This is a genomic window from Micromonospora sp. CA-259024, from assembly GCF_050936255.1.
Classification (GTDB): domain Bacteria; phylum Actinomycetota; class Actinomycetes; order Mycobacteriales; family Micromonosporaceae; genus Micromonospora.
Map to the genome: position 1 here is coordinate 1,774,421 of NZ_JBNJND010000001.1, position 224,089 is coordinate 1,998,509.

Consider the following 224,089-nt stretch of genomic DNA (forward strand, 5'->3'; position numbering starts at 1 on the left):
CCGGCCGGCGCGTCCGCGCGGGTGCCCGGGCCCGCGTCACGCAGCGGGACCGGTGTTGCCATCGCCGTCGGCGGCTCGCCGCCGGTGACCGCGGTCCGGGCGGCCTCGGCCATCGCCGCACCGCTGCTGAACCGTTCGAGCGGATCCTTGGCCAGGGCGCGGGACACCAGGGCGCGGACCGCCTCGGGGATGTCGTGCGGCAGCTCCGGCGGCTCGTCGTCCAGGTGTCGGACGGCGACCTGGAGTGGGTTGTCACCGGTGAACGGCGGGCTGCCGGTGAGGCAGCAGTACGTGACCGCGCCCAGGGCGTAGATGTCGGTGGCACCGCTGACCGGGCGGCCGGCGGCCTGCTCCGGTGCCATGTAGAGGGCTGTGCCCGGCACCGCGTTGGTGCTGGTGATGCTGGTGATGTCGGTGGAACGGGCCACGCCGAAGTCCACCAGGACGACCGTGCCGTCCTCGTGCACCAGCAGGTTGCTGGGCTTGACGTCGCGGTGCACGATGCCGCCGCGGTGCGCCGCGTTCAGTGCTGCGGCCGCCTGCGCCACGATCGACATCGTCTCGGCCACGTCGAGCCGGCCGGCCGTCTCGATGCGCTTCGACAACGGCTCGCCGCCGACGAACTCCATGACGAGGTAGTCCGCCCGACCGCCGTCGGGCAGGTCGTCCGCGCCGCAGTCGAAGACCTGCACGATGCCGGGATGCCGCAGCGCCGCCATGATCCGGGCCTCGGCCCGGAACCGAGCGATGAAGTCGGGGTCGGAGACCAGTGCGGGCAGCAGAACCTTGACCGCTACCTGCCGGCCGAGGATCAGGTCGGAGGCACGCCAGACGTCGCCCATACCGCCGGTGGCGACACGTTCGTCCAAGCGGTAACGACCGCTGAGCACGACCTCCGATGACAACACCGCATTACCGTACCCAGAGCGCCGCATCGCGGCGCGCCGCGGCTGGTCGTCCGGGCGGCCGGTACGGGATGGCCCATCCGGCCTGACCTCTGTGGATGCTGCTTCTTCTGTGACAATGCCGCCACGCCACGTGACGAAATCCGACATATTTCGACGTGCGGATGCGTGCTGCCGCCAACCGACCGCCTTGGGACGCGGTTGGCGTCCCCAGGCTGCGGGCCGTCACGGCGACGCGCCGTCTCGCCGGGTTGAAAATTGTCGCTCTTCCGTGACACAGTGCCGACTTGTCGCTTGGCTGGTCCGCTCCTACCGTTTAGCCCGGCTCGGGCCCGCCCGGCGACCTCGGCGCCGAGCCGACCGCCCTGGCGGGGGCCCAGACACCCCGCCCCGGCCACCTCGGGGTCGCGGGCGCGATGAGATCAGCGGGGGGCGGTGCGGGTGCGGCAGTTGGTCGGGTGGGTGTCCCGTGCCATGTGGTCCGACACAGCGCGGTGGATCGGCCTGGCGCGCGCCGGGCGATCCACGGGCTGCGGATGACCGCCGAGCTGTCGGAGGCGGTCAGCGCGGCGCAGGCCGGGGACGAGGAGGCGTTCCGCTTCCTCTACCGCACCCTCCAGCCGGGCCTGCTGCGATACCTGACCGTCCTTGTCGGCGCGGACGCCGAGGACGTCGCTTCCGAGACCTGGCTGCAGATCTCCCGCGACCTGCCCAGCTTCACCGGCGGCGAGTTCCGCGCCTGGACCGTCACCATCGCCCGCAACCGGGCGATGGACCACCTGCGCCGGCTGCGTCGCCGACCGTCCCTGCCGGTTCCGGTGCACGCGCTCGTCGAGTTGGCCAGCGACGCGGACACCGCCGAGGGGGCCAGCGAGACGATCGGCACCGAGACCGCACTGGCACTGATCGCCACCCTGCCTCCCCGCGAGGCCGAGGCGGTCCTGCTGCGGGCCGTGATCGGGATGGACGCGGAATCCGCGGGTCGGGTGTTGGGCCGCCGGGCCGGTGCCGTTCGGACTGCGGCCCATCGAGGTTTGCGACGGCTCGCAGCCCTGCTGGAGCGGCAGGCCCCGACCGGGCCGTCAGCCAGGGTCGAGGAGGTGCCGCCGCCCCGCACGGGCAGCGGCCCATCCGTGCGGGCGCCGCACGCTGAGTCGGCGGACGGCTGACGTGAGGGGACTCCCGATGAACCCGTTTCGGCGAGCCGACCATGCCGAGACCGAACGGCTGCTCGACTCGGCCCACACCAACGCGGACACCGCGCCGGATCACATCCGGCCCGCCATGCCCGGCGAAGCGGACGCGGCGTCGCGTCCGGCCCGCGCGTCTGCCCCGGTCGAGCCGGTGGCCGGGTTGCTCGCCGCAGCCGCCGGCCCGGTCCGGCCGGGGGAGTTGGCCGGCGAGGAGGCCGCGCTGGCCGCGTTCCGGGCCGCCCGGGCCAACCCGGCGCCGTCCGTGCCACCCCGGCCCCGCCGTCGCCGTCTGAGCACCGGCGCGGTGGCCTGGATCGGCGCGATGGCAGCCACCGCCACGGCGGGCGCCGCCTTCGCCGCGGTCACCCTCGACCAGGCACCGGACCCGGTCGCACCGGCGCCGTCCGGCACGTCACCGACGCCCGACGAGGGCGCCTCCCCGTCCGGCGACACCGTCGAGCCCGGCCGATCGACGCCGCCCGGCACACCGTTGTCGCCCACCGGAACACCGTCGGCCCACACCGCGCCCGTCAGCGAGCTGCTCGGCCTGTGCCGCGCCTGGCAGGCCAAGAAGCCCGAGCAGCGGGAGAGGGCGCTGGGTACACCGGCCTTCGAGAGCCTGGTGACCGCCGCCGGGAGCGCCGACGAGGTCGGGGCGTACTGCCAGCGGCTGGTGCCCGAGGCCAAGCCGTCAGCGTCGGCGAAGGCCACGCCGTCGCACCCGCGCACGGGCCGTCCCATCCAGGACTGAGCAGCCGGCTCTGGGGCCGCTCGTTCCGCCCTGCGTCGGAAATTCGTCTGTTAGACAGAGGTTGGTGGCGCCGTGCACGCCCCCGACGGTGTCGGTGGGTTCGTTTACGGTGGCACAGTATCCCGGAGCCGGCGCACGGAGAGGGGGCCTGACCGTTGGTGACGTCGCCCGAGTTGGACCGCAGCGGCATCCTGCGCGAGTCCGCCGCCGCAGGCCGGCACCTCGCCCGGATCTGCTTCAAGACCGGCCCGCCGACACACACCGGCGTCGAACTCGAATGGACCGTGCACGACGCCGCCGACCCCGCCCGCCCCGTCAGCCCGACGCGACTGCGGGCGGCGCTGGGGCGGCACAGCCCCACCACGCTGGATGCCACCAGCCCGGTCGAGCCGTTGCGACACGGCGGCATGGTGACCCTGGAGCCGGGTGGCCAACTGGAGATCTCCACCCCACCCCGCCCCTCGGTCGCCGCGTTGATCCGAGCCACCGAGGCCGATATCGCCCAGGTCACCGACCTGCTGGCCGCCGCCGGGCTGATCCTCGGTCGCAGTGGCATCGACCCACACCGACGGCCTCGCCCGGTGCTGGAAACTCCCCGCTACCGCGCGATGCGCGACGCCTTCGACAGGTGTGGTCCGGCCGGCCGAACGATGATGTACAGCACTGCCGGCCTGCAGATCTGCCTCGACGCCGGTGAGCCGGACCAGGTCGCTGACCGCTGGGCCACGGCCCACGCGGTCGGGCCGCCGCTGCTCGCGGCCTTCGCCTCCGCCACCCGCCACGCCGGGCGCCGCACCGGCTGGGCCTCCGCCCGGATGGCCGCCTGGCTGGCCATCGACCCGGCCCGCACCCGCCCGGTCTGGACGCCCGGCCGCGCCGACGAGGACCCGACCGCCACCTGGGTCCGGTACGTGCTCGCCGCGCCGCTGCTCTGCCTGCGCCGGCACGGCCAAGACTGGACGGCCCCGCCCGGTGTGACCTTCGCCGACTGGCTCGACGGCGCGCTGCCCCAACCACCCACCACCGACGACCTCGACTACCACGTCAGCACCCTCTTCCCGCCGGTCCGACCACGCGGCTACCTGGAGCTGCGCTACCTGGACGCCCAGCCCGGCCAGGAGTGGCGGCTCCCGCTGGCGGTGCTGGCCGCCCTCTTCACCGACCCGGGCACGGTGCGCGGGGCGTACACCATCGCCGCGCCGGTAGCGCACCGCTGGTCGGCCGCGGCCCGGCACGGCCTGGCCGACCCGGCGCTGGCTGCCGCCGCTACGGCCCTGCTCGACCTGGCCCTGACCGCCCTGCCCCGGCTCGGCCTGCCGGCCGGCACCCACGACGAGATCCAGCGAGGCGTACGACGGCGGCTGGCCGCCGCAAAGAGGGGAGACCGGTGAGTGCGAGGAGTGAGTCGGGGTTGCGAGCCCCGCAGTCGCGAACGGACGGTGGCGTGGTGAGTGCGAGGAGTGAGTCGGGGTTGCGAGCCCCGCAGTCGCGAACGAAAGGTGGCGCGGTGACCGCGAGCACGACCGGGCATGCCGACGGGGAGCGACTGCGCGACCGGATCGCGGTGGAGTTGGCACGAGCCCGCTCCCGCACCACGTTGCTGACCGAGGTGGTCGACGACGCCGACCTGATGCGCCAGCACTCACCGCTGATGTCGCCGCTTGTCTGGGACCTGGCTCACGTGGGTAACCAGGAGGAGCTCTGGCTGGTCCGCGACGTCGGGGGCCGCGAGCCGGTCCGGTGCGACATCGACGATCTGTACGACGCGTTCAAGCAGCCGCGCCGGGACCGCCCCGCGCTGCCGCTGCTACCGCCTGCCGAGGCGCGCGCCTACCTGGACACGGTCCGGGACAAGGTGCACGACCTGCTCGACACGGTGGCCTTCACCGAGGGGCCGCTGGTCGCCGACGGGTTCGCCTTCGGCATGATCGTCCAGCACGAGCAGCAGCACGACGAGACCATGCTGGCCACCCACCAGCTGCGCGCGGGGCCGGCGGTGTTGCAGGCGGCTGCACCGCCCGAGCCGTCCGCCCGAGTCGGCGGGGAGGTGCTGGTGCCGGCCGGTGCGTTCACCATGGGTACCGACACCGATCCCTGGGCTCTGGACAACGAACGCCCCGCGCACCGCGTCGACCTCCCGGCGTACGTCATCGACGCCGCCCCGGTCACCAACGGCCAGTACGCGGCCTTCATCGCCGACGGCGGCTACACCGATCAGCGCTGGTGGAGCCCGGCCGGCTGGGCGCACCGGCTTCGGGAGCAGCTCGACGCGCCGATGCACTGGCGTCGTGACGGCGACGAGTGGTCCTACCGGCTCTTCGGCCGGTGGAGCCGGGTGCGCGCCGACGAGCCGGTGGTGCACGTGTGCTGGTACGAGGCGCAGGCGTACGCGGCGTGGGCCGGCAAGCGCCTGCCGACCGAGGCGGAGTGGGAGAAGGCGGCCCGTTGGGACCCGGCAACCGGGCGGTCCCGTCGTTACCCCTGGGGTGACGACGACCCGACCGAGGCACACGCCAATCTCGACCAACGCCACCTGCGGCCAGCGCCGGTGGGCGCGTACCCGGCCGGTGCCTCGCCGTTGGGTGTGCACCAGCTCATCGGTGACGTCTGGGAATGGACCTCGACCACGTTCAACGGGCATCCCGGCTTCACTGCCTTCCCCTACCGCGAATACTCGGAGGTCTTCTTCGGTGACGACTACCGGGTGCTGCGCGGTGGCTCGTTCGGCACCGACCGTTCCGCCTGCCGGGGCACCTTCCGCAACTGGGACTATCCGATCCGCCGGCAGATCTTCAGCGGTTTCCGTTGCGCCCGCGACGCCCGACCGGACGAGTCGTAGCGGTGCGTCGCCGCACGGCCGGCGGCCCGGTGGGCGAGGGGTGCTGATGTGTCGCCACCTGGCCTACCTGGGGCCGCCGGTGACCCTGGCCGAGGTCCTGTTCGATCCTCCGCATTCGCTGGTGCGGCAGTCCTGGGCGCCCCGCGACATGCGCGGCGGCGGCACCATCAACGCCGACGGGTTCGGCGTCGGCTGGTACCCGGGCGAGGGCGAGCCGGTGCGTTACCGACGGGCGCAGCCGATCTGGAGCGACCCGACCATCGCCCAGCTCGCGTCGGTGACCCGCACCGGAGCGGTGCTCGCGGCGGTGCGCTCGGCCACTGTCGGGATGGCGGTGCTCGACGGTGCCGCCGCGCCGTTCGCCGAGGGGCGGTGGCTGTTCAGCCACAACGGGGTGGTCCGCGGCTGGCCGGACGCCGTGGTGCCGCTCGCCGCCGGTCTGCCGGTACGTGACCTGCTCACCCTGGACGCCGCCACCGACTCGGCGTTGCTGTGGGCGCTGGTGCGGCGCCGGTTGCGCGCCGGCGAGGACCCGGTTGAGGCGGTCGGGCGGACGGTGGCCGAGGTCGCCGCGGCCGCGCCCGGGTCGCGGCTCAACCTGCTGCTCACCGACGGGCACCAGGCGGTGGCCAGCGCGGCCGGGCACGCGTTGTCGGTACGCGAGACGCCGGTTTCGGTGCTGATCGTCTCGGAGCCGCACGACGATGATCCCGGGTGGCGGGCGGTGCCCGAGGGGCATCTGGTCGTCGCCACCGCGGGCGCGGTGCGGGTACGTCCACTACCGACCCGGTGAGCCGCACCGGTCGGGCACGCAACGGTTGATCGAGCAGAGAGGCGAACCGATGACCGCGGAACCGCTGGAGATCTACCTCGAAGAGCGTGACCTGGAGCGCGGCCTCCGCGACGATGTCCGGGCGGGGCTGAGCGTCGGGCAGAAGTGGCTGCCGCCGAAGTGGTTCTACGACGCCCGGGGCAGTGAGCTGTTCGAGGAGATCACCCGCCTTCCCGAGTACTACCCGACCCGGGCCGAGCGGGCGGTCCTTGCCGAGCGCGCTCCCGAGATCGCGGCGCTGACCGGGGCCAAGACCCTGATCGAGCTGGGCTCTGGCTCCTCAGAGAAGACCCGACTGCTGTTGGACGCCTTCACCCGCCGGGGCGGCCTGGGCACGTTCGTCCCGCTCGACGTGTCGGTGAGCGCGCTGCTCGGCTCCACCGCCCAGATCGCCGCCGACTATCCGAGCCTGCGGGTCCGGGGCATCGTGGGGGACTTCACCCGGCAACTGGACCGGTTGCCCACCGGCGGCCGACGGCTGGTGGTGTTCCTCGGCGGCACCATCGGCAACCTGATGCCCGCCGAGCGGGCCGAGTTCCTGACGTCGATGCGCGCCGCACTGGAGGTTGGCGACTGGCTGCTGCTCGGCACCGACCTGGTGAAGGACCCGTCGGTGATCGTGCCCGCGTACGACGACGCCGCCGGGGTGACCGCCGAGTTCAACCGCAACGTGCTGTACGTGATCAACCGGGAGTTGGGCGCCGATTTCGACCCGGTGGCGTTCGAGCACGTCGCCCGCTGGGACGCGACCCACGAGTGGGTCGAGATGCGGCTGCGGGCGACCCGGCCGATGCGGGTGCGGGTGCTGGACCTGACCGTGGACTTCGCCGCGGGGGAGGAGCTGCGCACCGAGGTCTCGGCGAAGTTCCGCCCGGCGGGAATCGCCGCGGAACTGGCCACCGCGGGTTTCGCCTCGACGGAGTTCTGGACCGACCCGGACGGGCTCTTCGGGGTCACGTTGGCCCAGGCAGGGTGAGCTGTTCACCCACCCCGAACTGGCCCGCCGGTGATCGGATAGGCTGATCGCGCGAAGGGGAGTAGCCCCCAATGTCGTGGTCGACATACTGGTGCGTTCCGCATCCGGCCACGCGGCCTCGGTTTCTCCGGGGCGGGCGAGACCTTCGACTCAGGCTGTTGCAGCCGGGTCGAGGGCGCCCCTGTACCTCCTCCCGGCATGGACGGGAAGGACGTCATGGAGGGATTTTTCGCCGCGCTGGTCGTCAGCTTCGGCGTCATCTTCGTCGCCGAGCTGGGGGACAAATCCCAGCTGATGGCGCTGACCTTCGCCACGCGGTTCAAGCCGATCCCGGTGCTGATCGGCATCACGGTTGCCACGGCGGTGGTGCACCTGGCGTCGGTGGCCATCGGCGCGGGTCTCGGGGCGGTCCTGCCGACCGAGTGGATCTCCCTGGTGGCTGGCGTGGCGTTCCTCGGTTTCGGTGCGTGGACCCTGCGCGGGGACAAGCTCACCGAGGAGGAGAAGCGCAAGGCGGAGAAGACCAACAAGACCGCGCTCGTGGCGGTGTCGGTGGCGTTCTTCCTGGCGGAGTTGGGCGACAAGACGATGCTCGCGACGATCACGCTCGCCACCAAGTACGGCTGGTTCGGCACCTGGCTCGGCTCCACCATCGGAATGGTGGCCGCGGACGCGTTGGCCATCCTGGTCGGCCGGATGCTCGGTCGCCGTCTGCCGGAGAAGGCCATCAAGTACGGCGCGGCGATCCTCTTCGCCATCTCCGGCCTCTGGCTGATCCTGGAGGCGGTGAACGAGCTCACCTGAGCACCGACTAGCTGTCCCGGGGGCGGGTAACGGCCCGGGGTGGAGCCGGCCGAGCTGTTGCGCCAGGGCGACCAGGTGCTGGTTGCCGTGGTGGAGGTGGCCGGCGCGCTGGTGATCTTCGTCGGCGCGGTCTGGGCGGCGGTGCGGTTCGTGGTCGAGGGGCTGCGACACCGCACCGCCGCCGTTTTCACTCCGATCCGGCTCTCGCTGGGCCGGTTTCTGACCCTCGGCCTCGAATTCCAGTTGGCGGCCGACGTGCTGCGGACCGCGGTGTCCCCGTCGTTTGAGCAGATCGGCCAACTGGCCGCCATTGCCACGATCCGAACGGCGTTGAACTACTTCCTGGGCCGGGAGATCCGGCAGGAGCAGCGGCAGGTGGCCGAGGGGGAGCGTCGGACATGATGGAAACCCTGGTCACGGCGGTGACGGCGCTGGCCATGATCGCCGGTGTGGTCACCGTGCTCAGCACCGGGGCGCTGCGGACGGCCGTCCGGGTGCTGCTGGACCTGCTGACGGCGGCCGGCCTGCTCCGCCTCGCCGGTGACCCGAGCTGGAACAGCCTGGCCGGCGCCGTGGCGATCATCGCCCTGCGCCAACTGCTCGGGGCCGCACTGGGCGCCCCTGGGCGACAATCCCCGCCGCCCTGCGCGGTGGACGGTCACCACCTACCGTTGGCGGTAAGAGGCGAAACCGGGAAAAGCGGGAGGGCAACCACATGAGCAGGCATGACGAACCGAACGAGTACGGCTTCGCCGGCGATGCCACCGCTCCGGAGCCGCAGCCCGGCGGGAAGCCCGACGAGCAGGACCTGGCCGAGGAGGTGGCGGTGCCCGGCGACGACCTCACCGAACCGGCGGCCGAGGCGCTGTCCGAGGAGACCGAGGAGCGCCGGCCCGCCGAACGCGGCCGCTGACCGGCCGGCGGCGGCTCTCCGGGCTGACGCCGACCGCCGGCCCGCCTGCGGTCGAGCGCAGGTGGCCGCGCGTCCCGGTGAGTCGCCGGGACGCGCCTCGGTCAGCCGTCGGCCTTTCGCTGGTAGACGTCGGGCACGCCGTCGCCGTCGAGGTCCAGCCGCTCCCGCTCCGCCACCCGGCGGTACGCCGCGTTGCGGCGGACGAGAACCGTGGCGGCCAGCCCGGCGGAGATCACCGATCCGAGCAGCACGGCCGCCTTGACCCGGTCGTCGGCCGTGCTGCCAGCGCCGAAGGCCAGGTCGCCGATGAGCAGCGACACGGTGAACCCGACGCCGGCCAGCAGGGCGATCCCGAGCAGGTCCGACCACGTGATGTCCTCGTCCAGTTCGGCACGGGTGAACCGGGCCAGCAGGTACGTCGAGCCGAAGATGCCGATGCTCTTGCCGAGCACCAGGGCGGCGACGATGGCGATCACCACCGGGTCGGTCAGCAGGGCACCCAGGTCGGTGCCGCGCAGCGTGACCCCGGCGGCGAACAGGGCGAAGATCGGCACCGCGAAGCCGGCTGACACGGGTCGCCAACGGTGCTCCAGGTGTGCGGCGAGCCCGCCGTCGTCCGCCCCCGTGCCGTTCGTGGCCGGTTGGCCGTCACCCGTGGCCCGGCGGCGGGCCAGCACCGGCACGGTGAAGCCGAGCAGGACGCCGGCCACCGTGGCGTGCACACCCGAGGCGTGCACCAGGGCCCAGGCGGCGATCGCGAGGGGGATCAGGGCCCACCACCAGCTACGCCCGCGCTGCACCAGCAGCGCGAAGAGGGCGATCGGGGCCAGTGCGGCGAGCAGCGGAACGGGATGGAAGTCGGCGGTGTAGAAGACCGCGATGATGGTGATCGCGAACAGGTCGTCGACAACGGCGAGGGTGAGCAGGAACGCGCGCAGGCCCTGGGGCAGGTGCGAGCTGACCACCGCGAGCACGGCCAGCGCGAAGGCGATGTCGGTGGCGGTCGGAATGGCCCAGCCGCGCAGCCCTGCCCCGCCCGCGCTCAGGACGACCGCCACGTAGATCAGCGCCGGCAGGAGCATCCCGCCGAGGGCGGCCACGACGGGCAGTGCGGCCCTGCGCGGGTCGCGTAGTTCACCGACGACGAACTCCCGCTTGAGTTCCAGGCCCACCACGAAGAAGAAGACGGCCAGCAGACCGTCCGCCGTCCAGGTGGACACGTCCAGGTCGAGGTGCCAGGGCGCGCCGCCGGGCCAGGGCACCCAGCGGCCGAGCCGGAGGTACGAGTCGGACCAGGGGGAGTTGGCCCAGATCAGCGCGATCACGGCACCGAGGAGCAGCAGCGCGCCACCGACGGTCTCGGTGCGGAGCACGTCGGCCAGGTGCCGGGCCTCGGGCCAGGTCGATCGGGAGAACAGGCGAACCTTCGGCCGGCGCGGCTCGGATGCCGGGGTGCGGGAGGTCATCTGCGGGGCTCACCTCGGGAATCAGGACGGCAGGAATCCACTTGCCGACCAGACTTCCCGGCACACCGCTGTCGACCCTATCCGGCGTCGCCGTCGGCGGCGACCGCTGGGGCGATTGGACCCGGCCCGATCGGTCTTCGACTTTTCCCCGTTGTCGCCGCTGCCGAATGGACGTTTGTCGGGTTGGTCATGCGAGCGCACATCTCACCACCGGAAAATACATAACTCCGGACATAAGGCGCATGAGCAGCTTTAATGGTTTCACGAGTTTAGAGACGACCTTGGGGGTTTTCGTGAAGTTCTTTGGCGTAACCGGACCGACACGGAGGCGCTCCTGATGGACCTGCTCCGCCAATTGCGCCACGTGCGTCGGCACTGGTGGGTCGCGCTGGTCACGGTCATGGTGGCCCTGGGCGTCTCGGCGTTCCTGACCGTACGGGCCCAACCCCGGTACGTCGCCTCGGTGACCTTCTTCGTTACCACCCCCAACTCGGGCGTCAGCGACGCCTACCAGGGTGGACTCTTCCTCCAGCAGCGGGTCAAGTCGTACGCCGACCTGCTCAACAGCGACCGGCTGGCGCAGAGCGTGGTGGCCGAGACCCCGGTGGGCCTTACCGCGGACGAGGTGCAGCGCCGGGTGAGCACGTCCACCGAGACCGGCACCGTTCTGCTGCGGGCGTCGGTCACCGACACCGACCAGACCCGGGCGTTGCGGGTGACGGAAACCCTCGCCGCGAAGTTCGTGGAACTCGTCCAGAAGGTCGAGACGACGCCTGAGGGCAAGGCGCCGATCAAGATCGAGGTGGTCAGTGGCCCACGGGTGAGCGCCAGCCCGGTCTCGCCGCAGCCGGTCCGCAACCTCTCCCTCGGTGGCCTGATCGGCCTGGTCCTCGGTGTCGGTCTGGCGATCCTGCGCGGTGTCGCCGACGTCCGGCTCCGCGACGCCGCCGGCCTGCAACGGGCCACCGGCAGTCCACTGCTCGGTGAGATCCCGTTCGAGACCAACGCCCGCACCGCGCCACTGATCGTGGGCGAGGCCGCGACCTCGGCGCGTGCGGAGGCGGTCCGCAAACTGCGGACCAACCTGCGCTTCGTGGATGTCCACGAGCCGGCCCGGGTCATCGCCGTGACCAGCGCGTTGCAGGGCGAGGGCAAGACCACACTCTCCTGCAACCTGGCCATCGCGCTCGCCGAGGCGGGTTGGCGGGTGCTGCTGGTCGACGCGGACCTGCGCCGCCCGAAGGTCGACGACTACCTGGGCCTGGACGCCGGTGTCGGCCTCACCGACGTGCTGGTCGGCGACGTGCAGGTCGGCGACGTCGTGCAGCGCTGGGGAGACAAGTCACTGCTGGTGCTGCCCAGCGGATCCGCGCCGCCGAACCCGAGCGAGCTGCTCGGTTCCAAGGCGATGTCGGACCTGCTGCTGGCGTTGCGCGAGTCGGCCGACATCGTGATCATCGACACCGCGCCGCTGCTCGCGGTGACCGACGGCGTCGTCGTGGCCGTGCAGGCCGACGGTGCGCTGCTGGTGACCCAGCAGGGCCGTACCTCGAGGACCCAGGTCGCCGCAGCGGCCCGCTCGCTGCACTCGGTCTCGGTCCGGCTGCTCGGCTGCGTGCTGAACATGGCCAAGGTCGCCAAGGCCGAGGCGTATCAGTACGAGGCCTACCGGGTGGTCACCGCGACGCCCCCGGCGTCGGTGCCGACCGACCGGGCCACGTCCGGTCGGCACAGTGAGGCCACCACCGGGGTCAACGGCGTCCCCGACCACACCCAGGAACTCACCCGGCTGCCCCGATGAGCGCGGCGAGGGGTCGCAGCGACCGTTCGATCTCCTCGGCGCAGCGTCGGAAGTCGGCGGCGGTGCCGCCGATCGGGTCCCGAAGGTCGTCCGCGTCCGGGGCGGCGGGTTGCAGCCGTCCCCGGGCCCGGGCGGCGGCGGCGATCGCCGCCCGCAGCGGGTCGCCGTCCGACCCTTCGGGCGGCTCGGCCGCCGCGGCCAGTCGACCGAACTGGCGCAGCGTGAACGTCCGGTGCAGCGCTCCCGGCGCCAGCGCGGTGCAGACCGAACGCTGGCGTCGGGTCGCGGTCAGCACGAGCGTCGCGTCGGCCAGGGACTCGGGGCGCAACCCCCGGGTGCGGAACGCCGCCGGGTCCGCGCCGCTCTCCGCCACGACCTCCATGGCGTACGGGTGCATGGCCAGCCCGTCGATCGCGTCGGTGCCGGCGCTGGCCACGGTCACGGGCCGGTCGGCCAACAGCCGGCGGGCCAGGTACTCGGCCATCGGCGACCGGCACAGGTTGGCGTGGCAGACGAACAACACGCGATCGGCCATCGGTGCCCCTCTCATCGGTGCGGACACGGCTGCCCGCACCGCGAGGGCGGTGCGTCGACGCCGGTGGCCGCGCAGGGAGGGGTTGTCGGCATCGTACGCGGGCCGGACGCGCGCCGGTCGTGGTGCCGCGCCGACCGACGTCGATCAGCGCTGGACGGGGGTGTACCGGTGAGGATCGGCATCCTGTCGTACCACTTTCCGCCCGAGCCGGCGTTCATCCCCGGGAGCCTCGCCGAGGAGTTGTCCGCGCGTGGGCACGAGGTTCGGGTGCTCACCGGATTTCCGGACTACCCGGGCGGGCACGTCTATCCCGGCTGGCGACAGCGCTGGCACCACGAGACGCACAGCGAACGGCTGACCGTCCGGCGGGTGCCCCGGTACCTCGGGAATGCCGCGTCCACCAGAGGCAGGATGGCCAGCTATCTCTCCTTCGCCGGCAGCGCGACGCTGGCCGCGCGCCGGTACTTCGGCAATGTGGACGCCCTCTACGTCTTTCAGCTGCCGGCCACGACGTTCGCCGCCGCCGGGGTGCTCCGGCTGCTCGGGCAGGTACCGGCGGTGCTGCACGTTCAGGACGTCTGGACCCGTGACGGCGCCGACGAGGCGGGCGAGGGGCGCTGGGCGGCGCGGATGGGCAGCGCGATGACCCGGATCTACCGGGCGGCAGCCCGGATCGCGGTCGCGGCCCCGTCGATGCGGGACCTGGTGGTCGCCGCCGGCGCCGACCCGGCCCGGGTCCGGCTGGTGCTCAACTGGACCGACGAGCGGATCTTCCACCCGACGACGCCCAGCGCGGCGGCCCGCCGGATGGTCCGCCGGGACGGTCGGTGCGTGGTGATGCACGCCGGGACCATCGGCGCGCGGCAGGGGCTGGAGACCGCGGTCCGGGCGGCCGCGGCGTTGGACCGGACGATGGATCTGGTCCTGGTCGGTTCGGGCTCGGCGGAGCGGCGGGTGCGGGGGCTCGCCGCCGAGCTGGGCGCGGACAACGTCCGTTTCCTGGAGCGACGGTCTCCGGTCGACATGCCCGAGCTGTACGCCGCCGCCGACTACCAGCTGATCATGGCGCGCGATCTTCCGGAGCTACGCGGGCAGGTGCCCGGCAAGCTCCAGGCCGCGCTCTCCTGTGCCGCGCCGGTGGTCGCGTCGGCCGGTGGGGACACCGCCGACCTGGTCGAACGGGCCAGGGCAGGGCTGTCCTGCCCGCCCGAGGACTGGGCGGCGCTGGCCGACCGGTTCTGGTTGGCCGCCACCATCCCCCCACCCACGCGTACCGAAATGGGTCGCCGGGGGCGGGAGGCGTACCTGCGGGAGATGTCGCTGCCCGCCGGGGTGGACCGGATCGAGCGGTTGCTGCACGAGGCGGCGGGGCGAGTCCCGGAGCCCGCCGCCGAACGCCGAGGAAACCTCGCTTAAAGGGCGAGAAATTCGATAACGGTACGAAGTTCCCCGATGCGTGCTAAGAACGTCAGGGAATCGACCATCTGTCCGGTTCCGCGAACGGGAGTGTGGTGTGACGGATAGCGAACGACCGATCCGGCGGAGAAGCCGGTCCCGGCGCCGTCGGCGTGCCCGACTGCGCCGGGCCCTCCTCGGCGCCCTGGTGGTCGGCTCGTTGCTGCTGGCGACCGGCGGTTGGATCGGCTTCCGCGGCTGGCAGGCGCGCGCTCACCTGCTCAACGCCGCTGGGCTGGCCCGCGAGCTGAGCGCCCAGGTGGTCGGTGGGGACACCGACCGCGCACTGCGGACCCTCGCTGCCCTTCAGGAGCAGTCCGCCGCGGCCCGAGCCGCGACCACCGACCCGAGCTGGCAGCTTGGCCGGCGCACTCCGATCGCCGGCGACGACCTCGACGCGGTCCGGCAGATCGCCGTCGCCATCGACGATCTGGCTCGGCAGGCGTTTCCGACCCTGCTCCGGACGGATCTGACCAGCCTGGTTCCGACCAGTGGTCGACTGGACCTGGCCCGGCTCACCGCTGTCTCCGCCGAGCTGTCCCAGGTGGACGAGTCGGTGCAGCGTACGCGCCGGGACCTGGCCGCGGTGCCCGCCGACCGTCTGGTCAGCCAGATCCAGCAGGCGCTGACCGACCTGCGTGGCGAGATCGACCGGTTGGCCAGCCTCACCACGGCGGCCGACCAGGGATCCCGGCTGTTGCCGCCGCTGCTCGGCGCGAAAGGCCCGCGACGCTACCTGCTGGTCTCGCAGAACCTCGCCGAGCTGCGCGCCACCGGCGGCATGTTCGGCGCGTACGCGATGATCGAGGCCAAGGACGGCAAGGTCACGATGGGCAAGCAGGGCAGTAGTGCCTCGCTGGGCCGGTTCACCCCGCCGCTCAAGGTGCCCGCCGAGACCCGCGCGCTCTGGACCGATCTTCCCGGCATCTATCCCGCCGACGTCAATCTGTCTCCGCACTTCCCGACCGCCGCCGCGCTGTACCGCGAGATGTTCCGCCGCAAGACGGGCAGCACGGTCGACGGCGTGCTCGCCGTCGACCCGGTGGTGCTGTCCTACCTGCTCAAGGCGACCGGCCCGGTGCTGGTGCCCGGTGGTGTCCCGCTCGCCAGCGAGAAGGTCGTGCAGACCCTGCTCAACGACAGCTACCAGCGGCTGGACATCAGGCAGCAGGACGAGTTCTTCGCGGCGTCGGCCGCTGCGGTGTTCGACGCCTTCTTCAAGAAGAATGTCAACCCCAGGGTGTTGTTGTCCGCATTTGACCGTGCTATCACTGAACGCCGGATATTGTTCTGGAGTGCCCGACCTGAGGAACAGCGGACATTCGGCGACAGCCGGATGGCCGGGACGCTTCCGGAACAGGACACCGTGCCGACTGTCGGCGTTTTCCTCAACGACGGCAGCGGCGCGAAGCTCGGCTACTACCTGCGGTCGACGGCGAACCTGACGGTCGGCGAATGCCGGCCCGACGGCCGCCGCGAGCTCCGGCTGCGGGTGACCCTGCGCTCGACGGCGCCGAAGTCCGGACTCAGCGAGTCGGTCCTCGGCCTCGGCATGGCTGGCGACCCGTACACCGCCCGCACGTTGGTGTCGATCTTCAGCCCGGCTGGCGGAGCGGTGCTCGAGGCCCGACTCGACGGGGCCGAGGTGGCGCTTGGCAGCGGCACCGAACGCCGCCGTCAGGTGGCGACGGCCAGTGTCGACGTCGGCCCCGGAGCCGAGAAGGCGCTGGAGGTCACCGTGCTGACGGCCAAGACCGGCGTCGGGCAGGCCGAGCTGTGGCTGACCCCCACCGCCAGCCCCTGGACCACCCAAGTTCATTCCGCATCAAGCTGTGAACAGTAGGAGGGAACCAATCATGCGGCTATCCCGCATCATCATGGCGCTCACGGTCGGTTTGGCCGTGGTGGCCGTGCCGACGGCAGCGGGGGCGGCACAGCCGCAGCCGGCGCCTACCGCGACCACCGACCCGCCCCAACCGCCGCCGTACGTACCCGCGCCCCCGTCGCTGACCGTCAACCGACCGACGATCTTCATCGGCGAGACGGTCGTGCTGACCGGCACCGGCTTCGGTCCGAACGAGACCGTCGACATCTCGGTGACAGTGACTCCGCTGGCCGCCCCGGCCGGCGGTCAGGCTCCGGCCCGCCGCAGCGACGGCAGCACCGTGGCCATGACGCCGGTGGCCTACCAGGCGAGCGCGCCGCTGCACTTCACGGCGTACACCAACGGCCAGGGACGCTTCACCAAGAGCTACAAGCCGTCGGTGACCGGTCTGCTGACCTTCACCGCCACGGGCCGCGAGTCCGGCCGGACCGCCAGCACGGAGCTGCGGGTGCTGCACAAGAAGCAGCCGCTGCCCGTCACGGGTGACAGCCTCGGCACGCCCATGAAGCTCGGCGGCGGCCTGGTCGGCGCCGGTGCGGTCATGCTGCTGCTGACCCTGGCCTGGCGTCGTCGTCAGCGCCTCGGCGGTGCTGCGCACTAACCCCCACCGGGCAGCGCCCGGATCGCACTGAGCTGGCGCCCGTCGGAGCACTCCGACGGGCGCCAGCCCGTCCTGGGTGATTCACCCCTCCCAGGGCCATCTCTCCACGATTCCCCACAGCGGACCAGCAGCCGCCCGCGCGAGTCGCGCCCGGGTACCGCAGACCTCGGCAGGGGCCCTTTGTGTCCGCTTTCGGTGCGGTCGCGATGTCGGTGGCTTCGTGATCAACCCCGGTTTGCGGATGTCGGGGTGTCCCCGCGTCCCGGATACCCCGGTTTTGGTGATCCCGAGTGGATCACGCCTGGCTGGTGCGGTTTGTGCCGCCTCGGCCGGGCTGTCTGGGTGGTTTGTCCGGTCGAGTGTTCGCCTGGGGTGTGACCGGTGGCACCCGTGGCCTGGAATCATGGCCGGGCCGGGGTCGTTACACACCCTGACGATCGCAGCACCACCGCCCGCCGCCCGGCCCCCCGGGGTTGGAATGCCGGGCCTCGTGCGGTCGTTCAATCCCCACGAACGACCGCCCTGCCGTGCTGCCATTCGGCGGGTGGGCCCGGGGAATGGCCTCCGGCCCCCGGTCGTTACAGACAGACCCGGTGCCATGAGCCCCCGCTCGTAGGCCGCCGACCCCCCGAAGACTTTTCCCTTGGATTTGATGCGCCCGGACGAGGTGCTCACCCTGCGATGCCGACCCCTATCGGCGCGTGCGGGTGTCCTTACCCCCGAAGGAGCTAACCCCCATGAACACGATCATTCGTAAGAGCATGCTGTCCGTTGCTGGTCTCGCGTTCGCCGGTGGTGTCTTCGCCGGCCCGATCGCCGCCCACGCCGCCACCCCGGTCGATGCCAAGCCGGTCGCGGTCGCCATGCAGACGGCACCCAAGCCGCAGGGCGACCAGTCGCACATCACCCTCAACGACGAGCAGACCGCCAACGTCAAGGCGATCATCGCCGCCACGAAGAAGGCCGGGATGCCCGAGCGGGCCGCGGTCATCTCCATCGCGACGAGCCTGCAGGAGTCGAAGTTGGAGAACCTGGGTCACCTCGGCGACATGAACGACCACGACTCGCTGGGCCTGTTCCAGCAGCGCCCGTCCTCGGGTTGGGGTACGCCGGAGCAGATCACCGACCCCGCCTACTCGACGGCGGCGTTCCTCAAGGGTCTGAAGCAGCTCGACGGGTGGCAGGACATGCCGTTGACCGACGCCGCGCAGACCGTGCAGGTCTCCGCGTACCCGGACGCGTACGCCCAGTGGGAGCAGCAGGCCACCGACCTGGTCGGCCAGTACTGGAACAGCTGACCCACCGCACAACACCGAGCACCGACTGGCCGGCATCCCACACCCCGGGGTGCCGGCCAGCGTTGTCAGGTCCTCTTCCTGTGGTTGTGGGTGCGGAGAATATCGATCAGCGCGGAGATCAGCGCGAGCACGATGATGCCGGTGGCCAGCATGAGGGACCGTTCGAAGGCTGCGGTCCAGTTGCCCCGGCTGTCGGCCAGCGACGAGAAGAACAGCGAGCCGACAGCGGCGATGCCGGCTGCGGCTCCGATCCGCTGACCGGTCTGGAGCATGCCCGCGCCACTGCCTGCCTGGGCTACCGGCACCTCGGAGAGGGTGATCGTCTGGTTGGGGGCGATCACCAGCCCGCTGCCGATGCCGGCGACGAGCAGTGGTCCGGCGGTGACCCAGGGCGCCGGGGCGTCCGGCGCGAGGTGCAGCGCGACCACCGTCGCGGTCAGTCCGACCACCACGGTGAGTAGACCGATGGCGACAAGTGGCCGACCGATGCGGTTGACGATGCGGCCGCCGAGCACGGCGGCGGCGGCCGAACCCAGGGCGAACGGGGTGATGGCCAGGCCGGCGACGAGCGCGCTGTAGCCGAGGCCCATCTGCAGGAACAGGGTGAAGATGAAGAAGATCGCGGTGAAGCCGGCGAAGTACACCAGCGCCATGATCGAGCCCAGGGTGTACGACTGGAGGCTGAACAGCCGGAGGTCGAACAGCGGTTGGTAGCGGCGTGCGTACCGTCGCTCCCAGAGCCCGAAGGCGACCAGGACCGCCAGGCCGGCCGGAATGAGCGCCCACTTCCAGGGGGTTCGCCACTGCTGCTCCTGGACCAGCGGGAGCAGGACCAGGACCACGCCCACGCCCAGCAGCAGGACACCGACCGGGTCGAGTTGACGCCAGCCGCGCTGACCGGAGGGGCGGCTGGGTAGCAGGCGCCAGCCGAGGATCACCGCGAGGATGCCGACCGGCACGTTGACGAAGAAGACCCACCGCCACCCGTGTTCCTCGCCGCCGATGGCGATGAGCAGCCCACCGAGCAGCGGCCCCACCGCGGTGGAGATACCGATGGTGGCGCCGAGCAGCCCGAACGGGCGGGCTCGTTCCGACCCCCGGAACAGCTGTTGGATCAGCCCGATGACCTGCGGGTTGACGATGCCGGCGGCGGCGCCCTGGAGCAGTCGGGCGGCGACCAGCCACGCCGGGGAGGTGGCGAGGCCGGCGAGTGCGCTGGTCACGGTGAACAGTGCGATGCCGAAGACGAACGTGTTGCGCCGACCGCGTGCGTCGCCGAAGCGGCCGGCGGGCACCAGCGCCAGACCGAAGGTGAGCGCGTACCCGGAGAGGATCCACTGCAGGTCGCTCGACGAGGCTCGCAACGCCCGGTCGATGGAGGGCACCGCGACGTTGACGATGCTCACGTCGAGCAGCGTCATGAACGCGGCGACCAACCCGACGCCGACGGCCTGCCAGCGTCTCCGATTCTCGGCCGCGTCCACGGGCTGCGGCGTTCGCGCCGCACTCATCGCGCCCCCCGTTGACCGTCGATCACGCATTGCTGACCGCTACCCGCGTCACCGGGGGGCGAATCGTCTCGGGTGGTTCCGCGGGTCACGCCATCTGGCGGGCGCAGAACCGGGGACCGAAGTCGAGGCCCGCCATCGGCGAATCCTCGCGGTGCAGCAGGCCCTTCTCGGTGAGGAGGTGCAGGGGGCCGCCCACCTGCTCCTCGGTCAGCCCGGACTCCTCGGCGATCAGGTCCGGGTACGGCACCTGCCCGCGTGCCTCAAGGGTGGTGACCGCCTGGTACACCCGTTGCTCAGCCTCCGACAGTTGCACCTGCTGCATCGTTGCCTCCTCTGCTCGTCCGCCATCGTGCGGCGGTTTGCCCCGCGCCGGTTACCCCCTCGATGACCGAAGATGCACACCCGATCGGGCGGTCGGGCGGTGCGCGGAACCGCTGTGGCGAAGGCTTCGGGTGTCGGGTGGTGCCCTAGGCTGCTTCCGTGATCGTCTGGGATCTCGTCGTCGTCGGCGCCGGCCCCGCCGGGCTGTCCGCGGCGTACGCCGCCGCCCGCGCGGGTGTCCGCACCCTGGTTGTCGAGCGGGCCGCGCACCCGCGCTACAAGACCTGCGGCGGTGGCCTCATCGGCACCTCCCTGGCAGCCGTTCAGGACCGGATCGAGGTGCCCGCGCACGACCGGGTGGACCGTGTCACGTTCACCCGCGACGGCCGCCGGGAGTTCACCCGCCGCAACGACGGTCCGGTGGTGACGATGGTGCGCCGTGAGGAGTTCGACGACCGGCTGCGCGCGGCGGCGGTCGCCGCCGGCGCGCAGATGCGTGAGCGGGTCGCCGTCCGCGCGATCGAGCAGGACCCCGAGGGGGTACGCCTGCGGCTGGCTGACAGTACGACGATCGCGGCCCGAGCGGTGATCGGGGCGGACGGCTCGTCGGGGGTGACCGCCCGGCACGTGGGGGTGCGGTACCGGCAGGTGGACCTGGGCCTGGAGCTGGAGGTTCCGGTGCCGCCCGCGGAGCAGGAGCGCTGGCGAGGGCGGCTGCTGCTGGACTGGGGTGCGATGCCGGGGTCGTACGCCTGGGTGTTTCCCAAGGGCGACCGGTTGACGGTTGGCGTGATCGCCGGCCGGGGCGCGGGGGAGGGGACCCGTGACTACCTGCGGCAGTTCGTCGACCGGTTGGGGCTGACCGGGTTGCCGGCGGAGCACGACTCCGGTCACCTGACCCGTTGCCGGGCAGAGGATTCGCCGTTGCGCAACGGTCGGGTGCTGGTCGTGGGGGATGCGGCGGGGCTGCTGGAGCCATGGAGCCGGGAGGGCATCAGCTTCGCGTTGCGCTCGGGTGGGCTTGCCGGTGCGGCGGTCGCCGACGGTGACCTGGGCGGGTACGAGCGGGCGGTCGCCGAGCGGCTGGTACCGGAGATGCGGGCGGGGTTCCGGCTGCTCGACGTGTTCACCCGCCGCCCGGCCGTGTTCCACGCCCTGTTGGCGACCCCGCTGGGCTGGCGGATGTTCGTCCAGTTCTGCCAGGGCCGGGCGAGCTTCGACGAGATGCTGGGACGCCGGTCCATCCGGGCGGCCCTGGCGGTGCTGGACCGGCTACCTGGCCCGCGCCGGCCCCTCGCTGCTCACCCAGGATCCTAGGATGCCTTACGCGGTGTGAGCACCCAGACTCGGGTCGGATCCCCGTCGAACATGCTGCTGGTGCCGGGTGGCCCAGCCGCTGGACAATGGCAGGGAAGCCGCAGGAGGTGCCGATGGCCGAGCAGCCGTTCACTGACGACGAGTACGCGTTCCTGCGCCACGTACGGTTCGGGGAGCTGCCGCCCCCGGTCCGTCCCGACGAGCGGGTCGAGCTGACCGAGACCGAAGCACGAAGCGAACGGTCCGAGCCGTTCGACGACCCGGTCCACTGGAACCTGCGCCACGCCGGTTGAGAACGCAACGGGCCGCGGGTGTCACCACCCACGGCCCGCCTGCGATGTGCTGAGCTCAGAAGACCGGCACGCCCTCGCGGACCAGCCGCCAGTTGGGCCGGAAGAAGTCGGCCGGGTCGATCGTCCCCCTGGCCTGCGCCCAGTCGATGAGCAGCTGACGGATCTCCTGCTGCGCGTTGTAGACCTGGGTCTTCACGATGCCGGGGAAGTTGCCGCCGCCGCTGCGCCGGTAGTTGTTCACCGCCACCACGAACTGCGCGTTGTCCGCAACCGGGGTTTCCGTGCCGGGCAGCACCAGCCGGGTGACCCGCTGGCCCACCGGCTTGGAGATGTCGATGTCGTAGTCCAGGCCGGAGATCGCGTCGTAGTTGTAGTCCGGCACCGCCGGGTCGCTGATCTGCTCCGGGTCGACCGGGGCGCCCGGCGCGAAGGTACGGAAGTACTTCGCCGAGTACTCCAGGTACGCGCGCACCTCGGCGCCGCTGAGCACGACCGCCTCGAGGGTGTTGTCGAAGACGTACAGCCCGGCGACGTCGCGGATCTTCACGTCACCGGCCGGGAAGACCGCCGTGCGGCTGAACGGCGAGGCCTGCGACAGCACCGGCAGGCTGGCGTACGGCGTGCCAGCCAGCGCCGTGGTGACCGCCTCGGCCTGAACGTGGTTGATGAAGTCCAGGATCGGGGTGTCCTTGTACCGCGACTCGACGGTGGACATCTCAACCGTGGCCTGTGCCACGACCTGGTTGACGTACGTCACGGTCTTCTGGTGCTGGGCACGCACCGCGGCGAGCACCTTCGGGTCCTCCACCACCGTGTTGGTGTTCAGCATGGTGGCGGCCTTCTTGGTGATCGTCCACCGGCCGTGCTCGCGGGCGAGGGTGAAGTCCATCCGGGTGAGCCGCTGGCCCCACTTCGACGGCTCGGAGAGCAGCACCTGCGCGCCGGTCTGCTCGTTGGTGACGAACTTCTCGACCACCTCGTTGTGCGCGTGACCGAAGAGGATCGCGTCGATCCCGGGCACCTGCTGGGCGATCAGTGCGGTGGGGTTCTCGTTGGGCAGCTCCGGGCCGTAGCTGGAGGTGCCGCTGTCGCCGCCGTGCGCGGAGATCAGCACGATGTCCGCGCCCCGGGCCCGCATGATCGGCACGTACTTCGCCGCTGTGGCGATCATGTCGTCGAAGCGGAGCTTGCCCTCGACGTTGCCCTTGTCCCAGATGGCCACACCGGGGTTGGTCAACCCCAGAATGCCGACCCGCAGGGTCGGCGCGGCGAAACCGAGGGAGACCTTCTTGATGACGTACGGCAGGAAGGCCGGCTTGCCGGTCTTCGCGTTGACCGCGTTCGCGGCGAGCGCCGGGAAGCCGAGCTGGCGGATCCACAGGTCCAGCAGCGGCAGGCCGTAGTTGAACTCGTGGTTGCCCAGCGTCACCGCGTCGTAGTCGATGACGTTCATCGCCCGGGCCATCGGGTGCTTCTCGCCGGTGGCGGTGATCGGCTCCTGCTTCGCGTAGTACGTGGCCAGCGGCGTGCCCTGGATGGTGTCGCCGGCGTCGAGTACCAGCGTCGCCTTGCCCCGCCGCTCGGCGCGGATCTGGTTGATCAGGGTGGCCAGCTTCGCGACGCCGATGTCGTTCTGCTTGCTGTCGTCGTACTCGGCGTCGCGGTAGTAGTCCCAGTTGTAGACGTTGCCGTGGGTGTCCGACGTGCCCAGGAGGGTGAGGTCCCAGGTGCGTGACCGGGCCGCGCCGGCCGCCTGCGCCGGGGCGGCGGCGATCAGCGGGGCGGTCGCCGCCGCGGCCGCGGCGACGAGCACCTGACGACGCGACGGGCCGGAGGGAGAGGTCATGACGTGCCTTTCCATGGGGATGGAGGGGCGCCTCGCGGGCGCCTCGCGCACCATAACCACCAACGGGCACTCCCGCCACGGCAGCCCCGACGGTTCCTGCGGTTTCCGCAGACAGCCGCAGGGTAGGGCGGTCAGGGACGGACGTCGCGGGAGGGATCCCGCCCAGGGCGAGGAGATGTCGGTGAGTGAGGACCAGCACACCCAGCAGGACCCGACCAGCCAGTACGGCCAGCAGTCCGGCCAGCCCGCTCAGCAGCAGTCACCGCCCGGCTCGACCGGGGAGATGATCCCGAAGCCGGACCACGGGGAGAAGTCGTACCGGGGCAGCGGCAAACTCGACGGCAAGCGTGCGCTGATCACCGGTGGTGACTCGGGGATCGGCCGAGCGGTCGCGATCGCTTTCGCCCGGGAGGGCGCGGACGTGCTCATCTCGTATCTGGGCGAGGAGGAGGACGCCGACGCCAAGGAGACCATCCGGCTGGTCGAGGACGCAGGCCGGCGGGGCGTCGCGGTACGCGGTGACATCACCGACGAGGCGCACTGCCAGGAGCTGGTCGATCGGGCTGTGCGCGACCTGGGTGGCCTCGATGTCCTGGTCAACAACGCCGCCTACCAGATGTCGCAGGCCAAGGGGATCCTCGGGATCAGCACCGAGCAGTTCGACCGGGTGCTCAAGACCAACCTGTACGCGATGTTCTGGCTCTGCCGGGCCGCCATTCCCCACCTGGCCAAAGGATCGGCGATCATCAACACGGCGTCGATTCAGGCGTTCGACCCGTCGCCGCAGTTGTTGGACTACGCCACCACCAAGGCGGGGATCGCCAATTTCACCAAGGCCCTCGCCGCCGACCTGGCCGAGCAGGGCATCCGGGTCAACGCGGTCGCACCCGGCCCGGTCTGGACGCCGCTGATCCCGGCCACCATGCCAAAGGAGAAGGTGAAGCAGTTCGGCACCGACACCCCGGAGGGTCGCCCTGGTCAGCCGGCGGAGCTGGCTCCCGCGTACGTCTTCTTCGCCTCGCAGGAATCCAGCTTCGTCACCGGCGAGATCCTGGGCGTCACCGGCGGTCGACCAACCAAGTGATCGCGCCGCCCGGCGGCTGTTCGTTGGGTCGCCCGTCCGCCGGTTCGGCTCGGGTGTGGGGTTTGCTGGTCAGCGCGGCCATGCGGCGAAGCGCCGCCGGATCTGGGCGACGTCGGGTGCGCTCAGGCCGTAACGGCCGAAACGCTGCTCGGACAGCCGGTCCAGGTAACGGCCGGCGGCCCGCACGTCCGCCGGGTCCAGCGCGGGGTCGACCTGCCGCGCCAGTACCAACAGCTCGGTCACCTCGTAGTGCTCCAGAGCCGCCGCCACGTCGATGAAGTCACGGACCTCCCGCCGGTTGACCAACGCCGCGATCTTGTTCGCCACCAGGTCGCGGACGTCCATCACCGGGCCGAGGTCCATCACCACCGGACTCTGCTGGCGGTCCAACCGGGCGAGGCTCAGCCGGATCTGCCGTCCGTCACGGCTCACCACGAAGTCCTTCATGTCCCGCTCGTACCCGTCGAACAGCCCACCAAGGTCACTGTCCGGGTCGGCGTCGGCCACGGTGAACCCGGCCCGCTCCAACGCCCCGCGCACCCCGTCGGAGGCCGCCGCGGCGGCACCCTCCACATCGGCGAAGAGGTCGACGTCCTCCGTCGGGCGGGCTACGAGACCGTGCGCCGCCCAGGCCACCCCGCCACCCAGAACGAATCGGTACGGCCCGGCGGCGGCCAGCGCCACGCGGGCCACCTCCCGGTAGAACTCGTGCAGATGGGGCCCGATCACGCCGCGCGCAGGCCGCGGTGTCGGGCCTCCCACGCCTGGCGTACGCCCCGGGGCAGGTTGAGCAGTCGCCACACCCGGCGCAGCGTCCGCCCGTTGATCAGGACGCGCAGGTCCTCGGCGCGGGTGGTCTCGCGCAGCACGTTCTCGTACATCCAGAGCAGCTGGTCGGGGTCCCCGAGGTCGAAGGTGCGCTCGGCGTTCCACATCAACCGCACCGGCAGCTCCACCACGCCCCGGGTAGGCCCGGCCAGCTCGGCGAGGGTTCTCGCGACCACGGCAGGGCGACCCGGACGGGCCAAGAAGGCCACGCCGGTCACGGTGGGGGAGACGACCTGCATGGTGTCAGGGTAACGCCCGGCGGAGCCGGTGTCGCTCAGGACGTTCCCAGCGCGCTGCCGCGCTGATCGTGGCGACTCTGGCGGTGCGGGCTGGTCGGTCCTGTTGTCGTGCGTTGGGCTGTCGTGTGTTGGGTGTCGTGCGTGCGTTGGGCTGTCATGCGTTGTGCATGGGGCGCGGTCCACGCACGTGCGGTGTTGCATGCCTGCGGTGGTGGGCGCTTCCGTGGTGTGCGCGTTCGGTGTGCGTCGCGTAGCGCCTGCGTGTGGGTCGTGGGTGATAGCTCTTTGCGCTAACGGTCGGGCGCGCGCCCGCTCGGCTGTCCGTGACGGCTGGTTACCTGGGCGCCCGGGGTTCCCCCAAGCACCAGTCAGGCTTTTTGTCCGCTTTTGGCGGCTCTGGCGATGCCGGCCGATCCATGATCAACTCCGGTTTGCGGATGTCGGGGTGTCCCCGCGTCTCGGATACCGCGGTTTTGGTGATCTCGGGTGGATCAAGCCGGGGTGTGGTGGTCTGGGTCCGCCTGGGCTGGACTGTGTCTGGGTGGTTTGTCCGGTCGAGTGTTCGTCTGGGGTGTGACCGGTGGCACCCGTGGCCTGGAATCATGGCCGGGCCGGGGTCGTTACATACCCTGACGATCGCAGCACCACCCGCCCGCCGCCCGGCCTCCCGGGGTTGGAATGCCGGGCCTCGTGCGGTCGTTACAGTCCCCACGAACGACCGCCCGGCCGTGCTGCCATTCGGCGCATGGGCCCGGGGAATGGCCTCCGGCCCCCGGTCGTTACGGTCCCCACGAACGACTGCCCGGTCACCGCTTCCACGAGGGTGCCGCCCCGGGGAATGGCCTCCGGCCCCCGGTCGTTACAGACAGACCCGGTGCCACGAGCCCCCCGCTCGTAGGCCGCCGACCCCGGCGCCGAGACACCGTAGGCGCCGACCCCCCCCCGAAGACTTTTCCCCTCGGATTTGATGCGCCCGGACGAGGTGCTCACCCTGCGATGCCGACCCCTATCGGCGCGTGCGGGTGTCCTTACCCCCGAAGGAGCTAACCCCCATGAACACGATCATCCGTAAGAGCATGCTGTCCGTTGCTGGTCTCGCGTTCGCCGGTGGTGTGTTCGCCGGCCCGATCGCCGCCCACGCCGCCACCCCGGTCGATGCCAAGCCGGTCGCGGTTGCGATGCAGTCGGCGCCGAAGCCGCAGGGCGAGCAGTCGCACATCAGCCTGAACGATGAGCAGACCGCGAACGTGAAGGCGATCATCGCCGCGACGAAGAAGGCCGGGATGCCGGAGCGGGCCGCGGTGATCTCGATCGCGACGAGTCTGCAGGAGTCGAAGTTGGAGAACCTGGGTCACCTCGGCGACATGAACGACCACGACTCGCTGGGCCTGTTCCAGCAGCGCCCGTCCTCGGGTTGGGGTACGCCGGAACAGATCACCGACCCCGCCTACTCCACGACCGCGTTCCTCAAGGGTTTGAAGCAGGTCGACGGGTGGCAGGACATGCCGTTGACCCAGGCCGCGCAGACCGTGCAGGTCTCCGCGTACCCGGACGCGTACGCCCAGTGGGAGCAGCAGGCCACCGACCTGGTCGCCCAGCACTGGAACAGCTGACCCACCGCACAACACCAACCACCGACTGGCCGGCACCCCACACCCCGGGGTGCCGGCCAGCGGCATATCCGCATCGGGCTGGTGTGGGCTGCGGGACGCGTTGGTCGGTGCGTGCGAGAGCGAATGACCCTTGCCCCACGCGGTGGCTGGCCGCAGATCTTGGACAGTTCTTGTTAGTTGCTAGCAGAATCTGTCCAAGATCTCGCTGCGCGACTGTGGGGTGGCGCGATCAGCGGTGCCGGGATGACGCTGAGCGTCGCCCCGTTGACCTGGCGGCCCGTGCGGCGGCGCAACCATCCGGCGCGGTGGCGGGATGGCGCGGGGGCGCGCGGCGGTGGGTGGATGCGGGGGACAGGGTGCCGGCCAGTGGCGTGCGGGTGTGGGGAACAAGGTTGGGGGTCGGGCTGGTTGTGGACAGTGTCGGTGTGACTCAGTGTCCCCGGGCCTCACCTAATATTGCCTTCGCGGAATACCGTTCGGCTGGAGCCGCGTCGTGCCACTCGCCGAGAGGCGACCTGCACACCGACACCAGCGCCGCCCCCGGCCCACCGGCCGGGGGCGGCGCTGTCTGTGCCTCTGGCGATTCCTCGGCTCGCGAACGTGTCTCAGGTGACCTATCTTCATGGGGTCGCTCGCGTGTGGAGGAGGTGTCGGGCATGGGGCTGCGTACCTTCATCGAGGGTTGGCCGGTCTACCGGCAGCTCACCGGCACCGACCCGCTCGGCCGGGGCGCCGCGGCGCAGTCCGACCGTTCGGCAGGGCTGACCGCCCGCACCGAGGACGCCGACAGTGTGGCCCGTTCGGTCTGCCCGTACTGCGCGGTGGGTTGTGGCCAGCGGGTGTTCGTCAGGGACGGGCAGGTCAGTCAGATCGAGGGCGACCCGGACAGCCCGATCTCGCGGGGTCGGCTCTGTCCGAAGGGTGCGGCGAGTAAGAGTCTGGTGACCAGCCCGTTGCGGCAGACGAAGGTCCGTTACCGGCGTCCGTACTCGACGCAGTGGGAGGATCTGGAACTCGACACCGCGCTCGACATGATTGCCGACCGGATGCTCGCCGCTCGCGAGCAGACCTGGGAGGACGTCGACACGCAGGGCCGGCCGCTCAACCGGACGCTGGGCTTTTCCAGTCTGGGTGGGGCGACGCTGGACAACGAGGAGAACTACCTCATCAAGAAGTTGTTCACGGCGATGGGGGCGCTCCAGATCGAGAACCAGGCCCGTATTTGACACTCCGCCACCGTCCCCGGTCTGGGGGCCAGTTTCGGTCGTGGCGGTGCGACGGATTTCCAGCAGGACATCGCCAACGCTGACGTCATCGTCATCCAGGGTTCGAACATGGCCGAGGCTCATCCGGTGGGCTTCCAGTGGGTGATGGAGGCCAAGCGCCGTGGGGCGAAGGTCTTCCATGTGGACCCGCGGTTCACTCGGACCAGCGCTGTCGCGGACGCGTACCTGCCGATCCGGGCGGGCACGGACATCGCGCTGTTGGGCGGGGTGGTGCGCTACATCCTGGACAACGAGTTGGACTTCCGGGAGTACGTGCTGTCGTACACCAACGCGGCGACGATCGTGAGCGAGGAGTTCAGCGACACCGAGGACGGCGACGGTTTCTTCTCCGGGTTCGACCCGGAGACGGGCACCTACGTGCAGGACAGCTGGCAGTACGAGGGGCACGTGGGGTCGTCGGGCAGCGGGCACACGGCTCAGGAGCGGGACAGCGCCGCCGGGTTGACGCACGAGTCGCACGGCGCGCGGGTGAGTGGGCAGACTCGGCGCGACGAGACGTTGCAGCACCCGCGCTGCGTCTACCAGATCCTCAAGCGACATTTTTCCCGTTACACCCCGGATATGGTGGAGCGGGTCTGCGGGATCCCGCAGGAGAAGTTCCTTGAGCTGGCCCGGGCGTGGACGGAGAACTCCGGTCGGGACCGCACCGGCATGCTCGTCTACTCGGTGGGCTGGACGCAGCACAGCGTCGGTGTGCAGTACATCCGCACCGGTGCGATCATCCAACTGCTGCTTGGCAACATGGGCCGCCCGGGTGGTGGAGTCATGGCGATGCGGGGGCACGCGAGCATCCAGGGTTCGACCGACATCCCGACGTTGTTCAACCTGCTGCCGGGCTATCTGCCGATGCCGCACCACGCCGACCACCCGACGTTCGACGAGTGGGTGGACAGCATTCGGCACCCGGGGCAGAAGGGCTTCTGGGGCAATGCCCGGTCGTTCGCCGCCAGCCTGCTGAAGGCGTACTGGGGTGAGGCGGCGACGGCGGAGAACGACTTCTGCTACGGCTACCTGCCGCGGCTGACCGGTGATCACGGCACGTACCAGCAGGTGCTCAACATGATCGACGGGAAGGTCAAGGGGTACTTCCTGCTCGGGCAGAACCCGGCGGTCGGCTCGGCGCACGGTCGCGCGCAGCGGCTCGGCATGGCCAATCTCGACTGGTTGGTGGTCCGGGACCTGTTCATGATCGAGAGCGCGACGTTCTGGCAGAACGGCCCCGAGGTGACCACCGGCGAGATCGTGCCGGAGGAGTGCCGCACGGAGGTGTTCTTCCTGCCGGCCGCCTCGCACGTGGAGAAGGAGGGCACCTTCACCCAGACGCAGCGGCTGTTGCAGTGGCGGGAGAAGGCTGTCGAGCCGCCGGGCGACGCCCGCTCCGAGCTCTGGTTCTTCTACCACCTCGGGTGCAGGCTGCGGGAGAAGCTGGCCGGCTCGCAGCTGCCGCGCGACCGGGCGCTGCTCGACCTCACCTGGGACTACCCGACGCATGGCCCGAATGCCGAGCCGAGCGCCGAGGCGGTGCTGCGCGAGATCAACGGGTACGACGTGGCGACCGGCCGCCCACTGTCCGGTTTCGCCGAGGCTCGCGCGGACGGCTCCACCGCGATCGGCTGCTGGATCTACACGGGCGTGTACGCCGACGGCGTGAACCAGGCGGCCCGGCGCAAGTCCCGGCACGACCAGGACTGGGTGGCCGCCGAGTGGGGTTGGGCCTGGCCGGCGAACCGGCGCATGCTCTACAACCGCGCCTCGGCCGACCCGGAGGGTCGACCGTGGAGTGAGCGCAAGCGCTACGTCTGGTGGGACCCGGAGAGGTCCGAGTGGACCGGTTACGACGTGCCGGACTTCGAGAAGGCCAAGCCACCGTCGTACCGGCCGCCGCCCGGCGCGTCCGGCCCGGAGGGCATCGCCGGTGACGACCCGTTCGTCATGCAGGGTGACGGCAAGGGCTGGCTGTACGCGCCCAGTGGGGTTCTGGACGGTCCACTACCGACCCACTACGAGCCGGTCGAGTCGCCGGTGCGCAACCCGCTCTACCGGCAGCAGGCCAACCCGACCCGCAAGATGTACGCGCATCCGGTGAACTCGGTGAACCCGAGCCCGCCGGAGGAGCACAGTCAGGTCTTCCCGTACGTGTTCACGGTCAGCCGACTCACCGAGCACCACACCGCCGGTGGGATGAGCCGGACGGTCCGTCCGCTGGCCGAGTTGCAGCCGGAGATGTTCGTTGAGGTGTCGCCGGAGTTGGCCGCCGAACGCGGCCTCAACCACCTGGACTGGGCGCATCTGGTCAGCGGCCGCGCGGTGATCGAGGCGAAGGTGCTGGTGACCGATCGGCTCACCCCGCTGCGGGTGGACGGCCGGGTCATCCATCAGCTCTGGCTGCCGTACCACTTCGGGTTCGAGGGTCTGGTGACCGGCGACTCGGCGAACGATCTGTTCGGGATCAGCCTCGACCCGAACGTCCTCATCCAGGAGAGCAAGATCGGTACGTGCGACGTTCAGCCCGGCCGCCGTCCCACCGGGCCGGCGTTGCTCGACCTGGTGGCCGGGTATCAGCGGCGCGCCGGGATCATCCCGGGGCGCAACGCCCCGATGGTCACCACCGAAACCGACAGCGACGGGGAGGGGCGCGGTGATTCCTGACCCGAACAGCCTGTACGGCCCGCTGGACCCGGCGCCGGACGCCGGCTGGTCGTCGGCGCCACCCCGGATGGGGTTCTTCACCGACACCAGTGTCTGCATCGGCTGCAAGGCCTGCGAGGTCGCCTGCAAGGAGTGGAACGGGGTGCCCGGCTCCGGTCTTGACCTGCTCGGCATGTCGTACGACAACACCGGGGCGCTGACGGCGAACTCGTGGCGGCACGTCGCGTTCATCGAGCAGCCCCGCCCGGCCGGTTCACCGTCGGTCGCCGCTCGGATGGCCGTGGGCGGGCCCACCGACGTGCTCGGCGCCCCGGTGGCGGCTGGCTCGGGCGACGGTGGTGCGGGGACGCAGTTCCTGGGGATGCCGGGGGCGCAGCCGCCGGGTCGGGGGTCGGGTGCGGAGGATCGTACTGATTTCCGTTGGTTGATGATGTCGGACGTCTGTAAGCACTGCACCCATGCGGCGTGCCTGGATGTCTGTCCGACCGGTTCGTTGTTCCGTACCGAGTTCGGGACGGTGGTGGTGCAGGAGGACATCTGCAACGGCTGCGGCTACTGCATCTCCGCGTGTCCGTACGGGGTGATCGATCAGCGCAAGGACGACGGTCGGGCGTGGAAGTGCACGCTGTGCTACGACCGTTTGGGCGCGGGGATGACGCCGGCGTGTGCGCAGGCGTGCCCGACCGAGTCGATCCAGTACGGGCCCCTCGACGAGTTGCGGGAGCGGGCCGCCACGCGGGTGGCCACGTTGCGCGGGCGGGGTGTTCCCGAGGCGCGGTTGTACGGGCACGACCCGAACGACGGTGTGGGTGGTGACGGGGCGTTCTTCCTGCTCCTCGACGAGCCCGAGGTGTACGGGCTGCCACCCGACCCGATCGTGACCACCCGCGACCTACCGGCCATGTGGAAACGCGCCGGCCTCGCGGCCCTCGCCATGGCGGCGGCCACCGTCGCCGCGTTCGTCGGAGGTTCCTCGTGAGTCCGCACCGCCCTGAGGTGGGCGACCTGTTCCGCCGCTTCCGTGACCGGCTGGCCGCCGAGGGTTCCGACCGGCCGGGTGTCCCGGCGCGGCCGGAGGTGAGCGTCCACGACGGACCGGCGGGCACCGGCACCCGGGCAGACCTGACCTCGTCGCCGCAGTGGGCCGCCGCGCACACCGGTCGACGGGCGGGTCGCCGGCGTGGCGGTCGCGGTGGCGGCGAGGAACTGCGGGTGCCGGAGGCCGAGTTCACCTCGTACTACGGTCGCCCCGTCCTGAAGGCGCCGGTCTGGAAGTGGGACATCGCCGCGTACCTGTTCACCGGCGGGCTGGCCGCCGGCTCGTCGCTGCTCGCGGCGGGCGGGCAGCTCACCGGGCGGCCTACGCTGCGTCGAGCCGGTCGGGTCACCGCGCTGGCCGCCGTCAGCGCCAGTGCCGTCTTCCTGATCAGAGACCTGGGCCGGCCGGCACGGTTCCACCACATGCTCCGGGTGGCGAAGCCGACCTCGCCGATGTCGATGGGCACCTGGATCCTCACCGCGTACGGGCCGGCCGCCGGCGTGGCCGCGATCGCCGAGGCCGCCGGTTGGCTGCCCCGCCACGGCCTGCTCGGGCTGGCCGGCCGCGTGTTGCCGTCGGTCGGGCACGTCGCTGGGCTGCTCGCCGCCGGTTCCGCGCCCGCGCTGGCCACGTACACCGGGGTGCTGCTCGCCGACACGGCGGTGCCGTCCTGGCACGAGGCGTACCCGGAATTGCCGGTCATCTTCGCGGGCAGCGCGCTGGCCAGCGGCGCCGGTGTGGGTCTGATCGCCGTGCCGCCGGCCCAGGCCGGGCCGGCCCGGCGGATGGCGGTGGCCGGCGCGGCCCTGGAGCTGTACGGCGCGCACCGGGTGGAGACCCGCCTCGGCCTGCTCAGTGAGCCCTATCGTCAGGGCCGACCTGGTCGGCTGCTGCGCGCCGGCCGGCTGTTGACCGCGGCTGGCGTGGCCGGCGCGCTACTGGGCCGGCGCAGCCGGCTGGTCGGCGTGTTTTCCGGGGCCGCGCTGCTGGCCGCCTCGGTCGCGACCCGGTTCGGCATCTTCTACGGCGGCGTCGCCTCCGCCCGCGACCCTCGGTACACGGTGGTGCCGCAGCGCGAGCGGGTCGAAGCCCGGCGGACCGCGGGCGGATCTGTCACCTGACCGGGCGGGCCCGCCCGTGCTGTGATCGAATGTCCGATGGAGGCGTTCAGGCGGCTGGTGCCCCTCCCGGTCTTCAAAACCGGTGTGGTCCGGGACCCGGGCCAGGCGGGTTCGATTCCCGTCCGTCTCCGCCAACACGGGGCAGGAGATGACGCGATGGGCGACGGCCGGGTGGACCCGCGACGCCGGGTGCCCCGCACCGACACGCTGCTCGCCGACCCGCTGCTGGCCGCGGCCACCGCGACGTTCGGGCGCGACCAGGTGAAGGCGGTCATCGTCCGGGCGCAGGAGCGGGCCCGCCGCGGCGAGATCGGCCCGGACGAGGTCCGCGACGCCGCCATCGCGGCGCTACCCGCACCCGGCCCTCGCGCGGTCCTCAACGCCACCGGCGTCGTGCTGCACACCAACCTGGGCCGGGCACCGCTGTCGCCCGCCGCGGTCGCCGCCGTGGTGGCCGCGGCCGGGCACACCGACGTGGAGCTGGACCTGACCACCGGCCGTCGGGCCCGCCGTGGCCGTGCCGCCCTCGACGCGCTGGCCGCCGCCGTACCTGAGGCGGGTGCCGTGCACGTGGTCAACAACGGCGCCGCCGCGTTGGTGCTGGCCGCCACCGTGTTGGCCGCCGGCCGGGAGATCGTGGTCAGTCGGGGCGAGCTCGTCGAGATCGGGGACGGCTTCCGCCTGCCCGACCTGCTGGAGAGCACCGGCGCCCGGCTGCGGGAGGTGGGCACCACCAACCGCACCACCCTCGCGGACTACGCCGCCGCCATCAGCCCACAGACCGGCTTCGTCCTCAAGGTGCACCCGTCGAACTTCCAGGTCACCGGTTTCACCTCCGCCACCGGAGTCCGACAACTGGCCACACTCGGGGTGCCGGTGGTCGCCGACATCGGCTCCGGCCTGCTCGCCGCGGATCCTCTGCTGCCCGATGAACCGGACGCGGCGAGCACCCTGCGCGCCGGCGCCGCGCTGGTCACCGCCAGCGGCGACAAGTTGCTCGGTGGGCCGCAGGCGGGGCTGCTGCTCGGTGACGTCGAACTGATCGACCGGCTGCGCCGCCATCCGCTGGCCAGGGCTCTGCGGGTGGACAAGCTCACCCTGGCCGCGCTGGCCGCCACCCTGCACCAACCGGACACACCAACCCGGGTGGCGCTGCACGCCGACCCGGGTGCCCTGCACCGCAGGGTGGAGCGGCTGCGTGACCGGCTCGGCGCGGACGGGCGCAAGGCGGAGGTGGTGCCGGCGGTCGCGGTGGTCGGCGGCGGTGGCGCCCCCGGCGTGGAGCTGGACTCGTGGGCACTGAGCCTGCCCGAGCGGTACGCGGCGCCGCTGCGCACCGGAGACCAGCCGGTCCTCGGCCGGGTGGTGCGGGGTCGACTCCTGCTCGACCTGCGCTGTGTGCCGGCCGACGCCGACGAGGCGGTCCGAGCGGCCGTGCTGCGCGTACCCGGGGACGACTGAGAGTGTTCGTCGTCGCCACCGCCGGACACGTGGATCACGGCAAGTCGACCCTGGTCCGGGCGTTGACCGGAATGGAACCCGACCGGTGGGCCGAGGAACGCCGCCGGGGGATGACCATCGACCTGGGCTTCGCCTGGACGACACTGCCGTCCGGCGGCACCGTCGCCTTCGTCGATGTGCCCGGGCACGAGCGGTTCGTGCCGAACATGCTCGCCGGGGTCGGCCCGGTGCCGGCGGCGCTGATCGTGGTCGCCGCCGACGAGGGATGGAAGCCGCAGTCCGCCGAGCACCTGGCCGCGCTCGACGCGCTCGGTGTGGCGTACGGCCTGCTGGCGGTGACCCGCGCGGACCTGGCCGACCCCGGGCCGGCGGCGGCCCACGCCCGGGCCGAGATCGCCGCGACCAGCCTCGGCGCGGTGGAGGCGGTGGCGGTCAGCGGTCTGACCGGCGCCGGCCTGCCGGAGCTGCGTACTGCCCTGGACCGGCTCGCCACCCGACTGCCGGCCCCCACGGTGGACGAACCGGTCCGGCTCTGGGTCGACCGCAGCTTCACGGTGCGGGGCAGCGGCACCGTTGTCACCGGCACGCTGGGCGCCGGTCGCCTCCGGGTGGGCGACGCGCTGGAGTTGGCCGGCGCCGACGAACCGGTCCGGGTCCGGGGCCTGCACTCGCTCGGCCAGGCCAGGCCCGAAGCGGCGGCCGTGGCCCGGGTGGCGGTCAACCTGCGCGGTACGCCCCGCGACCGGCTCGGCCGCGGCGACGCGCTGCTCACGCCGGGCCGGTTCCACCGCACCGACCTCGTCGACGTCCGGCTCACCGGCGACCCGGCCGCCGACCTGCCCGCCACCCTCACCCTGCACGTCGGGTCGGCGGCGGTGCCGGTACGCGTCCGCCCGCTCGGCCCGGACACCGTACGGCTACGGCTGGCCCGCCCGTTGCCGCTGCTGGTGGGGGACCGGGCGCTGCTGCGTGACCCGGGCCGCCACCGTGTTGCCGGCGGAGTGCGGGTGCTCGACGTGGCGCCGCCACCGCTGGCCCGCCGAGGGGCCGCCGCCGCCCGCGCGCAGGTCCTCGCCGACCTGGACGGTCGACCCGACCTGGCCGGGGAGCTGCGCCGCCGCCGGCTGGTCCGGGCCGGTGCGCTGATCCGGATGGGCGTGCCGGTGCACGCCGAGCCGGTGGCCGGTGACTGGCTGGCCGACCCTGCGCACTGGCGGCGGCTCCGCGACCAGCTGACCTCGGAGGTCGCCCGTTACGCCGAGGAGCACCCGTTGGAACCCGGGATGCCGGTGGACGCGCTGCGCCAGCGCCTCGCCCTGCCCGACCGGGTACTGGTCGAGGCGCTGATCCGGCCACCCCTGCGGATCCACGCCGGGCGGGTCGGGGCGGCGGGCGCCGACGCGCTGCCCGAACCGGTGGCCCGGGCCGTGCGGCGGGTCCGCGCCGAGTACGGTGACCGGCCGTTTCGTGCCCCCGAGGCGGACCGCCTCGTCGACCTCGGCCTGGGCCCCCGGGAAATCGGAGCCGCGGTGCGTGCCGGCGCCCTGCTGCGGCTGGCCGACAACGTCGTGCTGCTGCCCCACGCACTCGACGACGCGGTCCGGGTGCTGGCCGGGCTGCCCCAACCGTTCACCCTCTCCGCGGCCCGGCAGGCGTTGGACACCACCCGCCGGGTCGCGGTGCCGCTGTTGGAGTTGCTGGACCGTCGAGGCGCGACCCGACGACTGCCCGACGACGTGCGGATCGTCATCACCTGAGTAAGGCGTTCCCGGCACGCGTCAGAGGTGCTGTCGGCGGGCGAGGCCGCCGACCTTGTCGAACGAGGTGCCCTCCGACCTCGCACGCGACGCTTGTCCTCCCGACCACCTGGTCGTTTCCCTTTGCTCTGCTTCAACGGATGCAACAGTCGTGCCGGGCTAACCGGCCCCCGGGTCGACGCCGGTCACCTACGGTGACGCCATGGACCCTTCGGCGGTCTGGCGGGACAGGCAGCACCGGTGGCGGATCGAGGCGTACCGCGCGCCGGACCTGCGGTTCGCCATCTACGCCACCAACGGCCCCACCGAGTCGGTGCCGCTCTGGCTGTTCGGTATGTCGGCGCTGGCCCGGTGGCTGATGACCCACGCCATCTCGCTGGACGACCTGGAGGTCGACTGAGCGGGGCGCGGGCGCAAACCGGACCCGGAGCCGGCCCCGCTGCGGTTGAGTGACCTGAGGCGGCGGACGGGGGTGCGCGATGGGCGGTCAGCTCGGGCAGTTGGCACTGGTGGCCGTGCTGGTGCTGGTCAACGCCGCGCTCTCCGGCAGTGAGATGGCGCTGGTGACGTTGCGCGAGGGACAACTGCGGCGGCTGGGCCGGCGGTCCCGCGCCGGTGACCGGTTGGTGCGGCTGTCCCGCGACCCGAACCGCTACCTGGCCACCATTCAGCTCGGCATCACTCTGGCCGGGTTCCTCGCGTCGGCGGCTGCCGCGGTGTCCCTGGCCGGGCCGCTGATCGGTCCGCTGGGTTTCCTCGGCGGCGCGGCCCGCCCCGCCGCGGTCCTGCTGGTGACCGTGCTGCTGACCTTCGTCACGCTGGTGCTCGGGGAGTTGGCCCCGAAGCGGCTGGCCATGCAGCGGGCAGAGCGGTGGGCGCTGCTCAGCGCTGGCCCGCTGGACCTGCTCGCCCGAGTGTCCCGACCGGCGGTGTGGCTGCTCAGCCGCGCCACCGACGCGGTGGTACGGCTGGCCGGCGGTGACCCGCGTGCCAACCGGGAGGAGATGACCGAGGATGAGCTGCGGGAGATGCTGGCCAGCCAACGCGGCCTGTCGGCGCAACAGCGGGAGATCCTGACCGGGGCGTTCGACATCGCGGGCCGGACGCTGCGGGAGATCCTGGTGGCCCGGCGGCAGGTGACGACGCTGCCGGCCGACCTGACCGCCGACGAGGGCGTACATCGGCTCGCCGCCGCCGGGCGGTCCCGCGCTCCGGTCACCGGCCCCGGCGGGCTGGACGAGGTGCTCGGTGTGGTGCACATCCGTGACCTGGTGCAGGCCGGCTCCGCCAGGGTGGGCGAGCGGGTCCGGTCGCCGCTGCTGCTGCCGGTGACCCTGCCGGTCGCCGACGCGTTGCGTCAGCTTCGTCAGGAGCATCAGCAACTGGCCCTGGTGGTGGACGAGCACGGCGGCGTCGACGGCATGGTCACCATGGAGGATCTGTTGGCCGAGGTGGTCGGCGAGTTGTACGACGAGACCGACCGCGACGTGCACGGGGTGATTCGGGAACCGGACGGCTCGTTGCTGGTGCCCGGTGACTTCCCACTGCACGACCTGCCCGATCTCGGGGTGCGGCTGAGCTTCCCGTTGTCACGGGACTACACCACGGTGGCTGGGCTCGTGCTGGCCCGGCTGCGGCACCTGCCAAGCGAGCCGGGAGAGATGGTGCGGTTGCCCGGGTTGACCCTGGAGGTGGTGGAGGTGGCCGACCGGGCGGTGCGCCAGGTACGGCTGCGCGGGTTCGTCGGGGATCGCTGAGCACCACCCGGACGGGGGACAGTACGCCCGAATCGTCCCCCGGGTGGATGCGGGCTGCCTACGGTGCGATACGTGAAGGACCGAGGATTGCGTACGTTCGTCACGGTGCTGGCCGGCCTCGCGGTGATCTACTTCGGTAGTGCCGGCCGCAGCCCCGAGGAGGGCCCGGGTATCTCCGGCGGGGTGGTGATCCTGGCGTTGCTCGCCGCGTTGCTGGTGTGGCACCTGACCCGGCCGGGGGACAAGACGGTGAAGTGAGCGCTCAGCGGGCGGCGACGCGGGTGATCTCGCCGGCGGACTCCTCGCCGAGCGCCACCCGTACCAGCGCTGAGGCGAGCCGCCCGAAGTCCGGCTCGTCGACGAGACCGGCCAACCTGTCCGGAGAGCCCGGTAGGCCCAGCCGCTTCGCCCCGGCCAGGGCCCGACGGTCGGCGTACGGGCGCAGGTCCGACCAGACCGTCTGCGCTTCGCGCAGGTAGATGTCCGCGCCGGTGGGGCCGATGCCGGGGAACTCGGTGAGCCGCCGCCGCAGCCCGGCGGGGTCGCCCTGGGCCTCCCGGTGCAACCGGCGCAGGTCACCGTGCCAGCGGTCCAGGCAGAGCCGGGCGCCGGTGCCGAGCATGGTGGCGGTCCGCTCGTCGTAGCGGCGGTAGTGACCCCGGCCCAGCGCGTCGACGCGTTGCTGCCAGCTGGCCGACTCCATCGCCTGGGGCGTGCGGTAGCCCGCGGCGAACAGCTCCCGCGCGGCGTCCACCGCCACGCACGCCCGGATCCGGGTGCTCAGCAGGGTGGCCAGCACCAGCAGTTGGTAGAGCGGCCCAGGACGGTCGGACAGCCGGATGCCGGCCTCCTCCGCGTACGTGCGGCCACGCCGGTCCAGCAGGACCCGTACCACCGTTCGATCGTTTCCCACACCGACCGGGTACCCGATCCGTCACCCGCTAGCCGTGTCGCCGGTGACCCGGGCCGGAATGCCGCCGGTGCGGGCGGGTATGCCGGCTTTGGAGGCGGTCGATGCCGCCTGCCGTACCCGGAAGGGAGACACCCGTGGTCAATCCGCAGCAGGAAGAGTTCCGGCGCAACGCCAAGGGCGCCACCAGCCAGGACAGCAAGGGGCCCAAGCCGACCGGGCACCCGCTCAACCGTGGCTCGTCGCGCGGCGACGAGGGTCGGCCGGTGCCCAAGGGGCAGGTGTCGCCGTACGGCCCGGCCGGTGAACCGATAGCCGAGGACGACAGCGACACCCGGTAACTAGCGACCGCGACCCGACGGCCGCCGCAACCTGTTCCAGGTTGCGGCGGCCGTCAGCCCGTAGGCGAGGTGCGGGATGATGTCGGAGATCCAGTCGGAGCGCCGCCACGTGCGTGGGTCGCTGATCCCGAGCGCGGTGATCGACCCGTCGGTCATCGTCATGACGCCGGCGCCGAGCACGCCGGTGGCCATCGGGAGTGGCTGGCGCCGACCGCCGGCGTAGAGCGCGAACGCGACGCCCGCGGCGATACCCAGCCCGTAGCCGATCAGGGGCCCGAGGCCCGAGCGGCGGTTGGCCGCCCGGGCCCCGGACCCCAGGTCCACGTGCGCGATCCCGGCCAGCCGGTCGACGGTCTCCTGCGGGACGTTGCTCTCCGGTCGTGCCCGTAGCGCCATGTCGAGGTAGCTGACCACGTTCAGCGCGGTGCTGCCGACGGCGCCCGCGATGGCGCCGTCGGTCACGTCGACCCTCCTCACTTCGGGTCGCCCGGTTCGCGCTCGCTCTTGGGGCCGTACGTGCGGTCGCCGCGCACCACGCCCCGTTGGCCGCGATCCTCCTGGAGGATCCTGTTGGCGACCTGGTTGGCCTTGCCGTCGGGTACCTGGCGTCCGGAGTCGTCGATCGCGTTGCGCAACCGCGCCCGCTGCTTGTCGTAGGCGTTACTGCCCGGCCGTGGTCCTGGCATCTGTTGCCTCCTTCGTCGGTCCGGCATCCGCTGCCGCCTTCGGTGGCCATGGGCGTACCGCGGCCGTCTACCCGCCTGGCGGGGAGCCAACCCCGGGTCTCAGCGGGGAGCGCGGACCACGGCGACCGGGCAGTGTGCGTGGTGCAGCACCGACTGGCTCACCGATCCCAGCAGCAACCCCGTCACCTCGCCGCGCCCCTGCCCACCCACGACCACCAGTTGCGCGGACCGGGACGCCTCGGCGAGCACGGCACCCGTCCGGCCGTGCACCGCCCGGCAGGTCAGCCGCAGCCGGGGATGGTGCTCGGTCAGCCCGGTCAGCCACCCGGCGAGCATCCGCTCCTGCTCGCCGTGCAGCTTCGCCTCGTCGTACACCAGGGGTTGCATGTCGCCCGGGCCGCTGCTGCCCGGGTGCCGGTAGGCGTGCACCGCCACCAGCGGGACGCCGCGCGACACGGCGGTCTCGGCGGCGAAGTCGGCCGCCAGCCGGGCGGCCTCCGAACCGTCCACCGCGACCAGCACCGGCTCGTCGGTCCGTTGCTCGCCGCGGGCGACCAGCACCGGGCAGTCGGCGTACGCGGCGACCTGCACCGCGACCGAGCCGACGATCAGCGCGGAGAAGCCGCCCAGCCCACGGTCGCCGAGCACGATGAGCGCGGCGGTGGGGGATTCGCCCACCAGCACCGCGGCGGCCTCACCGTCGATGATCTCGCCGGAGATCGACAGCCCCGGTGCGGTCGCCTCGGCCTCGGCCACCGCGGCCTCGACCAGTTCCTCGGCCTGGTGGCGCAGTCCACCGCCGGGTGGCGCGTCCGGGGCGGGGGAGACCGGCACGTGCAGCAGCGGCCAGATGAACCCGTGCACGACCCGCAGTGGCCGCTGCCGGCGCGCCGCCTCCGTGGCGGCGAGCCGCACGGCGCGCAGCGCCGGCTCCGAGCCGTCCACGCCGACCACCACCGCTGCGTTGTTCGCCGAGTTCACCGCTCACCTCCGCCCGCGGCCAGTATCCCGGGCGCAGGCACCTCCGCGTCGCGATACCGCTGAGCAAGCTCGGGTCGGTACGCTGGCGGCGACCGGTCGGGGAGGGAGCGTCGTCGATGGGTGAACCGGACCAGCCGAGCACCGCACGCATGATCGACTTTTGGCTCGGCGGGGAGCACCACTTCCCGGTCGACGTGGCCGCCGCGAGGGCGTTCGAGCAGGCGTACGGGCCGTGCGCGCCGGTGTTCCGGGAGCTGCGGGCCTTCCTGGGTCGCACGGTGCGGGCCATGGCCGGGCAGGGCGTGGACAACTTCCTGGTGTTCGGTGCCGGGGTGCCCACCATGGGCAACGTGCACGAGGTCGCCACCGACGCGACAGTTCTCTACACCGACGTCGACCCGGTCACCATCCGGCTGGGGCAGAGCATCCTCGCCGGAAGCGACCGGGCCGGCTACGGCTTCGGTGACGCGACCGACATCGGCACGATCGACCCGGCGCAGCTGCACCGGTTCGTTCCGGGCTGGGGTCGGCGGCCGGTCGGGCTGGTCTTTCTCGGGCTCGCCGCGTTCCTCGACGACGCCACGCTGACCCGCACCCTCGACGAGATGTACGCCGAAGCGGCGCCGGGCAGTCTGCTCGCCGTGGACTTCGACACCGAGGAGTTGGCCGGTCACCCGCAGGCGCTGGCGATGATGGGGCCGCAGTTCCGGATGCGTCCACCGGCGGCGTTCGCGCCACTGCTGGGTCGGTGGGCGCCGACGGCGGACGGGATCGTCCCGGTCGCCCAGTGGCGGCCGGACGGTCCGGCGGCGCGGGTGCCCGACGCGTTCCACGGCGTGCTCGCGACCCGCGGCGGCGACTGACCGCCGGGATTCCCCGTCCGAGGGCGTCCGTATGATGCTTGCCCTGTAGCAAGCTTCTCGAGAGGACGACCATGGTGGACGCGCCGGACGTGGTGTCGCGCGCGCTGCGCGAGGCCCCGCCCGACCAGCTGGCGGAGGCGGCGGACCGGGCGATCCGGTCGACGATGGGCGCGCTCCGCACCGACGTGTTCGTCGCCGACTACCGGATCAGCGGGCTGTGGCCGGTACTCGATCCGGACCTGCCGGCCGCCGGGTTCCTGGCCTGCCACACCGTGGCGCAGCGCTGCTTCAGCAGCCAGCAACCGGTGCGTGACGGCGAGGGCCCGTGCCGCCTCTACCTGCCGCTGACGATGTGGGGGGAGCGGCTGGGCGTGCTGCTGATCGAGCTTCCCGCCGTACCGGGTCCGACCGTCACCGGCCGTGCGACGGACATCGCCGCTGCCGTGGCGGTTGCCATGCGTGCGGCGGACCGGGAGACCGACCGTTACCAGCGGGCCCGTCGTCGCGAGCGACTGACGATGGCCGCCGAGATGCAGTGGGACCTGCTGCCCGGCCGCGGTGTGGGGCACCACGCGTTCGATCTGGCCGGTCAACTCGAACCGGCGTACACGGTGGGCGGTGACCACTTCGACTGGTCTCTGGACGGGGACCGTCTCACCGTGACGGTGCTCAACGGCGAGGGCAGTGGCCTGGCCGCGTCGATGCTGACCGCCGTCACCGTGAACGCGATGCGCAACGCGCGGCGCTCCGGCGGCGGCCTGGTGGAGCAGGCCGAGCTGGCCTCGGACACGGTCTTCTACCAACACCGGGGCCGCCGGCACGTGGCCACCCTGCTGCTCGAGGTGGACACCCGCACCGGCCGGGTACGGGCGGTCGACGCGGGATCCCCGCACCTGCTGCGGATGCGCGGGTCCGTGGTGGAGCCCATGAAGCTGGATCAGCAGCTGCCGCTGGGCATGTTCGCGGAGACCCGTTACGAGTTGCAGGAGTTGTGGCTCGCACCGGGTGACCGCCTCTTCGTGGTCAGCGACGGGGTGTGGGCCGCGGAGCCGCCGGGTCAGGAGCCGTACGGACAGCGGGTGATGGCCCGTTCCCTGCGCGCCACGCGGTTGCAGCCGCCGGCCGAGGCAGTTGGTACGGTGATGCGCGAACTGCACGCCTACCACGCGGACTCCGATCTGCGCGACGACGCCGTCGTGGTCTGTCTGGACTGGCACGGTCCGCGTGAGCGGGGCGGCGGGTGAGGGTCGCCGCCGCTCCTCCGGGCGGGCACCAGCGCGACGACGGCAGGGGACATCGGGTGGAGCGACCTGCGGATCTCGCCGCGGCGATCGACGCGGCTGCCGGGACACTGATCGCCGTGCTCGACTCGGCCGCGTCGCGGCACCAGCTGCCGCCCACCCAGTTGAGGGTGCTGACGCTGATCAGCAACCGGCAGCAGACAAACGTCAACGGGTTGGCCGAGCTGCTGGACGTGGTGCCCTCGTCGGCGAGCCGCCTCTGCGACCGGCTGGAGGCGACCGGGCTGTTGCGCCGGGTGGCCGATCCACGGGACCGGCGTGAGGTGCGGTTGGTGCCGACCGCCGCCGCGCTGTCGCTGCTGGGGGAGTTGGCCGAGCGGCGGCATCGTGCGGTGCAGGCGGTGCTGGATCGGATGCCGGCGCGGACGCAGCACGATCTGTTGCTGGGGTTGGTCGCGTTCGCTCGGGCGGCGGCCCAGTCGGTGCCCGAGCAGCAGGTCGATTCGGCGGTACAGACCGCCTGAGGGCTTCCCCCGTTCCACTAGTATCCTAGGACGCTCTACGCGTGGTGATCCACACCACACTGCCGCAGAGCCGCACCGGCCACCGCACGGCGGCACCAGGGGAGCCGAGCGAAGCCCGATATAGTGACAGCGCACTTACCCGGCCCGCGATCATCGAGATCGCGGGCCGCATCAGGGAAGGGGCCCCGACCGGGGCCGCAGGGGAGCCGGCGATGGCCGGCCCGACAGCGCGTACGACCCCCAGCCGCGCCCGACGTCGGCCCGGGGCCCACGTGCCGTGGAGGAGGATCGGTGTCGCGTCGGCCGGCTCGGGCAGAGCAACCGCGGGACACCGGTGACCAGATCCCCGGCAACCAGGTGCTCACCCTGCCCAACCTGATCAGCTTCGGGCGGCTACTGGGCGTCCCGCTCTTCCTCTACCTGTTCCTGGTCGAGCGGGCCGACGTGGCGGCAGTCGTCGTGCTCGCCATCGGCGGCACCACCGACTGGGTCGACGGCTGGATCGCGCGCCGTCTGCGCCAGGTGAGCCGACTCGGGGAGCTGCTCGACCCGCTGGCCGATCGGCTCTACATTCTCGCCACCCTGGTCGCCTTCACCGCGCGGGAGGTGGTGCCGTGGCAGTTCACGGCGGCGCTGCTGGCCCGTGAGCTGCTCCTGCTCGGTTCACTGGCGGTGCTGCGTCGCTACGGGTACGGGCCGCCGCCGGTGCACTACGTGGGCAAGACCGCCACGTTCCTGTTGCTCGCGGCGTTCCCGGTGCTGCTGTTGGCCACCGCGGCGACCGACGTGGCGACGGCGGCGAGCGCCATCGGCTGGGCATTGGCCTGGTGGGGTCTGGTGCTCTACTGGGTGGCCGGCGGGATGTATGTCGTGCAGGCGGCCCGACTGGTGCGCGCGGCACGCGGCCCGGGAGCGGCGGCGTGAGCGCGCCCCGGCCCAGGAAACCCCGCCAGGACCGGGTGTACGCGCCGGATTTCCTCACCGAGCTGTTTCGCAACCCGCTGGACCCGGGGTATGCGGACGCGGCGGCTGCCCGTCGACGGTCGGCCTCCACGGCGCCATCCCGGGGGTGGCGTGCCTGGCCGGCACGGTCGGTCAGCCTCGTCGTGGTGGTGATGCTCGGTTTCCTGTTCGCGGTCGCGTACCGGCAGACGATGGCGGACGAGCCGGGGCGCAGCCAGGCGCGTTCCGGTCTGGTGGCGCAGATCAAGGAGCGGGAGAGCGAGACCGACCGGTTGTCGACGCGCGCGGACCAGCTGCGCGAGGAGGTCAGTCGGCAGCGGGACGCGGCGTTGAGCGGGTCGGCGGCGGCTCGGCTGCGGGACCTGGAGGCGAGCACGGGGCTGGGTCGGGTGCGCGGCGATGGTGTGGTGGTGCGGTTGGCGGACGCGCCGGACAACGCGGATGCGGTGACCGGCGCTGGCGCTGGGCCGCCGCGGGTGCTCTACAGCGACCTGCAGGGGGTGGCGAACGCGTTGTGGAGTGCCGGCGCGGAGGCGATCGCCATCAACGGGCAGCGGTTGACGTCGACGTCGACGATCCGGTCGGCGGGTGAGGCGATGCTCGTGGATTTCCGGCCGGTGACCGGGCCGTACGAGGTGTCGGCGATCGGTCCGAGTTCGATGCGTCGCAAGTTCGACGACAGCCGTAACGCGGCGCTGATGCGGGAGGTCGCGCAGAAGACCGGGTTGTCGTTCGGTGTGCGGGAGGCGGACGACCTCACCCTGCCGGCGGCTCCGGAGCCGCAGCTACGCTACGCCAAGCCGTCGGTCAGTCCGAGCCCTTCCGCGTCGGGTGTCCGGTCCGGCAGTCCTGGGTCGTCCGGTCCGACGACGACCGCTAGCCCCTCCGGAGGTGGCCGATGATCGCGGTGCTGGCGTTGCTCGCCGGTGTGGTGCTCGGTGTGTGGCTCGATCCCACGGTGCCGGCGGCGTTGCAGCCGTACCTGCCGATCGCGGTGGTGGCCGCGTTGGACGCGGTGTTCGGTGGTGTGCGGGCGAGGCTGGACCGCATCTTCGACGACAAGCAGTTCGTGGTGTCGTTCATCTCGAACGTGCTGGTCGCTGGTCTGATCGTGTATCTGGGTGACCAGCTGGGGGTGGGCGGGCAGTTGTCCACCGGTGTGGTCGTTGTGCTCGGGGTGCGCATCTTCGGCAACGTGGCGGCGATCCGTCGGCACCTGTTCCGGGCGTAGGTTGGAATGCGATGAGTGACGAGCAGACCGACACGGGGACCGGGTGGCCACAGCCGGCGGGGCCGGCGCGGCCGGGTGGGCCGGCGGGTGAGCCGGATCCGCGGCCCGATGCGCCGGATCCGGACGAGTTGAGCCCGTTGGCTCCGCAGGAGCCCGCGGAGCGCGAGTCGGGGCGCCCGGACGATGAGCCCGCCGTGGAGCCGGGTGTGGAGCCGGTCGACGACAACGCGACGGTGGACCTGAGCGGGGCCTCGCGGCCGGGGGAGCCGGTGGCGGGTTCCGACGGGTTGGCGGAGCCGGCCGGGGAGTCGGCGGCGCTGGTGGCGGCGGGTCGGTCCCGGTGGAGTGCGGCCGGGGTGATGATCGCGGCGTTGTTGGCGTTGCTGGGCTTCACGTTGGTGGTGCAGTTGAAGACGACGTCGACGGATCCGACGTTGGGGGCGACGCGTCAGGAGGACCTGGTCCGGATCCTGTCGGATCTGGATGCGCGGGAAAACCGTCTTCAGCAGGACATCCGCGCCCTGGAGGACAGCCAGCGGCAGTTGCGTTCGGGTGAGCAGGGCCGTCAGGCGGCGTTGGACGAGGCGACGCGGCGGGCGGACGAGTTGGGCATCCTGGCGGGTACGTTGCCGGCGGTCGGGCCGGGGTTGACGGTGCAGTTCGACGCTGGTGCCAAGCCGATCTCGGCGAACCGGGTGCTGGACGCGGTGCAGGAGCTGCGGGGTGCGGGCGCGGAGGCGATGCAGATCTCCGGCGGTGACCGGGCCACGGTGCGGGTCATCGCGTCGACGTACTTCCTCGATGGGGACAACGGGTCGTTGGTGGTGGAGGGGCGTCGGTTGACGGCGCCGTTCACGATCACGGTGATCGGTGATCCGGCGACGATGCGTACGGCGTTGAACATTCCTGGTGGGGTGGTGGCGTCGGTCCGGGGTGGCGGCGGTAACGTGACGTTTGGGGAGCGTGAGGTTGCCGAGGTTTCGGCGCTGCACGTGCCGATCAAGTTGGAACACGCCCGTCCGGTCTCCTGACCGGCGCGGCCGCCCCGGACCCGGGTGGTCCGGGGCACCGATGGATGAAGGACGCGTCTGGTGATTCCCGAGGATCTGCGATACACCGCCGAGCATGAGTGGGTGGCGGGTGACGGCACGGGTTCGATCCGGGTCGGTATCACGCACTTCGCGCAGGACGCGCTGGGTGACATCGTGTACGTGCAGTTGCCCGAGGCGGGTGCGGTGGTCGCGGCCGGTGACTCCTTGGGTGAGATCGAGTCGACCAAGAGTGTGTCGGAGATCTACGCGCCGGTCGCCGGTACGGTCGCGGCGCGCAACGAGGCGCTGGGTGACACGCCTGAGCTGATCAACACTGATCCGTACGGTGAGGGTTGGTTGGTGGAGATCACGCCGAATGATCCGACGGCGACGGACGGGTTGCTCACGGCCGGCGCGTATCAGAAGATCACCGAAGGCTGAGTGTGCTTGATCCGGCGCGTGGGATGTCTGCGCGCGTCCGGTTGCCCTGCATTTCGGCGCTGGCTAGGCTCGCCCAGTCGACCGAGAACCCAAATAGTTGAGCGTTGCGGAATTGCCTTCCCGGGCACGGGGAGCCAGCCGCCGGGTGTTCGAGTGCCCGGCGGCCAGACCCGCCATTACCCCGACGCCGACCGAACAGATCCGTGAGGTGGTCCCATGACGCGGCCAGACGACGAGTTCCCCCCGCTCGACGTCACTTCGACGCTCAATCTCGGTTCGCTCGACGAAGTGCTGGAGGGGCCGGACACCGATGTGGTGCCGAGCCGGATGTCCGGTTCGTTGCCGCCGGGTATGGCGCTGCTGGTGGTTCGTCGAGGCCCGAATGCGGGTGCCCGGTTCCTGTTGGACCACGATGTGACGACCAGTGGCCGGCATCCGGACAGTGACATCTTCCTCGATGACGTGACGGTGTCGCGTCGGCACGCGGAGTTCCACCGTGATGGTGGCACGTTCACGGTGCGGGACGTGGGCAGCCTGAATGGCACGTACGTGAATCGCGAGCGGGTCGAGGCGGCCACGTTGAGCAATGGTGACGAGGTCCAGATCGGTAAGTTCCGGGTTGTGTTCATCGCCGGTCCGCGCCCGGAGGAAGAGGCCGGCCGGGGGTGAACGAGCCTGCGGCCTCCACGTCACCCGGGGCGGCCCGGTCTCAGCTGCCGCTGATGAGCATCGGTGAGGTGCTCGGGCAGTTGCGGGTGGATTTCCCGGACACCACGATTTCGAAGTTGCGGTTCCTTGAGGCCGAGGGTCTGGTCGAGCCGCAGCGGACGGCGGCGGGTTACCGGAAGTACAGCTGGGACGATGTGGCGCGGCTGCGGTTCGTGTTGACCGCGCAGCGGGACAAGTACCTGCCGTTGCGGGTGATCCGTGAGCAGTTGGCGGAGTGGGATTCGTCCGGTGAGCAGCCGGGGCGGTCGCGGCCGGCGTTGGTGGCGGTCGGTCCCGATGGTGCGGTGCCGGGTCGTGAGTTGGCGGAGCCGGCCGAGTCGTCGCAGGTGCGGCTCGGCCGGGCGGATCTGGTGGCGCGTAGTGGGATCGACGAGTCGACGTTGGTGGAGTTGGAGCGACTCGGTGTGCTCGTGTCGGATCCGCCGGGGTGGTATGACGCGGATGCGTTGATCATCGCGTCGGCGGTGGCGGGGTTGGCGTCGTACGGGTTGGAGCCGCGGCACCTGCGGGGTTATCGGACGGCGGCGGACCGGGAGGTCGGTTTGTTCGCGCAGTTGGTGGCGCCGTTGGCGCGGCAGAGTGATCCGGCGGCGCGGGCGCGGGCGGCGGAGACGGCGCGGGAGTTGGTGGCGCTGTCGGAGCAGTTGCACGCGGCGTTGGTGCGGGTGGGTTTGCGTTCGACGTTGGGTCGGTGAGGGTGCCCGGCGGGTGGGGCTGAGCGGAAAGATCTCTTCCGGGAAGCGTGCCGTAGGCTTGCCGGGGTAACCCCTTTCCGGCGCGGGCGTGGTGCTGTAGCGCATGGGACGGCCGTGTCGCGGTCCGTGTACCGTGCAGGGAAGGGCGCGGTGCGGCGTAGGTGACAACGACACGGAGGCGGCGGTGCGCGAGCTGAGCGTGGTCGGAGTTCGGGTGGAGCTGCCCAGCAACCAACCGATCGTCCTGCTCAGGGAGGTCGAGGGGGACCGCTATCTGCCGATCTGGATCGGCGCGGTCGAGGCGACGGCTATCGCTTATGAGCAGCAGGGGGTCAAGCCGGCCCGGCCGTTGACGCACGATCTTCTGCGGGATGTGTTGACGGCGTTGAAGGCTCCCTTGCAGGCGGTGGAGATCACTGAGCTCAAGGAGAACGTCTTCTACGCGGATCTGTTGATCGGCGATGGGGTGCGGGTGTCGGCGCGGCCGAGCGATTCGATCGCGTTGGCGTTGCGTGTCGGGGCGCCGATTCGTTGTGCCGAGCAGGTCCTCAGCGAGGCGGGGATCATCATCCCGGACGAGCAGGAGGACGAGGTGGAGAAGTTCCGCGAGTTCCTGGACCAGGTGCGTCCGGAGGATTTCGCGGGCTGAGACGGGCCCTGGGTGTGACTACGGGTGATGCCCGGTTCGGTTGGTGATCTTTCTCGGTGGCTGCGCGGCGTGTCGCGTCGGTTCCTCCGTGGTAACCCCTGAAGGTGGCTATAGGGTTGCCATGTCGAGGGGTGCGCGTCCCGGAAACGACGCGTCGCCACACTGACGGGGAGGTTGTCCGGATGCACGAGCCGCGGGATCCCGATCCGGGTGCAGAGTTGGACGAGCCGGGTGCCTCGTCGCCAGGAATGGCGACTGAGGGTGACGGTTCGGTGGGTTACCGGGGTGTGACGGCCTGCCACGCGGTGGGCATCAGTTACCGGCAGTTGGATTACTGGGCGCGAACGACGCTGGTGGTGCCGAGCGTGCGTGACGCCTCGGGTTCGGGGACGCAGCGGTTGTATTCGTTCCGGGACCTGGTGGTGTTGAAGGTCGTGAAGCGGTTGTTGGACGCGGGGGTGTCCCTGCAGAACATCCGTAAGGCGATCGAGGCGTTGCGGTCGCGTGGTGTGGAGGATCTGGCCGGGATCACGCTGATCTCTGACGGGACGACGGTGTATGAGTGCCGGTCTCCGGAGGAGGTGGTCGACCTGTTGCAGGGTGGCCAGGGTGTCTTCGGGATCGCGATCGGTGGGGCCTTCAAGGAGATCCAGGGGTCGTTGTCGCATCTGCCGGCGGAGCCGGCGGCGAGTGGCCCGGTGGAGCCGGCGGTGGCGTCGGAGTCGGATCCGGTGGGTGACGAGTTGGCGGCGCGGCGGGCGCGGCGGCGGGCTGGCTGAGCGCGGGGACGTCCGGCTTTTTTCTGGGCTGGTTTTCTCGCGACCGTCGGTGACCGTGGGTGGAGTCGTCAGGTTTGTTGGCTCCACGGTGGACACGGTGAGTGTCTTTCTGGTGGCGCATTGTGGAGATTCGCGTCGGTGGTGGTGACGTAGCGTGTCGGGCCGTTGTCGGGAACCCGATAGGGGGCCATGACCGGAAGCGGTTGACACGCTATGGTCCGACACGGTTCCCGGCGCGGTGTCGCCGTGGCACGTCGATGTCGCTTCCGGGGGCCGTGCCCCTCCGCGCCGACCGCGCGACCCTCGCCCCTCGGAAGGAACGACCGTGACGGTTACGGAAGAAACCGCTCCCGCCTCGCACTACGACCGCATCGGCGGTGCCAGCTCGGTCAAGGCGGCCGTGGATCTGTTCTACGACAAGGTGCTCGTCGACCCTGAGTTGGCGGGTTACTTCGCCGATGTGGACATGGCGGGTCAGCGTCGGCACCTGACGTTGATGTTGACCACGGTGCTGGGTGGTCCGAACGAGTACGCCGGTCGTGGGTTGGCCGAGGCGCACCAGCCGTTGAACATTCCCGTGGAGCACTACGCGAAGGTGGGTGGGCACCTGGTGGTGACGCTGACCGAGCTGGGTGTTCCGGCGGACATCCTGGCCGACGTGCAGACGGTGCTGGGGCAGGTGCAGGACCAGGTGGTGGCCGCCGGAAACCGGTCGGGCGCCTGAGCGTGGACGCGGCCCGGCTCAAGCAGAGCTGGTCCCTGGTCGCCGGTCACGGCGACCAGGTGCCGCTCTACTTCTATTCGACGTTGTTCCTCGCTCATCCCGAGACGCGGCAGATGTTCCCCACGAACATGGCCGGGCAGCGGGACCGCCTCGTCACCGCGTTGGGTCACATCGTGTCCAATGTGGACCAGTTGGACCGGCTGGTGGGTTTCCTGCAGGATCTCGGTGCGGACCACCGTAAGTTCGCGGTGCGCGCCGAGCACTACCCGGCGGTCGGTGAGGCGCTGTTGGCGACGTTGCAGCATTTCCTCGCGGAGCAGTGGACCGACGAGTTGGCGCAGGACTGGACGGCCGCGTACGGGTTGGTCGCGCAGGTGATGACGGAGGCGGCGCAGGCCGCCGAGTCGGTGAACCCGCCGTGGTGGGTGGCGGAGATCGTGGCGCATGAGCGGCGGGCGTTCGACGTGGCCGTGTTGACGGTGCGTCCGCAGTACCTGTTGCCGTTCACCCCGGGTCAGTCGGTCGGGGTGTCGCATCCGTCGGTGCGTTCGTGGCGGTACTACTCGCCGGCGAACGCACCACGCGCGGATGGCACGTTGGAGTTGCATGTGCGGGCCGCCCCGGGTGGCGCGGTGTCGTCGCGGCTGGTGTACGGGTCGGCGGTGGGGGATCGGATCCACCTCGCGGCGCCGGTGGGGGATCGGCTGGGGTTGTGGTCGGCGGGTTCCAGTGACCTGTTGCTGCTGGCTTCGGGTACCGGCTGGGCGCCGGTGAAGGCGTTGGTGGAGCAGGTGGCCGCGGAGGGTTCCCGCCGACGGGTGGACCTGTACGTGGGGGCCCGTTCGCGCAGTGAGTTCTACGACAGCGACGCGATCGACAAGTTGGCGTCGTCGTACCCGTGGTTGACGGTGACCTACGTGGTGGGTGCCGATGTGAACCGGCCGGGGGAGTTCGAGCACGCGGTGGACCGGGCGCTGGCCGACGGTGACTGGCGTTCCCGACACGTGTTCGTGTGCGGGTCGGACGAGATGGTTTCGCACGCGGTGCAGGCGTTGGTCCAGGCGGGTTTCCACGCGGGTCAGGTGCACCATGAGGGCCTGGGTGAGCAGTGGTACGGCCCGGCCTGGCGTACGGCGGTGCAGCAGCCGACCGCCGGTGACACTTCGGGAGGTGGGCACAGGTGAGCGCGAGGAGTGAGCTTGCGAGCCCCGCAGTCGCGAACGGAGGCGGGCACAGGTGAGTGCGACCCCGATCAGTCGGTACGACGGGATGCAGGTTTCCGGCGGTGTGCAGGTGCGGATGACCGCCGACCGGGTCCGGCGGTGGGAGTTCGGTGTCGCGTCGTTCACGCGGCGTGGCTATGACAATGCTGACGTGGACCGGTTCCGAATGCAGGTCGCCGACGAGTTGGACCTGTTGGCGACGCAGATCGCGACGCTGCGGGCGGAGAACGAGCGGCTGACCGACCGGGTGGAGTTGCACCGGCACGGGGTGATCCCGAGCACGGGGGCGGCGGCGAAGGTTCCGGCGGCGCGGGAGGTGAATCTGCTGTCCGCGGCGCAACGGGAGGCGGAGCAGATCATCGCGCAGGCGCATGACTACGCGCGGCGGGTCGCCGAGTACGCCCGGGTGCAGTACGAGAGCTACATGCAGGCGGCGCAGGCGGAGGCGAAGCAGGCCGCGGAGCGGGCGGTGACGGAGTACCGCAGCTCGGCGGGGTCGAGCTTCGACGACACGGTCGCCACCCGGGAGGCGTTGCGGATCTTCGGCGAGATGATGGTGTCGCACATGCAGGCGGCGGCGCGGCATCTCGACGACGGCAGTGAGCAGTTGGCCCGCACGATGGACCGGATCGCGGCGGAGACGCCGGGGGTGCCGTTCGTCGGTGGCGTGGCGGGGCAGTCGGCGTTGCCGAGGCACCACCAGCGGTGATCGTGGGTGGGGTCCGCTGACGGTGGACCCCACCCGGTGGTGCTGGCGGCCGGTGTCGGACACCGGTGGCCCGCAGCGTCGTGGTGGTGAGCGGGCCGGTTGTGCTCAGCTGAGGCGTTGCTCGAGGTGGAAGGTGACCTCGGTGCCGGCTTCGCTCTTGCCGATGGCCTTGCACAGGGCGGCTCGGATGGGCAGCCAGTGCGGGCCGGTGCCCGAGGGCATGAGGGTGGCGCCGAACGGGTGACCGTCGATGGTGCCGGTGACCTTGACGGCGCGGCGGGTGCCCAGCAACTGCGCGGAGTCGGGCACGGTCACGTAGGTGGCGAAGGCGCCGCCTTTCTCGATGGGCGCGGTGAAGCGGTGATCGAGTGGCTGTGGGTCCATTGCTCTCCTCGGGGTGGACGGCGGGTTCGGTCAGGTGAGGGTGGCGTGGATGGCGTCGGCGACGGGTGTGGGCCCGCCGACGAGCTCCAGCGTCGTGCCGGTGGTGCGCGGTTCGTCGAGCAGCGCGACGAGGACGTGGGCGACGTCGGCGCGGCTGATCGCACCACGGCCGGCATGTCGGGTGAGGGTGACGCGTCCGGTGGGTGGGTCGTCGGTGAGCCGTCCGGGCCGCAGCACCGTCCAGGCCAGGTCACGGCCGCGCAGGTCGTCCTCGGCGGCCAGTTTGGCGCGCAGGTACGCCGCCCACACGTCGTCGGTGCCGGCGGCGGGTGGGTTGTCCACGCCCATCGAGGAGATCAGCAGGTAGCGGTGGACGCCGGCACGGGTGGCGGCGTCGGCGAGTAGCGCGGCGGCGGCCCGGTCGACGGTGTCCTTGCGGGCGGCGCCGCTGCCGGGACCGGCACCCGCGGCGAAGATCACCGCATCGGCGCCGTCGAGGTGCGCGGCGACCTGGGTGACGTCGGTGTGTTCCAGGTCGCAGACGACGGGGGTGGCGCGGGCGGCGCGCAGCGCGGCGGCCTGCTCGGGGTTGCGGATCAGGCCGACGGCGGTGTCGCCGCGCCCGGCGAGGTGACGCTCCAGCAGCAGGGCAATCTTGCCGTGACCTCCGGCGATGACAACACGCATGCGCCCAACCTACCGGCGGTGTGCACCGCAACCGGCGACACCAGGGCCCGGACGCCGCCGACCTTGACCTTGACCTTTGGTCAACCCCCACTCTGGTGCCTGTCGGTCGCCGTGACCGACACGAGGAGGATGCCGACGTGGGGTTGCTGACCATCGGGGCGTTCGCTGCGGCGGCGAGACTGACGCCGAAGGCGTTGCGCCTGTACGACCAGGTGGGGGTCCTACCGCCGGCCGCGGTCGATCCCGAGTCCGGATACCGGCTCTACGACCCGGAGCAGTTGCCACGGGCCCGGCTGGTCGCCCAGTTGCGGCGCATCGGCATGCCCCTGGCGATGATCCGCACCGTGTGTGGGTTGGAGCCTTCGGCCGCTGCGGAGGCGATCACCGCGTACTGGCAGCAGGTCAGCGCCGATACCGCAGCTCGCGCCCGGCTCGCCACCGTCCTCGTGGACCACCTGTCAGGAGGAGGTAACACCGTGTCTCAGACGAATCCCACCCTCGCCGTCCGCTACGCCGCCGGTTGTGAGACGGGGACTGTGCGTGATAGCAACGAGGACGCCGCGTACGCCAGTGAGCGGTTGCTCGCCGTCGCCGATGGCATGCGAGGGCCCGGTGGCGCTGCCGCGAGTGCTGCCGCCATCAACGCCCTCAGGCCGTTGGAACTCACCGACGCACCGGCCGTGGACCTGCTGACGTTGCTGGCCGGTGCGGTCACCGACGCCGACCACGCCGTGCGTGGGCTGGCGACCGACGACCACCAGCCGGTCACCACGCTGACCGCGCTGCTGCGCTCCGGTTCCCAACTGGCCCTGGTGCACGTCGGTGACACCCGGGCATACCTCCTGCGCGGTGAAGAGTTGTCGCTGCTCACCCAGGACCACACGTGGGTTCAGGCGCAGGTGGATCAGGGCAGGCTCGACCGCGACGAGGCGGGCGTGCATCCGCAGCGGGCTCTGCTGGTGCGTGCCCTCGGCGGCGGCCAGCAGGTCGAGGCCGACCTGGCGCTTCGCACCGCCCTGCCCGGTGACCGGTACCTGCTGTGCTCCGACGGGCTTTCGGCTGTCGTTGACCGGGCCGCCCTGCGGGTGGCCCTGAGCGCGGCGGCCGATCCCGAACACACGGTGCGGAGGCTGCTCGATCTGGCCCAGGCCGAGGGGGCGCCGGACAACGTCGCCTGCGTCGTCGCCGACGTCGTGGCGGTGTAGATCCCGCCGGGCGGACCCGGGGGTGCGGCGTCACCGGCTGGGCTGAGGCAGCATGGAGGGGTGACGGAGAGCCTCGACGTGTTGACCTCGCTGGTGGCCGGCGGTGGGGTGGTGGTGCTCAGCGGTGCGGGCCTGTCCACCGAGTCGGGCATCCCGGACTACCGGGGGCCCAGCGGGGTGGCCCGCCGGCACACTCCGATGACCTTCCAGGCGTTCACCCGGGATCCGCTCGCCCGCCGCCGCTACTGGGCGCGTAGCCACCTGGGGTGGCGTTTGATCGCCGGTGCGGCGCCGAACGCCGGGCACCGGGCGGTGGCCGGGCTGCAACGCGCCGGCCTGGTCGACGCGGTGATCACCCAGAACGTCGACGGTCTGCACGGTGCGGCCGGCAGCACGTCGGTGATCGAGTTGCATGGTCGCCTGGACGAGGTGACCTGCCTGGACTGCGGCAACCTGACCTCCCGGGAGGAGCTGGACCGGCGGCTGCGTGAGGCCAACCCGGACTTCGTGGCCCAGGTCGCCGCGGTGAACCCGGACGGTGATGTGGATCTCCCTGACGAGCAGGTGGCCGCGTTCCGGCCGGTGGACTGCGGGATCTGCGGCACCGGGATGTTGAAACCGGACGTGGTGTTCTTCGGCGAGACGGTGCCCCCGCAGCGGGTGGCACGCTGCTTCGCGCTGGTGGAGCAGGCCCGGTCGTTGGTGGTGCTCGGGTCGTCGTTGACGGTGATGTCGGGGCGTCGTTTCGTGATTCGGGCGGCGAAACGGGGCATTCCGGTGGCGATCGTCAACCAGGGCCCCACCCGTGGTGACGGGTACGCCACCGTGTGCGTGGACGCGCCGTTGGGTGCACTGCTGCCAGAACTGGCCGTGCGGGTCGCCGGAAAGGCGGCGACGGCGGTCGCGCCGGTCGGGGTGTGAACGGGCCCGAGGGCGGACAGTCCCCGGGGACGTGCGCGGCGGCCCGGGGGTAGGACATCAGCCGGAAACACCGGCGCTGGTAGCGTTGACCATGCCGGTAACACCCACGTGGGAGAGACCGCCCGACAGCACGCGGGGCGGCGCCGAAGGGGCAAATCCTCCCCGGAACCTCTCAGGCAAAAGGACCTCGTGGGCAGGCACTGTGGAGCGCCCTGTGGGGTGCGACAGAGGGGGAGGCCGACACGTCGACCTCGCCCCGGGAGTGCCCCCATGACCGTAGAGCAATTCGCCACCCGTCACATCGGGCCCGGCCCTGACGATGAGCGCCGGATGCTGGAGGTCGTCGGGCACGGCTCGATCGACGAGCTGATGGACGCCGCGATCCCTGAGGTGATCCGCTGGCACGGCACCCTCGATCTGCCTGACCCGGCCACCGAGGCCGAGACGATCGCCGAGCTGCGGGCCCTGGCGGCACGCAACACCGTCGCCGTGTCGATGATCGGGTTGGGCTACCACGGCACGCACACCCCGGCGGTGATCCGCCGCAACGTGCTGGAGGACCCGGCCTGGTACACGGCGTACACGCCGTACCAGCCGGAGATCAGCCAGGGCCGGCTGGAGGCGCTGCTGAACTTCCAGACGATGGTCACCGACCTGACCGGGTTGGCCACCGCGAACGCGTCGATGCTCGACGAGGGCACGGCCGCGGCGGAGGCGATGACCCTGGCCCGCCGGGCGTCCAAGAGCAAGAGCGCCGTGTACGTGGTCGACGCCGACGCGTTGCCGCAGACCATCGCGGTGATCACCAGTCGTGCGGAGCCGCTCGGCATCGACGTGCGCGTCGTCGACGTCGAGCGGGACGAGTTGCCGGCGGAGTTCTTCGGCCTGCACCTGCAGTACCCGGGCGCGTCCGGCGCGGTCCGCGATCATGGGGCGCTGGTCGAGGCCGCACACGGCGTCGGCGCGCTGGTCACCGTCGCGGCGGACCTGCTGGCGTTGACGCTGCTGCGGGCACCGGGGGAGATCGGCGCGGACATCGCCGCCGGCACCACGCAGCGCTTCGGCGTACCCATGGGCTTCGGTGGGCCACACGCCGGCTACCTGGCGGTACGCGCGGGCCTGGAGCGGATGCTGCCCGGCCGCCTCGTCGGCGTGTCCCGCGACGCGGATGGCAACCCGGCCTACCGGCTGGCGTTGCAGACCCGCGAGCAGCACATCCGGCGGGAGAAGGCCACCAGCAACATCTGCACCGCGCAGGTGCTGCTCGCGGTGATGGCCGGCATGTACGCCGTCTACCACGGCCCGGACGGGCTGCGGGACATCGCGACGCGTACCCATCAGATGGCGGCTCGGCTCGCGGCCGGGCTGCGCGCCGGTGGCGTGGACGTCGCGGACGTGGCGTTCTTCGACACGGTCACCGCGAGCGTGCCGGGTCGGGCGGCGCAGGTCGTCGCGGCGGCCGCCGAGCGTGGGGTGAACCTGCGGTTGGTCGACGCCGACCGGGTGGGTGTGTCCTGCGACGAGACGACCACTGTCGCGCACCTGGAGATGGTGTGGGCGGCGTTCGGTGTGCCACCGTTCGACGGAGCTGGCGTGGCGGCCCTGCCGGTCGAGTTTCGTCGCACCAGCGACTTCCTGACCCACCCGGTGTTCCGCAGCCACCACTCGGAGACGGCGATGCTGCGCTACCTGCGCCGGCTGTCGGACTTCGACTACGCCCTGGACCGGGGCATGATCCCGCTGGGGTCGTGCACGATGAAGCTCAACGCCACCACCGAGATGGAGCCGATCAGCTGGGCGGAGTTCGCGCACATCCACCCGTTCGCCCCGGACGCGCAGACCGCCGGGTACCGGGAGATGATCGGTCAGTTGGAGTCGTGGCTGGCCGAGGTGACCGGCTACGACGCGGTCAGCGTGCAGCCCAACGCCGGCTCGCAGGGTGAACTGGCCGGGCTGCTGGCCATCCGGGCGTTTCACCACAGCCGGGGCGAGGCGCACCGCGACGTGTGTCTGATCCCGTCGTCGGCGCACGGCACCAACGCGGCGTCGGCGGTGATGGCCGGCATGCGGGTGGTCGTGGTGGCCTGCGACGACAACGGCAACGTCGACCTGGTCGACCTCGACGCGAAGATCGACAAGCACCGGGACGCGCTCGCCGCGATCATGGTGACGTATCCGTCGACGCACGGTGTGTACGAGACGGGCATCGCGTCGCTGTGCGCGAAGGTCCACGACGCCGGCGGGCAGGTGTACGTCGACGGGGCGAACCTCAACGCCCTGGTCGGGTTCGCGAAGCCGGGCAAGTTCGGCGCCGACGTGTCGCACCTGAACCTGCACAAGACGTTCTGCATCCCGCACGGCGGTGGCGGCCCGGGCGTGGGTCCGGTGGCGGTGCGTTCCCACCTGGCGCCGTTCCTGCCCGGTGACCCGCTGGGGGCGCACGCGGACGCGACGCCGGCGATCTCGGCGGCGAAGTACGGGTCGGCGGGGATCCTGCCGATCCCGTGGGCGTACCTGCGGATGATGGGCGCGGCCGGGCTGACCCGGGCGACCGGTGTGGCCGTCCTCGCGGCGAACTACGTGGCGGCGCGCCTGCGGGGGCACTTCCCGGTGCTGTACGCCGGCAACAAGGGCCTGGTCGCGCACGAGTGCATCCTGGACCTGCGGCCGTTGACGAAGGCGACCGGGGTGAGCGTGGACGACGTGGCGAAGCGGCTGATCGACTACGGCTTCCACGCGCCGACGATGTCGTTCCCGGTGGCGGGGACGCTGATGGTGGAGCCGACCGAGAGTGAGGACCTGGCCGAGCTGGACCGGTTCTGCGACGCGATGATCGCCATCCGGGCGGAGATCGACCAGGTTGGTGCCGGGGAGTGGCCGGCGGGGGACAACCCCCTGGCCAACGCGCCACACACCGCGGCGATGGTCAGCGGTGACGAGTGGCCGCACCCGTACCCGCGGTCGGTGGGCGCGTACCCGGCCGGGGTGGACCGGGCCGGGAAGTACTGGCCGCCGGTGCGGCGTATCGACGGCGCGTACGGCGACCGGAACCTGGTCTGCTCGTGCCCGTCGCCGGAGGCGTTCGAGGACTGACGATGACGGAGTCGTCCGAGGGCAGACGACGACGGGCGAGCCGGGGCGGGCGGTGTGGCCGCCCCGGCAGCCGCTGCGACCTGGGCCGGGATGTCCCTGACCGGGGGACTAGCCTGGGTCGACGGCGGCTATTCGGTGACGCTTAGTGGTCGATCAGGCCACGAGGGCGTGGCGGGCGGGGCCGCGGTGCGGTGCGATGCTGCTGCCGTCGGGGAGCAGCTCGCCGGTGTCCTCGAAGACGATGACGCCGTTGCAGAGCAGGCTCCAGCCCTGCTCAGGGAAGCAGGCGAGGACGCGCGCGGCTTCCCGGTCGGTAGCTTCAGCGGAGGGGCAGGTCGGTTGGTGCTGGCACATCGGGTTCTCCGGACTGTGGGGGCACTGTGTCATGGTTCACATGACCAGTGACGCACAGTACCAAGCGAAAGTGTCCAGCATCGAGCAGGTGCCCGCCTGGTGCACGGGAAATCCACTGAACGGATGAGGAAGATCGGACCGTACGGCGTGGAAACGCTCCCACAGGTGGGTGCCGCGTACAGCGGCCCGGCTGCGTTGGTCAATGTGCCCGCAGCGCCGCCCGCGTGCCGAGGCACGCTCACCGAACGTGCCCGCCTGCAGTGGCGGCGTGGCGACGGCGGCGACCCCGCAGCCATCGCCGAGAACTTCCTGGCCGCGCACGGACTGCCGCTGAACGACCTCACCCGACCCGCCGCGGCGCACCGCGACACCGGAGTCTGCGGCGCCGCACTCTACCTGTCCGCCGCCGCCGGGGCGCAGCTGGCCGGCGCACCCACCCCGGCGCCCGAGCCCACACCGGCCCTGCCCGACCTCGCCGTGGTCGTCTACGAACACGGGACCAGAACCCAGGCCGCACCGCCCGGCCCGCCGCGAACCTGGTGGCTCGGCCCGTGGACCGAAAGCTGGACCCCCCGCCAACACGCCGCCGCCGTCGAGTCGGTCCGCACCGCCATCGGCCGCGGCGACGTCTACCAGACCAGCATCGTCGGACACGCCGCCGCCCGCTACACCGGCGATCCGCTGCCCGCCCTGACCCGCCTCGGCGCGCTCCCCGGCGCCCGCTACGGCGGCGTCCTCACCGGCGACGGCTGGGCGATCGGCTGCGCCTCCCCGGAAACCCTCGTCGAGGTCACCGACGGGCAGCTCATCACCCGACCCATCAAGGGCACCCGCCCGGCCACCGCCGCCGGCCGCGCCGAGTTGCTCACCAGCGCGAAGGAGCGCGCCGAACACATCATGATCGTCGACCTGGAACGCAACGACCTCGCCCGCATCGCCCGCACCGGCAGCGTCCGCGTCGACGACCTGTTCACCGTCCGCCGCTGGTGCGACCTGTGGCAGGCCGAGTCGACCGTACGCGCCGACGCCGCCGACGGCCTCGGCCTCGCCGACCTGCTGCGCGCCACCTGCCCCGGCGGCTCGGTCACCGGCGCGCCGAAACTCGCCGCGCTGACCCAGATCAGCGCCCTCGAACCCGTCGGTCGGGGCGCCAGCATGGGCGCGCTGGGCTGGGTCGCCCCCGGCCGCGTCGACCTCGGCCTGACCATCCGCACCGCCGCCGCCGACGGCGAGAGGCTGCACACCTGGGCCGGTGGCGGCATCACCTGGGACAGCGACGCATGCGCCGAGGTCGCCGAAGCCGCCGCGAAGACCACCCCGATCCGCGCCACCCTGGCCGGGCGTTGAACCCGCCGCCCTCGGCGATACGCTGACCCGCATGACCATGCGGCCCATCCGGATCATCGGCGACCCCGTCCTACGCACCGGATGCGAGCCGGTCACCACCTTCGACGCCGAGCTGCGTGCCCTCGTCACCGACCTGATGGACACCCTGCTCGGCGCACCCGGCCGCGCCGGCGTCGCCGCACCGCAGATCGGCGTCAGCGCCCAGGTGTTCGTCTACGACGCCGACGGCCACCGCGGCCACCTGATCAACCCCACCCTCGAGCTGTCCGACGAACTCCAGGACGACGAGGAGGGCTGCCTGTCCATCCCCGGCCTGTACTTCCCGACCGTACGGGCCCTGCACGCCACCGCCCACGGCGTCGACCAGCACGGCGAGCCGTTGACCATCGCCGGCAGCGGGTTCCTCGCCCGCGCCCTGCAACACGAGACCGACCACCTGCACGGCACGCTCTACGTCGACACCCTGCGCGGCGACATCCGCCGCCGCGCCCTGCGGGAGATCCGCGCCGGCCGCTTCGACTCACCCAGCCGCCGCCGCTGACCCGCTACCGGGCCGTCAGCGTCCGCCCGTCGTCGTCGGCATCAGCGGGCCACCCACTGGTCGTGGCCGAGCTTCGCCACCAACGCCAGCACCACCACCAGCAGCACCACCCGCACGAACCCCGAACCGCGACGCAACGCCATCCGCGCCCCCAGCACCGCGCCGGCGATGTTGCACACCGCCATCGCCGCGCCGAGCAACCACCACACGTGCCCGGTCAGCCCGAACACCACCAGCGCGCCCAGGTTCGTACCCGCGTTGACGACCTTCGCCATCGCCGAGCCGTGCACGAAGTCCGCCCCCACCAACGCGGTGAACGCCAGCACCAGGAACGTTCCGGTACCCGGACCGATCAACCCGTCGTACAGGGCGATGGCCACCCCGGCCACCCCGATCACCACCGCCACCCGCACCGGGGTCCGCCGCTGCGGCGCCGCCACCACACCCAACCGGGGACGCAGCAGCACGAACACCGCCACCGACACCAGCACGACCAGCACCACCGGCCGGTACGCCGACGCCGGCACCGCCCCGGCGAGCGCGGCACCCACGCCCGCGCTGAACACCGCCAACCCCGCCGCCGGCCCCGCCACCCGCCAGTCGACCTTGGTCCGCCGCGCGTACGTCGCCGCCGCCGTGGCCGTCCCGAAGATCGCGGCCAGCTTGTTGGTGCCCAGCGCGGTCGCCACCGGCAACCCCGGGGCCGCCACCAGCAACGCCGGCAGCAGCAACAACCCACCACCGCCGACCACGGCGTCGACCCACCCGGCCATCGCGGCGGCGGCCAGCAGGGTACTCAGCGATACGGCGTCCACGGGCGGCAATTCTGCCCACCCGCCGCCCCCGACCGGCCCCCGAGTGGCCAGCCTCACCCGCTCACCGACCCCGCGTACGCCGCAACCACACCCCCAAGGCGCCGACCGCCACGAACACCAGCACCGAACACAGCAGCACCTTCACCACCGGGCAACCATGCCACGGGGACGTAAGGTGCAGAGGTGCGCCTGGCCACCTTCAACCTGCTGCACGGACGATCCCTCACCGACGGGCTCGTCGACTCCGACCGGCTCACCGCCGCCGTGCGTGCCCTCGACGCCGACGTGCTCGCCCTGCAGGAGGTCGACCGCGACCAACACCGCAGCGGCAAACTCGACCTCACCGCCGTCGCCGCCCGCGCCCTCGACGCACCCCATCACCGCTTCGCCGCCGCCGTCGTCGGCACCCCCGGCGAACAGTTCCGCCCGCTGCGCCACGACGACGACGGGCACGGCGAACCCTGCTACGGCATCGGCCTGATCAGCCGGCACCCGGTACGCAGCTGGCACGTCACCCGACTCAAGCCCGCCCCCGTCCGGTCCCCGGTCTACGTGCCCGGCCCCCGCGGCGGCCTCATCCTGCTGCACGACGAACCCCGCGTCGTCCTCGCCGCCATCCTGGACACCCCACACGGCCCGCTCACCGTCGCCGCGACCCACCTGTCCTTCGTGCCCGGCTGGAACGCCCGCCAACTACGCCAGACCGTCCGCGCCCTCCGCGCGCTCCCGGCCCCCCGCGTCCTGCTCGGCGACCTCAACCTGCCCGCCGGCGCGGCCCGGCTCATCTCCGGCTGGCACCCCCTGGGCCGCCGCCCCACCTACCCCTCCGGGCAGCCCCGCGTGCAACTCGACCACATCCTCGCCGACCGGCACGCCCTCGAACAGCTCCCACCGGTACGGGCCGTGACCGCGCCACTGTCCACCATCTCCGACCACCGCCCGCTGCTGGTCGACCTCGGCTGAAAATCCGCCACCGAAACTCCGCCATCGCGGGTCACGAATGTCTAGGGTGGGCTCACCGACACCACCGCCGTTCGCGCCATCGCCACCCCCGACATCCACGGAGCTGACCATGAGCGACACGCCGGACACGATCGTGCTCATCCACGGGTTCTGGGTCACCCCCCGCAGCTGGGAAAACTGGGTCACCCACTACCAGAACAAGGGCTTCCGGGTGCTCACCCCGTCGTACCCCGGGCTGGAGGTCGAGGTCGAGGCACTCAACGCCGACCCCACCCCCCTGGAGACCCTGACCGCCCCGCAGGTCATCGAGCACCTCTCCACGGTCGTCGAGGCGCTGCCCACACCACCGATCATCATGGGTCACTCCGCCGGCGGTGCGTTCACCCAGGTGCTGCTCGACCGGGGGTACGGCGCCTCCGCCGTCGCCCTCAACTCGGCGCCCACCGAAGGCGTCAAGGTGATCCCGTTCTCGCAGCTACGCTCCACCTTCCCGGTGCTGAAGAACCCGGCCAACCGGCACCGGGCCGTCGGGTTCACCTTCGAGCAGTGGAACTACGCGTTCACCAACAACTTCGACGAGCAGGAGGCCCGCGCCCTCTACGAGCGCTACGCCATCCCCGCCTCCGGCGGCATCCTCTGGGACAGCGTCCTGGCCAACCTGCTACCCGGCCCACAGGACATCGCGGTCAACTACCACAACGACCAACGCGCGCCACTGCTGTTCATCTCCGGCTCCGAGGACCACATCATGCCGCCCAGCGTGCAACGCTCCAACGCCGCACACTACAAGGGCGACACCGTCACCGAGGTCAAGCTCTACGACGGGTACGCACACCTGCTGCCCGCCCAGCAGGGCTGGCAGCAGATCGCCGACGACGCCCTCGACTGGGCCCTGCGGCACGCGCGGTGAGCACCGTGGAGCCGCCGCTGCGGATCACCCACATCGGCGGCCCCACCACGCTGATCGAGGTCGGCGGGTGGCGGCTGCTCACCGACCCGACATTCGACCCGCCCGGTCGGCGCTACACCTTCGGCTGGGGCACCTCGTCGCGCAAGGTCACCGGACCAGCCGTCCCCGCCGCCGACCTCGGGCCGATCGACGCGGTGCTGCTCAGCCACGACCACCACGGCGACAACCTCGACGACACCGGCCGCGCCCTGCTCGGCGGTGTGGACACCGTGCTCACCACCGTGTCCGGGGCGCGCCGGCTCGGCCACGACGCCCAGGGCCTGCGAGCCGGGTGGTCTGCCCGGCTCGCGCACCCGGAACGTCCCACGATCGAGGTGACCGCGACCCCGTGCCGGCACGGCCCGCCGCTGAGTGCCCCGATCGCCGGCGACGTCATCGGCTTCGCCCTGCGCTGGGCCGGCCAACGACACGGCGCGCTCTGGATCACCGGCGACACCGTACTGACCCGCCGGGTACGCGAGGTCCCCACCCACATCCCGATCGGCACGGTGCTGCTGCACCTGGGCGGCGTACGGTTCCCGATCACCGGGCCGCTGCGCTACTCCATGACCGCCCGACGCGCGGCACAGCTGTGCGCGGCGATGCGACCCCACACCGCGATCCCGGTGCACTACGAGGGCTGGCAGCACTTCCAGGAACCACGCGACGTCATCGAGCGGGCGTTCGCCGCCGCCCCGCCCGCCGTGCGCGACAGCATCCGTTGGCTGCCGCTCGGCCACCCCACCACCATCACCGCGTAGCGGCCGCCGCCGGGGGAGAGGCGGCCACCCAGCCGCAAGATTCCCTCAAGATCATTGCATCGACGATCTCCGACGAGAATGCTGATCGAAACACGCGCCACGATCAACCCGTCGGAGGCCACATGAGACGCTCGCGAACCACCCTTATCGGCGTGTCCACACTGCTCGCCGTCACCCTCACCACCGCACCAAGCCCCGCCAACGCCCAGAGCGCGGCAGAACCCCACCAGGTCGCCAACCTCACCATCCGCCAGGCCGACGGATACGCCACCCTCGCCTGGCAACCCGTCGACGACGCCACCGACTACCAGATCGAACGCACCCCCGTCGACGCCACCAACACCCCCACCGGCGCACCCACCATCGTCGGCGTCTGGCGACCCAACCGCCAGATCAACCAACAGGCACCCACCTTCGCCGATGCCGGCTTCAACCCCGGCGACACCTTCCAATGGCGGGTCCGCGCCCGCACCGGTACCACCGAACAGCCCTACTCCGACCCGGTCACCGCCATCACCACCGCACCCTGGGGCAACCCCGACACCCCCGGCCAACAGCTGCGCACCCAGTGGGAGACCACCCACGCCGCGCAGTACACCAGCGACACCGACGAGTACGCCTACACCGCCGCCATCGACGCCCTCAGTGACCGCGTCCGTGTCGTCGAACTCGGCCGCACCGTCCAGAACCGACCCATCAACATGCTGGTGATCGGCCACCCCAGCCCGCCGGCCACCCCCGCTGCGGTCGCCGCCACCGCACCGGTGGCCATCAACTGCAACGTGCACGGCAACGAACCCGGCGACCGCGAAGCCTGCCTCATCATGGCCCGGCAGCTCGCCTTCAGCACCGACCCCCGCATCACCGACCTCCTGAGCCACACCACCGTCCTGATCGTCCCCACCATCAACGGCGACGGCCGGGCCAACAACACCCGCGGCAACTCCACCGGCCAGGACCTCAACCGCGACTACTCCCTGATCCGGCAACCCGAGACCGCCGCGTACATCAGGATGGTCCGCGACTACCGACCCGTCGCCGGCTACGACGGCCACGAGTTCGGCAACTCCCGCGCCGGTGACCTGCCGATGCTGCCACCGCGGCACCAGAACGTCGCCCAACCCATCTTCGACCAGTCCCAGGACATGATCGAAGGCCACATGTACGCCAAGGGCGCCGAAGCCGGCTGGTGGGCCTGCCCCTACGGCTGCGAAGGCGGCGGCAACGTCGGCCTCAGCGAGGAAACCATCCTGCGCAACACCCTCGGCCTCAAGAACGTCACCAACTCCCTCCTGGAACTGCGCAGCTCCGGCGGCCAGACCCGACCCGACGAGGGCAACACCGCCAACAACCGGCGCCGCAAGACCTACTCCGCCCTCTGGACCTTCCACCAGTTCCTCGACTACCACCGCACCGACCTCGGCGACATCCTCAACGCCCGCACCGAGGCCATCGAGTTCCAAGCCGCCAACACCGGCCGCCTGGTCTTCCGCGGCTCCCGACCCATCCCCGCCCACCCGGCACCGCACCCCGGTGACAGCCCACCGCCGATCGACGCGCCCCCAGCCGACCTCATCCTCGACAACGCGCCGTGCGCCTACAAACTCACCGAAGCCCAGTACAACGGCCCCCGCACCGACGGACCCGGCGGCGTGGGCAGCACCGTCGCCCAGCGCATCGCCGCCCACGGCTGGAAGGTCATCACGACCGCGGACGGCTACTACGTCCCCCTCAACCAGCCCGAACGCGGCCTCATCCCGCTGCTCCTCGACGGCAAGGGAGTGGAGAAGCTGACCGACGGCGAACGCGTCTACCCGACCCTCACCGGCCGACGCAACGGACCCCTGGTCGTCACCGGCTTCACCTGCGCCGACGACGCCACCATCAACGGCCCCGTCACCGTCCGGACCGGCGCGGCGCTCGTCACGACCGGAACGACCATCAACGGCCCCGTGAGCGCCACCGGCGCCGCCGGTGTCGTCCTCGCCGACAGCACCATCAACGGTCCGGTACGCGTCGCGAACACCACCGACGCCGTCTCCATCATCGACGTCACCGTCGCCGGCCCCGTCGACCTGTCCACCAACACCACCGGCACCGACACCCCGCTGCTGGCCGGTAACACCATCGGCGGCCCACTCAGCTGCACCGCCAACAACCCCACCCCGACCAACCTCGGCATCGCCAACACCGTGCACGGCCCCCGCACCAACCAGTGCGCGGCACTCTGACCGTCAGCCAACCGAGCCGGCGTGCCGGCGGCACCAGCACCACGCCGCCGGCACGCCGGACCCACCGACCCGTGGAGACCGCCGTGTCGCACCCCGCCTCCCCAACCCGGCACACCCGCGCGCTTCGCCTCCTCCTGCCGGCGCTAATGCTGACCGCCTGCACCGCGGCGCCCGCCGCTCCCCGCGCGGACGCCGGACCAGCCACCAGCACGACCGAACCCCGGGTCACCGGACCACTCTGCGCCGCCCTGCCCACCGGCACCGACCCCGGCAACCCGACCTTCCTCGCCGGCCAACCCGTCGACCAGGCGCTGCGCTGGATCCCCACCCTCACCACGTTCGAAGCGGCCCTGCGCACCAGCGGCGTCCTCACCGACCTGCCCCCCGGCACGAGCACCACCATCCTGGCGCCCTCCGACGACGCCTTCGCCGCCACGTTCTCCGAGGACAACTGGGACGACCTCATGACCCGCCACGGCGACCAGCTCCGCACCCTGCTGAAGGCGCACCTCATCACGGGAGACCACCCGATCGACGAACTCGCGGCCGCCGGCACGACCACCACCCTCGACGGCGTCACCGTCACCGTCACCCGCACCGGACCCACCGCCCGCCTCGCCGACCGCGCCGACGCGGTCTGCGCCGACTACCAGGCCACCAACGCCCGCATCCACATCATCAACGCCGTCCTCGGTCCACTGCCCGTCACCGCCGACGGCACCGGCCACCGCGCACACTGACCACGCTCACCCCTGGTCCACGCGCAGCAGAGCCGCCAACGCGCGATTGGTCCGGTTGGCGCGGACCGCGTCGCGCTGCTGCCCGGCCGTCACCTCGATGTACGTCTGCGACGACGCCAACGACGCGTGCCCCAACAACCGCATGATCTCCGCAGCGCTCGCCCCGTCCTCGGCCAACCGGGTCGCGAACGTGTGCCGCAGCGCGTGCAACCGCGCACCGCGCGGCACCCGGTCCCCGATGCCCGCCCGCCGATAACACGACTCGACGAGATACTGCAGCCCACCACGGCGCAGCGGCTCACCGCGCCGATCCACGAGCAACGCCGAGTCGGGGCGTACCGACCGCGAGCCGAAGCGCCGCCTGCGACTGTCCAGGTAGTCCGTCAGCACCCGGTCCAGATCCGCCTCGATCGGCACCACCCGGGGACGCCCGCCCTTTCCGGCCACCTCGACCCGCCGCTCACCAGGCCGACCAGCCAGCGAGCCGACCCGAAGTGCGAGCAGCTCCGACAGGCGCAACCCGGCGCAGAGCGCCACCGCCAACACCGCGACGTCGCGCTCGGGCCACGGGTCGCGCTGCCGGCCGTCGTCGCGGGCGGCCGACGCGAGCAGCACCTCGGGGGTGTCCGCGCCGCGCAGTGGCTTCGGCTGGGGGAGTAGCGCCCGGGGTCGCCCGACCGCCGGCATCGGGTTGCCCGCCACGACCCCGTCGGCGACCAGGAACGTGAAGAAGCTGTTCCAGGTGGACCAGGCCCGGTGCACCGACGCGGGGGCGCGGGGCGCGGCGAACCGGGCGAACGCCGCCCGCATCACCCGGGGGGAGAGGTCGGTGATCGACAGCCCGTCCAGGGGGAGGGGAGTGGCGGCATTCTCGGCGACCAGCGCCGCCACCGCGTGCAGGTCCCGCCGGTATGCGGCCAGGGTGTGCGGGGAGGGCTTGCGGGTGGCCCGGGCGGTCAGGAACTCCTCGATCAGCACCCCGAGCGATTCGTCCTGTTTGTCATGCATAAGGGATATTATGCAGCATTTTCGGGTTTCCGGAAGAGGTGCGGAGAGGGGGAGTAGCTGCCAGGACCCCGGCAGCACGTCCCCACCGTCACGCCCAGAATCCTGCGCACCGGCCTCGCCTCGCTGAACAGGAAGCTGCGAGGCGAGGCCGGCTTCTTCACCGGAAGGCGTGGATGTGGCGCTGCGCCCAGTCGTCGAAGGTGCGCGCGGGGCGGCCCAGGATCTGTTCCGTGTGGATGCTGATCCGCTGCTCAGCCGGGGTGGGCTCGCCGAGGATGGCAAGGGTCCCATCGACCACCGGCTCGGGCATGAACTGCATCATCTGCGCACGGGCCTCATCATGCGTCTGCTCGACGAACCGGACCGGCCGGCCCAGCGCTTCGCCGATGCTGTGGGCCCGCTGTCGCGGTGTGGTCAAGGCCGGCCCCGTCAGCTCGTAGATCCGGCCGGCGTGCTGGTCCTCCCGCAGGACCATGGCCGCGACCTCGGCAATGTCGGTCGGATCGACGACCGGCAAGCCGACGTCGCCGAACGGCGCGGCCACCGTCCGCTGGGTCCGCACCGGCTCCGCCCACGCGTAGGCGTTGGACGCGAAGCCGCCCGGTCGCAGGATCGTCCAGGCCATGCCGGATCGCTGCACGACCTCCTCGATGCCGCGCAGCGGTGCATGCGAGACGGACTGCGGGCGCGTTCCGGCGGCCTGCGAGGACAACAGGACGATGCGCTCGACTCCACCGGCTTTCGCAACATCGAGGATGTCGCCGGGGCTCAGATGCGCACCCGCACCCGCGACCAGCAGGAACAGCGCGCGGGCTCCGTCCACAACCGGCCGCAGGGTCTCCGGTTCGGCCAGATCAGCCTGTTGATGCCGCGCCCCTTCCGGGATGGACACCGGCAACGTTCCTCGTGACACCGCGGTCACCTGCTCACCAGCCGCGGCCAGTGCTCCTACCAGTACGCGACCCACATTTCCGGTGGCCCCTGTTACGACAATCATGAACGGCTCCTCTGCTTCGGGAGCACCCATGCCATCAATGGGTGCGACCGCCGCCGATTCGATCTCTCCAGCAGCGGCCCGGAGAAGCTAGCATCGTCGGTATAGTAGGTACCTACAGGAAAGCGACTATGGTGGAGGAGCCCGCATGCACAACGATCAGGCAACCTGGACGCCCGCAGCGTCATCTGATCCCGAGCAGGCGTGCCCCGTCGCCCCGGTCGTGGACATCGTCTTCAGCCGATGGACCACCCCGATCCTGTGGACGCTCAACTACCAGGGGCGGCAACGCTTCGTCGAGCTGCAACGTCGGATCAGCACGATCACGCCGAAGGTCCTGACTCAGCGACTGCGGCAACTCGAACGCGACGGACTGGTCGTGCGCACCTACCATCCCGAGGTCCCACCTCGAGTCGAGTACGAGATCAGCGACCTCGGCCGCAGCCTCGCACCCCTGTTCGCCCACCTCGCCGAATGGGCCACCACTCGCCTGGACGACGTGGAACAAGCACGGCGCACCTATGACATGAACGCAACGGCAACACGGCCGGCGGCACTGTCCACGCCGGTTCAGTAGTGATCACACGAACCGCTGATCGTTGGTTCCTCGCTGCAAGCTACGACTGGGCCTGATCGAGAAGCACGTATCGTGCGCGGCATGACGCTGCCCGTCGCCACCTGCCCCGAGTGTGGTCGACCCGGCACGCCCAGCGCGCACGGGGAGCCGGACGGCCCGATGGACGTGGTCTGCTCCGAGGGGCACCGGTGGCGAGCCGCCGGCCGACCCGGGTGGGCTCCACCGGCATCGCCAACCGTGCTCGCCGCGTCGACCCGGACGGGGCTCATGGATGTCAGTAAGGACGGGCGGACCTGGCGGATCGGCACGGCCAGCGACGTCGCCTGGCTCGCCGGCCGCACCACACAGGGCCTCTCGATCACCACCGCGATCCCACCGGTGTTCGACGTGTACGCCACCTTCCACCCGCCCGACGGCGTCAGCTCGCACGCCCACGAAAACGCCGTGATCAACGAGCTGGTGGGGTGCACCCCGGAGCAGCCCTGGTGGCTGGGTTATCTCGACACCGGCGCCCACGACATCGTCTTTCCCCGTGCCCCGAGGGTGACCCTCTACTGGGGCTGGTCCTACGTTCTGGTCGAAGCCGGGCCCGAACAGGCCCTCACGTGGCGGACGGGCCACATGCGCGGCGATGGGTCGCTGCCGGATCTGTTCTTCCCGGCGGATCGCTCCTGGCTCGTCTCCGCCCTCTGGGACGACACCTGGACCGACATCGGCGGCAGCGTCGACGTGCTCGCGGCCCTGCAGCGCAATCCGCTGGTCAACGCCCGCCTCGTTCATCCCGACGAGGACGCGCTTCCGCCGGGCCTGGCGCGCGACTGACCACTGTCGAGCGGCAGCGAGGGGACCGCCACAATGCCCAACTTTACATAATGTACATTATCGAATCAGACTTCGACGACTGAGGCGGGGATGATCGGTCATCAGTCCTCGGAGATCTCCGATCGTGCCGGCGATGAGGCTGGATACTTCTGCGGACGGCCGCCGTTGGCTACTGTGTGGCTCGGCTGGTGACCCGCAGGGAGTTGAGAGATGGTCGGTCGTTCGAGCGCGCGTTGACGTCTTAGGCCGTTAATCGGCCTGTCAATCGCGCGCTGCCCTTGAATCGCGCGGCACAGCGAGATGTCCCACCCGCACCCGTCTGGCGTTCGTTGCCCGGTGGTTGGTGATCCTCGTCCGCAGCAATCCAAGGAATCTCTGTGTCTTCTAGCTTTTTCACCATTTTTGCTCGACCCGTTACTTCCAGCGTGTGGCGTGACCCCAACTTCCGTGGCCTTTGGGCAGGTCAGACAGCCTCACAGTGGGGTGAGCAGACGACCCTGGTGCTCCTCCCACTGATTGCCGTGTTGACTCTGCATGTCGACGCCCAGCAGCTGGGAATCCTGCGCGCGGTGGGGCAGGCACCGCAACTGCTGCTCGCGCTGCTGGTCGGCGTGTGGGTGGATGGGTGGCGTACCCGTACCGTCATGGTGTTATCCGATGTCGGCCGGGCACTGACGCTTGGCGGAGTCGCCGTGGTCGCCTTCATAGGCGGTCTCGGCCTGTGGGCGCTGCTGGTCGTCGTGTTCGTCATTGGGACCCTGTCGGTGTTCTTCGACGTGGCCTACCAAGCATCTCTGGTACGCCTGGTCAAGCGCGAGCAACTGCTGCAGGGCAACAGCGCCATCGAGGCAAGCCGGTCCGCGGCCGCGATGGGCGGACCTGCCCTTGCCGGGACGATGAGCTCCCTACTGGCCGCGCCGCTTGCTGTTGCGTCCAGCGTTCTGTTGTTCGTGGTGTCGTTTCTGGCCATCGCTGGGATCCGCTGGCATGAGTCAATCCCTCAGCAGCCAGGCAGTGCTCAGCGGATGTGGCGGCGAGTCCACGACGGATTGCGTTTCGTCGCTGGTGACACTGTCCTGCGTGCGGTGTGCCTCGCGTCGGCAGCGTTTCAGTTCTTCTTCGCGGCCCTGATGACTGCCTACCTACTTTTTCTACCGCGGGAACTGCACCTGTCCGGCGCTGTCATCGGACTGGCGCTCGCTGCGACAGGGCCGGGGGCGCTCGTGGGTGCACTGCTCGCTGGGCGCCTGCCGCGTCGTCTTGGCTACGGTCCTGTGCTCGTCGCGGCGGCGGCGATCGGTGACGGCGTGATGCTGTGCCTACCGGCGTTGCGCGGCTCCTCCATGATCACTGTCTGCGCGCTCATCGCGGTCAATCTCGTGTTCGGAGCGGGCGGTCAGCTGGTCAATGTCACCATCCACGCCGTCCGGCAGGCCGTCACATCAGATTTCATGCAGGGCCGCGTCGCTGCGACGATCACCTTCGCCGGCATGGGCCTGGCTCCACTCGGCGCGTTGACCGGCGGCATCCTTGCTGAACATTGGCCGTTACGCACCACCCTGCTCATCACGGCCGCCGGTATGATGGTGTCCCCCTTATCTATGGTCCTGTCTCCGCTCGGACGGCTGGGACGGACGCTCCCGGCGTTAAGGGAGCCGGCTGTAGCCGGAACCGGACAAGACCATGAGCGCGGCTCATTCGAGTAGTCCGAGGCCACGCCCGCGTATGGGTTGAAACTCGGTCAGCGACCGTCGTGCCTCGCGTTGGGCGGCGGATAGTGCGGACTTTCCTTCTACTCAGCGAGGTTGCCGGGGTAGGCGGGTGACCGCGCGGGCGTGTTCGAGGGCCTCTCGAAGCTGGTGTGCTTCGAGGGTGAGTCGCTGGATGTTTGCGATTGCAATGTCGAGGTTCGCGGCGAGTTCTCGTTGTCGCGGCGGAGGCGGGCGTTCTCTTGCCGCAGCCTCGTCAGTGTGGTGCTGTCGACGGCGGTGTGCGCTGCTCGGCCTGGTGTGCTTGAGCCGGTTGCCAGCTCAGTGCAGATGGCGGGGAACCGGTGGCGCAGGGTGGCGCCCCTGGTGGCCAGGGGTGATCCGGACGGTGAGTGGCACGTCGCTGGATGCGGTTGCGTGTCCGCATCGCTACGATGGGTCAGCAATCCGGAGTGGAAGGGGTCGTGCCCGCGTGCGAAGTCCCGTCAATGGAACCGCGCCGACGCCTGCGCCGAGCCGATCCGCTCCGCTCGCGGCCGACCGGGTGCGCGGGTTTGCCCGGCGGATGGCGCTGATCGTGGCTGCTGTCGGAGCCGGATTCATCGTGGCCGTCCTGTTCCAGGGGTCGGCCTCCGCCGACGGGGTCCGCAACGGTTCCGGCGGTGAGCGTCATCAGCGGGCCGGCGTCCTGGTCGAGCTGACCGTCGGCGAGGGCTCCGACCGGCATGGCCAGCAGGGCACGGGGGTCGGCGACCGTGAGCGCGATGCGCCTCTCGCCCCGCTGGCGAGGGCCGTCGCCGTCGTCGTCCCGGGCGACGCCACGTCACCGACGGTGCCTGCACGGTCGAGCCGAAGCTCGTCCGGGTCGGTGCCGCTCCCCCGGGTCGGCGCATCCGTGGCGCACGGCACGTTCGAGCGCGGAAAACTCCAGCCCGGACCCCGGTCGGAGGCAGCCGCTCGCGTGGGTCATCGGCCGGTTCGTGGCGCCGGTCCGTCACGTCCGGCCGCCGATCCGTTACGGCTCCCACGCCCCGTCGCGCCTGGCGTAGCTTCGGTCGAGCTCGCCGGCGACTCGTCCACGGTGGGCCTGATCACCGCCCCGTTGCCGCACGTCGCAGAGGTCGTGGGCAGCGTGCCGATCCGGCCCATCGTCGACGCGCTCAGGTGCGTCGCCGATGCCGTTCTACCGCCCGCTCTCGGCGTGGTGACCGTTCCGACAGCACCGCGACTGCCCGCTCCGCCGGCGCCCGGGTTCGCTCCCGTTCCGGTGACCGACGCGACGAGCCGGGCCGCACCGGTGTCACCGGTGGATCCGGTGCGGGCCCCGGTACGCTCCGCAGCGCTGCCGGCACCGCCGCCGGCGTTCATTGTCGAGGCGGTGAACGTCGCGGCCCCGACTGGGCACCGCGTCGTGCGGCGCGGTCCGGCGCCTGCTCGGGCGGATCTCGCGGGCCGACCTGTCGCGCCCGCTGACCAGGATGCTGCCGGGATCAACGACGGGTCGACGCCCGGGCCAGGGTTGGTGTGGCCGGTCGCCCGGCAGTCGCCCACTGGCGCTGAGCAGTTCCGTGATCTCGTGCCGCTCGTCGTCGGGACCCGATTCCCGTCGGTGAACGCCCGACCTGGCTGACGCGCGCCGATCGGCCGCGGTGGCTGGCCTGCTCAGCCAGGTGCACCCGCTGGGGCCGACCGGCGTCCGTGCCCGTCGGCAGTGACGGTGCCTCGGGCGGATACCTGCCCGCCTGTCGCCGCGACCAGCCCGGTCGAACCCTGTGGATGATCCGGGGTGGGTGGCCGTCTGACGCGTACCTGAGATCGGATAAGCCTGGTGATCCACGTTGTCATCGCCGAGGACATGGGTTTGCTCCGCGGGGCGCTCAGCGCCGCGCTGTCGCGTGAGGAGGACATGAAGGTGGTCGCCGACGTCGAGGGCGTCGACGAGTTGTTGACAGTGGTCCGGCGGTGCAAACCGCAGGTGGTGGTACTCGCGCTGACACCCGATCTCCCGGACCCGGTGGAGGTGGTCGCGAAGATCGGCGTCGAGGCGCCGCACGCCGCCGTGCTGGCGATGAGCCCACGGTGGAGCCCGGCCCTGGTGGAGGCGGTGCTGGCGGCCGGCGCTCGGGGCCTGGTCGGGAAGGATGGCTCTCTGGAGGAACTGGTGCGGGCGATCCGTACGCTCGCCGCCGGGGAACGGGCGATCGACCCGGCGGCGGCAGCGGCGGTGCTGTGGCCGACGGAGAGCCCGTTGACGGCCCGGGAGTTGGACGTGCTGCGGATGGCCGCCGAAGGTCTGCCCCTGAAGGAGATCGCCGTCCGCCTTTACCTGGCACATGGGACGGTGCGTAACCACCTGTCGGCGATCCTGCGCAAGACCGGCGCTCGCAACCGGTTGGAGGCGGTGTGGCGCGCGCGGCGGGACGGCTGGTTGTAGCCGTCGGCGGGCGGGTCCGGGGGCGGTCCGCCCGGGCCTGCTCCCCCACCGTGCGAACGCGCCGCATGCGTGTTTGAATGCTGACGTTGTGTGATCGTCATCGGAGTGCATGGGAAGGTTCGTGGTGATCCGTACCCTGCTCGCGTTGGACGGCGCCCTGGTGCTGGGCGCGCTGTCGGTCGTTCTGGCCGCCGAGGACGACATCCGTGTGGTGGCGAAGGTGGACCGCGGCGACGCGGTCTCCGCGGCGGTGCGCGCCGAACGCCCCGACGTGGTGGTAGCCGATCTGGACTTCATCGAGGGAGTCGACGCCAGCCGCCTCGGCCCGTGTCCGGTCCTGGTGCTGGCTCACCCACGCCGGGCGAGGCGGCTGCGCGGCATGTTCTGCGCGACCCGGATGGTCGGCATCCTGCGCAGCGACGTCGCTCCGCAGCGGGTCATCGACGGGATCCGGCGGCTTGCACGACGGGAGCCGGTGCTCGACGCGGACCTCGTCGTCGCGGCGCTGCACTCGGATGGTCCACTGACCGATCGTGAGACGGAGGTGCTGACCCTGACCGCGGCGGGGGCGCCGGTGGCGGAGGTCGCGGTGTCGCTGGGGCTGAGCTGCGGCACCGTCCGGAACCATCTCGGTCGGATCGCCCGCAAGGTTGGCGCGCGTACCCGGGTGGAGGCCGTGCGCGTGGCACGCGAGGCGGGCTGGATCTGACCCCCGCCGGCGCGGGGTGCACGGTTCACCCCCGCGGCACCGGCGCCGTCCGGGGTGGCACCGCGGCCGCGTCCCAGCAGCCGACGAGCAGCCGGTAGGTGGCCGATCGGGCCAGCAGTTGCTCATGCGTCCCGGTCACGGGATCGTCACCGTCGAGGACCAGCAGCCGACGGGCCCGGATCGCGGAACTGATCCGGTGGGCGATCACGACCAGGCTGCCGGGCCGCCGGGCGAAGGCATCCTCGACGGTCGCCTCCAGTGCCGGGTCGAGATGGCAGGTGGCCTCGTCGAGGATCACCAGCGGGGCGGGGGCCAGCCAGGCCCGGACCGCTGCGATGAGTTGCCGCTCGCCGCCGGAGAGCAGGGCCGGTGTGATCTGCGCGTCCAGGCCGCCGAGGCGTGTCGCCAGGGGACGCGCGCCAAGTGTGTCGAGGGCGGCCTCCAGCGTGCGGTCGTCGGCGTCGGGCCGGAGATAGCGCAGGTTGTCGGCGAGGCGTCCGGTGAAGACGTACGCCTCCTGCGGCACCAGCACCCGCATCCGGGCGAGGGCGGCCGGCTCGGCGCCGGTGACCGTCTCGCCAGCCAGGTGGACCGTGCCGGCCTGCGGCGGCACCAGGCCGGCCAGCAGGGCGGCCAGTGTGGATTTGCCGGCACCGCTCGGGCCCACCACAGCGAGGTGGTCCCCGTCGGCCAGCGTCAGCGAGAAGTTCGCCAGGACGGGCCGGGCGCGCGGGCCGTAGCGGAAGGTCAGGTCCCGGACCTCGATGGCCGGGGCAGGGCCGGTCGGTGGGCGGGAGCGGGGCGGCCGGGTGACGGACCGCTCCGCGCGGCGATCGTCGATCGGCGGGTAGGTGCGCAGGATGTTCTCCAGGGTCACCACGTAGCGCAGTCCACCGCCGCCGATGCCCTGGACCAGGGTGTGCAGGGCGGGTTGCAGACCGGTGGAGACGTAGATCAGCGCGCCCAGCACCGCGCCGGCGGTCAGGCCATGCTCGACCAGCCACGGTGCGGCCGACAGCAGCACCACCAGCGGCAGCCAGCCGCCGATGCCGAGGCTGAGGCTGCGGATCGCGGCCATCCGGGCGAGGGTGCGTTCCGCGGTGGCCTGCGCCGACACCCGACGTTCCACGTCGGCTGTCACGCGTGTCTGTGCGCCGCAGGCCAGCACGTCGCGGTGCCCGGCCAACGCGGTCGCGGCCGACTGGCCGAGTTGCTCACCGGCGCGGACGTACGCGCGTTGGTGCGCGACCATCGCGGGCAGGGCGGCGAGGAACACGGCCAGGCCGGCGGCCAGCGGCGCGGCGGCCAGTGCCGCCACCACCGGTGCCAGGGCGAGGAGGCCGAGCAGGGCCGCGCCGGCGGAGAAGAGGAAGCCGCGGGTCACCATCAGCAGGCCGGCGAAGGTGTCGCGGATGATCTCCATCTGGTGGGTCAGCCGGGCGACCGCGGCGCTGTCCGGGTGGCCGCCGGTCCGGGTGGCGTCGCGCAGCGCCCCCCGGACCACCTGGCGGGCCAGTTCGTCCCGGAACGGCTCGACCACGGTGGCGAGGCACCGGTACGTCCGATCGGTGGCCGTCGCGCCGACCAGCACGGCCACGGCGAGGGCACCCAACCAGGCCAGGCCGGTGAGCGGGTGCCCGGCCAGGAAACCCTTGTCGACGGCGCGGGCGACCAGGTAGCCGGAGAGCAACGCGGGCAGCGACTCGACCAGCGACCAGCCGCAGAGCCGAACCAGTTCCCGCCGGCGAGCCCGCATCGCCCGCCAGGTCACCTGGCGTACCCCGGGACGCTTCACGACCCACCGCTGGCCGCTTGGAAGACCGCCCGGTAGTCCGGGTCCGCCCAGAGCCGCTGGTGTGGTGCCAGGCCGCGCAGCCGACCGTCGTCCAGCCAGGCGACCAGGTCGGCCGCCGCGGCCGTCGCGACCCGGTGGGTGACCACCAGGCGGGTACGCTCGCCGGCCCGCCCGGTCACCGCCTGGGTGATCTGGTGTTCGGTGGCCGTGTCCAGGTTGGACGTCGCGTCGTCCAGGATGAGCAGTCGCTCGGCGGCGAAGGCGCGCGCCAGGCCGAGACGCTGGGTCTCGCCCCCGGAGAGCGGTGTGTCCACCAGGGGGGTGCGGTAGCCGTTGGGTAGCCGTTCGACCACGTCGGCGACCGCCGCCATGCGGGCCGCCCGAAGGACCGCCGGTGTGGCCGGCGTCAGGTCGGGCGGCAGTGTCGCGGACTCGGCCGGCAGCGCCAACCCGATCGCGTCGTGGATGGTCGCGCCGATCAGCACCGGTCGGTCGAAGGCGTAGCCCACGGCCCGGCGCAGCGCCGCCCGGTCGAGCTGCCGCAGGGGCACCCCGTCCAGTCGCACGTCACCACCGTCGGGATCGTGCAGTCGTCCCGCCACGGCAGCCAGGGTCGACTTGCCGGCGCCGGAGGTCCCGACGACGGCCACGGTCGAGCCGGCCGGCACGTCCAGGTCGATCCGGTCCAGGATGGGCCGGCCGTCGTCGGCGTGCACGCTCACCGCGCGCAGTCGCAGCGCGCCGCCGCCGGGTGGGAGGGGCCGGTCGCCTGCCGGCGCGGTGGACCGGGCCAGCAGTTCGGCGACCCGATGCGCCCCCGCGCGGCTGCGGACCAGGTGGTTCAGGGTGGCGAGCACACCGCCGAGCCCGGCACCCATCGCCGCGTAGCGGACCGCGGCGACCAGTTCCCCCGGCGTGAGCCAGCCGGCGGTCAGGGCGTACCCGCCGACCGCGACGACACTGAGGTGCAGCAGCGGCGCCACGGCGGAGGTGCGCGCGCTCGCCCGGGCGAGCAGTTCCCAACCGCGGCGGCCGTGCCGGCCCAGCTCCGGCAGGGCGGCCAGCACCCGCTCCTGCTCACGGTGGGTGGTGGCGGCGGCGGCGATGGTCCGGGCGCCGGTCAGCGACTCCAGCAGTCGGCCGGCGATGGTGCCCAGCACCCGTTGGTAGCTGGCGGTCACGGCCGAGGCGTCGGCGACAAAGGCGCGCATGAGGACGGCGAGCAGGCCGAGGCCGGCGAGCAGGGTGACCCCGAGCACCGGTTCCATGATGGTGAGCGCGACGACGCTGCCGAGCGGTGGGAGCACCGCCACCACCGCCAGCACCACGGCGTTGCCGGCTTGTCCGGCATCGGCGGCTTGGCTGACCAGTCGGCCGACGAGATCACCCACCGGGTGGCGGCGGGTGGCGCGGACGTCCAACGCGAACAGGTGACGCAGCAGGTGCCGACGCAGCCCGGCGGTGGCTCGTGCCGCACCGAATCCGCTGGCCAGGTCCGTGAGGGTGTCGACGCAGATGAGAATGACGACAAGTCCGCAGGCGGACATCGTCCACCAGCCGGAGCCGCCGGCGAGGGCGGCGTCGACGGCACGGCCGAGGGCCGCGGGGAGCAACAGTTCGGTGGTCGCGCCGAGCAGCGCGACCACCGCGAGTCCGGCGGTCCAGCCGCCGCCCGCCAGGACCGTCCGCCGCAGCAGTCGGTCCCCTACGGCGAACGCCGGCATCGGTCCTCCCGGTGGTGCGCGGTTGCCCTGGGCGGGTACGTCTACCCGCCCAGGGACCCGCGTGTGAACGGATCAGTTGCAGGTCGTGACGGAGAGCGAGCTGTCGCCGCAGAGCAGCAGGCTCGCCCGGCTACCGCCACCCGTGCGGTCGGCCGGAGCCATCTCCAGGCCCTGGAGGTCCAGAAGCGCCATGTCGTGTCACCTCCCTTCCATTCGTTCGTCGAGAACGTCGCCCTCGCTGTCGCGAGGGAGTCTCTGGGCGCCCGGAAGGGGCGCGAGGAACGGCAACACCGGCGGCTCGTCGTGCCGGGCGCAGGCCAGCGCGAACAGCACGCCGGCGGTGCCGGTGCCGAGGTCCATGGACAGCCGCAGCAACTGCTCACCGGGGAAGGCCGTGCCGTCCCGGTACGGCAGCGCGTGCCAGGACAGCCGGTCCAGCTGCGCGTCGAGTTCCCGGCGGTCGGCGTCGTGCGTCGAAGCGGCGAGGTAGGCGATGATGCCGGCCCGGCCGGCGAAGAGGCCGGACTGCGCGTAGAACGGTGAGCGTGCCGCGCGGCGGACACCCGCGCTCGCCGTGGCGAACCGGTCGTCGGCGCGGTGGCGCAGGTACTGGTCGATGACCAGCCCGATGCCGACGCTGCCGTGCGCCAGGTACGGCATGGTCCGCCAGCCCTCGTTGACCTCCAGCGCGCCGTCCGGGCGTAGCACGCACCGGCGCAGGTCCTGACGCAGCGCCGTGGCGGCGTGCCCCAGCAGGTCGTCGTCGCCGTTGAGCTCGTAGAGCCGCAGGAACATCAGCGCCGGTCCGGTTCGGCCGCGCAGCAGCCCGGCGTACGGGTGGCGTCCGCCGCTGATGTCCGGGCCCGGGTCGTCGGCGAGCCGATCGATCACCCGCTCAACGGCCCGCCAGGCGGCGTCACGTACCGACGTCTCGCCGGTACGCGCGGCCAGCTCGGCCAGGTTGAGGGCGATCCCGGAGAGCCCGCTCGCCAGGCTGTGGTCGAGCCCGTCCACGGGCTCGCGTAGGCAGATGTCGAGCACGTCGAGCGCGTCCTGCCGGCGTCCGAGGTGTTCCAGGGCGTACGCCACACCGTGCAGCCCGTCGTAGAAGCCGCAGCGGGTGCCGGACGGGGGTGCTGTCGCCCGCCGCACCAGCCAGTCCTCGTGTTCGGGCCAGCTACCCGCACCGCTCGTGGCGAGCGCGTACAGCACGCCGGCCGCTCCGTGGGCGAGGTTGAGGCCGCCGCTGCGGAACTGTTCGATGTCGCCGGGAAAGAGCCGGTCGTTGCGGTCGGGTGTGGCGCTGGCCACGGTCGCCCTGGTGAGTTGGTCCCGCTGGGTTGGCCAGTCGCTTGGGCCGAGGTCCCCGCAGGGGCCGGCGGTGGCCCGTGGGCTGCCGGTGATCTCCTCGATCGCCGGGTCGAGGAAGGACCGCGGCACCGGGAAGTTCGCGGCGATGATGTCGGCCAGGTGGGCCACCTTCGCCGGGGCGAGGCGGACCAGCTGGGTCAGGGGCAGGAACAGCGCCAGTCGCAGGCACGCCAGGGCGTACCGGTCGACCGCCGGTCCGGTCCGGTCCCGTGGTGCCGCGAAGCCCTGGTTGCGCAGTCCCGGTCGACGGTGTCCGGCGATCGGGGCGGCGACCTCGAAGTCGACCAGGGCGACCCGGTCGTCCGGGCGGATCATGATGTTGAACAGATGCAGGTCCCCGTAGACCAGGCCGCGCTCGTGGATCGCCTCGATGAGGGTTTCGACCTGCTCGTGGACGTGCCGGGCCCACCGGGCGTACGCCGCCCGGTCGTCGTCCGTCGCGTCGGCGTCGATGAGCGGGTACCGGTCGACCAGCACCTTGTTCAGCGGCCGGCCCTCGATGAATTCCAGCGCGAGGAACCGGTGCTCGCCGAGGGCGAACTCGTCGTGCACACGCGGCACCTGCGGCAGGTCGGCGAGGTGCCGCAGGGCCGCCGCCTCACGGGCCAGTCGGGCGACAGCGTCGGTGCCGTCGGCATCCAGGCCGGCGTGCGGCCGCGCCTCCTTCAGCACCACCTCGGTGTCGGTACGCAGGTCACTGCCCACGTACAGGCCACCACCGTTCGAAAAGTGGATCACCCGCTCGATGCGGTACGGCACCTCGTTGGTGCTGGTTTCGCTCCGGGCGGCCAGGTGCGGGCCGAGGAAGTCGGGCAGGGCGATCCAGGACGGTACGTGGAAGACCGGTTCGCGGCGGTCCGGCACCAGCGCACCGGAGTCGTCCTCGATCGCCGGCACCACCTGACCGTCCGGGGAATGGCAGTAGCGGGCGGCGAAGCCGCCGTAGCGCACGTAGATCGGGCCGGCTCCGTAGCGGAGGTCACTGAGAATGTACGGCCCGGACTCCCCGGCGAGCAGTTCGTCGAGCTCCTTGCAGGTCAGTTCCAGCTCGGCGTCGTCGCGGGGGTAGACGGTGACGAACTTGCCGCTGGCGGCCCGCGCGGCGTACTTGGAGTTGCGCAGCAGCAACGTGCGGGGCCCGCGTAGGAACTTGAAGGACAGGCCACGGGGGACGCAGTAGTCCCAGACCGCGTCCAGCACCCGCTCGGCGTTCGCCAGACCCGCCGACACGTGGATCTTCCAGCCCTGCTGCGGCAGTGAGCCGCCGTCCGGGCCGTAGATCAACCAGTCGTCGAGCGGCTCTCGGCGCCAGCCGGCCGGCACCGGCCGCTCGGCGGCCCGGAAGACGGGCTGCGCGACGGCGCTGCCGAGCGAGTCGTAGAACAGTCGATCCGCGGCGCAGTAACTGTCGTAGCGCTCGTCCACTGTCCCGCCTCCCGTCACGAACTCGGCCGGCTGGTGTTCCGGCGCTGGATCGAGTTTCGGGCACAGGGTGTGACGGGCCACAGTGCGCTTAGTCATGACCTTCGATGTAGGGCGCACGGGCACTCGTGACAAAAGTCAGGCCCGCACGGCCAGCCGGCACCGAGGATCGCCAGCGGTGGGCGACCGTGGTCAGTGGTGCGTTCGACGCAGCCAGGCCTGGGTGTGTGCGCGCAGCAGAGCCGGTTGCTCGAACGGCAGGTAGTGTCCGGCTTCGTCGATGACGGTGAAGGTGCCGTGGGGATAACAGCGCATGGCGCGGAACTGGTCGGCGTAGCCGACGATCCCGTCCTGTCGGCCGGTGAGCACGCTGACCGGCCCGTTGAAGACGGTGTCCCCGTTCTCGTCGGGAAGCGCGTACTCGGGGCCCGTTCGCAGGTCCTGCTGGAACGTCTCGTCGCCGGGGCCGCCGGACGTGAGGGCGGCGAGCACCGTCGCGACGACGGCTGGAGTGCGATGGCCCAGCGCGGCGTCGAGGTGCGCGCGCAGGTCGGCGGGGGCGTCGTCGAGCCAGTCGGTCGGCGCTGTGGGTGCGTGCGGCTCGGGTAGGGTCCGGCTCGCTGGTGCGATGGTGACGCCCGGGCACACGAGGAGCAGACCGCGGACCAGGTCTGGCCTCTGGCGTGCGATCCCGGCGGCGAGGTAGGCGCCGTACGACGCGCCGGCCAGCAGGACCGGCGCGTCGATGTGGTGGTCGAGCCACGCGCAGACGGTGTCGAGTATGGGCTGGGAGGCGGGGCGGCAGGTCGCTGGAGAGTCGCCGTGGCCGGGCAGATCCAGGTACGTCTCGCGCAGACCCGCGCCGGCGAAGGCGGGGCCGAAGGCTGCGGCTGTGGTGGCGCGGGTCGTGCTGAACATCGGTAGGCAGACGATCATCGGTCCGGTTCCCGCAGTTGTGTCGATCGCCAGCTCCACGCCGGGATCCTAGCGAGTGCGCGCGATGGCTCGACGGCCGCCGACGAGGTGGAGGCGTCGGATCGGGGGCACCGCCTGTGGTGGCGGTGCCCCCGGCCGGGTCATCGGGTCAGATCCATGGCACCTGCGGGGACGGGTAGAAGTCGACCTGCTGTAGGCGCCAGCGGGGTGCCTGCTGCCCCAGTCGGGTGCGGAACGATTCCCAGTTGTGGCTGGCGGTCGTGGACCAGCCGAGTTCGGCGATCGCGGGCAGGCGCGGGAAGGCCATGTATTCGATGTCGTCCAGGGTGCGCAGCGTTTCGGACCACAGCGGGGCCTCGACGCCGAGGACGGCGCTCTCGCCGACGCCGGTGACGCGGGTGGCGGGGTCCCAGCCGTACGCGTCGGCGACCTCGATCAGGCCAGCCCAGCGCAGCCCGAGGCGGGTGTTGGCGTCGTACTTCATGTCCAGGTAGGACTTGTTCGCCGGCGACATGACGACCTTGTTGCCGCGGGCGGCGGCTTCGGCCAGGTCGGCGTTGGTGGTGCCGGTGCCCCAGAACTGTGCGACGACGTCGGTGGGTGGGTCGACCTGCATGATCTCGTTCCAGCCGGAGGCCCGCTTGCCGTACTTCGCGACCAGGGGCAGGACCCGCTGCATGAAGGTGCGGTAGTCCTCGTCGGTGGTCGCGTGGGCCTCGTCGCCACCGATGTGCAGGAACGGCCCGGGTGTGATGGCGGCGAGTTCGCGGATGACGTCCTCGACGAACCGGTAGGTGAGCTCGTCGTCGATGCACAGCGAGCTGTAGCCGACCGCCATGTCGGTGCGCGGGGGCGGTGCGACACCGTCGCAGTTGAGTTCGGGGTACGTCGACTGGGCGGCGTTGGTGTGCCCCGGCATGTCGATCTCGGGGATGACCGTGATGTGCCGCGCGGCGGCGTAGGCGACGACGGCCTTGTAGTCGGCCTTGGTGAGGTATCCGGGGCCGACGCCGTCGACTCCGGTGCCCGGTCCGCCGCCGACGGTGGTGAGGCGGGGCCAGGAGTCGATCTGGATGCGCCAGCCCTGGTCGTCGGTCAGGTGCAGGTGCAGGTAGTTGATTTTGTACTGGCTGAGCAGGTCCACGTAGGCGGTGATGTCGTCGACGGTGTGGAAGTGCCGCGCGAGGTCGAGCATCGCGCCTCGGTACGCGAAGCGGGGGTAGTCGATGATCCGTCCGCCGGGGACCGTCCAGGTGACGCGTTGCCGGTCGGGTGCCTCGACCTCGGCGGGGAGTAGTTGCCGCAGGGTCTGTGTGCCGGCGAACAGCCCGGCGGGGGTGTCGGCCCGGATCGTCACGCCGCGACGGGTGACGTCGAGTTGGTAGCCCTCCTGGCCGACGCGTCCGTCCGCTCCCCCGATGAGCAGGGCGATCTCGGGCAGCGGGGTGGAGCGTACGGGGAGGACGGGCAGGGGGTAGCCGGTGGCGGGGCGCAGGGTCGCGGCGAGTTGATGGCCGACCTGCCAGGCGGCGGCTGAGCCGGGTGTGGTGCGGATGACGGTCAGGGGGCTGACGCGGAACGCGCCGTGGGCGTCGGGTCTGGTTTCGACCGGTGTGGGGATGACGTCGCTCAACTGTCGGGTCGGCGCGGCGGGTGCGGCGGCGGCCGGGGCCGCGGGCAGGATGAGCGGTAGTCCGAGTGCGGCTATCGCCAGCAGCCGTGTGATGGTGTGTCGGCGACGCACGGGCACCTCCAGGCCTCGTCATGATCGATATTTGTCGATCAGACTGGCACGTTACCCGCACCACGCCTGCACTGTAAACCTTCCTTAACATAAGGACCTGGCCGCGCGGCGCTGTCGCCGACCTCACGTGCGTCGTTTGCAGGGAATTCTCGGGGGCGGCGGGGCCGTTGTGCGGTTGGAAGATCAGGTTCACATGATCGAATGGAAGTGCCATGAACACGCGCTCAGACGCGGTAGTGCTGTTCGGCGTCACGGGAGACCTCGTCTCGAAGAAGCTGTTCCCAGCGCTGTACGAGCTGACCCGACGGGACCGCCTCGACGTCCCGGTGATCGGCGTGGCCCGCTCCCCCTGGGATGACCAGCAGCTCGTCACCACGGCCCGCAAGTCGGTCACCGAGGCCAACGACGAGGTTGACGACGAGGCCTTCGACCGGCTGGCGAACAACCTTTCGATGATCTCCGGCAACTACGCGGACCCGGCCACGTACCAGCGGCTGGCGGAGCGCCTGCGCGGCGCCGAGCGGCCGATCTTCTACCTGGCGATCCCGCCGGCGGTGTTCGGCGCCGTCGTCGAGGGCCTCGCGGCGGTCGGCCTGGCCGACCGGGGCCGGGTGATCGTGGAGAAGCCGTTCGGGCGTGACCTGGAATCCTCCCGCGAACTGGATCGCACACTGCGCGCCGCCTTCGACGCGGAGCGCGTGTTCCGCATCGATCACTACCTCGGCAAGGAGGCCGTCGAGGGCCTCTACGCCTTCCGGTTCGCCAACCGGTTGTTCGAGCCGTTGTGGAACAGCGAGCACATCGACAACATCCAGGTCACCCTCGCCGAGGGCTTCGGAACCCAGGGTCGCGCCGGCTTCTACGACACGGTGGGCGCCACCCGCGACGTGCTGCAGAACCACATCCTGCAGGTCGTCGCCCTGATCGCGATGGACGCGCCGGCCGCCGACGACACCGATGCCTTCCGTGCGGCGGAGGTCGCGGTGCTGCGGCAGATCGAGGCGCTGTCGCCGGAGTCCACCGTCCGGGGGCAGTACGCCGGCTACCGCGACGAGCCGGGCGTCGCGCCGGATTCGAACACGGAGACGTTCGTGGCCACCCGGTTGACGGTCGACTCCCCCCGCTGGGCGGGTGTGCCGTTCTACCTGCGCACGGGCAAGTCCCTGCCGGGGACCGCGACCGAGGTCGTGGTCGAGTTCAAGCAGCCGCAGCGCTCGCTCATCCCGGCCGAGCGGGGCACGGCGACCGCCGCGAACCTGCTGCGGTTCCGCCTCGGACGCGGTGACGGCATCACGATGTCGATCCAGGCGAAGAGCCCGGGTGCCGAGGTGACCAGCCGGCCCGTGGACCTGTCCGTCGACTTCGGCGCGGCTCTCGGTCGCCGCCAGGAGGCGTACGAGCGGCTGCTCGACGACGCGATGGACGGGCAGCATCTGCGGTTCGCGCGCGAGGAGACGATCGAGCAGGAGTGGCGCATCGTCGGGCCGATCCTGGATCTGGCGGCCGAGGTGCAGTCGTACGACAAGGGCACCTGGGGTCCGGCGGACGCCGACGCACTGGCCGGCGGCTGGCACACCCCGGACCTGCGGTAGTGGCGCCGGTCACGGTGCCGGCAGGGCCGGCACCGTGGCAGGCTTTGGCAAATGTCAGTTGATCACCAGGACCAGGACACGGTGCGCGCTCTCGCCGAGCTGGCGGAGGCCGAGTTCATGTTCCGGTACGAGTCGGGAGCGCCGGCCGACGTCAGGGACGCGCTCGGAATGTCCGCCACCCGGATGGGTGGCGGAGTCGTGTTGTCGATGCGGCACGACCCGACCGGCTACTGGAGCAAGGCGCTCGGGTTCGGCTTCGCCGAGCCGGTCAGCGGTGACCTGATCGCCCGGGTGTGCGACACCGCGCCCAGGGCACCCCGGCCGCTGTCATCCAGATCGCCCCGGACCGGTTGCCGGCGGGCTGGGACGAGATCTGCGCGCGGGAGAACATCAGTGCGGGAAACACCTGGCTGAAGCTCGCCGGCGAGATCGCCGCCCTGCAGCCCGGCCGCACGGATCTGCGGGTCGGTCCGGTGCCCGACGAGCTGATGGACGAATGGGCCTCGCTGGTGCTGCGCTGCTTCGGGATGCCCGAGGAACACCTGGCGCCGATGCTCGCCGCCAGCGTGCGCGATCCCGGGTTCCGTCCGTTCGCCGCCTGGGACGGCACGGAGATGGTCGCCGCCGCCAACCTGTTCCTGCACGGGGCGGTCGGTTCACTCAACACCGCGGCGACCCTGCCGACGCACCGGGGGCGCGGGGCGCAGTCGGCGCTGTTGGCGGCTCGCGCGGCCGCTGCCGTGGCGGCCGGCTGCCGGTGGGTCACCGCCGAGACGGGACGGCCCGACCCGGGGTCGTCCAACCCGTCGCTGAACAACATGCGCCGTCTGGGTCTCACGCCCCTGTACGAGCGACGCAACTGGGTCTGGCGGGCGGAACCGGCCGCCTAGGAACGGACGCGGACACGGGTCGCCTGCGGACGAGGCCACGCTCGACTCGGTTTCTGGAAATCGTGGTATCCGGCTGCCGGCGACACCCCGATTTCCAGGGAGCGGAGTCGATCACGCGCGCGCCCGCTGGGGCTGACTGACCGCTCAGCTCACCGCAGCGACCGTCCGGCGACGGTGAGGTTTGCCGCTTCCACGTGATGTGGGCACGTTGTGCGCGACGTCTCTCGTCCTCGTCGGAGAGGAAGCAGCGCATGCTTTCCGCACTCGATCGTCGCCACACCGTCGCGCCACCCGGCTACAGCCGGTGGCTCATACCCCCGGCGGCGTTGGCCATCCACCTCTGCATCGGCCAGGTCTACGCGACAAGTGTCTACAAGAACTCACTGATCGCCCACTTCGACACCAGTCAGACCGCGATCGGGGTGATCTTCAGCATCGCGATCGTGATGCTGGGACTGTCCGCCGCGGTCGCCGGGACCTGGGTGGAGGCGAACGGGCCACGCAAGGCGATGTTCGTCTCCGCGTGCTTCTGGGCGGTGGGCTTCCTGGTGGGCTCGTTGGGCATCGCCACGAAGCAACTGTGGCTGCTGTATCTGGGCTACGGGTTGCTCGGCGGCATCGGTCTGGGAATCGGGTACATCTCCCCCGTCTCCACCCTGATCAAGTGGTTCCCGGACCGGCCGGGCCTGGCCACCGGGCTGGCGATCATGGGGTTTGGTGGTGGGGCGATGGTGGCCTCTCCCCTGTCGCGGCAGGTGCTGTCGTTCTACGACCCCGCCTACGACCCGTCCAACGCCGGCTCCACGGCGTCGGGCAGTGCCCTGGTGTGGTTGTTCGTGACGCTCGGCCTGGGCTACTTCGTGATCATGATGTTCGGGGTGGCCAACGTGCGGGTGCCCGCGGAGGGCTGGCGGCCGGCTGGCTTCGACCCGGCGAGTGTGGCGGCGAAACCGTTGGTCACCACGGCGAACGTGTCGGCGGCGAACGCGGTGCGGACCCGCTCGTTCTGGCTGCTGTGGGTGGTGCTGTTCTGCAACGTGACCGCCGGCATCGGCATCCTGGAACAGGCCAGCCCGATGATCCAGGACTTCTTCCGCGACAACGGCACCTCGGCGGTGACCGTCGCGGCGGCCGGCGGGTTCGTGGGTCTGCTGTCGCTGTTCAACATGGCCGGCCGGTTCGCGTGGTCGTCGACCTCGGACGTCATCGGCCGCAAGCCGATGTACATGGTGTACCTGGGTGTCGGCATGGTGCTGTACGCGCTGCTGGCGCTCGTGGGGCAGACCGCGACGGCGCTGTTCGTACTGCTGGCCTGCGTGATCCTTTCCTTCTACGGCGGTGGGTTCGCCACCGTGCCGGCGTACCTGCGGGACCTGTTCGGCACCTTCCAGGTCGGTGCGATCCACGGCCGACTCCTGACCGCCTGGTCGGCGGCGGGGATCGCCGGGCCGCTGATCGTCAACGGGTTCCTCGACGCGCAGGGCAAACCGGGCACGTTGACGGCGGCGGCGTACCGGCCGGCGCTGTTCACCATGGTGGGTGTGCTGGCCGTCGGCTTCGTGGCGAACCTGCTGATCCGGCCGGTGCCGCAGCGCTACCACGAACCATCGGCGGATCGGAACGTCGACGAGGACAAGACGGCGCAAAGGAGCGGCACCCGATGAGCGACGACAGCCGACACGGGCAGCAGGCCCGGTTGTGGATCTCCTGGTTGGTGGTGGCGGCGCTGCTCGGCTACGGGGTGGCCCAGACGGTGCTCACGGCGGCGAAACTGTTCACCCACTGAGGCGCGTGCGGGATGCCGCACTGAGGCGCGGCGTCCCGCACCGCGGTCACAGACCGCCGGAGACGCGCAGCACCGTGCCGGTGGCGTACGAGGCGTCCGGGCCGAGCAGCCAGGCGATGGCGGCGGCGATCTCGTCGGGTTCCCCGGCACGGCCCAGCGGGATGCGCCCGACCGCGGTGTCGGCGCGGTCGGGTACGCCGGAGTCGGCGTGGATGTCGGTGCGCACGATGCCGGGTGCGACCGCGTTGACCCGGATGCCCTTCGGGGCGAGTTCCTTGGCCAGGCCCACGGTGAGGGTGTCGGTGGCGGCCTTCACCGCGGCGTAGTGCACGTACTCCCCCGGGCTGCCGAGGGTCGCGGCGGCCGACGAGACGTTGACGATGGCACCGCCGTCGCCCAGTCGGCGGGCGGCCTGCTGGGCGCAGAGGACGTAGCCGACGAGGTTGACGTCGACCACCCGGCGCAGGTCGTCGACGCGCAACTCGGTGAAGGGCCCGATGGGGCTGGTGACGCCGGCGTTGTTGACCAGGCCGGTGAGCGGGCCGAGTTGCGCGGCGGCGTCGAACAGGGCGCGGACCTGATCGGGGTCGGTGGTGTCGGCGCGTACCGCGACCGCCTGCCGGCCCGTGGCGCGCAGGTCGGCCAGGACGGCGCTGGCGGCAGCGTCGTCGCGCCGGTAGCACAGGGCGATGTCGTGGCCGGCCGCGGCGAGACGGCGGGCGGTGGCCGCGCCGATGCCGCGGCCACCGCCGGTGATCACGGTGACTGGTGCCACGGCGCTCTCCTGGACGTGTCTGGTGGCTGCGATCCGGATGCGCCGACGCTACCGTGACCGGCGCGGGTCGGTCGTCGAGAGGAGAGTCACATGCGGCGGGCGTTGGTGCTCGGTGGTGGCGGGGTGACCGGGGTGGCCTGGGAGTTGGGGCTGCTGGCGGGGCTGGTCGAGCGGGGCGTGCCGGTGACCGAGGCGGATCTGGTGGTGGGTACGTCGGCGGGCTCGGTGGTCGGGGCGCAGGTGTGTTCCGGGTTGCCCCTGGAGCAGTTCTACGCGGCGCAGTTGGCGCCGCCGTCGGGCGAGTTGGCGGTACGGCTGGGCTTCGCGACGCTGGCGCGGCTGGTGTGGGCCGGTGGCCGTACCCGTGACGGGGTGCGCTCACGGGCGCGGATCGGGGCGATGGCGGTGGCGGCGCGTACCCCGTCGGAGGCGTCACGACGCGCGGTGATCGAGGCCCGCCTGCCGGCCCGGGAGTGGCCGGCGCGGCGGCTGCTGGTCACGGCGGTGGACGCGTCCTCCGGTGAGTTCGTGGTGTTCGACCGTGACAGCGGGGTGTCCCTGGTGGACGCGGTGGGTGCCAGTTGCGCGGTGCCCGGGGTGTGGCCGCCGGTGACGGTCGGCGCCCGCCGCTACGTCGACGGTGGAATGCGCTCGGTCGTGAACGCGGACCTGGCGGCGGGCGCGCAGCGGGTGCTGGTGATCGCGCCCACGTCGGCGGCGTTCGGGCCGATGCCCCGGCTGTCGGCGCAGGTGGACGAGCTGCGGGCCGCCGGGTCGCGGGTGGCGGTGGTGACCCCGGACGCGGCGGCGCGTACGGCGATCGGCCGCAACGTGCTGGACCCGGCGCGGCGGGCGGGTGCGGCGCGGGCCGGGCGGGCGCAGGCCGCGGCGCTGGTGGACGAGGTGGCGGGCCTCTGGTCGTGATCGCTTACGCTCACCGCGCGATCGATCGGACAACGGAGGTGCGCGGTGGCGGGTGTGGGTGTCGGCGACGTGGTCGAGGATTTCGAGCTGCCGGATGAGACGGGCACACCGCGGCGGCTGTCGGAGTTCCTGGCGGCGGGGCCGGTGGTGCTGTTCTTCTACCCGGCGGCGATGACCCGGGGATGCACGGCGGAGAGCTGCCACTTCCGGGACCTCGCCGGGGAGTTCACGGCTCTGGGCGCGTCGCGGGTGGGCATCAGCCGCGACCCGGTGGCCAAGCAGGCGGAGTTCTCCACACTGCACGGCTTCGACTATCCGCTGCTGTCGGACGAGGACGGGGCGGTGGCGCGGCGGTTCGGGGTGCGCCGGCGGCTTCCGTTGGGGCCGTTGAGCACGAAGCGGATGACGTTCGTGATCGGCACGGACCGGCGGATCATCGAGGTGATCCACAGCGAGGTCAGCATGAACGACCACGCGGACCGGGCGCTGCGGGCCCTCGGCGGCTGAGTGGGCGCGAGCCCCCGTGCGGCGGGTGTCGCAGCCGGCTGGTATCAAGACAGCAAAATCAAACAGGTGTACGGAAGAGGGTAGCGATGGATGCCGGCCAGGGTTTGTCCACCAACGAGGTGCAGAGCATCCGGGAGGCGTTGGCGGCGGGGCGTAAGCCGAGGGTGGTGTTCACCGCCTCGGCGGGGCAGATCGCCGGTCAGGTCGGTCAGGTGATCGAGTTGACCGACCCCGAGGTGTCCGACGAGTTCGTGGTGGTGCGTTTCGGCCGCGACGAGTTGCCGTTCTCCCCCGCCGATCTGGCCATGGCGCCCAAGGGCGTGACGCGTCGGGTGGTGGAGCCGAAACCGGAGCCGGAGCCGCAGGAGTCGCCCGCGCCGGTGGTGCCGGAGTTCGTGTTGGACACGCCGCGGGTGCCCGCGCAGCGACAGGAGGAGCCGAAGGTGGAGCAGACGGAGAAGCCGCCGGCGCGGCGGGCGGTCAAGGCCGTCAAGCCGAAGGGCCCGGCGGGTCTCACGGTGACGCTGGCGTACGCCGACGGTGAGTGGACCGTCGCCGCGCAGCAGGGCACCAAGGCCCTGGCGAAGCCGTACGTGGTGAAGCCGGCCGAGGCGTTGAAGATGGTGGCCCTGGTCGACGTGCCGGGCGTGCAGGAGGCGGTGGAGCAGATCCTCGGCACCGAGCGGGCTGAGGCGGAGCAGCAGGCGGAGAAGCTGCGCGCGGAGCTGGCCGAGATCGAGGCACGGCTGGCGGAGCTGCGCGAGGCCCGCTGAGGGTCGAGCCGTCGCGTCACGACCGGCTGTGGTGCTCCAGCAGTCGGGTGAGCAGTCGGGTCAGCTGTTCACGCTCACTCGTGGACAGTGGCGCGAGCAGGTCGCGCTGCACGCGGTCGACGGTCTCGCCCATCCGGCGTGCCTCGTCGGCTCCGGTGTCGGTGATGCTGATGACGTTGCGGCGGCGGTCGGCCGGGTCGGGGGCTCGTACGACGAGTCCCCGCCCGGCCAGGTCGTTGATGGCCGCCACCACGTCGCTGCGGTCGATGGCACAGCGGCGGCCCAGGTCGGCCTGACTGGCGGGGCCGTCCTCGGCCAGGGAGGCGAGCAGTCGGTAGTGGTAGCCGCGCAGGTCATGCGCGGCGAAGCCCTCGCTGACCAGGCGGGCCGCGTGGCTGGCGGTCTGGTTGAGCAGCCAGCTCGGCGCGGTGCGTAGCCCGGCGGGTGACTGCGGGGCGGTGGACTCCATGGCCGAAGCCTAACAGGAACCGTTGGCACGACCCACGATCCATGCTACGTTGGCTAAACCAACGTTGGCGCAGCCAACATTTCGAAGGAGGCATCGTGTCCACCACTCCCACCCTCAACGGGCAGGTCATCGGCAGGGCCCACTACGCCACCCGGGCACTGCTCGAACGTGCCGTCGCCCCGCTCGGGCTCAGCTTCGTGCAGGTCCTCGCGCTCAACGTCCTCACCGACGGCGCCGTCGAACGCGAACGGCTCGTGCACCGCATCACCAGCACCCTCAAGGTCGACGAGCGGACGGTGCACGAGGTGATCGCCCAACTCGTCGACGCCGGCCTCGCCCTCGTCGACGACGGCTCGTCGACGAACGCCGAGGCGCGGGTGCGGCTCACCGACACCGGTCACGCCACGCAGGGCCGCGTCTCCGCCGCCGTCACGGACATCGCCGCAGGGCTGTACGGGGACATCCCGGCCGACGAGGCGAGCACGGCCGCCCGGGTTCTCACCCTGGTGACCCAGCGCGCGAACGACCAGCTGGCGGCGACCCCGGCCTGACCGCACCGCCGCCGCCAGGCGGTCGGCGCTCCGCTGGAAAGCAGCCGTCAGAAGTAGTCGAGCAACTGCGCCGGTCCGCCAGCCCCCAGCAGGTCGAGGGCGGCCGGGTCGACACCGGCGCCGTGGTGCAGCAGCCCGGCCTGCGCGACCGAACGGGCGTACGCGGCTCCGGCGTAGAGCAGGGCGAAGCCGCGTACGTCCAGCCGCAGGTCCGCCTCGCCGCCGATCCGGGTCAGCTCGGCAGCGCCGTCGGCGACGGTCAACCGCCAGGTGCCGCTGTTCCACTCGGCGAGCTGGTCGGCGAGGGTGAAGTCGACGCTGCCCCGGGCGTGGGCGGGCCAACCGCGCGCGCTCACCGCCCGGGCCACGTCGACCGGCCGGTGCATCCACAGATCCCGTTCGTGCTCGCGGGCCGACTCCAACGGCAGGTGGGTGCTGACCGCGTCGCCGTCGAGCGGGCACAGCCGCAGGGTCGGTGCGACGCTGGCCCAGCTGCCGAGCACCCCGACGATCTCCCGGGCCGCGTCGGCGGTGCTGGCCAGGGCCTCGTCGACGGTGAGCACGGAGTCGGCACCGTAGCCCCGGCCCCGCCGCCAGGTGGCGTAGCCGACGAGGTCCCCGTCCTCCTCGACCAGGGTCAGTCCGTCGCCGGGCAGGCCGCCGTCGGCGGCGTGGACGTCGAACAGCTCGCCCCGGCGGGTGAGCGGGCCGTTGCGGTGTCGGGCGACCCGCTCGTACAGGGCGGCGACGGCCGGCAGGTCGGCGGGCGTGCCGGCGCGGACGGTCAACCGGGGGTCCGGCCGGTGCCGGGGCAACGCCACGGTCGGCAGGTCGACGGTACGCAGCACGCCGGTGGCCTCCCAGCCGCACGCGCGGTAGGGCGCGGCGACGGTCGGGTACAGCGCACTCAGCGCCGCACCCCGTTCGTGGGCGCCGCGCAGCAGCGCGGTGAGCATGGCCCGGGCCACGCCGCGGCCCCGCGCCTCGGGAGCGACCGCCACGCCGGCGACGTCGGCGGCGGGCACCACCCGCCCCGACCACCACTGGTCGTGGTGCAGGTCGACGGCCTTGCCGACGAGCCGACCGGCGTCGTCGAACGCGCCGTAGCGGGTCAGACCGGGCACCGGCCTGGTGACGTGCGGCGGTCGCTGCGGGTCGGATCCGAAGGCGAACCGGCCCAGCTCCCAGGCGGCGTCGAGGTCGTCGGCGGTGAGTTCGCGGACGTGTACGGCGGTCGGCATCGGCACACCGTAGCGAGGCGGGTCCGCACCGACAGCCGATTTACGCCGGCATGATGGACGCGACCCGCGATCTTGCAGTTACTGCCGCCGCATCAAGGGCATTCCACGCATCTCGGCGACCGGAACTGCAAGATCGCGGGCGCGCCCCGGGGACGCCGACCCCGCACCCCGCCGGTCAGTGCTGCGGGATGTTGGCCACGCCGATGCGCTTGCGGAACACCCAGTAGGTCCAGCCCTGGTAGGCCAACACCACCGGAGTGAAGATCACCGCCACCCACGTCATGATCTTCAGGGTGTAGGGGGTGGAGGCGGCGTTGGTGGACGTCAGCGTGCCGGCCGCGTCCAGGGTGGAGGGCAGCACGTTCGGGAACAGCGCGGCGAACAGGGTCGCCACGGCCAGGCCGATCGCGACGGCGGTTCCGGTGAACGCCCAGCCCTCCCGGCGTACCCGGGCGGCGGCGAGGCCACCGAGCAGGGCGAGGGCGGCGCCGACGGCGAGCACGACGGCGGCCGCGCTGGAGCGGATGGTCAGCGTCCAGCTCAGGAACCCGACCGCCAGCACGGCGGCCCCGACGCCCAGGCGCACCGCGAGGGCGCCCGCGCGCTCGCGGATGTCACCGGTGGTCTTCAGGGCGATGAACACCGCGCCGTGGGTGAGGAACAGCGCGAGCGTGGTCGCGCCACCGAGCAGGGCGTACGGGTGCAGCAGGTCGAGCAGGCCGCCGACGTACTCGTGCTCGGCGTCCAGCGGTACACCGCGCAGGATGTTGGCGAAGGCGACGCCCCACAGGATCGCCGGCAGCAGCGAGCCGACCACGATCGCGGTGTCCCAGCGGCGCTTCCAGGACGCCTCGGGGCGCTTGTGCCGGTACTCGAAGGCCACCCCCCGGGCGATCAGGGCCAGCAGGATCAGCAGCAGCGGCAGGTAGAAGCCGGAGAAGAGGGTGGCGTACCACTCGGGGAACGCGGCGAACATCGCGCCGCCGGCGGTGATCAGCCAGACCTCGTTGCCGTCCCAGACCGGGCCGATGGTGTTGATCAGGACGCGGCGTTCCCGGTCGTCGCGGCCGAGCACGGGCAGCAGCATGCCGACGCCGAAGTCGAAGCCCTCCAGGATGAAGTAGCCGGTGAACAGCACGGCGACGAGGAGAAACCAGATGGTGGTCAGTTCCACGATGGGCTCCGGGATCAGTAGGCGAAGGCGAGCGGGCGCTCGGCGTCGTCGGTGTCGTCGGTGGGGGGCTGTTCGCTGACGTCCGGTACGCCGGCCTTGGCGTAGCGCAGCAGCAGCTTGACCTCGATCACGGCGAGGGTGGCGTAGATCAACGTGAAGGCGGTGAACGAGGTGAGCACCTCGGCCAGCGAGACGCTGCGGGACACACCGTTGCGGGTGAGCATCTCGCCGAAGACGATCCACGGCTGGCGGCCCATCTCGGTGAAGATCCAGCCGAAGGAGTTGGCCAGCAGCGGCAGCACCGGCATGGCCAGCCCGGCGCGCAGCAGCCACTTGCTGTTCGGGGTGCGGCCCTTGCGCTGGCTCCAGAGCACCAGCAGGGCGATCGCGCCGGCCGCCATCCCGAAGGCGATCATGAAGCGGAAGCTCCAGTAGGTGACCGGGATGATCGGGGTGTAGCTGCCCGCTCCGTACTGGGTGGCGTACTGGGCCTGCAGGTCGTTGATGCCGTGCACGGTGCCGTTCGGGTCGCCGGTGCCCAGGTACGACAGCAGGTACGGGATCTTGAGGGCGAACACCTCGCGGCTGCCGTCGAGGCTGCCGATGGTGAGGACGGAGAAGGAGGCGGGGCTCTCGGTGGTGTAGAGGCCCTCGGCGGCGGCCATCTTCATCGGCTGCACGTCGGTCATGATCTTGCCCTGGATGTCGCCGGTGAACAGCACGGCGGCCGAGGCGACCAGGACCACCCAGGAGCCGAACTTCGTGGCGAAGCGGTAGGCACCGAAGTCGGCGGAGTCGCGGTTGCGGATCACGTGCCACAGGCCGACCGCGACGATCAGCGAGCCGGCGACCAGGAACGAGCCGGCCAGGGTGTGCGGGAAGGTGATCAGGGCGACCTTGTTGGTCAGCACGGCCGGGAAGTCGGTCAGCTCGGCGCGCCCGCTGTCCGGGTTGATCCGGAAGCCGACCGGGTTCTGCATGAACGAGTTCGCCGCGAGGATGAAGTACGCGCTGAGGTTGGTGCCGATCGCGGCGGCCCAGATGCTGGCCAGGTGCGCCCGTTTGGGCAGCCGGTCCCAGCCGAAGATCCACAGGCCGATGAAGGTGGATTCGAGGAAGAACGCCACCAGCGCCTCGATGGCCAGGGGGGCACCGAAGATGTCGCCGACGAAGCGGGAGTAGTCGCTCCAGTTCATGCCGAACTGGAACTCCTGCACGATGCCGGTGACCACGCCCATGGCAAAGTTGATCAGGAAGAGCTTGCCGTAGAACTTGGTGAGTTTGAGGTAGCGCTCGTTGCCGGTGCGGTGCCACATCGTCTGCAGGATGGCCACCAGCACGGACAGGCCGATGGTCAGCGGAACGAAGAGAAAGTGGTAGACGGTGGTGACACCGAACTGCCAACGGGCGACGTCCAACGCGTCCACCTGAACCCCCAGCTGTTCATACTACGAGACGTAGTAAATACTACTGCTCGTCGTAGAGGAACGGGCAGGGCCAGGCGGCCCGAACCGACCCGGGACCAATGACCTTGATCACCCGGGCCGGCCGACCCGGCGACAAGCCGCCGGGCAACCAGCCGACCCACCCTCGCGACCCCGCCGGCGCGTGCGACGATGGCGCGCTGATGGACAACGCGCACTCCCCCTGGCAGCCACCGCTGATCTGGCGCGCCGCCCAACGGCTCGCCCGCGCCCTGGTCGGGGCGCTCGCCCGCCTCGAGGTCACCGGCGACGTCCCGGCGCACCTACGCCGCGGGCCGCTGGTGCTCGCCGCCAACCACATCAGCCCGTTCGACCCGGTCGTGATGGCCGCCGCCTGCCAGACCCGCGGCATCGCCCCACGGATCATGGCGACCGCCGGGCTGTTCCGCGCCCCGGTGCTCGGCGCCGCGATGCGCCGGGCCGGGCACATCCGCGTCGACCGGGGCACCAGCGCCGTACACCGGGCACTCGACGACGCCGCCACCGCCGTCGCCCACGGGTCGGTGATCCTCATCTACCCCGAGGGGCGCATCGGCCTCGACCCCGGCATGTGGCCCGAACGCGGCAAGACCGGCGCCGCCCGACTCGCCCTGGCCTGCGGCGCCCCGGTCGTCCCGGTCGCCCAGTGGGGTTCCCACGAGGTGCTGCCCTACCAGGCGCCCCGGGGAATACTGCGCGGCATCGCCCGCTCACTGTGGCGCCGCCCGGTGATCCGGGTGCACTTCGGCACGCCCGTCGACCTGGGCGAGACGGTGGCCGCCAGCCCCGGCGCCGCCCGCCGGGCCACCGACCGGATCATCGACGCGCTCACCGACACCCTCGCCCCGTTGCGTCCCGACGAACCCGACCTGCCCCGGCACGTCGACCCCGGCCGCCCGACCGACCCCGGCCGCACCCACCGCCGCTGGCCGGGCTGACCCACCCCGGGCCAGCCCGACCGGTACGCGTCAGCCGGCGGCGTTGAGCAGCGGCACGAGCTGCTCCTCCTCGTACGCCAGATGCGCCTGCACCTGGTCGGTGAGCCGGGCCACCTCGCGGCGCAGCACCTCCCGGTCCGGCTGTGGGATGCCCAGCACGGCGCGCAACTCGTCCAGCACGGCCGCCATCGCCCGGTGCTCCGCATCCAGCTGGGCCAGCACCGGGGCCAGGTCCGGCCGCTGGTCGGCCAGCCAGGCGAAGAGGCCGGAATCCTCGCGCTCATGGTGGCCCCGCAGCCCCTGGCACAGGGTCAGGCAGTTGACCCGCAGCTGCGCGCCGACGTGCGGCCCCGCCTTGTCGACCTCCTGGCGGATCAGCGCGAGTTCGCGCCGGAACGCGTCGTGCACGGCGACCAGCGCCGCGCCCGGCGCGCCCGACGGTGGTGTCGGCGGCCCGGGCAGCGGCGTCAGCGCCACCACCGGCAGCTCGCGCCCCGCCCGGTCCTGGTACTCGCCCCAGCCGGGGTCCGCCGCCAGTGCCCGGGCGAAGACGTTGTCGCGGTCGGCCCCGGTCAGCACCTCGGCGAGGGCCCGGTAGCTGAACACCCCGTCCTCCACCGTGACCAGCGGATCGGCCAGCAGGTTGCGGAACCACTGCGGGTGGCGCGGCGCGCCCCCGGCGGAGGCGATGACCAGGACCCGCTCGCCGCCGTCGGGCAGGTAACCCAGCGGGATGGTGTGCGGTGCGCCGGTGCGGGCCCCGGTGGTCGTGAGCAGGAGCAGGCGGGCGTTCTCGAACCAACCGCCGACGCGGCCGCCGTTCGCGCGGAACTCCGCGATGACGTCGTCATTGAAGGTGTGTGGCATGTGACTCCCAGGAAGGGATCGCCGCGTCACGACACGGCGAGCACAGGACAGGAATGGTGGGCCACGCGGCGACGACACGGCCGCGTGAGCGCGAACCCGAGACGGGACGGATGAGGCGGCGAAACACCTCGACTCGGCGGACCTCGGGCCCGCCCGGGGGTCACTCGCCCGCCGGGTGCCCTGTCCGCTCGTGGCCCATGGCCGACCCGGCAGTCACGGCTCCGAACCTAGTGGGCGTCCCCGCACGGCGGCAACCCGGATCGGACCGCGCTCGGACACCATTGCGGCGATCGTCGCCGGGAGGACATCCGCGGTCCACCGGCGGCAGGCATACTGCGTCGCGTGCTGACCCGATTCGGCTACCTCGACGCGCCCGCGCCGCTGGCGTTCGCCCACCGTGGCGGCGCCGCCGAGGGCGACGAGAACACCGCCGAGGCGTTCGCCCGGGCCATCGGGCTGGGCTACCGGTACGTGGAGACCGACGTGCAGGCCACCAGGGACGGCGTGGCGGTGATCTTCCACGACCCGACACTGCGCCGGGTCACCGGGGAGGACGGGCGCATCGCCGACCTGAGCTGGGCCGACCTGGCGTCGGTGCGGGTCGGCGGCGCGGCCGTCGTACCCCGGCTCGACGAGGTGCTGGGCGCCTGGCCGCAGGTCCGCTTCAACATCGACGTGAAGGCCGACGGCGGCGTCGAGCCGACGGTCGCGGCCGTGACCCGGGCCGGCGCCGCCGACCGGGTGCTGCTCGCCTCGTTCAGCGACGCCCGCCTGACCCGGTTACGCGCGCTCACCGGCGGACGGATCGCCACCAGTCTCGGCATGCGCGGGGTCGCCCGGCTGCGACTCGCCTCCCTGCACGGCCGCCCGCTGCGCCTGCCCCCGTCGGTGGTCGCCGCGCAGGTGCCGCCGCGCTACGGGCGGGTGCCGGTGGTGGACCGCCGGTTCCTCGACTACTGCCACCGGATCGGGCTGCAGGTGCACGTCTGGACGATCGACGAACCAGCCCAGATGCACGACTTACTGGATCGTGGTGTGGATGGCATCATGACCGATCACGTCGGCGTGCTGCGCGACGTCTACCGCAGCCGCGGCCACTGGGCCGCCTGACCATCCAAGGACCCCCGATGGCCGAGACCGTGACCCCCGCGGTGGACGACACCCCGCCCCCGGCGAGCACTCGCCGCGAACGCAGGGGTTGGTACATCTACGACTGGGCCAACTCCGCGTTCCAGACCACGGTGATCACCGTGTTCCTCGGCCCGTTCCTGACCACGGTCGCCGAGTTGGCCGCCGGCTGCGAGCTGGGCGCGGACACCTGCGACGGTTTCGTGTACCCGCTGGGCATCAAGGTCGCCGCCGGGTCCTACTACCCGTACCTGATCTCGCTGTCGGTGTTCCTCACCGTGTTCGTGCTGCCCGTCATCGGGGCGATCGCCGACCGGTCGGCGCACAAGAAGCGGCTGCTCGGCGGCGCCGCGTTCACCGGTGCCGGCGCGACCATCCTGATGGCCTTCGTCACCGGTGACCGCTACCTGCTCGGCGGGGCTCTCTTCCTGATCGCCAACATCTCCTTCGGCGCCGCGATCGTGGTCTACAACTCGTTCCTGCCGCAGCTCGGCGGTCCGGACGAACGCGACGGCATCTCCAGCCGCGGCTGGGCGCTGGGCTACCTCGGCGGTGGTCTGCTGCTGGCGCTCAACCTCGTCGCGATCACCCTGCTCGACGAGGGCGACAACCCGCAACGCACCCTGGACCTGGCCCGCTGGTCGATCGTGTCCGCCGGGGTCTGGTGGGCGGCGTTCACGCTGGTGCCGCTGCGCTGGTTGCGCGAACGCCCCACCGCGGCGGCGCTGGCCCGGCGCGGCAACGTGCTCACCGACGGGTTCCGCCAGCTCGGCCGCACCATGCGGGAGATCAAGGCGTACCCGCTGACGCTGTACTTCCTGCTCGCCTTCCTGGTCTACAACGACGGCATCCAGACCGTCATCACCCTGGCCAGCCAGTACGGCACCGAGGAGCTACGTCTGGAGCAGAGCACCCTGATCGTCACGATCCTGCTGGTGCAGTTCCTCGCCTTCGGCGGCGCGTTGCTCCTGGGCGCGCTGGCCAGGCGCCTGGGCGCCTGGAAGACCGTGCTGCTGAGCCTGGTGCTCTGGACCGGTGTGATCATCGCCGCGTTCCGGTTGCCCGCCGAGGCGCCGGTGCCGTTCATGGTCCTCGGTGCGGCCATCGGCCTGGTCCTCGGCGGCAGCCAGGCGCTGAGCCGGTCGCTGTTCAGCCAGCTCATCCCGGCCGGGAAGGAAGGCGAGTACTACGGCTTCTATGAGATCAGCGACAAGGGCACCAGTTGGCTCGGCCCGCTCGCCTTCGGCCTGGTGTTCCAGCTCACCTCGTCCTACCGGGTGGGCCTGGTCTCACTGCTGATCTTCTTCGTGGTCGGTTTCCTGCTCCTCGCCGCCGTGCCGATCCGCCGTGCCATCGTCGCTGCGGGCAACACGCCGCCCCGGGTGCTCTGAGCACGCATCCCGCACCCGACCGATTCGGGCTTGTCAATGGGCTAGGCTGCCCGACCGTGACCGACGACGACGCCACCGCCCCGACCTGCCTGGCCCACCCGTTCCCCGGCCAGCCACACGCACCGGCCGGGTGCGCGGCTGCGCGCGGGCTCGACGGGCGACCGGTGCACGCGGCGGCGTTGAAGTTCTTCTGGGGGCCGATGGACTGCGGCAAGTCCACGATGGCGCTGCAGATGAACTACAACCACGCTCGGCAGGGCCGTCGTGGGCTGGTCACCACCCGCATCGACCGGTCCCTGGGGCCGCAGGTCACCACCCGGATCGGGCTGGCCCACGAGGCCATCGAGGTCACCGACGACCTGGACCTGCGGGCCCTGGTCCGCGGCCGGTGGGCCGACGGGGTACGCGTCGACTACCTGATCTGCGACGAGGCGTGCTTCTACACCGTCGAACACGTCGAGCAGATGGCCGAGCTGGTCGACAGCTACGACGTCGACGTGTTCGCGTTCGGCCTGGCCACCGACTTCCGGTCCCGCCTGTTCCCCGCCGCGCAGCGCCTGTTCGAGCTGGCCGACGAGGTGGCCCGCATCCAGGTCGAGGTGCTGTGCTGGTGCGGCCGGGAAGGTCTGCTCAACGCCCGCGTCGTCGACGGGCGCGTCGTCCGTGAAGGGGCGCAGGTCGTCATCGGCGACACCGTGGACACCGCCGAGGTGCGCTACCAGGTGCTCTGCCGCCGGCACTACCGCAGCGGCGACCTCGGCCCCCGCGACTGAGGCGCCGGCCGCCCCGCCATCCCGTCGGCCACGATCACCGCCATGGTCACCACCAACGCCGTCGTGGCGCACGCCGCGAGCGGGACCCCCAGCCCCGCGCAGACCGGTATCAGCGCCGCCAGCACCACCACCGCCGTGATCCGGTTGGTCGGTACGGTCCGCCACAGCACCGCCTTGTAGGCGGCGTGACCGGCGAGGAACAGCGCCGGACCGCCCAGGGTGAACAGCGCGGCGACCGCGGTGGCGGGGGCGCCAGGTTCGCGCAGGAGCCGCTCGTCGCCCGCCGAGGTGACGATGATGCCGGCGACCATCACGGGGTGCAGGTAGTTGAACGCCAGCCGGCCCAACGCGCCGGTGCGCTCACCGGCGCGGGCGATGACCTCCGCCGCCGCCGGGGCCGACCGGGCGAAATACACCCACCACAGCGCCACCGAACCCGCGAACGCCAGCACGAACGCACCGGACATCGTCAGGTCCAGGTGCTGCGCGAGGGTGCTCCCGGTGACGAGAATCGACTCACCCAGGGCGATGAGGATGAACGCCTGGCACCGCTCAGCCAGGTGCCCGCCCTCCACCATCCACCGCTCGGCGGGGCTACGGCCGAGACCGGGCACCGGGAACCCGGTCGACAGGCCGATCACCTCGATAACGATCGCCGCCGCCCACAGCGCCTCCTGGAAGGCTCCGCCGACCACGGCGCCGAGCACCACGAGCAGCGACGTCCCGGCGAACCACAGCAGCGTCTTCTGAAACCCGTCGACCAGCCAGGGCTGGCCCTGCACCGCCCACAACGCGAACACGGTGCGGCCCACCTGCATGGTCAGGTAGACCAGCGCGAAGACCAGCCCGCTGCCGGCGAACGCCTCGGGGATCGCCGCCGAGAGCAGCAGGCTGCCCAGCATCAGCGCGATCAGCAGCGCCCGTACCGGTGCCTGGTCGGGTCGCAGCCAATTCGTCCCCCAGGCGGTGTAGACCCACACGAACCAGAGCAGCGCCAGCACGAGCGTGGTGCGTGCGGCGCCACGCCAGTCCGGGTGCGCGATCAGGTAATGCGCCAACTGGGTGATGGTGAAGATGAAGACCAGGTCGAAGAAGAGCTCCGTCGACGTGGTCGGCTCCACCCCCCGACGCTCGCGCAGCAACCAGGGCCGCTTCAGCCGGACGACCGGCTGTTCAGAAGGGGTCACCGCACACCCGCCAGCCCCCGTCCTCGCGGACCACCGGCAGGCGACGTTCCTCGCTGAGGCCGCCGGAGCGGGTCACCGTCACGGTCACCGTGCCGTGTGGTCGCCCGCTTCGGGTCGCGACCGACACGTCGGTGATCTCATAGTCGGTCACCATCGGCGGGGTACGCACCCAACTGGTGAAGCCGATCGCGCTCCACCGACTACGCGCGTCCTCGCAGAGCCGCTCGTACGCCCGGTCGCTGTCACCGAGGGTCACCTCGTTGAGGAACTCGTCAGCGGTTTCCCGGATCGGGCCGGCGGCCTGACGGACGGTCTGTAGGTTCCAGGCGCCCAGCCCGGCCGCTCCGACGCAGCAGAACGCCACACCGAACCCGACGAAGGCCAGCCCGGTGCGCATCGGGCGGTTGCGCCGGGCCGGACGGCTCCACGGCTGGCCGGCACCCACGACTACCGACCGTAGAGAACGCGATCGCACTGGAGCATGACAAGCCGAAAACTGGGTGCACCCGACGGGCGGGTGTGCCCTGTTCGGACCGGCCACGGATCGTCTACCGTCGGCGCACACCCCCAGCAGTGCCAGGAGCCGATCGATGAACCGCTTCGTGCAGCCGGTAGCACCCCCCGCCGACCCGTACGCCGACGACAGCCTGCTGCGGTCCTGGCTGGAGCGTCACCTCGGCCCGGCCGGGCACGCCGCCGCGAAGGGCCGCCTCACCGACCTGGCCGCCGACGTCAGCGGGCCGCTGCGCGCGGCGCACGCGGACGCCGAGGCGCACCCGCCGACGCTGGTCCGCTACGACCCGTGGGGTGCTCGGATCGACCGGATCGACACCTCCGCCGGCTGGCAGGCGCAGCGCGCCGCCGCCGCCCGACACGCCGTCGTCGCGCTGCCCTACCTGCCGGACGCCCGCGGCACCTGGGGCGCCGCCGCGCGGATCGTGCAGCACGCCCTGCTGCACCTGTACGGCCCGGAGTCCGCGACGTTCTCCTGCCCGGTGGCGATGGCCGACGGGGCGGCGGCGCTGCTCAGCATGCCCGACGTGGATGCCGGGGTCCGCGACGCGTGGCTGCACCGGCTGATCTCCACGGATCCGGCCTCGGCGATCACCAGCGGGCAGTGGTTGACCGAGTCGCAGGGCGGCTCCGACCTGGGCCGCTCCAGCACGGTCGGCCGACCGGCGGCGGATGGTTCGTGGCGGCTGAGCGGGGAGAAGTGGTTCTGCTCCGCTGCGGACGCGGCGATGGCGGTGGCGCTGGCCCGACCGGAGGGGGCCGGGCGTGGCAGCCGGGTGCTCGCACCGTTCCTGGTCCCCCGGTACGCGGCCGACTCTCCGTTGGCCGTCGGGGCCGCCGCCGACGCGCCGGCTCCGGGTGTCACGGTGCACCGACTCAAGGACAAACTCGGCACCCGGGCGCTGCCCACCGCCGAGATCGGCCTGCACGACGCGTACGCCGTACCGCTGGGCGACCCTGCGGTGCCCGGTCTGGTGCGGGCGATGACCCTGGTCGTGGTGACCCGGGTGCACAACGCCGCCGCGGCGGCCGGTGGGATGCGACGCGGTCTCGCCTACGCCCGGGCGTACGCCGATGTGCGGCATGTCGCCGGTGGGGCGCTGGCGTCCTCGCCGCTGCACCGGGCCACCCTGGGCACCCTCGCGGTCGACGCGGCGGGCGCGTTCGCGCTGGCCGGGCACGCGTTCGCGCTGCTCGGGCGGGTCGAGGTCGGCGCCGACCCGGAGGCCGCGGCGGAGCTGCGCATCGTGGCGCCGCTGGCCAAGCTCGCCACCGGCCGGCTCGCCGTCAGCTCGGCCAGCGAGTACGTGGAGAGCTTCGGCGGGGCCGGCTACGTGGAGGACACCTGTGTCCCCCGGCTGCTGCGCGACGCCCAGGTGCTGCCGATCTGGGAGGGCACCACCAACGTGCTGGCCCTGGACGTGCTGCGCGCGCTGACCCGGGAGGACGCCGGGGCGCCGGTGCTGAGCAGGCTCGCCGCCGCTGTCGACCTGGCCCGGACGCTGTCGCCGGTCCTGGCCGACACCCTGGCCACCGCCGCCGCGCGGCTGGGCGACACCATCACGTCGGTGACCGCCGATCGGGGTGCCCCGGCGGTGCTCGCGGGTGCCCGTGGCCTGGCGCTGCGCCTGGCGTACGCGCTGACCACCGCCCTGCTCGTCGAGCACGCCGCCTGGGGTGACGAGCAGGCCGAGCTGGCCGCCCGGCTGTGGGCACGGCGCTGGCTGCGGCACGAGGAGATCGCCGAGGACGCCCACCACCACCTGGACCTGCTCTGCTGACCGGCCGGCGCGAGCGGAGGGACGGACGCCCGTGTCGGTGCTGATCGAGCTGGGCGACACTCGGGGCGCACCCCCGGCCGGCGACCACCGGCCGCCGGCCCCACCGTCGCCACGCTGGCGGGTGGCGCTGCTGCTGGCGGTGTGCGCCCTGCTCGGCGGCGCTGCCGCGCCCGCACGTCTGAGCGCCGAGCTGGGGCCGGCACTGCCGAGCAGGGCGATCCTGCTGTCCGCGGGTTCACTGCTGCTGGTCGTCGACGCGGGTGCCGGCCCACCGACGTTGAGCGCGTACGACCCGGCGGTGTCGTACCGCACGGCCCGGTGGCGGGTCGGCCTGTCGGCGGCCACCGGGTGGTCCGCCGAGGCCGTCGGTGACCTGCTGCTGATCACCGAACGCGATCAGTTGCGCCGGGCGACCGCGACGACGGCCCGGTCGGCGCGTACCGGCCGAGAGCTGTGGCGGCGACCCGAGCGGGTGTACGCGGTCGGCGACACGGCGGTCGCGGTGAGCGAGGTGCGCAGCGCCTCCGAACCGGGCCGGCGGGTCGAGGGGGTGGTGCACGGCGTCGATCCCGCCACCGGCGCCACCCGCTGGTCGGTGCCGGTGCCCTCCACCGCCGTGCTGGAGGTGTTGCCCGATCCGCCCGCGCGGGTGCTGCTGGTGCAGGACGACGGGTTGGCCCGGCTGCTCGACGCGCGCGACGGCACGGTGCGCGGGCAGGGGTCGTTGCCGCCGGCGGACTATGGCCCGGACAATCCCCAGGCCATCGGTGGGCACCTGGTGCTGCGGCACCCGAGCGGGACCGGGATGACGCTCACGGGGTACGACCTGCCCGGCCTGGCGCCGCGCTGGCGGATGCCGGTCGAGGCGGGTGATCTGACCCTGCGGGCCTGTCAGGGTCTGCTCTGCGCGCAGGACCGGGACGGCCGGTGGGCGCTCGACCCGGAATCGGGTGCGCGCGCCTGGTCGTGGCCGGCCGGGGGGCGCTGGCACACGGTGGCGGGTGCCCGGGGCGCCACCGACGCGCTGGTGCTGTTCCAGACGGCGGAGGACGGGCGGCGCACCCTGATCGCGACGGCGGGCCGCGATGGCCCCCGGGTGCGGGGCGTCCTCCCGGCCGGGGTCAGCGACTGCCGTCGGGCCGGCGCTCGGCTGGTCTGCCGCGAGGGCACCTCCCGGGTGACGGTGTGGCCACTCGACGTGCCCTGACCGGTGCCGCTGACGGTTCGGGAAAACGCCGACGTACCTGACAGTGGGTGGCAGGTACCTGGGAGCAGACTGCTGGCATGACGACAACCGCCGACCTCGCGATGGTCAACCTGGACAGCTCCGACCCGGCCGCGCACGCCGCGTTCTACCAGCGGGTGTTGGGCTGGGAGATCACCCACAGCCAAGCCGAGTACGCCATGATCAGCGGCGGTGGCGTCTCGATCGGCTTCGGGCTGGTCGAGGGCTACCAGCCACCGGCCTGGCCAGACTCGACCGCCGGCAAGCGTTACCACCTCGACCTCTATGTCGACGACCCGGCCGTGGCCGAGAAGGAGTTCGTCGCGGCCGGTGCGTCGAAGGCGGAGTTCCAGCCCGGCGGCGAACGGTGGGTGGTGCTCATCGACCCGATCGGGCAACCGTTCTGCATCTGCCCCCGCCCGCAGGGCTGAGGCGCGCGTCGGCGCTCTTGTCAGGGTGCACGCCGCCGGGGCCCGTGCCGCTCAGCCCTGGCGGCGTGACCGCGCCGCCCACACCACGTACGCCGGGTCGCGGTCGAGGTTGTGCCGGTCGCGGTCGTAGCGGCGGGTGGTGCGTGGGTCGGCGTGCCCCATCGCGTCCTGCACGTCTTCGAGGGGCACGCCCTCGGAGCGGGCGGTGGTGGCGAAGGCGTGGCGCAGCGAGTGCGGGGACAGCCTCGCCCAGGCCGGGATGCCGGCCGCCCGGGCGAGCCGGCGGACCATCCGGAACACCGAGTGCCGATCCAGCCGGGCGCCGCTGGCGGTGACCAGCAGCGGCCCGGCGAGCTGCGGCACCGACACACCGGCGGCGGCGGCCCGTTGGGCCAGGTAGACGTCCACGGCGTATCCGGTGCCGGGGGTGAGGGCCCGGCGGCGCTGCTTGCCGCCCTTGCCGACGAAGCGCACGCTGCGGTGGCCGCGTTCGGTGCCGAGGTCGGTCAGGTCCAGCGAGATCAGCTCGCCGACCCGCAGGCCCAGGTCGGCGAGGAGCGCGATGGCCGCCCGGTTGCGCACGGCGGTCGGGCCGGTGTCCGCGTCGGCGGCGGCGAGCAGGGCGTCCACCTCCTCGGGGGTGAGCCCGACGGTGGCGGAGTGGTCCCGGTCGACGCGGGGCCGGTCCGCGCCGGAGACCGGGTTGGCAGCCAGCGCGCCGAGCTTCACGAGGAAGTCGTACCAGCTGGACAACGCGGAGAGTCGACGCGCCACGGTGGCGGGGGTCAGCGGCCGGCCGCTGCGCGCTCCGATCGTGGACTCCAACGCTCGGGCGTACTCGTTGACGTGCAGGAACGTGGCCCGCAGCGGGTCGAGGTCGTGGTCGGCGCACCAGGTGAGCCACCCGGTGACGTCCCGCCGGTACGCGTCGCGGGTGTGCTCGGACAGCCGCCGGTTGCGCAGCCATGCCTCGGTGACGTCGACCGGCCCGCCGGGCAGGGCGGGCCGGTCGGCGGGGCGGACGAGCACCGGAGCGTCGGAGGACACCATGTGAAAAAGGTTCTCAGCCCCGGGTGGGATCGTGGTGCAGGCGCGCCGGGGCGGAGGGCTACCGTCGGATCGTGCGCGCGAGTCGGCTGGTCTCCCTGCTGCTGCTCCTACAGACCCGGGGGCGGCTGACCGCCGCGGAGCTGGCCGCCGCGCTGGAGGTGTCGATCCGGACGGTGTACCGGGACGTCGAGTCGCTGTGCGCCGCCGGGGTCCCGGTGTACGCCGAGCGTGGTCCCGCCGGCGGGTACCGCCTGATCGACGGCTATCGCACCAGGCTGACCGGGCTGACCAGCGATGAGGCCGAGGCGTTGTTCCTGGCCGGTATGCCGGGGCCGGCCGCCGAGCTGGGCCTCGGTTCGGTGCTGGCCACGGCGGAGCTGAAGTTGCGTGCCGCGCTCCCCACGGACCTCGCCGAGCGGGGTGCACGCCTCCGACACCGGTTCCACCTGGATGCGCCGGGCTGGTTCCGCGACCCCGAGCCCACTCCGCACCTGGCGGCTCTTGCCAATGCCGTGTGGGAGGACCGCCGCGTCCGGGTGCGCTACCGACGGTGGCAGGCGCCCCGCGAGGTGGACCGGACGCTCGACCCGCTCGGCGTGGTGCTCAAGGCCGGGCGTTGGTATCTGGTCGCCGCGGCCGACGGGCAGATCCGCACCTACCGGGTCGGCGCCATCCTGGAGCTGACGGTGCTGGGCGAGCCTGCCGACCGGCCGGACGGTTTCGACCTGGCGGCCTGCTGGCGGGAGCACGCCGACCTGTACGAGCGCAGCGTCTATCGCGCCGAGGCACGGGTACGGATGACCGTGGCTGCGCTGGCGCAGACCGCGCACCTCTTTCCGCCGGCGATGAGCCGGGCTGCGCGCGAGGCCGCCGACGAGCCGGACGCGGACGGCTGGCTGGTCACCTCGGTACCGATCGAGTCCATCCGGCACGGTCACGTGGAACTGCTCAAGCTCGGCGCGCAGGTGGAGGTGCTCGCACCGGCCGAGCTGCGGGAACGGCTCACCGGAACCGCCCACGCGCTCGCCGCGCTCTATCCGCGGACCGACGTCGGTGCCGGGCGGGAGCCGGCGACGGACACCGACGCGCCGAGCGGCGTCCGGGGTGTGGCCGGCGCTGTTCGGGGCGGGCCGGACGCGGTGGTCGGCCCGCCCCGAACAGCGCTCAGGCGTTGATCTGCCGGCGGCCGTCGCCGTTGGCGGTGATGGTCACCCGGCGGGGCTTGGCACGCTCGGCGACCGGGATGCGCAGCGTCAGCACCCCGTGCTCGTAGCCCGCTTCCAGCTTGTCGGTGTCGAGTGTGTCGCCCAGGAACAGCCGGCGGGTGAAGGTGCCCATCGGGCGTTCGGCGGCGACCAGTTCGACGCCGTCGCCGACGGGTCGACGACGCTCGGCGCGGACGGTGAGGACGTTGCGCTCGACGGTGCAGTCGATGCTGTCAGGGTCGACGCCGGGCAGGTCGAACGCGGCGTAGAAGTAGTCTCCGTCGCGGTAGGCGTCGAGGTGCATCGCCGCCGGACGGGCTGCCGTACCGAAGAACTGCTCGGCGAGCCGGTCGATCTCGCGGAACGGGTCGGTACGCATCAACATGGTCATGCCTCCTCGGTTCTCCTGGCCGAAGGTGATGAGTTGAGCCGGGGTGACTCAACTTCCTCTTCTTGTTTAACGCGTCCGGAGGCAGGCGTCAACCGCTCAGCGCAACGGCTTCTCGAACCAGTGCTCGGCGTAGGGGCCGTGCGAGTAAGCCGGGATCTCGACGTAGCCGTGCCGGGCGTACAGGGCGCGGGCCTCGACCAGGTCGGCCCGGGTGTCGAGCCGGATCCGGTCCGCCCCGGCCGCCCGGGCACGCTGCTCGACGGCGGCCAGCAGCGCGGCCCCGCCACCGGCTCCGCGATGCTCGGGTCGGACGAACACCCGGGTCAGCTCGGCCCAGCCCGGCTGCCACCGCAGCCCGGCGCAGCCGGCGAGGTCGGAGCCGTGGCGGGCGACCAGCAGCACCCCGGCCGGGTCCGCGAGGTCGTCGCTGGGTGACTCGGCCAGCGCCTCGTCGACCTCGCCGGGCCGGGCCGGGCGGCGGTGGTAGCGGACCACCATCTCGGTCATGTACTCCCGAAGCAGCCGCGCCGCGTCGGGTTGGTCGGGTCGGGCAGGGGTGATCACCCAGGTGGGCTGGACGGTGCTGGTCACCTGTCGATCATCACCGTCCGGTCAACGGCTTTATTCGGGCTGTCCCTGGCGGCGGGCCGGCAGCAAGGGCGATCAGGGCCGCTGGTAGATGCCGTGCTCGCGGGTGAGCAGTTGCTCGTCGATCAGGTATCGGCGCAGCGTGGCGTGATCCGACCCGCCCGAGGCGCACCACGGCTTGAGCGCGTCATCGACGGCCCGCTCCGGATAGTGCGTTCCCCGTTCGAACGACCGCTCGGCGATGTGCGCCAGCAGCACCCGCCGTCGACCCCGCTGCGCCGGCAGACCCACCAGGACACCGGCGCGCAGGAAGGTCCGCAGCACCGGGTCCGCGGCCGGTTCGGCCTCGTCGGCCGTGCGGCTGTCGCGTGCCGCCGCCCGCAACGACACCTCGTCGGCCGCGAGCGCGCCGTCGGGGCCGGTGACGAGGCCCGCGTCGGCGAGCCGGCGGACCCCGGTGAGCACCACCCGCGCCGGCAGGCCGGTCCGTTCGGCGACCTCCGTCGCGCTGGTCGCACCCAGCACGATCGCCGCGAAGATCCGTCGGCGTCCGTCGTCGGCCAGGGCCCCGGCCAGAGCATGCGCAGTCACGCCGGTCACCCTTCCATCAGCGGTACGCGGGCCGCCACGCGATTTTTCGGCCCTCTCAGTCGGTCTCCGGCGCGCTATCCGGCTGCTCGGCGACGAGCAGCACACGGCGCAGCAGGTCGGAGAGCTGTCGCCGTTCGGCGGGGGCGAGCGTGCCGAGCAGCCGGTGCTCCTCCGCGCCCTGGATCTCCATCGCCCCGCGCCACGCCGCGTGGCCCGCGTCGGTGAGCTCCACGTCCACCCGGCGACGGTCGACTGTCGACGGAAGCCGGCGCACGAAGCCCCGCCGGAGCAGGGTGTCCACCCGGGCGGTGATCGAGGCGGGGGCCACCGCGAGGTCGGCGGCGAGGTCCGAGGGGGCTGCCCGGCCGCGTCGGCCAGCCAGGGCGTGCAGGGTGTCGTACTCGTGAGCTGGCAGATCGAGATCGGCCAGCACCCGTTCCTTGACCGTACGCAGGTGCCGGGTCAGCCGGATCATCCTGGTCACCGCGCCCTCGACGTCCGCGTCGAGGGCGGGCACCACGGGCAGCCAACGCTCGATGTGCCGGTCGACGGCGTCGGGAGTGGTGGTCACGACACCAGCTTACCTCAGTGCCGAAATATTCGTTGCCGAAAGGTTCGGCGCCGAAGTATGTTGCCCGCATGGCTCATCCCCTGCGCTCCCGACCCTTCCGGCTGCTGTTCCTGGGCCGCACCGTCTCCGCTCTCGGCGACGCGGTGGTGCCCGCCGCGCTGGCCCTGGCCGTTCTGCGGGCCACCGGCTCCACCGGCGCGTTGGCCGTCGTCCTCGCCGCGGCGATGGTCCCCCGGTTGCTGCTGTTGCCACTCGGTGGTGTCGTCGCCGACCGGTTCGACGCCCGGCGGGTCGCCCTGCTGGCCGACCTGGTCCGCTGCGCGACCCAGCTCGCGGTCGGCGTGCAGTTGCTCGGCGCCGACCCGTCGCTGACCACCGTCGTCGTGGCGTCCGCGCTCGGTGGCACCGCGTCGGCATTCGCCATGCCGACCGCGTCTCCGCTGGTCGCCGGCACCGTCGAACCGGCCGGTCGGCAGCGCGCCAACGCCCTGATGGGGATCACCGCCAACACCAGCCGGCTCGCCGGCCCGGCGCTGGCCGGCGCGCTGATCTGGGCCGCCGGGCCCGGCTGGGCGTTCATCCTCGACGGCGCGTCGTTCGCGCTCAGCGCCACCCTGCTCGCGCTGGTGCGGGTCCGCCACGTGCCGGTGCCCCGTCGCTCCGTCCTCGCCGACCTGCGCCACGGCTTCGGCGAGGTACGCGCCCGCGACTGGTTCTGGACCAGCCTGCTCGGGCACGGTGTGTGGAACGGCGCCGCCGCCGTGCTGATGACCCTCGGGCCGGCCGTCGCCATCGACCGCCTCGGGGGCGAGACGACCTGGGTGCTGTTGTTGCAGGCCGGCGCGATCGGCATGCTCGCCGGCTCGCTGCTGGCCGGGCGGGTCCGGTTGCACCGGCCGGTGCTGCTGGCCAACCTCGGCCTGGCCAGTTATGCCGCGCCGCTGTTCCTGCTGGCCGTCGCCGCGCCCGCGCCCGCGGTGATCGCCGCCTACGCCGTGGCGCTGACCGCCCTCGGTTACCTCAACCCGGTCTGGGAGACCGTCGTGCAGCACCACTTCCCGCCGGAGGTGCTGGCCCGTGTCACCTCGTACGACTGGCTGGTGTCGCTGGGCGCCATGCCGCTCGGGTACGCGCTGGCGCCGCTGGCCGCCGACGCGTTCGGCGCACCCGTTCCGCTGGCGATCGCCGGCCTGCTGGTCCTCGCCTCCTGCGCGGGGACCGCCCTCGTCCCCGGCGTACGCCGACTCACCTGGCCGGTGACCCCACAACCGCAACCGGCCGAACCCGCCGGGGTTCGCTGATCAGACCGGGCGCGACCCACGCGAAAGGCTCCCAACCAGCGCCGGGAGCCTCCGTGCAGTGTGGTCGGTCAGCCGGCGTCGCGTGCCATCGCGACGAACCCACGCCACGACTGCGGGCTGAAGGTCAGCGTTGCGCCGTCGCGATCTTTCGTGTCACGAACGAGGACCACGCCCGGAAGGTTGTCGGCAACCTCAATGCAGTCACCGCCGTTGCCGCCGCTCTTCGTGCTCTTACGCCACCGCGCACCGGTCAAGTCCATGATGCTGCCGCTTCTCTGAGAAGGTCCAAGGAACGCCCTCGGGGCAGGGCCTCTCCACGAATACGCTCCCACCGTCGCTCCAGGTTAACAAGATCCGATGTCTGGTCGAGGATCTGAGCCCGGGCGGGGCTGTCGACGTGCGCGACCCGTGAACCGTCCGGCATGTCCGCGATGGTGAACGGTCCGTCGAGCCCCGGGTAGCTCGGCGCGTCCGCCGGGACGATGTGGAGCTGGACGGTGTCCTGCTCGGCGTGCCCGAGCAGGCGCGCGAGTTGCGACGCCATCAACGCGCGGTCGTCGCCGACGCGCCGCCGCAGCACCCCCTCGTCCAGCACGGCGATCAGCAGTGGCCCGCCCCCACGACTGAGAATCGCCTGCCGGCCGATGCGCGCCTCGGCGAATTCGGCGACCGCCTCCGGTGTCAGCACCCCGCCGACCAGGGTCGCCCGCGCGTACGCCTCCGTCTGGAGCAGTCCAGGCACCCACGCGAGTTGAAACGACCGTAGCGTCACCGCCTCGCGTTCGAGGTCGACCCACGGCCGGAACCACACGGGTTCGCGACGACGGACGACGTCCGGCCACAGTGCGTCGGCGTCCTTTGCCAACAGCCCTGCGACGGTCGCACGATGTCGGCTCTGGGGAATGTGCCCCGGGTTGGCCCACCTGGCGACGGTCTTCGGGTGCACACCGATCTGACCGGCGAGGCTTTCAGCGGTGTGACCCGCTGCGGCGAGCGCTGCGACAAAGGCGTGGTTCATGCCGTCCTCCCCTGGAACAAACCAGATGCGTTGAAGAGGTTACGTAACGCTGTGTGTTTGTCCAGCGACCCCCGGCAAAGTGCGGTGTAGACGGCGCGGCCGGCAGGGCACCGAACCCGGCGGACGCGTTCGTGGCGGGGCCGCTCCCGGCGGGCGAGCACTCACGGGGGCGGCCCCCATTCCAACCGTCTACCAGGGAGAGAACGGTGCTGGACGAGGAAGAGAAGCAACGGAAGCCCGCGAAGTCGAAGCGCGAAGGGGGTATGGGGATGATCGGCCACACGCTCCGCGCGGGGGACGTCGTTCTCCTGACCACCGCCGCGAGCGTTCAGTTCCTGAAACCGATCGTCGTCCGGGTCATCCGCGAGCTACCCGACCGGTACACCTACGACGGTTGGCTGTGGCTCGACGCGTACGAGCTGAACAGGAAAAGCGAAGCGGTCGCGCGCCGCGAGTTGTTCGTGATGCGTGCGGGATTGCAGGTGCAGGTCCCAGGCCCCCGCCACGGCACGGAGAGCCGCGTGCCCGCACCGATCCGGCGTCGCGCAGCCGTGGGGGTCGGCTGATGCCCGAGCGTCCGAAGCACTCCCCGTTGCGGCCGTCGTGGCGCTGCCCCGTCTGCGGCATCCTGTGGCCGTGCTCGGCCGCGAAGCTGCGCCTCCTCGGCGAGTACCGCGAGGATCGGCCGGGCCTGTTGATGCACCTGGCGAAGGTTCAGGAGGCAGCCGAAGCCGATCTCACCAAGCTCAATCCGGGCGTTGTGCTGCCCGATCTGACCCCGCGTTTTGTCGGCTGGGCTGAAGCCCGCTGATCAGATCGGGCCGTCGGTACGCAGCCGAGCGTGCAGGTGCATGTCGTGCCACCCGTCGGCGTGGCGAACCGCCTCCCGGAGCACGCCCTCCACCGTGAAGCCGGCCCGCGTGGCCACCCGGCACGACGCCGCGTTGGCAGTGGAGTGCTCCAGGCCCAGCCGGTGCAACCCGGCCCCCGTGAAGCTCCACCGGGTCAGCGTTTCCAAGGCCTCGGTGGCGATCCCCCGGCCGCGCGCGGCGGGCAGCACCCAGTACGACAGCTGCGCCGACCCCTCAGCCAGCAGCACACCCCGCAACCCCACCTGACCGACCGGCCGGTCGTCGGCGTCGACGATCGCCCAACTGGCGGCCGTCTCGTCACGCCAGTGGCCCGCCCACTGCGCCGCCCACGCCCGTGCCTCGTCGTCGCTGTCGAGGCGGCGGACGTGCCACCGCTGAATGGCCGGACAGTCGAAGGCGGCGCGGACGGCCGGGGCGTCATCGTCGCGCCACGGCCGCAGCGCCAGCCCGGGGCGTACCGGAAGGTGGGGTTGCTCCTGGGCGCCGAGGCGGCCGGCGGGCAGGGCGGGTGCGACGAGCAGCGGCATCCGCCCATTATCGCGACGTGGCGCCGGCGGCCTCACTCGCCGGTCGGGCCGCCGGCGAGTTCGGCGACCACGTCGAGGTGGCCGAGGTGGCGGGCGTACTCCTGGACCAGGTGGAACAGCACCCGCTCCAGCGACGCCGGGTCCGCCCCGTTCCAGCGTGGGCCCGGCGCGCCGATCTCCGCCAGGTCGTGTGCCGTCACCACCTCGGTGGTGTGCGCGCCCTGAGCCCGCAGCGCCGCCACCAGGTCCGCGCGGGTCTCCTCCGGGGCGACGTACCACCGGTCGGCGCGACGGTCGCCCCACGGCTCGGCGACGTCCCGACCCTGGAAACCCCACTCGATCCAGCGCAGCTCGACGTGGCGCAGATGCTTGAGCAGCTCCAGCGGCGTCCACCCCGACGGCAGCCGACTGCGCCGCAGCTCCGGCTCGGCCAACGCCGACACCTTGGCCACGACGGACTCGCGGAAGTAGTCCAGGTAGCGCAGGAAGACCTCGGTACGGCTGCCGGCCGGGGAGGTGGGCTCGGGGAAGGACATCATGATCCGGTCGGCAGGTCGCGGGCGCGCTGGCGCACACCCGCGCCGCCGTACGGGTAGTCGCCCACCAGTGGTGCGCTCGCCTCGTCCAGCAGCCGCATCTGCGCGGCGTCGAGGACCAGGTCGGCGGCGGTCAGGTTGTCGTCGAGCTGCTCGGTGGTGCGCGCACCGAGGATCACCGAGGTGACCGCCGGTCGGGCCGCCAGCCAGGCCAGCGCCACCGCGGACATGGACACGCCGCGTTCCCCGGCGATCTGGCGAACCGCGTCGAGCACCCGCCAGGTGCGCTCCTCGGCGTTGCGACCGGCGTACGCCTCGACGCCGCGCTGCGGGTTCTCGCCGAGCCGGGTCGCGCCGGTGGGCATGCTGTCGCGCTGATACTTGCCGGTCAGCCAACCGCCGCCCAGCGGTGACCAGGGCAGGATGCCGATGCCCTCGTTCTCGCAGACCGGCACCAACTCGAACTCGATCTCCCGGGCCAGCAGGTTGTACTGCGGTTGCAGGGTCACGATCGGGGTGAGGTTGAGGTGCTGGGTGAGCAGGGCCGCCTTCTGCAACTGCCAACCGGTGAAGTTGCTGACCCCGGCATAGCGGATCTTGCCGGCACTCACCGCGTCGTCGAAGAACCGCAGCGTCTCCGGCAGTGGGGTCAGCGGGTCCCAGGCGTGCGCCTGGTAGAGGTCGACGGCCTCGACGCCGAGACGGCGCAGGCTGGCGTCGAGCGCGCGGGTGAGGTGCACCCGGGACAGTCCGGCGTCGTTCGCACCCGGGCCCATCGGGAACCGCCCCTTGGTGGCGATCACCAGACGGTCACGCAGGTCGGGCCGCGTCCGCAGCCAACGCCCGACGATGTCCTCGGAGACGCCGGCCGAGTAGACGTCGGCGGTGTCGATGAAGGTGCCACCGGCCTCGACGAACCGGTCCAGTTGGGCGAAGCTGCCGGCCTCGTCGGTCTCCGCGCCGAAGGTCATCGTGCCCAGACACAGGGTCGACACCACCGTGCCGGTGGCGCCCAGAGTGCGATAGCGCATGTCGTCCTTCCGTCCGAGTGACAAGGTGATCTTCGCACCTGGTCGGAACGCCTGCACGGGGAGGTCTGCGGGCACCCACGCGGCGCCTTCACGGGTGATGATGAGCGGGTGAGCGATTCCGCGATCGATATCGGCCGACCTCACCGACCGGCTGGGGCGCCACCGCCGGGGCACCAACCGGAGCCCGGTCCGCGCACACGCGCCCCGTGGCTGGTGGCTGCGGCGACCAGCGTGACGCTGCTGCTGCTCGCCGGCCGTTACGGCTATCACCGCGACGAGCTGTATTTCCTGCTCGCCGGTCACCACCTGGACTGGGGCTACGTCGATCAGGGCCCGCTGGTCCCGGCGTTGGCCCGACTGTTGGACATGATCGCGCCGGGCAACCTGGTGGTGCTGCGTACGCCGTCGGCGTTACTGGCCGGCGGCGCGGTGCTGCTGGTCGCCGCCATCGCCCGCGAGTTGGGCGCCGGCCGGGGCACGCAGACCTTCGCGGCGGTGCTCGCCGCGCTGTCCGGCATCGTGCTCGCCGGGGGGCACCTGCTCAGCACCACCACCGTCGACCTGCTGGCCTGGCTGGCCGCGGTGTGGTGCGCGGTGCGGCTGCTGCGCACCGGTGACAGCCGCTGGGCGCTCGGCATCGGGCTGGCGCTCGGCGTGGGCATGCTCAGCAAGGTGCTGCCCGCGCTGCTGGCCGTTGGTCTGATCGCCGGGGTGCTCATCGCCGGGCCGCGTCGGCTCCTGCGTGACCGGTGGGTGCTCGCCGCCGCCGGGATCGCCGCGCTGCTGGCCGCGCCAAACCTGATCTGGCAGGCCGCGCACGGGTTCCCCCAGCTCGGTGTCGCGGCCTCCATCGCCGACGGCGACAGCTCCTACAGTGGCCGCCTCGACGCGTTCACCCTCCAGTTCGTCATCATCAGCCCGTACGCCGTACCGATCTGGATCGCCGGCCTCGTCGCGCTGCTGCGCCGACCGGCGTGGCGGGCGTACCGGGCGGTGGCCTGGGCCTGGTTGGTCGTGGTCGGCGTCGTGCTGATCGCTGGTGGCAAGGGTTACTACGACGCGCCGCTGCTGCTGGTCCTCACCGCCGCCGGCGCGGTGGTCACCGTCGCGTGGGCGTCGCGCGGGCGCGTCCGGCTGCGTCGGGCGCTGCTCGCGCTGGGCGCGGTACCGTTCCTGCTGCCCAACGTCGTGCTGCTGTTGCCGGTCCTGCCGGCCGAGCGGTTGCCCGGTTTCGTGGTCGACGTCAACTACGACGCCGGCGAGACGATCGGTTGGCCGGCGTTCGCCGACTCGCTCGCCACCGTCCACCGTGGCCTGTCATCCGAGGAGCGGGCACGGGCGGTCATTCTGACCGCCAACTATGGCGAGGCCGGTGCGGTGGCCCGATACGGTCCTGCTCGTGGTCTTCCCACCGCATTCTCCGGGCACAACAGCATGGCTGACTTCGGCCGGCCACCCGCCGATGCGGACGTGGTGATCGTCGTCGGCTGGGAACGTCTCGCGCCGCTGAACGCCTGGTTCGACGAATGCACGCTCGCCGGGCGGGTGGACCAGCGCGTCGAGGTGGAGAACGACGAGAACGGCGGCCCGATCCACGTGTGCCGAGGGCTGCGGCGTCCGTGGGCGCAGATCTGGGACACCGAGGTACGCCACACCGGGTGACCGGGCTCAGCCGGCCTTCTCGCCGGTGAGCCAGGTGTGGATGCCGGCCAGGGCCTCGGGGCCGGAGTTGGCGTCGACGTCGCGGGCGAGATCGGCGATCGTGACCGCGGCGAGCGCCTGGCGCCACGCGTCCTCGGCCGCCCACATGGCGCGGGCGACCGGGCACGGTGTGGTGCAGGAGTCGGCCGGCGTCGCGAACGGACCGCGTTGGCGGATCTCCGTGCAGACGAAGGTGGGACCGGGGCCGTCAACGGCCCGGACCACGTCGAGCAGCGTGATGCTCTCCGGAGCGCGGGTGAGCACGTAGCCGCCCGACTTGCCCTGAACCGAGTGGATCAGATCGGCGCGGGCGAGCGACTGGAGCTGCTTGGCGAGGTAGCTGCCGGAGACGTCGTGCAGTTCCGCCAGTTTGGCCGCCGGGACGGGGGTGCTGCTGACAGTGAGCACCACGCAGCAGTGCAGCGCCCACTCGACCCCGCCGGACATCTTCATGGCCTCACCCTAGCCACCCCATTACTCGGACTCGTTGTGTCCGAGTATAGTTCTCGGACAGAAGAGGTCCGAGTATCGGCTGCCTCAAAGCCGGACAGACGGCCGCAACGTCACGGGAAGGTGCATGGACATGAAAATCGCCGTACTGGGTGGAACCGGCCTCATCGGGTCACAGGTCGTCGAGATCCTGCGGGCCGCCGGGCACGAGGCGGTGCCGCTGTCGCCGTCCACCGGGGTGGATCTCCTCACCGGGCAGGGCCTGTCCGAGGCCCTCACGGGCGCCGAGGTCGTCGTCAACCTGACGAACTCGCCCACCTTCGACGACGCCTCGCCCGCCTTCTTCCAGACGACCATGGACAACCTGCTGGCCGCAGCCGGTCAGGCGGGCGTCGGCCACGCGGTGGTGCTCTCCATCGTCGGTGTCGACCAGGTGCCCGACCTGGACTACTACCGCGCCAAGGTCCTGCAGGAGGACATCCTCAAGGCCGGTCCCGTCCCGTACTCGATCGTGCGCGCCACCCAGTTCTTCGAGTTCGTCGACGCGATCCTCTCCTGGACGGCCGACGACACCACCGTCCGCCTGCCCAGCACCCCGGTGCAGCCCATGGCCGCCGCCGACGTGGCGCAGGCCGTCGCCGAGGTGAGCATGGGAGCGCCCCTTCAGGGCATCCGCAACATCGCCGGCCCGGACGTCTTCGGACTCGACGAGCTGGGGAGGATCACTCTCGCCGCCCGCGCTGACCAGCGCACCGTCACCACCGACGACAGCGCCGGCATGTTCGCCGCCGTGCCCGGCGACGTCCTCATCGCCGCCGACGACGCCGTCATCGCGCCCACCGCCTACCGCGATTGGCTGGGCCGCCAGGCCTGAGGTGTCGAGCGACCCGCGCGTCGTTGTGGCAGTCGATCACGACAGCGGCGCGCGGGTCCGGGCCCGCCACTGGTGAGCCAGGATCGCGAAGACGAGCTGATCAGCCCACTATCCGGTGAGCAGCTAGCTGCCGCAGCAGCCCCCGTGGGCAGGCCGCGGGCGAGCACCGACGCCCGCGACTGTTCACGGGTACGCGGCTCGGTACAGGGCGAGCCGGGGGTTGCGTCAGCTGCCGGTGAAGGCGTTGATCAGCTTGTGGGGCGTGTCGTCGCCCAGCATGTCCTGCAGGTCGGGGGCCTCGGCGTTGGCCGCGACATTGCGCACGAACATCGCCTGCTCGTACTCGGTGAGCGCGGTCTCGATGTCGTCGGGGTGCGCGGCGATGGCCCTGCCCAGTTGGGCGCCGTCGAACAGGGCCAGGTTGGCGCCTTCGCCATTGGGGGCCGTCAGATGTGCGGCGTCGCCGAGGAGGGTCACCCCACGCGTCCGGTCCCACCGGTGCCCGACGGGCAGGGTGAAGATGTGGCGAAGGATCGGCGGGGTCTCGCCATCGGTGACCAGAGCGGTGAGTTCCGGCGCCCAGCCGTCAAACTCCTGCACGATTCGAGCGGTGGCCGCGTCGGGATCGGCGAAGCCGATGGCGGAGAACCAGTCCCGCGGCCGGGCGAGCATCACCCAGGTGTGGAGGTTCCCGCCGCGCTCGCGGTGGGCCAGGATCCCCTTGCCCGGCTCCAGCACCATCATCGCTCCCCCGCCGACGATTTCCGCGCTGGTCGGGTGTCGGGTGTCGCCATCGAACAGGCGGGTTTCGATGAAGGAGAAGCCGGTGTACTCGGGTGTCGCGTCGGAGAGCAGCGGTCGAACCCGGGACCAGGCGCCGTCCGCGCCGACCAGAAGGCTCGTGACGACGGTGGTGCCGTCCGCGAAGGCCACTTCGTGGCGGCCCCGGCCGAGGGTGCGGACGCCGCTGACCTTGTGGCCCCACCGGACGGTGCCGTCCGGAAGCGAGTCGAGCAGCATCTGCCGCAGTTCACCGCGCTGCACCTCGGGGCTGCCACCCGTGCCGTCGTCGGGCACGTCGAGCAGGAGGTTCTTGTGTCGGTCCAGGAGCCGCATCGCCTGACGTCCCTCCAGGATGAGCTTGCGGAACTCCTCGGTCAGGCCCGCCGACTCCAGCGCCGGCTGGCCGTTGTGGTCGCGGATGTCGAGCAGCCCGCCCTGCGCGCGCGTCGACGGGGACGCCTCCGCCTCGTAGACCGTGAACGGAACGCCGTGCACGTGCAGCACGCGGGCCAGCACCAGGCCGCCCAGACCTGCTCCGATGATCGTGACCGGTGTCGTCATGGTGATCCTCCCGGATCCTCTGGACGACCCCTTTGGATCGCCGCTCCAAAGGGACGCTAACACGGGTTGGAGCGACGATCCACAGATGCCATACTGAGGCCATGGCGAAGAGAAGTGCGAACGGATCCGCGCACCCGCGGCGCACGGACAGCCTGTCCAGGGAGCTGATCATTCAGACCGCGACCGAGATCCTGGACAGCGGCGGTGAGAACGCGCTGACGCTGCGCGCCCTCACCATTCGCCTGAAAACCGGCTACGGCGCGATCTACCACCACGTCACGGACAAGAGCGACCTGCTCGCGGCGGCCACCGACGATGTGATCACCGGTGTGCTGTCCAGCGCCGTCACCGACGGGGCCCCCCGCGAAACCCTGCGTCGCGTCGCCCTGGGCCTGTTCGACGCGATCGACGCCCACCCCTGGGTCGGGGCAGAACTCTCCCGGCAACCGTGGCGGCCCGCGCTGCTGGACTTCTACGAGAGCATCGGCAGGCTGTTGGACGCACTCGCCGTTCCCGAGAAGGCGCGCTTCGACGCGGCTGGCACGCTCGTGAACTACGTCCTCGGTGTCGCCGTACAGAATGCCGCGAACGCCCGGCACCTCACCGGCCAGGACACGGACCGAGAGGCATTCCTGAACACGGCCGCCGCGCAATGGGCGCAACTGGACCCGGGCAGGTACCCGTTCACGCACGCGACGGTGACGCAGCTGCGCGAGCACGACGACCGCGAGCAGTTCCTCGCCGGCGTCGACATCTTCCTGACCGGCATCGCGGCCCTGCGCCAGGTGTAGTGACCACAAGCCGGCCGCTTGGCTCAGCCTCCCAATCCGGGCATCGCACGATCGTCAACGGGGAAATGTGGAAGCACGAGCCCCCTCGTGCGCGTACCGGGAGTGGCTGGGCCAGTGCCGTCACGTCAGGGTGGCTGACACCAACTCGCGATCTGATGCGACTCCGGGGTCGGGGCGGCGGGGTAGCAGCAGCGGGCTGGCGAGGATCAGCAGTCCCGCGACCGTGACAGCCGTGCGTGGGCTGGTGACGTCGGCGAGCAGCCCGCCGAGCACGCTGAGGATGGCGATGGCAAGGCCACTGCCGATCGACCAGGCCGACAACGTACGGACGATGCGGTCTCTGGGGGTGTGCTCGAGGCGGTAGGTGGCCAGCACCGGGTTGTACAGGCTCATGCTGATGATGATTGCCAGCTCGACCGCGATCACCGTCACGAGACCGGCGACGCCGGGCTGCACGAAGGCAAGGCCGATCAGCCAGATCGCGCGCAACGTGCCGACGGTACGAAGAACCAGGTGTTGGCCGTACCGGGCCACGACCCGGCGGGCCAGGCGTGAGCCGATGAGCCCGCCGACGCAGGGCACGGCGAAGGCGAGGCCGTACTGCCAGGGTGGAAAGCCGAGTTCGCCGAGCAGGAGCACGGCCAACAGCGGCTCGGTGGCCATGATCAGCCCGCCGACGAGTAGTTGGTTGAGGTAGAGCGCCCGCAGGCCGGAATGGCTCAGGAGGTGCCGCCAGCCGTCGAGCAACTCGCCGGCTCGGATTCGGCGCTTCTCGGTGTGCGGCGGGTCTTCCTCGCGGCCGCGCATGGCCGTGATGCCCAGCGCGGAGAGCAGGTAGCTGAGCGCGTCGGCCACGATGATGGCGACCGGCCCGAACAGGCCGACCGCCGCCCCGCCCAGCGGCGGCCCGACCGCGATGGAACTCCACGTCGTCGACTCGAACCTCGCGTGGGCCACGAGCAGGTCATCCGACCGGACGAGGGCCTTGAGGTAGGCGCCGCTGGCCGCGTTGAAAGCGATCTTGGCGGTGGCGACCACGGCCGAGACGGCCAGCAACTGCGGGAAACTGAGCCGACCGAGGGCGTACGCGATGGGGATCGTCATCATGACCGCGAACCGGGCCAGGTCCATCGCGATCATGACCGGCCGCTTGCGGTGAAACTCGACCCACGGCCCGAGCGGCAACGCGATCACCGCGCCCACCGCCGGACCCACCGCGGATAATGCGGACACCTGAGCGGGGCTGGCATCCAACACCAGCACGGCGATCATCGGCAAGGCACCGAACCCGAACCCGGAGCCGTAGGCGCTGACCGCGTACGCCGCCCACAACCATCCGAACTGCCGACCCAGGGATCGTCTCGCGGCCAAGCCCCACCTCCCCCGCGTTGAACAACTCGCCGTTGACCGATGGGATCAAAGCAAGGCCTGGGATGAGGGGTCAAACAACCGAAGCGGCGGCGAGCCACAACCAAATGTTGTGTGAGTAGGGTTTGACCATGGATCTCGACGCCGTGCGTACCTTCGTCGCCGCCGCGGATGCCGGCCAGTTCCAGGACGCCGCCAGCGCGCTGTCGATCAGCCAGCAGGCCGTGTCCAAGCGCATCGCCGCGCTGGAGAAGGACCTGCAGGTGCGGCTGTTCACCCGCACGGCTCGCGGCGCCCAACTCACGATCGACGGCCAGGCCTTCTTACCCCACGCCCGGGAGCTTCTCCGGGCGGAGGCGCGTGCCGACGCTTCGGTGCGCCCCGGTCGGCGTGCGCTCCGCGTCGATGTCCACAGTCGACGGATCGCGCCGGGGGTGCTGCTGCAGGACTTCCACCGTACGTATCCGCGGATCGAGCTGGATGTCGTCACCCTCGACGCCGACGTCCACGCCGCGACCGCCGCTGTCGAGGCGGGGGCGATCGACGCCACCTTCCACGCCGTCACCGTTCCCGCCCGCCAACTGCCAGCCGCGATCAGGGCCGCGCGCGTGATCGACGAGCACCACGAGCTCCTCGTCGGGCCACGCCATCCGCTCGCCAACGCCCGCGCGGTCACGCCCGCACAACTCGCCGACCATCGCATCTGGATGCCCGGCATGGCCCCCGGTACCGAATGGGCCGACTACTACGACGAACTCGCCGTGGCATTCGGCCTCACCATCGATCTGGTTGGGCCGGTCTTCGGGAACGAGGCACTGCTGGCCGAGATCGCTGACTCCGCGGAACTGGCGACGTTGGCCGGCGAACGCACCCGATATCTGTGGCCGGACAGCTACGACCTGCGGCGCATACCGGTGCGTGACCCGGCACCGATCTACCCCATGTCACTGATCTGGCGCGACGACAATCCGCATCCGGCGCTCAGCACACTTCGCGACCACCTCGTCTCCAGGCGAACGGAGGCGCCCGACGCCGAGGTCTGGCTACCGACATGGGGGTGGTGACCGGCCCGGAGCCGGTGGTGCGGACGGTCAGCTTGACCCGCGAAGCTAACGACGTTAGGTTTTAACTAACTTCGTTAGTTACCCCTTGGAGGATGTCATGACCGAGTACCTGGCCGTTGGCCGTAACGCCATCGCCTACGACGTGAGCGGCGAGGGTCCCCTGGTCGTCCTTGCGCACGGCATCGGCGACAGCCGGCACTCCTACCGTTTCGTCGCCCCGGCCCTGGCCGCGGCCGGTTACCGGGTCGCGAACGTGGACATCCGTGGCTGCGGTGACTCCAGCCTCGGCTGGGACGGCTACAGCCGCACCGACATCGCCGGTGATCTGCTCGCCGTCGTGCGCCACCTCGGCGGTCCGGCCGTGATCATCGGCCAGTCGATCAGTGGTGGTGCCGCGACCATCGCCGCCGCCACGGCCCCCGACCTGATCACCGGTGTCATCGAGCTGGCCCCGTTCACCCGCAAACAGTCGATCACCCTGGGCGGGCTGGTACGGGTGAAGCGCTACCGGAACGGCTCCACCCACCTGGCAATGACCCTGGTTCGGGGAAGCCTGCCGAGCTGGAAGAAGTACCTCGACGTGGCGTACCCGGTCAAGCCGGCCGACTGGGACGGCGAACTGGCGCGTATCGAGGCCAAGCTGAGCGAGCCCGGGCGAATGAAGGCCCTGCAGGCCATGTGCAAGTCCGACCCGGGTGACGCCGGCGCACAACTGCCCAACGTCGCCTGCCCGGTCCTGGTCATCGAGGGCAGCGCCGACCCCGACTGGGCCGACCCGCGCGCCGAGGGCGAGAAGATCATTGCCGACCTGCCCAGCGGCCTCGGTGAGCTGGTGGTCATCGAGGGCGCCGGCCACTACCCGCACGCCCAGACACCCGAGAAGGTCCTCGCGCTGGCTCTGCCGTTCCTGGCCAGGACGGCCGCTCGTGCCTAGGGCCGGACTCACCCCGGCGGCGGTCGTCGAAGCCGGCGCCCGCCTGGCCGACGAGATCGGGTTCGCCCAGCTCAGCATGGGCCTGCTCGCCGAACGGCTCGGGGTCAGGACCCCATCGCTCTACAGGCACGTCGACAGCCTGGCCGACCTCGCCCACCGGATCGCCGTCCTGGCCATGACGGAGGTCGGCGATGCCATCCGCGACGCCACCCAGGGTCGAGCCGGCAGCGACGCCCTGGCCGCCGCCGCCCAGGCGATGCGGACGTACGTAAGGGAGCACCCCGGCCGGTACGCGGCGGGCAACGCTGCCCGTCCGACCGGGCCTGACGACCCGCTCATCCCCGCGAGCGACCGAGTGCTCGCCTCCCTCTCCGCCGCGCTACGCGGGTACCGGTTGGATCCTGGCCAGGAGATCCACGCCCTCCGGATGTTCCGCAGCATGATGCACGGCTTCGCCACCCTGGAAGCAGCCGGCGGCTTTCAGATCGACGTCGACGTCGACGAGAGCTTCACGTGGATGATCGATCTCATCGACCACGGTCTGCGGGCCGACTGATCCCAGCACTCCCTGTCCCCCACAGTCGCCGCCCCGGACGTACACGATCGCGATGTCGGTGCGCCGGATGCTTCGGTGACGATGAACGGCTTGCCGGTCAGTGCCGCAGGAGTTCGGTCATCTGGATCGGCTCCGCGTGCCCGGTGGGCGACGCGCTGCCGTGCAGCCCAAGCCCAATGTCGACGACGACGGAACGCTCCAGGGTGGAGACCTGCGCCATCGGTATCCACCGTGCCAGGTCGGTCGTGCCGTCCGTCTCGGGTCGAAGCTCACCGCCAACGATCCGGGCCCGGTAGAAGACGGCCAGCATGTGCAGGTCGACAACCTCGCCGTCGTAGCTATCCACGTTCCTTGTTCTCGAGTTCACACCGAGCAACTGCTCGACCTGCGCCTCGTACCCCGTCTCCTCAGCCACCTCCCGCACGACGGCGTCGAACGGATCTTCGGCGTGCTCGACCCCACCGCCGGGCAGCGTCCAGTGCCGCCGAGCCGCGTCGGGCGAGACCCAACGGGCGAGCAGAAGATGCTCGTCCCGCAGACACACCGCGTACGCGGCAACCCTGAGCCGTGGCGTGATCACAGTGACCTCCTCGCTGAGTGCCCAGACCCGGAAGGACACAGTCCAGCAGGACAGCCTGTTTGAAGAAGGTCCGCGGTCAGAACACCGATAGTCCCGTGAGCGTCGTGAAGTCTCGATCTCGGCGGCGATGCGGCGCAGAATCGGCTCAAAGGTGTGGGACAAAGTCATGATCGCCATGGTGCGTCGGACACGCCCATGGGTCGGAGGGTATGGCATAGGGTGACGGTGTGCTAAGCGAGATCAACGGTTTGTCACGACACTTCACCGAGGACACTCTCCGGCAGCATCTCACCGAGCGATCGATCAGACAGGATGACGGCTGCCTGATCATCCGTGGCTACGGCACACAGCGCGGCGTCTACCAGAAGGTCGCGGGCCGGGCGTGGGCACACATCGCGGCCTACGCCGTCTTCGTCGGGGGCTATGACCCTGACTTGGAAGTCGACCACCTCTGCAACGTCAAGGACTGCGTCGAACCCACGCATCTGCGACAGGTCAGTCACGCGGAGAACTGCCGCACGAGAGCGCAGGCTCCGACATGCCGCAACGGACACGACCGCGAGATTGATGAATCAACGGGGCGGTACCGCCGGACGTGCCGCGCGTGCAATCGCGACAGTCAGCGCCGTTGGCGAGAGCGCCAGGCGGCGGAGGTGGCGCTGGCACGCGCGGCGTACGCCCGGATGTAGTGGGTGCTGGCTCGGCTCAGGGCCGCCGACGGTGTCGCGACGGGGGCGCGCATGGTGGTGGTGCGTAGCCGTTGCGGGAGGGCCAGCGCGCACCTTCTCTGACGGCCAGTGGTGCACCTGACGAATCAAGCTAGAGCTAAGGCTGGCGTGCCCCCGCTGAAGATCAATGAGCTGCTTCGCCAGGCAGCACGCAGCCACAGTACCGACATGGCGCGGCGTGGCTTCTTCTCCCACATCGACCCAGATGGCGTTACGCCCTTCGACCGGATGCGGTCACACGGGTACGCCCAGCCTGGCGCAGAAAATGTCGCCAAGGGTCAAAGTCGGCCGCACGAGGTGATTCATGCCTGGATGAACAGCCCCGGGCGTCGGGCTAACCTACTGAATCCCGAGTTCTCCGTCATTGGCGTCGGCCCACACCTCGACAACGGCCCGTGGTGGACGCAGAACGTCGGTTACGCGTGAGACGCCCCAGCTCAGGTCTTGCATCTGAACCCAGCAGATGAGCGGACCCGCTCCTGGGTCGGCGCCGGGGCTCCCCCTCGTCTCGCGGCGGTGGCCGACCAGCAACGCCTTGTCGAGCGCGGGCCGGCGGGCGAGCTTGCCGTACGCCTCGTCGAGGAAGATCTCACTCGGCGAGCTCACGGCGTTCCCCCAGCCGTGCTTGGGCAAGGTCGCCGATGAACTCCGACAGCAGGGCCGCGAACTGCTGTGGTGCCTCCTGGTGTGGAGCATGGCCGACGCCGGCCAGCACCTGAATCTCGCCGCGCCACAGGGTCGGGACGGTCAGCTTGCGCAGATAATCGACGCTCACCAGTTGCTCGCCGGCACCCTGCACGATGGCGAGCGGCTGGCGGAGTGCTGAGATGACCGCGATCTCGTCCGCGAATCGGCCGGCCCCAACGCTGGCCCCCAGCCCGGCGCGGGCGGCGCCGTCGGTGGCCAGGATATCGGCGACGAACTCGCCGGTGTCCAGCGACGAGCCGGGCGCGATGAAGCTCTCAGCGGCCAGCTTCGCCTCGGATTCGCTGACGCGCTCGGTGAACAGGGCACCCATCGCCGGGTTCGGCAGGAACGCCTCCCCTATCTGCTCAGGCGACGTGACCGGCGGCGCGCCGAAGATCACGAAACCTTCCGCGTTCGGCAGCTGGGGCGCCGCTTCCATCACGATCTGGCCGCCGAGGCTCCACCCGACGATGACCGGGTGGGCAATGCCAAGTTCGTGCACGAGACCGGTGAGCAGGGCTGCGTATCCCGGCAGCGAGTAGTCGGCCGAATCCCTGGACGGCTCGGACTGCCCGTGGCCGGGCAGGTCCAGTGCGATGCAGCGAAACCGCCGACCGAACTCGTCCGCCATCAGCGGACGCCAGGTCTTGGCCGACGACGAGTTGCCGTGCACGAAGACGACCGTGGGGCTGTCTGCGTCGCGACGGTCGGCAGAGCTCTCCAGGTACGCAATCCGCTGATCGTTGATCTTCACACTCGGCTGACTCACTTGACGCCTCTCATTCTGCGAACTGCCGGCCTGGCCGCTGCCCGAGCCAAACGCCTTTAGAGGCGCGGCATCCATCTCAGGTTGACGGTCAGCTGGAGCCACTGGTTCAACGGACTCGTGTCTCCCGCCTCATCGGCGACGACATCGGCGCACTCCGGCCTGCGTCCGAGATCCCGAACCGGTCCAACGAGCCGGTCACCCGCGTCATGACCTCGGCGCGATCGTCATCAGGACGTGTCCCCGGATGGACGCCCGGTGCCGCTCCGCCGTGCGCCCGGACCACTCCGTCAGGCCCAGGTCTCCAGGCGACACCTTCACCTGCCGGCCACGAACGTCACCGCGTCGTCGTGTACCTCGCCATCCCGTCTCCCAACCGGCCATACACCAGCCTGACGCGTTACGCACATTAACTGTCATTATGGTGCAGGTGCGTTATGCCCCTTTCGTGGTGGTGATTTATTGGATTACTGTTACTGGCAATCCAATAAATCACCGTTGGGTGGCGCAGGCGAGTGACGAAGCCCAAGGACGGTGTCGCTTCGGACTGAGCTGGGCGAGCGCTGTGCAGTAGTAAGAAACAACCCGGGAGTTCCCTGGCCCAGGTCGCTGAGGTCTGTCGCGGGGTGGCTGGCGGAGAACGTCGCGCACGCTGAACGGCGGCCCGAGCGGGTCCGTGAAGAGCTGCTCAAGCATCTGCGCGAGGAGAAGATCGAGCCGCCAACACCGGGTCGCGTCTCCCGGATCGTGGGGTCGGCCCTGCGGCAGTCGGAGACGGCCGGGTCGCTACGGATCGTGTCCCGACTGGAGGCTGACACGCTGGAGCGGATCTGCGCCTTGGCCGACATCACCTTCGAGGAGAAGAACGAGACGGGCAGCCCGCCGGCTAAGCGCCGTCGATCGGATTGCCACCGCGCCTGTTCGCCGATGTGGCGCCCAAGGTGCTGGCCGCCCGGCGGGCTTTCAGTGAAGATCCGACTGGACCTCGGTCAGTCGATGCCTTCGACGATGCGGAAGTCGCGCTCGACGCCGTCGGAGAGGGCGACCAGCGCCTCCTGGTAGGCCGCACTCTCGTGCGCCGCGACGGCCTGCTCGAAGCTGTCGAACTCGATCAGGACGGTGCGCTCGACGATTCCGGCGTCATGCGCCACGACCCGACTGCCACGGGCGAGGATCCGACCGCCCCCGGCCTCGACGGCCGGACCGGCCAGCTTGTTGTAAGCAGCCAGCTTCTCAGGGTCTGAAATGGTGCGGTAGGCGCTGACCCAGTAGCCCTTGGGCATGGAACCTCCAGTGTTGGGATGAGTGCATCTGACTTACGGGTTGGTCTCGGACGAGCGTCGGCGGGCGAGAGCGAGGCTTGTCAGCGTCGTGATCGCCATGGCGCCGATGCCGACCAGCGCCGCGGTGGTGTAGGCGCTGTCGTCGGGGAAGAGGTGGCCGGAGGCGGTGCCCGCGGCGAGGATGAGGCCGCCGATGGCGCTGCCCAGGGAGTACGCGACGCTGCGGACGACGTAGTTGAAGCTCATGGCGCTCGATGTCTCGCTCTTGGGGGTGACGGCCAGGATGACGCCGGGCATCGCGGCCGAGAAGCCGCCGACGCCGAAGCCGAGCACGCCCATCGCCGCGAACAGTTCGGCCAGGTCCGACCGGGCCGCCGCGAACAGGGCGAACCCGCCGCCGACCACGACGGCGCTGCCGGCCAGGAGCAGGGGGTCGGCGATCCGCGTCCGGACCCGCGGCGTGAGCTTGCCGGCGACGAACCCCAGCAGCGAGAACGGGATGAGGACCAGCCCGGCGACGAAGGTCGTCAGCCCGAAGCCGTAGCCGGCGCCGTGCGGCGTCTGCGCGTACCGGGTGATGAGCGTGAGCAGGAGGTACATGCCGATCCCGCCGACGAACATGGCGAGGTTCGCCCCGGCGACCGCCGGGTGCCGCACCGCCCGCACATCGACCAGGGGCGTCGTGCTGCGCAGCTCGATGACGGCCCAGACGCAGAGCAGCACCACCCCGACGACGGCGAGGCCCGCCGCCACGGCGAGGTGCCGGCTCCATAGATTCCGTTCGCCGGCGAGGAACAGCACCAGGAGCAGCGCAGCGGCCAGGACGACCGCGCCTGCCACGTCCAGGTGGGCGGAGCGGCCTTCGGGGGCTTCGGGCATGGAGCGCCACGCGGTCAGGAGGGCGGCGGCGGTGACGACCAGGCCGAGGCCGTAGGCGGCCCGTACCCCGCCGAGCTCGGCGAGCAGTGCGGCCAGCGGGTAGCCGACGCCGGCCCCGATGATCGAGACCACCGAGATCAGGGCGATCACGGCCGCGCTGCGCTCCTCGGGGAGGTGGTCCCGGGCCACGCCCATCATCAGCGCCGTCAGCCCGAGCCCGACGCCCTGGGCCGCCCTGCCGGCCAGCAACCACGCGAACGGCAGCGGCAGCACGGTGAGCGCGCTGCCGGCGACGACGACCGCCAGCGTGGCGAGGATCGTGGTCCGCCGGTGCGGGCCGGCTCCGAGCCGGCCCAGGACCGGCGTGGCAACGGCGCCGCTGAGCAGCGCGACGGTCAGCGTCCACTGCGCGCTGCCGAGCGAGACGTGGAACGAGGTCGCCACGCTGGTGATGAGCGGCGTCCCGAGGCTGGCGACCGCCGCCACGACCAGAGCGATGAACATCAGGGCGGGGACCAGCAGCCGCGCCTCGGAACGCGCCACCGGGAACGCCTTCACCGCGACTCCGCCGACCGGCAGCCCGGTCACTGCTTCGGCCCTTCGCGGTCCTGGCTTTCGAGCTCTGCCAGATGCTTCAGCGCCGGAAGGGCCGCCACCAGCGCCTCGACCTCGTCGCCGGTGAGCTCGCCGATCAACCGCTCGAATGCGTGGACGCCCGCCTGGCGCCGCGTCCGGACATAGGAGGCGCCGGCCTCGGTCAGGCACACCAGCGTGACCCGCTTGTCGGACGCGTCGCCCCGCCGCTCGACCAGGCCGGACTCCTCCATCACCCGGACCAGGGCGGTCATCGCGGGCTGGGTGACGCCCTGGACCGCGGCCAGATCGGTGATGCGCCGCGGGCCGGTCCGGTCCAGGGTGGCCAGGGTGGCAGCGGACGTCAGGCTCATGTCCCGGGGCAGGCGTCTCGCGGCCCTGGTGGCCAGGCCGTAGAGGGCTGCCCCGATGGCGGCGGACGCGCCAGGAGCGGTGTCTTGACGACTCACGCTCGAAGCATAGCGTTTTTATATTCATAGGTTATGGAAATGCTTTGGCGAGTTCCGCCCCTCCTTTCAGAGCACCGACACCAGGCCTGGACTGGTCCTTGCGACGTCGACGGAATCGTCTTGTTCGACGGGGACGCACGCCCTGTCCGGGTCGGGCCCGACGAGCCCCGTGACGCCGTCATCGTCGAAGTCCAGGCGTGGTTGGAGAAACGATCTCCGAAGAGCAGCGCGACGACAGCTTGATCCACAGCGCTAACCCCGATGGCGCGTGGGGGCGCAAGCGGGCCGGGCCGCTCGTCGCCTCCCGAGCCTGAGCGCGGCTTGCTTTCAAGCGCGCTCGAAGCTTTAGCGTCGGGGCCATGACCACGACGAACGAGACGAAGACATGGATCATCACGGGTGCGAGTTCGGGCCTCGGCCTGGCGCTCGCCGAAACGGCACTCGCGGCCGGCGAGCATGTGATCGGGACCGCGCGCCGGGCCGACCGGTTCGACGGGCTCAAGGCGCGGTACGGGGATCGGCTCCTCGCCATCGAGCACGATGTGCGCGACACGGCGGGAGCGGCCGCGGTCGTGCAGCGGGCGCTGGAGGTGTTCGGGCGCGTCGACGTGCTCGTCAACAACGCCGGTGCCGGACAGGTCGGCGCCGCCGAAGAGATCACGGATGCCGCGCTGCGGGCCATGCTCGAGCAGCACCTGTTCGGCCCGGCCGCCTTTGTGCGTGCCGTGCTGCCCCACCTGCGGGAGCGTCGCTCGGGTGCGATCGTGCAGATGAGCAGCCAGGGCGGGCGGATGTCGTTCCCCGCCGTCGGCAGCTACTCAGCCGGCAAGTTCGCGCTCGAGGGTTGGTCGGAGGCGCTCGCGGGCGAGGTCGCACCGTTCGGCATCCGCGTCCTCATCGTCGAGCCCAGTCGCTTCCGCACCGCGTTCAACGCCGCCGACGTGCTCAACACAGCGCAGCAGAGCTCAATCTACGACGAGGCCATCGGTGCCGTGCGCGCGAACATGGCCGAGGCCGACGGCATCCAGGAGGGCGACCCGGCACGCGCCGCCCGGGTGATCCGCGACATCCTCGACACCCCCGACGCGCCGCTCCGGCTCCCGCTCGGTGCCGAGGCGGTTCGCAATCTCACCCGCGTCTACCGTGGTGCGCTCGACGACGTCGAGAAATGGGCGTCTGTGAGCGAGTCGGCAGACTTCCCAGGCATGCGGCCCGCGGTGCGCGCGTTCTGATCGCCGTACGCTGTGGGCCATGGCCACTGAAGCGCTGATCGAACGCATCCTCGCTGCCAGCGACGGGCCATCCTCGTCGGCGATCGATGCGCTGCACGAGCTGCTCGACGACGCCACGATCGAGGCCTCGGCGATGCCCAAGAGTGTTGCCGAGGCCGCCCGGCTTGTCGGCCTGTCGACGCACACCCTCCGGTATTACGAGCAGGAGGGACTCGTGCCGCCCGCTCGCAACGCCTCCGGGTACCGCGAGTACTCCGCGTTCGACCTGCGCCGCCTCGTCTTCCTCACCCGGATGCGCCTGTCCGGCATGACCATGACCGACCTCAAGCGCTACATCCTGCTCGTCGAGCAGGGCCCGAGCACCATCCCGGAACGCCGCCGCATCATGCTCGACCAGCAAGACCGAATCACGCGGCAGATCCGTGAGCTCGGCCTGGCGCTGGAGACCACCGAGTACAAAATCCGCGTCTACGACGGACACCCGGAAGGCTGACGCCCGCCCGTTGTGTCGGCACGCGGGTGACTCGGTGACCCCTCTCAGAATGTCGAGCATGAACGATCACAGCGCGAGCGCGGTAAGCGAGCAGGAGGAAGTGCTGCACGGGGGCAACATGGGCGGTGCGACACGCGTTGGCGACACTGTCCGGCGAGGTGCCGGTGCCTGGAGCCCGACGATCCAACACCTGCTGGGCCACCTTCATGAGCGCGGCCTCACCTGGGCGCCGCAGCCGCTGGGCACCGATGAGCGCGGACGCGACAGTGTCTCGTACCTGCCGGGTGTCGTGCCGCAGTACCCGCTACCAGACTGGATCTGGAGCCAGGACGTTCTCACCGATGCCGGTGCCTTTCTCGCACAGCTCCACCAGGCCAGCGCGAGATTCGACACCACCGACGCCGTATGGCAGTTCCCGGTGCGGCAGCCGGCTGAGGTCATCTGTCACAACGACTTCGCGCCGTACAACATGGTTTTCACTGACCGGAGGCTCACGGGAGTCATCGACTGGGACACTGCCTCGCCCGGTCCCCGGTCGTGGGATCTGGCTTATCTTGCCTATCGGCTGGTGCCGCTGGCAGACCCAGACAACCCCGACGCCATCGGCAGTGATCTGTGTGAGCGGGCACGTCGCCTGCGCATGCTCTGCGCTGCTTACGGCTTGGGGCTGGAGCCTGCTCACATCGTCCAGGTCGCAGTCGATCGACTACACGACCTCGCCGCCTTCACCGAGGCCCGGGCTGATCAAGCACAGGACATTCGCGGTCACGTCGGGCTCTACCAACGCGATGCTAGGTGGATCACCGCGTACGCCGATCACCTGGGCCGGGACGTCGCGGTGTAGGTCAGCCGGCGAGCTGGTCGCGGCGGCGGGTGAGGTAGGCCCGCTCCGCAGGGTTGCCGGCCAGGCCGATGGCCCGGTCGTACGCCGCCCGCGAGTCACCGCTGCGCAGCCGCTGCGAACGCCTCGGCCGTTGGTTCCTCGGCGACGTCGAGGTCGCCGAAGCGGCGCGCGAGGCTGGCGATCACCCGTGCCCACCGCGGGGAGTGGGCGCGGGTGATCGCCTGCTCGACGGTGGGACTGATCATGACCCCAGCAGGGCTCGGAGGCGCCTCGGTACCGCGCTCACTTCTCTCCGCGGCCGGGGAACCGGTGTACCTCCTGCGGCCAGTCGAGCGCGGTCGCGAGCCTGCCGGCCCAGTACCGCGCCGTCGCGTCGTCGGGCACGTCCACCACGGCGAAGCCGCCGAGATGCTCCTTGGTTTCGACGTACGGGCCGTCGGTGAAGACGGGCTTGCCGTCCACCGACTCGACACCGCACACCGCGGTCGACCGGTCGAGCGCGCCGTTGCTGAAGATCAGGACACCTTCGGCGCGCATCTCCTCGATCAGGGCCCGCCCGGCCGTGCCTTTCTCGCGCAACTGCTCCGCCGTGTGCGGGGGCACCCACTCATCGTTGAAGGCGATCAGGTACTCCGTCACCGCTGTCTCCTCTCAGTCCCTGGACGAGGGCCTTTCCCGAACCCTCGTGCGCGGCGGCCCGGCCGGCCGCCACACACCAGGTCCACGAACGGCTGCGCCCGGATACGACACCATCCCAGGAAGTCCTTTCAAGGCAGCTCCGGGGCTGGGCTACGGGCGAGTCACCGATCGGCTGAGCCACTCGGTCATCAGCGCACGTTCGGCGTCGCTGAGCCCGGGGAGGTCGGGGACCACCGTCGCGAATGTCACCGCGATCGTGTTCGTGGTCGTGTCGGGTGCCGCCGGAGCGGTCGCCAGGATGCTGCTGAGCACGGCATCGAACATGGCGTCACCGAGACCGAGATCGCGCTCCTCGGCAGGCGTTCCCAGGAGGGCGAGGATGGTTCCGTTGCCCGCGGCGTGGATCATCATGAGCGCGCGCTGCTCGTCGACGCGGAGCAGGCCGACCGCGGCGAGTCGCCGTACGCGAGCGCGCAGTACCTCCATGCCCGCCACCACGGCCGGCGAGGGTGCGCCGCGTCCTCGCGTGGCGATGAGCGCGTACAGCTCAGGGTTTGCCAACCCGAACTCCAGGTGCGTGCGCCATCCGGAGCGCAGATCCGCCACCGGGTCACCATGCTCGGCTTCCGCTGCCGTCGACTTGCTGCTGACGTAGGTGGCCATGACGTGCTCGGCGACGGCGTCGACGAGACCGTCCTTGTCACCGAACAACCGGTAGATGGTCGGCGCCTGCACGCCCGCCGCCTGGGCGACCGCGCGCGTCGTCACCGCGTTCGCGCCCTTCTCGCGCAGCAGTTGGGTGGCTGCCGCGATGATCCCGGATCGGACGTCGTCCCGGGATGCCGTGTCCTGTACCGAAACCATGAACCGATGCTAACAGCAACTTGTTATCCGTGAATTATCACTGCTAACGTCCATGGTGCATCGCCGATAACAGCAGGGAGTGCAGCATGTTCGTCGTCACCGGTGCCACTGGTCACCTCGGGTCCCAGATCGTCGACCGGCTTCTCGAGCGGGCACCCGCACACGACGTGGGCGTGAGCGTGCGCGACGTCGACAAGGCCGCGGGCCTCGCCGAGCGTGGTGTGCGGGTCCGCGCGGGCGACTTCACCGACCCGGACACGCTGGCGCACGCCTTCGAAGGAGCCGGCGCGGTCCTCGTCGTGTCTGCTGCCATTCGCGGCGCCGGCGCGTTCGTCGCGAACCGCGCCGCCATCGACGCCGCCCACGCCGCGGGAGCCAAGCGGATCCTGTACACCAGCCACCAGGCCGCATCCAGGGGTTCGCTCTTTGCCGCCCAGCTCACGCACGCTGCGACCGAGGAGTACCTGGTCGGCCTGGGAATTCCCTTCACCGCCCTGCGCAACGGGTTCTACGCGAGCACGCTCGGCTACTCCATCGGTGCGGCGCTGGAGACCGGGCAGCTCGTGGCGCCAGCGGACGGCCCGGTGTCCTGGACCGCGCACGCCGACCTGGCCGAGGCCGCAGCCATCGCCCTCGCTGAGGACGGCGTACTCGACGGGATCACGGCTCCGCTTACCGCGTCGGAGATGCTCGACCTCGCGGCGGTGGCCGGCATCCTCACCGAGATCACGGGACGCGCCATCACCCGAGTGGTCGTCGACGACGAGGAGTGGAAGACCGCTGCCGTCGACCGTGGCATGCCCGCAGCGGCAGCCGACTTCACCCTCGGCATCTACCGCGCGGCGCGACGAGGAGAGTTCGCCGTCACCGACCCGACGCTGGAAACCCTCATCGGTCGCCGCCCGACATCCGCCCGCTCGGTCCTCGAGGCCATCGTCGCCCAGCGATGAGGCGTCCCGACGGTAGGTTGCCGGTCGGCTTCCGCACCGACCCGACTGTCCTTTGGCGGTAGGGAAGGCCGACCGGTCCCCCGGGCGCGCACAGCAAGGCGCTGTGCGCGCCCGCGTCCGAGGTGGTGTCAGCGCAGCATCGCACGGGTCATTCGACGGGTGGCGACATACATCGCGATCGAGCCGAACGCGACGAGGTAGGCCACCGGGATCAGCAGGTCCCAGCTGAGGTGGCCCAGCGCGGGTTCGCGGACCAGTTCGATGCTGTGATAAAGCGGCAGCACCCGGACCAGGGGCTGCACCGCCTCCGGGTAGACCGACAGGGGATAGAACGTCGTCGCGAACAGGTACATCGGCAGCATGAACAGCTGGATGTACTGGAAGTCGGGGAAGTCGCGCAGGTACGTCGTGACAGCCAGTCCGCCCGCGGCGAACGCGTACGAGATCAGCACCGACGCCGGTAGGGCCAGCAGCACCCAGGCCGACGTGACCAGCCCACCGACCGCCATGATGGCGAGGAATCCGATCGACGTCAGCAACGCGTTGATCATCGCGCTGGTGACCTCGCCAACGGCGATGTCGGTGACGGAGAGCGGGGTCGGCAGGATCGCCTCGTAGGTCTTCTCGACCTTCATCCGGATGAAGACGCCGAAGCTGGTCTGGTTGAACGCGGTGTTCATCGCGGTGGTCGCCAGGATCGCCGGGGCCACGTAGACGGCGTACGGGACATCGACCCCCGGTACGGTGCCGACGAGCAGCCCGACGCCGACACCGATCGACAGCAGGTACAGGATCGGTTCGACGAGCGCGTTGAGCAGCGGCGTGACCGACCGGCGGTAGATCATGAAGTTGCGTTCGATGAGTGCCAGGGCTCGACGTCTCGTCCAGGTGGGTACGACGACGGTGGTCATGGTGTCTCCCCGAGGCTCTGGACGTGGGCGGTCACGGGTGCAGCCGTCGGCGGTAGGTGACCCGGGCGACGAGGAAGCCGCCGATCGCGAGCGTGAGCAGGTAGGCGATGTGCACGGAGCTGCCGGTGATCGTCGCCGTGCCGAGGCTGAGCGTGCGGCACAGTTCCACGCCGTGCCACAGCGGCAGCAGGTAGGAGACCGGTCGGATCCACTCGGGTAGCTGTGAGACCGCGAAGAACGTGCCGGAGAACATGTAGAGCGGCATGATGACGAAGCGGAACACCGTGTCGATGTGGCGCAGCTTGCGCACGCCGACTGCCCACGCTGCGGCCGGTGCCGCGAACGCGACCCCGGTCAGTGTCGCGCCGAGCAGGGCGCCGATTGCCCACCATCCTCCGATCAGCCCGAACGCGGCCATCACCGCGATGAAGGCAGCGCTGGCGATGAGCACCCGGAAGGTGATGAACAGCAGGTGCCCGGCGGCGAGTTGCTCCGGGTCGAGTGGTGTCGGTGTGGCGCCCCGGTAGGCCCCGAAACCCGCGGCACGGGCGACCCCTGCGGACCCTTCCAGGAACGCGTTCTGCATCGCGGCCGCGGCGAGCATGCCCGGGGCGAAGAACGCCGCGTAGGAGACACCGGCGATCTGGGCCGGCGCGTTGTCGTCGACGAGGGCGCCCAGGCCGGCGCCGATGCCGATGAGGAACAGCAACGGGTTCAGCACGTTGAGCACGATCGAGCCACGCCAGGTGCGTCGGTAGAGCGTGGCCCAGTATCCGAATGCGCGAAGCACCAGTGGTCTCTCCTGCTACTCGATGAGCGATCGGCCGGTGAGCTTGAGGAACACGTCCTCCAACGTCGCGCGGCGGACCAGTGCGGTGAGCGGCGTGAGCGACATGGCGTGCACCGTGGCGAGGGCAGCCTCGCCGTCGGCGGTGTAGACGAGCACCCGGTCGGGGAGCATCTCGACGCGGCCGTCGGCGTCGTTGCCGCCGGTGACCAGCGCCGAGGTGCAGAGCTTCTCCGCTGCGGTGTCCCGTTCGTCGAGGCGGAAGCGGAGTTCGAGAACCTCCCGGGTGGCGTACCTGGTGATCAGTTCCTGGGGTGAGCCCTGCGCGACGATCCGGCCGTGGTCGACCACGATGAGCCGGTCGCAGAGCTGCTCGGCCTCGTCCATGTAGTGCGTGGTGAGGATGAGCGTGACGCCCTCCTGTTTGAGCTGGAAGAGCCGGTCCCACAGGATGTGCCGAGCCTGCGGGTCGAGCCCGGTGGTCGGCTCGTCGAGCAGCAGGATGTCGGGTTCGTTGATCAGGGAGCGGGCGATGGTCAGCCGCCGGCGCATACCACCGGACAGTGTCTCGACCTGGTCGCCGGCTTTCTCCTGAAGCTGGGCGAAGTCCAGCAGCCGGGTCGCGCGTTCGCGGATGACGGCCCGCGGCAGGCCGAAGTATCGCCCGTAGATGTGCAGGTTCTCCCGGACGGTGAGCTCGTTGTCCAGGTAGTCGTCCTGCGTCACGACGCCCAACCGGGAACGGATCTCCGGTCCCTGTCTCATCGGGTCCATCCCGAGCACGCGCAGGCTGCCGCCGCTGATCGGCGACGTCGCGGCGATCATCCGCATGGTGGTGGACTTCCCGGCACCGTTGGGGCCGAGAAGCCCGAAGGACTCCCCCCGCTGAAGCTCGAAGTCGATGCCGTCGACCGCGCGGAACTCCGCTGTGGACCCGCGTGGCGGATAGATCTTGGTCAGATCCCTCGCCTCGACCAGGGTATGTTCGCTCACCACGGCAGCCTACGGAAATCGGACAGCCGGCTGCAAGATCTGGGCAGGAGCTTGTAATTTTGCGACGCCACCTCGGACGTCTGCCCCTCGATCGCCGAGCACGGCTGGAGTCACGTCGACCTGCGCACCGCCGGCGACGGATCAGACAGTGATGACGACTTTCGACCGCGCGTGCTCGCCTTCGAGGTACCTGATGGCGTCGGCCGTCGCGTGCAGCGGATAGCTTCGGTCGATGACCGGGACGAGGCGGCCGGCCTCGGCGTGGGCGCGCAGTGTCTCGAGGTGCGGACGGCTGGGTGTCGCCGCGACGGTGACGATGCGCTGCCGGACGAAGGGTGCCAGCAGCCGCCCGCGTGCGATGAGCCAGACCGGGCCCACGAGGCTGCCGCCGCGGTAGGTGCCGCCGCCGGAGAGCACCAGCGTCCCGGTCGGGGTCAGCACCCGCCGCAGCGCGGTGAGCGTGCGGTTGCCGACCAGGTCGAGGATGACGTCGTGGCGGCGGGTGTCGCGGGTGAAGTCGTCGCGGGTGTAGTCGACGACGTGGTCGGCGCCGAGCGAGCGCACCAGGTCGACGTTGCGGGTGCTGCACACGCCGGTCACGGTCGCGCCGAGCAGCTTGGCCAGCTGGACCGCGAGGGTGCCGACACCGCCGGAGGCACCGTTGATGAGCACGCGGTGGCCGGGCTCGACCTGTCCGACGTCGCGCAGCCCCATGAGGGCGGTGACGCCGGCAAGCGGCAGCACGGCCGCTTGCTGCGCCGTCAGGTTCGTCGGCCTGGTCGCGAGCAGGGACTCGCGCACACACACGTACTCGGCGAAGGCGCCGTTGGCGTCGCCCAGATCACCGAAGACGGCGTCGCCCGGGCGCAGTTGGCCAACGGCGGCACCGACGGCCTCGACGCGGCCGGCGACATCGCGGCCCCGGATGCGGGCCCGGGGTGCCGACCGGCCCGTCGTCAGTCGCGCCAGCCGTGGGTCGCCGCGCATGACATGCCAGTCGTACGCGTTGAGCGCGGCGGCCTCCACCCGAACGAGCACCTCGTCGTCGGCGGGCGTCGGCACGTCCACGTCCGCGAGTGTGAGCGTCTCCGGCGGGCCGTACCGGTCCTGGATGATCGCCTTCATTACCCCTCCCTCTGGTGTACGGCGTACACCTAAGGAAAAGGTAGGTGTACGCCGTACACCTGTCAAGGCGGTTATGGTTTCTACCGCCACCGGAAGACGAGGACCACGATGGCCCAGACGCTGCACCGAACGCCGTTGACCAGGGACCGGATCCTGCGCGCCGCCGTCGCCCTCGCCGACGCGGCCGGGATCCAGTCCCTCAGCATGCGCAACCTCGCTCAGGATCTGGGCGTCGTGCCGATGGCCCTCTACAAGCACGTGGCCAACAAGGACGAGTTGCTCGACGGCATGATCGACGTGGTCGTCGGCGAGATCGACCCACCCGCGCAGGACACGGACTGGAAGCACGTGGTCCGCCTACGGATCCTCTCGGCACGGCAGATGCTGCGACGCCACCCGTGGGCGGCGCTGGCGATCGAATCCCGGAACATGGCCACGCTGGCCGTCCTGGACTACCTCGACTCGATGGTCGCGACGTTGCGGGCGGGCGGGTTCTCCGCCGACCTCGCCCACCACGTGATGCACGCGATGGGCAGCCGGATCCTGGGCTTCAGCCAGGAGTTGTTCGACGCCTCCCGGCGCGCCGGCCAGACCGGGACAGCCGAGGCCGACCCGCCGACGGCCATGCCGCCAGAGATCGCGGCCCGGTTTCCGCACCTCGCGGAGATCGCGATGGCGGCGTCCCACGACGACGCGTCGGTGGTGGGGCAGGGCTGCGACGACCAGTTCGAGTTCGAGTTCGCGCTGGACCTGCTGCTGGACGGCATCGAACGACTGCAGCAGCAGGGCTGGACATCCGCACACCGCCCCCGGTGAGACCGCGGCGAGTTGACTCTCCACCGGGTCGAGGCCCGAGCATCGGCGGCATGGACGACCAGCCAACACCCGACCCGATCATGGCGCGCATCATCGAGGCGGTGCAGCTCGGACAATCCGGCGCATCGACCCAGGCCCGCGAGCTGCTCAGCACGCTGTGGGACGAGATCGGCCCCGCCGGCGACGCGCTGCACCGCTGCACGCTCGCCCACCACCTCGCCGACCTGCAGGACACCGCCGACGCCGAACTCGTGTGGGACGAACGCGCCCTCGCCGCCGTCGCCGACCTCACCGACGACCGCGCCCAGCGGTACCACCACGCCCTTCAGGTGCAGGGCTTCCTGCCGTCGCTGCACCTGAATCTGGCCGACGTGCACCGACGGCTGAACAACACCACCCGGGCCCGGGCACACCTGGCCACCGCGCGGAGCCTCGTCACGCGGTTGCCGGCCGACCAGTACGGCGACCTGGTCCGCGCGGGCATCCAGCACGTCGACCGGGCACTGGCGGCGGGTTCGACAGACCGCCTCGACTCGCACCCCGCCGCGGCCGGCTGACGATCCCGCTTGCACCGTCGGGGGCCAACTGCCAGGGTCGACGGATGCCAGTGGTGACCGGCGCCGACCTGCTTGAGGCGGCCGACGAGATGACGCGTGTGCTGCACCCGCACCGCGAGCGCGACTGGTCGGTGCCCGCCGGCACGCTGACGTGGAGCTGCTGGACCACCGCCGCGCACGTCGCGCACGACCTGCTCGCGTACGCCGGCCAGGTCAGCGCGAGCCCCGATGACGGCTACCTCCCGTACGACCTGCGGGTCTCCCCCACCGCGGGCCCGGCGCGGGTGCTCACCGTGGTGCGCGCCTGCGCCGGGCTGCTCGCCGCCGCCGTCGACGCCGCCGCACCGGACGCGCGGGCCTGGCACTTCGGCCCGTGCGACCCGGCGGGTTTCGCCGCGATGGGGGTGGCCGAGACGCTGCTGCACACCCACGACGTCACCCTCGGCCTCGGGGTGGAATGGCAGCCGCCGCAGCGGCTGAGCACCCTGGTGCTGCGGCGCCTCTTCCCGGACGCCCCGACCGGCGCCGCCCCCGACGTGCTGCTGTGGATGACCGGTCGCGGTGAGCTGCCCGGCCGGGCCAGGCGTACCGCCTGGAGCTGGCGTGCGGCGGTGGACTGACCGCTAGGCGGCGGTCAGCGAGTGCCGGTGACCGTCCAGCGGAAAGGGCGGCCGGGCCGGCAGCGTCTCCCGGAACGTGTAGCCGCTCTTCTGCGCCACCCGGCAGGACGCCACGTTGTCCACCTGGTGCAGCAGATCGAGGCGGGCCAGCCCGGGGAACCGTTCGAACGCCCACCCGCTCAGCGTCATGACCGCCCGTGGGGCGATCCCGCGTCCGCGTGCCCACGCCGCCGTCCAGTAACCCACCTCGGCCGCCGGCTCACCCGGCGTGACGCCCTTGAGCACCACGTTCGCCACCAGCCGTGGGCCGTCCGCGTCGTCCTCGAGCACGGCGAAGCTGTACCGGCGCCCGTCGTCCCAGTCCCGCAGCGCCCGGTCCAGCCACCGTCGGCCCTCGGCGGTGTCGGAAACCGGGACGCGCGTCCACCGGCGCAACACCGGATCCCGGTACGCGTCCAGCAGGGCGTCCAGGTCGTCGGCGCACCAGGGGCGCAGGGCGAGCCCCTGTGCCGGGGAGGTTTCCGGCGCCCGCAGCTCGATCAGCATCCGCACAGTCTGCCGTCGACGGAGCCGGTCGGGTGCCCCGACCGGTTCAGCCCCGGCGGCGCCAGGGCAGCCACCAGCTCCGGCGCGACCGGTGCGGTGCCGCGACGACGGTCGCCGGCTCGGTAGCGGGCGTCGCGACCTCGGGCCGGGTGCGTTCGGCGCGCCAGCGGCGGACCACGTCGTCGGCGTTCACCGGCCGGACCGCCACGCGGGGGCCGTCGGGGTTGCGCAGCCATGCCACGATCTGGCCGTTGAGCTGCGCCACGAAGTCCCGTACGGACTGTTCGGTGGGCAGGTCGCGGACCTCGTCGGGGACCTGCTCGATACGCCGACGCAGTTGCAGTGGGGTGGGCAGCAGCAGGTCACTGGGCAGCTTCTCGCGCTCCAGGAAGCTCTTGATCCACCACGACTCGTCGTACGGCGTTCCGCGCCCGGGGATCGGCTTGCCCATGCCGGGCAGGTTGTCGAACTCGCCGCGTTGCACGGCTCCCCGGATCTGCGCCTCCACGGCCGCGTCCCACGCCTCGGTCACCCTCCGGCACCTCCCCTGGCCACCGTAACGCGCCGCCTCTGGCCGGCGACACACACTCGCAACGGGTCAGCGCGCCCGCGCCGGTGACCATTCCCGGCGGGCGAACGCCACGTGGTTTCCGCCCGCGTGACCGGATCCCAGGCCACGATCTGCCAGGTGGCCCTGGGTCAGGACGGTCACCCCGGCCTACGGTCGGTACCGACGGCGGTGAACGGGGGAATCGTCATGGTGGGGTCGGGTGCGCTGCTGGGCATCGCGGTGGTGGCGTTGGGGCTGGTGCTCACGCCGGGCCCGAACATGGTCTACCTGGTGTCCCGCTCGGTGGCGCAGGGCCGCCGAGCCGGGCTGGTCTCGCTACTCGGGGTGGCCGCCGGGTTCGGTGTCTACCTGGCCACGGCGGTCGCCGGCCTGGCGGCCGTGTTCGTCCTGGTGCCGGCGTTGTACGCGGTGGTGAAGCTGGCCGGGGCCGGCTACCTGCTCTGGCTGGCCTGGCGGACGCTGCGCCCGGGTGGGCAGTCACCGTTCACGCCCGCACCGCTGCCGCCGGACCCGCCCCGTCGGCTGTTCACCATGGGCCTGGTCACCAACCTGCTGAACCCGAAGATCGCGATCCTCTACGTGTCGCTGCTGCCGCAGTTCGTCGACCCGGCACGAGGGCACGTGGCGGCGCAGAGCCTGCTGCTCGGCCTGACCCAGATCGCCGTCGCGCTGAGCGTCAACGCACTGATCGTGCTCAGCGCCGGCACGCTGGCCGGGTTCTTCGCCCGCCGGCCCGCGTTTCTGCGGGTGCAGCGGTGGGTGACCGGGACGGCCCTGGCCGCGCTGGCCGTCCGCATCGCCACCGACCGCAGCCGCGCGGCGGTCGCCACCCCCTGAGCCGGTCAGTGTCCCTGGTCGCGGTGGCGACGGACCATCCCGGCGGCCAGCGGTGCGGCGTCCAGGTCGCCGGCGGCGAGCCGGGCGGCGAGGGTACGGCGTACCAGCCGGTCGGCCAACGCGGGCGCGTGCCGGCCGACGGCCAGCTCCAGACGTCCTCGTGCGGTGGTCGCCACGTCCCGGGGTGCCCGTCTGGCGGTGGCGGTGCGCAGGATCGCCGCGACCACTCCTTCGACGGGCTCCGGGCGGGACACGCCCCGCAGGGACAGACACGCCTCGGCGGTGGAGTCGTGGATGGGTGAGGCCACCATGCTCGGGTAGACCACGCTCACCCCGACGTGGGTGCCCACCTCGTGCCGCAGCGCGTCGGCGTACGCGACGAGGGCCCGCTTGCTGACTCCGTACGCGGCGGCGAGCGGCAGCGGCAGCACCGCCATCCGGCTGGCCACGAAGATCACCCGTCCGCGTGCGGTGAGCAGCGGGGGCAGCGCGGCGGCGGTGGTACGCCACGCGGCGAGCAGGTTGACCTCCAGTTGCCGGCGGACCACCTCGTCCGGCGGCAACTCGGCCGGGGCGGGGCCACCGACTCCGGCGTTGTTGATCAGCAGGTCGAGCCCGCCGAGCCGGTCGACCACGGCCCGTACCGCCTCCGGCACGGCGGCCGGGTCGGTCAGGTCGCAGCCGAGCACCGGCAGGGCGTCGTCGGGCCGTGCGTGCAGGTCGAGCCCCACCACCCGGGCGCCGGCGGCGGTCAGCGCGACGCCGAGGTGCCGGCCAAAGGTGCCGCTCGCCCCGGTGACCAGCACCCGCCGGCCGATCAGCGGCCGGCGGGTCACTGCCGGGCCCCGGCCGGGGTGGCGCGGCGGGCGCCCGAGGCCAACTCCCGGGTCAGCTCGGCCAGGTAGACGTCGAAGTCCACCCGCATGGCCGGGCGGCGTTGGCCCCAGCGGGCGGTCGCGGCCCGCAACTCGGCCCGGCACGCGGCGCGCTGCCTGTGCGGGTCGGGCAGCGCGTACCGGCCGGTGAGTTGCGCGGCGATCAGCTTCGCCTGTGCCTCCACCAGGGGGAACGCGGAACCGGTGGACTGCATCAGCCCGACGAAGGTCAGGCCGGGGGCGTCGGGGTGGAACACGTGCCGGTACAGCGCCACGGTGTCGGCGCCCCCGTCGAGCAGCGCCGGGTCGAGGAACGGGATCTCCACCCGGTAGCCGGTGCACCAGATGACCAGATCGACGCTGTCGCTGCGGCCGTCGGTGAACTCGACCCGGTCGCCGTTCAGGGCGGCGACGCCGGGTCGGGCCTCGATGTCGCCGTGGGTGAGCCGGGACAGCAGCCCGTCGGAGAGCGTCGGGTGGTCCTGGAGGAAGCCGTGGGTGGGCGCGGGCAGCCCGTAGCGGGCGGGACTGCCGACGGTGGCGGTGAGCATCGCCTGGCTGATGCGCTGGCGCAGTCGCCACGGCAACCGCCGGGCCAGCGCCCCGTTGAGGGTGTCCGACGGGCGGCCCAGCAGGTACTTCGGCACCACCCAGACGCCCCGGCGCACCGACAGCAACGTGCGGGTGGCCGCGTACGAGGCGTCCACGGCGATGTCCATGGCGGAGTTGCCGCCCCCGACGACGAGGACCCGTTTGCCGGCCAACTGTTCCGGGCCCCGGTAGTCGTGGCTGTGCATCTGCTCGGCGGTGCGGGTGCCGGGGTACGGCGGGTCGGGCAGCCGGGGCACCCGGTTGTGCCCGTTGGCGACGACCACGGCGTCGACGGTGACCTCGACCGGCCCGTCCGGTCCGCTCGCCCGCACGGTCCAGGTGCCGGGGCGATCCTGGGTGACCCGCTCGACGGTGTGGCGCAGGCGGATGCTGTCGCCCAATCCGAAGCGGTCGACGTAGTCGGCGAGGTAGCCGGCGACGCGGCGGTGGTCGGGGTAGTCGGGCCAGTCGGCGGGCATCGGGTGGTCGGCGAACTCGGTGCGGCCACGGCTGGTGTTCAGGTGCAGGGTGCGGTACGCGGGCGAGTCGGGTGCCCCGTACACCCAGAGGCCGCCGACCTGGTCGGTGGCCTCGAAACAGACCGTCGGCACGTCGGCGTCGCGCAGTGCCTTGACCGCGGTGAGCCCGGCCGCGCCGGCGCCGATCACCGCCACCCTGGGTGGTACGCCCATCGCCGCCCCCATTTAATCCAACGTTTGATGGATAATCGTCGTGCGGGGGCGGCCCGTCAAGGGGCCGGTGGTCCGTACAGCCCGTCCAGCAGGCGATGCACGAACGCCCGGAACTCACGCCGCTCCCGCGCGCCCGGCGCCCCCGCGGCCAGCGCCACCACGTGACCGTGCGTCGCCCACACCAGACTCCGTACGGTGATGTGCGGGGTCGGCTCCGTCAACGCGCCGGCCGCCGCCGCGGCGGTGAGCAGCTCCGCCACCAGCCGGTACAACGGTTCGGAGTAGCGCTCGTCGAGGTCGGCGTGCCGCTGCGGTTCCAACCAGCGACGCAGCCACAGCGCGGTGGTCTCCGGCTGGTCCTCCAGAAAGTCGACGAAGACGTCGACCAGCTCGTGCAGGGCCCGCCGCGCCGCGTCCGGCCCCGCGTCGAGGGCCGATCGGGCCTGCGCGGCGGCCTCGGTCAGGACCTCCCGCTCGGCGGCGAAGACACGGGCGAAGCAGGCGTCGTAGAGCGCCGCCTTCGTACCCGTGTGGTGCGCGACGGTGGCGACGTCGACCCCGGCGGCGGCGGCGACGTCCCGCAGCCCGACGGCGTCGAAGCCGCGTTCGGCGAACAGCGCGGTCGCCGCGGTGAGCACCACCTCGCGGGTCGGCCGGGTCTCGTCGCGGCGGGGCCGACCCGGACGGCGTCGAGGCATGGTCATGGCCGCCATTCTGCCCCTAGAATCCGGCAACCGTTGGATTGCGGAGAGGATGCGGCGATGACCGGGCTCGACCGGCGGCCCGCGGCCGCCACGGAAGCGACGCTGCCCCGCGGCCCCCTGGCCGGGTTCGCGGCCGGCTCGCTCGGCATGGGTGTCTGGGTGACCGTGCCCGGCCTGCTGCTGCTCTACTTCCTCACCGACGTGCTGGCCGTCGGGCCGTGGCTGGCCGGCCTCGCGCTGCTGCTGCCGAAGATCGCCGATGTGCTGCTGCACCCCTGGGTGGGCCACCGCGCCGACGTCGAGCAGACCCGACGGGGCGACCGGCGGCGACTGCTGCTGCTCGGCTGCGCCCTGCCGATCGCGTTCGCCGCGCTCTTCGCGGTGCCGGGCGGGCTGACCGGCGCGCCCGCCGCCGCGTGGGTGGCGGTGTTCTTCGTCGCCGGCAACCTGCTCTTCGCCGCCTACCAGGTCCCCTACCTGGCCATCCCGGCCGACCTGCGGATCGGCTACCACGAACGCACCCGGCTGATGGCGTTCCGGATGGTCGTGCTGACCCTGGGCATCCTGGTCTCCGGGTTGCTGGCCCCGCTGCTCACCGGTGGTGACACCGCGACCCGTGGTGGCTACCAGCGGATGGGCGTGGTCCTCGCCGTCGGGATGCTGCTCGCCATGCTGGTCGGTGTGGCCGGCATCGCCCGGCTGCGCGGTTCCGCGGCGGCCACCACGACGGCGGGGCACAACGGGTGGCGGGCACTGCGTACGGCGCTGCGCGACCGGCAGTTCCGCTGGCTGGTCGCCGCGTACCTGGCGATGTCCACCACCACCCATCTGGTGCTCGCCGGGGTGCCCTACTACGCCGAGTACGAGCTGCGGGCGCCCGGCCTCACCACGGTCCTGGTGGCCGCGTTCGTGGCACCGGCGCTGCTGGTCACACCGGCCTGGCTGGTGGTGGCCCGCCGCGTCGGCAAGCAGCGGGCGCTGCTCGCCGCGCAGGGCGCGTTCGCCCTCGGGTCGCTGGTCCTGGCGGTGGGCCGCCCGGCGGGCCTGCCGGTGCTGGTCGGCGCGGTGGCGGTGCTCGGGGTGTCGTTCGCCGGCATGCAACTGCTGCCGTTCTCGATGCTGCCCGACGTGATCCGCGCCGCCGCCGAACCAACCGGCGCCGGCACCTACACCGGGGTGTGGACGGCCACCGAGGCCACCGGTGCGGCCCTCGGCCCGTACGCGTACGCCATCTGCCTGACCGTCGGTGGTTTCGTGGCCTCGACGGCCGGTGAGTCGCCGGTGCAGCCGGACGCGGCGCTCGCGGCGGTCCGCTACGGCTTCGGGTTGCTGCCGGCCGTGGCGATGCTCGCGGCGCTGCTGCTGCAACGCCGCTACACCCTGGACGCGACGGCCCGGGCCGCCAGCTGACCCGCAGGCCGCCCGGCACTAGACTTCGCCCTCGATGGACGCCCAGCTCACCCCCGCCGAAACCCGCCCGTGCGCCCACTGTGGACGGCCGGTGCCGCAGCGTGTCGGCGCGGGTCGACCGTTTCGCTACTGCCAGGACAACGACGGCGCCTGCCAACGTGCCTCCCGCAACAGCCGGATGCGGCACCGCAACGCCCCCGGCCTGCCCGGGCAGGTGGCCCGCACCTGGGAGGTGGTGGACCGCCTCGACCAGATCGTCGAGACGTTGACCGAGTCGCTGCACGCCGAGTTGTCGCCGGTGGGTGTGCAGCGGCAGCTCGCGCAGGTCCGCGCCGAGGCCGCCACCGAGATCGCGGCGGCCCAGTCCGAACGCGACGAGGCCCGCGACGACGCCGAGAACGCGGCGGCCGACGCGGCGCGCGCCCGCGAGCAGACCCGGGGTGCCCTCGCTGAGGCCGACGACGCCCGCCAGCGCGCCGAGCAGGCCGTGCGCCAGGCCACCGCGGCCGACGAGCGGGCACAGCGCGCCGAGGCCGCCCGTGACCAGGCGCGGCACGACGCCAGCGCCGCCGAGGCGCTGCGCGCCCAGGCCGAACGCGACCGCGACCAGGCCCGTGCCGAGGTGCGTGACCTGCGGGTGGAGCGCGACGCCGAGCGGCAGCGGGTGGCCGACCTGACCGTTGAGCGCGACGCGGCGCGCGCCGACGCCGAGCGGGCCACCCGGGCCGCTGCCGAGGCGACCGAGCGGGCTGGGCGGTGGCAGGCCGAGGTGCAGGACGTGCGGCGGCAGATCGAGCAGACCCGCGCCGACGCCACGCGGACCCGCGCGGAGGCCGCCGACGCGGCCCGGGCCCGGGAGCAGGCCGACCGGGCCCGCGACCGCGCGCAGGTCGCGGCCCGTCAGGCCGACGACGCCCGCCAGGAGGCCGCGGAGCTGGCCGCGCGGTTGCGCGCCGAACTGGCCGCCACGGCCGCACAGCGCGACACGCTCACCGCCGAGCTGACCGGGGCCCGGCAGGCCGCGGCCACCGCCGAGGGCCGGGCCACCGCCCTGACGGTACGACTCGACGCCGCCGAAACCGACCGGGACCTGGCCCAGCGGCGGGTGGCGCAGCTCGGTGACCAGGTCAGCGACCTGGCGTTGGCGCTGGCCCGCCTCGGTGCCGCCACCGGTGACGACGGCACCCGTTGATCGCGGCGGACGTCGGCGCAACCTTCGCCGTGCCCGGGCGGTTAACATCCCCGGTGGCAGCGGATACACATCACCGTTGCGACCCACCCGGGGATCACCTGGCCGGGTGACCGTCCCGGCCGGTTACCCTTGGTCCCGGCCCACCCGTGGACGCCTCACGCCCTCGGGCGGGAATGGCTCGACGGGAACGCACCGTTACACCCAGAAGACCAGCACCACGAACGAGGGGAAGTCGATCATGGGCGAGCGTATGCTGCGCGGAAGCCGCCTTGGCGCGGTGAGCTACGAATCCGACCGCAACACGGAGCTCGCGCCGCGTCAGACCCGCGAGTACCTCTGTGCCAAGGGCCACCAGTTCGAGGTCCCGTTCGCCGTCGACGCCGAGGTCCCGACGACCTGGGAATGCAAGTTCGACGGCAGCGTCGCCCGACTCGTCGACGGCAGCGAGCCGGAGCAGAAGAAGGCCAAGCCGCCGCGTACCCACTGGGACATGCTGCTGGAGCGCCGCTCCATCGCCGAGCTCGAGGACATCCTCGCTGAGCGGCTGCAGGAGGTTCGTACCCGCCGCGGCCGCGCCTGAGCCGCACGCACGACGACGGCGCCCCCGGGGATGTCCCCGGGGGCGCCGTCGTGTGTCCGTGCTCAGTGGCGACCGGGCTCGATGATCTCGCCCTCGATGGCCCGCCCGCCGTCGACGACCACCGGCTGTTCCGGCTGCGGGGTCGGTCGCGGCGCACCCTGGCGCACCCGCACCGTGCGCGGCCCGAACAGGTCACCGGCGACCATCGACGACACCCGCCGCTCGGTGGTGCGTTGCACCCCGAGGCGGGCCAGTCGACGCACCGGCGGCACCAGCAGCAGCAGCCCGATCAGCCCGCTGACCAGACCGGGCACCGCCAGCAACAGGGCGCCGGCCAACCCCACCAGCCCGTCGGTCACCTGCTGACCCGGCGGCTGCCCGGCGGTGGCGGCGGAGCGGAAACCACGCCAGGCCCGCATCCCCTCGCGGCGCAGCAGCACCAGCCCCAGCAGGGAGGCGGCGAACACGAGCAGCACCGCCGCCCCGAACCCGAACGCGCGCCCCACGCCGACGAACACCGCCAGCTCCACGACCACCGCCAGCAACAGGGCCAACGGTACGAACCTCAGTCCTCGGCGCATCTCACCTCATCGCCATTCCCGCGACACCATGGGCGTGTCCCGCCCATCCAGCATGACACGAACGCGCTCACGGCCACCGCGCCTGACCGGTCGAGGTGCCGTGCAGCCCCCGGCGCACCGCCTGCCGCCGGTCCCGCACAGCCCAGGCGGTGATCCGCCACAGCGCCTCGGCCACGATCCGCGGGCTCATCTTGCTGTCCCCGCGTTCCCGTTCGGCGAAGGTGATCGGCACCTCCACGATCCGCACCCCGGCCCGGTGCGCCAACCGGGACAACTCCACCTGGAACGAGTAGCCCTGGGAGGTCACCGAGCCCAGGTCGATGGCGTCCAACGCGCTGATCCGGTACACCCGGTAGCCGCCGGTGGCGTCGGAGACCGGCATGCCCAGCGCGAGGCGCGCGTACAGGTTGCCGCCGCGCGAGAGCAGCAGCCGCCGCAGCGGCCAGTTGACCACCTGCGCGCCGCTGGTCCACCGGGACCCGATCACCACGTCGGCGTCGCGGGCGGCGTCCAGCAACGCCGGCAGGTCCTCCGGTGCGTGCGAACCGTCGGCGTCCATCTCCACGACCGCCTGGTAGCCACGCTCACGCGCCCAACCGAACCCGGCCAGGTACGCCGCGCCGAGGCCCTGCTTGCCGTGGCGGTGCAGCACCTGCACGTGCGCGTCGCCGTCGGCGAGAGCGTCGGCGATCGCGCCGGTGCCGTCGGGGCTGTTGTCGTCGGCGATGAGGATCTGCACCGCCGGGGCGGCCCGCCGCACCCGACCCACGATCGCGGCGATGTTGTCGGCCTCGTTGTAGGTGGGGATCACCACCAGCACCCGCCCCACACCGGGTACCTCGTCCGGGCGTCGAATCGTATCGGTCGCCTGGATCACGGTTCCTCCGCTCCCGCCGGCGTACCGGCTGTTGCTAACCGGGCATGACCCGCTGCCGCCGGCGCAGTACCGCCGCGCCGACCAGGGCCGCCGCGGCCAGGGCGGCGAGCGCCACCTCCGGCCACCAGCCGAGGCGGGTGGCGAGGGTACGTCCGCCGTCGAGGTGCACCTGCCGCACCACGACCTCCCGGGTGTTGAACCCGGTGGCATCGCTTACCCGCCCGTCGGGTGCGACGAACCCGGACACCCCGACCGTGGAGGCCATCAACGCCGGCCGGCCGTGCTCCACCGCCCGCAGCCGCACCATGGCCATCTGCTGGCGGGCCTCCGCCACGTCGAAGGTGGCGTTGTTGGTCTGCACCACCAGCAGCTGAGCGCCGCCGGTGACGGTGTCGCGGACCACCCCGTCGTAGGCGACCTCGAAGCAGATCACGTCACCGAGCACGGCCGGGCCGGTGCGTACCACGCCCGGGGTGCTCCCGCCCACGAAGTCGCTGCGGATCAGGTCGACCTGCTTGCTGACCATGCGGGCGATGTCGCGCAGCGGCACGTACTCGGCGAACGGCACCGGGTGGCGCTTCGCGTACAACTGGTCCAGGTCGGGGCCGGTGCCGGGCCGCCACAGGATGCCCACGTTGCGGACCTGCCCGGCGCCGGGGCCCAGCAGCACCGCGCCGACCAGGATCGGCGCGCGGACCGCGTCGGCGGCCTGGGAGATCCGCGCTCCGGCGGTGGGGTTGCGCAGCGGGTCGATGTCGCTGGAGTTCTCCGGCCACACCACCAGGTCGGGTTGACGCTGCTGCCCGGCGGTGACCCGGGCGGCCAACTCGATGGTGGCGTCGACGTGGTTGTTGAGCACCGCCTGCCGTTGGGCGTTGAAGTCCAGGCCCAGCCGCGGCACGTTGCCCTGCACGATGGCCACCGTGACCGTGGCGCCCGACCCCGCGGCGGCGACCGGCACGAGCAGGCCCCCAGCGGTCAGCGCGACCGCCACGGCAGCCGGTACGGCCACCGGCGCCCACCGTCGCGCTGGCGTGGCACCCAGGGGGCCGTCAGCGGGCGGGGTGTCGTCCTGTGGGGTGCGCCGGGCGGTGACCCAGCCCTGCCAGGCGGCGGTGACCAGCAGCCCGCCGACGAGGGCCACCGCGAAGGTGACCAGCGGCGCGCCGCCCAGCGCGGCCAGGCGCAGCAGCGGTGACGTGTCCTGGCTGAACGCGAGCCGCCCCCACGGGAACCCTCCGAACGGGGTGCGGTCGCGCAACGCCTCCTGCCCCACCCACAGCAGCCCGGTCAGCACCGGCCACGCCCAGCGGCTGCGGTCGGCCAACGGGGACACCCACGCGGTGGCCGCGCCCAGCAGCGCCAGGTAACCGGCCTGCAGCAGCGACAGCAGCACCCACGGCAGGTAGCCGGTGTGCAGGTTCGTCCAGGCCAGCAGCGGGGCGAAGAACGCCACCCCGGTCAGGAAGCCCAGACCGGCGCCGGCGCGCAACCGCCGCCGGTGTACGGAGGCGGCCAGCAACGCCACTCCGACCGGCGCGAGCGGCCACACCCCGTACGGGGGGAACGCCATCAGCAGGGCCAGCCCGGCGGCCACGGCCAGGGGCACGGCGGCGCCCAGCGGCAGCGGCCGGCCGGTCACGACCGGCCGGGGCAGCACCGCCGGGGTGTGGGTCTCATCCCGGTCCAGGGTCGTCACCGCTTCACCTCGATCACGGGGCGAAGGTTACCTGGCTGGCGGGCGCACCGGCCGCATCGGCCCGCCGTGCACAGACCGCCCAGCGGGCATGAAATCGGGGCGCGGCTGACGCCGCGCCCCGATGCTCCCAGGCCCTTCCCGGCCGGTGTGGCGAGGATGGGGCACGACGACCTTCGGACCGACCGGACGTGGACTGGCTGCCCCCGCCGGGCCGTTGTCTACTGGCCGTGCACCTCACCCTGCCCGTACACCGGTAACCGCGGCCGGTTCGCGCCGCCCCGCCGACCCCCGCCCGCTGGACCTGGCCGCCGCGACGATGACGCTGAAAAATGTCGCTCGGCCAGCGGACGAAGGGACGAAGCGAACAACAGCCGCTTCCCGTGGTAGGACTCAAAGACGGTACGTGTTGCACCCCGTCGGTTGTCAACCCGCCCCCGGCCTGTCGTGTGTTGCGCCACGGCGTGTCGGGTCGGCGTGTCTCAATGGGTGCGGAGATGGTGACGCAGCAGAGCCCCCGCGGCCGTCCGGTGCTCCTCGGCGAGCAGTCCGCCGGCGGCCAGCACATAGTCGACGTCGACCACCGCCCGAGCGGCGCGCGGCAACGCCCACCCGCCGGCGTGGTCGGCGAGGACCGCCGCCAGCACCTGCCCGGACGCGTCCGCCGGGGCGTGCCGCAGCACCCCACCGGAGCCCACCACCAGTCGCACGTCCCGCAGGTCCCGCCCGGCCCGCTCACCGGTGGCGGCGCCACGGGCGTGCCGGCGCAACGCCACCGTCGCCGCGAGCGTGGCGATCCGGGCGTCCACGGCCCGCTCGGCGTCGTCGGCGGCCAGGAACGCCGGGTCGGCGGCCCGCAGCGCCGCGGCGGCCGCCAGGTCGTCGGACTCACCGGGGGCGAGCAGCCGCTCCTCCAGGGCGGCCCGAACGACCCCGGGGGCGCTCCACCGCATGCCCAGGTCCCCCTCCACGGTGCGGGCCCGCCACAGACTCCCGGCGACCTCCCGGCCCGGCCCGGTGGCCCGCTCGTCGGGGGTGAGCACCGAGTACACGTCGGTGGTGGCCCCACCCACGTCGACCACGGCCAGGTCCCCGCCGATGGTGTCGGCGAGCACCTCCACACCGGTGAGGACCGCGTCGGGGGTGGCCGCCCGCACCAGCCGGGCGAACCGGGTGCCCTTCGACAGCCGTTTACCGCCGATGACGTGGCGCAGAAACACCGCGCGGATCGCCGCCCGCGCCGACGCCGGGGCGAGCACCCCGATGCGGGGCAGGACGTTCTCCGCGCCCGTCACCGGCACCCCGGCGGCCTCCAGCAGCCCGGTCAGCTGTGCGCGGACGTCGCCGTTGCCGGCGTACACCACCGGCACCCGCCACCGGGCCCGGGCCAACCGGGTCGCGTTGTGGGTGATCGTGTCGGCGTCACCGCCGTCGGTGCCACCGACCAGCAGCACCACGTCGCACCGGGCGGCCCGCAGCGCCGCCAGGTCCGCCGCGCCGAGCCGACCGGCCGCCACGTGCACCACGTGCGCGCCGGCGGACAACCCCACCCGGCGGCCCGCCTGCGCGGTGACCAGCGGCTCGTAGCCGATCACGGCCAGCCGCAGCCCACCGCCGGCCGACGAGCAGACGTACCACGGCACGTCCCGCGCCCCCAGGCCGGCGGTGGCCGCTGCGACCGCGGCGTCCAGACCGTGCAGCACGTCGCTGCCCACCGTGGTGGGCGCGGCCGCCGCGCCCACCAGCACACCGGCGGCCAGGTCCACCACCGCCACCTTGGTGTACGTGGAGCCGACGTCCGCGCAGACCGCCAGGGTGACGGACCTCCCATGTTCGCGACTGCGGGGCTCGCAACCCCGGCTCACTCCTCGCGACTCACGTTGGCGGCGGGAACGACCACGGTGCCGGTCGCGGTGACCGCCACGATCGGCGGGTCCAGGACCTCGGCGGCCGACTCGGAGCGGTCCGGGCGGCCCCGGCACACCACGGCGCAGGACAGCTCCAGGGTGCGGCTGCGGGTGCCCACCCGCGACACCTGCGCGGTCACCTGCACCACGTCACCGGCGCGGATCGGCGCGTGGAACCGCACGTCGGCGTAACCGGCGAACAGCCCCTCGTCACCGTCGGTCTGGATGCACACCTCCGTGGCGACGTCGCCGAACAGACCGAGGGCGTACGCCCCGTCGACGAGGTTGCCGGCGTAGTGGGCGTGCGAGTACGGCACATACCGTCGGTGCGTCACCGTCAACCCGAGCCTGGAGTCGGTCATGCCATCGCCTTCTTCTGCGTGATCAGGGCGTGCACCAGGTAACTGGCCACCTCGCCGGGCGTGGTGCCCCGACCGAAGATCCGGTCCACACCCAACTCGTCGGTCATCGTCTCGTCGAACCGGGGGCCACCGACGATCAGCAGCGGCCGCCGCCCGGCGGGCATCGCCTCGCGGAACGCCGCGGACATCTCCCGGGTGTTGTGCAGATGCGCGTCGCGCTGGGTGACGACCTGCGACACCAGCACCGCGTCGGCCTTCTCCACCCGGGCGGCCTCCACCAGCTCCGGCACACTGACCTGCGCACCCAGGTTGGTGACCTTCAGCTCCCGGTAGTACTCCAGGCCCTTCTCACCCGCGATGCCCTTGACGTTGAGGATCGCGTCGATGCCCACGGTGTGCGCGTCGGTGCCGATGCACGCCCCGACCACGGACAGCTTGCGCCGCAGCCGCTGCTTGACCACCGTGTTGACCTCCTTGGCCGACAGCAGCGCGAAGTCCCGTTCCACCACCTGCACCGCGTTGAGGTCGACCAGGTGGTTCACCCGCCCGTACACGACGAAGAACGTGAACCCGTCACCCATCGGCTTGGCGTGCACCACCATCGCCGGGTCGATGCCCATCCGGTTGGCCAACTGCACCGCCGCGCCCTCGGCCCGCTTGTCGTGCGTCACCGGCAGGGTGAACGACACCTGCACCATCCCGTCACCGGTGGTGTCCCCGTACGGCCGCACGATCTTCTTCGCGGCGTCGGCGGCGCTCATGCCGCATCCCCTTCCAGGATCTCGGTGGCCGGGTTGCAGTAGTCCGCCTCGTGCGCCGCGACCCCGGCGAGGCCCTTACCGCGGTCCGCCGGCCGCTTCATGATCCCGAACGTGCCCTCCGCGATCGCCGTCAGCAACGTCTGCTCCCCGATGCGCTCCAACAGGTCCAGCGCCTCACCGAGGACCTGGTTGGCCCGGCGCCGGATGAACCCGCCCGGCGCCGGTACGAAGTCCTCGTGCAGCCCACCGGCCGCACCCAGCACGTACCGCACGTTCTGCAGGGCGATGTCCCGGTCGGACAACCACGGCGTCACCACCGCCTCGGTCATCATCCCCACCAGCAGGATGCCCTGACCGGTCAGCGCACCCGCCAGGTTGAAGAACCCGTCGAGCAGGTTGCCCCGGAACACGTCGCCGGTCATGTGCTTCGTCGGCGGCATCCACTTCAGCGGCGCCTCGGGGAACAGCTCCCGCGCCAGCAGCGCGTGCGCCAACTCCAACCGGAACGACTCCGGCACCTCCGGGTTGATCTCGAACGCGTGCCCCAGCCCCAACTGCCAGTCCGCCAGGCCTGCCTCGTGCGCGAAGTACTCGTTGAGCAGCTGCGACACCGTCACCGTGTGCGCCTCGTCGACCGCGTCGGCGGTGGTCAGGTAGTTGTCCTCACCGGTGTTGATGATGATCCCGGCGCGGGCGTGCACCTGCCGGGAGAACCGCTGGTCGACGAACGTACGAACCGGGTTGATGTCGCGGAACAGGATCCCGTACATCGAGTCGTTCAACATCATGTCGAGGCGTTCCAACCCCGCGAGGGTCGCCATCTCCGGCATGCACAACCCGGAGGCGTAGTTGGTCAACCGCACGTAGCGGCCCAACTCCTTCGACGACTCGTCCAGCGCCGCGCGCATCAGCCGGAAGTTCTCCTGCGTGGCGTACGTGCCGGCGAACCCCTCCCGGGTCGCGCCCTCGGGCACGTAGTCCAGCAGCGACTGCCCGGTGGAGCGGATCACCGCGATCACGTCCGCGCCCGCCCGCGCCGCCGCCTGCGCCTGCGGAATGTCCTCGTAGATGTCCCCGGTCGCCACGATCAGGTAGATCCACGGCCGCTGCGCCGGGTCCCCGTGCCGCTTCACGAGGCGGTCCCGTTCGGCGCGCCGCCGGTCGATACGCCGAATGCCCGCACCGACCGCCTTCCGCGCCGCCGACCGGGCTCCCGTCGCGGCCCGCCCGCTGGGCAGAGCGAAACGCACCGACCCGGCGGCGGCCTTCTGCGCCAACAGCGTCACGTCCGTGATGCCCTCGCGCGCCAACGCGTCGAACACCGGCACGGCCACCCCGTGCCCCAACCCCACGTCCGCGACGACCGCGTCGACGAGCCGGTTCACCCACGGAATGCCGTCCGGGTCGGCGCCGGTCACCCCGGCCAGGCGCAGCACCGCCCGCTCCACCGACACCGTGGTGTGGCTGCGCGCCAGGTCCACCACCGGCTGCCCGGCCCGACGCGCCAACTCCCGTGCCCGCGCCACGAGCACCGGATCAAGATCAAGCTTGCTCATCGACCATCCACTCGTTCCTGTGCCTGATGGCTCGCTCGCTCCGCTCGCTCACGACGACCCTTCCTCATAGATGACCTCACCGCGCAGCACCAGGCTCCGGCACACCGGCAGGGGCGTCGGGTCGTCCGCACCCCGCAGCTCCGGGTCCTCGGCCAGCAGCACCGGCAGGCCCCGCTCCACCCCGGCCGGCGTCGACCACACCGCGAACGTCGCCGGCGCACCCAACGCCAACACACCCTCGACGTCCAGGTGCACCGCCCGCCACCCACCACGGGTGTGCGCGGCGAACGCCGCCCGCACACTCATCCGCTGCGCCGGGTTGTGGTGCGCCGCCGCCGCCCGCACCGACCCCCACGGGTCCAGCGGCGTCACCGGCGAATCCGACCCGAACGCCAACGCCACACCCACACCGTGCATCGCACCCATCGGGTTCGACTCCAACGACCGGTCCAGACCCAGCCGCGCCTCGTACATCCGGCCCGCGCCACCCCACAACCGGTCGAACGCCGGCTGCATGCTCGCCACGATTCCGTACTCCACGAAAGCGGCGATCATCCGCTTGTTCATGATCTCCGCGTGCTCGATGCGGTGGCGGGCCGCGCGCAGCCGTTCCACACCCAGCGTCCGCGCCGCCGCCGCGAAACCGTCGAGGACCGTGCCGATCGCCGCGTCACCGATCGCGTGGAACCCGCCCTGCATGCCGTGCGCCGCGCAGTCCAGCAGATGATCACGTACCTGCTCGGCCGACAGGTACCCGTGCCCGCAACCGTCACCGTCGCCGTACGGCTGCGACACGTGCGCGGTACGCGAACCCAACGCCCCGTCGGCGAACAGGTCACCACCGGCGCCCACCGCACCCAACTCCCGGGCCCGCGCCGCGCCCCCCAACTCGCCCCAGTACCCGTATACCTCCGGCAACCCCGCACCGGAGATGCTCAGCAGGCCCGTGAAGTCCTCCTCGTCGGAGATGTCCGGACCACCGCACTCGTGCACCGCGGCGATACCCAACGACGCCGCGTGCTCCAGGGCCACCCGCTGCGCCGCGACCCGCTGCGCCCGACTCACCGACCCCTGCGCCACCGCACGCACCACGTGATGCGCGTCCCGCCGCAACCAGCCCGACGCGTCGTACCCGGCCTCGGCCGCCGCCTGCGGGCACGCCGCCAGCAGCGCCGACGACACCAACGCCGAGTGGATCGACGCCTGCGACAGGTACACCCGCCGGCCACCGGCCGCCCGGTCCAGCGCCGCCGCGTCCGGCAACGCCGGATCCGACCAGCCCGACTCGTCCCAGCCGTGCCCCAGCACCACCGCGTCCGCCGGCAGACCCGCCGCGAACCCGGCCACCGCGTCCAGCAACTGCCCGGCCGAACGCACCCCGGACAACTCCAGCCCGGACAACGCCAACCCGGTGTCGGTGGCGTGCACGTGCGCGTCGACGAAGGCCGGCGTCACCAACGCCCCACCCAGGTCCACCACCCGGTCGGCCGGCGGCGCGTCGCCGTCGGGCCCCAACCAGGCGATCCGCCCACCGGACACCAGCAGCGCGGTGGCGCTCGGATCGGCGGGGCAGTGCAGCACGCCGCCGCGGTACAACGTCGAGGGGTTCGTCATGACCTCAGTCTGCCGCGATCCGCGCCGCGAACAGCTGACGCACCCCCGGCTCGGCGCGCAACAGCCCCAACGCCAACTCCGCGTGCCCCGGCACGTAACCGTTGCCCACCAGCATCGTCACGTCCGCGGCCAACCCCTCCGCGCCCAACGCGGCCGCGGAGAAGCTCGTCGCCATCGAGAAGAAGATCACTGTGCCGCCGTCCGCGGTGGCCAACACCGCCCCGTGCTCACACCCCGGCACGTCCACGCAGACCACCGTGACGTCCGCCGGGGCACCCAGGGCGGTGGTCACCGCCGTGGACAGCCCCACCGGGTCCCGCGCATCGGCCAACGCCACCACCGACGCCAGGCCGGCAGTCACCAGCGCGTCGCGCTCCGCCGCCACCGGCACCACCCCGACGGTACGCCCGGCACCCGCCCGCCGCGCCGCGGCCAGGGACAACGACCCGCTCTTGCCCGCCCCACCGATCACCGCGACCCGCACCGGCGTCGGATCACCGGCACGACGACGCTCCTCGACGTAACGCGACACCACCCGCGCGGTCAGCGCCGGCGCCCCGCACACGTCCAGGACCGCCAGGGACAACTGGGGGTCCTCGTCGTCGGGCAGCACCGCGGCGATGGAACGGGCGAACAGGATCGCCCACCCGTCACACGGCACCTGCTCACTGCGCCCGTCCCAGCGGGCCAGCCCGTCGGTCACCACCAGCGGGGTCAGCGTCAACGACACCAGGGTCGCGACCCGCTCCCCCGCCCTGAGCCCCAGCGGGGAACGCCGGCCGGCCTCCTCGACGGTGCCGATCAACATCCCGCCGGACCCGGTAACCGGGTTCTGCATCTTTCCCCGGGTCGAAATGATCTGCAGCACCTCGGCGCGGACCGCGTCGCCGTCCCCGCCGTGCTTCTCCGACAGCTGCCGGAAGCTCGCCGCGTCCAGGTTGAGCCGCTGCACCCGGATCCGCACCTCGTTCGGCGCGATCGCCGCCGACGCGTCCAGGCGCCAAGCCGCCTGCGGCAGCACCCCCGCCGGTTGCACGACGCGGTGCAGTCCCACCGGTGACGTCACGCCGACCTCCCCTGTCCAGCCGCTCGAAGCCCCGGTCAAGGCTCGCGTAACGGGAAAACTTACGGCAGACTAATTTCTTTGCCGGATATTTTCCAGTAGCCTTCGAGCTTCGCGATCTGCCGCAACACCGAGGAGGGGCCGTGACCCAGACCCAACCGGTTGAGACCATCCCTCAACCCCGTCACGCCCCGGTCGCCGTACCGACCGCCGGGCAGCCGTACGAATACCACCGCCGCCCCCTGGTCGAACCCGACTGGACCCGCTTCCCCGGCTGGCGCCACGTCACCCGCGACCAGTGGGAATCCGCCCAGTGGCAGCGCGTCAACTGCGTCAAGAACATCAAGCAGCTCCGCACCGTCTTCGGCGACCTCATCGACGACAGCTTCTACACCGACCTCGAAGCCGACCAGCGGGCCCTGGCCACCATGTCGATGCTCGTACCGCCCCAGATGATCAACACGATGGTGCCGTTCGCGCCCCTCACCACCGAGGCGCTGCTCGCCGACCCCATCCGCCGCTACATGATCCCGGTCGCCTCCGACCGACGCACCGACTGGCCGTCACACCCCTACGCCAGCCGCGACAGCCTCCACGAGCACGACATGTGGGTCGCCGAAGGCCTCACCCACCGCTACCCCACCAAGGTCCTCGCCGAACTGCTCTCCACCTGCCCCCAGTACTGCGGGCACTGCACCCGCATGGACCTCGTCGGCAACTCCACCCCCGCCGTCGACAAACTCAAACTCACCCTCAAGCCCGTCGACCGCTACGACGCCCACATCGCCTACCTCAAGGCCCACCCCGGCGTCCGCGACGTCGTCGTCTCCGGCGGCGACGTGGCCAACGTCCCCTGGCGCAACCTCGAGTCGTACCTCATGCGCCTGCTGGAACTGGAGACGGTCCGCGACATCCGGCTCGCCACCAAGGCCCTCATGGGCCTCCCCCAGCACTGGCTGCAGCCCGACGTCGTCGAAGGCCTCGAACGGGTCGCCCGCACCGCCGCCCGCCGCGGCGTCAACCTCGCCATCCACACCCACGTCAACCACGCCCAGTCGCTCACCCCACTGGTCGCCAAGGCAGCCCAGACCGCCCTCGACGTCGGCGTCCGCGACGTCCGCAACCAGGGCGTGCTCATGCGCGGCGTCAACGCCACCACCCCGGAACTGCTCGACCTCTGCTTCGCGCTCCAGGGTGAAGCCGGGATCCTGCCGTACTACTTCTACATGTGCGACATGATCCCCAACGCCGAGCACTGGCGCGTCCCGGTCTGGCACGCCCAACAACTCCAGCACGACATCATGGGCTACCTACCCGGCTACGCCACCCCCCGCATCGTCTGCGACGTCCCGTTCGTCGGCAAACGCTGGGTGCACATGCTCACCGACTACGACCGCGAGCGCGGCATCTCCTACTGGACGAAGAACTACCGCACCTCCATCGAGTCCGCCGACCTGGAGGCGCTCAACAAGCGCTACGCCTACTACGACCCGATCGACACCCTGCCCGACAGCGGCCAGCAGTGGTGGGCCGACCACCGCAACGACTGACCCAGCACCAACGACACCCCGGGAATCCCCTTCCCGGGGTGTCGCCCATTCCCGGCGGCTACCGTCCCCACCATGGGACACCGGCGGCCCACCCCCGAACACGACACCGCCGAACGGGTCACCCCCGTCGAGGTCTTCTTCGACGTCGTCTTCGTCCTCACCATCACCCAGCTCACCCACGCCCTCGAGGCAGACCTCACCTGGGCCGGCCTCAGCCGCACGGTGCTCATCTTCGGACTGCTCTGGTACCTCTACACCGGCTACGCCTGGCTCACCAACCACGTCCCACCCCGGCGGACCACCGCCAAACTGCTACTCCTCGCCGGCATGGCCAGCTTCCTGCTCACCGCCGTCGCGCTCCCCGCCGCCCTCGCCGACACCGGCCTGATCTTCGCCATCGGCTACCTGGCCGTGGTCGTCGTCCACCTCATCATGTTCATGCGCTCCGACGCCCGCGCCGGCGCACTCCGACTCGCCCCCTACAACCTCGGCGCCGCACTGCTCATCCTGGCCGCCTCCGCGCTCGACGGCCCCGCCGTCCCCGCCCTCTGGGCCGCAGCCGTCCTCGCCCAGGCCGTCCTGCCCTACCTACTCCCCCGCCACTCCTGGCTCCGCGTCGCCGCCACCTTCCACCTCGGCCCGGCACACTTCGTCGAACGACACGGCCTGCTCGTCATCGTCGCCCTCGGCGAATCCGTCGTCGCCATCGGCATGGGCATCCCCACCGACCAGGTCACCGCCGCGAGAGCCGGCGCGATCCTGCTCGCCCTCGCCCTACCCGCCGCCCTCTGGTGGATCTACTTCGCCGACACCCGACCCGCCGAGACCGCACTCGCCGAAGCGACATTCGCCGACCGCAGCCGGATGGCCGCCCGCGCCTACGTCCTCCCCCACTTCCTGCTGCTGCTCGGAGTCATCCCCACCGCCGCCGATCTGCAGGCCACCGTCGCCCACCCCGACCAACCGGCCACCCCCGGCGCAGCCCTGGCACTCGGCGGCGGCGTCGCGCTCTACCTGACCGGCATCTCCGCCGTCCGCCGCGCCCTACGCCTGCCCATCTCCCTCACCCGCCCCACCGCCGCGCTGGCGGTGCTGGCCACCGTCCCCGTCGGCGTCACCCTCCCCGCCACCGTGCAGCTCGCCACCGTCACCGCCGTGCTGGTACTGATGCTCGTGGCCGACGCCCGGTGGCCGTGGCCGCACGTCGGCCGCCTCACCCGGGCATCGGTCGGCCCCTGACGAGCTCGCGGACGGCGCCTTCCGCCAACCGGGCCGTCAGGCGCCAGCCAGCACCTCGGACAGCGTGGCCGGGGCCAGCCCCCGCTCGCGCAGCCCGGCCAGGATGTGCGGCAGGGCCTCGTCGGTCATCGCGGCGTTCGCCTCGGTCACGTGCATGATCACCACCGACCCCGGGCGAACGTGGTCCAGCACCGCCCGCACCAACGGCTTCCACGCGGTCGCGAACGGATCGCCGCTGACCACGTCGCCGTCGACCACCGTTACGCCCAACGGCGCCAGGGCGTCCAGCACCGCCGCGTCGTGGCACAGCCCCGGGAAGCGGAAATAGCGAGTCTGCCGACCCCCGTACGGCGCGATCACCTCGAACGTCTTCGCCACGTCGGCGGCCAACTCGTCGACCGGCAGCCGGGGCAGGTCATAACAGTCAGCGGTGAACGCCGCGTGCCCGTAGGTGTGGTTGGCCAACTCAAAGCGCGGATTGCCCGCGATCCGCCGGGTCACGTCCGGATAACGCTGCACCCACTTGCCGGTCAGGAAGAACGTCGCCGGCACCTGCTCCCGTTCCAGCAGGTCGAGGATGCGTAGGTTCGCGTACGACTTCACCCGACCGGCACGCAGGCTGTCCAGCATCCCGTCGGTCATGTCCGCGTCGAAGGTCAGCGCGACCTTGCTACCGGTCCGTGGCCCGTGATCGACCACCGGTGCCCGGGTCCCCACCCGCGTCGCCCCGGGCACCGTGGGAGCCGCCGGCGTGGCAACTGTCGGCGATGGAGTGGCACTGGCCGAGGGTACGGGCGCAGAGGCGGACGAGCCGACGAAGATCGACCGGTCCGGCGGTGGCACGCGGGACGCTGTGCACGCGACACTGCCGACAACGGCCACCGCAACCAGTACGCCACACCACAACGGGCGAAGCCGGGGTCGGATCACGCCGGAGATCATCGCAGACGCGAAAGCGTCTCACTGCCCCCTCTGCTCGAGCCCAATCCCGCCGATCTTGCACTTTCGGTTGTCGAAATGGCTCGAATATCCCTTACGTCGGGGCAGCAAGTGCAAGATCGCAGAGCAGACACCATCGCCCAGCCCAACGACCCGGCCACGAACACCCCGCCGAAGTTCACGCCGCCGGCTGGAAGGTGGCGACGAAGCCGTAGCATCCCAGCGCGAGCACCCCGGCCGCGATCCACCACAGGCCGCGTTGCTCCCGCAGCCCTGCCAGACCAGCCAGGCGCCGCCGATCTCGGCAAGTGCGGCCAGCACGAACAGCGCCGGGGAACGCAGCACGGTCACGCCGCGACAGTGGCCGCAGCACACGACGGGTCCCCGGGCGACGATACGCCCGGGGACCCGTGGACCGCTCAGGTCACTTCGTGAAGGCGTCCTTCACGTTGCGGCCGGCGTCCTTGACGTTCTGACCGGCCTGCTTGGCGCGCGCGTCGCTCTGCTGGCTGGCGCCCTCGCCACGCATCCGCTCGTTGTCGGTCATGTCACCGACGCGCTCACGCGCGGCGCCGGCCATCTGCTCAACCTTGTTTCGTGCCTTCTCGGTGAAGCTCATCGCGCCTCCTCGGTCTGGCGGTTGTCCTCGCTCGCTTGCCCGGTCTCTGGGTGCCGAAACCGGCGGTGCCGGTCGGCACACCCGCTAAGGCGTCCTAGGAAGATAGGTTGAGGGAGGGCCCCATGACGGCCCGGCCCACGATGGTTAACTGACCGCATGGGAGAGCTCCTGCTGATCCGACACGGCGAGACCACCTGGAGCGCCAGCCGGCAGCACACCTCGTACACCGATCTGGAGCTGACCCCCGACGGCGAGCGACAGGCCCGCACCCTCGCCGCGTTCCTCGCCGGTCGGCGCTTCGTGACCGTGCTGGCCAGCCCCCGCTCCCGGGCGCTGCGCACCGCGCAGCTGGCCGGGCTCACCGTCGACGCCGTCGACGAGGACCTCAGCGAGTGGAACTACGGCGAGTACGAGGGCCGCACCACCGTCGACATCCACTCCGACCAGCCACACTGGAACATCTGGACCGACGGCTGCCCCGGCGGGGAGTCACCCGCGCAGGTGGGCGAACGGCTCGAACGGGTGCTGGCCCGGGTGACCCCGCTGCTCGACCGTGGCACCGTCGCGCTCGTCGGCCACGCGCACAGCCTGCGGGTGCTCGGCGCCCTCTGGATCGGCCTGCCCCCGTCCGCGGGCGGACTGCTCCGCCTGGACACCGCCACCGTCAGCGCGCTCGGTCACGAACACGGCCGGCAGGTCATCCTGCGGTGGAACCAGCCGGCTCCTCCGGCACCCGGGACCGCGACCGACTCGGTGCCGGGGCACTGATCTTCGGCGGCCGGTTCTCGTACGGCGTGGACAGCACCACCGTCGTCCGGGTCGTCACGTTCGCCGACGTACGGATCTCCTGCAGCACCCGCTCCAGGTCGGTCGGGCTCGCCACCCGCACCAGCAGCAGGTAGAAGTCCTCCCCCGCCACCGAGTAACAGGAGTCGATCTCGGGCAGGTGCGCCAGCCGCTCCGGCGCGTCGTCCGGCTGCGACGGGTCGAACGGGCGGATCGCCACGAACGCGGTCAGCGGCAGGTCCAACGCCTCGAACGAGACCCGGGCGGCGTATCCCTTGATGACCCCGCGCTGCTCCAGCCGGCGCACCCGCTGGTGCACCGCGGACACCGACAGGCCCACCTTCTCGGCCAGGTCGGTGTACGACAGACGGCCGTCAGCGGTCAGCGCGGCGACGATAGCGCGGTCGATCTCCTCCACGGCGTGCAACCTACCGGGAAAACCGCCCGACTGCGATGAAGCACCCGCCGCACCGCGCGGGCGGCGGACTGCGTCAACCCACCGCAGCCGCGCCGCCACGCACCGTTCTCAGCCCTTCGCCAGCGCTCGGGAGATCACCATCCGTTGGATCTGGTTGGTGCCCTCCACGATCTGCAACACCTTGGCCTCGCGCATGTACCGCTCCACCGGGTGGTCGGCCACGTAGCCGGCGCCGCCAAGCACCTGCACGGCGTCGGTGGTCACCCGCATCGCCATGTCGGTGGCGAAGAGCTTCGCCTTGGCCGCCTCGATCGCGTACGGGCGGCCCGCGTCGCGCAGCCGGGCCGCCGCGAGGGTCAGCGCGCGGGCGGCGGAGATCTGGGTGGCCGCGTCGGCGAGGACGAAGCCGAGCCCCTGGAAGTCGATGATGGACCGGCCGAACTGCTGCCGTTCCCGGGCGTAGGAGACCGCGTAGTCCAGGGCCGCCTGGGCCAGCCCGACCGCGCAGGCCGCGATGCCCAACCGGCCGGAGTCGAGCGCGGACATCGCGATGGTGAAGCCCATGCCCTCGCCGCCGATCAGCCGGTCGGCCGGCACCCGCGCCTCGTCGAAGGCGATCTGCGCCACCGGCGAGGCGCGCAGACCCATCGTCCGCTCGGCCGCCTGCGGGGTGATGCCGGCCGTGCCCGCGTCGGCGAGCAGGCAGGAGATCCCCTTCGGGCCGGGCCCTCCGGTGCGGCAGAAGACGTTGTAGAAGTCGGCGGTCCGGGCGTGGGTGATCCACGCCTTGGTGCCGGAGACCAGGTACGCGTCGCCGTCACGAACCGCGCGGGTGCTCAGCGCCGCCGCGTCGGAACCGCCCTGCGGCTCGGAGAGGCAGTACGCGCCCAGCGACTCGCCGCCGAGCATGTCCGGCAGCAGCTTGCGCTGCTCGTCGCTGCCGAACGCCGCCACCGGGTAGCAGGACAGGGTGTGCACGCTGACCGCCTCGGCGACCGCGAGCCAGCGGCTGGCCAGGATCTCCAGTACCTGCAGGTACACCTCGTACGGCTGGGCCGCGCCGCCGTACTCCTCGGGGTAGGGCAGGCCGAGCAGGCCGGCCCGGCCGAGGGTACGCAGCACCTCGCGGGGGAACTCGGCGCGCTCCTCGAAGGCGGCGGCCTTCGGCGCGAGCTCGCGGTCGGCGAGCTCGGTGGCGAGGCCCAGCAGGTCGTGGGCCTCGTCGGTGGGGAGGATCCGGTCGACAGTCATAGTGCGATGAGCTCCGTGGGGGTGGTGTTGAGCCGTTGCACGCCGTCCGTGGTGCAGACGACGATGTCCTCGATGCGGGCGCCGTGCCGGCCCGCCAGGTAGATGCCCGGTTCGATGGAGAACGCCATCCCGGCCTCGAGGGGCCGGTCGTTTCCGGCCACCAGGTAGGGCTCCTCGTGACCGTCCAGGCCGATGCCGTGGCCGGTGCGGTGCAGGAACGCGGGGCCGTAGCCGGCAGCGGCGATCGGCTCCCGGGCCGCGGCGTCGGCCGCCGCGCCGGTGACCCCGGGCCGCACCGCCGCGACCGCGGCGCGCTGGGCGTCGCGCAGCACCGCGTAGTAGTCCATGAAGTCGGCCGGCGCCGGCCCGCCCGCCACGTACGTGCGTGTGCAGTCCGAGCGGTAGCCCGAGGCCATGGTGCCGCCGATGTCGACCACCACCGGCTCGCCGGCGCCGATCGGCCGGTCCGAGGTGCCGTGGTGCGGGCTCGCCCCGTTCGGCCCGGCCGCCACGATGACGAAGTCGACGGTGACATGCCCGGCGGCCCGGATCGCGCCGGCGATGTCGGCGGCGACCTCGGCCTCGGTGCGCCCGGGGCGCAGCCACTGCCCCATCCGTTGGTGCACCTCGTCGATCGCGGCACCAGCTTCGGCGAGCGCCGCGACCTCCGCCGGGGACTTGCGGATGCGCAGCTCGCGCAGAACGTCCCCGGCGAGCCGCTGCGCGGCGCCGGGAAGCGCCGCGCGGAGCGCGAGGACCTGCTCGGCCCACATCCGGTCGGCCAGGCCGACCGCTGTGACCGGGCCGTCGAGGGCGGCGACGACCAGGGGGTACGGGTCGGTGCCGTCGACGTGGTCGACGACGCGTACCCCGGTGGCCGGCGCTGGGGACGCCTCCGCGGCCGGGCGTTCCAGCCTGGGCACGATGAGGGTCGGTTCACCCTCGGCGGGCAGCACCAGGCAGGTGAGCCGCTCCCCCGCGTGGGCGTCGTACCCGGTCAGGTAGCGCAGGTCGGAGCCGGGGGTGAGCAGCAGGGCGTCCAGGCCGGCGGTGGCGGTGGCGCGCTGCGCGGCGATCAGCCGATCCGGCGGATACAGCTCGTCGTTTCCCACACCGCCCAGCTTAACGGTCGTTTGGGGATCCCCCGAACCGGACGACCGGGATCGGCAGGCAGGAAATCCACAGATGTTGATTGACTCGGACAGTTAACACTCTTTAAGATTTGGCTGCCTCGAGGCCCACCCGTTCCTGCGTCCCGCACCTCCCGCCCGCGACAACCCTGCGCGGGTGGTGTCGTCCCCCGCCCACGGGAAGGCCCCCGATGTCCTCACCACTGCGCCGCGCCCTCGCCGCCGGCCTGCTCGCGCTGGCCACGGCCGGCGCCACCCTCACCGTCACCCCCACCGCCGCGCAGGCCGTGGTGCTGCCCAACAACTTCAAGAGCGTCGGCTACATGCCCTCCTGGGCCGGCAACGTCGACAGCATCCAGTACAACAAGCTCACCCACATCAACTACGCGTTCGTGCTGCCCAACAACGACGGCAGCCTGCGCGCGGTGGAGAACCCGAGCAAACTCTCCTCGCTGGTCTCCCTCGCACACGCCAACAACGTCAAGGTGTCGATCGCCGTCGGCGGCTGGAACGACGGCAACGACTCGGCCTTCGAGGCCCTCGCGGCCAACTCCGGCAGCCGGACCAACTTCGTCAACAACCTGGTCAACTTCGTCAACCAGTACAACCTCGACGGCGTCGACATGGACTGGGAATACCCCGACCCGGGCGCCTCGGCCAACAACTACACCCAGCTCATGACGCAGCTCGGCAGCGCGATGCACAGTCGCGGCAAGCTGCTCACCGCCGCCGTGGTCTCCGAGGGCTACTCCGTCGACGGCGTACAGCCGGCCGTGTTCAACCAGGTCGACTGGCTCAACATCATGGCGTACGACGGCGGCAGCCCACACGCCAACTACGACTGGTCGATCAACAGCATCAACCTGTGGAAGTCCCGCGGCCTGCCGGCCAGCAAGGCCGTGCTCGGGATCCCGTTCTACAGCCGCCCCGGCTACTACACCTACTCGGCGCTGGTCGACCTGGACCCGGCCAACGCCAACCGGGACTGCACCACCGCCGGTGGCGCACAGCAGTGCTACAACGGCATCCCGACGGTCAAGCGCAAGACGCAGTGGGCGCTGGCCAACGCCGGCGGCGTGATGAACTGGGAGCTGTCCCAGGACAAGAACAACTCGACCTCGCTGGTCAGCGCCATGTACGACACCATCATGGGCGGCACCACCCCGCCGCCGACCGGTCGTACCGGCCGGATCACCGGCATCGGCGGCAAGTGCGTCGACGTGGCGTCGGCCAGCACCGCCAACGGCGCCGCCATCCAGCTCTGGACCTGCAACGGCACCACCGCGCAGACCTGGACGGTGGCCAGCGACAGCACGCTGCGCGCCCTCGGCAAGTGCGCCGACATCACCAGCGGCTCCACCGCCAACGGCGCCAAGGTCCAGCTCTGGGACTGCAACGGCAGTGGCGCGCAGGTGTGGCAGGCGCAGTCCAACGGCACGCTGCGCAACCCGCAGTCGAACAAGTGCCTGGACGCGACGAACAACAGCTCGGCCGACGGCACCCGGCTGCAGATCTGGGACTGCTTCGCCGGCGCCAACCAGCGCTGGACCCTCCCGGCCTGACGGTGAGCCCGCACGGTCCCCGGCCGACGCCCAGCGTCAGCCGGGGACCCCTGCGTGTTCGCGGGCCAGGGCGAGCATCTCGTCGACCGAGCCGGCCGGATCGGTGACCGGGAACTGCACCGCGCGGACCACCGCGGTCGGGTCGACCAGCAGCGTCAGCCGCTTGAACCGGGTGACGCCGCCGGCCCGGAAGGTGGGCAGCAGCAGCCCCGCGGCCAGTCGACCGTCCTCATCCGACAGGAGAGGGAACGGCAGCCGGGCGTACGCGGCGAAGTCGGCGAGCTGGTCCGGCCGCTGGGTGCTGATCCCCCACACCCACGCCCCCGCGTCCCGAAACTTCGGATACCGGTCGGCGTAGGTGGTCGACTCCAGGGTGCAGCCCCGGGCGCCGGGGATGTCCGCCCAGCCCGGCGGGTAGGCGTTGATCCCCGGCGCGTACGCCCCCGGGAAGAAGTAGAGGACGCTCCAGCCGTCGGGGGTGCCCACCGTGACCGGCTGGCCGTCCGGCCCGGGCAGGACGACCTCCGGCAGACGCCGCCCGACCAGGTTGTGCACCCGGCGGGCCTCGGCCGAGGCGGCGTCGGCGGTCGCGGTCAGCTCACCATCACCCATGAGATGCCTCGTCCCCCAGTCCTGTAGTGCGATCAGCACCGGCAGCAGCCCCGCACCCTTGTCGGTGAGCAGGTAGTCGAAGCGCGGCGGGTGCCGCGAGTACGGCCGGCGCTCCAGCACACCGTGCTCGACCAGTGCGGCGAGACGTTCGGTCAGCGCCCGCCGGCTGACGCCCAGCTCACGCTGCAGGGCGTCGAAGCGGGTCGTCCCGCCGGCGACGTCGCGCACGATGAGGAACGTCCACCAGTCCCCGAGGACGCCGAGCGCCTGCGCGATGCCGCAGTCCGCGTCGGCAAGATCTTCCCGCCGCACCCGTCACCCCCATCCGTACCGACGTCGACTATAGTCCGTTCCAGTTTGGAACTCACTGGCCCGGCCGAACGGGGGCGGACGACATGCAGGTCCGAGAACGAGCCGGGGTGTTCTGGCGGTGGTGGACCGCCGGCACGACCAGCATGGTCGGGTCGGCGGTCGGCGCGGTGGCCCTGCCGCTGACCGCGCTCACCGTGCTCGACGCCTCCGCGTTCCAGATGGGCCTGATCGCCGCGGCCAGCTACGTCGCCTGGATCGTGATCGGGCTGCCCGCCGGCGTCATCGTGCAACGCCTACCGCTGCGTGGCGCCCAGGTGGGCGCCGACCTGGCCCGCGCGGTCGCCGTCGCGTCCATCCCGCTGGCCTGGTGGTGGGGTCACCTCACCGTCGCCCACCTCGTGGTCACCGCGCTCGTGGTCAGCTTCGCCAACGTGCTCTTCGATGTGGCGAACTCGACCTTCCTGCCCAGCATCGTCGAACGCGAGCAGTTGCAGGCGCGCAACAGCCTCACCTCGGCCACCCACGCCGCGACGCTGCTCAGCGGCCCGTCCCTCGGCGGGCTCGCCGTGCAGGCACTCGGCGCGGTGCCCACCCTGCTCGTCGACTCGGCCAGCTACCTCGTCTCGGCGGCACTGCTGCGCACGCTGCCCGCCAGCCGCGTCGACGCGCCGGACCGCTGGCCACCCGTCGGTGAGCTGATCCGCGAGGGTTGGCGCTTCGTCGCGCACCACCCGGTGATGGCGCCCAGCATGTGGGCCGCGACGGCGATGAACTTCGTCTGCGGCGCACAGTTCGCGCTCTTCCCGCTCTACCTGGTCCGTGAGCTGCACGCCCCGGCCGGCCTGGTCGGGGTGCTGCTCGCCGTCGAGGGGATCGGCGCGCTGGTCGGGGCGGCGCTCACGACGCGGATCACCGCACGGATCGGCACCGCCCGCGCACTGATCGTCGCCGGGCTCACCACGGTCGCCGGTGCGTTCCTGATCCCGTGGGGCACCGGCTGGCTGGCGTACGCCGCCTTCGCCGCCGGCAGCATCGTCTTCTCCCTCGGCACGGTCGTGCTGAGCGTGACCACCCGGACCTACCGGCAGATCGCCAGCCCACCCGACCTGCTCTCCCGGGTGATGGCCACCGTGCGGTTCGTCTCCTGGGGCGCGATTCCGGTCGGCGGGCTGGTCGCCGGCGCGCTGGCCGGCCCGTTCGGCGCCCGAACCACCCTGTTCGTCTTCGCGGCGACCCTGGTGTGCGCGCCGCTGGTGTTGCTGCTCTCCCCCGTCCGACACCTGCGTGACCTCACCGACCACGACCGGGACGACGAGCCGCCGCGTCCCGCCGCACCGGTGGTCACCGCCGGGGGTCGGTGACCACGTCGCCGGACCAGAGGCTGTCGGCCAGCCGGCGGACCCGGTCGGTGTGGGTGAGCACGTCGACGCTGTGCACGTACTGGTCGACCGCACCCAGCGGCGGCCGGTCGCGCAGCGCGGGGTCGGTCACTCCGGCGCGGAGCCCGGCGGCGATCCGCTCGGCGCGCAGCACCAGGAACGGGCGGTGGTGGAACAGCCGGGCACGGGCGTGCACCGGTGCCGCGAGCCCGGTCTCGTCGGTCCACCGGGCCACCGCCTCCAGCGCCGCCACCAGCCCGCTCTGGCGCTGGGTCCAATCACCCGGGCCGAGTGCGTCGGTCAGCGCCGCGACCACCGGCGCCGCGCCGGGCAGGCCGCCGAAGACCGTGCCGAGCCACTTGTCGTACGGCGGCCAGCGCCGGTGCAGCAGCAGGCCGAGTCGCATCAGGTCCCGGGCCAGGCCGGCGGTGACCACCCGGCTGCCCAACTCGTCGCCGACCTCGGCGCACCGGCCGGGCAGGTGCTCGGCCTGCGCGACCCGGGTCCACGCCGCGGCGAGCACGTGCCGCCACACGTCCGGCGGATACCAGGCCAGCGCCGCCCGTCGGGCCGTCAGCGCGCCGTCGAGGCCGTCATGGAAGACCTCGCCGCCGGTCACCTCCGCCAGCCGCTGGGTGGGGGTGGCCAGCCAGTCCGCCGTGGTGACACCGGCGGCGGGGTCGAAGCCCAGCCGCCGCCGACACCAACCAGCCAACTCGTCGACGCTGACCCCGTGCCGCGTGCCCGCCGGGTCGACGACGCCCAACTGCCCGTCGTCGCCGGCGAAGCGGGTCGGCCAGCCGAGGAACTCCGCTGGCAGGTCGGCCTCCAGCGCGGTGCGCAGACCGGGAACCCGGGCGGCGTCGGTGGCCACGACGAACACCTGCAGGCGCGGGCCCCAGTCATGGTCGGTGGACCGCGCGGTGTCCAGGCCCAGCAGCTCCGAGCCGCCGTCCAGCAGTCCCGCCGCGTACCGCAGACCCGGGAAGCGGTGGCGGAGGATCGGAGCGATCACCTCATCGTGGTAGCGGCGGGCGAGCGTCAGACCGGGAAGAAACGCCACACTGGCAGTCTGCGCCGCCCAGGTACGAGCCCGCACCGCGGTTTCCCAGGTCGGGCGGCACCGGGGGCCATAGCCTGGGTCGGTAGCGCCCGCTCCGGGCGCCGCGGCCGAAAGGATCGACGTGACGGGGAACGAGGCGGACCGGGTGACGGGGCGCCGTCGACGGCAACTGTGGGCCGGGGTCCTCGCGCTCGCCGGCCTGGTCCTGCTGATCATCGGCCTCACGGTGGCCGACGGCGTCGCGGCCTGGGTCGAGGTGGTGGTCGCGATCCTGCTGCTGGTGACCAGTTACGTCGTGCAGTACATGGCCCGGCGGGAGACCGTCTACCGGCACGACGAGCGGCGCTGACACCGCCGACGGCCGGGCGTACCCCTGATCGTCGGAGGGCTGTGCCAGGCTGTCCGGCGTGGCACACCGATCCCCGATCCTGCTGATCGACGCACCCAGCCTCTACTTCCGGGCCTACTTCGGCATTCCGGAGTCCGCCGCCCGAGCCGAGGACGGCACCCCGGTCAACGCGGTGCGCGGCTTCCTCGACATGCTCGCCACCCTGATCCGCGGGCGCGGCGCCGACCGGATGGTCTGCGCACTGGACTACGACTGGCGACCGGCCTGGCGGGTCGATCTGCTGCCGTCGTACAAGGCGCACCGGGTGGCCCCACAGGGTGGCGAGGTCGTTCCGGACACCCTCTCCCCGCAGGTGCCGATGATCCTGGAGGTGCTGGCCGCGATCGGCATCACCGCGGTCGGCGCGACCGGCTACGAGGCCGACGACGTGCTCGGCACACTCTCGGTGACCCAGCCGGGCCCGGTCGAGGTGGTCTCCGGCGACCGTGACCTGTTCCAGCTCGTCGACGACGCCCGTCCGGTCCGGCTGCTCTACGTCGGGCGCGGCGTGGCCAAGCTCGACGACTGCGACGACGCCGCGGTCCGGGCCCGCTACGGTGTGCCGGCCGACCGGTACGCCGACTTCGCCGCGCTGCGCGGCGACCCCAGCGACGGACTGCCCGGCGTGCCGGGCGTCGGCGAGAAGACCGCCGCCCGGCTCATCGAGCGGTACGGCGACATCGCCGGCATCCTGGCCGCCCTCGACGACTCCGACTCGTCCTTCGCACCGGGCCTGCGCGCCAAGTTGGTCGCCGCCCGCGACTACCTGGGTGTCGCGCCGACGGTGGTCCGGGTCGCCCTGGACGTGCCGCTGCCGGAGCTGCCCACCGCGCTGCCGACCGCTCCCGTCGACCCGGACCGGCTGGTCGAGCTTGCCGGTCGGTGGAACCTGGCCGGTTCCGCCCGCCGCCTGGTGGACGCCCTCGCCGCCCGCGCCGACGCCTGACCGCCGGCCTCGCGGCGCCGGGCCTCAGGCGCGGAGCCCCGCCGCGAGGTCGCCGACCGCCCCCATCGCGTACCGCTGCATCCCCGGACCGAAGGTGATGCGCGTCGCCCCCAGGCGCGCCAACTCGGCCACGGACCGCTGGTCCGGTCCGGCGACCATGTTGATCGGGCCCGCGATGGCCTCCCGCAGCACGGGGAGCACCTCCGGCGGCGCCAGGATCGGGTACACGCAGTCGGCACCGGCGGCCGTGTACAGGCGGGCTCGTGCCACCGCGTCGGCCGGGTCGCCCGTACCGACCAGGAACGTGTCGACACGCGCGTTGATGAAGAGGGCGTCGCCGGCCTCCGCCCGCACCTCGGCCAGCCACTCCGCGTGCCGCTGCGGGTCCTTGAGCGTGGCGTGCCCGACAGAGTCCTCCAGGTTGCAGCCGACCGCACCCGCCTCGATCAACCGCTCGACCAACTCGCCAGGGGTGAGGCCGTAACCACCCTCGACGTCGGCGGACACGGGAACGGAAACGGCCCGGACGATCCGCGCCACCGCCGCGAACATCTCGTCGGGCGGGGTCGAGCCGTCCTCGTAACCGAGCGAGGCGGCGACCCCGGCGCTCGGAATGGCGAGGGCGGGAAACCCGGCGTCGGCGAGCGTCCGCGCGCTGGCCGCGTCCCAGGGCCCCGGCAGGACGAGTGGGTCACCGGCAGCGCGGTCGTGGTGCAGGGCACGGAAGGTGGCGACGGTCATCGTTCGGCCCTGAACCCTATTTGACCTTGCGGGTGGACCGGACCGTGATGTCCTCGTACTCCGGGTGCTTGACCAGCCACTCGGCGAGGAACGGGCAGATGGGCACGACCGTCCGTCGCTTGGCCCGAGCGTCGTCCATGACGGCGCGAGCAAGGGTCGAGCCGACCCCCTGGCCCTCGAACGCCGGATCGACCTCGGTGTGGGTGTAGGCGATGATGGTGCCGGTCAGCTGGTAGGTGACGAACCCAGCAACCGTGCCCGCCTCGTCGCGCGCCTCGAACCGCTCCCGCGTCGGCGCGTCTGTCACGGTGAACTTCACGACGCCATCCAACCACCCGATCCCGCACCGGTCCCGCGAGGCCCGGCACGACCGCGACCTCTGCGCATTGTCTCGGCCATAACGGGAAACGCAGGGCCGCCAGCCGGAACCCGGGAGGAGACGCGCCAATGACGAACCCTGCGACGGACGGCGGCTTCGCGGTCGTGGAGATGTTCACCTCCCAGGGCTGCAACAGCTGCCCGCCCGCCGAGGAGGTGCTGACCGGGATCGAGCGCGACGCCCGGCAGCGGGGGGAGCCCATCTTCGCCCTCGGGTTCCACGTCGACTACTGGGACCATCTGGGCTGGCCCGACCGATTCGCGGACGCGGCGTACACCGCGCGGCAGGAGGCGTACGCCCGTGCCTTCGGCTCCGGGCGTCTGTACACCCCGCAGATGGTCGTCAACGGCACCGCCGAGTTCGTCGGGTCCGACCGTCGCCGGGCAGCGGACGCGATCGCGTCCGCCCTGATGCCGACCGCGGCCACGCCGGTCACACTCTCCGTGCAGGGAACCGACGACGGCGGCGGCGGGCGGCGGGTGGTGCTGGACTACCGGACCGAGCGGCCGTCGGGACACGCGGTGTTGAACGTGGCGGTCGTGGAACGCGGCCTGGTCAGCGAGATCGCCCGAGGCGAGAACGCCGGGCGGACGCTCCGGCAGGACAACGTCGTCCGCGCCTTCACGGCGGTGGACCTGGAGGCCGAGCGGGGACGGGTGGAGCTGACGACGGCGCCTGATCTCGATCCGCGCAACGCCTCGGTCGTCGGCTACGTGCAGCAGAACGGTAACCAGGCCATCATCGGCGCCACGGCCGTCGACCTGTCCACCGCGTAATCTCGGCACATGCGGATGGTGCGCGGTGCAGGGGGTCTCGGTGGCTGACGCGGATGACGTACGCGCTCTGGCGCTGGCGCTGCCGCACACGGTGGAGATCGCGAGCGACGGCTTCGACTTCCGGGTGGGCGACAAGGGTTTCGTCTGGTCCTACCCCGAGCGCGTGCCGGGAAAGCCGCGGGTGATCCGACTCGACATCGCGGTGCTGTTCGTCGGGGACGAGGCCGAGAAGCAGGCTCTCCTGCTCGGGGAGCCCGACGTCTTCTTCACCACGCCCGGCTACGACGGCCTGCCCCTGGTGCTGCTGCGCCTGGCGAAGGTCGACCTCGAACGTCTGAGCGAGCTCGTGACCGACGCGTGGCGGATGCGCGCGCCCGAGGCGCTCCTGGGCGAGGTCGACGGCGCTGTCGACGGCGCTGTCGACGTCGCCGTCGGCCGCGTCGGCAAATAGCGACATCAGCACGCAACGGGTTTGACACATTGACGGGGATCTCGCTACTCCACTACCGTGGCCGAGAGAGCGCTCTCTCACCAGACCTTCTCCCCAATTCAGACGCAAGGCGTCGGAGTCGGCACCGACCGAACCCGGCGCGCGATGGAGGCACCATGAAACCTCCCGTCCCCCACCGCCGATGGGCCCTGGCCGCCGCCACCGCTCTGGCCCTGGTCGTTGGCGGCCTCGCGATCCCCGTCACCCGAGCAGCCGAGGCCGCACCCGTCGGCGCCGGAAGCTACACCACCACCCCGGTCGGCCCGCTCCCCAGCGGCTGCGGCCCGATGTCCACCAACCCCCGGCAGTTCGCCACCGCCAACGCGCCCGCCGGGCCGATCCCCACCAACGACTGGTGGTCCTCGCTGCTGTGGAAGCGCACCGACTGCGCCTTCAGCGAGCCCCTGCACGCCCACCCGATCTCGTACGACACCTTCACCGACGGCCTCGGCTTCTCCGCCAACTCCACGCCCGCGATCAGCGGCACCGCGACCGGCGTCGGTGAGTTCCACTACCCGTACGTCCAGGACATCCGGGTCGGCGTGGCCGGGCTCGGCGCACCCCTGGTCCGGGTCGACGGCTGGACGGACTGGACGGTCAGCCCACACTGGAGCGACGGGACGCGGACGATGCGCGCCACCATCGGCCACGGCCTGCCCTTCGCGTACTTCCAGACCACCGGCGGAGACGCGGTGATCAACACCGCCGGCACCCCCGACGTCTGGTCCAACAGCGGCGCCACCATCGGCTTCCGGGTCAACGGCCACGACTACGTCGGGTACGCGCCCAGCGGCGCCAGCTGGACCGTCGCCGCCGGCCGGATCTCCTCCGGGCTGGCCGGTCGGGGCTACTTCTCCGTCGCCCTCCTGCCCCCGACGTCCAGTGCGACGGAGCGCGCCGACCTGGCCGCGACCTACGGCCGGTACGCGCACGCCCACGTGACCGGCACCCAGGTGTCCTACGCCTACAACCCGTCGACCAGCGGTCTGACCACCACCTACGCGTTCACCACGACCGCCCGGGAGGGCACCGCGACGCAGACCGTGGTCAGCCTCTACCCGCACCAGTGGAAGTCCCTGAGCGGGTCCACCGCGATCATCCCGACCTACCCGTCGGCGCGCGGCCGGATGAGGGTGCTCACCGGCGTCAGCCAGTTCCGCACCGCCATGAAGTTCCAGGGCGTCCTGCCGGAGCTGCCGGCCGTCGGCGACGGCAGCGGCACCGACCTGGCGACGCTCACCAGCCAGCTGGCCGCCGCTCGCGCGAACCCGATGGACCAGCGCGGCAACGACACCTACTGGACCGGCAAGGGGCTCGGCCGGGCCGCGCGGCTCGCCGAGATCGCCGACCTGGTCAACGACACCGCGACGCGCGACAGCGCGCTGAACGCGATCCGCAGCACGCTCACCGACTGGTTCACCGCGTCCAGCGGCAAGACCAGCCGGGTCTTCTACTACGACAACAACTGGGGCACCCTGATCGGCTACCCGGCGTCGTACGGGTCCGACCAGGAGCTCAACGACCACCACTTCCACTACGGCTACTACATCGCCGCCGCCGCGACGCTGGCGAAGTTCGACCCGACCTGGGCCAGCACCAGCCGCTACGGCGGCATGGTGGACCTGCTGATCCGCGACGCCAACAACTACCGCCGCGGCGACACCCAGTTCCCGTACCTGCGCGACTTCGACATCTACGCCGGCCACGACTGGGCGTCCGGGCACGGCTCGTTCGGCTCCGGCAACAACCAGGAGTCCTCGTCGGAGGGCATGAACTTCGCGAGCGCCCTGATCCAGTGGGGGCAGGCGACCGGTAACACCGCCGTCCGCGACGCGGGCGTCTTCCTCTACACCACCCAGGCCGCGGCCATCCAGGAATACTGGTTCGACGTCAGCGACCAGAACTTCCCCGCCGCCTTCGGGCACTCGACGGTCGGCATGGTCTGGGGTGACGGCGGCGCGTACGCCACCTGGTTCAGCGGCGAGCCGGAGATGATCCAGGGCATCAACCTGCTGCCCGTCACCGGCGGGCACCTCTACCTCGGCAACAACCCGGCGTACGTACGGACCAACTACGCCGAACTGGTCCGCAACAACGGCGGGCAACCGACGGTGTGGCAGGACATCCTCTGGCAGTTCCAGGCCCTCGGCGACGGCGACGCGGCGCTGGCGAACCTGCGGGCGAACCCCGGCTACACACCCGAGGAGGGGGAGAGCCGGGCACACACCTTCCACTGGATCCGCAACCTCGCGGCGCTGGGCACCGTCGACACGACGGTCACCGGCAACCATCCACTGTCGGCGGTCTTCTCGCGCAACGGGGCCCGCACCTACGTGGCGTCGAACCCGACGGCGGCGCCGATCACGGTGACGTTCTCCAACGGCACCACGCTCACCGTGGGAGCAGGCAAGACAGCCACCACCGGGGCGTACACCTGGAGTGGCGGCAACGCGGCCGGCGGCGTTCCCCCGACGACCACCCCGCCAACGACCACCCCACCGACCACCCCGCCGCCGACGACCCCGCCGCCGACGTCGGGCGGTCCGACGCGGTACCTCCTGCCCGGGGGTGGGTTGGGCACCGCCGGTAGCGCGGCCACGACGACGGTCGCGGCCGCCAACGGAAACCACGACGGTACGCCCACCAACCCGCAGGTCTTCACGGCGACCGGCCTCAACCTGGCCTACGCCGGCGGACAGACCACGTTCGACCTCTTCGTGGATGCCGGGACGGCGGTCGGCAACGGCGTGCAGGTGCGGATCTCCTACGACCTGACCGGCAACGGCAGTTGGGAGCGGGTGGAGACGCTGCGCTACTTCGCCACCGATCCGGTCCCCGGCTACGAGCACTACACCCAGAACGCCGGCCTGGCCTCGGCCACCGGCACGTTGGGCGCGCTGAGCAACGGCACGGTCCGGGTGGAGATCTGGTCGGCGATCGGCAACAACCCCAGCACGGTGGGCATCGGCAACCAGTCGGTGCTGCGGCTTCCGTACTCCTGATCGACCCGCACGTTGCCCGGTGCGGAGGACCACGAGTGGTCCTCCGCACCGGGCACCCGTTGGTGGATCGGGCGGTCGTTGCGTGGGTCAGGAAGCGGTGCAGGTGGGCGTCATGCCGGACCCGCTGCCGGTGCCCTGGAAACCGAACTCGGTGACCTGCCCCGGGCTGAGCCGGCCGTTGTAGTCCACGTTGGTGAACCGCACCGTGCCGGTGGAGCCGCTGGCCGACGCACTCCACGTGTTGGTGACACTCGCACCGCCAGGAAGCGTGACGCTGACGTTCCACCCGTTCGTCCCGGCGGAACCGGCGGTCACCCGCACGGTGGCCACGAAACCACCGGTCCACGAGTTCAGTGACGCCGACGCCGAGCAACCACCCGGTCCCGGCGGAGGCGTCGTGGGCGGCGGGGTCGTCGGGGGCGGCGGAGTGGTCGTGGGCGACGGGGTGATGCCTCCGCCGGCGTTGAGGGCGTCCAGGACGTTGGTGTACGCGGCCTTCTTGTTGCCGTTGCAGTCGAACAGCAGGGCGTTGTCGGACCCGCGCCAGGAGTCACAGTCGCGCACGCCCCACACCGTGATGCCGGTGTAGCGCGAGACGTTCATGCAGGCGCGGGTGACCGAGGCGAAGATGTTGGCCTGGTTGTTGCCGGTCATGACGTCCAGCTCGGTGATCTGCACATCCACGCCGAGATCGGCGAAACGCTGCAGATTGGCCTGGTAGTCCCCGGCCAACGTGGTGCCCAGGTGCGACTGGAACCCCACACAGTCGATCGGCACCCCACGAGACCTGAAGTCCCGCACCATGTTGTAAATGCCGGTCGACTTCGCGTTGATCCCGTCGGTGTTGTAGTCGTTGTAACACAACTTCGCACCCGGATCCGCCGCCCGCGCCGCCCGGAACGCCGCCTCGATCCAGTCGTTACCGGTGCGCTGCAGGTTCGAGTCACGCCGCCCGCCACTACCCCCGTCAGCGAACGCCTCGTTCACCACATCCCACGAGTGAATCCTGCCCCGGAAATGCGTCGCGACCTGGGTGACATGGTTGATCGCCGCGCTACGCAACGCACCACCCGACAAGCCCTGCGCCCAACCCGGCTGCTGCGCGTGCCACAACAGCGCATGACCCCGCACACTCATGCCATTGGCCTGCGCGTGACTGACCAGACGATCACCACCGGTGTAGCTGAACCGACCCTGCTGCGGCTCGGTGGCGTCCCACTTCATCTCGTTCTCCGCCACAACACTGTTGAACTCGCGGTTCAGGATTCCGACGTACTGACTGTCGGAGAGCTTGCCCGTCGCGACGGCCGCGCCGAAGTAGCGGCCCTTCTCCGCCGCCGCCCGCAGGGTCGTGCCGGCACTGGCCGCGGTGGTCAGCGTCATCAAGGTGCGGCCGGCAGGCTCGCCCGGTGAGCCACAGGTGCGGCCGCCCTCAAACATCGACTGTGAGCGATAACATCCCGTTCGTCAAGTCGCATGGGACGCGTCGTCGGCGAGTCGCTCCTGTCGTACGGGTGGTTCACCGTCGGAGTGCCGGCGCCATCCCGGCACGGCTCCCGGCACCAGCCCACCACCGCCCCCCCAATTCCGGAGGGCGACACGGGGGTTGCGGGCATGTTAAGAACCAACTATGTTAGCGATCACATAGACGCGGTGCTATGCATTTCCCGCCGCCATCGCAGCCGTCGTGCGCGTTGCCCTGGCGGCTCACCCGCCGATGGCCGCGCCGCCGCGCCCCGCCCCCACCTGCCGTTTCAGGCGTTCCGACCACCGATAGCGATCCTCTGGAGGTTCGATGTCATCCCCGTCCCTCAGCCGCCGCCACCTGCTCCAGGCCGCCGGAGCCACCGTGGTGCTCTCCGCGACCGGCGCCACCGTCGCACCCGACAGCGCGGCCGCGGCCGTGGTGCCGCCGGTACGGTCGGACATCGGTGTCTCGGCGTATCCGTTCGACCCCGGTCAGGTGCGACTCACCGCCGGCCGGTGGATGGACAACCAGACCCGGACGCTCAACTACCTGCGGTTCGTCGACGTCGACCGGATGCTCTACAACTTCCGCGCCAACCACCGGCTGTCCACCAACGGCGCGGCCACCAACGGCGGCTGGGACGCGCCGAACTTCCCGTTCCGGACCCACATGCAGGGGCACTTCCTGACCGCCTGGGCGTACGCGTACGCGGTGCTGGGCGACACCACCTGCCGGGACAAGGCCAACCACATGGTGGCCGAGTTGGCCAAGTGCCAGGCCAACAACGGGGCCGCCGGGTTCGGCGCCGGTTACCTCTCCGGTTTCCCGGAGTCCGACTTCACCGCGCTGGAGGCACGGACGCTGTCCAACGGCAACGTGCCCTACTACTGCATCCACAAGACCCTCGCCGGGCTACTCGACGTCTGGCGCTACACCGGAAACACCCAGGCCCGTACGGTCCTGCTGGCCCTCGCCGGCTGGGTCGACACCCGGACGAGCCGACTGAGCTCCAGCCAGATGCAGTCGATGCTGGGCACCGAGTTCGGTGGCATGAACGACGTGCTCACCGACATCTACCAGCAGACCGGCGACTCCCGGTGGCTCACCACCGCCCAGCGGTTCGACCACGCGGCCGTGTTCAACCCGCTGGCCGCCAACCAGGACCAGCTCAACGGGCTGCACGCCAACACGCAGGTGCCCAAGTGGATCGGCGCGGCCCGGGAGTACAAGGCGACCGGGACCACCCGCTACCGGGACATCGCCAGCAACGCGTGGAACATCACCGTCGGCGCGCACTCCTACGTCATCGGCGGCAACAGCCAGGCGGAGCACTTCCGGGCGCCGAACGCGATCGCCGGCTATCTCAGCAACGACACCTGCGAGCAGTGCAACACCTACAACATGCTCAAACTGACCCGGGAGCTGTGGCTGCTCGACCCGAATCGGGTGGACTACTTCGACTTCTACGAGCGCGCCCTGATCAACCACCTGATCGGCGGGCAGAACCCGGCCGACAGCCACGGCCACATCACCTACTTCACCCCGCTGCGGCCGGGCGGGCGTCGTGGTGTGGGCCCGGCGTGGGGCGGCGGCACCTGGAGCACCGACTACAACTCGTTCTGGTGCTGCCAGGGCACCGGCCTGGAGATCAACACGAGGTTGATGGACTCCATCTACTTCTACAACGGCACGACACTGAGCGTGAACCTGTTCACGCCGTCGGTGCTGAACTGGACGCAGCGCGGCATCACGGTCACCCAGAGCACCAGCTACCCGGTGAGCGACACCAGCACCCTGACCCTGTCCGGGTCGATGAGCGGCTCGTGGAGCATCCGGGTACGGATCCCGTCCTGGACCAGCGCCGCGACGATCGCCGTGAACGGCGTGGTGCAGAACGTCTCCGCCACGCCGGGCAGCTACGCCACGGTCACCCGCACCTGGGCCGCCGGTGACACCATCACCGTGCGCCTGCCGATGCGGGTCATCGTGCGGCCCGCCAACGACAACGCCAACGTCGCCGCGATCACGTACGGCCCGGCGGTGCTGGCCGGCAACTACGGCAACACCGCCCTCAGCGCCCTGCCGTCACTCACCGTCTCCTCGATCGCCCGGACCAGCACCACCGCACTCACCTTCACCGCCACCGCCAACGGGTCCACGGTGAACCTCGCCCCCTTCCAGGACGCCCACGGATACAACTACAACGTCTACTGGAGCACCAGCGGCGGCACCACCGGCGGCAGTCACCGCCTGGTCAACGTCGGCACCGGCCTGGTCCTCGGTATCCAGAACATGTCCACCGCCGACGGCGGACTCGCGGTGCAGTGGGGCGACAGCGGCACCGCGGACCACAACTGGGTGGTGGTGGCCGACGGCAGCGCGGTCCGGTTCCGCAACGTCAACAGCGGCAAGGTGCTGGGCGTGGAGAACATGTCCACCGCCGACAACGCCCGGGTTCTGCAATGGTCGGACAACGGCACCGCCGACCACCGATGGAACCTCGTGGACAACGGCGACGGCACCTACAAGATCCGCAATGTCAACAGCGGCAAACTGCTCGGGATCCTGAACGCGTCGACGGCCTGGGGGGCGCAGGCCGTGCAGGACTCGGACAACGGCAGTGCGGACAACCGGTGGAGGCTCGTGGCCAACGCCTGACCTCCGCCCAGCCGGCTGTCGCAGCTCAGCGGGTCACCGGCGGCGGTCGTAGGAGACCGCGCCGGTGATCCCGGGCGCGTCGGCGGCACCGACCGTACAGTGGGGAGGGTCCTGGCCCCCGTGATCGTGGCGGACGTGTCGGCTCCTGCCGCCTTCCGCCCGGAAGGAGCACAGTGAACCGCCCCCTTCGGACCACCATCGGCAGCGTCCTGACCGCTGCCCTGCTGACCTCCGTCGCCGTCGCGCCCGCCCAGGCGCACCCCGGGGAACGGCCACCCACCGTCCTCGCCCTACCCGACGGATTCCAGCCCGAGGGCATCGCCACCGCCGGCCGGTACGCCTACTTCGGCTCCCGAGCCACCGGTGCCATCCACCGCGTCGACCTGGTCACCGGCCGGGGCACGACGATCGGCGCGGCCACCGGCACCCCGTCGCTCGGCCTCAAGGTCGACCCGCGCGGCCGACTGTTCGTTTCCGGCGGCACCGCCGGTGACGCCCGGGTGCTCGACACCCGCACCGGCGACGTGCTGGCCCGCTACCAGTTCGCCACCGCCCCGACGTTCGTCAACGACGTGGTCCTGACCCGCGACGCCGCGTACTTCACCGACTCCAACCGCCCGGTGCTCTACCGACTGCCGCTCGGCCGCGGCGGCGCGCTGCCGCCCGCCGACGGCTTCACCACCATCGCGCTGACCGGTGCGTACGAGCAGGTCGGCACCGGAGTGAACCTCAACGGCATCGTCACCACACCGGACGGCCGGGCGTTGATCGTCGTCCAGTCCGGCACCGGCACGCTGTACCGCGTCGACCCGGCGACCGGCGTGAGCACCGTCGTCGACGTGCCCGGCTACAGCTTCACCAACGGCGACGGGCTGCTGCTGCTCGGCCGCACCCTCTACGTCGTGCAGAACCGCCTCAACCAGATCGCGGTGGTCACGCTGAACAGGGCCGGCACCGCCGGAACTGTCACCCACACCATCACCGACCCGAACTTCGACGTGCCCACGACCGTGGCCAAGGCGCGGGGCAAGCTCTACCTGCCCAACGCCCGCTTCACCACGCCACCGACCCCGACCACGCCGTACACGGCCGTCGCGGTCCGCGCCCACTGAGCGACCCGAGGGGGTACGCGCACCGCCCGTGCCCCCTCGGCCGCCAGTAGGATCGCTGGCACCTCGGCGAAGACTGTCGCCTCCTCCACCCGGAGTCCGCGTGGCCGACCGTTCGTACCGATCGCTGCGCCGCGCCCTGGCCGTCGGTTGCCTGCTCGCCGTCGCCGGACTACCGGCCGGACCGCCGGTGGCCGGCTCCACCGACGCCACGGGCGCCGCCGGCCCGACGATCCTGCGGGTGCTCCAGATGAACCTCTGCAACAGCGGACGCGCCGGCTGCTACACCGGCCGATCGGTGTCCAGGGCCGCCGAGGTGATCAGCGCGGAGGCACCCGATCTGGTCACCCTCAACGAGATCTGCCAGGACGACGTTCCCGCGCTGGAGCGCGTGTTCGAAACCGTCCACACCGGCCGGACGGTCGTGTCGGCGTTCCAGGCCGCCGGCGACCGCCCCAGCGGCGACGACACCCGCTGTCGCAACGGCCAGTCGTACGGCGTCGGGCTGCTGACCCACGTGGCGACGCCGGACACCCCACGCGCCGTGTACGGCGGGATCCACCCGACGCAGGACGTCGCGGACCCCGAGGAACGAGCGTGGCTGTGCGTCGGCGTCGACGGCGACCTGCTCGCCTGCACCACGCACCTGGCCGCCACCGGTTACCGGGTCGCGCTCGCCCAGTGCGGCCACCTGCTCGACACGATCCTGCCGACGATCAGCAGGAACAACGGGTACGGGCCGATGATGCTGAGCGGCGACCTCAACCTGCGGGCCGGCGGCGACCCGGACGTGCGGTCCTGTGCGCCGCCGGGCTATCAGCGGATCGACGACGGCAGGTTGCAACACATCATGACGACGACCGACATCACGTCCTGTTGTGGCCGGTCGGTGCCTATGCACGGGGCGACCGACCATCCCGGGTTGCTGGCCACCCTCCGCATCGAGCGCAGCCGGCCGGCTCCCCTGCCGAGCACGGCTGACCGGAAGGGATAGTCCCTCCGGGGAGACCGCACGGCGTCAACGGGGTGGCGTCTCCCGGCGGGACGGGAACGGGGTGCCCGGCTGGCCGAGGGTGGAGCGGGCGCGCAAACCGACCGGGTCCGGGGCGGCGGTGGGTGTCGCCGCTGCCGGTTCCGGGACCCGCCGCCCGTCCAGGTAGGCGGTGGCGGCCCGGTCGTCGTCGGTCGGGGCGGCGAGCAGGGCGTAGAGCAGACCGACCACCCCGAAGATCACCGCTACCGCGATCGGCACCAGCAGGGTGCTCACGCCGGTGCCGGTCACCTCGCCCGCGCGTTCGTGGCGGTGCACCGACAGAGCGCTCATGCCGGTGAAGTGCATCCCGTTCACGGCGACGCCCATCACCAGCGCGGAGGCGAGGATCGCCAACCCTCGTCGGACGGTCATCGCGAGCCACAGCGCGACCGTGGACGCCACGACAGCGATGACCACCGAGAGCGCGACCCGGGTGGTGTCGTAGCCGAGGCTGCCGTTGAGGCGCATCGCCGCCATCCCGGTGTAGTGCATGGAGGCCACCCCGGCACCGGTGAAGACGCCGCCGGCGATCAGTCGTACCGGGTTCAACCGGCCGGTGCCCACGATGGCCAGGCCGATTCCGACCGCCACCACGGCGATGGCGGTACTGGCCACGGTCAGCGGCACGTCGTAGCGGATCCGGGTGCCCTCGACGGCGAAGCCGAGCATGGCCATGAAATGCATCGCCCAGATGGCGGTGCCACCCAGAGCCCAGGCCGACAGCAGGCCCCACCAGGCCCGCTGGCCGGCCGTGCCCGCCGTGCGGATACGCCCGGCACAGACCAGTCCGAGGATCGAACCGAGCACGGACAGTGCGTAGCTCAGCGCGGGGGTGATCCACCCGTACTCAAAGTGATTGATCTCCGCCACGGCGGCCTTCTTCCCATTCGTTACCGGCGCGTCAACAAGACGCTCGGGCAATGATCAGGGGTGCCGTGAACAGGCGCGACAGCGCCCCCCGAGCCATCCGGGGGGTGCTGTCGCGATGACCGTCCGATGCGTCGATTCGTCGCCGACGATGACCGAACGTGATGATCAGGCCGAGGTGTGGTAGGCCAGTACACCCCGGTTGATGGCCCCGATCGCCTGCCGGGCGGTGGAACGCAGCTCCGGCGAGGCGCCGCCGGAGTCGGCAAGCTGACCGAGCAGGTCGACGACCTGGCGAGCCCACCGGACGAAGTCACCGGCGGGCATCTCCCCCTCGATCTCGTGCCCGCTGCCGAGCACCTTGGACAGCGCCTCGCCCCGGGCCCACCGGTAGACGGGCCAGGCGAAGCCGAGATCCGGCTCCCGGGTCGCGGTCAGGCCGCGCGCCGCCTCGTCGGCCTCGATCTCGCCCCACAACTTCAGCGTCTCGTCCACCGCGTCGGCCACCGGCCCGCGCGGCAACGACGCCCGCTCGTCGACGTCGCGGCGGGCCTCGAAGACGACCACGGAGACCGCGGACGCCAGCTCGGCCGGAGACAACCCGTTCCACACACCCCGGCGCAGGCACTCGGCGACCAGCAGGTCCGCCTCGGTCCAGATCCGGCCGAGCATCCGACCGGCGTCGGTGACCGCGCCGTCACGGCCGAGGTAACCGCGCTCGGTCAGCAGCGCCACGATGCGGTCGAACGTCCGAGCGAGGGACCCGGTACGCCCGGACACTCGCTCGCGCAGCTCCTCGGTATCGCGCTCCAGCCGCCGGCGCCGCTCCGCCCAGCGGGCGTGTTCCTCCCGCTCCGGGCAGGCGTGGCAGGGGTGGTGGCGCAGGTCGGTGCGGAGCTGGGTGAGCCGGTGGTCCTCGCCGGTCACCTGCCGGGAGCGACCACCCCGTCGGCCGCCGTGCCGATCCAGGCCGGTGCCGCTGACCTCGGCGGCGAGGTCCCGTCGGGCGGCCGGTGACCGGTGGTTGAAGTGCTTGGGCACCCGGATCCGGGCCAGCACCTCGGCGGGGGTGGTGAAATCGCCGGGGCTGACCCGCCCGGCCCAGCGGTCCTGGGTGAGCACCAACGGCCGGGGTTCACCGAACCCACCGGTCGCCGGGTCCAGCACGACGGCCAGACCGGCCCGACGGCCAGACGGCACCCGGATCACGTCGCCGATCCGCAGCCGCTCCAGCGACGCCACCGCGGCGGCCTTGCGCTGGGTCTGCCCCTGCCGGGCGATCGCCTTCTCCCGGTCGGCGATCGCGACCCGCAGCGCGAAGTACTCGTCGAAGTCGCCGTGGTGGCAGGCGGCCTCCGCGCCGTACGCCTCGATGGTCTCGGTGTTGCGCTGCACCTGCCGGGCCAGGCCGACCACCGACCGGTCCGCCTGGAACTGCGCGAACGAGGACTCCAGCAGGGCCCGGGCCGGCTCGGCGCCGACCGTGCCGACCAGGTTCACCGCCATGTTGTACGAGGGTCGGAAGCTGGAGCGCAACGGGTAGGTGCGGGTGGACGCGAGCCCGGCCACGTGCCGTGGGTCGGTCTCCGGGGACCACACCACGACGGCGTGCCCCTCCACGTCGATGCCACGGCGGCCGGCGCGCCCGGTGAGCTGGGTGTACTCCCCCGGGGTCAGGTCGACGTGCGCCTCGCCGTTGTACTTGACCAGCCGTTCCAGCACCACGCAACGGGCCGGCATGTTGATGCCCAGCGCCAGGGTCTCGGTGGCGAAGACCGCCTTGACCAGGCCGCGGACGAACAGCTCCTCGACGATCTCCTTGAAGACCGGCAGCATGCCGGCGTGGTGGGCGGCCAGGCCGCGCTCCAAGCCGTCGAGCCACTCCCAGTAGCCCAGAACCGACAGGTCCTCGCCGGGGATGGCGGTGACCCGGGACTCGACGACCCGGCGGATCTCGGCCCGCTCCTCGGGCGAGGTGAGCCGCAGCCCGGCGGCGAGACACTGTTGCACCGCGGCGGCGCAACCAGCCCGGCTGAAGATGAACAGGATCGCCGGCAGCAGACCCTCCCGGTCCAGCCGGTCGACGATGTCGGGGCGCATCGGGCCACGCCAGCGCGGGCCCCGCCGGCCGGCGCCGGGCCCCGCGCTGCGCCCCTCGCCCAACTCCAATCGGCGCGCGGTCTCACGGGTGTAGCGCAGCAGCTCCGGGTGCACGTCGTGTTTGCGGGCGGCGTCGGCGTCGTGGAACAGGTCGAACATCCGCTTGCCGACCAGCATGTGCTGCCACAACGGCACCGGCCGGTGCTCGCTGACCACCACCGCCGTCTCGCCGCGCACGGTGACCAGCCAGTCGGCGAACTCCTCGGCGTTGGAGACGGTCGCCGACAACGAGACCAGGGTGACCGAGGCGGGCAGGTGGATGATCACCTCTTCCCACACCCCACCACGGAACCGGTCGGCGAGGTAGTGCACCTCGTCCATCACCACGTACGCCAGCCCCTGCAAGGTGCTGGAGCCCGCGTAGAGCATGTTGCGCAGCACCTCGGTGGTCATCACCACCACCGGCGCGTCGCCGTTGATCGCGTTGTCGCCGGTGAGCAGGCCGACCTGATCGGCGCCGTACCGGGCGACCAGGTCGTGGTATTTCTGATTGGACAACGCCTTGATCGGCGTGGTGTAGAAGCACTTGCGCCGGGCCGGCGGGGGCGCCGCCTCGTCGACGGGCACCGGGTCGCCGGGCCGCCCGCGCAGCGCCAGGTGGACGGCGAACTCCCCGACCACGGTCTTGCCGGCCCCGGTGGGGGCGCAGACCAGCACACCGCTGCCCCGCTCCAGCGACTGACACGCCTCCCTCTGGAAGTCGTCGAGGTCGAACCCCAGGTCAAGGGCGAACTCTTCCAGCGCCGGAAACTGTGAGGCCTGCGCGGCTCGGCGGCGCGCCGCTGCGTACCGCTCGGCGGGGCTCGACATGGCACCAAGATTAGTGCGTGCCGGGACACGACACCCGACAAGGCCGTGCGGAGGTGCCATCGGGGGCGGTCGGTAGGGTGCACGGCGTGCCGGACCATGCCGAACCGACCCAGACCCGTTCGCCGGGCAGCGCCGAGGCCGCCGCCGCCCCCCGGGCGTCCCGACGGCCCGTCAAGGCGGTGCTCTTCGACTTCCACGGCACGCTGGCCCAGGTGGAGGAGCCCCGGCAGTGGGTGCTGGAGGCCGCGGCCGCGTGCGGGGTCACCCTGGACCGGGTTCGCGCCACCTCGCTGGCCGACCGGCTGCTCACCGCCGGGCGCGCCGGCGGGCCACTGCCCGCACGGGTGCCGCCCCGGCTGGCCGAGCTGTGGGCCGACCGGGACCTCTACCAACACGCCCACCGGGGCGCGTACACCGGGCTGGCCGAGACCGTCGACGCGGGCATCGAGGGCTTCGCCGACGCGCTCTACGAGCGGCTGCTGACCGCCGAGGGCTGGCTGCCGTACCCGGACACCGCGCCCACGCTGACCGCGCTGCGCGACGCCGGGGTGCGGGTGGCGGTGGTCAGCAACATCGGCTTCGACCTACGGCCACACTTCGACGCCTGGGGGCTGACCGACCTGGTCGACGCGTTCGTGCTCTCGTACGAGGTGGGGCGGTGCAAGCCCGACCCGGCGATCTTCTGGCGGGCCTGCGGGATGCTCGGCGTCGACCCGGAGCAGACGCTGATGGTTGGCGACACACCGGCGGACGCGGGCGCGGTGGCCGCCGGCTGCGCGGTGCTGGTGCTCCCCGCCGCTGACCCGGGTCGGGAGAACGGCCTGGGCGCCGTGCTCGATCTGGCGCTGCCGGGCTGAGCTGTGCAGGCTCCGGTCCGACCGCGCCCGGAAAGTGCTTCTGCTGCCGGGCGGTGGCCGCTGTGCCGTCAGTCGTGAATGTAGATCACCGGCAGCTCACCGTCGCCGTACCGGTGCTCCGCGGTGAGGATCGATGCGTCGTGTTCGAGTACGGCCAGCGCTGTGGTCGCCAGGTCGGCACGACCCGTCACCGTGCGCCAGAAGCTGAGTTCGTGCCATGAGTGCCCCTGGGTGGAGAGCACCTCGCAGGCGTCGAGGGTCAGCAGCCGGTGAAGGTTCGCCCGTTCTTTCGGGTCGCTGACGATCGCCATGGCCTCCGCCGCGGTCACGGCGGTGACGGCGAACCTGTTGCGGTCCTGGATTACTTCGTGCAGCGGTTCCCCGACGTGCACCGAACCCGCCAGGTAGGCCAGCAGTGCCGACCGATCCAGCACGAGCCGGACCGGCCGGTCGTCCTCGTGGGTCACGCGGCCGGCTGGTCGAGAGTGGCGGCGGCGTCCAGCGCGTGCTGGCGTGCCCGCTCCCGGAGGGCGCTCCGGCGTTCCGGAGACCAGTCGGCCTCAACGGCGGCACGGCGGGCGCGCGCCTCGGCCACGCCCTGCTCAGTGATATGGATGCCCTGGTGAGCCAGCTCCGCGTCCAGGGCATCCAGGCGCATCCGGTCACGGACAGCCTGCGTGATGTAGGCACTCGCGTTGGCCTCGCGCTCCAGGCGGTCGGCCACGTCGGGTGGCACGGAGATCGACAGTTTCCGCATCGCGCTGGTCATACCACGGACGGTACGCCGGTAGCACTGCGTTGGCGACCGTTAACGGCCGTGTCGGCGCGAGTGGTGTGGCTTACACCAGCGTGGAGGGGCCGGAGCGGACCGCCTACCGTCGTGCCCGTGACGGAAACCCTGCTGCCCGCGTCGAGTGCGGCCGAGGCGCCACCGCAGCGCCGCGGTGGTGTCGCCGCCGTGGGGCTGGTGCTCGGTGGGGCGCTGTCGGTGCAGTTCGGCTCCGCCGTGGCCACGCTGCTCTTCCCGCGCACCGGGGTGGCCGGCGCGGTGACCCTGCGGCTGACGATCGCGGCGCTGCTGCTGCTCGTGGTGTGCCGGCCCCGACTGCGCGGGCACGACCGCTCGGCCTGGCTCGCGGCGGGCGGGTTCGGGCTGGCGCTGGCCGGCATGAACTCGCTGTTCTACCAGGCCATCGAACGTATCCCGCTGGGCCTGGCGGTGACGCTGGAGGTGCTCGGCCCGTTGGCGCTGTCGGTGTTCAGCGCCCGGCGACTCGCCAGCTGGGGCTGGGCGGGGCTGGCGTTGGCCGGGGTGGCGCTGCTCGGGCAGGGCGGCTTCGACCGGCTGAACCCGGCCGGGGTGGCCTTCGCGTTCGGGGCAGGTGCCATGTGGGCCGCGTACATCGTGCTGAGCGCCCGGGTCGGCGGCCGGTTCCCGGGCGCCGACGGGTTGGCCCTGGCGCTGACCCTCGCCGCGCTGGTCACCCTGCCGCTGGGCATCATCGACGGCGGCGCCGTGCTGCTCGACCCGCAGGTGCTGGCGCTCGGCACGGCCCTCGCGGTGCTCGCCTCCGGGCTGCCGTACACCCTGGAGCTGCTGGCGCTGCGGCGGATGCCGACCGCCACCTTCGCGGTGTTGATGAGCCTCGGCCCGGCCGTCGCCACCCTCGCCGGGTGGCTGGTCCTGCGGCAGGCGCTGACCCTGCTGGAGTGCGCGGCCATCGTGCTCGTCATCGCGGCGAGCATCGGCGCGGTACGGGTCAACGCAGCAGCCGCAGGGCGCCCGGAACGGCGCTGATCGTCACCGGCAGGTCCAGCGAGCGTTCCCCGTCGGCGTACGTGGTGATGCCCTCGGCGCTCAGCTCCACCGTCCGCGCCCGGTAGCTGCGCACGAGCGGGTGGCCGACGTGGGTGCCCTGGTAGATGCGGGGCTTGACCCGGATCAGCGTCCGCCGGTCGACCCGGCCCGCCACCACCACGTCGAGCAGCCCGTCGGTCGGGTCGGCGTCGGGGCAGATCCGCATCCCGCCGCCGTACGTCGGGCAGTTGCCGACCGCCACCAGCACCGCGTCCAGTTCGTGCGGCACCCCGTCGAGGCGCAGCGTGTAGCGGCGCGGCCGAAGCCGGGCCAGCTCGACCAGGATCGCCAGGTCGTACCGGCGCGGGCCGCGCGGCCAGCGCATCCGGTTGGCCCGCTCGTTGACGATCGCGTCGAACCCGGCCGCGAGGACCGCCCCGTACCAGCGTTCGGTGCCATCGGGCCCGGTCATCCGGGCCAGGTCGACGGCGTGGCCGCGGCCGTCACGCAGCGCTGACGCGATCACCTCCGTCGCCGCGAGGGGGTCGGCCGGGAAGCCGGTGTCCAGGGCGAAGTCGTTGCCGGTGCCGGCGGGGATGGGGCCGAACGGCACACCGGTGCCGGCGACCGCCTGCAACGCCCGGTGCACGGTGCCGTCCCCACCGATCGCCACCAGCGCGCCAGCACCGTCGACGACGGCGGCACGGCACGCCGCCTCCGCCTCGGCGGGGCTGGACGCCGACAGCAGCCGGACCGGTCGACCGGCGGCGGCCAACCCGTCCAGCAACCGGGGCAGCAGGGTGCGGTGCCGTCCCCGACCGGCGGTCGGGTTGGCGAGCACGGCCACCGGGCCGGGCAGGTGATCGTCTGCGGTCACGGGCAGCACCGTACCGGTCGGACACCCGCCGTTCACCAGCGGCGGCTGTCGTCACGATCAGTCCCACTGTGGGCGCTCGGGGTGAGGTCGCGACACGACGACGCCGCCCCCGGGACACGGGGGCGGCGTCGCGGACCGGGCGGCGCGGGGCCGTCAGGTCATGTCGTCGTAGCGCCGCTCGATCGGTGCCGGCGGGGCGATCGGATCGGGCACGCCGATCGGCGCGGTCGCGTCGACCCGTTGCCCGGCTTCGACCGGATCGGGGTCGTGCTCCAGCGGCGACACCTCGTCGTCGTCGAGGCCGGCGTAGACCTCCTTGCCACGCCCCCGCCGCTTGTCGTTGATGAACGCCACCCCGACCGCCACGAAATACAGCAGCGAGAGGGAGACCGCCAGCAGCGTCATGCCGAAGGGGCCCGGATCCGGTGTGGCGATGGCCGCGAAGGCGAAGCAGACGAAGATGACCGCGCGCCACCAGCTCAACAACCGCCGGGCGCTGGCCACGCCGGTGAAGTTGAGCATCAACAGGATCAGGGGGAACTCGAACGCCACCCCGAACAACAGGATCATGTTCGTGACGAACGAGATGTACCGGGTGACCTCCAACTGGGTGGAGAGCCCGGTCACGCCCGACTCCATCAGGAACGCGAGGCCCTTGTCCACGACCAGGTAGGCGAGCACCGCGCCGCCAGCGAACAGCGGAGCCGCGATGGCGACGAAGACGTACGCCCACTTGCGCTCGTGGCGGTGCAGGCCGGGCGCGATGAAGGCCCAGAGCTGGTAGAGCCAGACCGGCGCACCGACGATCAGGCCAATCCAGAGCGCCAGCTTCAACTTGAGGATGAAACCGTCGGCTGGCGACAGCTGGAGGAACTGGTGACACTCGCCGAGCGCGTCCCGGGCGCCCGGGAGGCTGCAGTAGGGCTCCTTCAGCAGGTCGAACGCCGGCTGCGCCAGGAAGAAACCGACGATCAGACCGGCCACGATCGCCAGCGAAGCCCGGAACAGGCGGTCACGCAGCTCCCGGACGTGCTCGATGAGCGTCATCGAGCCGTCCGAAGCCCGTTCGAAGGTGCTCGGGCCGCGTTTACGCAGTGCGAAGGCCACGGTGCTCGGGCCTCCCGGTCAGTTGTCGCGGACGCGGTGCACCGGGTCGGCAACCGGCTGCTGCGGCGGCGCCTGCTGGTACGGCGCCTGCTGCGGCTGCCCGACCTGCGGCGGCAGCGGCTGGTAGCCGGCCTGCGCGTCGGCCTTCTCGGCGAGGTCGCGGTCATCGTCCTGCAGGCTCTTGGTCTCGGCCTTGATGATCCGCAACGAACGGCCGAGCGAGCGGGCCGCGTCGGGAAGCCGCTTCGCACCGAAGAGCAGGATCAGCACAACCACGAGAACCGCGATGTGCCACGGCTTGAGGGCACCCATGAGAAGCTCCAGTCGCTCTGTGTGTCCGGGGGCGGTACGCAGCCCATCGTACGTGCGGATCGGCCGGTTGCCACCTGCCGGGGGCCATCATGCCGGGCCCGGCCGGTGAAGTCTTGACCAACCGCGATGATCAGTCAACCATCGCCGAGCGGTCGCTTCCGTAGCGGCCCGCCCCGACCGGGGACAGGGCTGTGACGGGGGTCGATCAGCCGCGCTTGGCCTTGATCACCGCGAGCCGCTGCTGCGTGGTGTCGAGTTGGCGTTGGACACCCTCGGCGCGCTGTTGCAGAGCCTCGGCGGTCTCGCGCAGTGCCTCGGCCTCGGCGGCCCGCCGCTGCAACGCCACCGCGGCGCGGCGCAGTCGGGGCAGTCGGGTCAGCACCGGGCGCACGGCCAGCGCGAGCGCCACGAGCGGGAGCAGCACCACCGCGAGCACGATCCAGATCAGCACGGCGGTCAGCCTACTGGGTGCGGCCCGCCACCGCCGGGTCACCCAGCGGCACGTCGGTCGGGTCAACCTCGGGCTGCCGGGGCGCGGCCGTCGGGGCGGGCACAGCGTACGCGTCCAGCGCCGCCGCCGCCGTCGCCCGCACCTGCTCGGCCAACTCGACCGGGGCGACCACGGTGGCGTCCGGGCCGAGGCCGAGCACGAACCGACGAGCCCACCCCAGGTCGGTCACGCGCAGGGAGACGAGCCACTGGTCGCCGTCACCGGCCTCGACCCGCTCACACGGGTAGTACTCGGTGATCCACCGCTCGCTCCGACCGATCCGCAGCGTGATCAGCGGCAGATCGGGCGAGGGGCGGAACACACCCTCGGTGAGGTCGTGCGGCACGGCCTGCGGCGGAACGCTGGCCGGCTCGGCCAGCTCGGTGACCGCGTCGATCCGGTCGGCGCGGAACAGACGGACCGCCTCCGCGCGCCGGCACCACGCCTCCACGTACGCCCGACCGCCGACCATCAGCATCCGCAACGGGTCGATGACGCGCTCGGTGGTCTCGTCCCGGGCCGCCGTGTAGTAGGTGATCCGCAGCGCCTTGCCGCCCTCCACGGCGGCACGCAGCGCCTCGACCCGCCGGGTGTCCCCGGGCAGCCGGACCGCCACCGGGGCGCCCACCAGGTCCCCCGCGTCCTCGATCTTCGCCAGGGCCCGTTCGACGGCCTCGCGGTTGGCCACCCCGGGTGTCTCGGCGAGCATCCGCAGTGCCACCACCAGCGCGAGGGCCTCGTCGGGAGTGAGCCGCAGCGGCCGGTCGATGCCGGCGTCGTAGGTGATGGTCACCCGATCACCGTCGAACGCCATGTCGATCAGGTCTCCGGGGCCGTAACCGGGCAGCCCGCACACCCAGAGCAGCTCCAGGTCCTCGCGGAGCTGCCGCTCGGTGACGCCCAGGTCACCGGCCGCCTCGGCGATCTCGATGCCGGGCCGGGCCAGCAGGTAGGGCACCAGGTTGAGCAGTCGGGCCAGCCGGTCGGCGGACGCGCGGGAGCCGCCTCGGGCGGCCGGGCGGGTCACCGGGCACCCCCGGTGGCGGCCAGCTCGTCGTGTCGGACGGCGATCTCCTTGAGTCGTTGGATGACCGCTTCGCGGACCTCCGGTGGGTCGAGCACCCGCACGTCCGGGCCGTAGCCGACGAGGTGGCCGGCCAGCCCGTCCGGGTCCGCGTACGGCAGGACCAGCCGGTCGCCGTCCGGCCCGGTGGTCACCTCCACCGCCCAGCGGCGCAGTCCGGCGGCACGGCCCGGTGCGGCCAGCACGGTGGCACGCCCGGTGCGCTCCACCGGACCCGACCAGCGGGCCACGTGGCTGATCAGGTCGACATTGGCCGGCGGTTCGTACGCCCCGGGAGCGCCGGTCACCCGCACCGCGCCGACGACCCGGGACAGCCGGAAGCAGCGGGTCGCCTCCCGGTCCTGGTCGTGGCCGACCACGTACCACCGGCCACGCCAGCAGACCACGCCCCACGGTTGCAGCCGCCGGCGGCTGGGCGCGTCGCGGTCGGGCACCCGGTAGTCGAACCCGACCTCGCGGCGGTCCCGGGCAGCGGCGGTCAGCGGCGCGAACGCCGGGTCGACCGTGACCATCGGCTCCAGGCCGAGGGTGGCCTGCGGGTCGACGTCCACCCCGGCGGCACGCAGCTTGGCCAGCCCGGACGACGCGGCGGCGGCCAGCCCGGCGTGCTGCCACAGGCGTGCGGCGATGCCGACCGCGGCGGCTTCGTCCGGCTCCAGGAGGATGTCGGGCAGCGCGTACTCACGGTGGGCGATCCGGTAGCCGGGCTCCGCGTCGAAGGCGCTCGCCGTGCCGGTCTCCAGCGGCACGCCCAACTCGCGCAGCTCGGCCTTGTCCCGCTCGAACTTGCGCTGGAACGCCTCGTGGTCGCGCGCGTCGTCGGGATCATGCTCATAACCGGGCACGGTCGCGGCGATCTGCGCGGCGGTCAGGAACCGTCGCGTGGACAGGAGGCAGATCACCAGGTTGACCAGGCGTTCGGTGCGGGTCCGCGACACGGGTAGACGCTAGCAGCCGAGGCGCCCGCGGCGTGCACCCACGCGGGCGTGCCGCACATCTGTTCGGATCGGGCCCGCTCCCCGGCGCTTCGCCGCCTCTGGTCATAGGGTGGCCCTCATGCCGCAAGCGGAGGTCAGGACCGAGAGCGAGAGCGTCGGGACCGTGATCGTCGCGGGCGCCGCCAACCTCGCCATCGCGGTCGCCAAGCTGGTCGCCGGGGTGATCTCCGGCTCGGCCGCGATGCTCTCGGAGGCGGCGCACTCGCTCGCCGACACCACCACCGAGGTGCTGCTCTATCAGGCGCTGCGCCGCGGAGCCCGGCCGGCGGACCAGCGGCACCCGTTCGGCTACGGCAAGGAGAGCTACGTCTGGGCGTTCTTCGCCGCCATGTTCACCTTCGTCGCCGGCGCCGGCTTCGCCGTCACCCACGGCGTCACGACCATCCTGGTGCACCGGCACAGCGGCGATTTTCTCCTCTCGTACATCGTGCTGGGGGTGTCCTTCGTCATCGAGTCGATCTCGCTCACCCGGGCGGTGCGGCAGGTCCGCCGCGAGTCCCGACGCTGGCAGACCACGCCCCGGCGGTTCCTGCGGCTGACCGCCGACACCACCGTCAAGGCGGTCTTCCTGGAGGACAGCGCGGCCCTGATCGGTCTGCTGCTGGCCGGGCTCGGAGTCGGCCTGTCGCATGCCACCGGCGACGAGGTGTGGGACGGGGTCGCGTCGATCCTGATCGGGCTGCTGCTGCTGACGGTCGCCGGAATCCTGGCCGGCAACAACCTGTCACTGCTGGTCGGCCGGTCGGTCCCGGAGCGGCTCCGCCACGAGATCGAGCGGGAACTGAGCGACCTTCCCGACGTGGAGCGGATCGACACCCTGCTGACCATGCAGCTCGGCCCGGACGACATCCTGATCGCCGCGAAGGTCGACTTCCGCGACGAGGCCACCGGCGCGGCCATCGAGGCCGCCGCCGACGAGGCCGAACGACGGCTCACCGGGCGGTACCCGGAGATCCGCTACGTCTTCCTCGACCCCACCCGGTCGGGGCCCGGCCCCGCCGGCCAGCCCCGGAACACCCAGGCCAGGCCGAGCACAGCCGCCGACGGCGAACCCGACCCGACCTGACCCAGGCTCCGGACCACCCGGGCGCGGGCCGCCGGGCCCACGCGGCTAGCGTGCCCGTCATGGTGCGATGGCGTACGGGGACGGTGGCGACGCTGCGACGGCAGTGGACCGGGGCGGTGGAGCTGGACGTCGACCTGCCCGACGGCACGCGCATGCGCGCGCTGGCCTATCCGGAGCTGGTCGGCACGCCCGAGCCGGGCGACCGGGTGCTACTCAACGCCGGTGCGCTGCTGATGGGGTTGGGCACCGGCGGGTACGCCCTGGTGGTGGCCCTACCGGACCGGCTGCCGCCGGACCCGCCGAACGTCGGCGACACCCGCGACACCGGGCATCTGGTCAAGGCCCGCTACACGCCGTTGCAGCCGATCCTGCTCGGCGTCGACGAGGAGGCGTCCCCGCACCGGGATGTGCTGGCCGAGGCGGACGACCTGGGCGGACTGCCGGTGGTCACCGCCGACCTGCACTCGGCCCTGCCGGCGATCCTGGCCGGCATCCGGGCCGACGCCCCACAGGCCCGGGTGGCGTACCTGCTCACCGACGGTGGGGCGCTGGCGGCCTGGTTCTCCCGCACTCTCGCCGGCCTGCGCGCCGAACTGGCCGGCACGATCACGGTCGGGCAGGCCTTCGGTGGCGACCTGGAGGCCACCACCCTGCACGGTGGTCTGCTCGCCGCCCGGTACGTGCTGGGCGCCGACGTGGCCATCGTGACCCAGGGGCCTGGCAACCTGGGCACCGGCACCCGCTGGGGCTTCTCCGGGGTCGCCGTCGGCGAGGCGGTCAACGCGATCGCCACGCTGGGCGGCCGGCCGGTCGGATCGTTGCGCATCTCCGACGCCGACCCCCGTCCCCGGCACCGGGGCGTGTCACACCACAGCCTCACCGCGTACGGCCGGGTGGCGCTCGCCCCGGCGGAACTGGTGGTGCCCGACGACCTGGACCCGGCCCTCGCAGCCGAGGTGGACGCGTCGCTGGCCCCCCTCGCGGCCCGGCACCGGATCGTCCGGGTGCCCACCACCGGTCTCGACGCCGCGCTGCGCGCCAGCGCCGTGCCGCTGTCCACCATGGGCCGTGGACTCGACGCCGACCACGCGTACTTCCTGGCGGCGGCAGCCGCCGGCCGGCACGCCGTCACGCTGCTGGGCAACGCGGGGGCGCGCTGATCAGGCCAGAAAGATGATCAGGCCAGGAAGATGAGGGCGAGCCAGCCGCCCACGATGAGCACCAGCGCCAAGGCCAACACCCACGTCGGCACCGTGTATCCCGACTTGGCTCATTTAGTGCGAGCCGTGGATGACGTCGAGTGCGGCGCGGAGTTCGTCGGGTAGGGGGTCGGCGGCGGTGATGCTGTGGTCGCCGGCCTGGATCGTGATCGTCCGGTAGCGGCGGGCGGTGGTGACGAACCGTTTGATGCTCCAGCCGGTGGTGTTCTCGATCCAGCGGGACACGGCCAGGGCGGCGAACACGATGGTCAGGTGCGCTTCGATCGATTCGCGGGTGTGGTGGTAGATCGGCCGGGCGGCCAGGTCGGTCTTGGACATTCGAAAGGACTTCTCGACCTGCAAGAGTCGGCCCCCACAGACCCCCGAATCAGCCAACCGTGAGTCAAGTCGGGTTAGTGCGTGACGTTGCGGGCGTGGATCCTCGAGGATGGCCTGCTTCTCGGCGGGGATGGCGGGGCGAAGGTCTGTGTCGTGCCATTGATCGCGATGGTCGCCGAGCGCAGCGGCCGCGGCTGCTTGATGACGTTGCGGATCGCCAGCTGAGTCGGCAACCGAGACCTCGCCGCCGACGCTGGTGGCTCGCTGCAAGGATGGTGGCCATGGCGAGCTTCCACGCGCGGTACGTGTCCGGTGATCCCGACGACGTATGGCGCGACCTGCGCGGTCTTGGCCTACGGGTCTTCGACGCCCCGTACCGGGAGGACGCCGAGGCGGTGGCGCGCGAGTTCGCCGACCGTGCCCGCAGGAACGTCGAGACGCTCGTTGAGCGGCTGCAGGCGCGGGGCTTCCGTGCGGAGGAGAACGACGACGAGGGGACGCCGTGTCGCGCCCACGTTCCCCCGTCGCCGGGCGCGCCCGCGCTGGCCGACTGGCTGGAGGTGACGTTCGCGCCGTTCCCGATGACGATCAGCGCGTGGATCCGGCAGGTGGGCGATGTGTGGCTCGTCGGGGAATTGCCGGGTTGGCCGGCCAGCGTGCTCGCGGACCCGTTGGTGGTGCAGCTCGAGTGGGCCGAGCGGGGCGGCTCGCGCTCCTACTACGAGGCCGAGCACGCCGCGTACCTCAGGGACACCGCGCGCCGGGACGCCGGCATCCCGTTCCAGCTCGACTACGCGCCCGACGAGCTCCACAAGGCGAACATCAGCGGCGACGCGCCCTACGGCATTGACCTGCCCGGCCCCGGAATCGACGGGAAGGTGGGGCCCGCGATCTGGTTCGTCGACGATCTCAACACTGCGTTCGCGGCCGGCGGCTTTCCCGGTGCGCTGTGGGGCGAGGGCTACCAGGAGCCGCCCGCCGGATTGCGTGAGTCGCTCGCCGCGGGGCTGCTGCGGCTCTGAGGCCACCAGACGGCTGGCCGGTCAGACCCAATTGACTCATTCGGTTAGTGCGTGAAAACAGCCCCACCTGCAGGCATCACCGCAGGTGAACGCGACGCGGGCCTGACGAGCGCGGCACAGTGAGCCAACTCAGGGCGCGCTGATCAGGCCAGGAAGATGATCAGGCCAGGAAGATGAGGGCGAGCCAACCGCCCACGATGAGCACCAGCGCCAGGGCCAACACCCACGTCGGCACCGTGTATTCGCCGCGCCGGTTGCGGTCGATCTCGGCGCGGATCTTCTCCCGCCGGCGTTCGACCCAGTTCTGCCGCTCGGCGCCGCGCTCGGAGGGGTCGGAAGGTCCAGAAGTCGTCATGGCGCGCTCAGCCTACCGGGCCGCTCACCCCGCCGAACCGCTGAGCCCACCGGATCGCTGAGGCCGCCGAACCATTGAGCCGGCCGGCCCCGCCGGTGGACACCACCGCCGGGGCCGGCCGCCGGTCACATGCTGGCGATCAACCGTTCCACCCGCTCGTCGTACGCCCGGAACGGGTCCTTGCAGAGCACGGTGCGCTGCGCCTGGTCGTTGAGCTTCAGGTGCACCCAGTCGACGGTGAAGTCCCGTCGCTTCTCCTGTGCGTGCCGGATGAACTCGCCGCGCAGCCGGGCCCGGGTGGTCTGCGGAGGAGTCTCCTTGGCCTCGAAGATCTCCGGGTCGGTGGCCACCCGGTCGACCTCGCCGCGACGCTCCAGCAGCCCGTAGAGACCGCGACCGCGGCGCACGTCGTGGTAGGCCAGATCCATCTGCGCCACCCGGGGGTGCGACAGCGGCAGGTCGTGCTTGCGCTGGTAACGCTCGATCAGCCGCAGTTTGCTGACCCAGTCGATCTCCCGGGAGACCGGCTCCAGGTCGCCGGTCTCCACCGCGTTGAGCACCCGACCCCACAGCTCGACGACGCGCTTGGCGGCCTGGTCACCGCCCCGGCGCTCGACGAACTCGGTGGCCTTGGCCAGGTATTCCTGCTGGATGTCCAGGGCGCTGACCTCCTTGCCGGAGGCCAGCCGCACCTTGCGCCGGCCGGTGATGTCGTGCGACACCTCCCGGATCGCCCGGATCGGGTTTTCCAGCGACAGGTCGCGCATCACCACCCCAGCCTCGATCATCCGCAGCACGATGTCGGCGGTGCCGACCTTGAGCAGCGTGGTGACCTCATTCATGTTGGAGTCACCGACGATCACGTGCAGCCGCCGGTAGCGCTCGGCGTCGGCGTGCGGCTCGTCTCGGGTGTTGATGATCGGGCGGCTGCGGGTGGTCGCCGAGGAGACGCCCTCCCAGATGTGCTCGGCCCGCTGCGACAGGCAGTAGACCGCGCCGCGCGGGGTTTGCAGAACCTTGCCGGCCCCGCAGATCAACTGCCGGGTGACCAGGAACGGGATGAGCACGTCGGCGAGCCGGCCGAACTCACCGTGCCGGGAGACCAGGTAGTTCTCGTGGCAGCCGTACGAGTTGCCGGCCGAGTCGGTGTTGTTCTTGAACAGGTAGATCTCACCCGCGATGCCCTCGTCGTGCAGCCGCTTCTCCGCGTCGACGAGCAGGCCCTCCAGGATCCGCTCGCCGGCCCGGTCGTGGGCGACGAGATCGGCCACCGAGTCGCACTCCGGTGTGGCGTACTCCGGATGCGACCCGACGTCCAGGTAGAGCCGGGCTCCATTGCGCAGAAAGACGTTGCTCGACCGGCCCCAGGACACCACGCGGCGGAACAGATACCGCGCGACCTCGTCCGGAGACAGCCGCCGCTGCCCGCGATAGGTGCAGGTGACGCCGTACTCGGTCTCGAGGCCGAAGATTCGCCGCTCCATGGTGTGACATTAGCCGCCCGGAGGCCCGGTTCGTCACTGTCAGACCACAGGTCGTGCCCCAAGCGCGGTCACATACCGGTTGAGTGCGACATTCCGTCCGGCCCGAGGCTCGCCACGAACCGCCGGCAGCTGTCGTACTCCGGCAGCAGGCCCCACTCGCGGGCCTGCGCCAGCGTCGGCGCCGCGTCGTCGCGCGCCGACAGCAGCGGAACGTCGGCGGGCCACTCGATGCCCAGCTCCGCGTCCAGCGGGTGCACCGCGTGCTCGCCGGTCGGGTTGTAGGTGGCCGAGCAGAGATAGCTCAACGTCGCGTCGTCGGTCAGCGCGCAGAACCCGTGCCCCAGCCCCTCGCTGAGGTAGACCGCCCGACGGTCGGTGTCGTCCAGCCGGACGCCCTCCCAGCGGCCGAAGGTCGGCGAACCCACCCGCAGGTCCACGATCACGTCGAGGACCGCGCCGCGCACGCAGGTGACGTACTTGGCCTGCCCGGGCGGGACGTCGGCGAAGTGGATGCCGCGCACCACGCCGCGCGCGGAGACCGACAGGTTGGCCTGGGCCAGCCGCAGCGGGTGCCCCACCGCCTCGGCGAGCTTGTCGAAGCGGTACCACTCCATGAACATGCCGCGCGGGTCGCCGTGCTGCTGGGGGGTGATCTCCCAGGCGCCCTCGATGCCCAGCTCCCGGATCTTCATCGGCCGACCTGCGTGCCGTGCTTCTCGGCCAGCAGGCCGAACAGGTAGTCGCCGTAGCCGCTCTTGGTCAGCGGCTCGGCCAGCGCGCGCAGCTGCGCGTCGTCGATCAGGCCGGCCCGCCAGGCGACCTCCTCGACACAGCCGATCTTCAGGCCCTGCCGCTCCTCGATCACCCGCACGAACTCGCCCGCCTGCATCATCGACGCGAACGTGCCGGTGTCCAGCCAGGCGGTGCCCCGGTCCAGCACGGTGACGGACAGCTCACCGGTCTCCCGGTACGCCTCGTTGACCGCAGTGATCTCCAGCTCGCCCCGGGCGCTGGGCGTGAGCTTGCCGGCGATGTCCACCACGCGGTTGTCATAGAAGTACAAGCCGGGCACCGCGTAGCGGGACTTCGGCCGGGCCGGCTTCTCCTCGATCGAGCGCACCCGCCCGTCGGCGTCGAAGTCCACCACGCCGTACGCCTCGGGGTTCGCCACCGGGTACGCGAACACCCGACCGCCGACCAGGTCGCCGTGCGCGGCCAGCTGCCGACCCAGGCCGACGCCGTGGAAGATGTTGTCGCCGAGGATCAGCGCCACTGACTCGTCGCCGATGAAGTCCGCGCCCAGCACGAACGCCTGGGCGATGCCCTCCGGGCGGGCCTGTGTGACGTACTCCAGCCGCAACCCGAACTGGCTGCCGTCGCCGAGCAGGCGGCGGAACTGGTCCTGGTCCTCCGGTGTGGTGATCACCAGGATCTCCCGCACCCCGGACATCACCAGGGTGGAGAGGGGGTAGTAGATCATCGGCTTGTCGAAGACCGGCATCAGCTGCTTGGAGACTGCCCGGGTGATCGGCCAGAGCCGGGACCCGGTGCCGCCGGCGAGTAGGATTCCGCGCACCGGGGGAGCTTAGCCGCAACCATCCCCGCCGGCATGTCGGCGGTCGCCGCCGACAGCGGGCCCGCCGCTTCGCGTACACTCCTGGACCCGTGAGGATCCTCGTCACCGGCGGTGCCGGCTTCATCGGTTCGGAGTACGTCCGCATGCTGCTGGGCGTGCCTGGTGGCAGCGCCTCCGGCGTGCCCGAGGTCGAGCCCGCCGGGGTGACCGTGCTCGACAAGCTCACCTACTCGGGCAACCTCGCCAACCTCGACCCGGTCCGCGACGACCCGCGGCTGCGCTTCGTGCAGGGCGACATCTGCGACCCGACCGTGGTCGACGAGGTGGTCGCGGGGCACGACGTGATCGTGCACTTCGCCGCCGAATCGCACGTCGACCGGTCGATCGCCGGCGCCGCGCCGTTCGTCACCACCAACGTGCTCGGCACCCAGACGCTGCTGGACGCCGCGCTGCGGCACGGCACCGGTCGGTTCGTGCACGTCTCCACCGACGAGGTCTACGGCTCGATCGACGAGGGCTCGTGGACGGAGACCTGGCCGCTGGCCCCGAACTCCCCGTACTCGGCCTCGAAGGCCGGCTCCGACCTGCTCGCCCTGGCCTACCACCGCACCCACGGCATGGACGTGGTGGTCACCCGGTGCTCCAACAACTACGGGCCGTACCAGTTCCCGGAGAAGGTCATCCCGCTGTTCGTCAGCAACCTGCTCGACGGCGGCACCGTCCCGCTCTACGGCGACGGTGGCAACATCCGGGACTGGCTGCACGTGCACGACCACTGCCGGGGCATCGCACTGGTCCAGCAGAAGGGCCGCGCCGGCGAGGTGTACAACATCGGCGGCGGCACCGAGCTGACCAACAAGGAGCTCACCGGCCTCCTCCTGGACGCCTGCGGCGCCGGCTGGGAACGGGTCGTACCGGTCACCGACCGCAAGGGCCACGACCGCCGTTACTCGCTGGACATCACCAAGATCAATCAAGAGCTGGGGTACGCCCCGAGCATCGATCTCACCGACGGCCTGGCGCAGACCGTGCAGTGGTACCGCGACAACCGGGCCTGGTGGGAGCCGTTGAAGGCGGCACCGGCCGCATGACCCGCGTGCTCGTCACCGGCGCCGGCGGAATGCTGGGTCGGGACCTGCTCGCCGAGCTGCGTGCCCAACCGGACGTGACGGTGACCGCCGCGACCCGCAGCGATCTCGACATCACCGACGCCACCGCCGTGGCGACCGCCGTCGCCGGACACGACGTGGTGATCAACACCGCGAGCTGGACCGACGTCGACGCCGCCGAGCACCACGAGGCGGTCGCCACCGCGGTCAACGGCACCGGCGTCGCCCACCTGGCACGAGCCTGCGCCGCCACCGGCGCCCGCCTGGTGCAGATCTCCACCGACTACGTGTTCCCCGGCGCCGCCCGCACCCCGTACGCCGAGGACGCCCCGCCCGCCCCGATCAACGCGTACGGCCGCAGCAAGCTCGTCGGCGAACACGCCGTCGTCCGGCTGCTGCCCGACGCCGGCTACGTGGTTCGCACCGCGTGGCTCTACGGCGCGTACGGGTCAAACTTCGTCGCCACCGTGCTGAGCCTGGCCGAGCAGCGCGAGCACCTCGACGTGGTCGACGACCAGCAGGGCCAGCCCACCTGGTCCCACGCGCTGGCCGGCCAACTCGTCCGGCTGGTCGGTGCCGCGCTCAGCGGCCGGGCCGCGCCGGGCGTCTATCACGGCACCGCCTCCGGCCGCACCACCTGGTACGGCCTGGCCCGGTCGGTGTTCGCGCTGCACGGCCTGGACCCCGACCGGGTCCGGCCGATCACCAGCGACCGCTCCCCCCGTTCCGCCCCCCGACCGGCGTACAGTGTGCTAGGGCACGGCCGTTGGGCCGCCGCGGGTCTGCCACCCCTTCCGGACTGGCACACCACCCTGGCCGCCGCGTTCGCCTCCGCCGCTCCGCCCGCCCCGTGGAAGGTCGCATGAAGCTCACCCTCGTCACCGGCTTGACCGGCCTGATATTGCTGGCCACGATCGTCGAGCTGCTGCGCCGCCGGCAGCTCCGCGAGAAGTACGGCATGCTCTGGCTCGGCGTCCTGGTGATCGTCATCCCCCTGTCGCTCTTCCCCCGCCTGCTGGACAACGTCGCCGAGCTGCTCGGCGTCGCCTCCGGCGTGAGCCTCGTGCTCTTCCTCGGCATCGTCTTCCTGCTGCTGGTCTGTGTGCACCTCAGCTGGGAGGTCAGCCACCTGGAGGAAGAGACCCGCACCCTGGCAGAAGACTTCGCCCTCCTCCGTGCCGAGATCGACGCGGACCGGGCGGCCCGAGACGAACTGGTGTCGCACGATGGTTAACGGCAAGCGGGTCCTGATCATCATTCCGGCGCTCAACGAGTCCGGCTCGATCGCCGACGTGGTCCAAGAGGTCCGCGGCGAACTGCCCGGCGTCGACGTGCTCGTCGTCGACGACGGCTCCACCGACCGCACCGCCGCTGTCGCCGCCGCGGCCGGCGCCCGGGTCGCCAAACTGCCGTACAACCTCGGCGTCGGCGGCGCCATGCGGCTGGGCTACCGGTACGCCCGCGACCACGACTACGACGTCGCCATCCAGATCGACGCGGACGGCCAGCACGACCCCCGGTACGTGCCGAAGCTCGTCGACCTGCTCGACGACACCGACCTGGTGATCGGCGCCCGGTTCGCCGGCGAGGGCGACTACAGCGTCCGCGGCCCCCGCCGCTGGGCCATGGTCATGCTCTCCGGCGTGCTGTCCCGCGTAGCCCGCACCAAGCTCACCGACACCACCTCCGGGTTCCGGGCCGCCAACCGACGGGTGATCGACATGTTCGCGACCTGGTACCCGGTGGAGTACCTGGGCGACACCGTGGAGACGCTGGTGCACACCGCCCGACGTGGCTACACCATCCGCCAGGTGCCGGTGGCCATGCGCAAGCGGATGGCGGGCACCCCCAGCCACTCCCCCGCCAAGGCCATGATCTACCTCGGCCGTGCCTTCGCCGTCCTCACGTTGGCGCTCATTCGCCGGTGATCCGGAGGCTCCTGAGTCTGGTCCCACCGGGCACCGTCGCCGTCGGCGCCGGCCTCGCCCTGCTGGGGCTGGCCTCCTACGTCCACCTGGCCGTCGCCGGGCACAGCCTCACCGAGGCGGACTACTCGTCCCTCTCGGTGCTCTGGTCTATCGTCTTCACCCTCGGCATCGGCCTGTTCATGCCCGTCGAGCAAGAGATCGCCCGGCTCGTCGCCGCCCGGCACAGCCAGGGCCTGTCCCCCGGGCCGGTACTGGCCCGGGGGGCGGCCCTGGCCGCCGGCCTGCTCGCCGCCATGGTCGCGCTGATCGTCGTCGCCCGGGAACCGCTCGCCGACCGGCTCTTCGCCGGCGACGGCACCATGGTCACCGTCCTGATCGGCGCGCTGGCCGGGCTCGCCATCGCGCACACCACCCGTGGCGTGATCTCCGGCCTGCAACTGTTCCCCTGGTACGGCACCCAGCTCGGCGTCGACGGCGGCCTGCGGATCGCGCTCGTCGCTGTGCTCGGCCTGACCGGCGTCACCGACCCCGTCTGGTTCGGCGCGGTGCTGGTCGTCGCACCGGTCGCCGGGGTCCTCCTCACCGCGCCACCGGTGCTGCGGGCCATCGGCGGCGGCGCACCCGTGGCCTGGGCGCCCCTGCTGCGCGGCCTCGGCCTCCTCATCGTCTCCAGTCTGCTCGCCCAGGTCGTGGTCAACATCGGCGTGATCAACGTCAAGGTGCTCGACCCGTCCGACGTGGCCACCGCCGGAGCGCTGCTCTCCGCGCTGGTGCTGGTCCGGATCCCGCTGTTCGTGTTCGCCTCGCTGCAGGCATCACTGCTGCCCGGCCTCGCCACCACGGCCACCACCGGCGACCTCGCCGGCTTCCACAGCCTGCTGCGCCGGGCACTCGGCATCGTCACCGCGCTCGGTCTCACCGGCGCCGTGGGTGCCGTGCTGCTCGGCCCCTGGCTGGTGCAGATGCTCTTCGACGCCCCCGGCGTCCTCGGCCACGGCGACTTCGCCTGGCTCGCGGTGGCCACCCTCGCCTACCTGTGGGCGATGGTCCTCGGCCAGGCGCTGCTCGCCCTCGACCGGCACCGGGCGCAGGCCCTCGCCTGGGCCATCGGTGTGGCCGCACTCGTCGTCGCCACGCTCGCCCCGGTCTCCACCGCGCTGCGCGTCGAGCTCGGCTACGCCATCGGCTCGGTCGTGGTCGCCGCCACCATGGCCGCCCTGCTACGCACCCGCACGTCCCGCCCAGTGCCCACCCAGGCCCCTCCTCGCGAGGCTGTCGCGCCGGGAGTCACCGGGGGGTCCTGATCATGGCGCCACCTCGGATCACCGTTGTCATGCTGGCCTACGGCCCCGAGCCGTACCTGGTCGACGCCGCCCGCGCCGTCCTCGCCAGCACCGATGTCACGGTCGAGTTGATCGTCGTCGACAACGGCTGCACCGGCGACGGCATCGACACCGTCAGGAACCTCCCCGGGGTGCGGATGCTGCGCCCCGAGCACAACACCGGCTACTCCGGTGGCTGCGCCGTCGGTGCCGCCGAGGCCACCGGCGACTGGCTCGCGTTCGTCAACTCCGACGCGACCGTCGCACCCGACGCCCTCGCCAAGACCACCGCCGTGGCCGCCGAGGAAGGCGTCGGCGCCGCCATGGCGTCCATCCGCCTCGCCGACCGACCCGATCTGATCAACACCGCCGGCAACCCGCTGCACTTCGCCGGCCTCTCCTGGGCCGGCGGCAACGGCGAACCCGCCACCGCCCACGCCCATCGGCGCTCCGTGCCATCACTGAGCGGCTGCTGCTTCGTCATCGACCGGCGCCTCTGGCGCGAGCTTGACGGCTTCGCCACCGAGTACTTCGCCTACCACGAGGACACCGAGCTGAGCCTGCGGCTGCGCCAACGCGGCCTGCGCCTGGAGTACGTGCCGGACGCCGTGGTGCACCACCACTACGAGTTCTCCCGCAACGCGCTCAAGCTCTACCTGCTCGAACGCAACCGGCTGGTCACCCTGCTCACCACCTACCAGACGCGCACCCTGGTGGTGCTCGCCCCCGCCCTGCTGCTCACCGAGGCCGCGATGCTCACCACCGCGCTCACCGGAGGCTGGGCCCGGCACAAGATTCGCGGATGGCGCTGGCTGTGGCAGCACCGGGGTTGGCTGCGTACCCGCCGACGGCAACTCCAGGCCGAACGTCGAGTGCCCGACGGCGTCCTCGCCGAGCTGATGACCGGCCGACTCGCCCCCACCAACGTCGCCGCCGCCCCCGGGATGGGCGTCTTCAACGTGCTGGCCGGGAGCTACTGGACCCTCGCCAAGCCACTGCTCAAACGCCACTGACCACCCCAGCTCGGGCGGTGGCCGCACCGCCCGGACACGCCGCCGGGAACCGTGCTGGACGTGCTGCGGTGGGCGGCCACGAAACGCGGGCCGCCCACCGCCGTGACCGGGTTACTTACCGTCCGCCGGCTTGTCCTCCAGGTCGGCGGACCCCGCCGACGTCGTCGGCTTGTGCGACTCCCCCGCCGGCACCGTCGGCGTGTCCGGGCCACCCGCCGACGCGGGCTGCTCGGCAGCCGCGACATCGCCGTCCAGCAACGCGGTCAGCGCCGCGCCGGTGATCCGACGGAACGTACGCCCCACCCGGTGGCGGTCCAGCACCGCCACCTCCAGCTGGTTGGCGGCGATGGTGCGGGCAGCGCCGCCCTCACCACCAACCGCGCTCAACGCCTGCACCGCCACCCGGACCGCCTCGGCGAGGGACATGTCCGGCCGGTGCTGCGACTTCAGCACTCCGGTGATCGCCTCGGCCTGGCCACCCATGGCCATCCGCCCCGGCTCGTCGTTGACCGAGCCGTCGTACGTCAACCGGTACAGCTCGTCGTCGTCCGCGGTGGCCCCGACCTCCGCCACGCAGATCTCCACCTCGAACGGCTTGGACTGCTCGGTGAAGATCGCACCGAGCGTCTGCGCGAATGCGTTGGCCAGAGCCCGGCCGGTGACGTCACGCCGGTCGTAGCTGAGCCCGTTCAGGTCGGCCATCCGCACACCGGCGCGGCGCAGATTCTCGAACTCGTTGTACCGGCCGACTGCCGCGAAGCCGATCCGGTCGTAGATCTCACTGACCTTGTGCAGGGCGCTGGAGAGGTTCTCCGCGACGAAGAGCACCCCGCCGGAGTAGCTGAGGACCACCGCGCTGCGACCCCGAGCGATGCCCTTGCGGGCCAGCTCGGAGCGGTCGCGCATGATCTGTTCGGGCGAGGCGTAGAACTGCATGGCCACGGCGGCGGTTCTCCTTACGGCGCTGTGCTGACGACTGCTGACTGGTGGGGGTGGACGGGGCTCAACCGCCGGGGTTCTCCATCCGGCCGGCGACCACGCCCTCGGCGATCGCCGCCGTCTCGGCGTCGGTCAGCCGACGGGTGCCCTCGGCGGTCGCGCTCATCACCACCGGATAGATCCGGCGGGTCAGATCCGGCCCGCCGGTCGCGGTGTCGTCGTCGGCCGCGTCGTAGAGCGCCTCGACCGCGAGCCGGGTCGCGTCCTCGACCGACAGACCGGCCCGGAAGCGCTTCTTCAGCGCCGACTTCGCGAAGAGCGAGCCGGAGCCGATCGCGTCGTAGCCGGTCTCCTCGTACGGGCCGCCGGTCACGTCGAAGCTGAAGATCCGACCGGCCCGCGCCGGGTCGGCGGCGGCCAGGTCGAAGCCGGCGAACAGCGGCACCACGGCCAGGCCCTGCATGGCCGCGCCCAGGTTGCCGCGGATCATCGACGCCAACCGGTTGGCCTTGCCGTCCAGCGAGAGCATCGCGCCCTCGATCTTCTCGTAGTGCTCCAGCTCCACCTGGAACAGTCGCATCAGCTCGATGCCGATGCCCGCGGTGCCCGCGATGCCGACCAGCGAGTACGCGTCGGCCGGGTGCACCTTCTCGATGTCGCGCTGGGCGATCAGGTTGCCCATGGTGGCCCGGCGGTCGCCGGCCATCACGACGCCACCGGCGGCCGCGATGGCCACGATGGTGGTCGCGTGGGGCGCCAGGTCGGCCGCCATGCCCGGCGGCAACGGCCGCCGACCGGGCAGCATCTCGGGGGCCACCCGACTCAGGAACGTCGTGAAGGAGGACGTCCCCGCGTTGGTGAACACATCTGGTAGACGCCCGGATGGATCAAAGCCCGCTGCCACGTGGTTCCTCTCAGGTACGTGATCGCCCTGGCCAGCCTCATGGGACTGTCACGGAACTGGCCAAGACCACCGTTGCAGTTGAAGCAGAGTATCCCGCGCACCCATCCGGTGCGATGATCGTGGTCCAGATGTTGCGGGTCGGCGCCGCCACAGATCGCGCAGACCCCGCCCTGCTCGGCCAGGAGCTCCTGGAACTCCTTCTCCCCGATGCCGTAGCGCCGCCGCAGGTGATACTCGCGGGACCCACCATGCAGGCGAAGCCTGCTCTCCTTGCCCTTCTCGTTGTGGCAAGGCTTGCAGTATCGGCCGTAACCAGCACGCCCGGAGCGGTTCCGCGGAAAGTCGTCGAGGGGCTTGACGGCGGCGCAGTCAGGAGATCGCCGATGGCCCTCCGGAACCACTGGAAGCTGTCGCACGTCCCTGCCCTGTCGCTCCTTCAGGCGCTTCGCATGGCTCGCCTTAAAGCGAACGTTGAAGCAGGGCTTGCAGTAGCTGCCGTGACCGTCCGGCCGTCGGCTGTTGGCGCAGAACTGATCGAGCGGTAACCACTCACCGCAGTCTCGGCAGCGGCGGTGACCATCTCGATCATTCGAGGGACGAAGCATGTCCGAATTGCTCGGCTATGCCCTATTCACCTCCCTTTTGTACATAACCCCTCACAAATTCCTCTGCGTTTTCTTCGAGGACGGAGTCGATCTCGTCGAGGAGGTCGTCGACGTCCTCGGTGATCTCGGCATGCCGCTCGGCCACCTCGGGGTTGGCCTCGGTGGTGACGTCCTCGATTTCCTCGCCCTGACGGGACTTGCCGGACTGCGACTGGCCGCCGCTGTCATGAGTGGCCACTGCTGCCTCCTCCACGATCGTCTGCGATGAACTTACCTCGCGCGGGCGACGAAAAGCCCGCCGCGCGCCGGCTTACGGCACACGACGGGCATCCGGACGGGTGCTCTCAGCCCCCGGTCAACGTCTCCAGCAGGTCCTTGGCGCTGGCGCAGCGGTCGAACAGTGCCCCGACGTGCGCGCGAGTGCCCCGCTCCGGCTCCATCATCGGCACCCGGACCAGCGACTCCCGGCCCACGTCGAAGATCACCGAGTCCCAGCTCGCGGCGACGACCTCGGACGCGTACTGCGCCAGGCAGCGACCACGGAAGTAGGCCCGGGTGTCCTCCGGCGGCTCGGTCATCGCGGTGCGGGTCTCGTCGTCGGTGAGCAGCGTCTTCATCGCCCCCCGGGTGACCAGGCGGTGGTAGAGGCCCTTCTCCGGCCGGACGTCGGAATACTGCAGGTCGACCAACTGGAGCTTGTGCGCACCCCAGCTGAGCTTCTCGCGCTCCCGGTAACCCTCGAGCAGCCGCAGCTTGGCCACCCAGTCCAACTCGTCGGCACAGAGCATCGGATCACGGCCGAGCCGGTCCAGTACGCTCTCCCAGCGGTCGAGCACGTCGACGGTCTGCTCGTCGGCGTCGGTGCCGTACCGGTCGTCGACAAAGGACCGGACCCGCTCCAGGTACGCCCATTGCAGGTCCAGTGCGGTGAGCCGGCGACCGTCGCGCAGTCGCATCCGGTGCGACAGGCTGGGGTCGTGGCTGACCGCGCGCAGCTCGCTGACCGGGTCGGCGATGCCGAGATCCGTGCCGAGCGCCTTCTCCTCGATCATGTTGAGGATCAGCGCCGTGGTGCCGACCTTGAGGTAGGTGGAGATCTCGGAGAGGTTGGCGTCACCGATGATGACGTGCAGCCGGCGGTACTTGTCGGCATCGGCGTGCGGCTCGTCGCGGGTGTTGATGATCGGCCGCTTGAGCGTGGTCTCCAGGCCCACCTCGACCTCGAAGAAGTCGGCGCGCTGGGAGATCTGGAAGCCGCTCTGCCCGCCGTCCTGGCCGATGCCGACCCGGCCGGCGCCACAGACGATCTGGCGGGTGACGAAGAACGGCGTCAGATACGCCACGATGTCGGCGAACGGGGTCTGCCGCCGCATCAGGTAGTTCTCGTGGGCGCCGTAGCTGGCGCCCTTGTTGTCGGTGTTGTTCTTGTAGAGGTGGATCGGCTGGCTGCCCGGGATGGTGGCGGCACGGCGGGACGCCTCGGCCATCACCCGTTCGCCGGCCTTGTCCCAGCGCACCACGTCCCGGGGGGTGGTGACCTCCGGGGTGGAGTATTCGGGGTGTGCGTGGTCGACGTAGAGCCGTGCACCGTTGGTGAGTATCACGTTGGCGAGGCCGAGGTCTTCGTCGGCCAACGCCTCCGCCGGGTCGTACGCGGCCCCGGAGTAGGTGAAGCCGCGGGCGTCGCGCAGCGGCGACTCTTCCTCGTAGTCCCAGCGGGCTCGCCCGCCCCGGTTGAGTTCCGGGCGGGCCCCATAGGCGTTGACCACCTGTGATGAGGTGACCATCGGGTTGGCTCCGGCCTGTCCGGGCACGGAGATGCCGTACTCGACCTCGGTGCCCATGATCCGACGTACCGTCATGCGACCACTCGCTTCGCTCGCCCACGGAGCCGGCGTGCCCGCCGCTCACACCATCGAGACTAGTCTGCGCGGTGGCCCACCGCGCGGCCCTGCCGGTCGGCGCGGCGTGGCTACCGTGCGGTGGCGGGTTTGAGCGGCACCACGGTCAGGCCGTCCCGGAGGGACGGGTTCACCGCGAGAATCCCGTCGATGGCCCGCTGGGCGGCCGGGTCGGCGACGATGAGCCGCAGCGGGCGGGGCGTACGACGCAGGATCTCGGCGGTCCGGGCGGGCTCCTCGAAGGTGGCGAAGTAGATGCCGGATTCGGTCTGACCGCTGGTGCTCTGGATGGCGGAGAGGAAGACCGACTCCCGGTAGCCATGGGCGCCCCACTTGTCGACGACCAGCGTGACGGTGCCGGCGAGCGGCGGGTACACCCGGGCGGCGACGGCGGTGACCGACGCTGGGCGGGTGATGACCCGAGGGTCGCGCTTGACCCACTCCGTCGCCCAGGTGTCGTTGCTGGCGCTGCGGTGGAAGTAGCCGCCGGTGGCGCCGATCAGGCCGGTGCCGGCGAGCACCACGAGCGTCACCAGGGTGGCGGTGGCGACCGCGGGCAGGGCAGCGGTGATCCGGCGGCGCCGTGGCTCGGAGTCGGTGCTCCGGGAGGGTACCGGCAGCAGTCGGGCGAGCGCGGGGGTGCCCACGATGAGCACGAGGACGAGCAGGTGGGCGGTCTTGCCGAAGTAGTACGCGGGTTGGGTGCCGATGGCGAGGTTCACGGCGGCCATGCTGGCGCAGAAGAGCAGGGCGACGGTCAGGGCGACGAGGTAGCGCCGCCACGTGGATTCGCCGAGGTTGCTCGGGACGAGGACGGCGGCGACGACGAGTGCGCCGAGCCCGAGAACGGTGCTGTAGGTCTCGGCCGCCGGTGGGCCGCCGGGGGCCGCGAGTGCCTCGTTCTGGCCGGCGACGAGCACGCCGATGACGGCGCTCAGCGGCGCCAGCCCGGCGGTGAGGACCGCGACCATGGCGGCGGTGCCGGGGCGGGTGCGTAGCCGGCGCCGGTCGGCGATCAGCCAGCAGAGCACCATGACGCCGGTCGGCAGGAGGAAGAGGTAGTAGCTGAAGCCGATGCCGATCAGCAGTGCCCCGACGAGGAGGAGTTGTTCGCGCAGCCGGTGCAGGGGGCGGGCGATGAGGGCGATGAGGATCGCCGCGAGGCTGAGCCCGAACGTCTCGCTGGGGTAGCCGGCGACAAGCAGCCGGGGCAGCTCGGTGCCGAGGATCAGCGCGGCGACGGCGATGACGAGGACCAGCCGGCGCAGCGGATGCAGGGGGCCGGCGACGTGGTGGGCGGCCCAGATCAGCGCGAGCACCAGCATCGCGAACGCGGCGAGGCACCAGACGATGTAGTGGTCCAGCAGCGCCGGCCCGGTGGGTGTGTGGCCGGGGTTCTGGAAGCCGTCGAGCAGGGCGATGGTGAGGTGCCAGCCCTGTGGGTAGTGGATCAGCCCGGAGAAGATGTGCTCACGGGCGGTGTCGGGGTCGACGAAGAGGTAGCCGCCGAGGCGGCCGATGACGTCGAACAGGGCGGGGTGGCGGGCGTTGTCCTCGCCGATCATGGCGAGGTTGAGCCGCTGGCCGAAGCCATTCGCCCGCAGGTAGGGGGTGGCGAGGTAACCGCCGGCGAGCGCCGCGGCGGTCAGCGGGACCAGGTCGGACCATCGGGGGCGGGGCAGTCGGGGAGCACGCCCGGACAGCAGGGCGGCGAGGGCCAGGCCGGTGAGGGTGAGTCCGGTGACCGGCACCGGGTGCAGACCCCAGGGCCAGACGGTGAAGAGCAGCCCGGCGGCGCAGGTGAGCCCGGCCAGCAGGGCGAGGGCCAGCACCAGCCGGTCGAGCAGGCGGCGGCCGGAGCGCAGCAGGCTGGCCGTGCCGAGCAGGATCACCGGGGGCAGCAGCCACAGGGCGTGCACGGCGTACGCGGCGAGCGGTACGAGCCAACAGGCGAGCGGTACGACCACCAGCCGGCCGATCCCGGGGCGCTCCATGATGGCCTGGGCACGCACGGAAGTCCTCGTGTGGTCAATCTCGGGAATTGCCGCAGTTTATCCCCATACGGGAGCAATCGGTGTCGCGCTCGCGCCGTGTCGCGGCTGGACGCACGCAGCGGCGGCACCGGACGGATCCGGTGCCGCCGCTGGCGGTCAGAGGTGGTAGCCGGTGTTGCTGGCCGTCAGAGGTACTGGCCGGTGTTGCTGGCGGTCTCGATGGACCGGCCGGCCTCGGCGCCCTTGCCGCCGGAGACGAGCGTGCGGATGTAGACGATCCGTTCGCCCTTCTTGCCGGAGATGCGCGCCCAGTCGTCGGGGTTGGTGGTGTTGGGGAGGTCCTCGTTCTCGCGGAACTCGTCGACGCAGGCGTCGAGCAGGTGCTGCAGGCGCAGCCCCTTGCGGCCGGAGGTGAGGAACTCCTTGATGGCCATCTTCTTGCTCCGGTCCACGATGTTCTGGATCATCGCGCCGGAGTTGAAGTCCTTGAAGTAGAGGACTTCCTTGTCACCGTTGGCGTAGGTGACCTCGAGGAAGCGGTTCTCCTCGGTTTCCGAGTACATCCGCAGCACCACGGCGTCGATCATCGCCGCGACGGTGGCCTGCGGGTCCGTGCCGTGCTCGGCCAGGTCGTCCGGGTGCAGGGGCAACCCGGAGAGGATGTACTTGGAGAAGATGTCCTTGGCCGCTTCGGCGTCCGGTCGCTCGATCTTGATTTTCACGTCGAGCCGACCGGGGCGCAGGATCGCCGGGTCGATCATGTCTTCCCGGTTGGAGGCGCCGATGACGATGACGTTCTCCAGCCCCTCCACGCCGTCGATCTCACTGAGCAGCTGCGGAACGATGGTGTTCTCCACGTCGGAGGAGACACCGGAACCACGGGTCCGGAAGATCGAGTCCATCTCGTCGAAGAACACGATCACCGGAGTGCCCTCGCCGGCCTTCTCCCGTGCTCGCTGGAAGATCAACCGGATGTGCCGCTCGGTCTCGCCGACGTACTTGTTGAGCAGCTCGGGGCCCTTGATGTTGAGGAAGAAGCTGGTGTGCTTCTCCTTGCCCTGCCGTTCGGCGATCTTCTTGGCCAGCGAGTTGGCCACGGCCTTGGCGATGAGCGTCTTGCCGCAGCCGGGCGGGCCGTACAGCAGGATGCCCTTGGGCGGGCGGAGCTGGTGCTCACGGAACAGGTCCGCGTGCAGGAAGGGCAGCTCCACCGCGTCGCGGATCTGCTCGATCTGCGACTGGAGGCCACCGATGTCGCCGTAGTCGACGTCCGGCACCTCCTCCAGGACCAGCTCCTCGACCTCGCTCTTCGGGATCCGCTCGTACGCGTACGCCGAGCGGGGCTCGATCATGAGCGAGTCGCCGGCCCGGATCGCCGAGCCGATGAGCGTCTCGGCGAGGTGCACGATGCGCTCCTCGTCGGAGTGGGAGACCACCAGCGCCCGGTCACCCGGCCCGCCGCCCGGCCCCTCCAGGATCTCCTTGAGCATCACGACCTCGCCGACCCGCTCGTAGCCGAACGCGTCGACGATGTTGAGCGCGTCGTTGAGCAGGACCTCCTGGCCGCGGCGCAGATCGCCCACGTCCAGCGAGGGCGAGACCGCGACCCGTAGCTTGCGGCCGCCGGTGAAGACGTCCACCGTGCCATCGTCGTGCTTGGCGAGGAAGACGCCGTAACCACTCGGCGGTTGCGCGAGGCGGTCGATTTCCTCCTTGAGCGTCACGATCTGCGTGCGAGCCTCCTTGAGGGTGCTCACCAGCCGGTCGTTGTTCTCGGTCAGCCGCGCCAACTGTGCCTGGGTGGCCGCCAGCCGCTCTTCGAGCTGCCGGACGTGTCGGGGGCTTTCGGTCAACTTGCGCCGCACCAGGGCGAGTTCCTCTTGCAGGAACGCGACCTGCGTGGAGAGATCGTGGGCTTCCTTCTCCCACCGTGCGGCGCGCGAGTCCGCGTCGTCGCTGCGTGCCACGTCCCACCTCCCCGGGGGGCTTGAACGTTCTGCCCTAACACTAGCCGCTATGAGGCCGATTCGGTCCCACGCAACACCCTCGTCACCGAACCTTGATCGCCAAGGGTGGCTTGACGGGCCGTTACTGGCGTTCGGGTACCGTCGCAGCGTGGGACGCGAGAACATGGGGGGTGCACCAGTGGCCGAGGTCGCGACTGACCAGTTGCAGGTCTGGGTGGACCAGGATCTCTGCACGGGCGACGGGCTCTGCGTGCAGTACGCGCCAGAGGTGTTCGAGTTCGACGTCGACGGCCTCGCGTACGTCAAGGGCGCCGACGGTGAGCTGCTGCTGACGCCGGGAAGCCGGGTCGACGTCCCTGCGCACCTGCGGCTCGAGGTGATCGACTCCGCGAAGGAATGCCCGGGCGACTGCATCCACGTGGTGCGCGGCGACGGTGTCGAGGTCGCCGGCCCGGAGGCCGAGGAAGACTGACCCACCCGCCGGCCGGGCCGCGCGGCCCGGCCGGGCCCGAGAGGGGTACGCCTCAGAGCATCGGACGGCCGACCACCGAGGCGACCAGCCGCGCGAACTCCTCCAGCCGGGCGATCTGCCCGGCTCCGCCGTCGTCGAGGGTCTTGCCGAAACGCAGCGCGTCGTGGCGTGGCGTGCCGGCCATCTCCTCGCTCGGCGGAGCCTCGTCCAGCGAGGTGAGCAGCAGGTAGACGTCGATGCTGTCGACCCTGATCTCGCCGCTGTCGGAACGGTTGAGCCGCCGCCGGCAACCGACCTCGGTCACCGAGGAGACCGGCACCACCCGCAGCGACGAGGTCATCGAGCCCGGCGGGCCCTCCTCCGGCGGTACGTCCTCACCGTGCCAGAGGATCAGCCGGCTGCCGTCGCAGACGACGACCTCCTGCCACACGCCGTTGACCTCGTTGACGAAGCGTTCCAGGGTGAAGCCGAGCACCGACGCACCGCGCAGCACGCCGCCGAGCGCCTCCAGGGCGACGTCCGGGTCGCGTAGGTAGGCCCGCGCCGCCGACTCCAGGTCCTGGTAGGGCGACCAGTCGGGAAAGACCGCGGGAAGGTCACCGCCGCCGTAGCCCGGTCGGCTCATGCCAGCGCCTCCCCCTGCTCGGCGGTGCCGACGCCCAGCTCGATGGTCACGGCCTGTCCATCTCCCCCGTGCCGTTCGACTGCGCGCCTGCCGCCTGGGCGGCGGCGGCCTGTCGGGCCGCCTCCGCCTCGCGCAGGTCCTGGCGGCGCTGCACGTACGCCTCGGTGCCCTTGCTGGGCTTGCGCCGACGCGGCGGCGCGGTGACCCCGGGGGCCAGCTTGCGCGCGGACACCAGGAACGCGGTGTGCGCGATCATCCGGTGATCGGGCCGGACGGCGAGACCCTCGGCGTGCCAGTCGCGCACCAGGGACTCCCAGGCCCGCGGCTCGGTCCAGCCGCCGCGCTCGCGCAGCGCCTCCACGAGTTCGGAGAGCTGCGGCGTGGTGGCGACGTAGCCGATGAACACCCCGCCGGGCACCAGCGCCCGCTCGACCATGTCGAGGGTCTCCCAGGGGGTCAGCATGTCCAGGATGATCCGGTCGAAGCCGGTCTCCTGACACTGCGCGACGTCACCGACGTGCAGCCGCCACGACGGGTGCGGCCCGTTGAAGAACGCCTCGACGTTGCGCTTGGCGATCTGGGCGAAGTCGTCGCGCAGTTCGAACGAGTGCAGCTCGCCCTCGGTGCCGACGGCGCGCAGCAGGGAGCAGCTGAGCGCCCCGGAGCCGGCACCGGCCTCGAGGACCTTCGCCCCGGGGAAGATGTCGCCCATCGCGACGATCTGCGCCGAGTCCTTCGGGTAGATCACCTGAGCGCCGCGCGGCATGGACAGCACGTAGTCCGACAGGAGTGGCCGCAGGGCCAGGAACGCGGTGCCGCCACCGGAGGTGGTCACCACACTGCCGTCGGGGAGCCCGATCAGCGCGTCGTGCGCCAGGATGCCGCGGTGGGTGTGGAACTCCTTGCCGTGCTCCAGCGTCACGGTGTGCATCCGCCCCTTGGGGTCGGTCAGCTGGACCCGGTCCCCGGGCCGGAACGGCCCACGGTGCACGGGTGTCAGCGCCGGGGCGGCGGGGTCGGCCGGGACGGTGGAGGGAGTTGCGGTCACGGTGTCATCTTCCGGTTGGGTTCGAGGAGCTGTGCCAGGTCCGCGATGTGCAGAACGCCGACGACATCTTCGCCTGACGTCACCACGTACTGCGCGCCCGGGTGGGTCTGTACGGACTCCATCACCCGCTCGCCGTCCAACCCGAGCGGCAGCGTGGGAAGTGTGCCCAGCGACCGGGCGACGGCGTCCACCGCCAGCCACGGTCGGCGTTCGAGGGGCACCGCCTCGGCGGCGGCCGGGTCGACCAGCGCCACCGGCCGGCCGGTGGAGTCGGTGACCAGCAGCGCGGCGCCCGGCTGCCCACCCTCGGCGCGTCGGCGCTGGGCCTCGGCCAGGGGCGTACCGGTCGCCACCGGCCAGACCGGCCGAGCCAGCCGGGAGAGGTCGATCAGCGGGAACCGGCGGCTGACCCGGGCGGCCCGGATCGATTGACCGGCGCCGCGCCAGAGGGTGACGGCGACCAGCAGCATCAGCGGCAGCGCCAACGGCGCCAGGAGGTTGGTGAGGGTGAGGAGCAGGACCAGGGCCGCGGTGCCGACGGCGACGACCCGGCCGGCCCAACCGGCGACCTCGGTGCCGAGGTGCCGGTCGCGGGTCAGCCCCCACACCGCGGCGCGCAGCGCCCGGCCGCCGTCCAGCGGCAGCCCGGGCAGGCTGTTGAACACCGCGACGATGACGTTGCTGACCGCGAGCTGGAAGGCGAGTTGGTGGGCCACCGTCCGTTCCGGCAGGGCGAGCGTGGCGGCGACCGCGAGCACACCGAGCACCGCGGAGACCGCCGGGCCGGCCAGTGAGACCAGCAGGTCGACTCGGGGGGACGGGGCGTCCCGGTCCATCTCGGTGTAGCCGCCGAGCAGTTCCAGGGTGATCCCCCGCACACCGATGCCGTACCGCCGGGCGGTGAGGGCGTGGCCCAGCTCGTGCAGCAGCACCGAGCCGAGCAGCGACACCACGAAACCGAAGCCGATCAGGTAGCCGCTGATCTGCGGCAGGTCCAGCTGTCGGCGGGCGAACTCGGCGTACAGCACGGCGATGAGCACCGCGAGCAGGACCATGGAACCGTTGAGGTGCAGCGGCACCCCGAACACCCGGCCGACGTTGAGGCCGAGGCGCCGGTCGGGTCGGCGCGGCGGCCGGGATGTCTGCTCCATCGCCACGATGCTACGGACCATCGCTGTGCGGGGCGGGTGGCGGTCGGTGTCACACCGGTGCCCTAACCTTTCCCGACATGACGGCGGAACCGGTCACCACCTCCCAGCCCTCCTCCCCGGCGCAGGCGCCGCCGACGGTGCGGGCCTCGCTGTCCCCGTCGCGGGCGGCGGATTTCAAGACCTGCCCGCTGCTCTACCGGTTCCGCAGCATCGACCGGCTGCCCGAGCGCACCACCGTCGAGCAGGCCCGGGGCACCCTGGTGCACGCGGTGCTGGAGCGGCTGTTCGACCTGCCCGCGCAGGGCCGCACGCCGGCGGCGGCCGGTGACCTGGTGGCGCCACAGTGGGACCGCATGGTCACCGAGCAGCCCGAGCTGGCCGGGCTCTTCGACGGCGCGGAGCCGGCCGGTCCGGTGGAGTTCCTCCGCTCGGCCGCCGGGCTGTTGGAGGGCTACTTCGCGGTGGAGGATCCGACCCGGCTGGAGCCGGCCGAGCGGGAGAGTCTGATCTCGGCGGTGGTCGACGAGGAGCTGCTGATCCGGGGCTACCTCGACCGGCTGGACGTCGCTCCGGACGGCGCGCTGCGGGTGGTCGACTACAAGACCGGCGGCGCCCCACGGGAGGCGTTCGAGGCGCGGGCGCTGTTCCAGCTGAAGTTCTACGCGCTGGTGCTGTGGCGCACCCGGGGGGTGGTGCCCAGGGTGCTGCGGCTGCTCTACCTTCGCGACGCCGAGGTGTTGGATTACACGCCGGACGCCGACGAGCTGATCCGCTTCGAGCGCACGGTGGTGGCGCTGTGGCGGGCGATCGAGCAGGCCACCGCCCGGCAGGATTTCCGGCCCCGGCCGAGCCGGCTCTGCGACTGGTGCAGCCACCAGGCGCTGTGCCCCAGCTTCGGCGGCACCCCGCCGCCTTTCCCGGTCGCGGCGGCGAACGCCGATCCGCTGCGCGACTCCCGGTCCGCTCCGGTGACCCCGGGCGCCGACGAGTGACGCGGCGCGCACGCCCGGCGGGGTGAGGCGGGTCGGGCCCCGACGGCCCTGACCGCTCACGCCCGGCTCCGGGGGCGTGCTCCACGCCGATGCCGCGGACCCGACCGAAGCAGTCCCCCGCCGATCGGGACAGGACGACGGGCCGGCCTCTACGGTGGTCCGCGACGCACCGGCCGGGTGCG

General features: G+C 71.6%; 230 protein-coding genes, 1 tRNA gene, 3 pseudogenes and 1 riboswitch (1 of these 235 only partly in view). Of the genes and pseudogenes, 126 read left to right on the forward strand and 108 right to left on the reverse strand.

The annotated features are described in order from the left end of the window. Nucleotides 1-908, reverse strand: the 5' portion of a protein-coding gene (locus ACQEUX_RS07400) for a serine/threonine-protein kinase (RefSeq protein ID WP_433043174.1). It extends 463 nt beyond the left edge of the window; only the first 908 of its 1,371 coding nucleotides appear in the window; it begins with the start codon at nt 906-908; its stop codon lies off the left edge, out of view. Nucleotides 909-1,441: 533 nt separating this feature from the next. Between ACQEUX_RS07400 and ACQEUX_RS07405 the strand changes: the two genes are divergently transcribed. From ACQEUX_RS07405 to ACQEUX_RS07450, 10 genes are all read left to right on the forward strand, one after another. Continuing rightward, a complete protein-coding gene (locus ACQEUX_RS07405; RefSeq protein WP_433043177.1) occupies nt 1,442-2,074 on the forward strand; it encodes an RNA polymerase sigma factor in 633 nt (210 codons plus the stop codon). A 16-nt stretch (nt 2,075-2,090) separates the two neighbouring features. Next, on the forward strand, nt 2,091-2,849 hold the full coding sequence (locus tag ACQEUX_RS07410; protein WP_433043180.1) for a hypothetical protein: 759 nt from the start codon (nt 2,091-2,093) through the stop codon (nt 2,847-2,849). A gap of 155 nt (nt 2,850-3,004) precedes the next feature. Next, nucleotides 3,005-4,240 (forward strand): ergothioneine biosynthesis glutamate--cysteine ligase EgtA, encoded by a 1,236-nt coding sequence (egtA, locus tag ACQEUX_RS07415; RefSeq protein WP_433043183.1) that lies wholly within the window; start codon nt 3,005-3,007, stop codon nt 4,238-4,240. Between the two features lie 116 nt (nt 4,241-4,356). Further along, a complete protein-coding gene (egtB, locus tag ACQEUX_RS07420) occupies nt 4,357-5,688 on the forward strand; it encodes an ergothioneine biosynthesis protein EgtB (RefSeq protein WP_433043186.1) in 1,332 nt (443 codons plus the stop codon). Between the two features lie 46 nt (nt 5,689-5,734). Continuing rightward, on the forward strand, nt 5,735-6,481 hold the full coding sequence (gene egtC, locus ACQEUX_RS07425) for an ergothioneine biosynthesis protein EgtC (RefSeq protein ID WP_433043189.1): 747 nt from the start codon (nt 5,735-5,737) through the stop codon (nt 6,479-6,481). A 49-nt stretch (nt 6,482-6,530) separates the two neighbouring features. Further along, nucleotides 6,531-7,496, forward strand: a complete 966-nt coding sequence (gene egtD / locus ACQEUX_RS07430; RefSeq protein ID WP_433043192.1) for an L-histidine N(alpha)-methyltransferase — start codon at nt 6,531-6,533, stop codon at nt 7,494-7,496. Nucleotides 7,497-7,712: 216 nt separating this feature from the next. After that, nucleotides 7,713-8,300: a TMEM165/GDT1 family protein gene (locus tag ACQEUX_RS07435; protein ID WP_091397848.1), complete on the forward strand. Its 588-nt coding sequence runs from the start codon at nt 7,713-7,715 to the stop codon at nt 8,298-8,300. Nucleotides 8,301-8,339: 39 nt separating this feature from the next. Next, a complete protein-coding gene (locus ACQEUX_RS07440) occupies nt 8,340-8,702 on the forward strand; it encodes a DUF1622 domain-containing protein (protein ID WP_433043195.1) in 363 nt (120 codons plus the stop codon). Continuing rightward, nucleotides 8,699-9,019 (forward strand): hypothetical protein, encoded by a 321-nt coding sequence (locus tag ACQEUX_RS07445; protein WP_433043198.1) that lies wholly within the window; start codon nt 8,699-8,701, stop codon nt 9,017-9,019. Before ACQEUX_RS07440 ends, ACQEUX_RS07445 begins: the two co-directional genes overlap by 4 nt. Further along, entirely contained in the window at nt 9,016-9,213 is a 198-nt protein-coding gene (locus ACQEUX_RS07450) for a hypothetical protein (protein WP_074310271.1), read from the forward strand. The genes ACQEUX_RS07445 and ACQEUX_RS07450 overlap by 4 nt, the downstream gene beginning before the upstream one ends. A gap of 101 nt (nt 9,214-9,314) precedes the next feature. Here ACQEUX_RS07450 and nhaA read toward each other — a convergent pair whose 3' ends face one another. After that, nucleotides 9,315-10,679: a Na+/H+ antiporter NhaA gene (nhaA, locus tag ACQEUX_RS07455; RefSeq protein ID WP_433043200.1), complete on the reverse strand. Its 1,365-nt coding sequence runs from the start codon at nt 10,677-10,679 to the stop codon at nt 9,315-9,317. 337 nt (nt 10,680-11,016) lie between these two features. On the opposite strand from nhaA, the gene ACQEUX_RS07460 reads away from it, so the two are divergent. Next, entirely contained in the window at nt 11,017-12,480 is a 1,464-nt protein-coding gene (locus tag ACQEUX_RS07460; protein WP_433043203.1) for a polysaccharide biosynthesis tyrosine autokinase, read from the forward strand. Here the strand turns inward: ACQEUX_RS07460 and ACQEUX_RS07465 are convergent. Further along, a complete protein-coding gene (locus tag ACQEUX_RS07465) occupies nt 12,461-13,015 on the reverse strand; it encodes a low molecular weight phosphatase family protein (protein WP_433043206.1) in 555 nt (184 codons plus the stop codon). The two genes, ACQEUX_RS07460 and ACQEUX_RS07465, sit on opposite strands and share 20 nt — an antisense overlap. A gap of 168 nt (nt 13,016-13,183) precedes the next feature. Here ACQEUX_RS07465 and ACQEUX_RS07470 point away from each other — a divergent pair, with 168 nt between their 5' ends. From ACQEUX_RS07470 to ACQEUX_RS07485, 4 genes are all read left to right on the forward strand, one after another. Then, nucleotides 13,184-14,431 carry a glycosyltransferase family 4 protein gene (locus tag ACQEUX_RS07470; protein ID WP_433043209.1) on the forward strand — a complete coding sequence of 416 codons (1,248 nt, stop codon included), beginning with the start codon at nt 13,184-13,186 and terminating at the stop codon, nt 14,429-14,431. Between the two features lie 97 nt (nt 14,432-14,528). Beyond that, entirely contained in the window at nt 14,529-16,313 is a 1,785-nt protein-coding gene (locus ACQEUX_RS07475; protein WP_433043212.1) for a DUF4012 domain-containing protein, read from the forward strand. A 13-nt stretch (nt 16,314-16,326) separates the two neighbouring features. Next, nucleotides 16,327-16,956 carry a hypothetical protein gene (locus ACQEUX_RS07480; RefSeq protein WP_433043215.1) on the forward strand — a complete coding sequence of 210 codons (630 nt, stop codon included), beginning with the start codon at nt 16,327-16,329 and terminating at the stop codon, nt 16,954-16,956. Nucleotides 16,957-17,693: 737 nt separating this feature from the next. Next, nucleotides 17,694-18,254, forward strand: a complete 561-nt coding sequence (locus ACQEUX_RS07485; protein WP_433043218.1) for a hypothetical protein — start codon at nt 17,694-17,696, stop codon at nt 18,252-18,254. Nucleotides 18,255-18,319: 65 nt separating this feature from the next. Here ACQEUX_RS07485 and ACQEUX_RS07490 read toward each other — a convergent pair whose 3' ends face one another. Beyond that, nucleotides 18,320-19,765, reverse strand: a complete 1,446-nt coding sequence (locus tag ACQEUX_RS07490) for an MFS transporter (protein WP_433043221.1) — start codon at nt 19,763-19,765, stop codon at nt 18,320-18,322. An 85-nt stretch (nt 19,766-19,850) separates the two neighbouring features. Beyond that, the gene (locus tag ACQEUX_RS07495; RefSeq protein WP_433043224.1) at nt 19,851-20,087 is read right to left on the reverse strand and encodes a hypothetical protein; all 237 of its coding nucleotides are present in this window, start codon (nt 20,085-20,087) and stop codon (nt 19,851-19,853) included. A 158-nt stretch (nt 20,088-20,245) separates the two neighbouring features. On the opposite strand from ACQEUX_RS07495, the gene ACQEUX_RS07500 reads away from it, so the two are divergent. Together ACQEUX_RS07500 and ACQEUX_RS07505 are read left to right on the forward strand one after the other, a co-directional pair. Continuing rightward, on the forward strand, nt 20,246-21,403 hold the full coding sequence (locus tag ACQEUX_RS07500; RefSeq protein ID WP_433043227.1) for a geranylgeranyl reductase family protein: 1,158 nt from the start codon (nt 20,246-20,248) through the stop codon (nt 21,401-21,403). 113 nt (nt 21,404-21,516) lie between these two features. Continuing rightward, nucleotides 21,517-21,696, forward strand: a complete 180-nt coding sequence (locus ACQEUX_RS07505; RefSeq protein ID WP_433043230.1) for a hypothetical protein — start codon at nt 21,517-21,519, stop codon at nt 21,694-21,696. A gap of 55 nt (nt 21,697-21,751) precedes the next feature. Here ACQEUX_RS07505 and ACQEUX_RS07510 read toward each other — a convergent pair whose 3' ends face one another. After that, nucleotides 21,752-23,542 (reverse strand): bifunctional metallophosphatase/5'-nucleotidase, encoded by a 1,791-nt coding sequence (locus ACQEUX_RS07510; protein WP_433043233.1) that lies wholly within the window; start codon nt 23,540-23,542, stop codon nt 21,752-21,754. A 181-nt stretch (nt 23,543-23,723) separates the two neighbouring features. On the opposite strand from ACQEUX_RS07510, the gene ACQEUX_RS07515 reads away from it, so the two are divergent. Next, nucleotides 23,724-24,626, forward strand: coding sequence for an SDR family oxidoreductase (locus tag ACQEUX_RS07515; RefSeq protein ID WP_433043236.1), 903 nt, complete (start codon nt 23,724-23,726; stop codon nt 24,624-24,626). A gap of 69 nt (nt 24,627-24,695) precedes the next feature. Here the strand turns inward: ACQEUX_RS07515 and ACQEUX_RS07520 are convergent, their stop codons facing one another. Both ACQEUX_RS07520 and ACQEUX_RS07525 read right to left on the reverse strand, forming a co-directional pair. Then, a complete protein-coding gene (locus ACQEUX_RS07520; RefSeq protein WP_433043239.1) occupies nt 24,696-25,355 on the reverse strand; it encodes a nucleotidyl transferase AbiEii/AbiGii toxin family protein in 660 nt (219 codons plus the stop codon). Continuing rightward, nucleotides 25,352-25,693 (reverse strand): hypothetical protein, encoded by a 342-nt coding sequence (locus ACQEUX_RS07525; protein ID WP_433043242.1) that lies wholly within the window; start codon nt 25,691-25,693, stop codon nt 25,352-25,354. Before ACQEUX_RS07525 ends, ACQEUX_RS07520 begins: the two co-directional genes overlap by 4 nt. A gap of 1,052 nt (nt 25,694-26,745) precedes the next feature. Here ACQEUX_RS07525 and ACQEUX_RS07530 point away from each other — a divergent pair. The 10 genes from ACQEUX_RS07530 (at nt 26,746) to ACQEUX_RS07575 (ending at nt 38,634) form a co-directional block, all read left to right on the forward strand. Then, nucleotides 26,746-27,306, forward strand: coding sequence for a hypothetical protein (locus ACQEUX_RS07530; protein WP_433043245.1), 561 nt, complete (start codon nt 26,746-26,748; stop codon nt 27,304-27,306). A 656-nt stretch (nt 27,307-27,962) separates the two neighbouring features. Next, entirely contained in the window at nt 27,963-31,241 is a 3,279-nt protein-coding gene (fdh, locus tag ACQEUX_RS07535) for a formate dehydrogenase (RefSeq protein WP_433043248.1), read from the forward strand. Beyond that, nucleotides 31,234-32,220, forward strand: coding sequence for a 4Fe-4S dicluster domain-containing protein (locus ACQEUX_RS07540; RefSeq protein ID WP_433049648.1), 987 nt, complete (start codon nt 31,234-31,236; stop codon nt 32,218-32,220). Before fdh ends, ACQEUX_RS07540 begins: the two co-directional genes overlap by 8 nt. Continuing rightward, complete coding sequence (nrfD, locus tag ACQEUX_RS07545; protein WP_433043251.1) at nt 32,217-33,401, forward strand: NrfD/PsrC family molybdoenzyme membrane anchor subunit; 1,185 nt, start codon at nt 32,217-32,219, stop codon at nt 33,399-33,401. The genes ACQEUX_RS07540 and nrfD overlap by 4 nt, the downstream gene beginning before the upstream one ends. A 38-nt stretch (nt 33,402-33,439) precedes the next feature. Next, nucleotides 33,440-33,535 (forward strand) — tRNA-Sec (locus tag ACQEUX_RS07550). 22 nt (nt 33,536-33,557) lie between these two features. Next, complete coding sequence (selA, locus tag ACQEUX_RS07555) at nt 33,558-34,862, forward strand: L-seryl-tRNA(Sec) selenium transferase (RefSeq protein ID WP_433043254.1); 1,305 nt, start codon at nt 33,558-33,560, stop codon at nt 34,860-34,862. Nucleotides 34,863-34,864: 2 nt separating this feature from the next. After that, a complete protein-coding gene (selB, locus tag ACQEUX_RS07560; protein ID WP_433043257.1) occupies nt 34,865-36,619 on the forward strand; it encodes a selenocysteine-specific translation elongation factor in 1,755 nt (584 codons plus the stop codon). Nucleotides 36,620-36,821: 202 nt separating this feature from the next. Further along, the gene (locus ACQEUX_RS07565) at nt 36,822-37,019 is read left to right on the forward strand and encodes a hypothetical protein (RefSeq protein ID WP_030327722.1); all 198 of its coding nucleotides are present in this window, start codon (nt 36,822-36,824) and stop codon (nt 37,017-37,019) included. Between the two features lie 79 nt (nt 37,020-37,098). Then, complete coding sequence (locus tag ACQEUX_RS07570) at nt 37,099-38,376, forward strand: hemolysin family protein (RefSeq protein WP_433043261.1); 1,278 nt, start codon at nt 37,099-37,101, stop codon at nt 38,374-38,376. Between the two features lie 72 nt (nt 38,377-38,448). After that, nucleotides 38,449-38,634, forward strand: coding sequence for a hypothetical protein (locus tag ACQEUX_RS07575; RefSeq protein ID WP_433050002.1), 186 nt, complete (start codon nt 38,449-38,451; stop codon nt 38,632-38,634). A gap of 4 nt (nt 38,635-38,638) precedes the next feature. On the opposite strand, the gene ACQEUX_RS07580 is transcribed toward ACQEUX_RS07575, so the two are convergent. Further along, the gene (locus ACQEUX_RS07580) at nt 38,639-39,289 is read right to left on the reverse strand and encodes a hypothetical protein (RefSeq protein WP_433043264.1); all 651 of its coding nucleotides are present in this window, start codon (nt 39,287-39,289) and stop codon (nt 38,639-38,641) included. A gap of 134 nt (nt 39,290-39,423) precedes the next feature. Between ACQEUX_RS07580 and ACQEUX_RS07585 the strand changes: the two genes are divergently transcribed. Further along, a complete protein-coding gene (locus ACQEUX_RS07585) occupies nt 39,424-39,627 on the forward strand; it encodes a hypothetical protein (protein ID WP_433043267.1) in 204 nt (67 codons plus the stop codon). On the opposite strand, the gene ACQEUX_RS07590 is transcribed toward ACQEUX_RS07585, so the two are convergent. The 3 genes from ACQEUX_RS07590 to ACQEUX_RS07600 all read right to left on the reverse strand — a co-directional run bounded on the left by ACQEUX_RS07590 (nt 39,628) and on the right by ACQEUX_RS07600 (nt 41,294). After that, entirely contained in the window at nt 39,628-40,104 is a 477-nt protein-coding gene (locus tag ACQEUX_RS07590) for a hypothetical protein (RefSeq protein WP_433043270.1), read from the reverse strand. After that, entirely contained in the window at nt 40,101-40,313 is a 213-nt protein-coding gene (locus tag ACQEUX_RS07595) for a phosphatidylethanolamine-binding protein (protein ID WP_433043273.1), read from the reverse strand. Before ACQEUX_RS07595 ends, ACQEUX_RS07590 begins: the two co-directional genes overlap by 4 nt. Before the next feature lie 99 nt (nt 40,314-40,412). After that, nucleotides 40,413-41,294: a universal stress protein gene (locus ACQEUX_RS07600; protein WP_433043276.1), complete on the reverse strand. Its 882-nt coding sequence runs from the start codon at nt 41,292-41,294 to the stop codon at nt 40,413-40,415. Nucleotides 41,295-41,410: 116 nt separating this feature from the next. Between ACQEUX_RS07600 and ACQEUX_RS07605 the strand changes: the two genes are divergently transcribed. The 15 genes from ACQEUX_RS07605 (at nt 41,411) to ACQEUX_RS07675 (ending at nt 53,096) form a co-directional block, all read left to right on the forward strand. Beyond that, a complete protein-coding gene (locus ACQEUX_RS07605) occupies nt 41,411-42,157 on the forward strand; it encodes an SAM-dependent methyltransferase (RefSeq protein ID WP_433043279.1) in 747 nt (248 codons plus the stop codon). A gap of 71 nt (nt 42,158-42,228) precedes the next feature. Continuing rightward, on the forward strand, nt 42,229-43,401 hold the full coding sequence (locus ACQEUX_RS07610; protein WP_433043282.1) for a PP2C family protein-serine/threonine phosphatase: 1,173 nt from the start codon (nt 42,229-42,231) through the stop codon (nt 43,399-43,401). A 56-nt stretch (nt 43,402-43,457) separates the two neighbouring features. Then, nucleotides 43,458-43,922: a MarR family transcriptional regulator gene (locus tag ACQEUX_RS07615; protein ID WP_433043285.1), complete on the forward strand. Its 465-nt coding sequence runs from the start codon at nt 43,458-43,460 to the stop codon at nt 43,920-43,922. Between the two features lie 291 nt (nt 43,923-44,213). Continuing rightward, nucleotides 44,214-44,846, forward strand: coding sequence for a CDP-alcohol phosphatidyltransferase family protein (locus ACQEUX_RS07620; protein WP_433043288.1), 633 nt, complete (start codon nt 44,214-44,216; stop codon nt 44,844-44,846). Further along, a complete protein-coding gene (locus ACQEUX_RS07625; protein WP_433043291.1) occupies nt 44,843-45,787 on the forward strand; it encodes a DUF881 domain-containing protein in 945 nt (314 codons plus the stop codon). Before ACQEUX_RS07620 ends, ACQEUX_RS07625 begins: the two co-directional genes overlap by 4 nt. Then, complete coding sequence (locus ACQEUX_RS07630) at nt 45,784-46,116, forward strand: small basic family protein (protein ID WP_030327710.1); 333 nt, start codon at nt 45,784-45,786, stop codon at nt 46,114-46,116. The genes ACQEUX_RS07625 and ACQEUX_RS07630 overlap by 4 nt, the downstream gene beginning before the upstream one ends. Nucleotides 46,117-46,127: 11 nt before the next feature. Then, entirely contained in the window at nt 46,128-47,147 is a 1,020-nt protein-coding gene (locus ACQEUX_RS07635; protein WP_433043294.1) for a DUF881 domain-containing protein, read from the forward strand. Between the two features lie 60 nt (nt 47,148-47,207). Continuing rightward, the gene (gene gcvH / locus ACQEUX_RS07640; protein WP_354996485.1) at nt 47,208-47,588 is read left to right on the forward strand and encodes a glycine cleavage system protein GcvH; all 381 of its coding nucleotides are present in this window, start codon (nt 47,208-47,210) and stop codon (nt 47,586-47,588) included. A 216-nt stretch (nt 47,589-47,804) separates the two neighbouring features. Then, nucleotides 47,805-48,257 (forward strand): oxoglutarate dehydrogenase inhibitor Odhl, encoded by a 453-nt coding sequence (gene odhI, locus ACQEUX_RS07645; protein ID WP_007071101.1) that lies wholly within the window; start codon nt 47,805-47,807, stop codon nt 48,255-48,257. 53 nt (nt 48,258-48,310) lie between these two features. Beyond that, a complete protein-coding gene (gene ftsR / locus ACQEUX_RS07650; RefSeq protein WP_433043299.1) occupies nt 48,311-49,012 on the forward strand; it encodes a transcriptional regulator FtsR in 702 nt (233 codons plus the stop codon). 184 nt (nt 49,013-49,196) lie between these two features. Then, nucleotides 49,197-49,661, forward strand: coding sequence for a bifunctional nuclease family protein (locus tag ACQEUX_RS07655; RefSeq protein WP_433043302.1), 465 nt, complete (start codon nt 49,197-49,199; stop codon nt 49,659-49,661). A gap of 182 nt (nt 49,662-49,843) precedes the next feature. Next, entirely contained in the window at nt 49,844-50,440 is a 597-nt protein-coding gene (locus ACQEUX_RS07660; protein ID WP_433043305.1) for a MerR family transcriptional regulator, read from the forward strand. A gap of 325 nt (nt 50,441-50,765) precedes the next feature. Continuing rightward, nucleotides 50,766-51,164: a group I truncated hemoglobin gene (locus ACQEUX_RS07665; RefSeq protein WP_433043308.1), complete on the forward strand. Its 399-nt coding sequence runs from the start codon at nt 50,766-50,768 to the stop codon at nt 51,162-51,164. Between the two features lie 2 nt (nt 51,165-51,166). After that, a complete protein-coding gene (locus tag ACQEUX_RS07670) occupies nt 51,167-52,348 on the forward strand; it encodes a globin domain-containing protein (RefSeq protein WP_433043311.1) in 1,182 nt (393 codons plus the stop codon). A 52-nt stretch (nt 52,349-52,400) separates the two neighbouring features. Next, nucleotides 52,401-53,096, forward strand: coding sequence for a DivIVA domain-containing protein (locus tag ACQEUX_RS07675; protein ID WP_433043314.1), 696 nt, complete (start codon nt 52,401-52,403; stop codon nt 53,094-53,096). Nucleotides 53,097-53,201: 105 nt separating this feature from the next. Here ACQEUX_RS07675 and ACQEUX_RS07680 read toward each other — a convergent pair whose 3' ends face one another. Together ACQEUX_RS07680 and ACQEUX_RS07685 are read right to left on the reverse strand one after the other, a co-directional pair. Continuing rightward, nucleotides 53,202-53,480, reverse strand: coding sequence for a DUF1905 domain-containing protein (locus tag ACQEUX_RS07680; RefSeq protein WP_433043317.1), 279 nt, complete (start codon nt 53,478-53,480; stop codon nt 53,202-53,204). A 30-nt stretch (nt 53,481-53,510) separates the two neighbouring features. Next, nucleotides 53,511-54,167 (reverse strand): NAD(P)-binding oxidoreductase, encoded by a 657-nt coding sequence (locus tag ACQEUX_RS07685; RefSeq protein ID WP_433043320.1) that lies wholly within the window; start codon nt 54,165-54,167, stop codon nt 53,511-53,513. Nucleotides 54,168-54,304: 137 nt separating this feature from the next. Between ACQEUX_RS07685 and ACQEUX_RS07690 the strand changes: the two genes are divergently transcribed. The 3 genes from ACQEUX_RS07690 (at nt 54,305) to gcvP (ending at nt 59,386) form a co-directional block, all read left to right on the forward strand. After that, nucleotides 54,305-55,372 carry a MerR family transcriptional regulator gene (locus ACQEUX_RS07690; protein ID WP_433043323.1) on the forward strand — a complete coding sequence of 356 codons (1,068 nt, stop codon included), beginning with the start codon at nt 54,305-54,307 and terminating at the stop codon, nt 55,370-55,372. A gap of 60 nt (nt 55,373-55,432) precedes the next feature. After that, complete coding sequence (locus ACQEUX_RS07695; RefSeq protein WP_433043326.1) at nt 55,433-56,293, forward strand: NAD-dependent protein deacetylase; 861 nt, start codon at nt 55,433-55,435, stop codon at nt 56,291-56,293. 99 nt (nt 56,294-56,392) lie between these two features. Continuing rightward, nucleotides 56,393-56,491, forward strand: a riboswitch (glycine riboswitch). Nucleotides 56,492-56,563: 72 nt separating this feature from the next. Next, nucleotides 56,564-59,386 carry an aminomethyl-transferring glycine dehydrogenase gene (gcvP, locus tag ACQEUX_RS07700; RefSeq protein WP_433043329.1) on the forward strand — a complete coding sequence of 941 codons (2,823 nt, stop codon included), beginning with the start codon at nt 56,564-56,566 and terminating at the stop codon, nt 59,384-59,386. Nucleotides 59,387-59,539: 153 nt separating this feature from the next. Here the strand turns inward: gcvP and ACQEUX_RS07705 are convergent, their stop codons facing one another. Next, nucleotides 59,540-59,740: a DUF5999 family protein gene (locus ACQEUX_RS07705; protein WP_089000314.1), complete on the reverse strand. Its 201-nt coding sequence runs from the start codon at nt 59,738-59,740 to the stop codon at nt 59,540-59,542. 123 nt (nt 59,741-59,863) lie between these two features. Between ACQEUX_RS07705 and ACQEUX_RS07710 the strand changes: the two genes are divergently transcribed. After that, entirely contained in the window at nt 59,864-61,087 is a 1,224-nt protein-coding gene (locus ACQEUX_RS07710) for a chorismate-binding protein (protein WP_433043333.1), read from the forward strand. Nucleotides 61,088-61,118: 31 nt separating this feature from the next. Then, nucleotides 61,119-61,628 carry a peptide deformylase gene (locus ACQEUX_RS07715; RefSeq protein WP_433043336.1) on the forward strand — a complete coding sequence of 170 codons (510 nt, stop codon included), beginning with the start codon at nt 61,119-61,121 and terminating at the stop codon, nt 61,626-61,628. 41 nt (nt 61,629-61,669) lie between these two features. On the opposite strand, the gene ACQEUX_RS07720 is transcribed toward ACQEUX_RS07715, so the two are convergent. Next, nucleotides 61,670-62,443 carry a sulfite exporter TauE/SafE family protein gene (locus ACQEUX_RS07720; protein ID WP_433043339.1) on the reverse strand — a complete coding sequence of 258 codons (774 nt, stop codon included), beginning with the start codon at nt 62,441-62,443 and terminating at the stop codon, nt 61,670-61,672. A gap of 183 nt (nt 62,444-62,626) precedes the next feature. On the opposite strand from ACQEUX_RS07720, the gene ACQEUX_RS07725 reads away from it, so the two are divergent. The 5 genes from ACQEUX_RS07725 to ACQEUX_RS07745 all read left to right on the forward strand — a co-directional run bounded on the left by ACQEUX_RS07725 (nt 62,627) and on the right by ACQEUX_RS07745 (nt 68,087). Then, nucleotides 62,627-63,406 carry an endonuclease/exonuclease/phosphatase family protein gene (locus ACQEUX_RS07725; protein WP_433043342.1) on the forward strand — a complete coding sequence of 260 codons (780 nt, stop codon included), beginning with the start codon at nt 62,627-62,629 and terminating at the stop codon, nt 63,404-63,406. 109 nt (nt 63,407-63,515) lie between these two features. Beyond that, on the forward strand, nt 63,516-64,316 hold the full coding sequence (locus ACQEUX_RS07730; RefSeq protein WP_433043345.1) for an alpha/beta hydrolase: 801 nt from the start codon (nt 63,516-63,518) through the stop codon (nt 64,314-64,316). After that, nucleotides 64,313-65,116 carry an MBL fold metallo-hydrolase gene (locus tag ACQEUX_RS07735; protein ID WP_433043348.1) on the forward strand — a complete coding sequence of 268 codons (804 nt, stop codon included), beginning with the start codon at nt 64,313-64,315 and terminating at the stop codon, nt 65,114-65,116. Before ACQEUX_RS07730 ends, ACQEUX_RS07735 begins: the two co-directional genes overlap by 4 nt. Before the next feature lie 122 nt (nt 65,117-65,238). Further along, on the forward strand, nt 65,239-67,347 hold the full coding sequence (locus tag ACQEUX_RS07740) for a M14 family zinc carboxypeptidase (protein WP_433043351.1): 2,109 nt from the start codon (nt 65,239-65,241) through the stop codon (nt 67,345-67,347). An 83-nt stretch (nt 67,348-67,430) separates the two neighbouring features. Continuing rightward, a complete protein-coding gene (locus ACQEUX_RS07745; protein ID WP_433043354.1) occupies nt 67,431-68,087 on the forward strand; it encodes a fasciclin domain-containing protein in 657 nt (218 codons plus the stop codon). Between the two features lie 6 nt (nt 68,088-68,093). Here ACQEUX_RS07745 and ACQEUX_RS07750 read toward each other — a convergent pair whose 3' ends face one another. Continuing rightward, nucleotides 68,094-69,095 (reverse strand): tyrosine-type recombinase/integrase, encoded by a 1,002-nt coding sequence (locus tag ACQEUX_RS07750; RefSeq protein ID WP_433043357.1) that lies wholly within the window; start codon nt 69,093-69,095, stop codon nt 68,094-68,096. A gap of 157 nt (nt 69,096-69,252) precedes the next feature. Further along, nucleotides 69,253-70,122 carry an SDR family oxidoreductase gene (locus tag ACQEUX_RS07755; RefSeq protein ID WP_433043360.1) on the reverse strand — a complete coding sequence of 290 codons (870 nt, stop codon included), beginning with the start codon at nt 70,120-70,122 and terminating at the stop codon, nt 69,253-69,255. 115 nt (nt 70,123-70,237) lie between these two features. Here ACQEUX_RS07755 and ACQEUX_RS07760 point away from each other — a divergent pair, with 115 nt between their 5' ends. The 6 genes from ACQEUX_RS07760 (at nt 70,238) to ACQEUX_RS07785 (ending at nt 76,340) form a co-directional block, all read left to right on the forward strand. Next, nucleotides 70,238-70,666 carry a winged helix-turn-helix transcriptional regulator gene (locus ACQEUX_RS07760; protein ID WP_433043363.1) on the forward strand — a complete coding sequence of 143 codons (429 nt, stop codon included), beginning with the start codon at nt 70,238-70,240 and terminating at the stop codon, nt 70,664-70,666. Nucleotides 70,667-70,747: 81 nt separating this feature from the next. Further along, a complete protein-coding gene (locus ACQEUX_RS07765) occupies nt 70,748-71,488 on the forward strand; it encodes a hypothetical protein (protein WP_433043366.1) in 741 nt (246 codons plus the stop codon). Nucleotides 71,489-71,913: 425 nt separating this feature from the next. Continuing rightward, complete coding sequence (locus ACQEUX_RS07770) at nt 71,914-73,194, forward strand: MFS transporter (RefSeq protein WP_433049651.1); 1,281 nt, start codon at nt 71,914-71,916, stop codon at nt 73,192-73,194. A 568-nt stretch (nt 73,195-73,762) separates the two neighbouring features. Next, on the forward strand, nt 73,763-74,827 hold the full coding sequence (locus ACQEUX_RS07775) for a hypothetical protein (RefSeq protein ID WP_433043369.1): 1,065 nt from the start codon (nt 73,763-73,765) through the stop codon (nt 74,825-74,827). A 198-nt stretch (nt 74,828-75,025) separates the two neighbouring features. Beyond that, nucleotides 75,026-75,631, forward strand: a complete 606-nt coding sequence (locus ACQEUX_RS07780) for a response regulator transcription factor (RefSeq protein WP_433043372.1) — start codon at nt 75,026-75,028, stop codon at nt 75,629-75,631. A 109-nt stretch (nt 75,632-75,740) separates the two neighbouring features. Further along, nucleotides 75,741-76,340, forward strand: coding sequence for a response regulator transcription factor (locus tag ACQEUX_RS07785; protein WP_433043375.1), 600 nt, complete (start codon nt 75,741-75,743; stop codon nt 76,338-76,340). Nucleotides 76,341-76,365: 25 nt separating this feature from the next. On the opposite strand, the gene ACQEUX_RS07790 is transcribed toward ACQEUX_RS07785, so the two are convergent. The 6 genes from ACQEUX_RS07790 to ACQEUX_RS07815 form a co-directional block, all read right to left on the reverse strand. Further along, entirely contained in the window at nt 76,366-78,135 is a 1,770-nt protein-coding gene (locus tag ACQEUX_RS07790) for an ATP-binding cassette domain-containing protein (protein ID WP_433043378.1), read from the reverse strand. Next, the gene (locus ACQEUX_RS07795; protein WP_433043381.1) at nt 78,132-79,859 is read right to left on the reverse strand and encodes an ABC transporter ATP-binding protein; all 1,728 of its coding nucleotides are present in this window, start codon (nt 79,857-79,859) and stop codon (nt 78,132-78,134) included. The genes ACQEUX_RS07790 and ACQEUX_RS07795 overlap by 4 nt, the downstream gene beginning before the upstream one ends. Nucleotides 79,860-79,931: 72 nt before the next feature. Beyond that, nucleotides 79,932-80,051, reverse strand: a complete 120-nt coding sequence (locus ACQEUX_RS07800; protein ID WP_013734295.1) for a SapB/AmfS family lanthipeptide — start codon at nt 80,049-80,051, stop codon at nt 79,932-79,934. Nucleotides 80,052-80,057: 6 nt separating this feature from the next. Beyond that, complete coding sequence (lanKC, locus tag ACQEUX_RS07805) at nt 80,058-82,751, reverse strand: class III lanthionine synthetase LanKC (RefSeq protein ID WP_433043387.1); 2,694 nt, start codon at nt 82,749-82,751, stop codon at nt 80,058-80,060. Between the two features lie 93 nt (nt 82,752-82,844). Next, entirely contained in the window at nt 82,845-83,627 is a 783-nt protein-coding gene (locus ACQEUX_RS07810) for an alpha/beta fold hydrolase (RefSeq protein WP_433043390.1), read from the reverse strand. 109 nt (nt 83,628-83,736) lie between these two features. Beyond that, nucleotides 83,737-85,332: a beta-N-acetylhexosaminidase gene (locus ACQEUX_RS07815; RefSeq protein ID WP_433043393.1), complete on the reverse strand. Its 1,596-nt coding sequence runs from the start codon at nt 85,330-85,332 to the stop codon at nt 83,737-83,739. 212 nt (nt 85,333-85,544) lie between these two features. Here ACQEUX_RS07815 and zwf point away from each other — a divergent pair, with 212 nt between their 5' ends. The 4 genes from zwf to ACQEUX_RS07835 all read left to right on the forward strand — a co-directional run bounded on the left by zwf (nt 85,545) and on the right by ACQEUX_RS07835 (nt 89,600). Then, nucleotides 85,545-86,924 (forward strand): glucose-6-phosphate dehydrogenase, encoded by a 1,380-nt coding sequence (gene zwf / locus ACQEUX_RS07820; RefSeq protein WP_433043396.1) that lies wholly within the window; start codon nt 85,545-85,547, stop codon nt 86,922-86,924. Nucleotides 86,925-87,217: 293 nt separating this feature from the next. Beyond that, nucleotides 87,218-87,814: a GNAT family N-acetyltransferase gene (locus tag ACQEUX_RS07825; RefSeq protein WP_433043399.1), complete on the forward strand. Its 597-nt coding sequence runs from the start codon at nt 87,218-87,220 to the stop codon at nt 87,812-87,814. Nucleotides 87,815-88,065: 251 nt separating this feature from the next. Continuing rightward, entirely contained in the window at nt 88,066-89,478 is a 1,413-nt protein-coding gene (locus ACQEUX_RS07830) for an OFA family MFS transporter (protein WP_433043402.1), read from the forward strand. Then, the gene (locus ACQEUX_RS07835; protein WP_433043405.1) at nt 89,475-89,600 is read left to right on the forward strand and encodes an MFS transporter small subunit; all 126 of its coding nucleotides are present in this window, start codon (nt 89,475-89,477) and stop codon (nt 89,598-89,600) included. The genes ACQEUX_RS07830 and ACQEUX_RS07835 overlap by 4 nt, the downstream gene beginning before the upstream one ends. A gap of 46 nt (nt 89,601-89,646) precedes the next feature. On the opposite strand, the gene ACQEUX_RS07840 is transcribed toward ACQEUX_RS07835, so the two are convergent. After that, nucleotides 89,647-90,375, reverse strand: a complete 729-nt coding sequence (locus ACQEUX_RS07840) for an SDR family oxidoreductase (RefSeq protein WP_433043408.1) — start codon at nt 90,373-90,375, stop codon at nt 89,647-89,649. A 90-nt stretch (nt 90,376-90,465) separates the two neighbouring features. On the opposite strand from ACQEUX_RS07840, the gene ACQEUX_RS07845 reads away from it, so the two are divergent. The 3 genes from ACQEUX_RS07845 to ACQEUX_RS07855 all read left to right on the forward strand — a co-directional run bounded on the left by ACQEUX_RS07845 (nt 90,466) and on the right by ACQEUX_RS07855 (nt 92,579). Continuing rightward, on the forward strand, nt 90,466-91,299 hold the full coding sequence (locus ACQEUX_RS07845; RefSeq protein WP_433043411.1) for a patatin-like phospholipase family protein: 834 nt from the start codon (nt 90,466-90,468) through the stop codon (nt 91,297-91,299). Nucleotides 91,300-91,344: 45 nt separating this feature from the next. Further along, nucleotides 91,345-91,806, forward strand: coding sequence for a peroxiredoxin (locus tag ACQEUX_RS07850; protein ID WP_433043414.1), 462 nt, complete (start codon nt 91,345-91,347; stop codon nt 91,804-91,806). 86 nt (nt 91,807-91,892) lie between these two features. Further along, entirely contained in the window at nt 91,893-92,579 is a 687-nt protein-coding gene (locus ACQEUX_RS07855) for a hypothetical protein (RefSeq protein ID WP_433043417.1), read from the forward strand. A gap of 16 nt (nt 92,580-92,595) precedes the next feature. Here ACQEUX_RS07855 and ACQEUX_RS07860 read toward each other — a convergent pair whose 3' ends face one another. Further along, a complete protein-coding gene (locus ACQEUX_RS07860; RefSeq protein WP_433043420.1) occupies nt 92,596-93,048 on the reverse strand; it encodes a MarR family winged helix-turn-helix transcriptional regulator in 453 nt (150 codons plus the stop codon). Between the two features lie 95 nt (nt 93,049-93,143). Here ACQEUX_RS07860 and ACQEUX_RS07865 point away from each other — a divergent pair, with 95 nt between their 5' ends. Then, nucleotides 93,144-93,599 carry a hypothetical protein gene (locus ACQEUX_RS07865; protein WP_433043423.1) on the forward strand — a complete coding sequence of 152 codons (456 nt, stop codon included), beginning with the start codon at nt 93,144-93,146 and terminating at the stop codon, nt 93,597-93,599. 47 nt (nt 93,600-93,646) lie between these two features. Here the strand turns inward: ACQEUX_RS07865 and ACQEUX_RS07870 are convergent, their stop codons facing one another. From ACQEUX_RS07870 to ACQEUX_RS07880, 3 genes are all read right to left on the reverse strand, one after another. Then, on the reverse strand, nt 93,647-94,840 hold the full coding sequence (locus ACQEUX_RS07870) for a GNAT family N-acetyltransferase (protein ID WP_433043426.1): 1,194 nt from the start codon (nt 94,838-94,840) through the stop codon (nt 93,647-93,649). A 175-nt stretch (nt 94,841-95,015) separates the two neighbouring features. Continuing rightward, nucleotides 95,016-96,014: a cytochrome d ubiquinol oxidase subunit II gene (gene cydB / locus ACQEUX_RS07875; protein ID WP_433043429.1), complete on the reverse strand. Its 999-nt coding sequence runs from the start codon at nt 96,012-96,014 to the stop codon at nt 95,016-95,018. Nucleotides 96,015-96,028: 14 nt separating this feature from the next. Continuing rightward, nucleotides 96,029-97,441 (reverse strand): cytochrome ubiquinol oxidase subunit I, encoded by a 1,413-nt coding sequence (locus tag ACQEUX_RS07880; protein WP_433043432.1) that lies wholly within the window; start codon nt 97,439-97,441, stop codon nt 96,029-96,031. A gap of 200 nt (nt 97,442-97,641) precedes the next feature. On the opposite strand from ACQEUX_RS07880, the gene ACQEUX_RS07885 reads away from it, so the two are divergent. Then, nucleotides 97,642-98,415 (forward strand): lysophospholipid acyltransferase family protein, encoded by a 774-nt coding sequence (locus ACQEUX_RS07885; protein ID WP_433049654.1) that lies wholly within the window; start codon nt 97,642-97,644, stop codon nt 98,413-98,415. A 30-nt stretch (nt 98,416-98,445) separates the two neighbouring features. Here the strand turns inward: ACQEUX_RS07885 and ACQEUX_RS07890 are convergent, their stop codons facing one another. Further along, on the reverse strand, nt 98,446-99,282 hold the full coding sequence (locus ACQEUX_RS07890; protein WP_433043435.1) for a nitroreductase/quinone reductase family protein: 837 nt from the start codon (nt 99,280-99,282) through the stop codon (nt 98,446-98,448). A gap of 342 nt (nt 99,283-99,624) precedes the next feature. Here ACQEUX_RS07890 and ACQEUX_RS07895 point away from each other — a divergent pair, with 342 nt between their 5' ends. From ACQEUX_RS07895 to ACQEUX_RS07905, 3 genes are read left to right on the forward strand one after another with little or no spacing between them, the layout of a single operon-like run. Beyond that, nucleotides 99,625-100,392 (forward strand): glycerophosphodiester phosphodiesterase, encoded by a 768-nt coding sequence (locus tag ACQEUX_RS07895; protein ID WP_433043438.1) that lies wholly within the window; start codon nt 99,625-99,627, stop codon nt 100,390-100,392. A gap of 17 nt (nt 100,393-100,409) precedes the next feature. Then, entirely contained in the window at nt 100,410-101,801 is a 1,392-nt protein-coding gene (locus tag ACQEUX_RS07900; RefSeq protein ID WP_433043441.1) for an MFS transporter, read from the forward strand. Nucleotides 101,802-101,857: 56 nt separating this feature from the next. Then, the gene (locus tag ACQEUX_RS07905) at nt 101,858-102,574 is read left to right on the forward strand and encodes a thymidine kinase (protein WP_372471426.1); all 717 of its coding nucleotides are present in this window, start codon (nt 101,858-101,860) and stop codon (nt 102,572-102,574) included. Here ACQEUX_RS07905 and ACQEUX_RS07910 read toward each other — a convergent pair. Next, nucleotides 102,541-103,761, reverse strand: coding sequence for a low temperature requirement protein A (locus ACQEUX_RS07910; RefSeq protein WP_433043445.1), 1,221 nt, complete (start codon nt 103,759-103,761; stop codon nt 102,541-102,543). The two genes, ACQEUX_RS07905 and ACQEUX_RS07910, sit on opposite strands and share 34 nt — an antisense overlap. After that, nucleotides 103,748-104,206: an Rv0361 family membrane protein gene (locus ACQEUX_RS07915; RefSeq protein ID WP_433043448.1), complete on the reverse strand. Its 459-nt coding sequence runs from the start codon at nt 104,204-104,206 to the stop codon at nt 103,748-103,750. The genes ACQEUX_RS07910 and ACQEUX_RS07915 overlap by 14 nt, the downstream gene beginning before the upstream one ends. Nucleotides 104,207-104,351: 145 nt before the next feature. On the opposite strand from ACQEUX_RS07915, the gene ACQEUX_RS07920 reads away from it, so the two are divergent. From ACQEUX_RS07920 to ACQEUX_RS07930, 3 genes are all read left to right on the forward strand, one after another. Beyond that, nucleotides 104,352-106,055: an acyl-CoA dehydrogenase family protein gene (locus ACQEUX_RS07920; protein ID WP_433043451.1), complete on the forward strand. Its 1,704-nt coding sequence runs from the start codon at nt 104,352-104,354 to the stop codon at nt 106,053-106,055. A 31-nt stretch (nt 106,056-106,086) separates the two neighbouring features. After that, a complete protein-coding gene (locus tag ACQEUX_RS07925; RefSeq protein WP_433043454.1) occupies nt 106,087-107,262 on the forward strand; it encodes a PQQ-binding-like beta-propeller repeat protein in 1,176 nt (391 codons plus the stop codon). Nucleotides 107,263-107,339: 77 nt separating this feature from the next. After that, nucleotides 107,340-107,711: a VOC family protein gene (locus ACQEUX_RS07930; protein ID WP_433043457.1), complete on the forward strand. Its 372-nt coding sequence runs from the start codon at nt 107,340-107,342 to the stop codon at nt 107,709-107,711. A gap of 51 nt (nt 107,712-107,762) precedes the next feature. On the opposite strand, the gene ACQEUX_RS07935 is transcribed toward ACQEUX_RS07930, so the two are convergent. Beyond that, a complete protein-coding gene (locus ACQEUX_RS07935; protein ID WP_433043460.1) occupies nt 107,763-108,761 on the reverse strand; it encodes a tyrosine-type recombinase/integrase in 999 nt (332 codons plus the stop codon). A gap of 71 nt (nt 108,762-108,832) precedes the next feature. Here ACQEUX_RS07935 and ACQEUX_RS07940 point away from each other — a divergent pair, with 71 nt between their 5' ends. Next, entirely contained in the window at nt 108,833-109,936 is a 1,104-nt protein-coding gene (locus ACQEUX_RS07940; RefSeq protein ID WP_433043463.1) for a helix-turn-helix transcriptional regulator, read from the forward strand. Here ACQEUX_RS07940 and ACQEUX_RS07945 read toward each other — a convergent pair. The 4 genes from ACQEUX_RS07945 to ACQEUX_RS07960 all read right to left on the reverse strand — a co-directional run bounded on the left by ACQEUX_RS07945 (nt 109,926) and on the right by ACQEUX_RS07960 (nt 112,107). Beyond that, nucleotides 109,926-110,351 (reverse strand): Hsp20/alpha crystallin family protein, encoded by a 426-nt coding sequence (locus ACQEUX_RS07945; RefSeq protein WP_433049657.1) that lies wholly within the window; start codon nt 110,349-110,351, stop codon nt 109,926-109,928. The two genes, ACQEUX_RS07940 and ACQEUX_RS07945, sit on opposite strands and share 11 nt — an antisense overlap. A 102-nt stretch (nt 110,352-110,453) precedes the next feature. Then, on the reverse strand, nt 110,454-110,948 hold the full coding sequence (locus ACQEUX_RS07950; RefSeq protein WP_433043466.1) for a GNAT family N-acetyltransferase: 495 nt from the start codon (nt 110,946-110,948) through the stop codon (nt 110,454-110,456). A gap of 72 nt (nt 110,949-111,020) precedes the next feature. After that, nucleotides 111,021-111,536, reverse strand: coding sequence for a DUF2087 domain-containing protein (locus ACQEUX_RS07955; RefSeq protein ID WP_433043469.1), 516 nt, complete (start codon nt 111,534-111,536; stop codon nt 111,021-111,023). A gap of 55 nt (nt 111,537-111,591) precedes the next feature. After that, a complete protein-coding gene (locus ACQEUX_RS07960; RefSeq protein ID WP_433043472.1) occupies nt 111,592-112,107 on the reverse strand; it encodes a MarR family winged helix-turn-helix transcriptional regulator in 516 nt (171 codons plus the stop codon). Nucleotides 112,108-112,175: 68 nt separating this feature from the next. On the opposite strand from ACQEUX_RS07960, the gene ACQEUX_RS07965 reads away from it, so the two are divergent. Beyond that, nucleotides 112,176-113,408, forward strand: a complete 1,233-nt coding sequence (locus ACQEUX_RS07965) for an MFS transporter (protein ID WP_433043475.1) — start codon at nt 112,176-112,178, stop codon at nt 113,406-113,408. 68 nt (nt 113,409-113,476) lie between these two features. Here ACQEUX_RS07965 and ACQEUX_RS07970 read toward each other — a convergent pair whose 3' ends face one another. Both ACQEUX_RS07970 and ACQEUX_RS07975 read right to left on the reverse strand, forming a co-directional pair. Further along, the gene (locus ACQEUX_RS07970; protein ID WP_433043478.1) at nt 113,477-113,668 is read right to left on the reverse strand and encodes a DUF397 domain-containing protein; all 192 of its coding nucleotides are present in this window, start codon (nt 113,666-113,668) and stop codon (nt 113,477-113,479) included. After that, complete coding sequence (locus tag ACQEUX_RS07975) at nt 113,659-114,426, reverse strand: DUF5753 domain-containing protein (RefSeq protein ID WP_433043481.1); 768 nt, start codon at nt 114,424-114,426, stop codon at nt 113,659-113,661. The genes ACQEUX_RS07970 and ACQEUX_RS07975 overlap by 10 nt, the downstream gene beginning before the upstream one ends. Nucleotides 114,427-114,695: 269 nt before the next feature. Between ACQEUX_RS07975 and ACQEUX_RS07980 the strand changes: the two genes are divergently transcribed. Together ACQEUX_RS07980 and ACQEUX_RS07985 are read left to right on the forward strand one after the other, a co-directional pair. Then, nucleotides 114,696-114,992: a hypothetical protein gene (locus tag ACQEUX_RS07980; protein WP_433049660.1), complete on the forward strand. Its 297-nt coding sequence runs from the start codon at nt 114,696-114,698 to the stop codon at nt 114,990-114,992. Next, nucleotides 114,992-115,237, forward strand: coding sequence for a flavin reductase (locus tag ACQEUX_RS07985; RefSeq protein ID WP_433043484.1), 246 nt, complete (start codon nt 114,992-114,994; stop codon nt 115,235-115,237). Before ACQEUX_RS07980 ends, ACQEUX_RS07985 begins: the two co-directional genes overlap by 1 nt. Here the strand turns inward: ACQEUX_RS07985 and ACQEUX_RS07990 are convergent, their stop codons facing one another. The 3 genes from ACQEUX_RS07990 to ACQEUX_RS08000 are packed head-to-tail and all read right to left on the reverse strand — an operon-like array spanning nt 115,238 to nt 117,392. Beyond that, nucleotides 115,238-115,825: a GNAT family N-acetyltransferase gene (locus tag ACQEUX_RS07990; protein WP_433043487.1), complete on the reverse strand. Its 588-nt coding sequence runs from the start codon at nt 115,823-115,825 to the stop codon at nt 115,238-115,240. Between the two features lie 32 nt (nt 115,826-115,857). Continuing rightward, nucleotides 115,858-116,364 (reverse strand): DinB family protein, encoded by a 507-nt coding sequence (locus ACQEUX_RS07995; protein WP_433043490.1) that lies wholly within the window; start codon nt 116,362-116,364, stop codon nt 115,858-115,860. After that, the gene (locus ACQEUX_RS08000; RefSeq protein WP_433043493.1) at nt 116,361-117,392 is read right to left on the reverse strand and encodes an aldo/keto reductase; all 1,032 of its coding nucleotides are present in this window, start codon (nt 117,390-117,392) and stop codon (nt 116,361-116,363) included. The genes ACQEUX_RS07995 and ACQEUX_RS08000 overlap by 4 nt, the downstream gene beginning before the upstream one ends. Before the next feature lie 231 nt (nt 117,393-117,623). Here ACQEUX_RS08000 and ACQEUX_RS08005 point away from each other — a divergent pair, with 231 nt between their 5' ends. Further along, on the forward strand, nt 117,624-119,054 hold the full coding sequence (locus tag ACQEUX_RS08005) for a glycosyltransferase family 39 protein (protein ID WP_433043496.1): 1,431 nt from the start codon (nt 117,624-117,626) through the stop codon (nt 119,052-119,054). A gap of 6 nt (nt 119,055-119,060) precedes the next feature. Here ACQEUX_RS08005 and ACQEUX_RS08010 read toward each other — a convergent pair whose 3' ends face one another. Beyond that, nucleotides 119,061-119,546 carry an RrF2 family transcriptional regulator gene (locus ACQEUX_RS08010; protein WP_433043499.1) on the reverse strand — a complete coding sequence of 162 codons (486 nt, stop codon included), beginning with the start codon at nt 119,544-119,546 and terminating at the stop codon, nt 119,061-119,063. A 130-nt stretch (nt 119,547-119,676) separates the two neighbouring features. On the opposite strand from ACQEUX_RS08010, the gene ACQEUX_RS08015 reads away from it, so the two are divergent. Next, a complete protein-coding gene (locus ACQEUX_RS08015) occupies nt 119,677-120,417 on the forward strand; it encodes an SDR family oxidoreductase (protein ID WP_433043502.1) in 741 nt (246 codons plus the stop codon). A 225-nt stretch (nt 120,418-120,642) separates the two neighbouring features. Here the strand turns inward: ACQEUX_RS08015 and ACQEUX_RS08020 are convergent, their stop codons facing one another. Next, nucleotides 120,643-121,761, reverse strand: a complete 1,119-nt coding sequence (locus ACQEUX_RS08020; protein WP_433043505.1) for an FAD-dependent oxidoreductase — start codon at nt 121,759-121,761, stop codon at nt 120,643-120,645. A 101-nt stretch (nt 121,762-121,862) separates the two neighbouring features. Between ACQEUX_RS08020 and ACQEUX_RS08025 the strand changes: the two genes are divergently transcribed. Then, on the forward strand, nt 121,863-122,552 hold the full coding sequence (locus ACQEUX_RS08025; protein WP_433043508.1) for a TetR/AcrR family transcriptional regulator: 690 nt from the start codon (nt 121,863-121,865) through the stop codon (nt 122,550-122,552). Nucleotides 122,553-122,672: 120 nt separating this feature from the next. Here the strand turns inward: ACQEUX_RS08025 and ACQEUX_RS08030 are convergent, their stop codons facing one another. Next, nucleotides 122,673-123,923, reverse strand: coding sequence for an MFS transporter (locus ACQEUX_RS08030; RefSeq protein WP_433043511.1), 1,251 nt, complete (start codon nt 123,921-123,923; stop codon nt 122,673-122,675). Nucleotides 123,924-124,051: 128 nt separating this feature from the next. Between ACQEUX_RS08030 and ACQEUX_RS08035 the strand changes: the two genes are divergently transcribed. From ACQEUX_RS08035 to ACQEUX_RS08045, 3 genes are all read left to right on the forward strand, one after another. Next, complete coding sequence (locus ACQEUX_RS08035; RefSeq protein WP_433043514.1) at nt 124,052-124,984, forward strand: LysR family transcriptional regulator; 933 nt, start codon at nt 124,052-124,054, stop codon at nt 124,982-124,984. A 97-nt stretch (nt 124,985-125,081) separates the two neighbouring features. After that, a complete protein-coding gene (locus tag ACQEUX_RS08040; RefSeq protein WP_433043517.1) occupies nt 125,082-125,918 on the forward strand; it encodes an alpha/beta fold hydrolase in 837 nt (278 codons plus the stop codon). Then, a complete protein-coding gene (locus ACQEUX_RS08045; RefSeq protein ID WP_433043520.1) occupies nt 125,911-126,474 on the forward strand; it encodes a TetR/AcrR family transcriptional regulator in 564 nt (187 codons plus the stop codon). Before ACQEUX_RS08040 ends, ACQEUX_RS08045 begins: the two co-directional genes overlap by 8 nt. Before the next feature lie 97 nt (nt 126,475-126,571). Here the strand turns inward: ACQEUX_RS08045 and ACQEUX_RS08050 are convergent, their stop codons facing one another. Next, a complete protein-coding gene (locus ACQEUX_RS08050; RefSeq protein WP_433043523.1) occupies nt 126,572-127,054 on the reverse strand; it encodes an NUDIX hydrolase in 483 nt (160 codons plus the stop codon). 227 nt (nt 127,055-127,281) lie between these two features. On the opposite strand from ACQEUX_RS08050, the gene ACQEUX_RS08055 reads away from it, so the two are divergent. Next, the gene (locus ACQEUX_RS08055; RefSeq protein ID WP_433043526.1) at nt 127,282-127,743 is read left to right on the forward strand and encodes an HNH endonuclease; all 462 of its coding nucleotides are present in this window, start codon (nt 127,282-127,284) and stop codon (nt 127,741-127,743) included. A 147-nt stretch (nt 127,744-127,890) separates the two neighbouring features. Continuing rightward, nucleotides 127,891-128,208, forward strand: a complete 318-nt coding sequence (locus tag ACQEUX_RS08060; RefSeq protein ID WP_433043529.1) for a CAP domain-containing protein — start codon at nt 127,891-127,893, stop codon at nt 128,206-128,208. Here the strand turns inward: ACQEUX_RS08060 and ACQEUX_RS08065 are convergent. From ACQEUX_RS08065 to ACQEUX_RS08085, 5 genes are all read right to left on the reverse strand, one after another. After that, nucleotides 128,122-128,388 (reverse strand): hypothetical protein, encoded by a 267-nt coding sequence (locus ACQEUX_RS08065; protein WP_433050005.1) that lies wholly within the window; start codon nt 128,386-128,388, stop codon nt 128,122-128,124. The genes ACQEUX_RS08060 and ACQEUX_RS08065 overlap by 87 nt on opposite strands. After that, nucleotides 128,372-129,223, reverse strand: coding sequence for an alpha/beta fold hydrolase (locus tag ACQEUX_RS08070; RefSeq protein WP_433043532.1), 852 nt, complete (start codon nt 129,221-129,223; stop codon nt 128,372-128,374). The genes ACQEUX_RS08065 and ACQEUX_RS08070 overlap by 17 nt, the downstream gene beginning before the upstream one ends. Before the next feature lie 1,001 nt (nt 129,224-130,224). After that, nucleotides 130,225-130,518, reverse strand: coding sequence for a DUF1330 domain-containing protein (locus ACQEUX_RS08075; protein ID WP_433043535.1), 294 nt, complete (start codon nt 130,516-130,518; stop codon nt 130,225-130,227). Nucleotides 130,519-130,551: 33 nt separating this feature from the next. Then, nucleotides 130,552-131,985 (reverse strand): MFS transporter, encoded by a 1,434-nt coding sequence (locus ACQEUX_RS08080; protein WP_433043538.1) that lies wholly within the window; start codon nt 131,983-131,985, stop codon nt 130,552-130,554. After that, nucleotides 131,982-132,440 carry a MarR family winged helix-turn-helix transcriptional regulator gene (locus ACQEUX_RS08085; protein WP_433043541.1) on the reverse strand — a complete coding sequence of 153 codons (459 nt, stop codon included), beginning with the start codon at nt 132,438-132,440 and terminating at the stop codon, nt 131,982-131,984. Before ACQEUX_RS08085 ends, ACQEUX_RS08080 begins: the two co-directional genes overlap by 4 nt. Nucleotides 132,441-132,799: 359 nt before the next feature. Here ACQEUX_RS08085 and ACQEUX_RS08090 point away from each other — a divergent pair, with 359 nt between their 5' ends. The 3 genes from ACQEUX_RS08090 to ACQEUX_RS08100 are packed head-to-tail and all read left to right on the forward strand — an operon-like array spanning nt 132,800 to nt 135,009. Next, entirely contained in the window at nt 132,800-133,672 is an 873-nt protein-coding gene (locus tag ACQEUX_RS08090; protein WP_433043544.1) for an SDR family NAD(P)-dependent oxidoreductase, read from the forward strand. Between the two features lie 19 nt (nt 133,673-133,691). Continuing rightward, nucleotides 133,692-134,165 (forward strand): MerR family transcriptional regulator, encoded by a 474-nt coding sequence (locus ACQEUX_RS08095; protein ID WP_433043546.1) that lies wholly within the window; start codon nt 133,692-133,694, stop codon nt 134,163-134,165. 58 nt (nt 134,166-134,223) lie between these two features. Next, nucleotides 134,224-135,009 carry a phosphotransferase gene (locus ACQEUX_RS08100; RefSeq protein WP_433043549.1) on the forward strand — a complete coding sequence of 262 codons (786 nt, stop codon included), beginning with the start codon at nt 134,224-134,226 and terminating at the stop codon, nt 135,007-135,009. 98 nt (nt 135,010-135,107) lie between these two features. On the opposite strand, the pseudogene ACQEUX_RS08105 reads toward ACQEUX_RS08100, so the two are convergent. The 3 genes and pseudogenes from ACQEUX_RS08105 to ACQEUX_RS08115 all read right to left on the reverse strand — a co-directional run. Continuing rightward, nucleotides 135,108-135,254: pseudogene (locus ACQEUX_RS08105) on the reverse strand (RNA polymerase sigma factor); the annotation flags it as partial. Nucleotides 135,255-135,291: 37 nt separating this feature from the next. Continuing rightward, nucleotides 135,292-135,648, reverse strand: coding sequence for a YciI family protein (locus ACQEUX_RS08110; RefSeq protein ID WP_433043552.1), 357 nt, complete (start codon nt 135,646-135,648; stop codon nt 135,292-135,294). A gap of 150 nt (nt 135,649-135,798) precedes the next feature. Continuing rightward, entirely contained in the window at nt 135,799-136,512 is a 714-nt protein-coding gene (locus ACQEUX_RS08115) for a TetR/AcrR family transcriptional regulator (protein ID WP_433043555.1), read from the reverse strand. Nucleotides 136,513-136,598: 86 nt separating this feature from the next. On the opposite strand from ACQEUX_RS08115, the gene ACQEUX_RS08120 reads away from it, so the two are divergent. Further along, nucleotides 136,599-137,462 carry an NAD(P)H-binding protein gene (locus tag ACQEUX_RS08120; protein WP_433043558.1) on the forward strand — a complete coding sequence of 288 codons (864 nt, stop codon included), beginning with the start codon at nt 136,599-136,601 and terminating at the stop codon, nt 137,460-137,462. Between the two features lie 128 nt (nt 137,463-137,590). On the opposite strand, the gene ACQEUX_RS08125 is transcribed toward ACQEUX_RS08120, so the two are convergent. The 4 genes from ACQEUX_RS08125 to ACQEUX_RS08140 form a co-directional block, all read right to left on the reverse strand. Then, nucleotides 137,591-138,373, reverse strand: coding sequence for an ABC transporter permease (locus ACQEUX_RS08125; RefSeq protein ID WP_433043560.1), 783 nt, complete (start codon nt 138,371-138,373; stop codon nt 137,591-137,593). A 31-nt stretch (nt 138,374-138,404) separates the two neighbouring features. Continuing rightward, entirely contained in the window at nt 138,405-139,163 is a 759-nt protein-coding gene (locus ACQEUX_RS08130) for an ABC transporter permease (RefSeq protein WP_433043563.1), read from the reverse strand. A gap of 15 nt (nt 139,164-139,178) precedes the next feature. Next, a complete protein-coding gene (locus ACQEUX_RS08135; RefSeq protein WP_433043565.1) occupies nt 139,179-140,156 on the reverse strand; it encodes an ABC transporter ATP-binding protein in 978 nt (325 codons plus the stop codon). Nucleotides 140,157-140,294: 138 nt separating this feature from the next. Continuing rightward, complete coding sequence (locus tag ACQEUX_RS08140) at nt 140,295-141,278, reverse strand: NAD(P)-dependent alcohol dehydrogenase (RefSeq protein WP_433043568.1); 984 nt, start codon at nt 141,276-141,278, stop codon at nt 140,295-140,297. Nucleotides 141,279-141,386: 108 nt separating this feature from the next. Between ACQEUX_RS08140 and ACQEUX_RS08145 the strand changes: the two genes are divergently transcribed. Genes ACQEUX_RS08145 through ACQEUX_RS08155 form a run of 3 tightly spaced genes read left to right on the forward strand, consistent with a single transcriptional unit; the run spans nt 141,387 to nt 143,271 of the window. Further along, on the forward strand, nt 141,387-142,094 hold the full coding sequence (locus ACQEUX_RS08145; protein ID WP_433043571.1) for a TetR/AcrR family transcriptional regulator: 708 nt from the start codon (nt 141,387-141,389) through the stop codon (nt 142,092-142,094). Between the two features lie 50 nt (nt 142,095-142,144). Then, nucleotides 142,145-142,651: a hypothetical protein gene (locus tag ACQEUX_RS08150; RefSeq protein ID WP_433043574.1), complete on the forward strand. Its 507-nt coding sequence runs from the start codon at nt 142,145-142,147 to the stop codon at nt 142,649-142,651. A 44-nt stretch (nt 142,652-142,695) separates the two neighbouring features. Next, complete coding sequence (locus ACQEUX_RS08155; protein ID WP_433043577.1) at nt 142,696-143,271, forward strand: maleylpyruvate isomerase N-terminal domain-containing protein; 576 nt, start codon at nt 142,696-142,698, stop codon at nt 143,269-143,271. A gap of 3 nt (nt 143,272-143,274) precedes the next feature. Here the strand turns inward: ACQEUX_RS08155 and ACQEUX_RS08160 are convergent, their stop codons facing one another. Together ACQEUX_RS08160 and ACQEUX_RS08165 are read right to left on the reverse strand one after the other, a co-directional pair. Continuing rightward, complete coding sequence (locus tag ACQEUX_RS08160; RefSeq protein WP_433043580.1) at nt 143,275-143,817, reverse strand: GNAT family N-acetyltransferase; 543 nt, start codon at nt 143,815-143,817, stop codon at nt 143,275-143,277. Between the two features lie 46 nt (nt 143,818-143,863). Then, entirely contained in the window at nt 143,864-144,349 is a 486-nt protein-coding gene (locus ACQEUX_RS08165) for a DUF1992 domain-containing protein (protein ID WP_433043583.1), read from the reverse strand. 225 nt (nt 144,350-144,574) lie between these two features. Between ACQEUX_RS08165 and ACQEUX_RS08170 the strand changes: the two genes are divergently transcribed. Continuing rightward, nucleotides 144,575-145,225, forward strand: a complete 651-nt coding sequence (locus ACQEUX_RS08170) for a LysE family translocator (protein WP_433049663.1) — start codon at nt 144,575-144,577, stop codon at nt 145,223-145,225. A 5-nt stretch (nt 145,226-145,230) separates the two neighbouring features. On the opposite strand, the gene ACQEUX_RS08175 is transcribed toward ACQEUX_RS08170, so the two are convergent. From ACQEUX_RS08175 to ACQEUX_RS08185, 3 genes are read right to left on the reverse strand one after another with little or no spacing between them, the layout of a single operon-like run. Next, on the reverse strand, nt 145,231-146,061 hold the full coding sequence (locus tag ACQEUX_RS08175; protein WP_433043586.1) for an SDR family NAD(P)-dependent oxidoreductase: 831 nt from the start codon (nt 146,059-146,061) through the stop codon (nt 145,231-145,233). Further along, nucleotides 146,058-147,383: a flavin-containing monooxygenase gene (locus tag ACQEUX_RS08180; protein ID WP_433043589.1), complete on the reverse strand. Its 1,326-nt coding sequence runs from the start codon at nt 147,381-147,383 to the stop codon at nt 146,058-146,060. The genes ACQEUX_RS08175 and ACQEUX_RS08180 overlap by 4 nt, the downstream gene beginning before the upstream one ends. 56 nt (nt 147,384-147,439) lie before the next feature. After that, on the reverse strand, nt 147,440-148,087 hold the full coding sequence (locus tag ACQEUX_RS08185) for a TetR/AcrR family transcriptional regulator (protein ID WP_433043592.1): 648 nt from the start codon (nt 148,085-148,087) through the stop codon (nt 147,440-147,442). A gap of 57 nt (nt 148,088-148,144) precedes the next feature. Between ACQEUX_RS08185 and ACQEUX_RS08190 the strand changes: the two genes are divergently transcribed. The 3 genes from ACQEUX_RS08190 to ACQEUX_RS08200 all read left to right on the forward strand — a co-directional run bounded on the left by ACQEUX_RS08190 (nt 148,145) and on the right by ACQEUX_RS08200 (nt 151,269). After that, entirely contained in the window at nt 148,145-149,497 is a 1,353-nt protein-coding gene (locus ACQEUX_RS08190; protein ID WP_433043595.1) for an MFS transporter, read from the forward strand. Nucleotides 149,498-149,531: 34 nt separating this feature from the next. Then, nucleotides 149,532-150,689: a hypothetical protein gene (locus ACQEUX_RS08195; protein ID WP_433043598.1), complete on the forward strand. Its 1,158-nt coding sequence runs from the start codon at nt 149,532-149,534 to the stop codon at nt 150,687-150,689. Between the two features lie 238 nt (nt 150,690-150,927). Further along, on the forward strand, nt 150,928-151,269 hold the full coding sequence (locus ACQEUX_RS08200; protein WP_046564157.1) for an RNA polymerase-binding protein RbpA: 342 nt from the start codon (nt 150,928-150,930) through the stop codon (nt 151,267-151,269). Between the two features lie 62 nt (nt 151,270-151,331). On the opposite strand, the gene ACQEUX_RS08205 is transcribed toward ACQEUX_RS08200, so the two are convergent. The 9 genes from ACQEUX_RS08205 to ACQEUX_RS08245 all read right to left on the reverse strand — a co-directional run bounded on the left by ACQEUX_RS08205 (nt 151,332) and on the right by ACQEUX_RS08245 (nt 161,677). Then, entirely contained in the window at nt 151,332-151,850 is a 519-nt protein-coding gene (locus ACQEUX_RS08205) for an FxsA family protein (RefSeq protein ID WP_433043603.1), read from the reverse strand. Nucleotides 151,851-151,917: 67 nt separating this feature from the next. Next, nucleotides 151,918-152,727: a polyprenol monophosphomannose synthase gene (locus ACQEUX_RS08210; protein ID WP_433043607.1), complete on the reverse strand. Its 810-nt coding sequence runs from the start codon at nt 152,725-152,727 to the stop codon at nt 151,918-151,920. A gap of 34 nt (nt 152,728-152,761) precedes the next feature. Further along, nucleotides 152,762-154,417, reverse strand: a complete 1,656-nt coding sequence (lnt, locus tag ACQEUX_RS08215) for an apolipoprotein N-acyltransferase (protein WP_433049666.1) — start codon at nt 154,415-154,417, stop codon at nt 152,762-152,764. A 488-nt stretch (nt 154,418-154,905) separates the two neighbouring features. Beyond that, nucleotides 154,906-156,288 carry a glutamate mutase L gene (locus tag ACQEUX_RS08220; RefSeq protein ID WP_433043610.1) on the reverse strand — a complete coding sequence of 461 codons (1,383 nt, stop codon included), beginning with the start codon at nt 156,286-156,288 and terminating at the stop codon, nt 154,906-154,908. Continuing rightward, nucleotides 156,285-156,692, reverse strand: coding sequence for a hotdog domain-containing protein (locus ACQEUX_RS08225; protein ID WP_433043613.1), 408 nt, complete (start codon nt 156,690-156,692; stop codon nt 156,285-156,287). Before ACQEUX_RS08225 ends, ACQEUX_RS08220 begins: the two co-directional genes overlap by 4 nt. After that, a complete protein-coding gene (locus ACQEUX_RS08230) occupies nt 156,689-157,453 on the reverse strand; it encodes an OAM dimerization domain-containing protein (protein WP_433043615.1) in 765 nt (254 codons plus the stop codon). The genes ACQEUX_RS08225 and ACQEUX_RS08230 overlap by 4 nt, the downstream gene beginning before the upstream one ends. Next, on the reverse strand, nt 157,450-159,009 hold the full coding sequence (locus ACQEUX_RS08235) for a lysine 5,6-aminomutase subunit alpha (protein ID WP_433043618.1): 1,560 nt from the start codon (nt 159,007-159,009) through the stop codon (nt 157,450-157,452). Before ACQEUX_RS08235 ends, ACQEUX_RS08230 begins: the two co-directional genes overlap by 4 nt. A gap of 48 nt (nt 159,010-159,057) precedes the next feature. Then, entirely contained in the window at nt 159,058-160,623 is a 1,566-nt protein-coding gene (locus tag ACQEUX_RS08240; RefSeq protein ID WP_433043621.1) for an amidohydrolase, read from the reverse strand. Between the two features lie 4 nt (nt 160,624-160,627). Continuing rightward, nucleotides 160,628-161,677 carry a zinc-binding alcohol dehydrogenase gene (locus ACQEUX_RS08245; RefSeq protein ID WP_433049669.1) on the reverse strand — a complete coding sequence of 350 codons (1,050 nt, stop codon included), beginning with the start codon at nt 161,675-161,677 and terminating at the stop codon, nt 160,628-160,630. 152 nt (nt 161,678-161,829) lie between these two features. Between ACQEUX_RS08245 and ACQEUX_RS08250 the strand changes: the two genes are divergently transcribed. Together ACQEUX_RS08250 and ACQEUX_RS08255 are read left to right on the forward strand one after the other, a co-directional pair. After that, a complete protein-coding gene (locus ACQEUX_RS08250) occupies nt 161,830-163,236 on the forward strand; it encodes a KamA family radical SAM protein (protein ID WP_433043624.1) in 1,407 nt (468 codons plus the stop codon). A 72-nt stretch (nt 163,237-163,308) separates the two neighbouring features. Further along, on the forward strand, nt 163,309-164,475 hold the full coding sequence (locus ACQEUX_RS08255) for a low temperature requirement protein A (protein ID WP_433043627.1): 1,167 nt from the start codon (nt 163,309-163,311) through the stop codon (nt 164,473-164,475). 36 nt (nt 164,476-164,511) lie between these two features. On the opposite strand, the gene ACQEUX_RS08260 is transcribed toward ACQEUX_RS08255, so the two are convergent. From ACQEUX_RS08260 to ACQEUX_RS08270, 3 genes and pseudogenes are all read right to left on the reverse strand, one after another. After that, nucleotides 164,512-165,192: a polysaccharide deacetylase family protein gene (locus tag ACQEUX_RS08260; RefSeq protein ID WP_433043630.1), complete on the reverse strand. Its 681-nt coding sequence runs from the start codon at nt 165,190-165,192 to the stop codon at nt 164,512-164,514. A 353-nt stretch (nt 165,193-165,545) separates the two neighbouring features. Next, a pseudogene (locus tag ACQEUX_RS08265) lies at nt 165,546-165,765 on the reverse strand (YnfA family protein); the annotation flags it as partial. Between the two features lie 73 nt (nt 165,766-165,838). Continuing rightward, on the reverse strand, nt 165,839-166,033 hold the full coding sequence (locus ACQEUX_RS08270; RefSeq protein ID WP_433043633.1) for a CsbD family protein: 195 nt from the start codon (nt 166,031-166,033) through the stop codon (nt 165,839-165,841). A gap of 156 nt (nt 166,034-166,189) precedes the next feature. Between ACQEUX_RS08270 and ACQEUX_RS08275 the strand changes: the two genes are divergently transcribed. Next, nucleotides 166,190-166,801 carry a histidine phosphatase family protein gene (locus ACQEUX_RS08275; protein ID WP_433043636.1) on the forward strand — a complete coding sequence of 204 codons (612 nt, stop codon included), beginning with the start codon at nt 166,190-166,192 and terminating at the stop codon, nt 166,799-166,801. On the opposite strand, the gene ACQEUX_RS08280 is transcribed toward ACQEUX_RS08275, so the two are convergent. The 3 genes from ACQEUX_RS08280 to ACQEUX_RS08290 all read right to left on the reverse strand — a co-directional run bounded on the left by ACQEUX_RS08280 (nt 166,731) and on the right by ACQEUX_RS08290 (nt 169,600). Further along, entirely contained in the window at nt 166,731-167,237 is a 507-nt protein-coding gene (locus ACQEUX_RS08280) for an Lrp/AsnC family transcriptional regulator (RefSeq protein ID WP_433043639.1), read from the reverse strand. The genes ACQEUX_RS08275 and ACQEUX_RS08280 overlap by 71 nt on opposite strands. 108 nt (nt 167,238-167,345) lie before the next feature. Next, nucleotides 167,346-168,488 carry an acyl-CoA dehydrogenase family protein gene (locus ACQEUX_RS08285; protein WP_433043642.1) on the reverse strand — a complete coding sequence of 381 codons (1,143 nt, stop codon included), beginning with the start codon at nt 168,486-168,488 and terminating at the stop codon, nt 167,346-167,348. After that, nucleotides 168,485-169,600, reverse strand: coding sequence for a M24 family metallopeptidase (locus ACQEUX_RS08290; protein WP_433043645.1), 1,116 nt, complete (start codon nt 169,598-169,600; stop codon nt 168,485-168,487). Before ACQEUX_RS08290 ends, ACQEUX_RS08285 begins: the two co-directional genes overlap by 4 nt. Before the next feature lie 209 nt (nt 169,601-169,809). On the opposite strand from ACQEUX_RS08290, the gene ACQEUX_RS08295 reads away from it, so the two are divergent. Then, nucleotides 169,810-171,180, forward strand: a complete 1,371-nt coding sequence (locus ACQEUX_RS08295; protein WP_433043648.1) for a glycosyl hydrolase family 18 protein — start codon at nt 169,810-169,812, stop codon at nt 171,178-171,180. A 36-nt stretch (nt 171,181-171,216) separates the two neighbouring features. Here ACQEUX_RS08295 and ACQEUX_RS08300 read toward each other — a convergent pair whose 3' ends face one another. Continuing rightward, nucleotides 171,217-172,104, reverse strand: coding sequence for a winged helix-turn-helix transcriptional regulator (locus ACQEUX_RS08300; protein WP_433043651.1), 888 nt, complete (start codon nt 172,102-172,104; stop codon nt 171,217-171,219). Nucleotides 172,105-172,187: 83 nt separating this feature from the next. On the opposite strand from ACQEUX_RS08300, the gene ACQEUX_RS08305 reads away from it, so the two are divergent. Further along, the gene (locus ACQEUX_RS08305) at nt 172,188-173,465 is read left to right on the forward strand and encodes an MFS transporter (protein WP_433043654.1); all 1,278 of its coding nucleotides are present in this window, start codon (nt 172,188-172,190) and stop codon (nt 173,463-173,465) included. Here the strand turns inward: ACQEUX_RS08305 and ACQEUX_RS08310 are convergent. Beyond that, nucleotides 173,446-174,546: a DUF4037 domain-containing protein gene (locus tag ACQEUX_RS08310; protein WP_433043657.1), complete on the reverse strand. Its 1,101-nt coding sequence runs from the start codon at nt 174,544-174,546 to the stop codon at nt 173,446-173,448. The two genes, ACQEUX_RS08305 and ACQEUX_RS08310, sit on opposite strands and share 20 nt — an antisense overlap. Before the next feature lie 121 nt (nt 174,547-174,667). Here ACQEUX_RS08310 and ACQEUX_RS08315 point away from each other — a divergent pair, with 121 nt between their 5' ends. Continuing rightward, nucleotides 174,668-174,895 (forward strand): hypothetical protein, encoded by a 228-nt coding sequence (locus tag ACQEUX_RS08315; protein ID WP_433043660.1) that lies wholly within the window; start codon nt 174,668-174,670, stop codon nt 174,893-174,895. Between the two features lie 58 nt (nt 174,896-174,953). Further along, nucleotides 174,954-175,880, forward strand: a complete 927-nt coding sequence (locus ACQEUX_RS08320) for a 5'-3' exonuclease (protein ID WP_433043663.1) — start codon at nt 174,954-174,956, stop codon at nt 175,878-175,880. A gap of 24 nt (nt 175,881-175,904) precedes the next feature. On the opposite strand, the gene ACQEUX_RS08325 is transcribed toward ACQEUX_RS08320, so the two are convergent. Together ACQEUX_RS08325 and ACQEUX_RS08330 are read right to left on the reverse strand one after the other, a co-directional pair. Then, on the reverse strand, nt 175,905-176,621 hold the full coding sequence (locus ACQEUX_RS08325; protein ID WP_433043666.1) for an isocitrate lyase/PEP mutase family protein: 717 nt from the start codon (nt 176,619-176,621) through the stop codon (nt 175,905-175,907). Between the two features lie 16 nt (nt 176,622-176,637). Beyond that, the gene (locus ACQEUX_RS08330; RefSeq protein ID WP_433043669.1) at nt 176,638-176,940 is read right to left on the reverse strand and encodes a GNAT family N-acetyltransferase; all 303 of its coding nucleotides are present in this window, start codon (nt 176,938-176,940) and stop codon (nt 176,638-176,640) included. 128 nt (nt 176,941-177,068) lie between these two features. Between ACQEUX_RS08330 and ACQEUX_RS08335 the strand changes: the two genes are divergently transcribed. From ACQEUX_RS08335 to ACQEUX_RS08345, 3 genes are all read left to right on the forward strand, one after another. After that, complete coding sequence (locus ACQEUX_RS08335; RefSeq protein ID WP_433043673.1) at nt 177,069-177,776, forward strand: DUF1223 domain-containing protein; 708 nt, start codon at nt 177,069-177,071, stop codon at nt 177,774-177,776. Nucleotides 177,777-177,816: 40 nt separating this feature from the next. Further along, nucleotides 177,817-178,227: an MmcQ/YjbR family DNA-binding protein gene (locus ACQEUX_RS08340; RefSeq protein ID WP_433043680.1), complete on the forward strand. Its 411-nt coding sequence runs from the start codon at nt 177,817-177,819 to the stop codon at nt 178,225-178,227. Between the two features lie 155 nt (nt 178,228-178,382). Continuing rightward, on the forward strand, nt 178,383-181,268 hold the full coding sequence (locus ACQEUX_RS08345) for a glycosyl hydrolase (RefSeq protein ID WP_433043683.1): 2,886 nt from the start codon (nt 178,383-178,385) through the stop codon (nt 181,266-181,268). 87 nt (nt 181,269-181,355) lie between these two features. Here the strand turns inward: ACQEUX_RS08345 and ACQEUX_RS08350 are convergent, their stop codons facing one another. Beyond that, entirely contained in the window at nt 181,356-182,651 is a 1,296-nt protein-coding gene (locus ACQEUX_RS08350; protein WP_433043686.1) for an endo-1,4-beta-xylanase, read from the reverse strand. 412 nt (nt 182,652-183,063) lie between these two features. On the opposite strand from ACQEUX_RS08350, the gene ACQEUX_RS08355 reads away from it, so the two are divergent. The 3 genes from ACQEUX_RS08355 to ACQEUX_RS08365 all read left to right on the forward strand — a co-directional run bounded on the left by ACQEUX_RS08355 (nt 183,064) and on the right by ACQEUX_RS08365 (nt 187,497). Then, on the forward strand, nt 183,064-185,394 hold the full coding sequence (locus ACQEUX_RS08355) for a beta-L-arabinofuranosidase domain-containing protein (RefSeq protein ID WP_433043689.1): 2,331 nt from the start codon (nt 183,064-183,066) through the stop codon (nt 185,392-185,394). A gap of 173 nt (nt 185,395-185,567) precedes the next feature. Next, nucleotides 185,568-186,506: an SMP-30/gluconolactonase/LRE family protein gene (locus tag ACQEUX_RS08360; protein WP_433043692.1), complete on the forward strand. Its 939-nt coding sequence runs from the start codon at nt 185,568-185,570 to the stop codon at nt 186,504-186,506. Nucleotides 186,507-186,606: 100 nt separating this feature from the next. Then, nucleotides 186,607-187,497, forward strand: a complete 891-nt coding sequence (locus ACQEUX_RS08365; RefSeq protein ID WP_433043695.1) for an endonuclease/exonuclease/phosphatase family protein — start codon at nt 186,607-186,609, stop codon at nt 187,495-187,497. 24 nt (nt 187,498-187,521) lie between these two features. On the opposite strand, the gene ACQEUX_RS08370 is transcribed toward ACQEUX_RS08365, so the two are convergent. Together ACQEUX_RS08370 and ACQEUX_RS08375 are read right to left on the reverse strand one after the other, a co-directional pair. After that, entirely contained in the window at nt 187,522-188,406 is an 885-nt protein-coding gene (locus ACQEUX_RS08370; protein ID WP_433043698.1) for an MHYT domain-containing protein, read from the reverse strand. A 165-nt stretch (nt 188,407-188,571) separates the two neighbouring features. Next, on the reverse strand, nt 188,572-191,373 hold the full coding sequence (locus ACQEUX_RS08375; RefSeq protein ID WP_433043701.1) for a DEAD/DEAH box helicase: 2,802 nt from the start codon (nt 191,371-191,373) through the stop codon (nt 188,572-188,574). Nucleotides 191,374-191,459: 86 nt separating this feature from the next. Between ACQEUX_RS08375 and ACQEUX_RS08380 the strand changes: the two genes are divergently transcribed. Then, nucleotides 191,460-192,230: an HAD family hydrolase gene (locus ACQEUX_RS08380; protein ID WP_433043704.1), complete on the forward strand. Its 771-nt coding sequence runs from the start codon at nt 191,460-191,462 to the stop codon at nt 192,228-192,230. 68 nt (nt 192,231-192,298) lie between these two features. On the opposite strand, the gene ACQEUX_RS08385 is transcribed toward ACQEUX_RS08380, so the two are convergent. Beyond that, the gene (locus ACQEUX_RS08385) at nt 192,299-192,697 is read right to left on the reverse strand and encodes a hypothetical protein (protein ID WP_433043707.1); all 399 of its coding nucleotides are present in this window, start codon (nt 192,695-192,697) and stop codon (nt 192,299-192,301) included. Next, nucleotides 192,694-192,999: a hypothetical protein gene (locus ACQEUX_RS08390; RefSeq protein WP_433043709.1), complete on the reverse strand. Its 306-nt coding sequence runs from the start codon at nt 192,997-192,999 to the stop codon at nt 192,694-192,696. The genes ACQEUX_RS08385 and ACQEUX_RS08390 overlap by 4 nt, the downstream gene beginning before the upstream one ends. Nucleotides 193,000-193,110: 111 nt before the next feature. On the opposite strand from ACQEUX_RS08390, the gene ACQEUX_RS08395 reads away from it, so the two are divergent. Continuing rightward, a complete protein-coding gene (locus ACQEUX_RS08395) occupies nt 193,111-194,028 on the forward strand; it encodes an EamA family transporter (RefSeq protein ID WP_433043712.1) in 918 nt (305 codons plus the stop codon). Here ACQEUX_RS08395 and ACQEUX_RS08400 read toward each other — a convergent pair. The 6 genes from ACQEUX_RS08400 to ACQEUX_RS08425 form a co-directional block, all read right to left on the reverse strand. Then, a complete protein-coding gene (locus ACQEUX_RS08400) occupies nt 193,991-194,914 on the reverse strand; it encodes a diacylglycerol kinase (protein ID WP_433043715.1) in 924 nt (307 codons plus the stop codon). The genes ACQEUX_RS08395 and ACQEUX_RS08400 overlap by 38 nt on opposite strands. A gap of 144 nt (nt 194,915-195,058) precedes the next feature. Beyond that, nucleotides 195,059-196,012, reverse strand: a complete 954-nt coding sequence (gene tatC, locus ACQEUX_RS08405; protein ID WP_433043718.1) for a twin-arginine translocase subunit TatC — start codon at nt 196,010-196,012, stop codon at nt 195,059-195,061. Nucleotides 196,013-196,030: 18 nt separating this feature from the next. Then, nucleotides 196,031-196,324, reverse strand: coding sequence for a Sec-independent protein translocase subunit TatA (gene tatA, locus ACQEUX_RS08410; RefSeq protein WP_089021067.1), 294 nt, complete (start codon nt 196,322-196,324; stop codon nt 196,031-196,033). 205 nt (nt 196,325-196,529) lie between these two features. Next, entirely contained in the window at nt 196,530-196,775 is a 246-nt protein-coding gene (locus ACQEUX_RS08415; protein WP_433043722.1) for a hypothetical protein, read from the reverse strand. Nucleotides 196,776-196,785: 10 nt separating this feature from the next. Beyond that, nucleotides 196,786-197,841: a helix-turn-helix transcriptional regulator gene (locus ACQEUX_RS08420; RefSeq protein WP_433043725.1), complete on the reverse strand. Its 1,056-nt coding sequence runs from the start codon at nt 197,839-197,841 to the stop codon at nt 196,786-196,788. Next, a complete protein-coding gene (locus tag ACQEUX_RS08425) occupies nt 197,838-198,836 on the reverse strand; it encodes a helix-turn-helix transcriptional regulator (RefSeq protein ID WP_433043729.1) in 999 nt (332 codons plus the stop codon). Before ACQEUX_RS08425 ends, ACQEUX_RS08420 begins: the two co-directional genes overlap by 4 nt. Nucleotides 198,837-198,954: 118 nt before the next feature. Here ACQEUX_RS08425 and ACQEUX_RS08430 point away from each other — a divergent pair, with 118 nt between their 5' ends. Both ACQEUX_RS08430 and ACQEUX_RS08435 read left to right on the forward strand, forming a co-directional pair. Beyond that, the gene (locus ACQEUX_RS08430) at nt 198,955-199,962 is read left to right on the forward strand and encodes a cation diffusion facilitator family transporter (protein ID WP_433043732.1); all 1,008 of its coding nucleotides are present in this window, start codon (nt 198,955-198,957) and stop codon (nt 199,960-199,962) included. Between the two features lie 59 nt (nt 199,963-200,021). Next, nucleotides 200,022-201,122, forward strand: coding sequence for a DUF3866 family protein (locus tag ACQEUX_RS08435; protein WP_433043735.1), 1,101 nt, complete (start codon nt 200,022-200,024; stop codon nt 201,120-201,122). Nucleotides 201,123-201,236: 114 nt separating this feature from the next. Here the strand turns inward: ACQEUX_RS08435 and ACQEUX_RS08440 are convergent. Next, nucleotides 201,237-201,530: pseudogene (locus tag ACQEUX_RS08440) on the reverse strand (IS1634 family transposase); the annotation flags it as partial. Between the two features lie 51 nt (nt 201,531-201,581). On the opposite strand from ACQEUX_RS08440, the gene ACQEUX_RS08445 reads away from it, so the two are divergent. Further along, nucleotides 201,582-201,725 carry a hypothetical protein gene (locus ACQEUX_RS08445; protein ID WP_167190358.1) on the forward strand — a complete coding sequence of 48 codons (144 nt, stop codon included), beginning with the start codon at nt 201,582-201,584 and terminating at the stop codon, nt 201,723-201,725. A gap of 56 nt (nt 201,726-201,781) precedes the next feature. Then, complete coding sequence (locus tag ACQEUX_RS08450) at nt 201,782-202,522, forward strand: hypothetical protein (protein ID WP_433043738.1); 741 nt, start codon at nt 201,782-201,784, stop codon at nt 202,520-202,522. Between the two features lie 160 nt (nt 202,523-202,682). On the opposite strand, the gene ACQEUX_RS08455 is transcribed toward ACQEUX_RS08450, so the two are convergent. From ACQEUX_RS08455 to rfbA, 4 genes are all read right to left on the reverse strand, one after another. Further along, a complete protein-coding gene (locus tag ACQEUX_RS08455; RefSeq protein WP_433043741.1) occupies nt 202,683-202,877 on the reverse strand; it encodes a hypothetical protein in 195 nt (64 codons plus the stop codon). Nucleotides 202,878-203,002: 125 nt separating this feature from the next. After that, entirely contained in the window at nt 203,003-204,361 is a 1,359-nt protein-coding gene (gene pafA / locus ACQEUX_RS08460; RefSeq protein WP_433043744.1) for a Pup--protein ligase, read from the reverse strand. Nucleotides 204,362-204,429: 68 nt separating this feature from the next. Beyond that, nucleotides 204,430-205,053 carry a dTDP-4-dehydrorhamnose 3,5-epimerase gene (gene rfbC / locus ACQEUX_RS08465; protein ID WP_433043747.1) on the reverse strand — a complete coding sequence of 208 codons (624 nt, stop codon included), beginning with the start codon at nt 205,051-205,053 and terminating at the stop codon, nt 204,430-204,432. Then, complete coding sequence (gene rfbA / locus ACQEUX_RS08470) at nt 205,050-205,937, reverse strand: glucose-1-phosphate thymidylyltransferase RfbA (protein ID WP_433043750.1); 888 nt, start codon at nt 205,935-205,937, stop codon at nt 205,050-205,052. The genes rfbC and rfbA overlap by 4 nt, the downstream gene beginning before the upstream one ends. An 89-nt stretch (nt 205,938-206,026) precedes the next feature. On the opposite strand from rfbA, the gene rfbB reads away from it, so the two are divergent. The 6 genes from rfbB to ACQEUX_RS08500 are packed head-to-tail and all read left to right on the forward strand — an operon-like array spanning nt 206,027 to nt 211,309. Further along, complete coding sequence (rfbB, locus tag ACQEUX_RS08475; protein WP_433043753.1) at nt 206,027-207,028, forward strand: dTDP-glucose 4,6-dehydratase; 1,002 nt, start codon at nt 206,027-206,029, stop codon at nt 207,026-207,028. Beyond that, a complete protein-coding gene (gene rfbD / locus ACQEUX_RS08480) occupies nt 207,025-207,912 on the forward strand; it encodes a dTDP-4-dehydrorhamnose reductase (RefSeq protein ID WP_433043756.1) in 888 nt (295 codons plus the stop codon). Before rfbB ends, rfbD begins: the two co-directional genes overlap by 4 nt. Then, nucleotides 207,909-208,280, forward strand: a complete 372-nt coding sequence (locus ACQEUX_RS08485) for a DUF2304 domain-containing protein (protein ID WP_088989662.1) — start codon at nt 207,909-207,911, stop codon at nt 208,278-208,280. Before rfbD ends, ACQEUX_RS08485 begins: the two co-directional genes overlap by 4 nt. After that, nucleotides 208,273-208,974: a glycosyltransferase family 2 protein gene (locus ACQEUX_RS08490; RefSeq protein ID WP_433043759.1), complete on the forward strand. Its 702-nt coding sequence runs from the start codon at nt 208,273-208,275 to the stop codon at nt 208,972-208,974. The genes ACQEUX_RS08485 and ACQEUX_RS08490 overlap by 8 nt, the downstream gene beginning before the upstream one ends. Continuing rightward, nucleotides 208,971-210,278 (forward strand): polysaccharide biosynthesis protein, encoded by a 1,308-nt coding sequence (locus tag ACQEUX_RS08495; RefSeq protein WP_433043762.1) that lies wholly within the window; start codon nt 208,971-208,973, stop codon nt 210,276-210,278. The genes ACQEUX_RS08490 and ACQEUX_RS08495 overlap by 4 nt, the downstream gene beginning before the upstream one ends. A gap of 2 nt (nt 210,279-210,280) precedes the next feature. Continuing rightward, complete coding sequence (locus ACQEUX_RS08500; RefSeq protein WP_433043765.1) at nt 210,281-211,309, forward strand: glycosyltransferase family 2 protein; 1,029 nt, start codon at nt 210,281-210,283, stop codon at nt 211,307-211,309. A gap of 111 nt (nt 211,310-211,420) precedes the next feature. Here ACQEUX_RS08500 and prcA read toward each other — a convergent pair whose 3' ends face one another. From prcA to ACQEUX_RS08515, 3 genes are all read right to left on the reverse strand, one after another. Next, nucleotides 211,421-212,251, reverse strand: a complete 831-nt coding sequence (prcA, locus tag ACQEUX_RS08505; protein ID WP_433043768.1) for a proteasome subunit alpha — start codon at nt 212,249-212,251, stop codon at nt 211,421-211,423. A 61-nt stretch (nt 212,252-212,312) separates the two neighbouring features. After that, entirely contained in the window at nt 212,313-213,152 is an 840-nt protein-coding gene (prcB, locus tag ACQEUX_RS08510) for a proteasome subunit beta (protein ID WP_433043771.1), read from the reverse strand. Next, nucleotides 213,071-213,379 carry an endonuclease VII domain-containing protein gene (locus ACQEUX_RS08515; RefSeq protein ID WP_433049672.1) on the reverse strand — a complete coding sequence of 103 codons (309 nt, stop codon included), beginning with the start codon at nt 213,377-213,379 and terminating at the stop codon, nt 213,071-213,073. Before ACQEUX_RS08515 ends, prcB begins: the two co-directional genes overlap by 82 nt. On the opposite strand from ACQEUX_RS08515, the gene ACQEUX_RS08520 reads away from it, so the two are divergent. Continuing rightward, entirely contained in the window at nt 213,266-213,697 is a 432-nt protein-coding gene (locus ACQEUX_RS08520; protein ID WP_433050008.1) for a hypothetical protein, read from the forward strand. The two genes, ACQEUX_RS08515 and ACQEUX_RS08520, sit on opposite strands and share 114 nt — an antisense overlap. Before the next feature lie 82 nt (nt 213,698-213,779). Here ACQEUX_RS08520 and ACQEUX_RS08525 read toward each other — a convergent pair whose 3' ends face one another. The 4 genes from ACQEUX_RS08525 to arc form a co-directional block, all read right to left on the reverse strand. Next, on the reverse strand, nt 213,780-213,995 hold the full coding sequence (locus ACQEUX_RS08525) for a ubiquitin-like protein Pup (protein WP_088948111.1): 216 nt from the start codon (nt 213,993-213,995) through the stop codon (nt 213,780-213,782). 106 nt (nt 213,996-214,101) lie between these two features. Then, the gene (gene dop / locus ACQEUX_RS08530; RefSeq protein WP_433043775.1) at nt 214,102-215,619 is read right to left on the reverse strand and encodes a depupylase/deamidase Dop; all 1,518 of its coding nucleotides are present in this window, start codon (nt 215,617-215,619) and stop codon (nt 214,102-214,104) included. A gap of 110 nt (nt 215,620-215,729) precedes the next feature. Next, complete coding sequence (locus ACQEUX_RS08535) at nt 215,730-217,670, reverse strand: hypothetical protein (protein WP_433043778.1); 1,941 nt, start codon at nt 217,668-217,670, stop codon at nt 215,730-215,732. A gap of 167 nt (nt 217,671-217,837) precedes the next feature. Next, a complete protein-coding gene (arc, locus tag ACQEUX_RS08540; RefSeq protein WP_433043781.1) occupies nt 217,838-219,619 on the reverse strand; it encodes a proteasome ATPase in 1,782 nt (593 codons plus the stop codon). Nucleotides 219,620-219,797: 178 nt separating this feature from the next. Here arc and ACQEUX_RS08545 point away from each other — a divergent pair, with 178 nt between their 5' ends. Beyond that, nucleotides 219,798-220,091, forward strand: a complete 294-nt coding sequence (locus tag ACQEUX_RS08545; protein WP_433049675.1) for a ferredoxin — start codon at nt 219,798-219,800, stop codon at nt 220,089-220,091. Nucleotides 220,092-220,143: 52 nt separating this feature from the next. Here ACQEUX_RS08545 and ACQEUX_RS08550 read toward each other — a convergent pair whose 3' ends face one another. From ACQEUX_RS08550 to ACQEUX_RS08560, 3 genes are read right to left on the reverse strand one after another with little or no spacing between them, the layout of a single operon-like run. Beyond that, on the reverse strand, nt 220,144-220,716 hold the full coding sequence (locus ACQEUX_RS08550; protein ID WP_433043784.1) for a hypothetical protein: 573 nt from the start codon (nt 220,714-220,716) through the stop codon (nt 220,144-220,146). A gap of 46 nt (nt 220,717-220,762) precedes the next feature. Further along, complete coding sequence (locus tag ACQEUX_RS08555) at nt 220,763-221,764, reverse strand: tRNA (adenine-N1)-methyltransferase (protein WP_433043787.1); 1,002 nt, start codon at nt 221,762-221,764, stop codon at nt 220,763-220,765. Further along, nucleotides 221,761-222,915 (reverse strand): site-2 protease family protein, encoded by a 1,155-nt coding sequence (locus ACQEUX_RS08560; protein WP_433043790.1) that lies wholly within the window; start codon nt 222,913-222,915, stop codon nt 221,761-221,763. The genes ACQEUX_RS08555 and ACQEUX_RS08560 overlap by 4 nt, the downstream gene beginning before the upstream one ends. A gap of 77 nt (nt 222,916-222,992) precedes the next feature. On the opposite strand from ACQEUX_RS08560, the gene ACQEUX_RS08565 reads away from it, so the two are divergent. Further along, nucleotides 222,993-223,907 carry a RecB family exonuclease gene (locus tag ACQEUX_RS08565; RefSeq protein WP_433043793.1) on the forward strand — a complete coding sequence of 305 codons (915 nt, stop codon included), beginning with the start codon at nt 222,993-222,995 and terminating at the stop codon, nt 223,905-223,907. Nucleotides 223,908-224,089 lie beyond the last annotated feature (182 nt).

Bases quoted from the DNA above. Each gene is read 5' to 3' on its own strand.
- ACQEUX_RS07405 (WP_433043177.1), top strand. From the start codon at position 1,442: ATGACCGCCGAGCTGTCGGAGGCGGTCAGCGCGGCGCAGGCCGGGGAC.
- ACQEUX_RS07410 (WP_433043180.1), top strand. From the start codon at position 2,091: ATGAACCCGTTTCGGCGAGCCGACCATGCCGAGACCGAACGGCTGCTC.
- egtC (WP_433043189.1), top strand. From the start codon at position 5,735: ATGTGTCGCCACCTGGCCTACCTGGGGCCGCCGGTGACCCTGGCCGAG.
- egtD (WP_433043192.1), top strand. From the start codon at position 6,531: ATGACCGCGGAACCGCTGGAGATCTACCTCGAAGAGCGTGACCTGGAG.
- ACQEUX_RS07435 (WP_091397848.1), top strand. From the start codon at position 7,713: ATGGAGGGATTTTTCGCCGCGCTGGTCGTCAGCTTCGGCGTCATCTTC.
- ACQEUX_RS07445 (WP_433043198.1), top strand. From the start codon at position 8,699: ATGATGGAAACCCTGGTCACGGCGGTGACGGCGCTGGCCATGATCGCC.
- ACQEUX_RS07450 (WP_074310271.1), top strand. From the start codon at position 9,016: ATGAGCAGGCATGACGAACCGAACGAGTACGGCTTCGCCGGCGATGCC.
- nhaA (WP_433043200.1), bottom strand. From the start codon at position 10,679: ATGACCTCCCGCACCCCGGCATCCGAGCCGCGCCGGCCGAAGGTTCGC.
- ACQEUX_RS07460 (WP_433043203.1), top strand. From the start codon at position 11,017: ATGGACCTGCTCCGCCAATTGCGCCACGTGCGTCGGCACTGGTGGGTC.
- ACQEUX_RS07465 (WP_433043206.1), bottom strand. From the start codon at position 13,015: ATGGCCGATCGCGTGTTGTTCGTCTGCCACGCCAACCTGTGCCGGTCG.
- ACQEUX_RS07480 (WP_433043215.1), top strand. From the start codon at position 16,327: ATGCGGCTATCCCGCATCATCATGGCGCTCACGGTCGGTTTGGCCGTG.
- ACQEUX_RS07485 (WP_433043218.1), top strand. From the start codon at position 17,694: ATGAACACGATCATTCGTAAGAGCATGCTGTCCGTTGCTGGTCTCGCG.
- ACQEUX_RS07490 (WP_433043221.1), bottom strand. From the start codon at position 19,765: ATGAGTGCGGCGCGAACGCCGCAGCCCGTGGACGCGGCCGAGAATCGG.
- ACQEUX_RS07495 (WP_433043224.1), bottom strand. From the start codon at position 20,087: ATGCAGCAGGTGCAACTGTCGGAGGCTGAGCAACGGGTGTACCAGGCG.
- ACQEUX_RS07505 (WP_433043230.1), top strand. From the start codon at position 21,517: ATGGCCGAGCAGCCGTTCACTGACGACGAGTACGCGTTCCTGCGCCAC.
- ACQEUX_RS07510 (WP_433043233.1), bottom strand. From the start codon at position 23,542: ATGACCTCTCCCTCCGGCCCGTCGCGTCGTCAGGTGCTCGTCGCCGCG.
- ACQEUX_RS07525 (WP_433043242.1), bottom strand. From the start codon at position 25,693: ATGCAGGTCGTCTCCCCCACCGTGACCGGCGTGGCCTTCTTGGCCCGT.
- ACQEUX_RS07530 (WP_433043245.1), top strand. From the start codon at position 26,746: ATGAACACGATCATCCGTAAGAGCATGCTGTCCGTTGCTGGTCTCGCG.
- selA (WP_433043254.1), top strand. From the start codon at position 33,558: ATGGGCGACGGCCGGGTGGACCCGCGACGCCGGGTGCCCCGCACCGAC.
- ACQEUX_RS07565 (WP_030327722.1), top strand. From the start codon at position 36,822: ATGGACCCTTCGGCGGTCTGGCGGGACAGGCAGCACCGGTGGCGGATC.
- ACQEUX_RS07570 (WP_433043261.1), top strand. From the start codon at position 37,099: ATGGGCGGTCAGCTCGGGCAGTTGGCACTGGTGGCCGTGCTGGTGCTG.
- ACQEUX_RS07595 (WP_433043273.1), bottom strand. From the start codon at position 40,313: ATGCCAGGACCACGGCCGGGCAGTAACGCCTACGACAAGCAGCGGGCG.
- ACQEUX_RS07605 (WP_433043279.1), top strand. From the start codon at position 41,411: ATGGGTGAACCGGACCAGCCGAGCACCGCACGCATGATCGACTTTTGG.
- ACQEUX_RS07610 (WP_433043282.1), top strand. From the start codon at position 42,229: ATGGTGGACGCGCCGGACGTGGTGTCGCGCGCGCTGCGCGAGGCCCCG.
- ACQEUX_RS07630 (WP_030327710.1), top strand. From the start codon at position 45,784: ATGATCGCGGTGCTGGCGTTGCTCGCCGGTGTGGTGCTCGGTGTGTGG.
- ACQEUX_RS07635 (WP_433043294.1), top strand. From the start codon at position 46,128: ATGAGTGACGAGCAGACCGACACGGGGACCGGGTGGCCACAGCCGGCG.
- odhI (WP_007071101.1), top strand. From the start codon at position 47,805: ATGACGCGGCCAGACGACGAGTTCCCCCCGCTCGACGTCACTTCGACG.
- ftsR (WP_433043299.1), top strand. From the start codon at position 48,311: ATGAGCATCGGTGAGGTGCTCGGGCAGTTGCGGGTGGATTTCCCGGAC.
- ACQEUX_RS07660 (WP_433043305.1), top strand. From the start codon at position 49,844: ATGCACGAGCCGCGGGATCCCGATCCGGGTGCAGAGTTGGACGAGCCG.
- ACQEUX_RS07680 (WP_433043317.1), bottom strand. From the start codon at position 53,480: ATGGACCCACAGCCACTCGATCACCGCTTCACCGCGCCCATCGAGAAA.
- ACQEUX_RS07685 (WP_433043320.1), bottom strand. From the start codon at position 54,167: ATGCGTGTTGTCATCGCCGGAGGTCACGGCAAGATTGCCCTGCTGCTG.
- gcvP (WP_433043329.1), top strand. From the start codon at position 56,564: ATGACCGTAGAGCAATTCGCCACCCGTCACATCGGGCCCGGCCCTGAC.
- ACQEUX_RS07705 (WP_089000314.1), bottom strand. From the start codon at position 59,740: ATGTGCCAGCACCAACCGACCTGCCCCTCCGCTGAAGCTACCGACCGG.
- ACQEUX_RS07710 (WP_433043333.1), top strand. From the start codon at position 59,864: ATGAGGAAGATCGGACCGTACGGCGTGGAAACGCTCCCACAGGTGGGT.
- ACQEUX_RS07715 (WP_433043336.1), top strand. From the start codon at position 61,119: ATGACCATGCGGCCCATCCGGATCATCGGCGACCCCGTCCTACGCACC.
- ACQEUX_RS07730 (WP_433043345.1), top strand. From the start codon at position 63,516: ATGAGCGACACGCCGGACACGATCGTGCTCATCCACGGGTTCTGGGTC.
- ACQEUX_RS07740 (WP_433043351.1), top strand. From the start codon at position 65,239: ATGAGACGCTCGCGAACCACCCTTATCGGCGTGTCCACACTGCTCGCC.
- ACQEUX_RS07750 (WP_433043357.1), bottom strand. From the start codon at position 69,095: ATGCATGACAAACAGGACGAATCGCTCGGGGTGCTGATCGAGGAGTTC.
- ACQEUX_RS07755 (WP_433043360.1), bottom strand. From the start codon at position 70,122: ATGGGTGCTCCCGAAGCAGAGGAGCCGTTCATGATTGTCGTAACAGGG.
- ACQEUX_RS07760 (WP_433043363.1), top strand. From the start codon at position 70,238: ATGCACAACGATCAGGCAACCTGGACGCCCGCAGCGTCATCTGATCCC.
- ACQEUX_RS07765 (WP_433043366.1), top strand. From the start codon at position 70,748: ATGACGCTGCCCGTCGCCACCTGCCCCGAGTGTGGTCGACCCGGCACG.
- ACQEUX_RS07775 (WP_433043369.1), top strand. From the start codon at position 73,763: ATGGCGCTGATCGTGGCTGCTGTCGGAGCCGGATTCATCGTGGCCGTC.
- ACQEUX_RS07785 (WP_433043375.1), top strand. From the start codon at position 75,741: ATGGGAAGGTTCGTGGTGATCCGTACCCTGCTCGCGTTGGACGGCGCC.
- ACQEUX_RS07795 (WP_433043381.1), bottom strand. From the start codon at position 79,859: ATGCCGGCGTTCGCCGTAGGGGACCGACTGCTGCGGCGGACGGTCCTG.
- ACQEUX_RS07800 (WP_013734295.1), bottom strand. From the start codon at position 80,051: ATGGCGCTTCTGGACCTCCAGGGCCTGGAGATGGCTCCGGCCGACCGC.
- lanKC (WP_433043387.1), bottom strand. From the start codon at position 82,751: ATGACTAAGCGCACTGTGGCCCGTCACACCCTGTGCCCGAAACTCGAT.
- zwf (WP_433043396.1), top strand. From the start codon at position 85,545: ATGAACACGCGCTCAGACGCGGTAGTGCTGTTCGGCGTCACGGGAGAC.
- ACQEUX_RS07830 (WP_433043402.1), top strand. From the start codon at position 88,066: ATGCTTTCCGCACTCGATCGTCGCCACACCGTCGCGCCACCCGGCTAC.
- ACQEUX_RS07835 (WP_433043405.1), top strand. From the start codon at position 89,475: ATGAGCGACGACAGCCGACACGGGCAGCAGGCCCGGTTGTGGATCTCC.
- ACQEUX_RS07845 (WP_433043411.1), top strand. From the start codon at position 90,466: ATGCGGCGGGCGTTGGTGCTCGGTGGTGGCGGGGTGACCGGGGTGGCC.
- ACQEUX_RS07855 (WP_433043417.1), top strand. From the start codon at position 91,893: ATGGATGCCGGCCAGGGTTTGTCCACCAACGAGGTGCAGAGCATCCGG.
- ACQEUX_RS07860 (WP_433043420.1), bottom strand. From the start codon at position 93,048: ATGGAGTCCACCGCCCCGCAGTCACCCGCCGGGCTACGCACCGCGCCG.
- ACQEUX_RS07870 (WP_433043426.1), bottom strand. From the start codon at position 94,840: ATGCCGACCGCCGTACACGTCCGCGAACTCACCGCCGACGACCTCGAC.
- ACQEUX_RS07885 (WP_433049654.1), top strand. From the start codon at position 97,642: ATGGACAACGCGCACTCCCCCTGGCAGCCACCGCTGATCTGGCGCGCC.
- ACQEUX_RS07890 (WP_433043435.1), bottom strand. From the start codon at position 99,282: ATGCCACACACCTTCAATGACGACGTCATCGCGGAGTTCCGCGCGAAC.
- ACQEUX_RS07900 (WP_433043441.1), top strand. From the start codon at position 100,410: ATGGCCGAGACCGTGACCCCCGCGGTGGACGACACCCCGCCCCCGGCG.
- ACQEUX_RS07920 (WP_433043451.1), top strand. From the start codon at position 104,352: ATGAACCGCTTCGTGCAGCCGGTAGCACCCCCCGCCGACCCGTACGCC.
- ACQEUX_RS07930 (WP_433043457.1), top strand. From the start codon at position 107,340: ATGACGACAACCGCCGACCTCGCGATGGTCAACCTGGACAGCTCCGAC.
- ACQEUX_RS07935 (WP_433043460.1), bottom strand. From the start codon at position 108,761: ATGGTGTCCTCCGACGCTCCGGTGCTCGTCCGCCCCGCCGACCGGCCC.
- ACQEUX_RS07945 (WP_433049657.1), bottom strand. From the start codon at position 110,351: ATGTTGATGCGTACCGACCCGTTCCGCGAGATCGACCGGCTCGCCGAG.
- ACQEUX_RS07965 (WP_433043475.1), top strand. From the start codon at position 112,176: ATGGCTCATCCCCTGCGCTCCCGACCCTTCCGGCTGCTGTTCCTGGGC.
- ACQEUX_RS07970 (WP_433043478.1), bottom strand. From the start codon at position 113,668: ATGGACTTGACCGGTGCGCGGTGGCGTAAGAGCACGAAGAGCGGCGGC.
- ACQEUX_RS07975 (WP_433043481.1), bottom strand. From the start codon at position 114,426: ATGAACCACGCCTTTGTCGCAGCGCTCGCCGCAGCGGGTCACACCGCT.
- ACQEUX_RS07980 (WP_433049660.1), top strand. From the start codon at position 114,696: ATGATCGGCCACACGCTCCGCGCGGGGGACGTCGTTCTCCTGACCACC.
- ACQEUX_RS07985 (WP_433043484.1), top strand. From the start codon at position 114,992: ATGCCCGAGCGTCCGAAGCACTCCCCGTTGCGGCCGTCGTGGCGCTGC.
- ACQEUX_RS07990 (WP_433043487.1), bottom strand. From the start codon at position 115,825: ATGCCGCTGCTCGTCGCACCCGCCCTGCCCGCCGGCCGCCTCGGCGCC.
- ACQEUX_RS07995 (WP_433043490.1), bottom strand. From the start codon at position 116,364: ATGATGTCCTTCCCCGAGCCCACCTCCCCGGCCGGCAGCCGTACCGAG.
- ACQEUX_RS08000 (WP_433043493.1), bottom strand. From the start codon at position 117,392: ATGCGCTATCGCACTCTGGGCGCCACCGGCACGGTGGTGTCGACCCTG.
- ACQEUX_RS08010 (WP_433043499.1), bottom strand. From the start codon at position 119,546: ATGAAGATGTCCGGCGGGGTCGAGTGGGCGCTGCACTGCTGCGTGGTG.
- ACQEUX_RS08015 (WP_433043502.1), top strand. From the start codon at position 119,677: ATGAAAATCGCCGTACTGGGTGGAACCGGCCTCATCGGGTCACAGGTC.
- ACQEUX_RS08020 (WP_433043505.1), bottom strand. From the start codon at position 121,761: ATGACGACACCGGTCACGATCATCGGAGCAGGTCTGGGCGGCCTGGTG.
- ACQEUX_RS08025 (WP_433043508.1), top strand. From the start codon at position 121,863: ATGGCGAAGAGAAGTGCGAACGGATCCGCGCACCCGCGGCGCACGGAC.
- ACQEUX_RS08035 (WP_433043514.1), top strand. From the start codon at position 124,052: ATGGATCTCGACGCCGTGCGTACCTTCGTCGCCGCCGCGGATGCCGGC.
- ACQEUX_RS08040 (WP_433043517.1), top strand. From the start codon at position 125,082: ATGACCGAGTACCTGGCCGTTGGCCGTAACGCCATCGCCTACGACGTG.
- ACQEUX_RS08075 (WP_433043535.1), bottom strand. From the start codon at position 130,518: ATGCCCAAGGGCTACTGGGTCAGCGCCTACCGCACCATTTCAGACCCT.
- ACQEUX_RS08090 (WP_433043544.1), top strand. From the start codon at position 132,800: ATGACCACGACGAACGAGACGAAGACATGGATCATCACGGGTGCGAGT.
- ACQEUX_RS08095 (WP_433043546.1), top strand. From the start codon at position 133,692: ATGGCCACTGAAGCGCTGATCGAACGCATCCTCGCTGCCAGCGACGGG.
- ACQEUX_RS08100 (WP_433043549.1), top strand. From the start codon at position 134,224: ATGAACGATCACAGCGCGAGCGCGGTAAGCGAGCAGGAGGAAGTGCTG.
- ACQEUX_RS08115 (WP_433043555.1), bottom strand. From the start codon at position 136,512: ATGGTTTCGGTACAGGACACGGCATCCCGGGACGACGTCCGATCCGGG.
- ACQEUX_RS08120 (WP_433043558.1), top strand. From the start codon at position 136,599: ATGTTCGTCGTCACCGGTGCCACTGGTCACCTCGGGTCCCAGATCGTC.
- ACQEUX_RS08125 (WP_433043560.1), bottom strand. From the start codon at position 138,373: ATGACCACCGTCGTCGTACCCACCTGGACGAGACGTCGAGCCCTGGCA.
- ACQEUX_RS08140 (WP_433043568.1), bottom strand. From the start codon at position 141,278: ATGAAGGCGATCATCCAGGACCGGTACGGCCCGCCGGAGACGCTCACA.
- ACQEUX_RS08145 (WP_433043571.1), top strand. From the start codon at position 141,387: ATGGCCCAGACGCTGCACCGAACGCCGTTGACCAGGGACCGGATCCTG.
- ACQEUX_RS08150 (WP_433043574.1), top strand. From the start codon at position 142,145: ATGGACGACCAGCCAACACCCGACCCGATCATGGCGCGCATCATCGAG.
- ACQEUX_RS08155 (WP_433043577.1), top strand. From the start codon at position 142,696: ATGCCAGTGGTGACCGGCGCCGACCTGCTTGAGGCGGCCGACGAGATG.
- ACQEUX_RS08160 (WP_433043580.1), bottom strand. From the start codon at position 143,817: ATGCTGATCGAGCTGCGGGCGCCGGAAACCTCCCCGGCACAGGGGCTC.
- ACQEUX_RS08170 (WP_433049663.1), top strand. From the start codon at position 144,575: ATGGTGGGGTCGGGTGCGCTGCTGGGCATCGCGGTGGTGGCGTTGGGG.
- ACQEUX_RS08180 (WP_433043589.1), bottom strand. From the start codon at position 147,383: ATGGGCGTACCACCCAGGGTGGCGGTGATCGGCGCCGGCGCGGCCGGG.
- ACQEUX_RS08185 (WP_433043592.1), bottom strand. From the start codon at position 148,087: ATGACCATGCCTCGACGCCGTCCGGGTCGGCCCCGCCGCGACGAGACC.
- ACQEUX_RS08190 (WP_433043595.1), top strand. From the start codon at position 148,145: ATGACCGGGCTCGACCGGCGGCCCGCGGCCGCCACGGAAGCGACGCTG.
- ACQEUX_RS08195 (WP_433043598.1), top strand. From the start codon at position 149,532: ATGGACGCCCAGCTCACCCCCGCCGAAACCCGCCCGTGCGCCCACTGT.
- ACQEUX_RS08200 (WP_046564157.1), top strand. From the start codon at position 150,928: ATGGGCGAGCGTATGCTGCGCGGAAGCCGCCTTGGCGCGGTGAGCTAC.
- ACQEUX_RS08205 (WP_433043603.1), bottom strand. From the start codon at position 151,850: ATGCGCCGAGGACTGAGGTTCGTACCGTTGGCCCTGTTGCTGGCGGTG.
- ACQEUX_RS08225 (WP_433043613.1), bottom strand. From the start codon at position 156,692: ATGACCGACTCCAGGCTCGGGTTGACGGTGACGCACCGACGGTATGTG.
- ACQEUX_RS08230 (WP_433043615.1), bottom strand. From the start codon at position 157,453: ATGAGCGCCGCCGACGCCGCGAAGAAGATCGTGCGGCCGTACGGGGAC.
- ACQEUX_RS08235 (WP_433043618.1), bottom strand. From the start codon at position 159,009: ATGAGCAAGCTTGATCTTGATCCGGTGCTCGTGGCGCGGGCACGGGAG.
- ACQEUX_RS08240 (WP_433043621.1), bottom strand. From the start codon at position 160,623: ATGACGAACCCCTCGACGTTGTACCGCGGCGGCGTGCTGCACTGCCCC.
- ACQEUX_RS08255 (WP_433043627.1), top strand. From the start codon at position 163,309: ATGGGACACCGGCGGCCCACCCCCGAACACGACACCGCCGAACGGGTC.
- ACQEUX_RS08270 (WP_433043633.1), bottom strand. From the start codon at position 166,033: ATGAGCTTCACCGAGAAGGCACGAAACAAGGTTGAGCAGATGGCCGGC.
- ACQEUX_RS08275 (WP_433043636.1), top strand. From the start codon at position 166,190: ATGGGAGAGCTCCTGCTGATCCGACACGGCGAGACCACCTGGAGCGCC.
- ACQEUX_RS08285 (WP_433043642.1), bottom strand. From the start codon at position 168,488: ATGACTGTCGACCGGATCCTCCCCACCGACGAGGCCCACGACCTGCTG.
- ACQEUX_RS08295 (WP_433043648.1), top strand. From the start codon at position 169,810: ATGTCCTCACCACTGCGCCGCGCCCTCGCCGCCGGCCTGCTCGCGCTG.
- ACQEUX_RS08305 (WP_433043654.1), top strand. From the start codon at position 172,188: ATGCAGGTCCGAGAACGAGCCGGGGTGTTCTGGCGGTGGTGGACCGCC.
- ACQEUX_RS08325 (WP_433043666.1), bottom strand. From the start codon at position 176,621: ATGACCGTCGCCACCTTCCGTGCCCTGCACCACGACCGCGCTGCCGGT.
- ACQEUX_RS08335 (WP_433043673.1), top strand. From the start codon at position 177,069: ATGACGAACCCTGCGACGGACGGCGGCTTCGCGGTCGTGGAGATGTTC.
- ACQEUX_RS08345 (WP_433043683.1), top strand. From the start codon at position 178,383: ATGAAACCTCCCGTCCCCCACCGCCGATGGGCCCTGGCCGCCGCCACC.
- ACQEUX_RS08350 (WP_433043686.1), bottom strand. From the start codon at position 182,651: ATGACGCTGACCACCGCGGCCAGTGCCGGCACGACCCTGCGGGCGGCG.
- ACQEUX_RS08355 (WP_433043689.1), top strand. From the start codon at position 183,064: ATGTCATCCCCGTCCCTCAGCCGCCGCCACCTGCTCCAGGCCGCCGGA.
- ACQEUX_RS08375 (WP_433043701.1), bottom strand. From the start codon at position 191,373: ATGTCGAGCCCCGCCGAGCGGTACGCAGCGGCGCGCCGCCGAGCCGCG.
- ACQEUX_RS08390 (WP_433043709.1), bottom strand. From the start codon at position 192,999: ATGACCAGCGCGATGCGGAAACTGTCGATCTCCGTGCCACCCGACGTG.
- tatA (WP_089021067.1), bottom strand. From the start codon at position 196,324: ATGGGTGCCCTCAAGCCGTGGCACATCGCGGTTCTCGTGGTTGTGCTG.
- ACQEUX_RS08430 (WP_433043732.1), top strand. From the start codon at position 198,955: ATGCCGCAAGCGGAGGTCAGGACCGAGAGCGAGAGCGTCGGGACCGTG.
- ACQEUX_RS08435 (WP_433043735.1), top strand. From the start codon at position 200,022: ATGGTGCGATGGCGTACGGGGACGGTGGCGACGCTGCGACGGCAGTGG.
- ACQEUX_RS08450 (WP_433043738.1), top strand. From the start codon at position 201,782: ATGGCGAGCTTCCACGCGCGGTACGTGTCCGGTGATCCCGACGACGTA.
- ACQEUX_RS08455 (WP_433043741.1), bottom strand. From the start codon at position 202,877: ATGACGACTTCTGGACCTTCCGACCCCTCCGAGCGCGGCGCCGAGCGG.
- pafA (WP_433043744.1), bottom strand. From the start codon at position 204,361: ATGGAGCGGCGAATCTTCGGCCTCGAGACCGAGTACGGCGTCACCTGC.
- rfbC (WP_433043747.1), bottom strand. From the start codon at position 205,053: ATGAAGATCCGGGAGCTGGGCATCGAGGGCGCCTGGGAGATCACCCCC.
- rfbD (WP_433043756.1), top strand. From the start codon at position 207,025: ATGACCCGCGTGCTCGTCACCGGCGCCGGCGGAATGCTGGGTCGGGAC.
- ACQEUX_RS08485 (WP_088989662.1), top strand. From the start codon at position 207,909: ATGAAGCTCACCCTCGTCACCGGCTTGACCGGCCTGATATTGCTGGCC.
- ACQEUX_RS08490 (WP_433043759.1), top strand. From the start codon at position 208,273: ATGGTTAACGGCAAGCGGGTCCTGATCATCATTCCGGCGCTCAACGAG.
- ACQEUX_RS08500 (WP_433043765.1), top strand. From the start codon at position 210,281: ATGGCGCCACCTCGGATCACCGTTGTCATGCTGGCCTACGGCCCCGAG.
- ACQEUX_RS08520 (WP_433050008.1), top strand. From the start codon at position 213,266: ATGATCGTGGTCCAGATGTTGCGGGTCGGCGCCGCCACAGATCGCGCA.
- dop (WP_433043775.1), bottom strand. From the start codon at position 215,619: ATGACGGTACGTCGGATCATGGGCACCGAGGTCGAGTACGGCATCTCC.
- ACQEUX_RS08550 (WP_433043784.1), bottom strand. From the start codon at position 220,716: ATGAGCCGACCGGGCTACGGCGGCGGTGACCTTCCCGCGGTCTTTCCC.
- ACQEUX_RS08560 (WP_433043790.1), bottom strand. From the start codon at position 222,915: ATGGAGCAGACATCCCGGCCGCCGCGCCGACCCGACCGGCGCCTCGGC.
- ACQEUX_RS08565 (WP_433043793.1), top strand. From the start codon at position 222,993: ATGACGGCGGAACCGGTCACCACCTCCCAGCCCTCCTCCCCGGCGCAG.